Source organism: Paenibacillus humicola (assembly GCF_028826105.1).
Taxonomy (GTDB): domain Bacteria; phylum Bacillota; class Bacilli; order Paenibacillales; family Paenibacillaceae; genus Paenibacillus_Z; species Paenibacillus_Z humicola.
The window spans coordinates 2,384,521-2,615,206 of record NZ_JAQGPL010000001.1 but is presented as its reverse complement, the minus strand read 5'-3'; the positions used below and the strand labels follow the sequence as shown (position 1 = coordinate 2,615,206).

The following is a 230,686-nucleotide window of genomic DNA, read 5'->3' as shown; positions in this document are numbered from 1 at the left end:
CGGATGACGTCGGCGTCCGGACCGATGAACTCGATATCGAACGCATCGCAAATTTCCGCAAAATCGGGGTTCTCCGCCAAAAATCCGTACCCGGGATGAATGGCGTCGGCCTGGGCGAATACGGCCGCGTGCATAATGTTCGCGATGTTCAAATAACTGTCCTTCGTAGCACCTGGTCCGATGCAAAACGCTTGGTCCGCCATCTTCACGTGAAGCGCTTGACGGTCCGCCTCCGAGTATACCGCGACAGTCTCAATTCCCATTTCGCGGCAGGCGCGTATGATTCTGACGGCAATTTCGCCCCGATTGGCGATCAGTATTTTTTTGAACACGTCACGGCCACCCTTCCCACTGTTAAATCGGATTAATCCGTTTTGACCAAGAAGAGCGGGCGACCGTATTCGACGAATTCCCCGTCTTCTACCAGCACCTTCACAATTTCCCCTTCAACGCCGGCCCTAATCTCGTTAAACAGCTTCATCGCTTCCAATACGCAAACGACGGTATCGGCGGTTACTTGCTTGCCGGCCTGCACAAACGGCTCTTTCCCCGGCTCCGGCGCAGCGTAGAACGTGCCCAGCATCGGAGCGGTAATCGTTTTTTCGGCTGTCTCGGCAGCCGCGGTTTCAACGCCGTCCGCCGGCGACGGCGCAAAAGCCATATGGGATTCGCGCGGCTTGTCCGGCTCATACAGCGGCCCGGAAGCGGACACCGGAACGGAAATTTCGGTGCCGTCGTTTTTCGCAATGATCACCCTGGACGTCTCGTACTCGAATTTTTGAATACCCGATTCTTCGACCATTTTCACGATCTCTCTTAATTGTTGAAGGGAAAGCAATGCGATCACTCCCGCGTTCATGTTGTGATAGACGACATCTTCGATGGGAATCTATAAAAATTGTTCCGAATCTCGCAATACCGAATTTCGGAACTTAAGTACCGAAAATTAAAACCTAGTTTTATTATAAGGCTGGAATGATAAAAATCAAGGAATTTCTTTGTGATTTAAGGTAACATTATTTCGTCATATTTGTGTAGGTTTTATAACACAATTTCGTTAATTTGGATGGGGATTTAAAAAATGGTTGTGGATGATATAAGGGGATAAAAAAAGCCCATTCTCCGTCCGGAGATGAGCTCCTATAACCATTACCCCGCCGTCGAACCGGCCACCGGTTCGATCCAGCCGAGCATATGCGAAATTTCATTTGCCGCCCGCATGACATCCTCGGCCAGCTCCGGCAAACGGTCTTTGTGAAAGCGGACCTCGGGCCCTGCGACGCTGATGCCGGCCGTCAGCCGGCCGTTATGATCGAAGATCGGCGCAGCCAGCTCGGCCGTATAATTTTCAAGCTCGGACAGGCTGAAGCTGTAGCCTTTTTTCCTCGACGTCTCCAGCACCGCCCGCAGTTTCTCCTTGGCCGTAATCGTCCCGTTCCCGATCGGCAGCAGCTCGACCTCGCTCAGGTACTGCTCCCGTTCCGTCTCATCCATGAAGGCGAGCAGGATCCGCGAGCAGGCTCCCGCGTACAAAGGCGACCTGCGTCCGATTTTGGTGTACAGGCGTACGGGGTGGTCCGTATCCAGCTTTTCGATATAGATCGATTCCCTGCCGTCCTTGACGACAAGATGAACCGCTTCGCCCACCCGCTCGCGAAGCTCCCGCATGATCGGCAGAGCGATATTCCGGATGTCCAGCCGCTCCGCCACTAGATTGCCGAATTGGAGAAACACCAGTCCGAGCGCATACTTCCCTTCATGATCCCGCTGCAGAAAGCCCATGTCCTCCAGCGAACCGACCATGCGGTGCACGGAGGTTTTCGGAATGCCGGACAGCTGAATCATTTCGTTCAAATTCAATTTCGTATGCGACAAAAACAGATTCAGAAGATCCATGGACTTGACGACGGTCTTGTTTTTGTTCTGCACTTGCCCTTATTCCCCTTTGCTGATCGGATACGCAAATCAACTTAATAGGGAAAGTGTACAAAAGAACTCGTCAAACTGCAAATATTTGCATCAAAAGACAGGGGGATAAACTGGCGTGTCCTGTCGGTTAATGTCAGGTTTACGGACAAAAAGCTTTCTTTTTCATGAAAAGACCATCCTCAGTCCGATCGCCTGTCGAAAAGGCGAACAACCGTTTTTCAAATATCCGACCGGAATTGTCACCTTCTTGTACACTAAAAAATTTGTTAATCGTCTGCGCCTGACCCCTCATTCCGTCCGATGAACATCGTCAATAGCGTGACCAAGCACCGTCGACAATCCAAACGGTGTCCCCTGTACTTTTCTGACCTCTACTAGACTTTGCGGGAACGATACCTTCTTCCTTAATCAGCTGTATGATTTTCGCCGGATACGTGCAGCCGTTTCGGAATCCTGAATCAATTCGGGGTGCTCTATCGGCCCGATGACGAACGCTTCTTCTTAAGGGATTAAGCACGATTAACTTCAACAATTTTTTCCTTATTCTGTTTGACTGACTAGAGAACGGTTATTGACTGTCGAGGTAACCGTAAGAAGGATGAATACCAAAGCGAACGAGAACGTTCCCAGCCACATCGCGCCGTTTACATTGGTCGTATCAACTACCAAACCGCCTATTAAAGCTCCCAAGCTGACAGACAATTGATAAATACCTACATAGATCGGACTCACGGCTTCTATAGCATTCCCAGCAGTTGAATAAACCAATAACTGCAGGCCCAAGGGAGCCATTCCCCAGGCGACCGCCCAAATAATGAAAGCAATGATTGAAATTACAACGTTATCTCCAAACAGTGAAATGCCCAGTAATGAAATAAGGAAAATAACGACTGTCCCCACTAACAATCTCTTGAGACTGCGTCCGGCTATGAAACCCGCGGCAAAATTGCTTATGAAAGAAACAATCCCATAAACGAGCAATATCGCACTAAGTAGATTCGGGCCGATTCCAGTCACTTTTTGGAAAAAAGGTGTTATATACGTGTAGGCCGCAAATTGACCACCCACAGTGAGAATCGCAATAACAAAGACCGTTACTACTTTCTTTATTTTTAACAGCTTCAGGAAATCTTTTCCTTGAATCCCCTGTTCCATCGGAATTCTCGGAAGCAGTATGAACTGGATGATGAAAACAGCAATCGCAAGTATGCATCCTATCGTGAAAACGATCCTTAAATCAAAATGTGCGGCTATAAAAGAGGCTAATGGAACACTTATGACCGTGCCAATCCCAAATCCTCCAAGGACAATCGAGGTCGCTTTTGCTACCTTCTTTTGCGGAACTAACTTTGCTTGAGCTGTCATAGCCACAGCCCAGAATCCTCCAACACTGATTCCAAGAATGATTCGCGCAATGACTAGCACAAAGAAATGGGTTGTAATCATCGAGAGTACATTAGATACAATAAGCAGCAACGACAGTCCGAGAACCACCATCCGCCTATCCAGACGTCCGATAGCTATCGTAAGAATCGGACCCGCAATGGCCGCCAGTATTGATGTGGATGTCACTGTAATTCCGGCAGTTCCCTCCGATACATCAAAGCTTCGGCTAATTTCATAAAGAAGACCAACTGGCAAAAACTCTGCAAGAGAAATTGAGAAAGCACCTAATGCAATTGCAATAATTGCAATCAATGGGTTCCTATTCTTCTTACCCAATGTCAAGCATCTCCCTGTTACATATATTTGCATGATAAATCCGAGTCTTTAAAAGAGCAGCATTCAAATGCATCAGAAATCGTTAATCAATGGGTAAACGGTTCCTCTGGTGAAATTCGATAGCCAATGGCAAAGTTATCTTCCTTCTGTATTGAAGGTTGTGCGCCGGTTGTTTCATTCTGGCTTTGAATCGCGCAGTTCCGCCCAATCGGCCGTCATCACCTTCCGGTAGTCTTCGCCTTCCGGACGAATGCCTGGGTTCAAGCGAACCTCGGCATTCGTACCTTCAAGCAATTGTTTCAGAGCGGTACGCAGACTGGCCGTTCCATCCGGCACCGGGGACAAATCGCGTCAATCATTGCGTTTTCGTACAATCAAAGGCTTAACCGTCTTAATATGCCGTACGTAATCTTTGCTGCTTTGCGCCAAGCGCGTTAAGTCGAGCGTGTTATACGCAAAGTGAGGCAGGTACACGGCGCTGATATAGTTGGCAAGCGCTTGGACGGGAACCAAAATTTCCTCCAGCGTGAAGCGGTTGGAACCGGTCGGTTGATAAGCTTCCGTAGGCGCGCCATACGAGAACGCGACCCCGATTTCTTTGCCGGCTGTCTTATTTCCTTCAGGACCGTATGCCCAGTTGTACAGCAGCACGTCTTCAAACCATTTTTTCAGCAACGGCGGCGCGCTGTACCAATATAGCGGATACTGGAAAATAATCCGGTCATGGGCCAAGATTAACTGCTGCTCCCGATGGACATCAATGTTTTCGTCCGGATATTCTTTATATAATTCATGAATCGTGATCTCATCATGTTTTTTCAATTCGTCGGCCCATGTTTTATTCCAGACGGACGATTCGATATTCGGGTGGGTAACGATGACCATTATTTTCATGTGTTTCGCTCCATTCACTAGTAATTTTAGTTGTTTTTGAAAAAGGTCATTTCCTGATCGTTGCGGAAACATTAATCAAATTACCTGTTACCATATCGGCATACTCCACAACGATAACGGGCTTCATCCTAATCTTCGAAAATTTTCATGTCGACGCGGTTGATCTTGGTCATGATCTTCGCTGTTTATAAAAGGCATCACTTGCCGTGCATTTGTTTCCTTAACTTTATTTTGTACCTACTTGTCGGTACAGATTCGGCAAAAAAAATGATCGCCAAGCATCTGAGTCCCCCTTCCTTCGTGAGCGTAGTTTTTTTGTACCTACCATTCGGTACAGACGAATCATAACAAAATCGCTTTGCATACACAATAGAAAAAAACGGAAGCATGCAATCGGGCTCATGTGAGCCGATATTGCGCGCGAATGATTTCGATAGCGTTCGTGAGAAAGCCGGCTTCTTTTTGACTCTTCATTAATAAGATGGCGCCTTCGATCATAGATACGATGGCTCGTGCATGCTTCTTGGCATCGATGTCCGACGTTATATGCCCCTGTGTAATCAGCTCGTTGAGCACGCTTTCGATCGACAAAATCCACCGGTCGAATATATAGTGGACTTTTAACCGAAACGTTTCGTCGTGTTCGCTCATCTCGACGGCAAGGTTCCCTACGGGACAACCCGATTTCCCTTCTTCGCCCGTATGGATGGTCAATGTCCTATCAAGCATTTTATTTAATTTCGCGATAGGATCAAGATCAGTTGCAAATATGCCCTCGAACACTTCCCTGTCCCATTCCTTGACCAGATCATCGACGACTGCCAGGCCGAGTTCGCGTTTGGATGAAAAGTAGTGATAAAACTGTCCTTTTCCGATGTGAGCCTCATCCAAGATATCGCTGATCGATGTAGCTTGGTAGCCTTTATAATAAATGATTTTTCTGCATATCGTAATAATGTCTTGGAGTTTCGACACCTCGACACACCCTTTTATGATTTCTTTTGCTCGAGCTCAGTATTCGCCTAAACGGTTGGAGGTAACAAATGAATTTTATCACAGTTTGTATAGTTAGTCTTCCCTTCGATGACCCTTCTCATGTCGATTGGTCAGGATTGGCTACGCGCTGCCCCTGCCTGCAGCGAATGCAGGTATCCGGAAATTGCAATGGGCGTTACCGGTCAGGAGGAAAGGAAAAAGACTGGGAAGTTTTGGCGTGAATGTCTCCGCATATTCCTATCCAGCATTGAGAAATATGGAAATGGCAGGTTAATGCATGAAAAGGGGGAGTTGCCGATGACGGATTTTATTGCGGATATTAAAATACCCGATAGTAAACTAGCCGCAGAAGCGGCCGAATTAGTGCGCGAGCATGCCGACGACCTTCTGTGGAATCACTCGAACCGGGTTTTCCTGTTTGCGGCGATGAAAGGCAGCCTGAATCAGATGAAGTACGATTCCGAATTGCTTTATATCAGCTCGCTTTTCCACGACATCGGCCTCACTCCCGCATTCCGAAGCGCGGACAAACGGTTTGAGGTCGATGGGGCGAATGCCGCCCGGGATTTTCTGAAAAGCCGTGGGGTACCGGAAGATTCCGTTCGATTGGTGTGGGATGCTGTCGCCCTGCATACGACCGTCGGAATCGTGGAATACAAGGAAACCGAAGCGGCGCTGATGAATTTTGGCGTTGCTTACGATGTGGTCGGGAAGAACTTCGATCTCATCCCGGCAGAAATGAGGCAGCAGGTTGTCGGGGCTTTTCCTCGCAGCCGTTTTAAACAACAGATCCTGCAAACGTTTTTGGAAGGCTTCAAACACAAGCCGGAAACCACCTACGGAACGATTAACGCCGACATATGCGAGCTGCTTCTTCCGGGATATGTGCGTCCGAACTTTTGCCACCATGTTCTTCATTCCAAATGGGATGAGTAGCATGTTATGGGCCATTTCCGCTTCTGGAATCACACGGACAACTGGAATCACGTGGATAAAATGTAAAGAACTCTCCGTATTTGGAGAGTTCTTTTTGGAGTCGGCATGTATAGCCGAGAAAAACCGTACATCTCGCGACCTTCTGCTGAATGTCCTGCATCGCTCGTGCGTTCCGCCTTCGTGAGGTGCGGCTGGCGAGCCGGTGACGATCGATCGCGATAGACTTCAGCCGCCCTTCTTGCAAATTCCATAAAGCGCCCGTCAAAACCGGCGTTTGCTAGTTGTTGTTCTGTTCGGTATCCAGGTGCACGATTCTCAATGATACGGCCAGCTTCATTGTTGAAACCATACTGCAACCCGACCATTTACGAGCCTTGACGGTTATGATTTGCTTTGGGCCGGTACCGGAACGCCAAGACCCGGCGCTCCCAGCTTCGACGTCGTCAGATGCTTGCCGTAACGCTCGACCATCTGCATCCCCAGGTACGCCCGGCGGACGCGTTCGCGGCAGAGCGCGACGTTCGTCGCTTCGAGATGCGTTCCGCTCGGGTAGACGTCGGGATGGTTGCGCAGCCCGAACTTGATATAAACCGGGGCAAGCAGCCGGATCAATTCCGGAATTTCATAATGGCGGATAAAGCCGCCGAAGCCGTCCGGAACCTCCACGTACAGGTCGATCGGAATGTCGATCGCCTGGCGGATCGAAGCCAGCTTGGGCAGCGTGAGCGAAGTCGGCACGTTGTACGTATCCGCGCCAAGCTGCTCCATGAGGCGGATGGAGGCCGGGTTGGCGGCCATCATTTGTACCGATACTTTGACGACAAAGTCCGGCGCGATCAGCCCCTGCTTTTTCATTTCTTTGGTCAGGAGCAGAAGCCCTTCATCGGCGACCAGTGCGCCGCGGACCCCAAGCCGGTTGGCTCGCTGCAGGTCTTCCATCGCATAGACCAGCTGGTCGACGCCTTCGTGCCGGAGCCCGATCACCTTGCCGGCCGGCGTGAACGGCTGTGCGCCGATATCCCAAGTACCGCGCGGACCGACGAACAGACTGAGCTCCACGCCGCGGTCGGCGCACAGCTGAACCATTTCCCCGATTTCTTCGTCCGTTTGCAGCATGATGCCGCTGCCCTGCGACACCCGGTGGATCGTCACGCCGTACCGGTCGGCTTCTTCAAAAACGGCTCTCAGCGCCGCCGGTCCTTCGACGCTCGGAATTTCCACGCGGTACTGCGCGCCGTCCGGAAACCGTTTGGCTGAATCCGGCAGGTCGTAGGCCTCGCGGTCGGGCAGTCCCATCGAACGCAATAACGCTCTCGATTGTTCCATTTTTCGCTCTCCTTGCTTCCCATTATGGATAAATCGTGATTTAATATGGCATGCAAATCCAGTTTGACTCATTTTAAAAGATCCGTGTGAAGCAGCCTCTCGACCCCGTCGCGCCTGCTTCTTGCCCCGAGTACTTAGGCTCGTCGATATGCTGGGCGCGGCGGAAAAAACTCAAGCCGAAGCGTTGCCGGCAGCCGGAGCGTTCGTGCCGATCCCCTGCCACGGCAGGTCGGCATCCGCCGCCACCGCAAGCGGGACGACGCCGTGCGATGCATCCGTGCAGCCGGCCATCCGGTTCGATGCCGCCACGCGGCGCTGCCGGACCCGCATGCGTTCGAGCCGCTCCCTGCCGAGCTCCGCCCGTTCGGCGGCCAAATCGCCGCTGTACGGCTGAACGATGCCGGCTTCGAACAGTTCCGGATCGAGCAGCTCGATCCGCTTCGCCCGGAAGCGAAGGTGGAACAAGTCGCCCTGCTGCAAATACAGCATGCCGCCGCCTCCGAACGCTTCGGGCGTCGCATGCCCGATGGCCGCGCCGTAGGAGACGCCCGAGTAGCGGCCGTCGCTCATGAGCGTCGTCAGCTTTCGCAGCCCGCGGTGCGCATTGATGTGCTGCATCGGCGTAAACATCTCCGGCATGCCGAACGCCTCCGGCCCCTGCCCGGCAATAATGACGGCCAGCCGCAGCCATTCGTTTGCGACCATGCGATCAAACAGCTCAGCATCGGAAATCTGCGCAAGCTCCGTCTCCGGGACGCCGGCATTGTGCATCGCCATCCGGCGCATCGCGGCCGGACGGAAGACGCCTTGATCGCGCAGCCGGCTGAGCAGCGTGACGTCCAGCAGGTTCCGGTTCGCTTCGTCCTCGTTCTCGAAATAAAGCACGAACGCCACTTTTTCATCGAAATGGTCGAGCTGCCGCGTCGGCATGCCGCTGATTTTTACGACCGCTTCCTGAAAAAAATTGCCGCGCAGCACGTCGATGCCGCTGAACGCCCGCCTCGGCTTGCTTAAAATAATGGGCACATCCGCTCCGTCCGCGCTGAGCCCGCGCGGATCGGCCAGCCGCTCCCGCCAGGTCAGTCCCGCAGCCGTCGGGGCGTCCAGCTCCATATCGATGCCATTGCGCGTCAGCTCGTAAACGAGCGTCTCCATGCCGCGGATTTGCCCGGAGCAGCATTGGCGCGCAAGCACATAAATATCCCGTCCTTCCGTCAGGCTGTAATCGTACAGGTCGGGAATCGGCTGACGCGTCGCAATCGCTTCCAGATCGGCCAGCGAGAAATCGTACCCGGCGTAAATCATCGCCCCGACGATATGCATGGTCAGGTTGGTCGATCCGCCGCTTGCGCTGTGGATCCGAATCGCGTTGCCGATATTGGCGGCGACGAGCTCGCTCACGCCGCACTCCGGCCGCGGAATGATTTTGAACAGCGCTTCGACTGCGGCGTCCACCTGCGCCTGCGCCGGCGGTTCGGTCAGCAGCTCCAGCGCCGGATGCACGAGACCGAAGCCTGCCGTTATTTCGCGCGAGCTGTTGCCGGTGCCGTGAAACGCGCAGATGCCCCCGTTTGCGTCGCAGGTGCTGACCGCCAGCCTTTTCTCGAATGCCTTGTGTTTCTCGTGCGACAGCAGCCCGACTTCGACAGCCCGCTCCAGCACGCCCTGAAAAGCCGTATTCGACGAGCATTGCAAAATATAGCTCGCCGCTTCGAGAATATCCGCCGCAATATCGGCATGGCCCGCTGCCTCCGCATCCTTGGCAAGCGCATCCAACTCCGCTTTTACGTCATCCGGGATCGTGCCGCCCTTCAGCACGTGCGACGGGCAAAAAGTAGCGAACACGTGATGCTCGCCCCGGTAACGCCGCAGCCGGTCGAGATGCGCCAGCCCGCTCACCACGCCGAGCGGCTGCTTGTCGCAGCCCTGAATGACGAACGCGCCATGGTAGGAATGGGCTTCCATCTGATTGACGACGATTTCCGCAATCGCATTCCGGCTCTGCAGCGAATAAGACATGCCCATGTTGTTTTGCGCGGTGCCGTCGCACAGCACCGGGGTGCTGAAATAAAACGGCACGCCGCCTTCGTGCCAAATTTTCAGCGCGGCCTTGCTTACCGTTTCAAAATCGAGGATATGCGCCGGATGGTCGGAGGAGCCGCCGATAATCGCGATCCGCGGAGCGTTATATTCCAGCCGGTCGTAAATCGCTTCCAGCGTCCAGTCCGGCTGGCCGCCCGCATATTGGCCGCCCGTCTCGCGGTATGCGCGGTCCAGCAGGCCGGCCGCCGTAATCGGCTCGTTGGCCTTGCCCTGCACGTTGCCCTCGTAAGGATTGTGACCGCTGGGTATGCGGATCATATTAATGGACGACCTCCTGCCATTATAATATAAGTCCTATGATGAATACGTTTTCAGATTAAATATATCATAGGACTTCGAACGGGTTCAAGACGAAGAATCGCACTCCATTCGTTTGGCGCAGCTTTGTGGCGCCTCTGAGCATCGGAAACGGCAGCCGGCACAAAGTCCGTGCTGCCGTATTTATCTTTCCTGCTCCGCATGGGTCAGGCTGAGCTCGCCGATCATATCCTCGATATGCAGGCGCATCAGCTCGCGGGCCTGCTTTGCGTCTCCTTTGGAAATCGCGCCGGCGATCAGGGAATGATAGGCCGCCGCCTTTTCGTTCACCGACGGGATACGCATCGTATGCCGCCGGCTGTCCAGCAGCAGATCGCCGATAACGCCGATCATTTTGACCATCACGTCGTTATGGCTGGCCAGCGAGACGAGGCGGTGAAATTCCATATCCTCTTTCAAAAAATCCCGGCCGTTCTTCACTTTTCGCTGCATGAGCCGCGCATTCGAGACAATTTTCGCCGCTTCGTCCGCGGTTGCTTTCTCCGCCGCCATCGCCGCGAGCTCGGGTTCGATGATCAGCCTCGCTTCCGTCAGCTGCATCCAAGAAGCGTTTTCCAGGAAAGACAGGTGGTCATTGGCGCGGTCCGCGGGTATTTCGTCATGTACATACGTTCCGCGGCCCTGCTCGACCCGTAAAATTTGCTGCATGCTCAAAATGCGGACGGCTTCCCGGACAGCCGAAATGCCGACGCCCAGCTCGGCCGCCAGCTCCTCGATGGACGGCAGGCGCTCCCCCGGCTTCCATACGCCTTCGCGAATCCGGCGCATGCACTCGTCGTATACAACCTCGTAGGTCAGCTTTTTGCGCATCGGCGCCCCCTTCGAGACGTCGGGATCGTTTGCTCCCGTTTCAGCCTCCCGATTTGTACGGTTTCATCTGCCGCAGTAGTGCGGGTATCAGCCTTCGCTCACATAAAGCGCAAGCAGCGCGGCCGTTTGAACCACCGCATCCATATGCGTCCGTTCCATGCCGTGCGATGCGGATACGCCCGGTCCGAGACAGGCCGCCCGGATATCGTTGCCGCCTCTCAGGGCCGCCGAAGCGTCCGACCCGTAATGGGGATAAATATCGACCGCATACCCGATCCCGTCGCGTTCCGCCAGCTCGATCAGCCGGCTGGTCATGTCATAATCGTATGGACCGCTCGAATCCTTGGCGCAGATCGAAACGCCGTATTCCGTGCCGTTCAAATCGTCGCCGATCGCGCCCATATCGACGGCAATCATTTCGCTGATGTCGGAAGGGATGGAGGAAGTGCCGTGACCGACCTCCTCGTAGTTGGAAAAAATGAATTTCAGCGGATAAAGCGGCTTCACTTCGCCCCGCGATATGAGCTCAAGCGTGCCGAACATCGCGGCTACGCCGGCTTTGTCGTCCAAATGCCGCGATTTGACGAATCCGTTGCCGAAGCTTCTGAATCGCGGATCGAAGGAAATAAAATCGCCGGGCCGAATGCCGAGCGCTTTGACCTCCTGCTCGGAAGACACGCGTTCGTCGATGCGCACCTCCATAACCGCTTCCTCCCGCTTTTGGTCCCTCGCATCTGAAAATACATGCACGGAAGGCTTTGTCGTCAAAATTGTACCGCTGTAAATGTCACCGCCGCGCGTATGAATACTGCAGTACTCGCCTTCGATGCTGTTCATCATATACCCGCCGACCGGGCTGAGCCGCAGCGTGCCGGACGGCTTGATCGAGCGAACGATCGCCCCGAGCGTATCGACATGACCCGTGATTCCGATCGTTTTGTCCGCGGCTGTGCCGGGCACGTCGATGATGAGTCCGCCCTTCTGCAGGAAGCGGCCGGACATGCCGAGCTTTTCGGCTTCAACGCGCAGCAGCTCGATCACCTGACGGCAATACCCGGTCGGGCTTGGCGTCAGCAGGATGCGCTCCATCAGATCATGAACATACGAACGATTCACCTTTTCCTTCATTCGTCCTTCTCCTCCTCCGTTACCAATTGTTTCTTATATTTAAACTTGCCATCATTGTAAGAGGTATCGGAAAGGATTGCAAACGTTTCGATAACACGCGCCGGACTTGCGCCTTCGTGACGCCGTGCCCGGCTTTAATCCGGGCTTGTGCCTTCAATCCAGGCGATTCGCTTCGATTTCTTTCCCGCCAGCACCGATACGGCGGCATTGTGCTCGGCCTGCAGCTGCCCGACGACCGTGCGTACCCGGTGAATCGCCTCCAGCGCCCGCTCCTGGGCGTTATTAATCCGCCCTTGGACCATCCAGTCGGCGATTAAGCCGTCGAACCAATAGTCCGCCATTTTCAGCATCCCGCTTATATCAATCGAAATATCGATTCCACGCTTCACATCGGCAAGCTCATCCTGAAAATCGTGCAGCAGGCGGTTCGCGTCATGAATGTGCTGCTTCGCGTCATCCACGTATTCATGCTTCCGGTGCGTGCTGTACATGCGGCCCCCGCCCCATAAATCCCATTTCCCCCAATTTTCCGCCTTCTCCAGGCTCGCGGAGGCATCCTCCAGCGATGCAAGCACGCGTTTTCCCGCCGTTAACGCTTCTTCTATCTCTTGGGCCGCAATCGTCCGATCGGCGATTTGCGCTTCCATTTCCATCAATATGGCTGCGGTCGAAGAGGATTTACGCAGCATCGTTTCCCGTTCCGCCATCAATCGTTCATATTCGCTCGGCGCGTCAAGCAGACTTGCGAGCTCGTCTCCGATCCGGACGATTTCGGCCTCCGTGCCCGCGAAAGCGCCTGCTTCGCCTCCTGCAGCCGAAGAGCGGCAGCCAGCGCTTGCTGTCGCTCGGTCTCCAGCTGTTCGTTTTTGCTGCGGAGGATCGTATAAAAGAGATGGGTCAGCGACATCCGGGTCAGCTGCTCGACATCCGCCTGTTCCGCTTCAAGCCGGACCTCCAGCTCCACGATCTGCCGCTCCTGTTCCCGCTTACGTTTCAGCAGCGCCGCCCGCCTGCTTTCGGCCTTCTCCAGCCGATATTTCCGCCCCTTGGCTGCGAGCAGCCGTTCGTACAACTCGTCGGCCATGTCACGACACCTCCATTTTGGTAAACATGAAAGTTGCTGTAAAAGTTGTACGTTTCCGACGGGCGAATGTTTCGCCAAGGATTAGGGTCGACCTTCAAACGCTTCAATGCCCATTCATTTCTTGCAACTTTTGGAAGTCTTCCTGCGTTTAAAAAAGAGCATCGCGACAATCGTTTCGGGAAAAGGAGTTCGTTAACGTGAAGCTTGTCCCCAAGTTCACCTTTATTGCCATTGCGGTTTCCGGTTTGCTTTTATCCTCTCCGCATGCAAGTGCAGCCGATAACGTTCAGCTTGAAATCGACGGCAAAACGGAAACGGACGGAACCGCTTATCTGTCGAAAGGGACCACATTCGTGCCGCTGTCCATGTTTAAATCCCTGTTCGATACCCCGATTCTTCCGCACCCGTCCGGCAAAAGGGCAGAGGTTCAATTTGCAAGGCAATTATACACCTTCCATGACGGCAGCGCGATCGTCATGAATGACAGCCATTCCTACAAGCTGCAGGCTGCCGTCTCGTTCGAAAACGGGCAAATTATGGTTCCGCTCCGCATGATCGCCATGCTGACCGGTTCGTCGGTTTCGTGGGACTCCGGGAAAAAACGGGCAGTGATGAAATCAAGCCCGCAGGGAAAGCTCGCGCTGATCGCAGCCGACGCTTCAATCTCGGTGAAGCTGTATGAAACGAGAGGCCGGAAAGGGCTCGTACTGGACGTTGACGGATACCGAAAAATGTACGACTGGTCCTACACGGACGAGACAGGGACTCCGCCTGTTCTTCTGACCGCAGACCTCAACCACCATGACGGCGGCAAGGAAATCGTCGTGATTTTAACGACTGGCCGCGGTACGGGTCTCAATATTCAACAGGTTCATGTCGTCGACGTCGGCAGCTTCAAGGAAGTCAAAGTCGAAGATCCGCTGTCGTACGTGAGTCGAAACGTTCAATCGCAAATTTCCGAGACGAATCAAGGGGTTGAAATTTCAATGACCCTTCAAGGAAAACCGGTACAGCTGACCAAAAAGAACCCCGGCTTCAACTTGAATGGAAAAGTCGGTTTTGGCAGCATCATCTATTATCATGTTGACCAAGGTATTTTAAAAGCCACGCTTGCGGGAAGTATCTCGAATACCGAATTTATCGGCGATTTCGACCTTACATACGTTTATGAGCATGGTCAGCTTAAAGCCGGAAAGCTGCAATTTACCGCTGATCCATAAGGAGCTGCAGCTTACACCAATTCCTTCAATCGCTTCTTGAACCGGTTCCAAAGCTGCTCACCTCCAAGGGCTAAATGTCGAAAAAAATGCCGCGGCATTCGCGGCATTCATACGGCTTTTTGCATCAGAACATATGGCGGCCGGCTTACCCGGCCTGCCGCTGCAGCTCCCGCAGCTCCCGCCAGCCGATCAGGCGGATCTCCTCCTGCCGGATAACCTGCTGCACCTCCGGGTCGCGGAACACATCAAATTCATAGCGGCGCGCCTGCCACGTATCCGTAATCGCTTTCAATTCTTCCGTATCGAGGGAAGGATGAAATACGAGCTCCGTAACGCCGGGTTTCAGCCCTTTCAGCAGATCGACAGCCCTTTGCTTCGTGACGGCATAGTCGTCCCCATCCTCCAAATAAAACGGCAGGGCGACGATCTCGTTGGGATACAGAATACCCGACCGGTCCGCCTTCCTTGCGATTTCCTCTTCGTTCCCGATCCGGTTTTGCGGATTTTTCCGAAAACGGAACGGCAGCCGGTACATGCCGCAGAGGTCCACATAGAGCTCCATGAACGGCCGCAGCGAGCCCATGTGGTTATCGAGATGCGTCGGATCCACGCCCATGCGCAGCGCGGTTTCGATTTGCGCGACGAGCTCTCGCCTGATCTGCTCCGGATCGCTCTGCACAACCGGTTCGGATGCCGCCGGAAAATGGCCGAGCTCGTTCACGAGCGAGCCGACGTCGCTTGAATGGCAAACCGGTCCCCATTTGTACCGGTCCCATTCGCTCGTCAGCGTAAGATGTACGCCGACATCATACTTCGATTTCGCGGCGGCTGCCGCCGCTTCGAGCGACCACGGGCAGTTCACCATCAGCGTCGTCGATGTAACGGCGCCTTCGTCCAGCAGCTGCATGATAGCCCGGTTCGTCGTATGGCACATCCCGTAATCGTCCGCATGGACGATGAGAAACCGTTCCGATTTCATGTGATTCGCAAAATCCATTCGTATCGTCCTCTCCTTTCATTAATAGGAAAATTAAGGACCGGCCGCCGCTTGAACCGTCGGCAGGACGGCCGGATCCAGATATCCCGGCAAACGCGGATTGTCCGGCAGGCCGTCTGCGGCGGACAGCCTCAGGTCAGCCGATAAACACGACGGCGCCTTCCCGGCGGAAAGCGTGCGGAAGCTCGGCGGCGAGCCGTTCGAGCCGCTCCAGCATCTTGTCCCGGCGGTCGCCGCTTAGTTCCGTCTCCGCCCACAGCTTCAGCTTCTCAAGCTCCGCCAGCACGGCGGGCAAATCATCTTTGGTTACGTCAATCCCCGAAGCAAACCCCGGGACCCATTGCAGCCCAAGCGGTTCCACGGCCGGCTCCCAGCATGCCTGGAAAAAGGCCTCGGTCGCGACCGGCACGCTGAACAGCTGCTCGAATTCGTTCTCGGGCTCGGGGATAAATGCGCTGATCGCCATTACGGCTTCCCTCCAAACAAAACGTTAAACGTATAATCCGGAAATTCCGACCGCAGCCGGTTCAGGCTGTTTTCGACGGCCGACCTGAGCTCGGGCGTGTCGCCGTCTAATCGAAACACGAACTTGCGGATCGATTTGATGTCGTCGATCGAGGGGATTTCGCTCGATCCGTGAGGCGTCGCCCGGGTGGCGGCCGCCTTGGTCTGCAAATTCAAAATACGGTTGCGGGTTTTCGCCAAAATTTGTTTGTCCGCAAACTGCTGAGGCGTCTGCGCCGGCAGGCCCGTTCTCGGATTGATGATGTCCAGGCCTTTGGCCGTTTTGTCCTCGTAGAAAACGCCGTTCTTCAGATCGATTTCGTCGAATTCGCCTACCGGATTGCCCCGCTGATCGACAATTTCGACCTCATGCACCGGTTCTCCTGCCGCGGCCGGATTTGCGTCATTGTCCTTGTCGGGCGGACGGTCGGGATCGCCGTCGCCATGCTTAGGCGGTTTTTCGGGCTCCGGCGGCCCATGCGGTTTCTCGGGCCCCGGCAAATCGCGCTCCTTGCGAAGCAGCTTTTCCAGCCATTTCGCGAGCCTGCCCCGTCCCCGTTTCACCGCCCACTCCATCGCTTTGCCGAGCGGCAGGCGGCTGAGCAGCAGCGCCAGCGCCAGCGAGGCGGCGTTAGCCGGCGTCAGGAGCCGCTTCGGATCGCGGATATCGCTGGCGATTTCGTGGCCGCTGCCGGCGATGCCGGGGATGGTAAGCGCGATGCCGACCGCTGGCCAAAATTCGAAAAACAGCAGAGACAGCGCCAGCGCACCCAGAATGATCGTCCCCTTCTCCAGCCCGCTCAGCCCGTCCCACCAATTTTGCAGGGAATCGAACAGACAGGAGAAGCAGGCGGAGCCGGTGCCGCTTGTCGCGAACTGCGCCATTCCCGCCAGGGCGCCGGCAGCGAGCAGCAGAATTGCAGCCCCGGCCGCAGCGGCGAAAATGCGCCTGATCCGCTCCCGCGTCTCGCCTTCGGTGCCCGCAGCCTCTGCATTGCCGTACAGCAGCACGAACCCCAGCTCCCGCCTGCTGCGGAAAAGCTTGGCTAAATAACCGAACCTTCCATTTCGGCGCACGATTGCAAGTCCCATGCTCCACCATTCGGAGAACGGGTTGATCCACGTTTCCGTCGGGAGCCGGGGCACCTTGGCGCGCACCCGGTTCAGCGCCCAGTAATCGGCCAGCAGCGAACAGGCGAGCATGAAGAGAAACACCGGTTTCGTCTTATACCCGCTGCCGGTCCAGTCGTTCAGGCGAATGATCCACTTGGGCAGCTCATACTGCCCGTTATACGCGGCATGATCAAGGATCGCCCACAGCAGCAGCAGAGCGGGAAAACAATAGATCCACGCGGTCCATCTCTTCCGAAGCCGCCAGGAGATACCGCAGCCGAGCGTGATCATCGCCGTATGCACCGGATGGCTGACGCTCATGACCGTCGGCAAAAAGCTTTCCTCAAACCGGCCCGGAAACAGCGTAAAAAGATCCCAGTGAATCGTCTCGCCGCCCAGCATCGTGACGCTGTAGCCGTACCTGTCCGCCAGCACGCCGGAATTGATCCAGCGACGGCTCAGCTCCTCCATCAGCTGGAAGCCGGTGCCGGATGCAGCTCCGATCAGCGTAAAATCCGCCAGACTGAGGGCGGAGGCGCGGCGCGAGAACAGCAGGAAAGCCGCCAGCGGGATAAGCTTGAACGTTTCCTCCGCAACCGGCGTCAGACCGGCGGTTGACCAGATATCCGACGGATTGCCGCCGAAAACCGCATGAACCGCCGACACGGCAAGCACGGAAAACGGTACGGAGAACAGGATGCCCGCCAGGACGAAGGCGGCGGCCGTCCGCCATTTCAGCGTTTTGCTCCGGCACAGGACCCAGAATTGGAGCAGCACATAAAACGACCATAAATACTGCACCATCATCGTGCGGACATCCTTGTACCAGATCAGCCCGAACACCAGCACGGCCAGCGAGATCCAGGCATACGCCGCGTAAGCCAGCCGAATATACCGGTGCCGCTCCAGCCACGCTTTCCACCATCGATAAGTCGATTCCAGACTGTCACGGATTCCGCTTCGGATTTGCCAGAATGCTTCTGTCATGCTTCCTCCTTACTTTTCCGTCGAACCCCTTCTCCTCCAAAGGCCTCCGGAACAGGGGCTGAAACCGCTTTTCGAATAAAATCCGGCATGTTCGAGCGCATAAGTAACCGTTACGATTTCCAAACCGAAACGCCCGGCCTCCTCAAGCAAAGCGGTGACCAAAGCCCGGCCGATTCCTTTCCCCCGGTAATCCGGATGAACGATGATATCTTCCATATAACCATGCTGCAGACCCGTCCCTGCGACATAACCGAACGCAATCAGGGTGCCGGCTTCGTCTCTGCAGCCTGCCCAGAAATTGCAGCGTTCGAATAAAAGCGGATAATCGGCCTGCCGGCCCTCCCAGCCGACCCACTCTCGCAATACCGGCACCTCGTGCGGGGCGATGGGGAGATTGATCGTCATTTCAAAATCCAGTTGACGTCCTCCTTTCGTTCGGATGGAGTAAAGTTCATAATTAGTTCATGTTTCGGGTCTATAGTATTCATATCCAGCCATTACCATTACCCCGGGAAGGGAAAGATGAATATGAACGAACCGTTTGTTGACCATACCGTCATCTCGCCGGACGGCACCGAAATCGCTTATCGCACGATCGGCCGGGGACCGGCGCTCGTTATCGTCCACGGCACCTTTCGTGCCGCGGTCCACTATGAGCAGCTGGCCCGATTGCTGTCCGATACGTTTACCGTTTGCATCATGGACCGCAGAGGCCGCGGCGGCAGCGGTCCGATGGACGCCGATTACAGCTTTCGGAGGGAACGGGAGGATCTTGCAGCCGTATTGGCGCAAACGTCGGCGGAGCTTGTTTTCGGCCACAGCCTGGGCGGCCTGATCGCCCTTGAAGCGGCAGCCGCATTGCCGCTGCGCCAAATCGCCATTTACGAGCCTCCGATCACCGCCCATATGGTGCCGACCGGCTGGATTGCCGAATTCGAGAAAGCGCTCGCCGAACAGGATTATGTCCATTCGCTGATCCTGTTTTTCAAAGCGGTGGGCGGCAATCATATTCCCGATGAACAGCTCGAAAACATCCGGCAGCATATTCATCATCATCCGGAATGGCCGTCGATGGTTCAGCTGCTGCCGACGCTGCCGATCGAAGTCCGCGAAGCCGCCCGTGCCGTCGCCGATATGGAAAAATACCGGGACGTTTCGGCCGAAACGCTGCTGATGATCGGGACGGAGAACCCGGACTTCAAACAGCCGGAGGTTATTCGGGCTTTCGAACGCCTGGTGCCTCATTCGCGAACGGTCATGCTGCCCGGGCTCGGCCATAATGCGCCCGATATGGATGCGCCGGAGCCGGTCGCACAGCAGTTAAAAGCGTTTTTCAACCGGTAATGCGCAAAAAGCCGCGATGGAACGAACTCTTCTCTTTCGGCTAACGGGCCAAAGGAGAAGAAGCTCTCGCGGCTTTTCATGGACTGTGCCTGAGCGGCGGAACGGCCGCTGCTATTTCAGCGCGCGCCCCGAAACATAAATGTACCGTTCGAACCGTGCCATGACGTGGCTTTTCTGCGCCGGATGCTTATCGTACAGGTAATCGACGAAATAGCCCGGATGCTCGGAATTGCCCGCGAACATATCGTAATGGGTCGGAACGACGGTGTCGATTCCGGCGGCGACCGCCAGCTCCGCCGCTTCGCGGTAGTTCATGTTGCCGATGATGTTGCGGCTGTTCCGGAACGGGTCTCTGCCATTGATCGGCAGCAGGCCGAGGTCGAGCGACTCGGCCCGAAGCGTCTCGATCAGCCCCGGATAAACCGTCGTATCGCCGGCATGATACAGCTTGACGCCGTTCAGCTCAAGCACGTAGCCGACATAACGATGATCGAGCTTCTCGTCGTATTCCAGCTCCTCGTGCGCAGAGGGCAGCGGCTTGACGCGGAAATCGCCGAACGAAAGCCACTCGTTCGTGACGGCATGCACGCGCCGCTCCTGCGGCACGCCCATGGACGCCAGCGCCTCCAGACAGCAGCCCGGCGCAACAAATACGGTTTTGTTCCCCGCTTTCGCCATGGAGGGAATCGTGTCCGGGTCGAGATGATCGCTATGCTCGTGCGTGATCAGCACGTAGCCGGCGTTTACCGCCTCCTCCGGAAGGAGCGGCGGCGCAAACTGCCGGTGCGGCGAAGATGCGAGATAAGGATCGACATAAACGACCTTGTCCCCGCCTTTAATGACAACGCTCACCTGCCCGAGAAACCAGATGGCGACCATGCCGTACGGCACCTTCGTTTCGTCGATTTCCCGGATGAGCGCTGCTCCTGTTCGAACGTTCGGCTGCATCATGTTCCGTTGTTCCCCTTTCCGTTTCAGCCCTTAGTCTGAGTCTGCTGTTAAATATTGAGTCCGCCCGCGATGGCGAGCTCGGAGCCGGTCACCTGACTCGATTCGTCCGACAGCAGATAGACGGCGCCGTAAGCCATATCTTCCGGCGTCTGCATTCTGCCGCTCGGGATGCGGGAATTCGCGAAAGCGATCAATTCCTCCCGGCCCTTCCCCATCCTTTCGTGCAGCTCGATTTCGCCCTCCGATGCGACCCAGCCGACAGTGATCCAGTTCGAACGGACCTTGTCCCGGCTGTAATTGGATGCGATATGGCGGCTGAGCGTCAGCAGCGCTCCTTTGGAAATGGCGTAAGGCGATAAATCTTTACCGCCTTTATAGCCGTGCGTGGAGCCGATGTGCACAATCGAGCCGCCTCCCGTTTCGATCATCGAGGCGACCGCGTATTTGCAGAGAAAGAAAGCCCCTTTAATATTGACGGCGAATACCGCGTCGAACAGCTCCTCCGTCGTATTCAGCAGGCTGCTTCGCGGATAAATGCCGGCGTTGTTGACCAGTCCGTCCACCCTGCCGAAAGCCTGCACCGTGTCGTCGACGATCCGCCTGCACGTCTCCTCCTGCGAAATGTCGCCGCCGGCAAATACGGCCTTGGCGCCCAGCTTCTCTTTAAGCTCCCGCACGACCTGAAGGCCCTCGGATTCATCCAGCCCGCTGACCGTCACATTGGCGCCTTCAACGGCGCACATTTCGGCGATCCCTTTACCGATGCCCTTTGTACCGCCCGTTACGATAACCGTTTTACCCGCTAACCGATTGCCCATCCGTACTCCCCTTCTCTGCCTGGGTTAATTTCGGATCCTGCCGAATCCAGCCTTCTGAAGCAGCAAACAGCCTCGTTACTTCCAGCAGACGATCGTCTCGCCGGAGAGCGCGTCGGATTGCGGCCCGCACAGAAACATGACGATGTCGGACATATCCTTCGGCTGCGCGATTTGCTGCAAACGGGAGCGCTCCTCCTGCCCCTGTACGGTGCGCGTCGCAAGGAACCTCGCCGTATAGGTCGGAGCCGGCGAAATGCAATTGACGTTCACGTCGTAAGGGCGAAGCTGCTCGGCGAGACTGCGCGTATACTGCGAAACGCCCATTTTGGCGGCGGCGTAAATGAGCCCGTTTTTGACCGCCACGTGCCCGGCGATCGAGCCGACGTTCACGATTTTGCCGCTGCGGCGCTCGCGCATATGCAGCCCGGCGAACTTGCAGGCGTACATGGTAGACAGCAGATTGCGTTCAACGACGGCGCGAATGTCTTCCACGGAAATATCGAGCGCGTCGTTCGGATCCGGACGCGGCGTATTCGCGCCGATATCCCCGCCCGCGTTGTTGACCAGAATGTCGATGGAGCCAAGCAGCTCGATCGACCGGTCGATCAGCCGTTTCGTCTGCTCCGGGTCGCTTAAGTCGGCTGCGACAAAATACGATTTCACGCCGTACTGAGCGGCAATCTCCGAAGCGACGGCGCTGCCGGACGGCGCTTCGTTAAACTGCGCAGCCGCTTCCTCGTTCACGTCGTGGACGATGACGTTCGCGCCGGCTGCCGCCAGATCAAGCGCATACTGCTTGCCGAGCCCGCGGCTGGAACCGGTGACAACGGCGTTTTTCCCTTGCAAATCGATGGTTGGCATTCGTATTCACCTCATGGAATAGGATGGATGAACCTTCAACCTGCGAAGCGATGTTTGTGAACGCGGTGCTGCCGATATCCGCTTCGGCTTGGGGGCAAGCGGCGGTCACGCCGCCGCCGTTTATGCGTACTGCTTCATCAGAGCGGCCAAATACGCCGTGCCGCGATTCAACTCGTCGATTTCGTAGGCCGCGATCGCCTCCGGAGATTCCCCTTTCTCGTAAGGGGTGCGCCAATCTCCTCTCGAACGCGCATGATCCTCGACAAACCGCAGCAGACGGGTAAGCTGCAGCGCGGTGCGCGGCGGGTATTCCGTCCAATAGTCTTCCATCAGCACCCGGATATGCCGCGCTTCCAACGCCCCGTGCTCGACGGACAGCGTCACGCCGGGATTGGCTTCGGACAGAATGCCGAGCAGCGCCGGAAAATCGATCACGCCCTGCCCCAGCGGGCAGCGGGCCAGCCGGTAGCCTTCCTCCGACCAGAAGATGTTGTAATCCTTCAGATGAACGTTGCGCACGTGCGGGGCGACCCGGCGGAAGAAATCGACCGGCTCCTCGGCCGTGGCCAAGGGGTTGCCGGTATCGAGCGTGATGCCGAACTGCTTCGAGCCGATTTGCTCGCACAGCCAAAGCAGTTCCTCGGAGGCCAGGTCCTGATGATTCTCCACCGCCAGATTGGCGCCGCCCGGCTCGGCCGCTGCCATGACCTCGCCGAAATTGCGGAGCAGCGTTTGCAGGAACGGCTGCCACTGGCCCGCCATCAGCCGGCGGTCGCCGCCGATTTTGGCTCCGCCGACGACCGTCCGTACCGTGATGGCGCCGACACGGTTCGCCAGCCGCATCGCTTCCTTCAAGTTGGCGGTATCGTAGCCGCCGGCCGCGATATTGAGAAACATCCCTTTGCTGCGTACATATTCCGCCGTCTCGTCGGCATCGCCGCTGCGCAGCGTATCGTACGGCAGCTCGACGCCCTGCAGACCGTATGCCTCGGCCATGTCGATCTGATCCTTCGCCGTGAAGCGCGGACGTGTTGCTTTCGGGTGAATGCCCATATAGAAAACGGTTCCATAAGCGGTTAATCCGAATTTCATGTGCCTTCCTCCTCGTTCAACTGAATGGAAACAGCCGGAATCTTCTCTTTATTCGACGGTCCAGCCGCCGTCGATCGTGATGGCCGACCCCGTCATGAAGCTCGACATATCCGAAGCCAGATAAAGGATCAGCCCGGACAGCTCGCCCGGTTCGCCCCACCGTTTGACGGGCAGGTGGTCCATGAAAAACTTGTTCGCCTCCGGATTCTCGATGACGACCTTGTTGAGCTCGGTTGCGAACGGCCCCGGACAAACGGCGTTGGCCGTAATGTTATGGGACGCCCATTCCAGCGCCATCACCTTGGTGAGCTGGATCAAACCGCCTTTGCTGGAGCAGTACGCGGAACGTTCCGGCAGCGCAACCTGCCCGAGCATGGAAGCGATATTGATAATTCGGCCGTAGTTCTGCCGGATCATATGCGGGACAACGGCCTTCGTGCACAGGAAGGGCGCCTTCAAATTCGTGGTCTGCACCAGATCCCAGCTGTCTTCGTCATACTCCAGAATCGGCTTGCGAATGTTAATCCCGGCATTGTTGATCAAAATGTCGCACCGGCCGAAAGCGTCGACCACCGCGTCCGCCATCCGCCCGATGCTGCCGGAATCGGTCACGTCCACCGTCACGCCGATCGCCTCGCCTCCGGTCGAGCCGGCAACCTGATCGGCCGCCTCCTTCGCTTTGCGCTCGTCGCGGCTCGTTACCGCGACCTTGGCCCCCGCGCCGGCCAGCGTTTTCGCGAACTCCAGTCCAAGCCCCTGGCTTCCGCCTGTAACGAGTGCGACCCTGCCTGTCAAATCGAATGTCTTTGCTTCTGTCATCCGCTGATTCATCTCCTTTATGTATTCGTTTGCATATTCTCCTGCCGATAACGCGTCACACGATCGCCACGGGCCGGACGGGAGAGCCTGTTGCGCCGGTAATTTTGAGCGGTATACAAACAAACAGAAATTCGTATACTTGATCCGCCGCCAATTCCTCGAGGTTCAGGCATTCGATCAGGTGGATGCCGCAGCGCGCGATAAGCTCCTGGTGAACGGGCAGCCCCGGACCGTCCGGAACCATCTGCTCATACACGATCGTGTCGCTCCCGGTAAGGAAAATTCCCTTGCCCGCCAGCCATTTCGCCGCCGTAATATCCGGTCCGGGCAGCCCGCCGCCGCCGGCGAGATAGACGTTTTTGTCGCCGTAAAACCGCGACCAGCCCGTGCGGATCAGCACGCAGTCGCCTGCCTGGACGGACACGTCCTGCTTGCCGGCCGCCGCCTGCAAGTCGCCCTCCGTGACGGGTTCGGCGGCTTCCAGATGACTTTTCCCCTTCAGCAGCGGAATGTCCAGCATGATCCCTCGCCTGACGATCGGCTCGATCGTTTCGACGCCGTGGCTGACGAGGCCGCGCTGCTGTCCCCGCCCGCGCTGGACATCGGCCGCCGCAACGTCTCCATAAAGAGCGCCATGACTGGAAATATGGCCGAGCGCATCGATATGGGTCGAGTGATGACCGCTCGTGACGATGACTTCATTGGCGGACCCGTACCCGCAGTTCGAGGCGTCGGGGACGTCTCCATGCCTGTTGTTCAGCGTCATGAAAAACGGCGGATGAGACGGCCAGACCGGGGTGCCTCTGTCGAGCGGATGCCCCAAATCGTATTTTTTACCGCTCAAAACGTCCTGGAATCGCATTCGGCCCTGCCTCCTTCGGCGCTGCGGCCGATCCGCCCCGATCCGTGCAAACGATCGCGGGCTTCGGACCGGAAACCGCTCTGCATTGGGAATGTTTCAATCTGAGGAAGTATTCGCCAGCCGTCGGCATTATCCTTCATCAAATTTCTGCTGCCGTCCGTGACAGCGGATTCCGAATCCGGCCGACGCGCCGCAAACGCCGACCCGTCCGCCGGTTGCCGCGATCGTCTCTGTATGTCAGCAGACAAAAAACCTGCATCGCATGTGCAGGTTTTTCGGTAAATGCCGGCTTACAGCTTGATGATTTTGCCCGTTGCCTGGGATTCGAAGGCGGCCAAAATGACTTTGAGCGAACGCAGACCTTCCTCGCCGGAGATGCTTGGCGGCGTGTTTGTCCGAATGCATTCGACAAAAGCGTCGATGACCCCGCTCGGCACCTGCTTCTCGTTCGTCGCCATAGCGCCGACCTTGTACGTCTCGGAGATGCCGTCGACCAGCTCGACGATGACCTCGTCCCCGTGCACCGTACCGATCTTCATGACACCCTTCTCGCACCAGAGCGTCGTACTGTTGTCGCCGCCCTTATACTGCGTCCAGCTGGCCACGAGCGTGCCGATCGCGCCGCTTTTCATGCGCAGGATGCAGGTAGCGTTATCGTCGACGTCGGTTCCTTCCTTATGAATCGTGCCGACGAACCCGGCCACTTCGGCCACTTCGTCGCTGAGTAAATACCGGATAAAGTCTGATTTATGCACGCCAAGGTCGCCCATTGCGCCCATGATCGCTTCTTCCTTGCGGAAAAACCAGCTGTTCCGCCCGTCGAGGCTCCAGCCTTCCGGACCCGGGTGGCCAAACGAGGTGCGGAACGTGAGCACCCGGCCCAATTTGCCGGAATCGAGAATTTCCTTCGCTTTCACGTGAGGAGGCATCAGGCGCTGGTTGTGGCCGACCATCAGGAACACGCCGTTCTTGCGGGCCGCTTCGATCATGCGCTCGCCTTCCTCGGCCGTGACGGCCATCGGCTTCTCGACCAGCACATGCGCGCCGGCATTGGCGGCGGCGATGGCGACCTCGGCATGAAGATAGTTCGGCGTGCAGACGCTGACCGCGTCCGGCTTCTCGTTCTTCAGCAGCTCTTCATAGCTGCTGTAGCTTTTGCCGCCGTAGGTTTCGGCAAATTTCCGCGCGCGTTCGATTTTCGGATCGGCGAACGCGATGAATTCGACGTTCGGATTGGCGGCATATTCCGGTACATGTCTGCGCAGCGCGATGGCGCCGCAGCCGACGACCGCGACTTTAATTTTGCTCATGGGATCCGTCTCCTTTATCCATCAAAATTGGTTCAAATAATGCTGCTTCAGCCAGTTCAGGCTGCTGGCCACGCTCTCAAGCGGCGGATTTTGGCAGTGGTCCTGCTCGACGATCAGCCACTGCACGCCGGCATCCGAGGAAGCCTGAATAACCGCGGGAAGATTGACGACGCCCTGTCCGAGCTCGAGCGTTTTCATTTTGCCTTCCTCATCCTTGCTGAAGTCCTTCAAATGGAGCAGCGGCAGACGTCCGGCATATTTCGGGATATAGGCCAGCGGATCTTGTCCGGCAAACTGGACCCAGCAGACGTCCATTTCCACTTGAACGGATTCCGGCTTCGTCGACGCATACAGCGCATCGTAAACGAATTCGCCGCCGATACGGCTTTCAAATTCGAACGCGTGGTTGTGATAGCCGAAAACGAGTCCCTGTTCGCGCGCCTCGGCGCCGACTTCCTCAAACAGCGAAAATAAGCGCTTCCACGATTCTTCGTCGGCGCGTTCCTCCGCCGCCACATGCGGGCAAATCAAATACTGCGCGCCGATCGTTTTCAAATAATCGATTTCCTGCTGCAGGCTGCCGCGAAGCGCCGCCGGCCCGACATGGCTGCCGATTGCTTTAAGCCCCAGCTCCTGAAGCAGCGATTTCATCTCGTCTGCAGGTATTCCGCCATACCCGGCGAACTCCACGCCTTCATATCCGAGTTCCGCCACCTTGCGCAGCGTGCCCTTGAAATCCTGCGCCAGCTCATTGCGGAGCGTATACAGCTGCAGGCCGATGCCCATTCTTCTCATGGTCGCACCTCGACAATTAGATTATTTCACTGCAAAACCCGATACCATCATACACGAAAGTAGGTTAAACTGAACATAAACGATATTGCATGACCTGAACTATTTGGCTACTTTCCCGTATGGAGGTCGAACCGGATTGGAAGCGAACCTGCTGATTTGCAGTTATTCCTATCATTCGCAGCCGTTCAATAACAGCTACAAAAGCGGTCTGCCCAACTACCTTTTTCGGCTGCAGACGGAAGGGACAAGCAAGGTGTACTGCCGGGGGGACTGGCACGAGGTGCAGGCAGGCGACCTGCTTTTGCTTAAGCCCGGAGACGAGTATGACCTTCGGGTCGAAAAAGGCGGCGCAGAGGGAAGAGTGTCGAGCGGCGATTATTATTTATACTGCAGCGGCTCCTGGATCGATGCCTGGTGGAGCCGGATGAACCGTCCGGCGCTGAGCCGGATCGCGATCGACGATAAACTGCTTGGCCTGTGGCGGAATCTGCTGCTGGAGAAGCGCCGCGGCCCGCATGAAGAGAATGCGGAGCTGACGGATTATTTGCTGCGCGGCCTCTGCCTGTATTTGGACCGGGCGATTACCGAAACGACGCTGACGGACCGCACCGCCTTCGCCGCCTTGAGGCTCAAGCGGTTCATCGAGGAGCACGCCACGGTCACGTTCAAGCTGGAAGAGGCCGCGCGCTATGCGGGTTTAAGCCTGTCGCGGGCCGTTCACCTGTATAAAAGCTGCTATGGCCAAACCATGATCCAATACGCCATGGAAGTCCGTCTTAACGCCGCGTTGGAGAGGATGAAATACAGCTCCATGACGCTGGAGCAAATTGCCGAGACGAGCGGATTTTCCAGCTACTCCTATTTCCACCGCGTGTTTCGCGCCAAATACGGCGTATCGCCGGCCAAATATCGGGCCTCTTCGGAGACCTCCCCCGTCGCTGCCGGTTCCCGCGCACGCTGACGGGCCGCCCGAAACAATCCTTCTTCCGCCACGTATAAAGCAGCAGGAGTGGATGCCGATGAAATGGAAAATGATTGCGATCGCGCTGCTGGTTCTGGTTTTATTGAACCTTCCCGTCGTGGGAAATTTCCTGCGCGCGGCCAATACGCTCGTTCACGAAAGCGGGCATGCGCTGACGGCGCTGCTGTTCCAGGGTCATGTCTACTCGATCTCGCTGTTCGCCAATACCGAAGGCTTGACCTACAGCTCGTATACGTCCTGGGCCGGCGGGTTTGCGACCGGGCTTGCCGGCTACGTGTTTTCCTCAATTTTTATCCTGGCGCTGGCTTCGCTCTGGAGCCGTAGCCGTTACCGGATCGTGCCGGTCATTCTGCTCGTACTCGCAGCGGCGAATATCGTCTTCTGGGTTCGAAATGCGTACGGCATGATCTGGCTGATCCTTTTCATTCTTCTGCTCGTGTACACGCTTGTCACGAAAAAGAAGGAATTCGCCTTTACCGTCACGGCCGTTATTTTACTGGTCATTCTCGCCGCTTCGGTTCGCGCCGGTTTCGACGTCTTCATGCTCGGTCTGCAGACGCCGGGGCAGGCGGGCGACGCCACCGTGCTGCGGCAAATTACGCACGTTCCGGCCGTTTTCTGGGGCACCTTCTTTTTCGCGCAGTCGTTATGGGCGGCGTTTGCGGCGGGCAAAAAGCTGCTGAAGAAGCTGAATCAATAAATCGCCTCTTCTAGGCCGGCTCCGTCAGCACGATCCGCACGACCGTTCCCGCCATCATCCGGCTGTCGATCGTCATGGAGGCGCGGTCGCCGTAATGGATTTTCAGCCGGTTATACACGTTTTTCAGGCCGACGCCCCCGCCCCGGCCGGTCTTGATTTCCCCCGGTTCGCCGGAATCGGCCGCGAGCGACTGCCTGAGCTGCTCCAGCCGTTTCGGCTCGATGCCGATTCCGTTGTCGCCGACTTCCAGCAGCAGCCTGCCGCCTTCCACGGCCGCCTTGATTCGCACGGCGCCTCCCGACGAATATTCCATAATGCCGTGGTTAAGCGCATTTTCCACGACCGGCTGCAAAATAAACTTCAGCATATTGCGCGGCAGCGCCCCCGGCTCCAACTGCCATTCGACGGAAAAATTGCCTGCAAACCGGAGCTGCTGAATCGTCATATAGTTTCGGATATGCTCGATCTCCGCCTCGACCGTCACGATCTCGCTTCCGCTGCTGATGCTGAACCTGAATATTTTCGCTAGGCTGCCGACCATCGTGCAAATTTCCTCGGCCCCGTACCGCTTCGACCGCATGTTGATCGCTTCCAGCGTATTATACAGAAAATGCGGGTTGATCTGCTGCTGCAGCATGCTCAGCTCCGCCTTCGTCTTGAGCGCGATCAGCTGCTGCTCCCGCACCCGGTTTTTCACGTTTTCGTCCATCAGGAAACGGATTTGGGCGATCATCTTGTTGATGCTGATGACCAGGCTGCCGATTTCGTCCCTCGCCTCGTAGCCGAAGCGGCGCTCCAGATGCCCTTGGCCAATTTCCTCCATCATCGATTGAAGCCGTTTCACCGGCCGCTCCAGGAACAGCGAGCACATCCACGAAATCGCGTACGCAATCATGATCGCCAGCAGCACGATAAACATATCGCGGTAAAAGATTTGCCGGGAAGCGCTCAGGATCTCGTCAAACGGATAAAAGACGTACATCGTCCATCCCGTCCTGCCGATGGGCTGCGGCGCGACCGCCTGCTCCTGACCCGCCGTCTTACGCATCGCGACCGGCGCGGCGGCCGCTCCCTGCTGCCGTTCCCGGAGCTGAACCGCCGTATCGACGTATTCGGCGTTCGAATTGCTCCGGTAAATGACGCCTCCGCTCCGATCGAGAATGACAAAATCCAGCTTATGGTCGGGGTCGACCGGCTGGAATGCGTTATCCTTCAGCACCAGCTCCAGGTACCCAAGCTGCTGCATATCCGGACTGGCCGCGTAGACGGGATAAAGCGATTTTTTGATCAGCGAGACGGCCGGCCGGCCGTACACGTCCCTTTTCCCCGTTACCCAGATGATCGGCTGCGCGCCGTCGTCCTGAAGCGCCGGGATCGGATCGATTTTTTGTGAAAACAGATCGAGGTTGTTGAGAAAAATGGACGAATACCGGGCGATGCCGGACGAGTTGTACAGAGCGAAATACGACACGTCGCTCAGCTCGGGATAGAGCGAGACGAACATATCCGGGCTGGACACCGGGTAGCTGTCCATCAGCGGGACGGACAGAAATAAATAACGCTGCAGCCGGTCGTCCACCGACAGCTTGTTGATTAAATTTTCGTACGCCTCCTTGCGCAGCTTGACGACCTTGCCCATCTCCGCGGACGTGCGGGTCAGCGCCTTGTTGACCTGGTCGACCGAATAGGTGCCGAGCAGCCATGCGTACAAAAACCCGGCCGAAACGGCCGGCACGATCACGGACAGGAGCAGCAGCGTCGCGATTTTTTGGCGAAGGGAAATCGATGCCAGCCTCCGCTGGATCAAGGACAGCGGAATGTTCCGGATTTCGCTCGCGTAGGCCTGGGCCCGGATCAGATTGGACAACGTCCGGTACGGCTGGAAAATCATCCCGGAAAATACATACGCGACGACGAACGTGATGACGATCGCGGCGAAGGACAGCGACAGGTACCGGACAAGCAGCAGGTTTGCCGGGCCGCTCGCCCCCCCTGTGTCAGCCGCCGTGATCAGCTTAAAGCCGTACGGCTGCAGCATGCACGCCTTGATCCGCTTCCCGAGCTTGTTCGGCACGTCGGAGTCGCATGCCGATGCCGGTTCCCGGCTCTCGGCGGCAAGGCGAACGATGCTTGCCTTCAGCGGACCTTCCGGCATGTTCGTCCAGACGATCCGGTTCTCCCGGTCCAGAAACAGCGACAAGCCGGATTCCCCTCCCCCGGACAGCGTATCCTGGAGAAATTCCGGACTTAAGACGATGAAACTCATGACCTTGGTATCGTCAATGCCGTTGTTGATGACCAAATGGCCTTCCACCTGCTGCAAAAAATGCCGCAAGCGCAGCATCTGGTCCGGCGGCAGCCGGCCCTCCATGGCATCGAGCTTCGCCGTCAGCTGCCCCTTCGCGAAATAGACCGGCAGCCCGTATACCTTGAGAAACGTATCCAGCAGCCCGGAATCCCGCAAATCGTCGATCCACGGAATCGGCTCCTCGGACAATTCGGCGGAATCCGTGGATTTGACGAAGCTTCGCTGATTTACGTTATCGCCGAGCATGAAAATTTTGTCCACCAGCTTGGGAGAAATTTCAAGCGCATTCAGCCTGACGTTCAAATCGGCGATTTTGGCGGCGGCCTCGGCCGGCGGCTGCAGATTCAAATAGGCGCGCGAATAAACCGTGAAATCGGTCGAGCCGAGCCGCGTCATCAGCGAATTGGCGTCGTTTAAATAACCGGTCACGTTGGAGATCGAATATTGAAAAAGATGCTCCTCCGTCGAAACCTGCACATCCTGTCCGATTTCATTGGCGCCGGCATAACCGATCCAGATAAATACCGCTTGCGCCGCCAGCGTAAAAAGCACGGCGATGACGATCAGCTTCGCCTTGTAGCTGCGGATGCCCATCGGATCGCCCCGTCAATGAAGCGGAAGCGAAGCCGTCAGGAGCCGGTTCCGGTATTCCTGCGGGGTCTTCCCCGTATTTTTTTTGAAAATTTCGCAGAAATAGCGGGGATTCTCGTAGCCGACCATTTCCCCGACCTCGTACACCTTGTACTGCGGGTCCGCAAGCAGCCGCTTCGCATGGTTCAGCCGGCAGTCCGTCAAATAACACACGAAGCTTAAGCCTTCGGTTTTTTTAAACAGCCAGCTGAGGTAGGTGGGATTGACGTGGACGCTATCCGCGACGTCCCGCAGCGTAATCGACCGTTCGTAATGCAGGCGGATGTACTTTTTCGCCTCTTCGACGATCAGGCTTTTGGGCGATTCGGCTGCGGGCGGATCGTCCGGCCTGCCGATCTGCGATTCCGCTCCCGCGTCCGGCTCTGCGGCTGGCTTGACGCCCGGCATGCCGGACCGGTACTCCGCCTCGGTATCCGGTGTTTCGCCCAGCAGCGATTCGGCGCAGCTGCGCGAGAACGGAAGCTCGCCCAGCGTGCCGACTTCAGGCCCGACGGCGATCGACACCGTCGAACGCAGCAGTCCGCGGAAGCGCAGCATTTCCTTACGGATCGATTGCAAAATCGCGATCATCCGCCCGGGCTCGGACTGCACCTCGGGATTCGCGGCAAGCAGAAAACAGCTGCCGTTCTTCCGGTCGACCGTATGATAGCCGTAATGGTCATCCCAAATTTCCGTCAGGATGTTGTCCAGCGTGAAGACGATCAAATTCCAGTCCTTTCCAGTATACGGTCCGGCGGCTGCCATCGCCGCATCCAACCGCAGAACCGCAACGGTATAACGGCCGCCGTCCAGCAGCAGCTCGCCGGAGCTGCAGCCCTCCTCGATTTCGTCGGGCGTCAGGGGGCGGTTCATCAGCTCGGTCAGAAAGCAGTGCCGGAGATATTTGGCCAGCAGCTTCGCTTTTCGCTCCAGAATCGTGCTTCGCAGCCGCGTCTGCTGCCGCTCGTTCAGCACGCCGACCGCTTTCGCAAGCGAGGCCTTCAGCTCGTGGAAATCAATCGGCTTGAGCAAGTAATCGACGGCGCCGTTTTGCAGGCTTTTTCTCGCGTATTCAAAATCGTCGTACCCGGTCAGCATAATCGTCTGGATATAACCGAATTCTTTGCGGATCCGTTCGATCAGCTCGAGTCCGTTCATCAGCGGCATACGGATATCGGTGACCACGACGTCGACGGGTTCCTTCTGGATGCGCTGATAGGCAATGATACCGTTTTCATAACAGCCCGCAAGCTCGATGCCGAGCTCCGAATAATCGAAAGCCCCGAGCCCTTCGCGAATTTCCGGCTCGTCGTCGACGATCATCAGCTTATAACCGTGCATCGGAATCCCCCTTCAAGAAGAACGGCTGCGCCGTCTATCGGCGGCGGAACAAGCTTCTTCCCTTAGATCTATAGCGAAAGCAAGGCGAATCGTTACCTTTTCGACCGATCAAAAATAGAAGATTCCCGGGCCTGCCGAAGGGCAGACCGAGGGAATCTTATTTTATGCGCGGAACAACCATGCCATTACCCTTTCACGGCCGAGGAAAGCACACCCTCCAGCAGATAGCGCTGCCCGATGAAGAAGATGACGACGATCGGAATGATGAACAGAATCAGGGCGGCGTTGGCGACCTGGACGAGCTCCACGTTCGGATTTTCCGGGTACGTATAGCCGACGGAGGCGAGCGCCGTCACAAGCGGGTATTTATCCTCCGTCAGGAACATGAACGGCGTCAGGTAATCCGCTCCCCAATGAAAGTTGAACGCCATAATCGCAATCGTGGCGATAATCGGGACGGACAACGGGACGAAGATGTTCCAGAAAATCCGGAATGTGGAGCATCCGTCGATTCTCGCCGCTTCCTCCAGCTCCTTCGGGAACGAGGCGTAAAACTGGCGGTACAGGAAAATATTGAACGGCGACCCGCCAATTCCCCACAGCACCCAAGGGATGAACGTGCCGGTCAGCCCGATCTGCTTGAACAGGATGTACGTCGGAATTTGCGTGACGATCCCCGGCAGCATCATGGTCGACAGGACGAACAGGAACAAATATTTTTTTCCCGGCGCCTGCAGCCTGGCGAACGCATAGCCGACGAAGGCGCTGGAGAACAGCGTCAGCACGACGGAGATGCCGGTGATAATGACCGAATTTCGCGTATAGGTCCAGAAATCGATCAGCGTAACCGCCAGCCGGTAATTCTCGAAATGGAACTCGGTCGGCAGGAACGTCGGCAGCGAGTTGATCTTTTGCAGCGAATTCGTGAAGGTCCAGAACGCCGGCAGGAAAAACAGCAGAGACAGCAGGATCAGGACGACGTACAGCGCGGCTCTGACGGACGGCCGGTTGATGCCTGTGTTCACCATCGTCCGCTACCTCCCCTCTTGGTCCACTTCGTAGTGGACCCAGTACCGGCTCGTTTTAAACACGACCAAAGTGAAAACGAGGATGATCACGAACAGCAGCCACAGCAGCGCAAGTCCGTATCCGTACCGCTGAAAGGCGAAAATTTGCTGAAACGCGTGCACGAGATACAGGTAGTTCGGCTTGAGCGGCGTATTGAGCAGGCCGTTCGTGCCCTGCGTCAGCATAATCGGCTGAACGAAAATTTGCAGCGAACCGATAATGCCCATGATCAGGTTGAAGAACAGCACCGGCGTCATCAGAGGAATCGTTATGCCGCGAAACCGCTGAACCGCAGAAGCGCCGTCGATTTCCGCCGATTCGTACAGCTCCTTCGGCACGCTTTTCAGCCCGGCGAGATAGATGATCAGGCCGCCGCCGCTGCCCCACATGAGCAGAATGATGAGCGACAGCGTCGCATGGTCGTAGCCGAGCCAGTCGACCGCCGGAATGCCCAGATGGCCGAGCAGCTCGTTGATCAGCCCGTTCCCTTTCGCCAGCAGGTTCCGCCACAGCAGGCCGACGGCCACCGCCGGAATGATCGACGGCAGGTAGAAGATCGTCCGGAATATGCCGACGCCTTTCACCGAATTGTTGAGCAGCACCGCGATCAGGAAGCCGAGTATCATGCCGAGGGGCACGTTGACCGCCGTAATGAAGAACGTCCTGCCGAGGGCGTAGATGGAATCCGAATCGGTGAAGATGCGGTCGTAATTCCGGAAGCCTACGAACCGCAAATGTCCGCTGTTGAAGCCGGTGAAATTCGTGAAGCTTAAGTACAGCCCGTACAGCAGCGGAATGAGGCCGAGCAAAATAAAAATAATGAACCATGGCGATACAAAACAGTAAAATTCGATGGCTTCCCTGACGGATTTGCGCATCTTGCGCTTGCGGCTTGCGTGCCGTTCGAGAGAAACCGCAGCAGGCTGGTTCGACATATTTTCGTTCCTCCTTCGCACGGTTCCCGGCTACTGGAGGCCCAGAACGTCTTTGCCTTCCTGGATCAGCACATTCATATCGTTGGTGATTTTGGATGCCGCTTCATCCACCGTCGATTTGCCGAAATATACCGGCGAGAAATGCTTGTCGAACAGCGAGGCTGCCGCCTGCGCCGAAATGTACGGATTGTAGCCGATAAATTTGTCCGCGTACTTCAGCTCGTTATTGACGAATGCAAGCGTCGATTTATCGAACTCCGTCGTATTCGGCAGGAGCGCGAGTCTCGATTTCGTCGCCGGCAGTCCCCAGCCGCTCTTCGCGCGGTCGTCGGCCGGCTTGCCGCCAAGGAACCATTCGAACACCTTCCACGCTTCGTCCGGATGCTTTGTTTTGCTGTAAATGATGCCGCCCGCCGCCGCTCCCGTCGGCGACATCCGCGTTCCGCCCTCCATGACCGGAGCGGGCGCCATGCCGAAATCGTTCAGGTGCGTTTTCGCCTTCTCGTCGCCGCGCAGCAGGCCCGTAAACCAGTAGCCCGAGATCATCATGGCCGCGCTGCCGTTAACAAAAAGGTCGCCGGAAAACGTCGTATCCTGATTGAGCGGATTCGGGCCGACGTCGGATTTGACGGCATCGAGCCAGTAGTTCATCAGATTTTTCACTTCCGGCTTGTTCAAGTCGGCTTTGCCGAAATCGTCGGAGTAGATGCTGCTCCCTTCTTGGGCCAGCTGCAGCAGCAGCAAATCCTGGTTGAGCGCCGTGTTCCCGTTGTAATACACAAGACCGTACTGCGACACCTTGTCGCCCTGCTTCTTGGTCAGCTTTTTCGCAAGATCGAGCAGTTCGGTCCAGGTCATCGGCTCGGTGGAGCTCGGAAGCGGAATGCCTGCTTTCTGGAAAATTTGCTTGTTGTAAAAAAGCGTGAAATCCTGCGACCAGTCTTTGGGGAAACCGTAAATGTCCCCGATTCCCTGCTTGCCGCTGGCCGTATCGTACTTGTAAAGATTGACGACCGGCAGGTAATCGTCTTCCTTGAAGACGCTGCTCGCTGCGAACCTTGGCGTAAGGTCCATCGCAAGGCCTTTCATTACGTAGTTCGGAAGCTCGGTCGCCGCGTAAATCCGGATGATGTCCGGCGCGCTGCCCGCCGCCACCATCGTCATCAGCTTGTTATAGTCGGCATCAACCTGCTGGATTTTGATGCCCGGGTTCGCTTTCTCGAATTCGGCGATCTGTTCCTTGGAAATTTCGCCGGAGGTAAACGTCAGCTTGATCGTCACCGGGCCGCCTTTGCCTGCACTGCCCGACCCCTGCGGCTTCTCACCGGCATTGCCGGCCGTTCCGTCGCTTGAGCCGGAATTGCCGCCGCCGTTCGATCCGCAAGCGCTTACAAAGATCAGACAGACAATGACAACCGCGGAGATGACGGCGTTTCGTCCCATTCGTCGCATTTCATTTCCCCCTCCTCATGGTCGAACTTCGGCCGAAAGTTCATGTTCATCATACCGTTTCGGAGGAGGATTATGAACGAGCTAAACTTTTGATTTCTTCCGATATTTTCAGCTTTTGAAAGAATCGGCTGCCGCCCGCTTCATTGCGGCAAAACGACCGTATAACTTGTTAGAAATCGAGGTGAATCGTTTCGCCTCCGTCCACGGCTAGGCAGGCGCCTGTGATGAACGAGGCTTTGCCGCTCGCCAGAAAAACGACGGCATGCCCGATGTCCTGCGGCAGCGCCAGCCGGCCGAGCGGAATGTTGTACGCCTGCTTGCTCAGGAAGGCCTCATGCTCTTCGGCGGGCATTTCGTTCAGCCGCTGCTGCAGCCTGGACGAAATCGTGTAGCCCGGCAGCACGGTGTTGACGCGAATGCCGTGCGGCGCGCATTCGAGCGCCATCGCCCTCGCCATCGATACGATGCCGCCCTTCGCGGCGGCGTAAACGGAAAAGTTTGGCCGCGTCGCCCAGGCATGGACGGACGAAATATGTACGATGGCGCCTGAGCCGCTGCTGATCATAGCCGGCATCGCCTTGCGGCTGAGCAGCCAATGCCCGCGCAGATCGGTTGCGATGACCCTGTCGAAATCGTCGGCGGAAATATCCAGCATCGGCTTGTAAAGATGCGTGCCGACATTATTGACCAGAACATCGATCCGGCCCCAGCGGGCAAGCGCCGTCTCGACGATCCGGTCGAGATCGCGTTCTTCGCCGACGTTCGTCCGGATGAATACGGCATCCCTGCCGCCGTCCTGAAGCTCCTTGCAAAACCGGTTGCCGGCTTCTTCGTCCCAATCCGCAATAAGAAGGCGGGAACCTTCTTCGGCAAAGCACTGGGCGATGCCTTGGCCGATTCCCGCCGCGCCTCCGGTCACGATGACCGTTCGATCGGTTGACTGCAAGCTTCTCCCTCCTTACGATTAACGTTTACCAGTCCGCAACGGAGCCGTCGTCGTCATGAAACCATCTGGGCGTATCCCAATCTCCGGAGTAAATTTTCTCTTGAATGGCTTCCTCGTCGATTTCGATGCCGAGACCCGGGGCCGTCGGCAGCTCGATATACCCGCCCTTCGCCTCGAACGGCCGGCGCAAATAGCCTTCGCCGAGCGTGACATGCTCCTGGGCGAGGAAATTGGGGACGCAGGCGTCCAGCTGGATGCTGGCGGCCAGATTGACCGGGCCCAGCGGATTGTGCGGCGCGATCGCGGCAAAATACGTTTCCGCCATCGCGGCGATTTTCTTCCCTTCCAGGATGCCGCCGCAGTGCGCAAGATCCGGCTGGACGATCGCCGCCGCCTGCTTCTCCAGCACCTCGCGGAAGCCCCATTTCGTAAACAGCCGCTCGCCGGTGGCGATCGGGAGATGCGTCGACCGCGCGATTTGAAGGAGCGCGTCCACGTTTTCGGGCAGGCAGGGCTCCTCGATATAGGCCGGCTTCAAGTATTCCAGCTCCTTGATCAGCTGAATGGCAAGCGCAGGAGCGATTTTTCCGTGAAAATCGATGCCGAGCTCGCAATCGGGGCCGATTGCTTCCCGGATCGCCGCGATGCGCTCTACCTGCTGCCGGATAAAGCTTGGCGGCTCCGTCAACCGTGCTTTGCCGTTCAAGCCGGTCTTCACCATGGTGAAGCCCTTTTCCGCCGCCGCTTTGGCGCTCTGGCGCGCTTCCTCCGGCGTTCCGCCGCCGACGTGGCAGTAGATGCGCACCCGGTCCCGCACCGCGCCGCCGAGCAGCTGATAGACCGGCACGCCGAGCGATTTGCCGAGAATGTCCCACATCGCCTGCTCGACGCCGCTGATCGCGCTGGTCAACACCGGGCCGCCGCGATAAAAGGCGCCGCGGTACATGGACTGCCACAAATGCTCGATGCGACGCGGGTCCTGCCCGATCAGCACGGGCTCCAGCTCTTTGACGGCCATCTCCACCGTGCGCGATCTGCCTTCGACAATCGCCTCTCCCCAGCCGACGAGGCCTTCGTCGGTCGTCATTTTCAGAAACGACCAGCGGGGCCGCACATGAATCAGTTCGATTTTCGTTATTTTCACGTTGGTTCCGTCCTCTCAAAAAATATGGCATTGATGGCCTTGCATTCATTTCGTGCAGCAAAATCAGCGATGGAAGCATCGGCTCTTCTTTCGGAGCGAGATTTTTTTACGCCGCACCGCACGCAGGGCAGAATGTGCGCGGATGCGGCGTGGTGGTGCAGTCCGGCCGCTTAGGGCCGGACGGACGTACCGTCGGTAATGCGGGCGAGCGTCCACTTCGGCAGCTCTGTGCCGCACGGGAATTTGGCCGCCAATTCCTCGTTGAGATCGACGCCGAGTCCGGGCTTGTCATTCACGTAGACGTAACCGTTCCGGATTTCCGGACAGCCCGGGAAAACCTCCTTCATCCGGTCCGAGAAGCCGTTCCATTCCTGGATGCCGAAATTCGGCACGGCCAAATCGAGATGCACGTTGGCCGCATGTCCGACGGGCGAGACGTCGCCCGGGCCGTGCCATGCCGTACGCACGCCGAACGACTCGCAGAGCGCAGCCAGCTTCCGGGCCGGCGTTATGCCTCCGATCGCGCTGATATGGCAGCGGATAAAGTCGATCAGCTTTTCCGCAATCAGGCCGGTCCACTCGTTCGGGTGCACGAACAGCTCACCCATGGCGATCGGAACGGCGCACTGCGCGCGAATCGTACGGAACCATTCGATCTGCTCCGGAGGAAGCGCATCCTCCAGGAAGAAGAGCCGGTACGGCTCGAGCGCTTTCGCCATGCGCACCGCTTCGATCGGGGATACCCGCTCGTGAATGTCGTGCAGCACTTCAATCTCGAAGCCGATGGCGGTACGAATATGCTCGAACAGCGCCGGAACGCTTCGTGCATAGGTGTCCGGATCGTAATAGGCGCCCGGCTGCGCGTTTTCAGGAGCATGGATAATATGGTTTCGCCCGCCGTACCCGCCCATCTGGCACCGGATATAACGGTACCCCTGCTCCATATAACGCCTGACGTTGTCCTCCACCTCGCGGGCGTCCCGGCCGTCCGCATGGCGGTACACGGCAGCGGCTTCGCGGCATTTGCCGCCGAGCAGCTGATAAACCGGCATGCCGGCCATTTTTCCCTTGATATCCCACAGCGCCATATCGACGCCGGAAATCGCATTGTTCAGCACCGGCCCGTTCCGCCAATAAGAGCTCACCATCGCGGTCTGCCAAATATCCTCGATTCGCTGCGGATCCTTCCCGATCAGAAACGGCTTCATGTAATCCTCGACGGCGGACCTGACGGACAAATAACGCTGCGTAAACGTCGCGCAGCCGAGGCCGTACAGGCCCGGTTCGTTCGTCTCGATTTTGACGACGACCAAATTGATGCCGTCCGGCGCCGTCAGGATGGCTTTAACATCCGTAATTTTCAATTCGCTCATAAACGATCATCTCCTTATTTGTTTGGGCTTCCCCAGCCTTGAGCTGCTCCTGCCGCCGTTCCTGCCCCTGTGCTTGCTCCCGAGCCCGTGTCCGTCCGCTCCGGCATGCCCGGCAAAATAAGTCCGCCGTCCACCCGGATCGTCGTTCCCGTCACATACGAAGAAGCGTCCGATGCCAGCCATACGGCGGCTCCTCCAATATCCGCCGGCGTCCCCGCCCGGCCGAGCGGAATCCGCTCCCCGAGCCTGGCGTAATGCTCGCTTCGCGCCTCGCGTACCTGAATGGCGCCCGGGGCGATGCAGTTGACCCGGATGCCGTAAGGCGCAAGCTCCAGCGCAATCGACTGGACGGAACGGATCAGCGCCGCCTTCAGTCCGCCGTATACGGAATCGGCGGGATACGCCCGTTCTCCGCGGGTCGAGGCGGTGTTGATGATGCTGCCGCGAATGGTCCGCTCGATCATGTGCCGGCCGATCATCTGCATCAGCACGAGCGGCGCGCGGTAATTGAGCCGATACAGCGCGTCCATCCGGGCCGGGTCCATGTCCACGAGCGGGCTCATGATGGTGATGCCCGCATTATTCACCAGCACATGAACGTCGCCCAGCGCGTCGATTGCCTGCCGCGCCAGCCGCGCCGGCGTATCCTCCTGCGTCAGATCGCCCTGGAACACGAAGCAAGAGCGGCCGTATCGCTCCCGAATCGTGTCTGCAACCTTCGCGGCTTCCTCCGGCTCGTTCAGGTGGCTGATCGCCACATTGTAACCGGTTTCAGCCAGGGCTAGTGCAATCCCTCTGCCGATCCCCAAGCTTCCTCCGGTTACCAGCGCGTTTTTGGTTCTGCTTTCGCTGTCCGTCACGTTAGCTTCACCTCCGTTAGATGTCTTTTAAGTATAGGGATTTCACCGCCTGCCAACAATTTCATTATTTTTGGATCTGTGCAGATATATTTGGAACATGCAGGTTCAGATAGGCGGACCTTTGCGAGCCGGCAGCGTGAAAAGGCAATCTTACCGGTAGATCAAAAAAGCCGCGAAATTTCGCGACTCTCTTGATGGATGCCGGCGCCGCCGTTCATAAATGAACGACGACGCTGCCGGATTCGACGGAAACGGGATATGTCTCCACGGAAGGAGGCTCCTCGGACGAAAGGTCCTCGGTCTCGACCGGTACCTCGACCGTCACTTCATACGATTTCACCAGGCATTTGTTCGGATCGAAAATCGATTTGCCGCTCGTGATGTCGAATTCCCATCCGTGCCACGGACAGCGGACGATTTCCCCTTCCCGGCCGTACAAATATTCGCCGGGCTCGGAAGCCAGGGTCATGCCGGTCACGGTGCCGGCGCAGAGCGGCGCGCCTTGATGGGGACAGGTGTTTCTAAGTGCATAGAACGTGCCGTTCACATTGAATACGCCGACCGGGCGTCCTTCCAGAACGACTAGCTTCCGAGCGCCTGACGGAAATTCGGCAACGGTGCCGACCACGTGTTTGCCCATTCGAATCTCCCCCTATAGGTTGTAAAATTCGCGCGCATTCTCGTAAAAGATCCGCCGGTGCATCGATTCCGGCAGCTTTGGAAAAGCGCGGGTCGGAGAATCGAAATCCCAATGCGGGTAATCGCTGGAAAACATCAGGATCCGCTCCGCGTCCATCATGTCGAAGATTTGAAGCAGATGCTTGTCGTTGTCCGGCCGCTCGAGCGGCTGGGACGTAATCCGCACATGGTCAAGCAAATATTCGCTCGGCTTGCGCTTCAGCCACGGCACCTCGTACCGCAGCGCCTTGTATTCCGCATCAAGACGCCACATGAGCGGAGCCAGCCAGGAAACGCCGCCTTCGACCAGCACGACTTTAAAATTCGGGAACCGCTCGAACACGCCCTCCGTGATGAAGCTGACCAGGTGAGCCTGGAAGCTGAGCGACAGGCACGTATGCCATTCGATATAATGCGTCGGGTAACCCGGGGACGGCTGCACGTTGATGCCCATCCCGTCGGTGCCGGGGTGAATCGCGAACGGAAGTCCGTGCTTCTCGCAGGCTTCGTAAATCGGATAATACTGCCGCTGGCCGAACGGAGCGCGCGCGCCGGAATCGGTCATGACCTGCACGTAATGCGGATGACCCGCCCATCGCTCGATTTCGCGCGCCGCCGCCTGCGGGTCTTGAGGGTTCACCGTTATGGAGCCTTTGAATACGCTGTCAGGATTGTATTTGCTAAGCCAAGTGTCCGCCAGCCAGTCGTTGAACGCCGCGGCAATCGCGTTTCCGAAGTCGGGGTCCGGATGCAGATTGCAAAAAGCGCGCGGCATCAGGATCGCATGCGCATAGCCGTATTCGTCGATAAGCTGCCGGCGGAGCAGCTCCGGGTCCGAGCCCGAAGGTCCGCCCTGCGAAGGCCTGGCGTCCAGACGGTCGCCATGCACGGGATTGCCGTAAAAGCCGCGGCCGCCGCCGTTATACCGTTCCCGCCAGGGCATCGTCATGTAGGAGCGGATTTCCGCCGCATTTCGCGGGTAAGGGTGCACGTCACAGTCAATGATACCCGTTCGGGCCGCCGTTTTCCCCGCTTCCGCGCTTGCCTGTTGTTCGATCATTCACTTGCCCTCCCTGAATCCCATAATTTTCATGCCGAAGTTAAAATATTCTGGATAGCATGATCTATGACCGTATTCGCCAAAAAACGCTCATACCCTTTTTATTCCTCTCATGAAAATGCCGCGCACGGCAGACAGCCGGCGCGGCAGTTGGGATAAAATCAGGCATGAAAAATAAATGCAAGCCCTCGCGCCCTGCGAAGGCATCGATCGTAAAAGGATACGTTCCGGCGGTCTTCCGTCTAAAATCCCGGCTGGCGGCCTCCGTCGACGACGACCTCCGTACCCGTGATCGATGCAGCCAGGTCCGAGACGAGAAACAGAGCCATGTCGGCAATTTCCTCCGGCTGCACGGCACGTCCGAGCGGAATGCCGGCAGCGGCTTCCTCCTTCTGCCGTTCTACCGAAATGCCTTTGGCAGCCGCCTCTTGAACGGCGAGCGTTTCCGCCCGTTCCGTCAGCGTCAGGCCCGGAGAAATCGCGTTGATTCGAATTTGGTGCTGCGCCAGCTCCTTGGAGACGCCTTTCGTAAAATTAAGCAGCGCGGCGTTTGCCGTGCCGCCCGGCAAAAAGGTCGGGGCAGGCGTGCGGCCCGCCGTTCCGATGATGTTGACGATTCGGCCGTCGCCCCGTTCGATGAAATGCGGAAGCACGGCGCGCACCATCCGGATATAGCCGAGCAGCTTCAAGCTCCAGGCATCCGTAAAATCTTCGTCCGACAGCTGCAGGAAAGCGCCTGCTTTGGCTGCACCGGCATTGTTCACCAGGATATCGATCCGCCCGAAGCCGGCAATGGCCGCTTCGACCGTTTTCGCCGCCGCATCCGGCTGCCGCAGGTCGGCGCTGACCGCGACGACGCCCGAATGACGATCCGAGGCCGAGCGCAATCCGGTAATCGAAGCCTTCGCTTCGGCCAGCTTCTTTTCGTCCCGCGCGGTAATGACGACATTCACTCCTTCGGCATACAAACGTTTTGCGGTCGCAAGTCCGATCCCGGCGCTCCCGCCGGTGACAATCGCGGTTTTACCCGCCAGATTCCATTTCATAAGTCAGGTCTCCTTCCGATTTCGTTATTTTTCTTTATACCGTAAAGCTTGTACAGCAAAACGGGGCAGCAGCAGCTGTCTGCGCCATCGGGACGGCTGGTTGATTAACCGGAACAGCCATTCCGCGTTCAGCCTCTGCCACATGACCGGCGCTCGTTTGACTTTTCCGGCGATGATGTCCAGACTCCCCCCGACACCGATGGCGATTTTGGCGTTCAGTCTGTTCTTATGCTGATCAATCCACTTCTCGGCTCTTGGAGCTCCAAGGGCAACAATGAGCACATCGGGTTTTAGCGAATGAATTTCGGTTAAAATCCGTTCCTCCTCCGAAGGGGCAAAATATCCATGGTGCCTGCCAAGCAATGTTACCCCGGGGTATGTTTCTTGAATCGCTTTTGCAGCCTGTCGACTGGTAGACTCCTCCGCACCCAGCAAATAAAACGACCATGATGCGGCATTTGCTTTCTCGAGCAATTCCACCAGCAAATCGCAGCCGGTTACGCGCTCGGGAAGCGGATTTCCTTTCAGGCGAGATACCATGATAATTCCGATGCCGTCAGCCGTGAGCAGACCCGCTTCATTCACAATCCGCCGCAAATCCGGGTCGTGCTGACAGGCCATCGTCATTTCGGGGTTTAACGTAATAACATGAAACAGCTCCGCTTTATGCTGCGTAATTTCCCTGCTGATCGCATCGACGGTTTCCTGCATCGTCATTTTCGGCACGGGAATCCCCATGATGCTCGAGCATTCATCCACTAGAAGCGATACCCCCTTTGTTTTTCCTTATCGGTCCGAATATTTACGGCTTCACAACCGCTTGCGAGTTAAATGATTCCGTACGATCTTAAGGTTCGCAATCGTTCAACCGTCACCCAGCCGCGCCACTCCAATTCCCCGGCAGGGCTGACCGGCTGCCAGTGAATCGGCCATCACCGCCGTCCTTCTGCTGCTGATCGATCAGAGCCGTTAAATGGACGTGCAGGTCGTCTTTTTCCGCTAACTACGGCATGTGCCGCCAAATCCGGATCCTCCAAATCGCCGCACACATAGGCAGAATCCGACCGATAGCTTTCCCGGTGCGACGGCGAATAATGAAATTCGAAAGGCGTCGGGTAAACAAAGCTCTGCATATACGTTTCCAACACGATGCTGACTTCAATCCCGCCTTCGCCGTACCGCCCATCGTCTATGGCCAGGAGTCCGCGTGCTATCCTTATGTAAGCGTCGGCCGCCAGTTTATCTTTTGCAATCACAAGCAGGTCGATATCGCTCGTTTCGGGATTATAGCATCCCACCGACAGCGAGCCGTGCAAATAAATTCCGGCCAGACATTCTTGCATCTCTTCTTGAAATAAACCGATGATTTTGTTCAAATCACGTTCGCTTTTCCCGTGCATCTGCTACTCCACAAGCCGCGAACCGAAGCGGTGCTTTAAATAATTAAGGATTCCGGCCCGGTCCACATCGGAGAACTGCAAAGGATTTTCCTTCATCATACGTTCAATTTCTTGTACCGGCTTCCACATTAAATTTGTTGTTTCGTCGCCTTCCGCCAACAATTCGCCTTCCGCACTGCAGATGAAGTACATACCGATCGAATCGACCGGCCCTTTAATCGTTTGGTAGGCGCAAAACGGCGCTACACACTCCACCTCAAAGTCATCGTTAATGCCGGCGGTGTCGATCCGTTTTTGGCCGTCCTCGACTTCGATCACGGCAAGCCCGGTTTCCTCCAACACTTCCCGCTTTAATCCGTCCAATATCGGTTCGAATAACTCCAGCCTGCCGCCGGGCAGTTCTAACGCCTGTTCGCCCGGTTTGTTTCGGGTTTGCAGCACGATTTCCGTCTCGTTCTCCTTTTTACGTTCAATAAAGGCTCTGGCATTGACATAAAACATTTCCCCCGACCTCCTTTTCAAGCCGGTTCCCTATTTTCTCACCCACTTCTGTCCCGTTCCGGCTAGCAAAAACGGTCCTAGGCGCACGCGGCGGCACGGACCGTTTTTTCGTCAAGCGTCATTACACGTGCAGGTCCCCTTCTTTCGGCCGGGAACCGGCTGTTTTGATTTTCCGTTTGGAATGAAGCGCCAAAAACAGAACGCACAGCAGCACGCAAAAGCCGATGTACGTGTACAAGAGCATCCGGATATCGGTTTTGGGCATCAAAATTTTGGAGCTGATAATGCCAAACAGCCAAATGTTGGACAAATTCCCGAAAATCGATGAAACTAAGTATGGAATCGATTTGATCGGCGAGACGGAAGACATGAACGAAACGAGGCTGTTCGGCATGATCGGGAGCGTCCGGAGAAAAATGATCGCCCATACCCCGTATCGCTGAAAATACGCCTGCCACTTTTCGTAGCGCTCAACCTTTTTCCGCAGCCTTTGGTTCACCCAACCCGAAAAAATATAACGAAAAAAATAAAACGCGACCATGGATGCAATCGTTCCCGTCAGCCAGCTCATCATAAGACCGTTGCGTAGGCCCAGTACGGAGATGTGCAGCATGATGATCGTCGTAAAAGGAAAAAAGCCGAGAAATCCTTGCAAAATCGCGAGCGGAATCGTCAGCAGCAATATGTTGTAGCCGTCCAGCTGCGCAAAATCGAGCAGCCATTCGATCGTGCCATTTATGGCATTACCCATTTCTTCCACTCACTCCTCAAAACCGCCGGTTGGACCTCTCCGCTTCAGCATACACGACATACTTGAATCCTGTATGAAGCGGCACCGGGCAAATGCGAAATCTCACATGAACGCATCAGCCCTTCGCCAAAAGAGGCTTACCGGCCAGCCCGCCCGTTACGTCACGGCACGGCCGCGACGATAGGACATGATTCGCCGATATTGGTTTTTATCTTTTAAATGCAAAAACAGGCCGATCATCGGAGTAAAATTGGGCTCGATGATCCAGACATGCCCTTTCCGGTCCAATCCGATATCAAGCCCCACCGTATCAATGCTGCGATAATACGCGTGCAGCGTTTTGGCCGAGCGAAGCGCAATCCGGTCGATTTTTCCGCATATCGCTTTAACATCCTTTGTTTTCATGTCGGATTGCCGGATGGCGCGGCTGACAGAGGCCACTCTCCCTTTGCTTCGCCGGATATTGGTGACGATATACCCTTTCCCTGCTATTTTAGCCAGTTTTCCGGTAACCTTCCAGTCCGTTTTCTCCCGGTGACGCTGAACCATAACCCGCAGGTCGAAAGGCCTTCCTCCGACGGCAGCAAGCCGTATCCGTCGTTGAACGATACAGGCAGAGCGTACTTTTTGTTTCACGTAAGCATACAAGCTTTCCCCAGTGGAGAAAGTTTTCCGGGTTTTCTCCACGTGAACCTTGTACTCGCCGGGAGCGGACTCTTCCACCAGAACGACGCCCTCGCCGCCCCATTTTCCGGTTGGCTTGACAATGATGCTGCGATAGGTTTGCAGCATACTGAAAAAACGCGCTTTATTCATCCGATACGTTGCCGGCAGCGCATTGCGCAATCGAGCATCTCTTGACATGACCCGATGCTTCGTCAGCTTGCTTCTGCTTATTCTTTGGTTGCTCTTCACTTCTGGTCCCCTGCCTTTCATGCTCGTATCCTATACTGTATGCGGCATGTGCGCCCAGGGGCTGGTCATTTTCCCTAATTTATAAAGCCGATCCTTTTTTTCGTTTAAACACGGCAATAACATCCCGGGATTCGCCTTGCGCAGAGTTGGTATCGAAGCAGGAAACCAATTCCCAGCCTTCGCTTCCGCACAGGTTCAATCCCACTTCAAAGTCATCCGTATTCACCTTGCCCCCCAAAAATCCGCCTGTCCTATATTTCATCGTCCTGTATTCCCATTGCTCCATGTTGATAGATCCTCTCTTGTTCCAAATTCCCAATATAACCAATTCCCCGTGGAACTTCCATTTCCTCTTTATTCTTCAAAAAGCTCGGGGATGTTGTTTGTTAGCGGCATTCATCGCCTACCCGGCCGAAATGAATCGTAGAGCTGCTTGTACATCTATGATTCGAGTCGTAACCGAGCTTCACCACTCCCGCTTCAATAACCCGGGTTTGGAGCGGTCTAAAATCCGGATAACAGAAAGCCATCGCTTCGGCGGCTTGATCCGGCGTCAGCCGAATCGCCAGCGTACAATGCGGTACCCACTGATTCGGAACGTAAAACGAATGCGGATTCGGAAGCAGCTCGTCAAATTCAGCATGATATTGGCGATGCCATCGGATCAGGCTGTCCGTTACGGTCGGACCCAGAAATAACGTTCCCGAGGCCGGAAAAAAAGCGAGGACGTCAAACTTCAGATGAATGGCAGGGGAGCTCTCAGTCCATGCGGAGAAACGTTCGAAAAACGTATCCAGCCGCGGAATATCGTCGTAAACCGCCATCGTCAGATGAGGCCGGACGCCGCATATATCCTGCATTTCGGTGCTGATATTCCGGTCGCTCAGCGTTTTCCAAACCGATCTCACATACGCTTCAAACGGGGCATCAAAAAACAATTCCACGGCATACATAGCCGGTTCCGCCTTTCCGGGGACGAACGATTTCGTCGCTCTTATCTATTTCACCATGGCGCTGCCAACAGGATCCGATCCCGCTCCATAATGACGGCTTTAGCTGAATTTCGAATAGGCTTCATTAACGTATTCCCCCGCGGTTTGTAATAACACTGAATAGGTTCGTATAGCAAACATCCTGCTAGCCATTATAAATAAAAGTTGCCATGCCCGGAACGTCCGTCCGGATCCGAAAAATTCCGCCCGCATGCGTCTGATCCCGAAGCGCCTGCTCCGATATTCCCGTGCGCGCAGTCGTGATATAAAGCTCGTTCATTTCGTTTCCGCCGAAAATGCATGACGTAACTCGTGCGGCCGGTACGTTCACCCGGCGAAGCCGTTCCCCGGTTTCCGGATTCCATCGCGACACGCACCAGCCGTCCCACTGCGCTACCCACAGCATGCCTTCCAGGTCGGTCGTCATGCCGTCGGGGGTCCCTTCCCCTTCCGGAATGGTAATTACCTTTCTGCCGTTTCGGATTTCTCCCGTTTCGAGATCAAAATCGTACTGCACGACGCGTTTCGTGGGCGAGTCGATATAATACATTTTGGTATGATCCGGGCTCCAGGTCAGGCCGTTGGAGCAGGTAATGCCGGCTGCTTTTTGCATGAGCCGGCCGTCCGTGTCCAGACAATACAGCGCTCCGATCGGCTGCTCCTCCCGGAGATGCATGGTGCCGGCCCAGAATCGGCCGGCCGCGTCGCATTTTCCGTCGTTGAACCTCGTCTCCGCTCCGGCTTCCGGGTCGGCCAAATGCTCAAGCTCCAGCGTCTGCGGCCGGAACCGGTAAAAGCCGTGATGAGCGGCCAGAAGGAGATCTCCGCTCCCGGTCTGCACGACCGCACCGACATATTGACCGGCCGGGTAGCTGTGATCGGTTCCCGTCCTCGGGTCGAAAACATGTACCTCTCCCTTCAATATATCGGTCCAATACAATCGGCCTTCCGCCGCGTCCCAGCCCGGACCTTCGGCAAGCAGCGCCCGGGCATCCAGCACCAGCTCCAATTCGTCCACCTAGTTCGCCGCCCCTTCCCGCTCCAAATCGTCCTTCAAGCCCGGCCAATGCTTCCACATCTCGACCAGCGGCGTTTCCCAATCCTGCGTCACTTCGCGGTGATAGACCCGGTAATAGCAGGAATACCGGATCGACGAGGAAACGTTTGGGCCGCCGCCGTGAATGAGCTGATAATGACAGATGACCAGGTCTCCCGCGCGTCCCGTTACTTGGACCGGCTCCGGCAGCATGACGTTCGGCGACCGGTGCATCGTCCGGAACGCTTCTTCCGTCAGCAGCACGCAGGGGCCGTGCTCCTCAAAATAGTGCCGGTAAAGCCGGTGCGATCCGGGATAAACGATAAAGTTGCCCATGTTCGGCTCCGGCTGATCGCTAAGCAGAACGCCGACCAGCGCCGTGAAATTTTCCACGATGCCGTCCTTCAGCTTCAGCATGCCGTCCAGATGAGCGCCGGCATACGGGTTCGGCGGATCCTGATAATCGGGAAATCGCAGCGCGACCTGGGCGCTGACGATCGGATTGTAATTCCCTTCGCCCACGAGCGAATCGAGGAGCGCACTAGCCGATGTCTCGTTGAACAAATCCGTGATTTCCGCCCGGCGGCCGAGCTCCCGCACGTAATTCGTTTCATGCTGGGCGTCATGGGCACTTTTGCCGAGCGCATGGTTGATCGCCTTTACGGCACGACGGACGAGCAGGTCCGAAACGACGCCGGGAACCACCACGTAACCGTTTTCAATGAGCTGTTTTCGCTGATCAAATGTCAATTTCATCATCGTTTTCCCTCCCATCATTCTGTTAACGGTTTATTCCGGAATCTCTCGTTCCATTCGCTTAAATACGGCACCGTCCCGGGTTCTTGCGGTTCATCCGGCAGCCATGCGATCAGCTCAAGCTCATTCTCGTCGGGATCGTGAAAATAGACGGCCGCCGCGGTCTTCCACGTATGGAGTCCCAATTTTTTGTAAAATTCAACGGAAGCCGCAAGGTTCTTCACCTCAAGATGGGTTTCATATAAATTGTGAATGATATCGATTCCCCCCTTGTTCATAAACGGAGACGATACAACAGAATTTGGAATTTCATTCTTTTAGTAATGATTCGTCGACATCTGCAATTTCCCTTGTTAACAAAATCAAAAAGTCGGAAATCAGCCGGTATAAAGACGTTTAACCGCTTCGAACGCCAAAATATGGTCGATCCGGAACACCCGGTGCCCTTTGGAAGTCAGACAATACGCCCTGACCCGGCCGTCGGCAATCGATAAAACGTGAATCGTTCGTTTCGTAAAACGGTTGTTTCGGTCCATGTACACGATTCTCAAGATGCTGCCGACATGCTGTTCAAGTGACATTGAAACCCCTCCGCCTGCGAACGTTTGTTTTTATTTTACCGAACATATATTCGTATGACAAGCGGAATTTTGTTGAAAATAATGCCCCCGATAAACGCACTGCCTGTCTTTCAGGAGTCCCGCAGACGGTACTGCCATTCCGCCAAAAGCTAAAAACGACTCCTCGGGGAAGAGCCGTTTTTCCGCAAGCGACGGCAGCCGCCGGCAAATCGTATTCCGAGCCGATGTTCCTCTAAGCCATGCTACGCCGAGGCAGCAGCCACCGCCAAGAACGCTTTGCCGTATGCATCGCGATTGCAAACAACAGCAGGGCATCAACCGTATGGAACGCCGGCAGAATCCCTGCAGCCAACTGGATTGTGATATGCTGCAGCGACGTAAGCGCGAGCAATGCGAGCGGCCACCATCGCAAGCCGCCACGGATTTGACCGGGAAACGACAGCAGAAACATCAGTGCAGAGCCGAATTCGAAATCGTTTGCGAACGCCCGGTGCAGCTGCAGCTCGCCGGAATCGACGAAAATGCCGAGCCCCGCGAAAAATACTTGAAGGATGATGCACACCAGATAAGCGGCCGCCGCGAACGCATAAATCTGCCGAAAAATCCGGATCCGCACATTTCCTTGCTCGCCAGGCTCCCGTTCGGATGCTGCCGGACGCCGGCGTTTTACTCCAATGGGTTCTTTTGCGGTTTTCATGATACGCTTCATCCTCCCCTTTTCTTTCTACTTACACGGCTACAGCTGTTTTCGTTCGAACAGCAGCAGCCCCGCCGAGTAGGCCATGATCCCGTACGACAGCAGCAGCGCGAACGAATTCAGCAATTTGCCGGCAGCTGCGCCGCCCCCGAGCCACAGCACGTACCAGTTCGTGTACGAGAAAACGGACCATACCGAAAATGCCGGGAAAACGAACGGCAGCAGCTTGGCCGCGGCATACAGGATAATCGCGACCGTAACGGCACCGGAGCTGTTGTTCAACCATTGCGCGATGAAGGCCGCCATAACGCCGGTGACCATCATCGGGACGAAAGAAACCGCGTAAGCCTTCAGGCCGTCCGTCAAACTGCCCGTCATTCCGCTTCCGGCTAAAAGCCAGCCGGATATGGAGGACGACAGCCAAAGTACCGCCAGGTAGAGGGCAATATAAGCCCCCATCGCCAAAACCTTCGATGCGAATACTTTCGCCCGGGATACCGGCCGTACAAGCGCAAGCTTTAACGTACGCGCGGCGACTTCGCCGGGAAACGCATCCGCTGCGGCCATGAACAGAAAGAGCGGGATCAGGCCGGCCGTGAACAAGCGCAGCATGATGAGCGGCAGATTGCTTCCGAGCCCCCAGATCATGCCCGTATTGTTTTTCAGCATGGCGAGCAGCAGCGCCGCAACGGCCGGAATGATCAGCGTCAGCAGCAGAAAGCCTTTCGCGCTTTTGCGCCTCCCTATTTTCTCGATCTCATTTCGCAGGCTTGCGTATCCGCTATGCATAAACATCCGCTCCCTTTGCGGTTTGAACATACGGCAGCACAAACTGCTCAGGCGTTTTGCCTTCGGACAGCCACTCCTCCGGACGGGCAAGCTTGACCAGACTGCCGTTGTTCAGGATGCCGATCCGGCCGGCGATCATGCCCAGGTCATGAATCTGATGACTGGAAACGAGAAACGCGATGCCGCGGTCGCGGGCCAGCCGGGCGATCGTATTCCGGACGTCCGCCATACCTTCGACGTCCAGACCGTTGGTCGGTTCATCCAAAATGACGAGCCGCGGATGGGACAGCAGCGCCGAAGCCAGCGCCAGCCGCTGCTTCATGCCGAGCGAAAAGCCGCTTACCCGCTCTTTCTTGTACCGGGAAAGTCCGGCTTCTTCCAGCGCCTGATCGATCCGTGTTTTCGGCAGATCGGGATAATAACGCGCCGCAAGCTTCAAATTATCGTAAGCGCTCATGTATTCGTAAGCTTCCGCCGATTCGATGATGCAGCCGGTAAGCGCCATCGCCCGCTCGAAATGCTCCGCCAGATCGTACCCGCCGATGCGTACAATTCCCTGATCCGGTCGGAGCAATCCGGTAGCGATCTTTAACAGGGTCGTTTTGCCGGCGCCGTTGGGCCCGACAAATCCGAAAACCTCCCCTTCTGCGATCTCGAAGCTGACGTCCCGGACCCCCCTGCCCTTTTTATATAATTTGGTCATCCGGTTTATTTCCAGTATGACGCTCAACTGGACCGCTCCCTTCCGTTCGTATTGGAAAAAACGGGCCGCCGGGCCGCATAATACCGCCGCCCGGCGGACGTACCTTAATGATGCCAGCCGCCGCGTCCGGGACCTTTATTTTGAATCGTTTCCGTAGGCTTGCCGGTCAAATCGATCCGCTCCGGGTTTGTCTGGTTATAGCCGGAGAAATCCACATGCAGCCGGACGACCAGATCGTGAAGGGTACCGGAATCGTCCTTCCCGCTGATGCCGATTTCGGCGGTTTGTTCATCCAGCAGGTTATCCGGGGTGATTTTGGCGTCCAGATTGATCGAGTCCACCCGGATTTCGTCCGTCAGCTTCGGCAGATTCATGTCGAACTCCGCTGGACCGAAAGGACCGCCGCCGCCGCTTTTGCCTTCGGCATGATGCCATTTGCCCCCGGATGCTCCGGATGCCGCCAGCGATCCGATTGCATTGACCACAGCGGGAATTTGGCTTTCCGTCAGATGCAGGGAAGCGATTTTGCTCCCATCCGCCTCCGTTTCGACCGTGGCCAGCTGGCGGACATTGCCGGTCAAGGTGTCGAACAGCTGCTCCACAGCCTTAGGCGGCTGAGCGGGATGATCTCCGCCCCCGTGCTGCCAATCCGGCTCGTTAGACTGCATGATCCGGTACACGTCGCTGTCTCCGCTTTTAAAGACTGTTTTTCCGTCCTGGCGATAAACCTGGAACGCATGCGTCTGCGTGCCGCTCCCGATTTCCGCGGCTAAGCTGGCCGACTGCGATTCGCGGTTCAGCTTGATATTCGCCGTGCCCGACAGCAGCTTCGTTCCGTTATCCGTAATGGTCAGGTCCGCATCCGCGGTCAGACTCGTTTCCGCTTTCGTTTGAAGCAGCGCCGATTTGTACGCATCCGATCCGGACGTATCCGCCATTGCGGAGAACCCGCTTGCAAACAGCATCACGGCGCCGACGCCGATGCCGGCTCCCGCCGCCAGCCATTTTTTTCTCATGTTTTACCTCCCAAGTAAATCGAATTCGGCTTCCGGCCGCCTTATTGCCGTTCCCCGCCTCGCCTCCTCGGCCGATTTGCCGGAGCCTTATGGATTTCATCTTACCCGCCAGGTGTAACGCCGCTCTAAATCAAATCTAAACAAAGTCTAAAGAATTGGCCGGGGAAAAAACGGAATGGAAAAAAGCCGCGATCATCGCGGCTTCATCAACATGTTTGCTACAAAAAATACCGGCGTCCTTCCCGAGGCGATAAGGCCAAGACACGCGGCGCCGGGCCTGACCGCTGCGGAACGCGCAGCTGCGGTCAAGGCGCTAGACTATCGGCGGACAATCAGGCTTCGAGCGGCCTTCCGATTTCCCAGTGGTGGCCGAACGGGTCGGCGATGCGGCCGATACGCCAGCCGTGTCCTTCACTGATGGGAACGATTTCGACTGCTCCGGCAGCCAGGGCGCGTTCGAATACGGCATCCGGATCCCGGACGGTCAGAATCATCCGGACCGCAGCTTGTCCGGGGGACCCGGAGCCGGCTCCGGGTTCGTCCTGGATCCAGAAATCCGCTTCGCCGACGGCTAAATGAACGATTATCGGCCTGCCGTCTTCGCCCGCAAGACGGTATTTCTCGCGCGTCCCGAATGCGGCCGCGTAGAAGCCGGCCGCTTTCTCCGCATCGTCCACGACAAGCCATGGCGCGATTCGGGCATCGGAAATCGCCTCTATTTCACGGTTTGACATGGAAAGCTCCCTCCACTGCGACTGTCTTATCGATGATTCTCATAACGATTCGCCTTGCTGATCGTACGAATCCAATCGATTTCGTCCGCGCTCAGCGGCTCGAGATTGGCGGCGGCGGCATTGTGCTCCAGCTGCTGCAGCGAGCTCGCGCCCGGAATGACGACCGCTGCGGCGGGATCGGATAACGAATAGCGGATCGCCAGCTGTGCCATGCTCCGGCTGCCGCCCGTGAGCTCGCCGAGCTTTTCCCGGAGCCGATTGATTTCGTCCAGGCTGTAATTCAAATAGCCTTTCTCCGCGCGTTTGGTATCCGATAGCAGCCCGCTCGCCACGGGACCCCGGGCAATGACGCTGATGCCGTTTTCCTTCAGCGCCGGCAGCACCTCTTCTTCCGCGCGGCGGTCGACGATGTTGAATTGGTTCATGACGCTGACGATCGACGAACGGCGGATATATTCGCGGATCACGTTGGGCCGTATGGAGGATATGCCGTAATACCGAATCAGCCCTTCATTTTTCAGCTGCTCGAACGCTTCGATCGTGTCGTCGATCGGGTCGTCAATCGTTCCGCCGTGAAGCTGGTACAGGTCGATGTAATCTGTTCTGAGCCTTCGCAAGCTATCCTTGACGGCTGATAAAATATACGCTTTCGACGGATCCCACACCCAGCCTTCCCGACCCGGAATGCGGCGGTTGCCGACCTTGGTCGCAACGATGACGCGGTCCCGGCGTCCTTCAATCGCTTTGCCGACCAGCTCCTCATTGCGTCCGCCGTCGTACAAATCCGCCGTATCCAGAAAATTGACTCCCAGCTCGAGGGCGCGGTGAATCATGGAGACGGCTTTGCGTTCGTCCGTGCCAAGCGACATGCAGCCCAGCCCGATCTCTCCGGCAATCAAGTCGGAACGGCCAATCCGGTTCATCTTCATCTTCCGTTTCATTCCTTCCCGTTCGGTGATTGGACTGCTTTGCTTCTACCTTGAATATTATCGTATCACAACTAGGTCACAAAGCTGCCTTCTATGTCTTCAGAAATATAGAAATAGGGTATAAACTCCTACCAAAGTATTGCCGATATATAAAACAGCGACTAAATAATCAGACCATACTCCATAGCAAAAGTTCTATTTTCGATGAAGACAACAGGAAAGAAGGGATGCTTTCATGAAAATCATCCAGCGAAAATCCGGCCTCGAAACCGGTTTGCCGGCAAGCGCCAGGCTGCATCCCGCTTTCGAAGCCGAAAAGCCCGAAACGGAAACCGACGCGCTGAAGCAGGAGGAACGAAATTTTCGATTCGGATTGTTTAACGGCGCGCTGATCGTGACCCCGTTCTGGATAGTCGTCATTTGGTTCCTGTTCTTCCGATAATGCCGCAGCTGGCGAAGGTTCGCCCGGGCGGCTGAAAAACCCCGTAACGGCGTTTCCGTTACGGGGTTTATTGTGTGTACGCCGGTTCAGGACATGACCGTTATTTCTTCCTTCCGCTCCCGCTTCGTTCTTTTTCTCACCAATCCGAAATACGCCAGCAGCGCAAGCGAGCTCGTCATAAAGATGATGACGCCCATCGGCACGGCCGTATCTTCCCCCGCAATCCCGACGAGCGGCGATACGATGGCGCCCAGTATAAAAGGAATGACGCCGAGGAGGGCGGACGCGCTTCCCGCAATATGGCTCTGGGACTCCATCGCCAGCGAGAACGACGACGTTGCCGTGATGCCGATGGAAGAAACGAACAGAAACAGCAGCGCAACCAGCCCCGCGAGCGGTCCCTTGAACGAAACCCAGATCAGAACGCCGCCGCTCGACAGACCGGCCAGTGTGAGACCGATGATGACAAAACGGCGTTCGGTAACGATATGAACCAGACGCCCGACGAGCTGCGAGCCGATGATGAGGCTGATGCCGTTCGTCCCGAACAGGATGGAGAACAGCTGAGGCGAAACGCCGTATATGTTCTGATAAATGAACGGCGTGCCCGATACGTAGGCGAAAACGCCTCCGATCATGAGCCCCTGCGCCAGCGCATACCCGGTAAATTGACGATCGCGCAGCAGCGAGCCGAAATTGCGCAGCAGCTGACCGAGGTTGCTCGGCGTCCGCTTCTCCGCCGGCAGCGATTCGGTCAGTCCCCACGTTGCCAGCATGGCCAGCAGCACGCCGACGACACCCAGCACGATAAACACGCCGACCCACGTCGTAAACGAGATGATTCCCCCGCCGGCAACGGGAGCAAGCAGCGGCACCGCGTTGTTGACCAGCATCAGCAGCGAGAAAAATCGGGTCAGTTCGTGGCCGCTGAACACATCCCGGACAATGGCGCGGGAGATGACGATGCCGGCTGCGGCGGCAAATCCCTGTATAAACCGCGCGGCAATAAACAACCCGATATTCGGCGCGACCGCACAGCAGAACGACGCGGTCAAATAGAAGACAAGCGCAATAATGAGCGGCCTCCGTCTTCCGTGCACGTCGCTCAACGCGCCCATTATAATTTGTCCGCAGGCGAGACCCAGCAGGCAGGCGGTCAGGCTGAGCTGCACGAGCGAAGCTTTCGTGCCGAACGCTTCCGTAATTTGCGGAAACGAAGGCAGGTACATATCGATCGTCAGCGGACCGAGCGCGGAAAATGCGCCGAGAAGAAGCGCAAAGCGTAAATGAGAAGTTCGTTTTTGCATCGTCAATCAGTTCTCCTATCCGGTTATTCTCTCTCTATCGTCGAGCGTCGAAGGTACCGCAGAAATAAGTTCCGCACCGCCGCTGCAAGCATTAATTATACTCGCACGAGGGGATGTGCCGCTAGAACAAAATTACTTTTTCTGGAGTTTTCTTGCGATTTCACAATCGGTTGGAAGACTCGCGTTCGGCAGGCCGCCGCTAACATTGCGTTTTGCCGCCATGCATAAAGCAGGCCGCCCGATGGCAGCCTGCTTCGTTGTTGCGGCCGAACGTTGAAGAGCGGCACCTATTTCTCGCGCTCGACATTCAGGTGTTGGTGCGTGCGCCCTTCGATTTGGGCATATGCACGGGCCAGCTTCTCCTCATCCTGTAAATCGAACCGGTTACCGGAGCAGGTTGATGGGAGCGCCGTCCAAATAAGCTTCAATGTCCCGGACGATATCGCGGTAGAATCCGCGGTACGCCGCTTCCGTCACGTACCCGATATGGGGCGTTGCCAGCACATTCGGCAGCGAACGGAGCGGGTCTTCCGCCGGCAGAGGCTCCGTCTCGTACACGTCGAGCCCCGCTCCGGCGATCTTACCGTTCCGAAGCACATCCAGCAGCGCGTCCCGGTCGACGATCGGCCCGCGTGACGTATTGATGAGAAAAGAGGTCGGCCGCATGAAGCCGAGCTCCTTTGCGCCGAGCAGTCCGCGCGTCCGTTCGCTCAGCACGATATGAATCGAGACGAAATCGCTGCTCTCCAGCAGCTCTTCCTTCGAGCCCGCCAGCGTCACGCCAACGGCTGCAGCCCGCTCAGCGGTCAGATTGGGGCTCCACGCCGCAACCTCCATGCCGAACGCCTGCCCGACCCGGGCAACGCTGCTTCCGATGTTGCCGAGCCCGATCAGCCCGAGCCGTTTGCCGATCAAATCGACGCCAACCGTGCTCTGCCACTTCCCGCCGGTACGCAGCGCTTCATTCTCCGGAACGAGCTTTCTCGCCAAGCCGAGAATAAGCGCCCAGGTCAGCTCGGCCGTGCCGTTTCCTCCCCCGCCCGTGCCGCATACGGCGACGCCCCGCTCCGCCGCTGCAGCCACGTCGACTGACGCGTTTCGCATGCCCGTCGTAATGAGCAGCTTCAAATTGGGCAGCCGCTTCAGCAGCGGACTGCGGAATGGAGTTCTTTCCCGCATAATAACGACGATCTCGCAATCTTCGATTGCGGCGACAAGCGCATCCTCGTCATCGAAATGTTCGTGAAACACGTTCACTTCAACGCGGTCCGCTACGGCGGACCAATCCGCCATCGTCAAAGCGACCTGCTGATAATCGTCAAGCACGGCACACCGTATTTTCACCCGTCATTCCCCTTCCCAATTGGATATAAATTTATAATCGCACAGGAGCGGGCGTTTGCCAAGCTTCCAGAAGCCGGGAAAATCGGGGATATCATCCGCTTTCAGCATTCCGCGCGGGACATGGCGTTGGTGAACATGCGCTTGTATTCGCCGGGCTTAAGCTTTTCCGCCGACTGCGGCGCGTAATGGATTTGAACCGATCTCCGCCGTTTATCGGTAAAGTTCGGCGGCGTCCCGTGATGCAGCAGCCCCGAAAACAACAGCACGCCGCCCGGCTTTAGCGGAACGGCCACGTCGCGTTCGAGGCGAACCGCCGTATCGCACAGCTGCCAGTCCCGGACAGCATAATGCGGAACGGCTCCGTCACGGTGAGAATAAGGAATGACATGCATGCACCCGTTGTCCAGCCCGGCTTCGTCGAGTGCGAACCAGGCGCCGATGACCGGACGGTCGTAAGCCAGGTTGCCGTAGGCCATGTCCTGGTGCCACGGCTTCTCCGCTCCGCCGGACGGCGGCTTCAGAATGGCCTGATCCTGCACGATTTTGACCGGTTCGCCGAAGAGCCTGCCCATCGCCGACAGAATCGATTCCTTGGCGGCGACTGCCGCCAGCCGCGGCTCGTGATCGATAAATTCGCTCAGTTTGCGGACGGCCAGCTCGCGTTCCCAATCGCTGCCAAGCTCGTGCTCCGGCCGGACAAACTGGATGCGGGAGCCTGCCGAGCGGCCGTGAATAATGTCCATGACCGCTTCGATCGCGCTTTCGACCTCATCATCCGACAGCGCCTGCTCGATAACGAGATAGCCGCGCTCCCAAAAGCGTTTCACATGCGCTTCCGTCAGCTCCCGCAGAGAAGCAATGCGTTCGTCCTCCACACGGTCGTACCGGTAAAGCGTGCGGGCGACCGTTTCCGCCAGTTCCGCCTCTTCGGCCGTCCGGTACGCATACAGCGTCCGGTCCGGCTGCTCGGTATTCATCCGGCAATCCCTCCTTTTGCCGATATCGTACCATTTCGGAGGGGCGGCGGAACATGACCGAAGGAACACAATTTTTATCCTTTTCCCGATACGGGCTCATCCCGCCGGGCGCGGCCGTGAGGACGGGCGGCGACGCTCCGGAATTGGCAGTGCGAAGGCGGTTCGCCGAAATAACGCTTGAACTGGCGGCTGAATCCAAAGACGTTTGCATACCCCAGCGCATCGGCGATTTGCGAGACGTTCATGGACGTTTCCGTCAACAGGAGCATCGCCCGTTCCATTCTTGTTTTGGTCAGATAAGCTTGAAGCGAACCCCCGGTCACGTTCTTGAACAGCCGGCTCAAATATTCGGCCGACAGGCCGGACAGCTCGGCGGCATCGGCAACGGTCATATTTCCGGCCGCGCTGCCGCGGATCGCCGCGCACACCTTCGCTACCGTCCGGCGCTGTTTGGCCGAAAGGTCGCCGGTCTCCCCGTACTGGGCCTGCTGCCGCATAAGCGCGAAGAGGGCGAGCCGAAGCAGGCCGTCGAACTCCCCCGCCGCCAAATCGTCGGCCAGCTCGCTGCAGACCAGCATCCGGTTCAGCAGGCTTTCGAACCAGACCGGCTCGTCCACCTCGGTATAACGCGCGATCGGAAGACGCTCCTTATAAAGCCGGCCGTCCTGCAGCGCTTCAAAATGAATATACATGACGGTCAGGCGATCGGCCGGATCCTGTTCCGCGATCGGCTTGTCTCCGGGCCTGAGAAGAAAGCAGCTGCCTTTGGCCAGGCCGAAGCGCCGGCCGCCGGCCAGCATCGTGCCTCTGCCCGACACCACGTACCACAAATCGTAGTCGGCGAGCGCAGGCGCGCGCCAATCCCAGCCCGGCTCGCACCGCGCTTTGCCGCAGCTGCCGCTCAGCCGAAACCGAAGCTGTCCAAGAGGGTCCGTCCCAAGATGCATGCCGGCCCTTCTCCTCTCTTTGGAAAAAATCGTTGCGGATTAGGTTCAGTCTAGCGGAAAACCGGATTGAAGGATACAGCGGGAATCGTTATAGTAGAGAAAATCGGTCGAGCAACCGAACGCGAAAGGATGGATCACATGCAAACGGTAAGATGGGGCATAATCGGCTGCGGCGATGTAACGGAGGTGAAGAGCGGCCCGGGATTCCGGAAAGCAAACGGCTCCCGTTTGGCAGCCGTCATGCGCCGAAACGCGGCACTCGCCGAAGACTATGCCAGGAGGCACGGCGTCCCGAATTGGTACAGCGACGCGCAGCACCTGATCGACGATCCCGGTGTGGATGCCGTTTATATCGCCACTCCCCCGGCTTTTCATAAGGAATATACGCTGATGGCGGCACGGGCGGGCAAACCCGTTTACGTGGAAAAGCCGATGGCGATGAACGCCGCCGAATGCGAGGACATGATCGAAGCGTGCCGGCAAGCCGGCGTACCGCTGTTTGTCGCGTACTACCGGCGGGCGCTGCCGCGTTTCCGCAAAGTGAAAGAGCTGCTTGAAGGCGGAGTGATCGGCGACGTCCGTTTCGTCACGACCGTCCAGCTGGGAAGGCCGGCAGCGGCGGACTCCTGGCGGGTACAGCCGGACATTTCAGGCGGCGGCCTCTTTCTGGACGTCGCGAGCCACACGCTGGACCTGCTCGACGAGCTGCTGGGGCCGATCGCCGAAGCACGGGGCTTCGCGGCCAATCAAGGCGGATGCTATAAAGCGGAGGATATCGTGACGGGAGCCTTTCAGTTCGAGTCGGGCATATACGGGACGGGAACGTGGTGCTTCTCGTCGTACACCCATGCGGACCGGAACGAAATCGTCGGCACGGAAGGAAAAATAACGTTCAGCACGTTCGATAACCGGCCGGTCGTAGTCGAAACGCAGCAGGGTGTCCGGGAATTTCGGATCGATCATCCGGAGCATATTCAGCAGCCGCTTATTCAAACGATCGTCGATCAGCTGCTCGGCCGCGGAGAATGTCCCAGCACCGGCGTTTCAGGCGCCAGGACAAGCCGCGTCATGGACCGGCTGATTGCGGATTATTACCATCGCACCGTTTAAGCCCGGTTCATCGCTTCCATCATGCGCGTTTTGCGCCAGCCGCCGTACAAATAATAAAGCACGTTCAGCGCGGCGGCGATGGCAAAGCTGATCGGGAAGCTCCACCAGATCATATCGAACCCGAAACGGCTGCCGAAATACGAGGCAAGCGGGATGCGGATGACGAGCAGCGCGATGAACGATACGATGAGCGGCACGATGACCGCCCCGGACGAACGGACGACGCCCGCCACCACGTTGAAGATGCCGAAAATAATAAACGACCAAAGCGTGATATTGTTAATGTGGATGCCAAGCTCGATCGCCATGCCGTGAATCGGCAGAAACAGGCCGAGCGCCTCGCGGTTGAACAGGTGCAGGAGGAGGACAAGCAGCCCCGTCAGCAAAATATTGAAGCCGACTCCCGTCCAGGTGACGCGGCTGACCCGGTCCCATTTTCCCGCCCCGATGTTTTGCGCCGCGATCGATGTCACCGCCCCGCCGACGGCCATGGCCGGCATCTGCACGTAGCTGGAAATTTGGTTCGCCACTCCGAAGGCCGCGGTCGATTCGGAGCCGAAAGCGTTCACAATATGGATCAGCACCAGGTTGCTGACCGAGACGACGACCATGTTGAGCCCCATAGGCAGTCCTTTGCGGATCAGAATGCCGACGAGCGGCCAATTGAGCCGAAGCAGGTGAAGATCCTGTTTTGTGATGCGAAGAAAATATTTTTTCATATACAAGTAGACGAGCAGTGCGAAGAAGCTGACGAACTGCGCGAAAAACGTCGCCGTGGCCGACCCGCCGATGCCGAGCTTCGGAAACGGCCCGAAGCCCGTAATGAGCAGCGGATTCAGCAGCACGTCCAGCCCCGCCGAAAACAGCAGGAAATAAAACGGCGTCTTGGCGTCGCCCGAGCCGCGCAGGACGGCCATAACCAGGTTGTAGCCGAACATGAACGGAATACCGGCAAAAATAATTTGCGTATACGTGACGGCAAACGGCTTCGCGTCGGGCGGCGTATTCAGCAAATCCAGAATATGCGGGGAGAAAATAACGCCGGCCGCGCCGACGATCACGGACGTGATGGCGAAGAACACGACGCTCGTGCCGACGACGCGTTTGGCTTCTTCGACCTTCTGCGCGCCTAAATTTTGCCCGACGAGAATGACGGCCGCCATCGAGATGCCGAAGATCAGGCTGAGCAGGAAGAACATGATGATATTCGCGTTCGATGTCGCGGCAAGCGCGGTTTCCCCCAAAAATTGGCCGACCCAGATCGAGTTGATCGATCCGTTAAGCGACTGCAGCACGTTTCCGAACAGGATGGGCAGGGAAAACAGGAAGAGCGTCTTGGCGATCGGCCCTTCCGTCAGAACAGGCCGGCTCTTGGCTTTTGGTTCCATGATTTAATTCCTCCTATGATAGCGCTATGCTGCTCCGATGAAGGCCGCAACCATTTCCAATAATGAATCGCCTAATTCATCATTATACAAGGCTGCCCATCGATTTCCAACCTGTGGCAAACGGCCTGACGCTTCGCCGGCAGGCCCAAGACAGACAAAAAGACCTGATCGCCCGATCAGGTCTGAATGTATCGCCTTTTATCGCGTTATAATTCCGCAAACAGCCGGTCGAACCCGGCCTTCGTTCGCTTCAGCAGCTCGTCCGTAGAATCCGAAGGCGGCTGCGGCGTCAGCACCTCCTGCGCGACGGGACCGTCGTAGCCGGTTTTTTTCAACGCCTGCAGGAACCCCTTCAGGTCGATCACGCCCTCGCCGATATAAAGCCGGTCGTTGTCCCTCAGTTCTTCGACGGGTAAATCCCTGGCGTCGTTAATGTGGACGTGCACGATTTGTTCCCCGCTCAGACGTTCGAGCCGTTCCGGACCGAAGCCGGTCGTATGGCAGTGATAGCTGTCGATCAGCATGCCGACGTTCGGCAGCCCGATCGCGGCGATCAGCTCGAGCGTTTCCTCGGCGGTCCAAATAAACGGATTTTTCCTCGCCGTGCGGGCATGATGCGGGCCGACGAATTCGAGCCCCAGCCGCAGCCCGTACGCGCCGAGTATTTCCGCGCATACGCGGAACCGGTATACCGCCTGCGCCATCAGCGGGGCGGCCGGCAAATCCGTGGAAGGCATGATCCACGTGATGCAGCGCGTACAGCCAAGCGAGGCGGCCGCAGCCGCCGATTCGGCGAGGGCAGGCAGCCCCTGCCGGAAATCGGCGTCCGTCCTGCGCCATTCCACCGGCAGGTTGATCGCGCCGATCGCAACGCCGGTCTCCGCCAGCAGACCGGAAGCCCCTTCGGCGCCCAAAGCGCCGATCAGCGCTTTCGCGTCGGTATCGACCGCGCCGAAGCCGTATTCCGCCGCCTTGCGGATCAGCTCTTCATCGCTCCCTGTCCAGCCGAGTCCGGCCCGGGTCAATCCTTTGATCATGTCCGTCCCTCCGATCTCGTTCACGGTCTAAGGCTTTGCGCAAGCCTATTCGTGCGTCAGCGGAATGACGCGGCTGCCTTCGGCCGCGCTTTTCCATGCCGCCTCCGTCAAGCGGGCGATTCGCAGGCCGCAGCTCGAAGGTGCGGCCGCTTCGCCGATCCGGCCGAGCACAAGATCGACAAAGTTGCGGTCCGGATCGCTCGATGCCGGCAGCTCTTCCTCCGGCACCTCCGTCAGCCCCCGCTCGCCTTCCCTCGCCACGAGAATTTTATTGTTGCGGTACAGAATCGATCCTTTATCGCCGTGAATCGAGACGTCTTCATGCCAGCCGATGCTGGCGCTGCCGACCACATTGAACGTAGCGATGGCGCCGCCCTGGAAGCGGACGGTCACGGCGGAGTCGATATCGACCTCCGTGCCGCGATTGTCAATAAAAGCGGAAACGCTTTCAGGCTCCAGCCCGCTCAACCACAGCACGACGTCTAGTAAATGGCTGCCGGAATCGTTCAGCTGGCCGCCGCACGACAGCGCCAGATTTTGCCGCCAGGTGCCTTTGGCGCCGATCAGCCAGCGCTGCGCCTGATACGCGCAAATATAATTGATATTGCCAAGCTCGCCTTTCGCGATCAAGTCATGGATATACATGTACGGCCCCATCAGGTGCCTCTGGTACGCGACGGCCAGATGCCGCTTCTTCTCCTCCGCACGGGCGATGATGCGCGCCGCATTCTCTGAACCGGCGACGAACGGCTTCTCCATCAGGACATGGAGATCGCCGTCCAGGCACGCCATCCCCTGCTCGAAATGCATGCTGTGCGGTGAAACGATGACGGCGGCGTCCGCGCCGGCTTCGGCGATCGCTTCCTTGTAATCCTTATAGACGGCGACGTCCGCAAGCTGCGGGAAGTCCGTCTTGACCCGCTCCACGGCGGCGTCCGAGGGATCCGCCAGGGCGGCGATTTCCGCTTCGGGCACCTCCAGAAGCTTGCGAATGTGCTGCCTTCCCATGCCGCCGACGCCAATCATCAGAAAACGAACCTTTTCCATTCGTCCTACCTCCAAAACGTTAAAATGATATGCTGTTGCCGAACGCAGCCGTACCGCCCGATGACGGGCGGCTTCCTCATCCTTTGACCGACCCGATCATGGCGCCTTTCGCAAAATATTTCTGGATGAACGGGTACACGATCAGGATGGGAAGGGTTGCGACGACGATTGAAGCCATTTTCACCGTATTTTCGGACACGGTCTGCTGGTAGCCGATGGACACGCCCTGGCTCTGCATCGCCGAGGAGGCATTGTTGACGATGTCCCGCAGCACGGCCTGGAGCGCCCATTTGTTCTTGTCGGTTATATATAAAATCGTGGAGAAGAAATCATTCCAATAAAAGACCGCGACGAACAGCCCGATGGTGGCGAGCACCGCTTTCGACAGCGGCAAAATGATGCTGAAAAAGATGCGCAGCGTCGATGCGCCGTCGATCTTGGCCGCCTCCTCCAGCTCCTCCGGGATGCCCGCGAAAAACGTCCGCATGACGAGAATGTTCCACGCGCCGAGCATGTTCGGCAGGATGAGCGCCCACAGCGAATCGAGCAGGTGCAGATCCTTCACGAGCAGGTAGCTCGGTACGATTCCGCCGTTGAACAGCATCGTGAACAGGAAGATGAAGGTGAAAAACGTTCCTCCCCGCAGCCTTTTTTTCGAAATCGCATAGGCGGTCGTCGCCGTGAAAAAGACGGCCATCAGCGTCCCGGCAATCGTCACGATGAACGAAACGCGAAACCCCGACAGGAACGAGACGTTGTTGAACACCAGCGAATAGGAGGCCAGGGAGAAGCCGCTCGGCTTCAGAAACAGGCCGCCCGTTGCCGACAGCTTCGGATCGCTGATGGAATACATGAACAAATACCAGAACGGGTACAACATCATCATCATAACAAAAATCATGAACACATAATTGACCGCAATAAAAATTTTTTCGCCCGGCGTATTTTTGATCATCCCGGTCCCTCCTTACCACAGGCCGTCGTTGCCGGTTTTTTTCACGATCTTGTTCGTCAGCACGATGAGCGCGAGCGCGATGACGGATTTAAAAATGCCCGCCGCCGCGCCGAGGCTGTAATTCGACTCCAGAATGCCCTTGCGGTACACGTACGTGTCGATGACGTCGGCGACGTCGTACACGAGCGGGTTGTACAGCAGAAAAATTTGCATAAAACCGGCTTCGAGAATATTGCCCAGGCTCAGAATGAACAAAATAATGATGACCGGACGGATCGACGGCAGCGTAATGTGCCACATTTGCTTGAACCGGTTCGCGCCGTCCATGATCGCCGCCTCGTACAGGTGCGGATCCACGCCGGACATCGCCGCCAAATAAATGATCGTCCCCCACCCGATTTCCTTATAAATGTCCGTGACGACCAGCATCGGCCGGAAGTACGAAGGCTCAGTCAGGAAGTTGATCGGCTGCCCGCCGAAAGCCTTCAGCACGAAGTTCACGACGCCGTCCACCGGGTTCAGAAAAATCGTAATGATCCCCGCGAAAATGACCCACGAGATAAAATGCGGCAGGTAGACGATCGTCTGCGTGAACCGCTTGAAGGCCATATTCCGCAGCTCGTTCAGCAGCAGGGAAAGGACGATCGCAGCAGGAAAACCGAACGCCAGCTTCAAGAAGCTGATGATGAACGTATTGGCGAATATTTTCGTAAAGTCCGGCGTCCGGAACAGACGCTCGAACTGCAGCAGACCGACCCAGGGGCTCGCCCCGACGCCGGAAAAAATGTTGTACTCCTTAAACGCGATAACCAGACCGTACATCGGAATATATTTAAAGACGAGAATGAGCAGCAGACCGGGAAGCAGCAGCAGGTACAAGGCTTTATCGCGCTTCAGATCGCGGACGAGCCACCGCAGCCTGCCGGAAGCGGCCTTACCGACCGGCCGGGATGCAGCCTTCAACTCCAGATCCTTGACCTTCATCATCCACACTCCAATCCTTCGGGAAGATGGCCCGGGTGACGGCCGAACGGAAGCCGGCTCCCGCCCGCCGGAGGGGCGGGAGCCGGCGGCGGATCACTGGGCTTTGTAAGGAACGATATTTTTGTCGTACCAGTCGCTGTAAGCCGCGTATTCTTCCTTCTGCGCCGCATACAGCTTGTTCGCTTCTTCCTCCACCTGTTTGCCGCCGATTTTATAATACTGATCGACGAATTTGTCGAAATCGTCGATGCTGCGCTGGCCCGAAATGATGCCGTAAAACGTCTCGTCCCGGAGCTTGATGATATCGGGCGAATATTCCGTCCATGCCGGCCGGTCGAGCGATTTGAATTCGACGCGAAGCTTGCGCATCGGGTCGGACGTCTTCTCCCTGCGCGCCCACAAATCCTTCACCTCCGGCGGATACGTGAACGTCAGCGCATCCTTGCGGCCCACGTACCAATCGAAGTTTCCAAGACCGAGCTTCGCCGATTCCTCGGGATCGATCAGCGATTTGAACTTGCCGTTCTCGACCTTATACTGCTCGCCTTCTTTGCCGAAGCGGATGAGCCGGTAAGATTCCGGCGACGCGATTTCGTTCAGCACCTGCATGACGTCCGCCGGCTTCTCCGCTTTTTTCGTAATGGACAGGTAAGCCCAGCCCCCGACCTGTTCCGGATAATCCGAGCTGAAGCCGTCGGGGCCCTTGATCGCCTCGATCGACATGATTTCGGCTTTCGGATCGGTCGCCTTCAGGCCGGCGATGACGTTGTTATCCGGCGAAAAGTACGCGTTCCAGCGGTAAGTGGCGCCGATTTTGCCCTGCTGCATAATATCGTCGAACTTCGAGCCGTCCGTCTGCCCGACAAGCAGCATGCGCGGGTCGATCAGCCCTTCCTTGTACATGCCCTGCAGCACTCGCAGCGCTTCCTTGGTCTGCGGGAGAATCGCGCCGTATTTGACGGTGCCGTCGTCCTGAACCATAAAATAGTCGGGATTCGATTTGTAGGCGTACAGGATCGGCGCGAAGCTGCGCCATTCCGCCGGCCCGGAGAAGCCGTACGTGTCCTTCTTGCCGTTGCCGTCCGGGTCGTCGTTCGTGAACGCCCGCAGCACGTCGATAAATTCCGGCACCGTGGTCGGCACCTTGAGCCCGAGCTTATCCATCCAATCCTTGCGCAAAATGGTCGTCATCGTCCCGGGCTCGCCGATGTCAGCCGGAACCCGGAACATTTTGCCGCTTTTGTCCCAGGAGTAGAACAGATTATCCTTGTTGTAATAGCTGATAATATTTTGTCCGTACTGCTGCAAATAGGGCGTAAGGTCATGAATGATTCCCGACTGCGACCATGTGCTGTACTCCTTGTTCATGTCGCCCAAGTACCAGATCACGTCCGGCATCGTTTTCGGATCGCTCATAATCAGGTTGATTTTCGTCTTGATCTGGTCAAACCCCGGAAGCATGATGCTGTCGATCTGCACCGGACGCTTCAATTTGTCCGACAGATGCTTCTCCAGCTCCTTCTCGAGCCAGGAGTCCGGCGTTTTCGGGCCCGCCGCCAACGTCATGGTGACGTCGATCGGAGATGAATCGGCTTGCGAACCGCCCGCATCGTTTCCGCCCGTTTCGGGAGCCGCGCCGGAACCGCCGGTTCCATTGCCGCCGCCCGAACCCGAGCAGGCAGCGATGCCGAGCATCATGATAAACGACAGGTAAAGCAGAACTCGTTTCTTCATGTTTCACCCTCCTCATCTTTGGAAAATAAAGCGCTTACCAAATCAAACAAAAAAACGATTGATATTACAAAATTCCGAGTATGTAATCTTACATTTTGGAAAAATGCACATCAATCTGTTTGCCTCGATTATAAGTCCGCTTCCGCCTGTTGTAAATATATAATTTTAACGGCTGTCATTTTAACCGGCTGTCGATCGGGATTTTCTGCTGTTTCCTGCATCAAATTTGTAACATTATGCATTGCATTTTTCGACATTTTGTCACATTACGAATATTACAAATTTGATGACGAATTTGACATTCAAAGGTCAGCATTTAAAATAGAACTATTAAATGACAAATAAGGGATTGGGAAACCGGTGAGCAAAAAAGTGACGACCCACGACATCTCCAGTCGGCTGGGCATCTCGAGAAATACGGTGTCAAAGGCGCTGAACAATCACCCGAGCGTTTCGGAGGAGACCCGGAGAAAGGTCGTCGAGCAAGCCGTCGCAATGGGCTACAAGAAATCGATTCCGGCCGCCGACAAGCCGGCTGCCGCCGTCCGCGGCACGAGAAGCATCGCCTTTCTGACCAAAATGTCCGTCAATGCGGGGTATTGGATGAATTTGATGCGCGGCGTCGAGGAGTCGCTTCGCGGGAACGGCTGCGAGATGAAGATTTCATTCATCAATAACGAGGATATCCGGTCGCTCGTCCTGCCTCCCATGATCGGCGGCCCGATCGACGGATTTATCGTGGCGGGAAATCTGGACAAGACGTACGCCGAAAAGCTGACGGCCCTGCCGATCCCGAAGGTGTTTATCGATATGCACGCCGCCTTTCCGCTGACCGAGCTGCAGACGGACCTGGTGCTGATGGAGAGCGAGGAAAGCGTGTACCGGATTGTCTGCCATCTGATCGATTCGGGACATCGAGACATCGCGTTTATGGGGGATATTACGTCCCGCAGCATGTTCGAGCGGTGGAAGGGGTTTTCCAGAGCGATGTACGAACGACAGGTTCCGCTCGTTCCCGCTTACTGCATCACGGGTCATCACGCGTCCAAATACCAGTCTTTCGAAGGGGTTGCCGAGGCGCTCGGCGCGCTTGAGCGGTTTCCCACCGCACTCGTCTGCGCCAACGATATTACCGCGATTCACGCCATCCGCTTTGCCAAGGAAAACCGTTTGAATGTGCCCGGGGATTTGGCCGTGTCCGGCTTCGACCGCATTAAAGAAACGGAGTTGCTCGACGTTTCGCTGACAACGGTATCCAACGACGAGTTCCAGCTGGGACTGCGGGCGGCGGAGCAGCTGATGTACCGGATCCGGCGTCCGGACAAGCCCTTCGAGGTCATTCGGCTGTCGACGAAGATCGTCCTGGGGGAAAGCACGCGTGTTCGCCGCGATTCATGAAAAAACCTCTTCCCGGGCGGATTTCCACCCGGGAAGAGGTTTTATGGGAGCCCTCATGCGCCTTCCGACTCCTACTCCCAGTGGCGCTTGCCGCCGAGGCGGGTTTTCGGAGGGAGCACGTCATCGATACGCTTCAGATCGTCCGAATTCAGCTCGACGTTCAGCGCGCCGAGATTATCCTCCAGCTGCTGCATCGTTCGCGGCCCAATGATCGGAGACGTGACGCCGGGCTGCTGAATCATCCAGGCCAGCGCCAGCTGGCTGAGCGTGGCGCCTTTCTCCTCCGCGATCGGCATGAGCGCCTCGATCGCATTCAGGCGTTCGACGATATAGCCGGCGTTCGGATCGAGATTTTTGCGGCCGATGCGCGTGTCCGCAGGGAACGGCTTGTTTTTGCGGTAAGCGCCTGTCAGCCAGCCTTCGGCAAGCGGACCCCACGGCATAATGCCAAGGCCGTACTTCTGGCAGACCGGAACGACTTCCTCCTCGATGCTGCGGTCGAACAGGTTGTACGGCGGCTGCTCCGCGACGAACCGTTCCAGGTTCATCCGCTCGCTGACCGCGATCGCCTCCATCGTCTGCCAGGCCGGGAACGTGGAGAGGCCGATATAGCGCACCTTCCCCTGATTGACCAAATAGTCGAGCGTGCGCAGCGTTTCGTCGATCGGGGTATTCGCATCGGGACGATGAATCCAGTATAAATCGATGTAATCGGTTTGCAGCCGCTTCAGGCTTTCATCCACCTGCTTCACGATATGGACGCGGCTGTTCCCCTGGTCGTTCGGCCCGTCGCCCATCCTGCCGTGCACCTTGGTTGCCAGAAACACCTTGTCGCGGCGGTCCTTGATCGCTTTGCCGACATGGCTCTCGGATACGCCTCGCGAATAAACGTTGGCCGTGTCGATAAAATTAAGGCCCGCATCCAGAAAACGATGAACGATTTCAATCGAGTCCTTCTCCTCCGTCCGGTTGCCGAAGTTCATTGCGCCCAAGCAGAGCGTGGATACCCGCGCGCCGGAACGCCCCAATTGACGAAATGCGACTTGATTCGATGCTGCCATATTTTCCGCCTCCTATGGATCTTTTTTTTGCCGAAAGGTTGTAAGCGTTTTCCTCCGTTGTCCTTCTCTATTATAATTCAGATTCCAATAGGCGGAAACGACTGAATCGCTTGGTACTTACTATCTCCAAGTATAGCTGCTGCGCGGCATTGCAGCCGTTTTCAATCGAACGGCTTAAGCATTGACAAGGTCTGCCCGATCATAAATAATTGGGATGAACTGATGCTCCTCATATTTTCTCTGCCAGATCAATTTGCAAGCAAGCGGGAGGTAATTGAATGGACTATACAAAACTTTTCTCCTTGCAAGGAAAAACGGCGGTCGTCACCGGAGGCGCGCGCGGACTCGGCCAAGCGATGGCCGGCGCATTCGCGAGCTTCGGCGCCAGCGTCGCGCTGATCGACATGGATGTCGAATTGGCCCGGGCCGCCGCCGGCGAAATCGAACGAGAGCACGGCGTCCGCTGCGCGGCCTTTCGGGGCAACGTAACCGATGAAGCCGATATCGGGAAGGTCATGAACGCCGTCGCCGAGCAGTTCGGCTCGATCGACATTCTGCTCAACAATGCGGGAATCCTGAAACGGGGGCCCGCCGAAGAAATGAGCGTGCAGGATTGGCAGGCCGTCATGGACGTCAATCTGAACGGCGTTTTTATTTGTTCCAAGGAAGCGGCCAAGCATATGATCCGGCAGGGCGGCGGCTCGATCGTCAACATCGCCTCCATGTCCGGCTTTATCGTCAACACGCCGCAGCTGCAGGCGGCCTACAACACGTCCAAAGCCGCCGTTGTGATGGCGACGAAGTCGTTCGCCTCCGAATGGGCGCCTCACGGCATACGCGTGAACGGCATCGCCCCGGGCTATATGAAGACGAGCATGACCGGTCCCGAATTCGAGCCGGGCGGCGAATATTATCCGATCCTCCAGATGATCCCGATGAAAAGGCTCGGCAATCCGGAGGAGCTGGGTGGCCTGGCCGTTTTCCTCGCTTCCGACGCGTCATCCTACATGACTGGTGAAACCGTTGTCATTGACGGCGGCTACACCATCTGGTAGATACCATTATCCTCTCACGATTGGAGCCAATACGATGAAAATTGCCATCGGCTGCGATGAAGCCGCCTACACATTGAAGGAAATCGTCAAAGAGCATCTGGTCGCGCTCGGGCACGAGCCCGCCGACTACGGGTGCTACAGCACCGATCCGGTCGATTATCCGGACGTTGCGTTCAAGGTCGCGAAGGAGATCCAGGGCGGAAAATTCGAGCGGGGCATCCTGCTGTGCGGAACGGGCATCGGCGTCTGCATCACCGCCAACAAAGTAAGAGGCGTCCGGGCGGCGCTGTGCCACGATTGTTATTCCGCGGAACGGTCGCGCAAGAGCAACGACGCGCAAATTATAACGATGGGCGCGCGCGTCATCGGGCCGGAGCTGGCCAAGAGCATCGTCTCCGTCTGGCTGGAAAGCGAGTTCCAGGGCGGCAAATCCGCCGGCAAAATAAGCCGGATTCAATACTACGAGCAGAAGGAATTCGAGGAGGAGAGCGAACTTGAAGAAGCTGATCAACAATCCGGAACAAGTTGTTGACGACATGCTCGCCGGCTTCCTGCGCGCAAACGCGGCGATCGTTCGCCGCAGCGAGCGCGACCCGCGCGCCGTCGTCCGCGTGATGAAGGAACCGGATACCGTCGGCGTCGTCATCGGCGGCGGCTCCGGCCATAAACCCGCCTTCATCGGCTATGTGGGCGAAGGCATGGCGGACGGCGTGGCGGTCGGCAACATTTTCGCCTCCCCTTCCCCTTACCCGATCCTGGCCGCAATGCAGGACATGCATCAAGGGAAAGGCATTCTGCTGATTTACGGCAACTACTCCGGCGACTGCATGAATTTTTCGATGGCGGCCGAGCTGGCCGAGATGGAGGGCATCGACGTAAAGCAAATCATCGTCGGCGACGACGTCGCTTCCGCTCCGCAGGAAGAAGCCGAGCGGCGCAGAGGCATTGCCGGCGAATTTTTCGTCTACAAAATCGCAGGGGCGAAAGCCCAGTCCGGCGCCTCGCTTGAGGAAGTCTACGCGACGACCATGAAAGCAAACGGCTGGGTGCGTTCGATGGGCGTGGCGCTGTCGCCCTGTTCACTGCCGCAAACGGGTAAGCCGAGCTTCACCCTCGGCGACGATGAAATGGAAATCGGTCTCGGCGTGCACGGCGAGCCGGGCGTGCGCAGAGGCCCGCTGCTTCCCGCCAGAGACGTGGCCAAAGAGCTCGTCCAAACGATTCTAAGCGATTTCGACTGCAGCGGCGGCGAAGTGGCCGTGCTTGTCAACGGCCTGGGCTCCACCTCGCTTATGGAGCTGTATATTATGTATGACAACATTGCCGACGAGCTGGAAACGCGCAACGTTAAGATTGCCCGTTCCTTTGTCGGGGAATACGTCACCTCGCTGGAAATGGGCGGCTGCTCCCTCTCGATCCTGAAGCTGGACGACGAGCTGAAGGAGCTGCTGAACAAGCCGGCGCGGACGGGCTGCCTTACGCTTTAGCGCGCGGTCTGACGCAGGCTCCGCGCAAAGACGATCTGCCGGCGCTCGAGGACAGCGTCGTATCGCCGCAGGCCGTCGGATCGATAGCGAAAGTAAAACGGCTTATCGTCGAGTAATCAAAAAGCAGCGGCGCCTGTTGTCAAGCGCCGCTGCTTTTTCACTTTATTCGCCTGCCGCGGAAATCATATAGTACGGCTGGTTGGAAAGCTGTTCGTTCAAGCCCGGGTACAGCCATGCATCGCCTTCGTCGTCCTTCGCTTCAAAATAGTAAAGGAGCGAGAACGGCGAGTCTGTATAATCGGCCGGAATGCGGGCGGAAAATGAATCGCCGGTCCGCGACATTTCCGCGAGCCTATAGCGCTCTCCTTGATTCGCATGCCGGTAATGCAGGTTAATTCTGAGACCGGCCGGCGCATCCGGCACTTCGACCGCCACATCCAGGGCGCTCCCTTTGCGAAAATGATCCGGAGCTTCGTGCCTGCAAGCCATCCGCTCCTTCTTCCTGCTGTCCTGCAAAAACGGAGCCGCAGCCGCCAGTTTGCCCTCATCCGCCGGTTCCGCCGCCGCTTTCGCTTCGCGCAGCTTAAGCTCCATCGCTTCGATATCGCGTTCGATCGCCTGGAGCCGGTCGGCCCAATGCCCTCTCACATGCGGAGTATACCCGAACGTGATGTCCGGTTTATAGACGTCCTTCGAGATGGAGACGAGGTGCCTCCACGAATCGGCGGCGGACTTATACAGCCGCAGCGCCTCCTCCAGCCGGGCGGAATCCCGGCTGCGCTCAAACAGCGCATAAGCCAGAGAAGCGCGGAATTTCGCGGCAAAGAAGCGGCCGATGTCGATCAGCATTGCCGTATCGGTCTCAAACCGGCGGAACGCGGGAGCATCGCGGTGCTGCGTTTCACGCGCCGCTTGGGACAAATGGATTTCCGCCGTATCGGCCAGCCGCTCCAGACGGCCGGCGGTTTCCAGAGGGGTATATTTCCCCCGGCGAAATCCCCGGACGATGTCGTCCGCAAACTCGTCGACCCGGTAAAACAGCGCCGTATCGATCGGGCTGGAAGCGCCGAACGTTCCGGGCTTCGGCGTGTCGAAATCGTAATACGTGGAAGCTCCGGTGTTCACGATCGGCTGATTGGTGTACATCTCGGGCCAATAAACGACATTGGCTGCGGACGGCAGATGAGCGGCCGTGACCAGCGGAAGAATCCGGCTTGCATGGGCAAGCGCCTGCTCGCAGGAAGCGGCCGCCCCGCCATACTCTTGGCGAAGGTAACGCCGCCAGGAAGCGGGATCCGCATCCGGATTGTACAGCAGGCGTCCCCATAACCGGTAATAATAGCGGTATTTCATCCAGTCCCGGTTCGGCAGCTGCAGCGCTTGGTCGAGGTACGGCTCCCGGCCGCCGGGCGAGCCCGATCCTTTGCGGCCTTTGAACGTTAACGGCTCGCACAATTCGATGCCCAGCGCGCCGCAGAAGCTTGCATAGCGGCCGTATCCCGAGGCGATCTCCGGGTCACCCCAAAGCAGCAGCTTCTGCGTGCCCGGCCACAGCCGGAACATCACTCCGAAGGCGCGGTCATCCTGCATATAGTCCGCGTATCCGTACCGGGTAAATCTGCGGGATAACGCCGTAATCGCCTGCATATCCATCGTCGAATGATCGGGCGGCGAAAATTCGTTTTCCCGGATGGCCGCCTGGTGATAGGCAGGTCCCATGTGCTCCGCCCAGTATTTCGGTGACAACTGAACGGGCTGTCCCGTCCCCAGCGCCACCTTCAGCAATTCCTCGTTGATCCCTTTGGCATGCATGTCGATCTCGACCCGCCGACCGGCATCCTTCGTTCCCTCCATGACAACGCGCCAAAAGTCGTAGGCCGGCTCGGGAATGCCCCCTTCGTAATGAACGCGGAAGGTCAGGCCGTCGATGGACGGAAACTCCTTCAGCAGCACCCGGATCGCGTCCCGGCAGTATTCGGCATGATTTTGCGGCGTAATCCCTTCGATCGAATAATTCATATTCGGGCTGTCCGTAAACTCGTACGAATGATTCCATAAGCCCAATTGAAAATGAAGCCCCCTGCGCCTGCATGCTTCCCCGATATATTGAAGCATGTCATAGTTGCGCCGCCTCTCTTCCTCGGAAAGCTCCGCAACCTGCACGCCGTAACCGGGCACGCGAAACAAGAACGGATAGCTGAAACAGAAATAATTGTCGCGCACATCGGGGTCGTGGCCGTAATCGTAGCCCATGCCGAGCGCGAGACAGAAACGGTTGAAGCGCTGCGCCGCAAGCTCGGTCAAATAGCCGTCCCAGAACGACCGGTCGTAAAACCACGGCTTATCTTCCGGTTCGCAGGCGAATAATCGGGTTACGCTTCGGATCCGGTTGGCGGGTTTTTCGGCGAACGAAACCGTGTCCCGAAGCGCTGCCGCCGCATTCTCGGCCAATCGGACGCGGTCCGTCAGCTCCAGCACGGCATAAACGAGGCCGCGGGCGTCGAAGCCGGAGGCGGCGATCAGCCCAGGGGACGCGGCCACGGCAAATGCTTCGGCCTCCTCGGGCAAATTCACCTTAGCCTGCTCGAAAGCCGAACGGACAAGCGGCGACTCCGGTCCGGCGATTACGATTTGCACGGCCGCACCGGATCCCGGTATGTACTCCTCGGCGTACCCGGCGGGAATTTGGCGCTCCTTCAGCGCTTCCGACAGCTGCTCCGCCGCCCATACGACCGAAGCTTGCGAGGCAAGCGGATCGTGGCGGTCAAGGACGAGTATCACTTCAGGAAACGCTGCTGAATCGGGGGTACCATTAAACATCGAAATCACGCTCCTTTAGCATCCGTTTAGGCCCGTTCATGCTGCGGCGGCAGCACCATCATTTTGACGCAAACCGGCATCGGCACCTCGATTTGATACCCTGTCGGATGCAGTCTGCCGCTCTTGCGGTCGATGCGAAATACGACGATATTGCCGCTGTCCTGATGAGCCGCGAGCAAAAAGTTTCCCGTGGGATCGATCGCGAAGCTTCTCGGCGCTTTTCCGAGCGACGGCTCATGCCCCCTGTATTCAAGCCTGCCGTCGGTCTGGTTGATTGCATAAACAACGATACTGTCATGCCCGCGATTCGAGCCGTACAAGAACGTCCCCTCGGCGTTTACCTGCACATCCGCGCAATGGCTGACGCCGCGATAATGTTCAGGCAGCGTCGATACGGTTTCTTTCGGCACGAGACGGCCTTCAGCCGGATCATAATCATAGCCGGTAATCGTATTGCCCAGTTCATTGATCACATAGGCCCAAGGATGACGAGGGTGAAAAGCGAAATGACGCGGGCCGGACCCGGCTTCCAGCGGCACCGACGAACGGAATTGTAAGCTTCCGTTTGCCGGGTCCAGACCGTAAAGGATCACTTGATCGGCACCGTACTCGGCGGCCGCCGCGAAGCGGCCGCCGCCGTCCAGCGTAATGGAATGGACGCGCGGTCCCTGCTGTCGGGTCGGATGAACGCTGGAGCCCTCGTGCTGTTTGAAATCCGTCATCGCCCCGAGGCTCCCGTCTTCCCGCACGGGATGGACGCATACGCTGCCGCTCCCGAAATTCGCCGCCAGCACGTATCGGCCGTCGCCGCCCACGACGAGATGGACCGGCTTGGAGCCGCCCGAAGGCTGCTCGTTCAAATAGCGCGGCAGCCCCGTGCGGGAATCAATCTCGTAAGCGCTTACCTTACCTTCGCCGTCGATCGTATTCGCGGCGTACAAATATCGCCTGCCGGGGTCGATCGCCAGATAGGTCGGGTTCTCGCCGGCGGCAGCGCTGCCGGTATAGGACAGCTCGCCGCTGGCGGGATTCATCCGGAGGACGTAAATCCCTTCGCTCTCCCCTTCGGTATAGGTTCCGATATACGCCAGTATTGCCGCATTCTCGTTCATAACCGTTCCCGTGCTCTCCTTCATTGGTTCCAAATGCCGAGGCCCTCTTCGACCGATTCGGCTACCCCGTCCGCAAGCTGGGCGGTTAATCCCCCGTCCACCACCAAAGCGTGGCCGGTAACGAAGGAGGATTCGTCCGACGCAAGGAAAAGAGCCGCCATGGCCGCCTCGCGCATCGTGCCCGGCCTTCCGAGCGGATAGGTCGCTTTTTGCCGCCGAACCTCCTCGGGGTATTTCTCAAGAAATTCAATCTTGCCTTCCGTGACGATTCTGCCGGGGCAAATCGCGTTCACCCGAATATTGTGCTTCCCATAATCCAGCGCCATCTGGCGGCTTAAATTAATGATGGCGGCTTTGGCGGCGGCATACGCCGAATGTCTTCTTCCGCCCAGCAGCCCGTGCACGGACGCGGTATTGATAATCGAGCCGCCTCCCGCCTTCATCATCCCCGGAAGCGCATACTTGCTTCCCAGAAAAGCCGCCTTGACCGACGAACCGAATACGACGTCCCAATCCGCTTCCTCCTGCTCGACGACCGATGCCACGCGGCCTGTATACGCATTATTCATCAAAATGTCGAGCCGTCCGCACGTTTCTTCGGCATAACGAATCAGTTTCTGCAGCTCATCCGGATTCAGCACATTGGCCCGGAAGTAGCTTGCTCTTCCCCCTGCGGCGACGATCCGGTCGGCGACCTGCTGCCCCAGACCTTCCCGCGCCCCGTCGTCGCTGACGATCACGTAAGCGCCTTCTTCGGCGAACAGCTCCGCGCAGCCTCTTCCGATTCCGGAAGACGAGCCCGTAATGACGGCCGCTTTGTCCTTTAATCTCATTTCCAACTCCTCCTTCGTTTTATTGATTCTTCAGCTTCTCCTGGTACAGCTCGTTCAGCTCTTTCAAGTGCTTCTGGAAGCTCGGATCGTCCTTGAAGCTTTGCACGAACTTGTCCCAATCGTCCAGCGTGTTTTTCCCGATGATGACGTTCGTTTCCATGTCGTTGATCTTTTTGTTCCAGTCCGCGCTTTTTTCGAGCGCAGTCGGGGTGACGAGACCGAGTCCGGGATTGGGCTTGGCTAAGGTGGCGATCTGATCGACAAGCTTGTGATTATACGCCTTCGTTTCCGGGGTCATCCCGGGCAGGTCCGCTTTAACGTATTTGTCGTAATAGCTGGAAACCCATTGAGCGGACGTATCGAAGGCATAGCCCTTCTTCTTGCCGACTTCCGTCTGCGTAATATCGCCCGCATCGTTCTCGGTGTAGTCCACGCCTTTGATGCCGTACGCTACTAAATTATAAACCTCGCGGCTTGCCGTGTAATTATAAACTTCTAAAATTTTCTTTAATTTCGCTTCGCTTACTTTTTTGTTGATCATGAAAATGCCGAACGAGCCCGGCGCGGCTTCCATGTAGACGTTGCCGTCGGGTGCCGCGGGAAACAAATACGGCTTGATGACGCCCTTCGGATTAACCTTCGAGAGATCGTCCGTATACAAATGGCCGTCGTAAACGTTGGAGAAGCCCATTCCCGCTTTGCCCTGGGTCATGAAATCCCGGGTTTGGCTCGTCTGCAGGAGCGGCAGGTCCGGCACCATGATGCCCGCTTTGTCCACCTTGTTCCAGAAGCTCAGCGCGTCCTTCATTTTCGGATTGAAGAAGCTCGGCATCAGCTGGCCTTTCTCGTCGACATAGGTTTGCAGACCGTTGCCGAACATCGAAAAATCGTAGGTGGACAGCGCCGGCGTACCTTGGCCGACAAACCCGTACGTATCGTCCTTGCCGTTGCCGTCCGGATCGTCCTTAGTGAACGCTTCCATTACGTGATAAAATTCGTCCATCGTCGTCGGCGCCTTCAGCCCCAATTTGTCCAGCCAGTCCTGGCGAATCAGCAGCGATTGATGGCCGACGATCGGCCGGACGCGGGGAATGCCCATCGTCTTTCCTTTTACGGCTACATTGCTGTAAATTTCAGGCGGATAAGCGGCCAAGTTCGGATAGTCTTTAATGTAAGGCGTCAAATCCCAAAAAGCGCCCTGCTTCGTTGCGTTCGCGAACGTCTGCGTCGTGGCGTCCCAGACGAGCGTGACGTCGGGAAGATCGCCGGCGGCCAGCATCACGTTCAATTTGTCCGTATAATTGTTGGCCGGGACGTAGGTGACGTTGATTTTGACGTTAAATTTGGCGTTGATTTGTTTCAGGCTGTCGAGATCGTTGCTCGGCACCGAGTTATACGTCGTCGTCAAAATGTTGATTTCCGTCGGTTTGGACGATTTCTCCGGCGCCGAAGCTGCGGACGGTTCGGATCCGGCCGGGGTTTTCCCGGAGCTGCAGCCTGCCGCCAGCAGTAACGAAGCGGATAGGATGCCGAATCCGAAGCTTTTGAACCCTTTTTTCATACATGAGCCTCCTCAAATGTTCTCTCTCGCTTTCAATAGACGGTCAATCCACACGCCGGCCATTTCTCACCTCCTTGCAAACGAAGCCGCCTCAGCCTTTCACGGAACCGACCATCATGCCTTTGACGAAATATTTTTGCAGGAACGGATAGACGAGGATGATCGGGAACGAAGCCAGGACGACGGCCGACATTTTAATCGTCTGCGGCGGCAGCATTTGATCGCTTTGCAGCATTTGCGCGACCGACGGATCGCCGACTTGGGTGGACGATTGAATCAGCAGCAGCTGCAGGACAACCTGCATCGGCCGGAACGCCGCATCGTTGATATACAGCACGGCATTAAAATACGTATTCCAGTACGCGACGGCAAAAAACAGGCTGAACGCCGCCATCGCCGACAGCGATACGGGCAGCATGATGCGAAAGAAGACGCCGATATCCGTGCAGCCGTCGATTTTCGCGGACTCTTCGAGCTCGTCGGGAATGTCCAGGTAGAAGCTTCGCATCAGGATGACATACCAGGCGCTCGTTAGCACGGGCAGAATGAGCGACCACAGCGTGTCGATGAGGCCGAGCTCCTTGACGAGCAGGTAATTCGGAATCATGCCCGGATTAAACAGCATCGTAAACAAAATGCCGAGCATGATGACGCGCTTCAGCCGGAACGTTTTGCGGGACAAGGCGTAGGCGAGCCCGCTGGTCAGGATAAGACTGCACGCCGTTCCGATCAAAGCCAGCGCGCCGCTGACGGCCAGGGAGTGCGGGAAGGTGGCGGTCGACAAAATAAACCGGTAAGAAGCAAGGCTCCAATGCTTCGGCACGATGACGAGCGGGGTTGTGGCATATTCGATCGGATCGGTGAACGAAACGATCACAACGTAAAGGAACGGCACCAGCGTCAGGAGCGAAAAGGCAACGAGAACGGCGTAATTGAAAGCGTCGAACAGGCGGGCTGCAGGGTGCGGCTTCATCAATATACTCCTTCCTCTCCGAATCTTTTGGCGATCCGGTTCGCGGTAATGACCAGGATGAGTCCCACAACCGATTTGAAAATGCCGACGGTGGTCGCAAAGCTGAACCGCCCGTTCTGAATGCCCATTCGGTAAGCATACGTGTCGAAAACGTCGGCCACTTGCGTGACCGCGGAGCTGGACATCAAATAAATCTGCTCAAATCCGGTATCGAGCACCTGCCCCAGCCGCAGAATCAATAAAATGATAATGGTGGCTTTAATCCCGGGAAGCGTTACATACAGCGCCTGCTTCCACCGGCCGGCGCCGTCCATGCGCGCCGCTTCGTACAATTCCGGGTTAATGCCCGCCAAGGCGGCGAGGAAAATAATCGTGCCCCATCCCGAATCCTTCCAGATCGATTGGGCCGTCAGCAGTGCCCAAAAGGTGCTGGAATTGGTTAAATAGTCGACCGATTTCCCGCCGGCATTCACGGTCAAATGATTGACGATGCCGTCTCCGCCCAGCGTCAGGAAGCAGATTCCCGCGATGACGACCCAGGAAAGAAAGTGGGGAAAATATACCGCGGTCTGTATCCATCGTTTAACGGCCATGTTTCGCAATTCGTTCAGCAGAAGCGCAAGCACGATCGGCGCGGGAAAAAAAAACAGGATGTTGAGAAAGCTGATCCCAAGCGTATTCCGGAACAGCAGCCAGAAGTCCGGGTTCAGGAAAAAGCTTTTAAAGTTTGCAAACCCGACCCACTCGCTTTTGAAAAACCCCAAATAAGGCGAATAGTCGTTAAACGCCAGCGTCAATCCCCACATCGGCACATATTTGAAGAGAATGAAAAACAACAGGCCCGGCAGCGCCAGGACATACAAATATTTCTCCTGCCGGAACGTTCGTCCCCAGCCCGTCAGCCAGCGGCGCAGGCGGTGCGGAGACGCGTTCTGATGGGGCAGTTGAACCTGCTTATCGGCCGATAATGCGGTGTCCTGCGATTTCGTCAATACGCTCACCCTTTCGTGATTTGAATTTCGGAATGCTAATCCGTATTGTAAGCACGCCGAAATGTACGCACAATGAGCGAATTGTGATGCTCCCGATGTGCCGGCTTTTGACGCGGGCTCACAAAATGAGCATCGGCAAAAGCGCGCGGCATGGCGCCGGGGACGATAATGACGTTATCATCATGCCCCGCCGAGCCGGCGTTTGACCGGCGGGACGTTCATCCGGATTACGGCGCCGAGCCGGCGTTTGACCGGCGGGACGTTCATCCGGATTACGATTGCTCGCGATACATGCCGGGCGTCACGCCTTCGATTTTTTTGAACACGCGAATGAAATTTTGCGTGTGCAGGTAGCCGACCCGCACCGAAATATCCGTTACCGGGAGATCCGTCTTCCGCAGCAGCTCCTTGGCTTTTTCGATCCGAACCTGCGTGACATAATCGGTAAACGAGACCTGCTTGAACCTTTTAAACAGCTTGCTGAGGTGAGTCCGGCCGACGCCGAAATCGCGGGCGCATTGATCCTGGGAGAGGTCGGTATCGTAGTGGTCCCGGATGAAGGCGGCGACATTGTCGATCATCTGCTCGTGCTCCAGCAGCGTTTTGTTCTGAACGAACGTGACGACCGGTACGATCAGCTTTTGGACAAACCAGGCGTTGAGCTCTTCCATGCTTTGCGTTTTGCGCAGCCGGTCGTAAGGCTCTTCATCCTTGAACACCGTGTCCAAATCGATGCCCAGCAGGTACATGGCGCGGATCGTGGTGCCCAGAAGCTGCGTGTACGACATATGAATGATTTTCGCTGCATTTGTGGCCCCTAACACATACCTGGAAAATTCATGCAGCATGCGCTGCGCTTCCTCCAAATCGCCCCGTTTTAACGACTCCTCGTAATGCTGCTCCAGTTCAATCGGGTACCGGTAACTGCCGCTTGTCTTCAGAAAAATGTTGTCCTGGTCGATCACCTGCCCGCTCCCGGCAACCAGCCGCGAATTTAAAGCGGCAACGGCCTGGCGGAACGACTGCGGCAGGTCCCGGATTTCATTCGTCGCCGTACCGAATCCGGCCGTGGTCGGCAGCCGCAGGTAATTCGTCAGCACCCTCCTCGCCTCCTCCGCGAACGCCTTCACCGATGCGTTCCAGCCTTCGTCGGTTTTTGCGTCGATGTCCGTCTCCGGCCTGCTCCACAGCAGCACGGCAACCTGATCGTTGAGCAGATTGACGGCAATTCCGCGGAACGAATGATCGGCATTGCCCGCCATATCGCCGACAATATTTTTCATGGCAAACACGATCAAATCCTGATCCCGTTCCGAAAATCTCCCCTCCGCCCCGGAGCTTCGGTCGCAAATCAGGACAAATACGGCGAATGCCGCCCGATGCGGTAAACCGTAACGCTGAAACAGGCTTTCGAGCTCGGTTTGCGTGTAATGGATCAGATGCCCCTGCAGCGTCTGCATGACAAACGATTCCTGAAGGATGGGCAGCTGGTGGGACAGCTGAAGCTGCAGCTCGCTCGTCTTGTTTTTCAAAGCCAGCCAATGCCGCACCACGAATCCGATTTCGTCCCCGTCCGTCTCGTTCCCGGCGGCATCGCGCCTGATATGGGACAACAAGACGGCAACCGGCCGGTATAACCATCGGGTGCCCAAAATCGTGAACGCGAAGGCCGGCAGCAGAACGGCGGCGAGAACGGCCGCGGTAATGACGCCGATCCCCGCCGACTTGGCGTTCAGCTGACCGGCTGGAATCAGATCGATATACTGCCAGCCGGTATACGGCGAGGTAAGCGTCGTAACCAGATAGTCGCGGTCGTTCCATCGAAAATGCAGCTTATGGTTCGTTCCGCCGCTTTCCCGAATCCGGTCGAGCAGCGCGGCGGGGATCGCGGATGCGGAGGAATTGAACACCGTGTGCTCCTCGTTGTCGACGACGGCCCTCACTTGCCCGGGGTATACGATCGAGCCTTGAAGCGCATTTCCGAACAGCTTTTTGTCGATGCGAACGAGCATCAGCCCAAGCGGGCTGCTGTCCTGCAGCGGCAGCTTGCTGATAAACGTAATGCCGTCGTCCGGATCGTTCGGGCGGATTCGAAACACTTCATTTACCCATTGAAACGGTTTCCGGTACCCGATCGCGTCGTTCAGCTTATTCCGGTCGTAGACGGGCACAACCCGGAACAAGCCGGACGAGGAGGAGAGGATGTAATTGTCTTTGACGTACATCGAAATATCGAGCACGAGTTTGTGGTTATTTTGAAAAGGAAGGAAAAACTGGGAGACCAGCATGTTGTAATCCAGCTCGGCATGCTTGACCTTCTGAAGCGCGGAGCTGCTGAACAGAGGCAGAAAAAGCATCTGCAGCGTACTGTCCTGAATGTTTTGCAATTCGCTGTCGATCGACGCGGACGTACTCTCGAGCAGCTGGAGATTCGCGCGGTTCACTTCGTTTTGCAGCGCCTCCGCGGAGAACAGGTAGCTGCTGACGCCTACGATAACGGTGGGAAGAACGGCTGCAGCGAGCATCAGCATGATCATTCTTCTCAGCAAGGTCGATTTCATGCTGAACAGCGGCTTTTCTTCCCGGTTCCCATTGATGCTCATGAACGACTTCCCCCTTCTTAAGTTGCCCGGCAGCAGTATTAAGCCGCTCGAATATAGAAGAAGGCCGTATCCCAGTAGATCCCGTCTACTTTGAGATACAGCCTTGTTCACCTGTTTATCGTGCCTATGACCCGGCGCTGCGCCGAATGCAGCCGCCCGCGGATCTTCCCGTTTACGGCCTCGCCGCCGCGGCCACATGCTTCACTTCCACGCAGCGCGCGGGATTCGGGAACATTTTGTCCGGGTTGCACAGATTGTCGGGATTAAACGCTTCGCGAAGCGACAACTGCACCCGGATTTCCTCATCCGTGAAAATATAGCGCATATCCTCCATTTTTTCGATGCCGACGCCATGCTCGCCCGTTATGGAGCCGCCGACCTCGGCGCATGCCTTCAGCACCTCCGAGCCCGCCTTCACCGCATTCTCTTTCTCCCCGGGAATGCGGGAATCGAACAGGATCAGCGGATGGAGATTGCCGTCCCCGGCATGGAAGACATTGGCGATCCGCAGCCCGTATTTGGCGCTGATCGAAGCCACTTCTGCGAGCACCTCCGGCAATCGGCTGCGCGGAATAACCCCGTCCTGCACCAGATAGTCGGGCGAGATGGTGCCCATCGCGCCGAAAGCCGTCTTGCGGTTGGCCCACCACCGGGCGCGCTCGTCGGCATCCGCCGCCTGCTTCACTTCGCGGACGTTGTGCTTGCGGCAAACCTCCAGCACCTGGTCGATTTGATGCTGCAGGCCCGCCTCGATGCCGTCGACCTCGACGATCAGCACGGCGCCGAGATCGCGCGGATAGCCGACCGGGTAGTTGCCGGATTCGACGCCTTCGATCGCGGTATTGTCCATCATTTCCAGCGCGGCCGGAACGATTCCGGCGGCGATGATGTCGGACACCGCATGGCTGGCGTCGTTCACGTCGTCGTACAGCGCAACCGCCGTTTTGACGCCCTGCGGCTTTTTGAGAATGCGCACCGTAATTTCGGTGACGATCCCCATCGTCCCTTCCGAGCCGGTCAGCACCCCGAGCAAATCGTAGCCCGGCGCGTCGGGAACGCCGCCCAGCCGGACGATGTCGCCGTTTGGCAGGACGAGCTCGAGCCCGAGCACATGGTTGGTCGTGACGCCGTATTTCAGGCAGTGCGCCCCGCCCGCGTTCTCTCCGACGTTGCCGCCGATCGTGCAGGAAGCCTGGCTCGACGGGTCCGGGGCATAATAATAGCCCTTGGTCGAAATCGAATTGGAAAGCTTCAGGTTGATGTACCCCGGCTGCACGACGGCCCGCCGGTTCAAATAATCGACCTCAAGCAGCTTGTTCATACGCGCAAGACTGATGAGCACTTCCCCGTTCAGCGCCGTCGCCCCGCCGCTTAAGCCCGTGCCCGCGCCGCGCGGGATGAACGGAATTTGCTGCCGGTGCATATATTGGACGGCCGCCGCGACCTCCTGCGTGTTCGCCGGGAATAGAACGGCGCCGGGCAGGCCTTTATGAATCGTATAGCCGTCGCATTCATAGGCAAGGAGATCCTCGTACCGGTGCAGCACCGACCGGCTGCCGAGCAGGCGGGTCATCTCGGCGATGAAAACGTCGCGTTTCTTCGGATCCATCTGGTTTTAGACCCCCTCGCGCGCAAGCGGATTGACGCCTTGATAAGACCAATCCAGCAGCTGAATCGTATGCAAAATCTCTTCCGGGCGGTTATCCCGGACGACGCCGACCCGGAACTGCATCATGCACCCCGGATTGCCCATGACGACGGCGTCGCAGCCGGCCGGAATGTCGTCCATTTTCCGGTCCAGCAGCTGACCGGCCATATCCGGATGAGTCAAATTGTAGACGCCCGCGCTTCCGCAGCAGCGGTCGGCATCCGGCATCGCCACCATTCGGAGACCCGGAATCGCTTCCAGCAGCCGCCGCGGCTCGCTGCGGATTTTTTGCGCATGGGCCAGATGGCAGGCGTCGTGATACGTAACGGTCAGGTCCAGCCTGCCTTCCGGCGGAATGAGGCCGAGTCGGTCGAGAAACCGGGACACGTCCGTCACCTTGTCGGTAAACTGCTGCGCTTTGGCGCTGTACGCCTCATCGTGCTTCAACAGCTCCCAATACTCTCTCAGCGTGGAGCCGCAGCCGGCGGCGTTAATGACGACGGCGTCGATCTCCTGCGACAGAAACACGTCGATATTCCGCCGGGCCAGCATTTTCGCCGTATCCCGGTCGCCCGCATGCACGTGCAGCGCGCCGCAGCAATTTTGATTTTGCGGAATCCACACCTCGCAGCCGTTCCGGCGCAGCACGTTCACCGTCGCTTCATTGACGTCGCCGAACATGACGTCCATGACGCAGCCGGTCAGCATCGCCACCCGCGCCCGCTTCGTCCCGAACGCCGGCAGTACCTCCGGCATCCGGTGCAGCACGGGAGGCGCGGTCACCTCCGGCACGGCCCGTTCCATTTCCCGCAAATGCGCCGGCAAAATGTTCAGCAGCTTCGTTGACCGCACCGCGGAGCGCAGCCCCGTTTTTTGATACAGCTTCAGCAGCTTGTACATCCGGTTCATCCGTTTCGGGTACGGAAACAGCTTGTGCAGAAAGAAGGAATGCACGAAACCGGACGCCCCGCTCGGCGGCTCCGATTTATACAGCTGGCCGCGCGCTTCCTCGACCAGGGAGCCGACCTGCACGTTCGCCGGGCAGGCCGTTTCGCAGGCGCGGCAGTCCAGGCACGTCCCGACCGGATCGGCGAAATATTCGTTCAGGTCTATTTTTCCTTCAGCCACCGATTTGATCAGGTAGACGCGTCCGCGGGGAGAATGCGCTTCGAGCCCCGTTTGCTGATAGGTCGGACAAGCCTCCAGACAGATGCCGCAGTGCACACACTGCGAGAACTTGTCCTCTTCCGGCGCATCCTCGAACGGATAATTGGACTTCAAGACGGGCGGCAGCTTCACTTCGGCTGTCACGATCAGATCCCTCCCACAAAACGGCCGCGGTTTAAAATATGGGCCGAATCGAATTGTTGCTTGACGCTGCGCATCAATTCATTGCCGCTGCGGTCCGTTCCCCACGCGGGCACGGCGGAACGAACCTCCGGCGGCGCGAAGGAAAGCGTTGCGCCGCCATTCAATTCCTCCATATAGACGAAAACGCTGCGTATCCACCGGATCGTCTCCTGCAAGCGCTGCCAATCGGCGGCGACCGTCGCGTGACTGATTCCGGTGTACAGCCCGCCGCCGAATCGGACTTGAAGCCCCGCTTCTTCGCCGCTCTTTACCGCAAATTCGCAAATGTCCGGCACATCCGTCAGCCGGGACAGCAGCTTCATCGAAACAATCAGTCGGTCAGGCGGCGCATCGAGCGCATTCGGCGCCAATGCGCGCAGCCCCTCGATGACCGGCTCGGTTTCCCCGCAGCCGCAAATTTCGGCAAACGGCTTCAGCCCTGCGTCCTCCGCAGCGGACTTCAGCCGGTCCAGTTGATAGCGGACGGACGCTTCGACGTCCTCGAACAGGACCAGCACCATCGGCTCGGGCGAACCGAACAGCTCCTGCGCCTCCGCCGCGCTGATCAGCTCCGCCGCGCACGGCTCCAGCTGGGAATCGAGCAGCGATTCCTGCAGCCTTTTCCATTCGCCGAGGCCGCCGGAACGGAACGCGGCCAGACCGGCCGAGGCCGGCAGCGGGCGGATTTTAAACGTCAGCTCGGTCAGCACGCCAAGCGTGCCCATGGAGCCGACAAACAATTTGTTCATATCGTAGCCGGCGACATTTTTCACCACTTTGGCGCCCGTGCGAATGATCGTGCCGTCCGCAAGCACCGCCCGGGACGCGATCAGATGGTCCCTGACCGACCCGTAAAGCGCCCGCTTCGGACCCGAAGCATTCGCGGCCGTCATGCCGCCGATCGTCGATTGCCTGCTCCAGGCCGGATCCAGCGGCAGAAACTGCCCTTCCTCGCGCAGCTTGTCCTGCAGCTCGCCGACCGTCGTTCCGGGCAGGGCGGTCACCATCAGATCGCCCACGGAATGCTGCAAAATGCCCGACATCTTGCGCATGGAAAGCAAAATGTCGGCTTTCCCCGCGGCTCCCCCAAGCGCGTCCTTCGTGCCGCCGCCTTGAGGAACGACAGTATACCGGTTGGCGGACGCCAGCCGCAGCACGCCTGCCGTCTGCTCCTCGTTCTCCGGGGACACGATCAGGGAAGCCGCGATCCGGTAAGGAGAGACGGGCTGCGCCGCTTCTTCCGGAGCAGCTCCCGGGCCCGCCGTTTCCCGGATTTGATCGATCGCTCGGCGAACCGGAAATACCGTATCAGTACCATCCATTTCGATGCTGCCTCCTCGCATTGTTCATGGCCGGTCGCCATTATTGTAGCAAAATCGGCATCGGCCTCCTACAGACATTTCTTGCTGCCGCGCGGCGAACGGGCATCCGGCCGCCGCAGCCGGATGCATCAAGCGAAAGCGGCAGCCTTGCGGCTGAGCCGGGCTGCCGCTTCGCATACGTTCATGCGCTTTGCCCTTCGAGCGCTCCGTCGCAGAAGGCGGAGAAGATCAGGTACGCGGAAGTCGCGCCCGGATCCTGATGCCCAAGTGACCGGTCGCCCAGCCTGCTGGACCTCCCGAGCCGGGAGAGCATATCCTTCGTCGCCTCCATTCCCCGTTTGCCGGCGGCGGATGCTTCCTTCAAGGTTGTCGCGATATCCTTTCCCTCGCTTTTCCCCGCCTGAAGCGCTTCCACGATAGGCATCCATGTATCGAGCATCGTTTTGTCGCCCGCCTGCGCCTTGCCCCGCTCCTGAATGCCTTTGACCGCCGCCGTCCAAAACGCGATGATATCGTCTTCGTCCAGCTCCCGCTTTCCCTGCAGCGCGGCCGCGCCGCGCATAAACGCCGTGGCGTACAGCGGCCCGACCGACGATCCGACCGCGCTCAGGAACGTCATGCCCGCCGCCTTGAACAGCTCCGCGCATTCGCTTCCCTCGCCGAAATCGTCCAGCTTCTTCCGGATCGCCTGCCAGCCGGTCGACATCGTAACGCCGTGGTCGCCGTCGCCGAGCGCGCGGTCCAGTTCGGACAGCCAGTCCTTCTCCGCCTCGATACGGTCCGCGACGCGGTTAAAAATCTCTTTCATCTGCATCGTTGTCAGCTTCACCGTTTGTCCTCCTTCTCCTGCTGCGTTACGGCACCAGTACGACTTTAAGCGAATTTTTCCCGCTCTGCACCAGCTTGAAGCCTTCCTCGAACCGCTCCAGCGGCAGCTTGTGGGTGACGACCCCCTCCGTCGGCAGCCTGCCCCCGGCAATCCCGTCGATCACAAGCGGGTAGCAGTACGGTCCGAGGTGCGAGCCGAGTACGTCCAGCTCTTTGCGGTCGCCGATAATGCTCCAATCGACCGTCACCGGCTCTTTGAACACGCTGAATTCGACGAACCGGCCGAGCTTGCGGATCATGGAAAGCCCCTGCTCGACCGATTTCGGATGACCGGTCGCTTCAATATAAATGTCGCAGCCGTAGCCCTCCGTCATCCCCTTGATTTCCGCGACGACATCGACCTCGGCCGGGTTCAGGGCGAGATCCGCGCCGAATTTTCGGGCCAGCCGGAGCCGGTCCTCGTTCAGGTCCAGCGCGATCAATTTTCCCGGGCCGGCCAGCCTCGCGGCGCCGATCATACCGAGGCCGAGCGTTCCCGCTCCCGAAATGACCACGATGTCGCCCAATTGAATTTGCGCGCGCTGCACCGCATGGAACGAGCAGGCGTACGGCTCGATGAGGATCGCGTCGTCGATCGGCAGTTCCTCGGGCACTTTATAGTTAATCGCTTCCTTCGTAAAAATCATATACTCCGCCATGCCGCCGTTTACGTTATGCTGAAACCCGTACAGGTCGTGCTTTTCGCACATCCAGTATTGGCCCCTCTTGCAAAAACGGCACTGCCAGCAGGGCACGATCTGCTCGGAAATGACCCGGTCTCCCACGCCAAAGCCCGAAACGCCTTCGCCCAGCGCGGCCACCCGGCCGATGAACTCGTGCCCCGGTATAACGGGTGCCTTTATATAAGCGGGCTGTTTCTCGTCGCCCCAGAAGCTCGGCGCGCCGCCGTAAGCTTTTATATCGCCCGCGCAAATGCCACACGCTTCCACCTTCACAAGCATTTCGCCGGGACCCGGCGACGGGACCGGCACCTCCTCCAGCCGGTAATCGCCGGGAGCGTAGGCTACAACCGCTTTCATTTTTGTCGGAATCGTCATCTTGCTTCCCCTCCTTACGGGTAAATGGCTTCCGGCCCGGTTTGTCTCGCCGGTTCTATTCAGACAATTCGACGCGATCCTTCGCATCTCCTTCCCGCCGCAAACAATTGGCCGTTTTCCGGATGGTTTCAACCCGATTCGACAAAATCGCCTTGACGGACGCGGCTCCACTCCCGCTGAAAGGGAAAGAAAAAGCCCGCTTCGCGAAGAAGCAGGCTGCAGTTCGTAAGATAAGTGCTTTTCGAATCCATGAACAGGGATCGGAAAATTAATAAGGATCGGAAATTGCGACCGCCTGATAAGCGTCCGCCCCGTAGTTCCACACGATATAAGCAATCACGTAACCGTTATTGGCATCGATGCCCGTTTGATAAGGGCTTCCATTCTCGGCCCACTGCCAGCCGCGGAACATGTAAGTACCCGCCGGGTCGGATTGGGCGTCCTGTGCGCTCTGGAATACGCCGACCCAGTCCCATCTGCCGTACACCTGCGGGGTAACGCTCCAATTCAGCGTAAATTCGCCGTCTTTTACACCCAGGCTGACATTATACGTTACGTTCTGGTCCTGCGCATCCTTGGGTGCGGGCTGGCCCTTCAACAGCTTGGCTTGTTCGGCCGGGTTTGCCGCTCTTGCGATTTGTTCACTCATAATGACACCTCCATAGGGATAAAATACTTTCATATTTTAACATGTAAAATATTATAAATAAATAGCTAAATCGAGGTTTTTCGATATTTTTTGATATATTTCGATTAAATTTCCAATGTTATGACGACAATTAACGGGACTATTTATCGATGACTCGCTCCGTACCGGGTGAATAGACGGATAAATATCGTTGTAGCAGAGCCGGGAGCCGATTAACATGACGGTGCCGAAGGACCTAAATTCGCACGATCCTCAGCGCCTGTATTCATCAAGCTTTTAATAGCCTTGGCCGCTTCCTCCGGTCACGATCGCCACGCTGGCGCTGGCCCCGATTCTTGTGGCGCCGGCTGCGATCAAAGCGCGCACGGCCGCCAAATCCCGAATGCCCCCGGATGCTTTCACGCCCATTTCCGGTCCGACCGTCCGGCGCATCAAGGCGATGTCCTCCGGCGTCGCCTTGCCCGCCGAGAATCCGGTACACGTTTTCACATAATCCGCCCCCGCCGATTTGCTGAGTTCGCAGGCGATCACTTTTTCTTTATCGGTCAGCAGCCCGGTTTCTATGATTACTTTTAGAAGAGCCCGGCCCGAGACCGCTTCCGCTACCGCGGCGATATCCTTCTCCGCCTCAATAATCAGGCCCGATTTCAGCGTGCCGATATTCAGCACCATATCGATTTCCGCGGCTCCGGCGGCAACCGCGTCCCTCGCTTCGTTCATTTTCGTGAGCGTGCTGCTCGCGCCGAGCGGAAAACCGACGACGGTGGCGACGCCAACGCCCGAGCCTTGAAGGCGTTCCGCGGCCAGCGGCACCCAGCAGGGATTGACGCACACCGCAGCGAAGCGGTACTGCATCGCTTCCTCGCACAGGCGGTTTATGTCCGCAGCTGTACTGTCGGGCTTGAGCAGCGTATGATCGAAATAAGAAGCCAGATTCGTGTCCGGAGTTAAAGATGCCATTTATATCGTCTCCTTTTAATTTCTAATTGATGTTATTAATAGTTTATATTTACATCTCATGAATATCATTTCAGCGCACAATGCCGAGACTTAGGTTTCAAAATGGGACGGCGGCCGAATCCGTCAGCTAAAGCTGATCGTACAACTCTCGTGCCCCAGCCGGGCCGGAAACGGGCAGCAGCGATTTTGTGAAAAGTGCACTGAACTTGTTTGGATGGGGACCCATGAAGCTCGAATAAAGGATGATGAACCATGCAAATCCCGGACGATCGAAGGGCCGGCGCGATCATCGATTCAAGCGGGCGATACCGGTACGCCTTATGGAGATGCTGGCAGGAGGATGCGCCAAAAGCCGCCTTCGTGATGCTGAATCCCAGCACGGCGGACGATCGCCGGAACGATCCGACAATCGCAAGGTGTATCGCCTTTGCGAAAGCATGGGGGTACGGTTCCTTGGAGGTTGTCAATCTATTCGCTTACCGGACCGCGCATCCGGATGAGCTGATGCATGCCGCCGATCCGGTCGGAAAACAAAACGATGCTTACATGCTTGCGGCCGTCAACAGGTCGGACTTGGTTTTATTGGCTTGGGGTACCCGAGGATCGTTCTGGGACCGGCATCAACGAGTGTTAAACCTGCTGTCCCGGTATGATCTGTACGCGCTGGGCTTGACAAAAGACGGGTTCCCCAGGCACCCGTTATACATACGGGCGGATTCCAAGCCGATTCGCTACCGTCCGTAACCGGAGCCGGCATGGAACCGCATTCAGGCTCCCCTTCCAGAAAACAGCCGTGAAAGCCGAGACGCAGCAGTTCCGGCACCTCCGAACCGGTCAATTCGCGGTGATGGTGCCGGCTGCCGCACGCTCATGTGTGACGCTAATAAAGATGACAGGCGGTCCAGTGCCCTTTGGCGATTTCCCGGAACGCCGGCGCTTCCGTCCGGCACCGGTCCATGCAGGACCGGCAGCGCGTATGGAACGCACAGCCCGAAGGCGGATTCGCCGGACTCGGCACATCTCCGGACAGCACGATCCGCTCGCGGGCGGCTTGACCTCCGGGCTGCGGCACGGCCGACAGCAGCGCCTGCGTATACGGGTGCAGGGGCTGCTCGAACAAGCCGCCGGAGGGCGCAAGCTCGACCATCCGTCCCAAATACATGACTCCGATCCGGTCGCTGATATACCGCACGACGGACAGATCGTGGGAAATGAACATGTACGTCAGCTTGAACTGCTCCTGCAAATCCTTCATCAAATTCAAAATTTGCGATTGAATCGAGACGTCGAGGGCGGAGACGGGCTCGTCGGCGACGATCAGCTTCGGTTTCGTGATCAGCGCCCGGGCGATTCCGATACGCTGGCGCTGGCCGCCGGAAAATTCGTGCGGATAACGGCGGTAATGCCGCTCGGTCAGACCGACGATCTCGAGCAGCTCCATGACGCTCCGCTTCCGCTCGCTTCCACCGGACAAGCCGTGAATCTTGAGCGGTTCTTCCAAAATGGCCCCGACGGTCATGCGCGGATTGAGCGAGGCGTACGGGTCCTGAAAGACGATCTGCATGTGGCGCCTCATTTTCCGCAGCTCGCCGGACTTCAGCGCCATCATATTCCGCCCTTGAAAGACAACCTCTCCGCCGGTCGGCTCGGTTAACCTAAGAACCGAGCGCCCTGTCGTCGATTTGCCGCAGCCCGATTCGCCGACGATGCCGAGCGTTTCGCCTTCCATCACATCGAACGTCACATTGTCGACCGCTTTCACGATTTGCTTCGGCTTGCCGATACCTTCGGACTGGACCGGAAAATATTTGCGGAGTCCCTTCACTTCCAGCAGCGGATTCATATCCCGTCAGTCTCCTTTACGGCGGATTGTTCGTGCAGCCAGCAGCGGCTTTTCCGTTTGTCGTCCAAGCGGAATAGAGGCGGCGCCTCCGCCAGACATTTCGGCTGCACCTCCGGACAGCGCGAGGCAAAACGGCAGCCCTGCCGTACCGAACCCGGCATCGGCACCTGGCCCGGAATCGAGTCCAGCCGCTTCTGTAACCTGTCGTACCGCGGAATCGACCGCATCAGCCCCCGCGTATACGGGTGGGAAGGGTTTTCGAAAAGCGCCGCCACTTCCGCTTCCTCGACGATTTGGCCGGCATACATGACGACGACGCGTTGGCACATTTCGTATACGACGCCTAAATCGTGCGTAATGAACAGGATCGAGGTGCCCTGCTCCCGCTGCAGCTCGCGCATCAGACCGAGAATTTGCGCCTGAATCGTCACGTCGAGCGCGGTTGTCGGCTCATCGGCAATGAGCAGACCCGGATTGCACGACATCGCCATCGCGATCATGACCCGCTGCCGCATGCCACCCGACAGCCGGTGCGGATATTCGCGCACAAGACGCTCCGCTCCGGGAATATGAACGCTGCGCATCATGTCGACCACGTGGCGCAGCGCTTCCTTTTTCGACAGCTTGCGGTGCAGCATGACCGCTTCGCTCAGCTGCGCGCCGATCGTATGCACGGGGTTCAGCGACGTCATCGGGTCCTGAAAAATCATGGCGATTTCGTTGCCCCGAATCGACCTCATTTCATCCTCCGAAAGCTTCAGCAAATCGGCGCCGTTATACCGGATCGAGCCCGCTGCGATGCGCGCGCCGGTTCGCGGGAGCAGCCGCATGACGGATAACGACGTGACGCTTTTGCCGCAGCCGGATTCGCCGACGACGCCGACGATCTCGCCTTTGCCGACCGACAAGTCGACGCCGTCGACCGCCGGAATCGTCCTTCGGCCGCTTCCGAACTCGGTCTTGAGACCGCTGATTTCCAGTAGCGTATCCATAGTTCATGCCTCTTTCCGCTATAAAATAACCGGGCATTATTTCTTCAGCTTCGGATCGAGCAGCTCCCGGATGCCGTCGCCGAGCAGGTTGAAGCTGAGCACGACGAGAAAGATCGCTAGCCCCGGCCAAACCGCCAGCAGCGGATCGTTGTTCAGGTAACCCTGCGCAATGTACAGCATCGAGCCCCAGCTTGGCTGCTCCGGGCTTGCGCCGAGACCGAGATACGACAGCCCCGCCTCCTGGATGATGGCCGAAGCCATGGCAAGCGTCATTTGAATCAGGATGGGCGACAGCGAGTTCCGCAGCACATGCAGGAACATGACGCGCGTGTGGCCGCCTCCGATCGCGCGCGCCGCCTGCACATACTCGAGCGACGAGACGGAAATGACCTGCGCGCGGGTAATCCGGATGAAAGCCGGGATAAAGCCGATTCCGATGGCTATCATCGCATTGTAAAACCCGCCGCCCAGCGCAGCCGCCATCGCCAGCGCCAGAATCAGGGACGGGAACGCCTGAATCGCGTCAACGGCGCGCATGACGATCCATTCGTCCCAGAATCCCCGGAAATAGCCGGTAATCAGCCCGATCGGGACGCCGATCACGACGGCGATGCCGACCGAAATGACCGCAGCGAGAATCGTCAGCCGGGCTCCGTACACCAGACGGGAAAACGTGTCCCGGCCGATATCGTCCGTCCCGAGAATATGGCTGTGGCTCGGATTTTGCAGCACGGCCGAATAGTCCTGATCGTTAATCGGGTCGTGCGTCGCAATAACAGGCGCGAAGATGGCGGTCAGCGCCAGCAGCACGATAATAACCGCGCCGACGACGGAAAGCTTGTTTCGGGCGAATGCCCGGAGGCGGATGAACCTTTCTTCGGACGGCTGCTCGGCAGACGTTTCAGCAAGCGTGTTCAAGCTACTTCGCCCCCCTTCCGGACTTCGTCCGCGGATCGATGACCGTATACAGCAGGTCAACCAGCAGATTGATGAAAATGACGAGCAGCGCCGATACGAGCACGGCTCCCTGCACCGTTACGTAGTCGCGTTTGAAGATGGAATCGACGATGAGCCGGCCGAAGCCCGGAATCGAAAAGATCGATTCCGTAATGACCAGGCCTCCGAGCAAACCGGCCACGATGAGCCCGCTCGTCGTCACGACCGGAACGAGCGCGTTTTTCAACGCGTGGCGCAGCACGACGGTCCGCTCCCGGAGTCCTTTCGAATAAGCGGTGCGAACATAGTCCGCGTTCATCACGTCGAGCAGACTGCTGCGCACCATCCGCATCAGAACCGCCGATTCCCGCAGCCCCGTCGACAGGATCGGCAGAATCATCGCCGACAAGTTCGTCACCGGATTTTGCGTGAACGGAACGTATCCGGAGGCCGGCAGCCACCCCAGCTTCATCGCAAAGAGCACGATGAACATCATGCCGAGCCAGAAATGCGGAATCGACATGCCGCAGAGCGCGAACAGCGAGCTGGAATAATCCGCTAACCGGCCGGGCCGGGCCGCCGCAATAATGCCGGCGGGCAGCGCGATTAGCACGACGACGATGAAGGTGCCGATCGTCAGCTCCAGCGTAGCGGGAAAGCTTTGCCGGATCAGCTCGATGACCGGAATATTGTTAACCAGGGAATGGCCCAGGTCTCCGTGGAGGACGCCGGTTAACCAATCCCAATATTGGAGGGCGATCGGTTTATTCAAGCCGAGCTGCTCGCGAAGCGCAGCCAGCATTTCCGGCGTGGCGTCCGGACCGAGAATGACCGATGCCGGATCGCCGGGGAGCAGGTGCAGCAGCGAGAATACCATGATCGTCACCATAAACACGACCGGAACGGTCAACAACAGACGTCTGAGAATATAGGCCATGAACAATTCCCCTCGTTAAAAGGTTATCATTTGCTGATATTGGCCGTGCGGATCATACCGTCGGGAATATAAGTGAAGCCTTGAACGGCTTTGGAAACGCCGATGGTGTTGTTGACGTGATACAGGTAAACGTTCGGAACGTCCTGCTGGACGATGGCCATCACCTGATCGTAAGTTGCCTTGCGCTTCGCATTGTCCGTTTCGGCGCGCGCTTCGTCGAGCAGCTTGTCGACCTCCGGGTTGCTGTAGCCGGAATAGTTCATAGTGCCCGTGCTGTACAACCAGTCGTAAATGCTTTGGTCCGGATCCTGGCGTCCGCTCCAATACGCAAGCACCGCATCGAAGTTTTTGCTTTTGGTTTGCTCGTCCAAGGCGGCGACCTCGACCTTCTCCAGCTTGACGTCGATGCCTGCCGGCTTCAGCATCGTCTGAATCATTTGCCCGGTTTGCTGGTCCGAGGGAAGAGTGCCGACCTTCAGCGTGAACGTATACGTTTTGCCGTTCAGCAGCTGCTTCGCTTTGGCCAGGTCCGGCTTCGCCGCGATGTCGCTGTCGCCGTGCGCGAAGACGTTCGGCGCGAACGGCGAATGCCCCGGCACGCCTGCGCCGTTCAGGGCGACCTTCACGATCGCGTCGCGGTCGATCAGCAAATCCACGGCCTGGCGCAGCGCCTTGTCGTTGAACGGAGGCTTCGCGGTGTTCAAGTAAATGGCTTCGAACGCGAGCGACGGCTCGTTAATTAACGTCACCTTCGGGTCGTTCTTGACGCTGTCGATTTCTTTGTAGGGGAATTTGTCGGTGATATCGACGTCGCCGCTTTTCAGGTTGACGAAAGCGACGTTCGTGTCCTGAATCGTCTTAAAGACAACCTGATCCATTTTTGGCAGACCGGCCTGCCAATAATTCGGATTTTTCTCCAGCGTGACCGACGAGCCGGCGACCGCTTCTTTAAACATGAACGGACCGGTGCCGACCGGATGATTATTGAAATCCGCTCCGTATTTCTTTACTGCCGCCGGAGACACCATCATGCCCGCTTTTTCGATCATCAGCGAAAGGAACGGCGCGAACGGCTGCTTCAGCTGCACTTTGACCGTGTACGGGTCGACGACGGTAACCGTATCGACCGATTTCAGCGCGTTTTTCTGCGCGGAGTCGTCCTCCATGTAGCGATCGAAATTAAATTTGACCGCATCGGCGTTGAAATCCGTTCCGTCATGAAATTTAACGCCTTTGCGCAGGTGGAACGTATACGTTTTCTTATCGTCCGAAATTTCCCACTTTTCCGCCAGCATCGGGATCAGGTTGCCGTCCTTATCAATGTCCAGCAGCTTGTCATACAGGCTTTGATACAAGTTCTTCTCAGCAATGGAAACGGAATATTTCGGATCCAGCTTGGTCGGATACAGGTACAGCGAAATATTGAGCGTACCTCCGGCAGCCGCCGGCGGAGTCGTTTCCGATCCGGATGACGAGGACGGCGGAGTCGACGAATCGCCGGCAGGCGTATTCGTTTTGGCTCCTCCGCTGCAGCCCGCCAGTAACAGCATGACCGCCAGCATGGCAATGAAACCGGAATTCAGCAACCTTTTCATTTTTCTTCCCTCCATTTGATATATTCCTCGTAGGTCGGGAGCGAGGTTTGCGCCCCCGTTTTGGTGACGGACAGCGCCGCGACCTCCGCCGCCATCCGAACCGCTTCTGCCAACTTCTCGCCCTTGCTCAGAAAATGAGCCGCCGCCGCAACAAAGCAATCACCTGCGGCCGTCGTATCGACCGCCTTGACCTTCCGCGAGGGAGCGTAGACGAACAACGCATTGTCCTTCACGACGGCCCCCGCCTCGCCAAGCGTGATCACGACCTGCCGCACTCCTCGCTCGACCAGCATTTGCGCCGCCGTATGCGCCGTCTCCACCGAGTGGACCGTCATCCCGGTAAGCTGGGAGGACTCGGTTTCGTTCACGATCAGAATATCGACCATCGACAGCGACTCCGGATCAAGCGCAACGACAGGCGCCAAATTGAGAATCAGCTTCACGCCGGCCTGCCGGACCGTTCGAATCAGGTGACGGGCAACCTCCAAATCCATTTCGATTTGCAGGATGACATATTTCGCCTGCCGGATCTTCGCTTCCGCCCGATCGATATCTTCCTTCGTCCACCTGGCGCTGGCTCCCGGATACGTCACGACGGTGTTGCGGCCGTCCCGGTCCACTTGGATCATCGAAATGCCCGTTTTCCAGCCCGGCGTATAATGCACGAAATCGTGATTTACGCCTTCCGCTTCCATTTGCGCTTTCAGCTGCCGGCCGGTTTCGTCTTCGCCGACGCGGCCGACCAGGGAAACCCTGGAGCCGAGCCGGGCGGCGGCAACCGCCTGATTGGCCGCTTTGCCGCCGGGAAACTGGCCGAAGTCGCTCGTCGTCACCGTCTCGCCAATATCGGGAAAACGATCCACGAAACAGACATAATCCATGTCGATCGTTCCGAAGACGACGATGTCGGACGGATCAGCCTTCAACCGGGACACCTTCCTTCGCGCGCAGCTCGGTTACGACTCGCATAAACGCCTTGACGCGGTCCGGATCGACCGGATTCCACCATTTCCCGTCGAATTTGAGGGAGCTGCCGACAATGCAGCCGTTGCACAGCGACAAAATTTTCTCCGCGTTGTCCACGCTCATGCCGCTGCCGACAATGACCGGCAAAACCGTATTCGACTTGATACCGAGCACTTCATCGGTCGGCGTTTCGTCGCCCGTGCGATTCCCCGTCGCAATCAGCACATCCGCGTCAAAAAAGATGACATCTCGTGTCTGCTCGGCCAGGGTGCGGTCGGCGACAATCGAATGGCTTCCGTGCTTGACGTGCACGTCGGCGAAGATTTTAATATCGTCGCCTTTGATTTGGGAACGGAAGCGCATCGCTTTCGCCGAAGGCCCTTCGATGAACCCTTCGTTGGCCACGTAGGCGTTCACCCATTGATTGACGCGGACAAAAGGCAGATCGGCCGCCTTCGCGACGGCAAGCGCGGGAATGGCGCCGTTGGCAAGGCAGTTGATGCCGATCGGCAGCTTCGTTTCCTGCTTGATGCGGACGGCCAGCGCCGCAAATGCAGCTGCCGTATCCACCCCGATGTCCTCCGGCTTGGAGAACGGAATGTCCCACGAATTTTCCAGCACAAGCCCGTCGACCTTGCAATCCTCGTACACCTTGACGTCGTTCATGGCGAAATCAAAGATCGCGTCCAGGTTCCCTCCGGGGAAGTGAGGCGCTCCCGGCAGCGCTTTCAAGTGAATCATACCGATGACGGCCTTATCCGTTTTAAAGATATCGACGATTGCGTTGCTTTTCTCCGGAAATACTCCCGACAAATGAATCTCCTCCAGTTTGAATCGTGGTTTTAGTTGTTCCGGCTGACCCGGCTTTTCTCCAAATCGCGTTACGGCTTCAAATTCAGCTTGGCGGTATACTTGTACTTATCTCCTCGAAAGATCATCTCTGCATATTCGTATGTCCTCCCATCCTTTAGTTTGGTCAGCCTGGTGAGGTGCATCACAGGCGCGCCGGCCGGAATCCGGAGCAGCGAGGCCTGCAGATCGTCCGCCAATTTCGCTTCGACGGTTTCCTCCGCTTCCAGCAGCTCGACGCCTTCCGCTTCAAGCGAGGCATACAGCGACTGCCTCGAGAAGTCGTATTTGTTCAAGTCGATGCCGGGCGTAATCGAAATATTGAGGAACGCCTTCTGCAGGCCGACCGGCTGCCCGTCGACAAGCCGGATCCGCTCCAGCTTCATCACCTCGACATTCGGGGAAAGGTCGAATTTCCGGCGGATCCTCTCGCTCGCGATCATTTTGGAGCAGTCGAGCACCAGCGATTCGACGGCGTGATGGCCGCCCATTTCGTAGGTGAAGCCGGTCAGCTCGGGCCGGATATTGGCCAGCTTCGGCTCGGCGACGAAGGTGCCTTTCCCTTGAATGCGCGTCAGCAGCCCGCTGACAACAAGGTCGCTGATCGCTTGCCGCACCGTAATGCGGCTGATGTCGAACTGCTTCTGCAGACTGTCTTCCGTCGGAATCTTTTCCCCGGGAAGCCACTCGCCGTTCTCGATTTTTTCGGTAATGACCTCTTTCAGCTGTAAATATAATGGAATGCGGTTTAGCCGGTTTAGCTCTGCCATTCGAATCGCCTTCTTTCCGGTTGGGAAATTTTATGTCATTTACATGTCACATGTGTGCTCTTTGTCAGGAAATGATGATTTATGGGTATATAAATGGAATGGACACGTCATAATTCGTAACATTATGTCGTTATAATGAATTTTAAGTCAGCGGTCTTTTTTTTGTCAATGTCTTTTTTTTCAAAAAATTAAAAAACCTCCAACCGAAGTTGGAGGCTGCAGATCAATGTGCATCAAATCGTACCGTTTTGTTTATTCTTCCACATAAGGAATGGTCAGCGGTCCCTGCGGCAGCACGGCTACCGTCATCGACTCGCCGTATTTCGCTTTTAGCTTGCCGAGCGTATCTTCGATGTCCGTCGTCGGGCGAAACATCGCCTTTTCGACGACGTCGTCGCTTAAGGAGGAGTATACATACACGTCGGCCCATACCTGGATCACGGCCTGCTTCTGCACCTGCCATTGATCGAGCATCCGGAAGCTGCCGCTGCCGATCAGATCCAGAATCTCCTGCGGCGTTTTTCGCATTTGCAAAATTTCCGCATAATTCCCGTGATTGGGCAGTCCGTCCGAGCATTCGGCGGCGCTGATAATCGTTCCGCCCTTTTTGACGATTTTATGGGCGGCGCTCATCCCTTTCACGGCCTGGTATAAATTTTGGTCGAGCGGATAGCCGGAATTGGACGTGATGACGACGTCGAACCGATCGTCGCATCGAATCATCGCATGCGCTTTCGCGAAAGCGCAGCCCTGCTCGTGCGCTTCGAACAGCTCGCCCGCAAACACCTGCGTAATCTCCTTACGACCGTTCAAGGTGACGTTGAGCATAAAATCGGGCTTGCACATCCGGTTGATCTCGCGGGTCATATGCTGGAGCGGATTATCATCCATATTCCCCCATGTGGCGAGCGGATCCCCGATCATCCGGGCGTTGTGGAAGGTCATGATCGTTTCGATACCGGCGATCCCGGGCATGATTCCTTTCGGCCCCCCGGAAAAGCCGGCGAAAAAATGAGGTTCGATAAACCCGGTCACGATGCGGAAATCGGCCTCCACATATTCCTTGTTCAGGTAAACGTCGCAGCCGAAGCTGCACGGCCCCAAATTGACGAGCGAGTCCTTATCGTTACAATGATTGTTCACGATCCGGATACGGTCGACGACTTGTTCCCCGAGCATTTGGACGAATTCTTCCCTCGTCTGGTCGCGGTGCGTGCCGGTCCCGTTCACGATGACGAAATTTTCCGGCGGAATATGATTCAGTTCGTCCAATATCCAGGGAACCAGCTTGTGATTGGGCGTCGGTCTCGTAATATCGCTGATCACGATCGCGACCTTGTCCGCCGGTTTCACCATGTCGCGCAGCGCGGGCGAGCCGATCGGGCTCTGAAGCGCTTTCTTAACCGCCTGCTCTTCATCCGGCAAGCCCGGAAGATCCTTGGGCTCGACGATCACGGCGTTGTCCGGCACTTCTACGGTCAGTCCCTGCTTGCCGTACAATAGGGTTGTTTTCATCACATTACCTCACGATTATAAAGAATTGCATTTGTTTTTCTGCACGATATTGAAGGATTACATTTGATTTTCTGCCCGATTATGAAGCATTATGAATGTTCTTTGTTAGAACAATGAAGCGCTGCGAATATTGTTTGCATCATTAAGAAGGATTATGCTTATTTCCCGCCGGCTTCCGCCTTCGTGTCGATTCCTCTCCCTTTCAAGTACCGTGCGGCCAAAATGACGGCAACCGGGCACAAAACGGCCGTCGTCAGCGTCGAAATCGAGATCTGCGCAGTTGCGATATTGACGACATCCTGATAAGCCTGAGCATCGGCGGCCGACATCATCCCCGAGCCGGCCGCAACGGAAGCGGCCGCGGCAATCGCTGCGGGAGTCCCGGCGGCATTCCCGGCCGTAGACGCTTCCGCTACAGGAGCGATAAAGCTTTTCTCGCGAAACACCTTGAATACCAGAATCCCGATTCCGCCGGTCAATATGGTTGTCAGCAGGCCGAGCGTTACGCCCGCACCGACGACCTGCGGGTTGAAGAAATTGGCCAGGTTCATCCCCGCCCCCAGCGCAAACGCAAAGAACGGGACGGGAAGAATTTCGCCGGGCCGCAAAAATTCGCGGATGTCCGGATCCAGATTTCCGAGCAGCATCCCGATCCCGATCGGCAGCAAAACGGCAATAAACGCGATGATCGGGAAGTTTTGTCCCAGCATGCCGAGCGCCATCAGCGTGAAGAACGGCCCGTCATTGAGAGAAAGGACGGATACGGCGCCGACGTCCGAGCGGTTCCCGTATTGTCCGGTCAAGGCCGCGTACATGCCGCCGTTGCCGTTGGTCATCGCCGCGATGATCGCCATGGATGAAAGCCCGAGCAGCCCGTGCATCGGATCGGAAAATTTGGCGAACAGCACCCCGACGCCAAGTCCGACCAGATACTTGCTTGCGGTCAGCAAAACGCCCTTTTTCAAGGCGATGCCGCCGACCCGCAAATTCATCTGGCTGCCGGCGCAGAATAAGAACAGCGCGATAAGCGTCAAGCTCCCGGTCTTGAACAGCGATTCCGCGAAGCCGCCGATTTTCATAAATTCGTAGACGCCATCGCTGGCGGGCGCAACGCCAAGCGACTTCAGGAAACGCATGACGACCGGGATATGCATCTGGTCGATCGTATTCATCAAAGCGCCCAGCATAAGCGGGACGACCATCAGACCGCCCGGAACCTTTTCAATGGTTTGTTTAATTTTCATGTTGTCATTTCCTCCCCTGATGTTAGAACTCCGATTGTTGGTTGGTGTACAAGAAGGTCCGAACGATTTGCTCCGCCCGCTGCGACAGCAGCTCCGGCGTTTTCTCCATCGCTTCCTGAAGCGTCATGGGGGCGTTGACGATGCTGTGCACGCTCAGGATGCCGAATTCATAAAGCGATTCGATGCCCGGACCGATCGAACCGGCAATGACGATCGCCGGAATGCCGAGCTTCTTCGCTTCCTGCGCAACGCCCATGGGCGTTTTGCCCGAAGCCGTCTGGAAATCGACCCGGCCCTCCCCGGTGAAGACGAGATCCGCCTCTTGCAAATGCTCCCGCAGCTTCGTATGCTCGATCACAATATCGATGCCCCGTCTCATCTGCGCCGGGAAAAACGCCTGGAACGCGCCGCCAAGGCCTCCCGCCGCACCCGCGCCGGGCCGGTCATGAAGCCGAAGCCCGGTCTTCGCCTGGACGACGTCCGCGAAACGGGACATGGCATGGTCGAGAATCCCGATCATGTCCGGCGTTGCGCCCTTCTGAGGGCCGAATACATAGGAGGCTCCGCTCGGCCCGACCAGCGGATTTTGCACGTCCGAGGCAATCACGAACGCCGACTCCGCAATCCGGCGGTCCCACTGCGAATCGTCGATGGCCGCGATGCGGCCAAGTTCCTGCCCGCCGAATCCGACCGGCATCCCCGAGGCGTCGAGCAGGCGCATCCCGAGCGCCTGCAGCATCCCGATACCGCCGTCGTTTGTGGCGCTGCCTCCGATAGCCAGAATAAAGCTCCGGCAGCCGTCGTCCAGCGCCTTTCGAATGAGCTCTCCCGTACCGTAGGTCGTGGCGGCCATCGGATTTTTCCGGTCGTCTTCAATCAGACAAAGCCCGGAAGCACTCGCCATTTCAATGACGGCCGTGTTCCCGTCGCCGAGCACGCCGTATTCGGCTTTGACCGGATCGCCCAACGGCCCGGTGACGGTGACTTCCGCTTTTCTGCCGCCGGTAGCGGCAATCAGGGCGTCCAGCGTGCCTTCGCCGCCGTCGGCAACCGGAACCCGCACCGTGCGGGCATCGGGAAGAGCCCTTTTCACCCCTCTCTCCATGTACAAGGCCGCCTCCATGGCGGAAACGCTTCCTTTAAACGAATCGGGTGCAATTACAATCTTAATCTCAATCAACGCCTTTCATCACGCAAACGCTTACAAATTAAACACAGATCTATTATAAAGAGTAACCGTGCATTCGTCATCGTGCATAGAAAACAAATTTGCTAAATAATAAAACGATTTCTTTGTGTATAATACATATATCAGGACGAACATTAAACCAGTTCAGGGGGGATGACCCATATTAAGCCGTGAAATTGCCGACATGATCGTAAAGGAAACGATGCACCGTCTGAACCGGAATATAAATATTATGGACGAATCCGGAATCATTATTGCATCCGGCGATGCCGCGCGGCTCGATCAGGTGCATGAAGGCGCGCTGGAGGTGCTTCGGCTGGGCAAGCCGCTCATGATTGACGAAGCCAATCAAAGACGGTGGAAAGGAGCGCAAACGGGGATAAATCTGCCGATCGAGCTTCAGGGCCAAATTGTCGGCGTCATCGGGATTACGGGGGAGCCCCAGGAAGTTCGGGAATTCGGCGGCCTTGTGAAAATGACGACGGAGCTGATGCTAAGACAGACCCTGTTCATGCAGCAGTCGGAATGGAAGCGGCAGACGATGGAAACCATCATTGAGGAGCTGATTCGAGGGGAACCGAACAATCAGCTGATTGACGAAAGGCTGGATATGCTGAACGTCCGATTGCGGCCGCCTTTCGACGTTTGTCTCGTTGACATTCAGGATCGGACCTTTCAAAGTCAAACGCTGATGCGGCAAATCGAGGACACCATCGGTCAAACGATTGCCGGATTTATCAGCGTCAACCGCTTGTTTATCCTGTTTTCCGGCTTGGACGGCGCGAAGCGGGAGCTGAAGCTGCGATTGCTCCGGGAAACGTTTCAGCGGTGGGGTTTCCCGTTCCGAATCGGCCTGACCGAGCCGGTGTACGATCGGAATAAAGTTACCGGTGCATACCGGGAAGCGGAGCTTGCCCTGCTGATCGGCGAACCCGACCGGGTAATCAACACGTACTCCGACATCGAATCGAAAGCACTGATTTACCAGATGAGCGCCCATGCAAGGGAACGATTCGCAGGCCGGGTTTTTCCGGAAAGCGTCCATAAATTCGCCGAATCGCTGCAGGCGTTCTTCGACAGCAACCAGAACATTACGGAAGCCGCTAAAGCGCTGTATATTCACCGCAACACGCTCATTTACCGGTTACGAAAAATCAAACGCGAAACCGGGTACGATCCCCAATTGTTCCAGGAAGCCGTCCCCCTGCAAATGGCGCTTTGGATGCTTCAGGCGGAAGTACGCCGCGTTCGTCCGGCATCCGGACCGCATACGAAATAAGCCCGCTCGGGTTGCGATGCGGGCCTGGACAAAACGGCGGCAGACAAGCCTAATCCATCAGCTGGCCGCCGTTCACTTCGATGATTTCGCCCGTCAAATAGCTGGCGTAATCGGAGGCGAGGAACAGCGCGGCGCCAACCGACTCCTCCGGCGTGCCTTCGCGTCCCATCGGAATCGTCGTGAGCGCCTTGCTGCGGATTTCCGGCGGGGAGTACCGGTCGTGGAAAGGCGTCGCGATCACGCCGGGCGCGATCCCGTTGACCGTGATGCCGTATTCGACCAAATCTTTCGCCATCCCCCGGGTCAGCGTGCTGACGCCGCCTTTGGATGCGGCGTAGGCCAGCGAACCGAAGCCGCCGCCGTTGCGCGCGGCGACGGACGTGACGTTGATGATGCGGCCTTTCCCGGCTTGCCGAAGCAGCGGCAGCGCCTCTTTCGTCACCAGGTAAACCGACTTCAGGTTCACGTTCATAACCTCATCCCACAGCTCTTCCTCCAGATCGGCCAGCCGCGCCCGTTTGATCAGGGCTCCGGCATTGTTCATCAGCACATCGATCCGGTCGAAGCGGGTGCCGATTTCCCGGACCATCCGCTTCACTTCGGCAGCGCTGCCGACGTCTCCCATGACGAGCATTGCGTTCCGGCCGAGCTTCCGGATTTCCGCCGCGACTTCCTCGGCCTGCTGCACGCTCCGGTTGCCGTGCACGATCACGTCGGCGCCATGCCGGGCGAATTCGATCGCCGCCGCCCTCCCGATGCCCGTGCTGCTGCCGGTCACCCAGACGATTTTATTGGCAAAGGTATACATGAAGGCTCACTCCTCTCTTAATTGAAAACGCTGTCTAAAAACCCGAATTGGAGAAAATTATACTCCCGGAGCGGGCGGAGGTCAATGAAATCCGGTAAAACCGGAAAGGTTGTCCATTCAAGCACGAAAAAATCGTCAACTTTTGTTCATCCGAACCGTCACGCTTTGACCGCAATGCAATACTTTGTATAGAGGCATTTGACTATTTTTCAAACGGAGGTTGTGTAATGGAGCGCGGATTTTTTCCAGGCGGCGGTTTTGGCGGCGGATTTGGACGCCCGTTCTTTCGCCCGTTTCCCCATCCCTTTTTTCCCCGTCGTTTCTTGTTCCCGTTTTTCTTCTTTTCGCCGTTTTTCTTCCCTTTCTTCCGGGACGGAAAATCGGACGATATGCTGTTTGCCCAGCACCAGGCTCAGCCCGGCGAAACCTTAGCCTCGGTCGGCCACAAATACAATATCCCCCATCCCATTCTGGAGGAAGCCAATCCGCATATCGCCGATCCGAACCGGCTGAGAGCGGGGGAAATGGTGTCCATTCCCCGTATTTCCCACATGCTCTGCCAAAAGACGTATTCGGAGATGCCAATGCCGCAAGGACAGGGGCAAATGATGCCTCAAGGACAGCAAATGATGCCGCATGGGCAGCAGATGATGCAGCAGGGACCATGGCAATAAGCGAACACGCGAGTTCATAGCGGAAACGGAAAGCCTTCAAAATTGCGAGCCGGCTCGCGATTTTGAAGGCTTTTTCAATAAGCGGTTCGCTGCTTGTTACCGCATGTTCCGCGGCGCACGAAGCGCTAACCTTTGACCGATCCCAGCATGACGCCTTTGGCGAAATGCTTCTGCAGAAAAGGGTACACGACGAGAATCGGCGCCATGGACAGCACGATGGCCGCCATGCGGATCGTTTCCTGCGGCAGCACGCGGTCGTCGCCGCCCGCTCCGGCCTGGCCGACGCCGTTGGAGTCGGAGTCGATGACGAGCGACTTGATCAGCACCTGGAGCGTCCATTTGCGCGAATCGGACAAATAAATGAGCGCGTTGAAGTACGTGTTCCAATGGCTGACGGCGAAAAAAAGCGTAAACGCGGCGATTGCCGGCATCGACAGCGGGATGACCATCCGGAAGAAGACGCCGAAGTCCGAGCAGCCGTCGATTCGGGCGGAATCCTCCAGCTCGGCGGGGAGCGATTCCAGGAAGCCTTTGATGACGATCAGGCTCCATGCGCTCGTCAGCGTCGGCCATATCAGCGCCCAATACGAATTGAGCAGGTGCATCTCCTTCACCAGCAGATAGCTCGGCAAAATGCCGGCGTTAAACACGAGGGTGAAGATGACCGCCCCCATCAAAATCGACCGGCCGGGCACCTCTTTCTTGGTCAGCACGTACGCGAAGGTGAACGAGACGGCCAGATTGAGCGCGGTCCCGATGACGGTAATGAACACCGTGCTCTTCAGCGCGTTCAGAAAGCTGTTCGTCGATAAAATATACCGGTACGCGCTCAGCGACCACTGATCCGGAAACAAATAAAACTTCAGCGGGACATACACTTTCGGGTCGGTGAACGAAACGCTGAACACGTAAATGAACGGGAAAATGCAAACGAGCGAGATGACCGTCAAAATCGTGTAATTGACGTAATCGAATGCCGTTAATTTTTTGGTGGCGACAAAGCTCACAGCGGCCTCCCTCCCTCTACTAGTAAATGCCCTCGTGGCCCATTTTCTTCACCGCATAGTTGGAAGCCAGCACCAGCACGAGGCCGACGACGCCTTTAAACATGCCGACCGTTACGCCTGTGCTGATCTCGCCCTGCAGGATGCCGATCGTATACGCATACGTATCGAACACTTGGCCGACCGACGTGACGAGCGGATTGAGCATGAGCAGAACCTGCTCGAAGCCGACGTCCGCCATCTGGCCGAGCCGCAGAATGAGCAGAATAAGAATCGTCGGGCGGATCGCCGGCAGCGTAATATGCCAAATTTGCCGCCAGCGGCTGGCACCGTCCACAACCGCCGCCTCGTAGCGCGTCGGGTCGATGCCCGCCATCGCCGCGAGGAAAATGATCGTGCCCCAGCCTGCCTCCTTCCACATCGTTTGCAGCGTGATGAGCCCCCAGAAGTAATTCGGATTGGAAAGGAACGCGATCGGCTCATGCCCCGTTCCGGCGATGATCTTATTCACGATGCCGACGTCTGTCGACAGAATGAAGAACGTCAGGCTGGCCACGACGACCCAGGACAGAAAATGCGGCAGGTACACGACCGACTGGTTAAACCGTTTAAACACCTCGTGCCGGATTTCGTTCAGCATGAGCGACAGCACGATCGGAACCGGGAACATAAAGACCAGGCCGATGATGTTAATTGCAAAGGTGTTGCGCAGCATCAGATAAAAATTGTGGTCGGTGAACAGCTCGCGAAAGTGCTTAAGCCCGACCCAATCGCTTCCGAAAATGCCCGCATACGGGTTGTATTCCTGAAACGCGAGCGCAAGCCCCCACATCGGCAGAAACTTGAAAACGATAAAATAAACGATGCCCGGCGCGGCAAGCGCGTATAGCGCTTTGTACCGGACGATCCGCCTCCAGAGGCCTCCCCGCGTTCCCGTTTGAACGTTCTCCGCCGTTCCGGCCGTCGCCTGCATAGACGGTCACCTCCTATAAAGTAATCGGCAACAGATTCGATTGTCCGGTTAAACCTGACGAAGCACATAATACGGCTGACCCGACAGCGTATCGTCAAACCCGGGAGCCAGCCAGGCGCGCCCCGAAGCGTCCTTGAGCTCGAAGAAATATACGAGCGGATAGGGTGCGCCGGTGTATTCGGCCGGGATTTCGGCGGCGAACGCCGCCCCTTGCCGCTCCATTTCCGCCTGTCTCCAAGCCTCCGACTGCTCCGCATGCCGGTAATGAAGGAGCACCCGCAGACCGCCGGCGTCCCCATCGGGCGCAGCGCTCAGGCGTACCGGCTCTCCGCGGCGGAACGACACCGGCGGCGTGTGGACGATCTCCGGCCTGGCGGCGTCCGGGCTGCCGGCTTTCATAACCGCCGCCGCCGTTACGGGCACCCCGGCAGCGGTACTTCCTGTTCCCGCCTGCACTGAAGCCGCCTCCTGTACCTGCGGCGTTAAGACACGGTCCGCGGCCTCGAGCACCCGCTCCATCGCGGCGATATCTTCTTCGATTGCAGCCGTGCGGTCGCTCCAATGCCCCCGCATATAAGGCACGTAGCCGAACGTAATATTTTCCCGGTAGACGTCCACGGTCATGGCGACGATTCGTTTCCAGTGCCCGAGCGCGGAGCGGTATTCGCTTCGCGCCTCTTCCAGCAGCTCCCTGCCGCCCGTCCGTTCGAACAGCGCGTACAGGATGCCGGCTCGCAGCTTATGCGCGAAGAAACGGCCCAGTCCCGACTGCACGGCCGCATCGACGGACCAGCGGCGGTAGACGGCGGATTCGCGGTCCCGCACCAGCGCTTCCGCGTCGGCCAGGCCGCGTTCGGCCTCGGCCGCCAGCTCATCAAGCCGATCCGCGACCCAGGCCGGCGAATATTTGCCGCTGAGATCGCCTTTCAACAGGTCGTCCGCAAAGTCGTCGATCCGGTAAAACAGTGCGGGATCGAGCGGACTGACGGCGCCGAACGTCTTCGGCTCCAGGGTATCGAAATCGTAGCCCGTCTTTTTTCCGGTTTTGACGATCGGCATATTCGCGTACATCTCCGGCCAGAACGCATTGTTGGCCGCAGACGGAAGATGCGCCGCCGTCAGCAGCGGCAAAATCCGGCTGGCATGGGCCAGCGCCCGCTCGCACGCCTCCGCGCCGCCGCCGAATTCGGCCCGCAAATACCGACGCCACGATTCGGGGTCGGCGTCCGGGTTATACAGCAGCCGTCCCCATAACCGGTAGCTGTACCCGTATTTCCTCCACTCCTGCCCGCCGAGCCGCAGCGCGGGATCCTTGTATGGGTCGCGGCCGCCTTCCGTGCCGGAGCCTTTGCGTCCCTTGAACGTAAGCGGCTCGCACAGCTCCACGCCGAGCGCGCCGCCGAAGGTGCCGGCCCGCCCGTAGCCCGCCGCCATCGCCGGGTCTCCCCACAGCAGCACCCGCTGCGTGCCGGGCCAGATCCGGTACAGGACGCCGTATTTCCGGTCTTCGCGCAGGAAATCGGCGTAGCCGTACCGGGTGAAGCGGCGGTACGTTGCGGTGATGGACATCATATCCGGCCGGTCCGTCCGCTCGGTAGGGAGCTCAAGCGGCCGGATGGCGGCCTGATGATAAGGCGGTCCCATATGCTCCGCCCAAAATTTGGGCGAAACGATGACGGGCAGTCCGGCCTCGATCGCCATATTCAGCCGGTCCCAGTCGACGCCTTTGGCGTGCAGATCCACTTCCACCCGGCGTCCGCATTCGGCGATGCCCGCAAACACCTCCTGCCAGAACGGTTCTGCCGGTTCGGGGATGCCGCCCTCGTAATGCGTCCGGATCGTGACGCCGTCGATGTCCGGGCAGGCCTGCAGCAGCGTCCGGACCGCGTCCCGGCAGTACCGCGCATGCGTCTCCTCCTTGATGCCCTCGATCGGGTAACGGACATGCGGGCTTTCGCTCGGATCGTAGCCGTGATTCCACAGCCCGAGCTGGAAGTGAATGCCTCTGCGTTTCGCTTCCCGGGCAATATGCCGCAGCATCGCGAGATTTCGTTCCGTCTCGCCCGGCTCAAGCCCCTTCGCCCGCACCTCATAGTCCGGAAGCGTGAGCAGGAACGGATAGGCAAAACAGAAATAGTTGTCCTGCACGCCCGGGTCATGCCCGTAATCGTAGCCCATCCCGAGGGCAAGGTGCAGCCGGTTGAAGCGATGCGCCGCCAGCTCGGTCAAATAATCGTCCCAGAACTGCTCGTCGTAAAACCACGGCTTGTCTTCGACGTCGCTGACGAACAGGCGGTTTATGCTGCGCACGGGCGATGACGGCTTTTCCTCCAGCCATCCGATCCGGGACAGCTCCTCCAGCGGATCGTCCGCGAGGCGAATCCGGTCCGCCAGCTCCAGCACCGCATAAACAAGCCCGCGCGCATCCCGCGCCGCCGCCTGCACGATTTGGCGCTCGCCCGCCGCATACCGGTGCAGGCAAAACGATTCCGCCTCCCGCGGAATCCGTTCCTCCGTCATCCCGCCGGCGATATGCGCCGATTCTGGTCCGGCGATGACGAGCGTCAGCCGCTCGGCCTCGCTGCCGTCCGGCGACTCCGACTCGCGGACGGCGATGCCACGCTCCGCGCAGACCGCCGCGAGCCGGCTTGCCGCCCAGCCTGCCGGTTCGCTGCCGGCGACGGCGTCCGAGCTCCGTCTTACGATGATTGCGTCTAGCCGTTTATTCATGAAACCATCCCTTTCCAAATAGCCGTTATCGCTGCCTCAGCCTGAACAGGCTCGGCGACATATGAAAATACCGCTGAAAAATCCGGTTTAGGTTTCGCTCCGAATAGCCGATCGCGTTCGCGATTTCGCTGACGCTGCGGTCGGTTTCCGTCAGCAGCCTTCGCGCCTCGCTCACCTTGCATTCCACGACGAACTCGAGGTAATTGACGCCCATTTCTTTTTTGAACAGCCGGCTCAAGTGTGAAGGGCTCATGCCCACCAGCTCCGCGCACTGCACCAGCGACAGGTCGCTGCCGCAATTTTCCCTGATATGCCGGCATACCTTCTGCACCGCCGACTGCTCCGATTCGCTGCGGTGTCTGTCCGTCATCCACAGATAAAGCGGAAAAAGGGTTTCCGCGAACCAGTCGTAAATTTCTTCGAACGTCTGCTTCGTTTGAAGCTGGCCGTACAGGTTATGCCCCAATATATCGAGCACGCTGACCTCCTGCATTTCCAGGCTTCTCATAATGGCCGACAGCAGCATATAGTAGCTTTGATGCAGGAAGCTGCACGATGAGCTGCTCAGGTGCTGGGCGAACGCATTCAGACTGGCTGCCGCCTCCTGCGGTTCTCCCCGTTCCAATGCGGCGATCATAGCCGCCTCCTGCCCTCTGGGGTAGCGGAACATCGCGTGTTTCTTTTCCATTTCCAGGTCCTCAATATACAATACCGGATTCATATCCTTGAAGATTCGGTATTGCAGGGCCGTCTCCGCCTCCTTGTACGATACCGGAACATCGTCGATATGCAGGTACAGCCGGCCGATTCCGGCCGACACGTCCATCCGTAGGTAGCTGCCGAGCGATTCGCATACGGAGCGGGCGTATTTCAGTGTGCGCCGCAGCATAACCGCTTGATCCTTGACGTTCAAAAATTGCAGCAGCGCCACGCCCCTGCGCTTGAACGGGAACACGTATCCGCGGATATCCTCTTCCTCCCGCAGCAGCTCCTCCATGACATTGGAAATGGCGAACGCAATGACGCCCTGCTCCTCCGGATGGAACCGTTTATCCTTCCCGATATTGTCGGTATCCACGATGACGACGACGCTCGCCGCCTGTACCGAGATGCCGTACTGCTCGCAGTCCCTCAGCAGCGGCTCCTTGCGCACGTAATCGCCGGTTACAAGCTGCCGCAGGCAGAGCTCCCGCAGCGTCGGCTGAATGTGGGCCATGTAGCCGTACAGCTTCTCGGTCTCCGTGTTCAGAAAGTCGAGACATTCCTTCAAATAATCGAATTCGTTTTCCTTCGACTGCAGCTGGCGGGCGCTGAGCGACTTGCTGTGGCGGATCAGCTGCTCGATCGGGTTGTACGCCCTCCGCGAATTGAAATAGGTGATCGCCGCGCCGAACGCAAGAAATATAAACAGCACCAGCAGCGTGACGCCCCGGATCCAGTTCAGCTGGCCGGCCATGGCGCTGTTGGGCACCACATTGACGTAAGTGCGGCCGTATACGGTTTTCAAATACATGTACGTCGCCGGCTTTCCGTCGATCCCCTCGGCCGTAAAACGGTCCTCGTTCTTATCGGTCTTCAGGATCGTCTCGATCCCCGGCAGCCGGTTTAACGCCGAATGGACATCGAGGATTTTATCCGCCTGCTTGTCAAGACCGACGTAATTGATAAAAAACAAGCTTTGGCGGCCGGGCAAAATGTACGTGTCGGACTCCAGAAATTTGCTGATCGCGGACGTTTCGACCTGGAACACAAGCGCCCCTTGCGGCCGGCCGCCGGCCGGCGCCGGAAGCAGGCGGGCGAACGTCAAATCGCCGTCGCGCTGCGCTTCCGGCAAGTAGGCCCACTCTGAGGGCTCGCTTCCGGCAATCGTCCGGTCGATGTCGTCCCGGTACCGGTAGGCGTCTTTGGCGATGACGCCGTACCGGTTGGACAGCACCGCATGGTCGACGGTGTTGTAGTAATAAATTTCATCGATGAAGCCGTCGGTGTTTTTCACCACTTCGATCTGGTCCAATATTTTCTGATGCCAGAACAGATTGCCGGCAAGCTCCGGCTTCGTAAAAATGCCCGTCAGGAGCGGGTCAACGGCCAAATGGTGGGATTCCTGTTCGATGTCCTGCAGCATGCGCTCCGCCCGGTCGCGCATGATGATAAGGGACGACTGGCTGCCGGTCAGCATCTGCTCTTTGACCCGGTGCATGGAGAACTGATAGTAGACCGCACTGGCCAATATGACCGGAATGCAAAAGGAGATGCAGCCGAGTCCGATCAGTCTGGAAAAATACGATCCATGTCCCCGTTTGCGACCCGGACCTCCGTTACCTGGAATGTTCCAATTTGCCATAAACCTCCCCCGGTTCGCCGCGGCATTTATTGTTGTCCGAAATACACCTTGTAGCTCTGGGCGAATTCCTGATACGCCTTTTTGAAATCGGGATTGTTGTTCAGCTTATCCACATAGCTCTTATAATCGTCCATCGAAATCTGCCCCACGATCGCCTTGGTGACCATAGCCTCCCAGTCGTTCTCGTATTTCGGCCAGGTCGTGCTCCACGTATTCGAGCTGATGATGGCGAACGGATTGAGCGTGCCGACCTTGCCGTAAACCGCCACATCCTTCAGCTTGGCGTCGTTGTACGCCTTCGGCGCCGCGGGATTGACGACCTTCATCTCGTTGTTGAAAGCGAGCGAGAACACCTGCTGCGCATTCGTCGTCACCTGCTTCACGCCGAGGTCGGTCAGCTGCGGCTGGCCGTCCACCACCGTATGATGCACGCCCTCGATGCCGTAATAGTTAAAATCCGTATACTCTTTCGTCGTCGTTTTCTCGAAATAATCGAGAATTTGCTTTACCTTCTCCTCGGGAACCTTCTTCGAAATATAGAAGGCGCCGAAGGTCGGGCTGGCCAGGCTGACCGATACGCCGCCCGGTCCCTGCATCGGCGGAAGCGTAATAATCTGCGCGCCCGGCTGCGTTTTCTTGTTTTCCTGCTCCCACGTGTAGTCGCGCCAAATGTTGCGCACGTACGACGCCGCGTGCCCGGTCGAGAACAGCTCCTCGGCCTGCGTCTTCTTGATCGCCGAGAATTCCTTGGCGAGAATGCCGTCCGCATACTGCTTCCGGAACCATTCCACCATGCTCGTATAATTCGGCGTCAGCCTGCTGTTGATCATGCCGCCGTCTTTGTCGTAAACCGGCTTCAGCCCGCCGAATGCGCTAAGGAACGTGTCGTCGCCGTCGGCCAATAGGAAGCCGCCGCCGATAATGCCGATCGTGTCCTTCTTGCCGTTGCCGTCCGGGTCGCCGTTCACGATCGTTTTCAGATCGGCGGCATATTCGTCGAGCGTCTTCGGAATCGGCAGCTTGAATTTGTCCAGCCAGTCCTTGCGGATTTTGATCCCCAGGTCGATTTGCGGCCGGTTGCGCGGCAGCCCGTAAATTTTTCCGTCCAGCTTCATATAATTCCACACGTTCGGACCGCTGTTGTTTTTCATGTTGGGATACTTGCTGAAGTCCCCGAGGAACGGGGTAAGGTCCCAAAATGCGCCCTGGTTGATCGCATTGATCAGCGTCGGCCGGGTCAGGCTGGTCGAGACGATAATTTCCGGCAAATTGCCGGATGCAAGCACCAGGTCGAATTTCGTGTCGTAGTCGCCGGACGGGACCCATTCGACATCCAGCTTCGTGTTCGTCCGTTTCTGCCATTCCGTCCAATACTCGTCGTTCATGTTGGGCGCATCGGCGTAGGATGGAACGAGAAACTGCAGATTCAGCGGTTTGCCCGAATCGGCGCTCGCATTCCCCTGTGTTCCGGCGTTCGTTCCGGAATTGCCCGGCGCGGGCGCTCCGCCGTTTGCCGGCTGGCCGCCGCCTCCGCTGCAAGCGGCGGTCATGCCGAGCAGGACCACCATTGCCGTGAGCATACTGAAACGCTTTCGGATGGACATCTGAGTAACCACTCCCCGTTTGAATAAGGTAACGCCCCCAGTTACAATTGAAACGCGATCATTTTGGCAGCGCTTTCATACTTATCTTAACGTCTTATTCAAAAGCGTGTAAGTGACAATTCTTGCTTTATGGCGCCGTTTCGGCTCCCAGATCAATTTTTGTCCGGCCGCGCATCGTTTGTCTCCAAGCCGGAAAATAAGAAAAGCTCCCGTTCCCGGCGGGGAACGAGAGTTTGTCGGAAATCGGTCAGGCCTCCGCCGTCAGGAGCCGGTTCATGCTGCCGCTGCGGTAACCGAGCAAATCGAGCGTGACGTATTTATAGCCGTACGACTGCAGTGCCTCTCCGATTTTGCCGTAGTTGTCGAGAATCAGCTGCATCTGCTCCGGCACCACTTCGATCCGGGCCATCTCGCCGTGCGTCCGGACCCGAACCTGCCGCACGCCGAGCGACTTGATGAACGCCTCCGATTTGTCGATCTTGGTCAGCTTGGCCTGCGTAATGATTTCGCCGTAAGCAATGCGGGAGGATAAGCAGGCGAACGAAGGCTTATCCCAAGTCGGCAGCTCCAGCTTGCGCGACAGGGTGCGGATCTCTTCCTTGGTCAAGCCCGCTTCGGCGAGCGGGCCGCGAACGCCCATCTCCTTCGCCGCCTGCATGCCGGGCCGGTGCTCGTTCATATCGTCGGCGATCAGCCCGTAGACGACGTTTTTATAGCCTTTCTCGTTCATGATCGGAATCAAATGCTCAAACAGGCTCTGTTTGCAAAAATAGCAGCGGTTGGAGGTGTTCTCGCTGTAGCCGGGGATCGAAAGCTCCGACGTTTCGATGACCTGGTGCGGAGACCCGATCAGCTCCGCCAGCCGGATCGCCTCCCGCAGCTCCTCCGACGGATACGTTTCCGAATCGGCCGTAACCGCGAGTACGTGCTCGGGACCAAGCTCGTCCATGGCGGCCTTAAGCAAAAACGTGCTGTCCACCCCTCCGGAAAAAGCGACGACGACACGCTCCATCTCCCGCAGTATTTTGTTCAGCGCTTCCCTTTTCTCCTGAAGCATGTTTACTCCTTTCGGGGCATTCGCCCGCCATGTCCGTCCGGACTCACGCGATCGAAGTCGGCGAGCCGAAGATCGATGTATAGCCGGCAATGGAATTCAGAACCCGCGAAGCCTCTTCGTCCGTCATCGAGCCGAAACGCTCGACGGCGTCGACGATTTTCGGGAACAGGTGAATGTCGCCGGCGCTGGCGAAGCCAGCAAGCCCGGGGAACGACAGGACGAAATGGACGCAGGCATCGATGATTTCCTGCTGGTCGAACGGCTCGTACCAGGTGGCGTACCGCCTGTCCTCGCCTTCGCGCCATGGTGCCTTCGCAATCGCTTTGATGACCCGCACGGCGACATTTTGCCTGCCCGCTTCTTCCATCAGCGCGTCGAATGCGGCGCGGTATTCCGGCAAACCGTACATATAATAGTTGAGCGGAAGCAGGACCGTTGCAAACGGATAGCGGCGAAGCGCTTCCAAATGCGTGGCCGGCGCGTCGTGCCCGTGACCGGTAATGCCGATCGCTTTGACGATCCCTTCTTCCTTCGCCTCGATGGCCGCCTCCAGCGCGCCGCCTGCGGCCGTACACTTGTCCAGCTCCTCGATCGTGCCGACGGCGTGCAGCTGGAGCAAGTCGACATTGTCGACCTTCATCCGCTCGAGCGAGCGGTAAATCTCTTCCTTCGCTTCCTTCTTCGTACGCTGCCCGGTCTTGGTGGCCAGGAAAATATCCCCTCGAACCTTGCTGATGATCGGTCCCATCCGGACTTCAGCGTTGCCGTAGCTCGCGGCTGTATCGAAATGGTTGATTCCATGCTGAAGAGCGTATTGGATCGATTCGTCCGCTTCCTCCTGCGTAACGCCGCCGAGACTGGCCGCGCCGAACATGACGACGGAGCCCTCGTAACCCAAACGGCCGATTTGACGCTTTAACATATCAACAGCACCTCCGTTGCAATAATGACCTAACCGTATACCATCTTTTATCATAAACCATTTCTTCGGATTATGTAAGTTATTCGCCGGAGTTTTCGGTCTGGACATCGGCTTGGGGTCGGGCGTATAATTGCTCATTAAGGAGAATGCCTGCAGGCGTGTTCCCCCGAAAAAACAATATCGAGTTCTATTTCGATATTTCTATAAATACAGAATTTCAAAAAGAGACAACTATTTGAAGGAAGTGGAGAAGCTTTGAATCAGGACAGTAGTCGAAAATGGTGGATTTTGTCCGTCACCAGCCTGGGGGCGCTGCTCTCGTCATTGAATTTCAGCACGTTGATTATTGCCCTCCCCGAGCTGATCCGCGGGCTGAAGGCTTCGGTATTTCAGGCGATGTGGATCATGCTCGCGTATATGGTCGCCCAAACTGTCGTCGTGCTGCTGGCCGGCAGTATCGCGGACCGGATCGGGCGCAAACGGCTCTACTTGATCGGTATTATTATGTTCACGATCGTATCGTTCATCAGCGGCTTCGCCGGAGACGCCACGATGCTCATTTTCTGGCGCATCCTCCAAGGCGGCAGCGGCGCAGTGCTGATTGCGATCAGTACCGCGATCGTCGCCGACGCTTTCCCGAAGCAGGAGCTCGGCAAGGCGCTCGGCATCAACATTACGGTCGTGGCGATCGGCCAAATTGTCGGTCCGGTGCTCGGCGGCTGGCTGACGACGGCGTACGGCTGGGAATGGACCTTTTGGTTCAACGTGCCCTTCGGCGTCATCGCCGTGCTGTGGGGCTTATGGACAATGGGCTTTAAACGCGAGAAATCCGCGGATGCCGCCAAGAAATTCGACCTCGGCGGCCTGATTACGTATACGCTGTCCGTAACCGGACTGCTGCTGACGCTGACCTGGGGCCCGCTGCAGTCGTGGAGCTCGCCCGTCGTCTGGGTGTCGGCGCTGTTATTTGTCGTCTGCTTCCCGATCTTCATCCGGATCGAGATGCGCCACCCGGCGGCACTGCTGCATCTCCCGCTGCTGCTGAATAGGACGTTCTCGATGGGCGTTTATTCCGGCGCGCTGAACTCGCTCGCCCGGATGGCGATCATGTTCATGCTTATCTTCTATTATCAAGGCGTCATGTCGTTCGATGCGCTCAAAGCCGGCATCCTGCTTATTCCGCTTGCCATCGGCATGCTCGTCTTCGCTCCGATCTCGGGCTGGATCGGCGATCGCTTCGGCGAGGTGCTGCCGGCGACGCTCGGGCTGCTCGTCAGCATGGCCGGCATCGTCGGGCTGACGATGAACGCGGAAGCGGACAGCTCGTATGTGCTGCAGGCCGTATGGATGGTCGTCATCAGCATCGGCTCCGGCCTGTTCAACTCGCCGAACACGGGCAGCGTCATGAATTCGGCCGGCCCGCTTCGCCGGGGCGAAGCTTCCGGCATCATGTCGCTGCTGCAGAATATCGGCATGATCTTCAGCATCGCGCTCGTCATGCCGATCATTACGAGCAACATTCCGAAGGATGCGATGATGGCGATTTTCTCGGGCACGATGGTCGGGCTGGACGGCGCCAACGCTTCGATGAACGGCTTCATTCACGGGCTGCATATCGTCTTTTATTCGATGGGCGTCCTGCTGCTGTTCGCGGCGGTCCTGTCGTACCTTCGAAAAAGCAAAAAAGCCGCCGCGGCGGCCGGTCATTTATCGGATATCGGCCGGGCGACGGTCGAAAAATAATCCGTTCCAAAAAGCATCGCCCTGTCGAGATTCCGTATCTCGACAGGGCGATGCTTTTTTCATTTTGATGAACCTTTTCCGTTCATACATGCGGATTCGAAGCATTGCGCCCGGTTACGCCGGCTCGTTCGTCGGCTTGCCGCGGAGCAGCGCCCGGAATATCGCTTTCAGAATCGGCGGGACCGCCAGGAAAATAAAAAAGGTCCGGAACAGCTGATAGCAGGTGACGATCGACAGATCGGCGCCGACCTCCTGGGCGATAATGCCCATCTGGTCCATGCCCCCCGGCGATAGGCTCAGGAACGAGGTGCCGTGCGTCACGCCCTGCAGCACGGTGAGCAGCAGGCTGAGGCCCGTCGAACAGGCGATGAGCAGAATCCCGCTGACGACCGCAAGCAGCACGATCCGCACCTTGTTCTTCAGCTGCTCGGGCTTCAGCAGCATGCCGACATAAACGCCGACCATCAGCTGGGAGGCGTCCAGAAACGGAGCCGGCAGCGCCGAGCCGGGAAATCCCGACAGATGCAGCACGATCGTAGCGAGCATCGGACCGAGCAGGAAAGCGGTCGGAAACTTGATTTTATTCAGAACAAGCGCGAAGACGATACATACGGCCGCAAAGACGAGCACGTTCGGAAACAAGCCGTCCCAGCCCGCCGCCGTTCCGGCTGCCGCCTCTCCCGCCGGACCGCCGGCCGCCGTTTCGAACAAAGGACTGAAAATGAGCAGCGGAACGGTGATGATGATCATCATCAGCCTGGAAACCTGCAGGAAGGTCACGACGGTGATGTCGATGCCCCTCATTTCCTCGGCCAGCATCACCATCTGCGACAGGCCGCCGGGTATGCTCCCCATCAGCACCGTCGGGAACGGGATGCCGGAAAAAAAGGAAACGATCGCCGCAATTCCGACGGTGCAAACCATAAGCAGCAGCGTCAGCAGCACCATGAGCGGAAGCTGACGCCCGATTTGCAGCAGCGTCTCCGTCGTGAACGACAGCCCGATCGTGTAGCCGATAATGATCATGCCCGCATTTCGAATTTGGGCCGGCCAGTGCGGCCTGATTTGTTTGAACAGTCTCGAGCAGATCAGCACCGAAATCATCGAGCCGAGCAGCCATGGAATCGGCAGATGGATCAGCTGGAAGACAAGCGCGCCGGCAATTCCGGCCGCAAGGGATGCCAGAAACCTTACCGTCCGGGTATCCGCGGCACGCTTAAGTCTTAGGCCGTTCATACGCTGGAAGCCAGCTCTTCGATCCGCTTTGCGAAGTCGCCTTTAAAGATGCCGCCGTGGTAACAGACGATCGTGTCGATCGGGTAGTCGTTCAATTTGCGGAGCGACCTCAAAGCCTGCGGCAGATCGGGCGTCACGCCCGGATTCGGCCCCTGAAGCTCGCCGTTCTGCACGATCATGGCGTCTCCGGCGATCAAGGTGCGCGACGGTTCGTGATAGAGGCAGACGTGCCCCGGCGTATGACCCGGCGTATGGATGACGACAAGCCCGCCGCCGAACGGCAGCTTCTCCCCGTCCGCGATCGTATGCGTCACATTCGGGCCGGATTCGGGCGAAAAAACGCGCTCGAACGCCTGGCTCAGCTTTTCGGGCAGCGACTGCAGAAGCGCCTCGCGCCGTTCCGGCGGCATTTTAATGAGCGGAAGCTCGCCGTCGATATAAGGCTTGTCGTCGGCATGCGCGTATAAGTCCGGCTTACGGCCGCCGTTTGTCAAGAAATAAGGCAATCCGCCGATATGATCGAGATCTTGATGAGTGAGAATAATCGCGCCTGGCCCATCTCCTGCGCCCGCCTGCTTCATAAGCTCGATCAGCTGCGCTTCGTGTCCCGGCATGCCGGTGTCCACCAGCACGCTCGTATCGCCGTCCTGCACGACGATCGGATGGATGACAAACTTGCTGCCCCCCATATCCATCGATACCTCAAGCATTTCAATACCTTCACCGATTTTCATTTTTCCCCAAAGCGCCTCTCGCTTTGGTCACCTCCTTGCTGTATAATGGAACGAGAACTCACGAGTTCATTATATGACTCATTAGTTTCACGTGTCAATTCAAAAAGTCCGCCTCCGGATGACAGCGGATCGGAAGAAGTCGGGGGATCGAAATGGAAGCGTCGAAAAAAAGTCAAATCATCGCCATTGCCGCGGATGTGTTCAAGCAAAAGGGCTACATGGCCGCCTCCATGCAGGATATCGCGGAAGCCTGCGGCATCGCGAAAGGCAGCCTGTACAAAGTATTCGCGTCCAAGGAGGAATTGTTCACCTCGGTTTTCGAAGCGTGCCACCGGACGATGTTCGATCAGGCGCGGGAGCTCGACCGCGAGCATTCGGGCCTGACCCCCAAGGAGCGTTTTTGCCGGAAGGTCGCATTCATGCTTCAGTACATGCTCGAGAATCATTTTTTTACGAGCGAGTTTAAAGAGCTCCCGATCAAGGACAACGAAGCGTTTATCGCCGCCTGGAAAAAGAAGCGGTCCAACCTGCTAACGCTTCAGCGGGACTGCATTTACGAAGCATACGGCGAGTCGATAAAGGAAAATATATGGGATGCCGTCGTCATTTTTCGCGGCATGATGAAGGAATATTTGTCTTACGCGGTACAGCGGATCGTAGCGCTGCCAATGGCCGAGCTGGCGCTGTTCCTGGTCGAACGGCTCGACGCCGTCGCGTCCGATATGGTCCGGAATCGCGTGAAGCCCGTGCTCAGCGCGGACAGCGCATATTTCAACCAGCTCAATCCGCCGGACCCGGCGGCGCGCCTGGAAACGGCGAAGCGGCTGCTGCAGTCGCTCGAAGCGCAGGCCGCCGCGCATCCGGGTCCGGAGCCGGTTCGGCAGGAGCTGCTCGAGGTGGTCGGGATGCTGCGCCGAGAGACGGAAGCGGAGCCGCCTAACCGGACGCTGCTGCGCGTATTGACCGCGTTTGTGGAGAACGATGCCGAGCTGCGGCCTTACGCCCGGCAGTTCAGGCTCATTATGCTGCAGTAAGAGCCGTCCCCTTAGAACGGATTTCGGCTGGTTTTGAATGGGAAACTATGCCGCTTGTGCCGCTTCACACGAAACTATCTTCCGAGTGCTCGTGCAACACATTGCCGTTCCGGCCGGGTCGAAGGCAGCTCCGTCACGGAGCTGGCCGCCTTCTTCGGCTCATATCGATCGAAATAGAACGCAGAAAAAATAATTCTTTACCGATCGTTCTCATAATGCTATACTACGTTTCAGGAGGTGGAAAGAAAGGTTTAGCAGAAACAAAGCGGTTTAAACCGCAGTGCTTGTTTCATTTTTTTTCACCAAAAGAGAATGATCATTCTCAAATAGCCATTATTATACCCAATCATTTAAAAGGAGATCCTGCTTATGACGACAACGAACTTAAATGGCAAAATCGCTCTGGTGACCGGGGGAACTCGCGGCATCGGATTGGAGACGGTACGCGGTTTGGCCAAACTGGGAGCCACGGTCATTATCGGCGCCCGCGACGCCCAAAAAGGAACGGAGATTGCCCGGCAGTTCCGCGAGGACGGGTATGACGTATCCGGCATCAAGCTGGATATTAACGTACACGAAGACAATGAGGCGGCTTTCCGCTATTTGGACGAAAAGTACGGGAAGCTGGACATTCTGGTCAATAATGCGGGCATTTTGCTGGACCAGGACAATGTCTCCGTCGGGGTGGTCAACCGAACCAGCACGATCCCGCTTCAGCTGGTCCGCGACACCTTCGACGCCAACTTTTTCGCCCAGATCGACCTGACGCAGCAGCTGCTGCCGCTGATCCGCAAATCGGAGGCGGGGCGAATCGTGAATCTGTCCAGCGTCCTGGGGTCGCTTACCCTGCAGGCCGAACCGTCCTCGCCGGTCTACAGCGTAAAAACGTTCGCTTATAACGCGTCCAAAGCGGCGGTCAACGCTTTTACGATTCACCTGGCTGCCGAGCTTCGCGATACGCCGATCAAGGTGAACTCGGTTCACCCCGGCTGGGTCCGCACCCGTCTCGGCGGCGGAGCGGCGGATATTGACGAAGCCGATGGCGCGCGCACAAGCATTCTGGCCGCTACCCTGCCGGACGACGGCCCGACAGGCTCCTTCCTGTTCGAGAGCAATACGCTGCCCTGGTAAAGAATACGAGCGGTCAATCAGACTGTTGAGAAATCAGGCCTTTCTGGGTTAAAATCTCAACAGTCTTCTTTTTCATCCCATGAAAACTTACCGTCCTCCAAAAAAGCCTGTCCAGAAAACATGCACGATCGTTCGGGCCGCTTCCTCCGCTCCCGAAAAAAATGAAGTGCCGTCCGGCCGTTTTACATTTCCGACTTTGACCAGGGCAATATAAGAATGAGCCGCGAATGCTGCGTTAATTTCCGGAATTTCGCCTTTTTCCATCGCTTCCGCGAACGCTTGCTCGATACAGGCATACATCGTTTCCTCCGCGGTTACCATTTCCCGAACCTGCTCCGCTGTTAAAGACGCTCGGGATTCCCGCATGAATCCTTCCAAATCAAACGAGGTGGTTGCCTCCAAATGGGCGATCGCCACATCGAAAAGCCTGACCTGAAGCGGCTTGTCGGACGACAGCAGCGCCATGATCCGTTCCCGGACCCGTGCCATTAACGCGACCATCGATTCTTTAAAGAGCTCGGACTTCGATTCAAAATAATAATAAACGGTCGCCTTGGTCATCGAAGCTTCCTTCGCAACGTCATCCATCGAAACCTTTTGAAATCCATACTTTAAAAACAGGCCGATGGCTGACTGCATGAGCAGTTCCTTCGTCGGTTTTGCTCCATCCGTCATTTTGGGCCGGCCGATCGACCGTTTCCCCTCCAGCTGCGACAACAAGCATCTTCTCCTCTAAAAAATAAAAATTGAAAATTAACCAACCGGTATATATAATTTTAATGGTAATCAAAAGGAAATTAAAAATCAATCTTTCCCCATGGAGGATACGATGTCAAAGCCGCTCAATTCTCTTCTGGAAGCCGTATTCAGCCGCAAAGGAAGATGGGCAACCTTCGCGGTCTGGGTTCTGCTGGCGGCGGGATTATCCGCCGTTTTTCCCAATGTCAATCAGGTAACCGACAACGGAGCGGCCAACCTGCCGATGGATGCGATGTCCGTTCAAGCCGACAAGGTGAACGCCGAACAGTTTCCGGATAACACGGGCATCCCCGCTCTCCTCGTCTGGTACCGCGGCGGCGGTCTGACCGAACAGGACTACCGATCGATTACGGATCTATATCAGCATTTAGAGAAAAATCCGCTGTCTGCGCAGCGTTTTATTCCGCCGCTCGCAAAGCTTCCGCCCGAAGCATTAAAAGCCTCCGCTTCGCAGGACGGCACGTCGATCGTAACGCCGGTATTCATGAAGCCGGACGCCAGTACGGATGCGCTGTCCGCCAGCCTCAAAGAGCTGGAAGACGATATTTCAACCCGGCAGTCGAAAGCGCTTTTTGACAGCAAGGTAACGGATCCCGGTTTGCATGTCCGTATTACCGGACCGGCAGGCATTGCGACGGATGCGGCCGCGCTTTTCGGCAAAGCGGATGTGACCTTATTAATTTCGACGGTTCTGCTCGTCCTGCTGTTGTTAATTCTGCTTTACCGTTCGCCGATATTAGTCGTTGTCCCGCTGATCGGGGTAGGATTTGCGTACGGTGTAACCGGACCGATCCTCGGATTGTTGGCGAAGGAGGGCGTTATTACCGTCGACTCGCAGGCCATCTCCATTATGACGGTGCTGCTGTTCGGCGCAGGAACCGATTACTGCTTGTTTCTCGTATCCAAATTTAGGGAAACGCTGCTTGTGGAATCGGATAAATTCAAGGCGCTGCAGCTTGCAATCCGGCAGTCGGGCGGGGCGATCGGCGTGAGTGCGATAACCGTCGTTCTCAGCTTAAGCGCTCTGCTCCTCGCGCAATACGGCTCCTTTCGGCGCTTTGCCGTTCCTTTCAGCCTGGTCATTCTAATTATGGGTATTGCCGCGGTCACCCTGCTTCCGGCGCTGCTTGCGATTTTGGGCCGAATATCGTTTTTCCCGTTTATTCCGCGGACCGAAGAGATGCTGCTGTCTTTGGAGCAAAAGAAACAGAGGAAGCTCCGCCGGTACAAAGCCCATGGCCGCTTCAGCAAGCGTCTCGGCGAGCTCGTCGCCTCGAAGCCATGGACGGTCATTCTACTGAGTGTGGTCGTCCTGGGCGGCTTGGCGGGATTTTCACCAAGCGTTCAATACACGCAAAATTTAATCGAGTCCTTTCCGAAAGACATGCCGTCAAGGGAAGGGTTTGACTTAATGGCGGAGCATTTCTCATCAGGAGAATTGGCCCCCGTCCAAGTCATCGTCAATACGGAAGGCAAAAGCGTGCCGTTAAAAGAAGCGTTATCGAAGCTTCCGTTCGTCGAGCAAACCGCAGGCCCGGAAAGCGGTCAAAGCGAAAATTACGAATCGTACAGCGTCACGCTGAACCAAAACCCCTACGATTCGAAGTCGGTTGAAACCATTCCCGCGATTCAAAACCAAGTGTCTCGAACACTTGCGGACGCGGGAATTCAGCCGGACGGCCATTTCTGGATCGGCGGCGAAACCTCCAAGCTGTATGATACCGAAAAAGCGACGGGCCATGATATGAAAGTCATCATTCCGGTCGTCATTCTCATCATTGCCGTTTTGCTGCTGCTCTATCTGCGTTCGGTTATCGCGATGATTTATCTGATTTTGAGCGTGGTCCTCTCGTTTTTATCCGCTTTAGGCGCGGGCTGGCTGCTCATCCGTTACGGGTTGCATATGCCGGCCATCTCGGGACTGATCCCGTTATATGCGTTTGTGTTTCTGGTCGCGCTCGGGGAAGATTATAACATTTTTATGGTTTCGAGCATTTGGAAAAATCGGAGAACCCAGCCGCACCGCGAAGCCATCGCGAACGGCGTAAGCGAAACGAGCAGCGTCATCACCTCTGCCGGACTTATCCTTGCGGGAACCTTCGCCGTTTTGGCTACCCTTCCCATTCAAGTGCTGCTGCAGTTTGGAATCGTGACGGCGATCGGGGTCCTCCTTGACACTTTTGTTGTCCGTCCATTATTGGTTCCCGCCATTACGACGGTACTTGGGCGGTACGCTTTTTGGCCCGGGGCGTTATGGAAGGAAAATAAAAAAGCGAAACCGATGAATGAGTAGGTTTCGCTGCAAAACAGTAAGGGAAGGACAGCTTGTCCTCCCCTTACTTGTTGAACGAAGGCCCGATTACCCTTCGAATGCGCGGGCAAGCTCCACATCCCGCTTTACATCGTCCAAGTAATACGGGTAACCGAAGGTTTGCTTGACGCGCGCCATGTAATACGGCTTGTTGTGCAGGCTCCAATAGTGGCCGAGCCGTTCCCAGTTGTGCACCGCCTGCTCCAGCTGCTGCGCCGCCTGCTCTTTAAAACGGGCGTCGCCGCTCGCCGCGTAGCGGTTCAGGTACAGCGCCGCGGTAAACTTGCGCTCGTAATACCGGCCCATTTCCACGTAGGCCAGCAAATCGTACAGGGTGCATTCCGCATGGCCCCCTCTTAATTCCCCGAGCTCCTCTTCGAGCCTGGATGCGGCCGCTTTCGTCCCGGCTGCGGCTTCGGACAAGATGCGGATAATGTCCGGCGGCGTTTCGGCGAAAGCGGCCGCAGCGCTTTCCAGCTCTCCGTTATGCTCCGCCTGGGCGTATTCGGCGATGCTCATGACGCCGACGCCCGGCATCGGCGCGGCATCGACGAAGTCAAGGATCGTTTTGAAGCCGCTCACCTGCGACAAACAGCTTTCCGGATGCCACTGAAAATCGTAATCGATCCAGAACAGGCGGTTGACCGCCGGGATGATTTTCGACGCCTGGCGAAGTCCTTCGAGGAACAAGGTCGCATGCTGCGGACCGTAATGCGGCTTCAGCAGATGGCTCCATATCTCCTCGCTCGCGTCGGGATCGTAGGATAACCGGCCCCATAGCTGAAACTGGAACAGGTGCCGTTCAAAATCGTACCGCCACGTATGATGGCCGTAGTCGACGTGCTGAAAGTCTTTGCCCCACACATAGCCGTCCGCGCCCCAATAAAAGCCTTTCACGTACGGCTTCAGCATGCCTTTCACGTACGCCCGCACATAATCCGGGTCCCCCCAGCGGTGAGCGAATACGTCGTCGTTGCGAACCGTATAGTAGATTCGCGTCGACTCCAGGTCGATGCCTTCCCAGGCTCCCCACAGCTTCTCGAACTGCGGCTCCGGGTGCGAATAGCAGTGCGCGTTCGAATATTTCCAGCTGATATAGAAGCGGTCCGGGTCGAACCGGCTCTGCACCATCTCCTTGATCTCCTTGCCGGCGTTCTGCATGTTCGTCCGGTGAATGAACGGAATGTCGCGGCCCGATTGCTTGATCGCCTCCACGTAGGTTTCCACGATCCACTGCTCCCGTTCGTGCCCGCTTCCGTCCATCCACTCGCTGGCCGAAGTTCCGAGCCCTTTCAGCTCGGGGTACGTAATGAGCAGCTGCAGCACCATCTCCCGAAAATAGTCCCGCACGACCTCCGACTGCGCGCGGAACCGGTTGAGCGGCTGGCCGACGCGGTGGATCAGCTCGCCGTACATATCGCCGACATCCCCGGCCGCTTCGGGAAGACCGAGCCCGACGGCGGCTTCGGGAATGAGCCGAATATTCCAGGTGAACAGATAAATGTCGATTCCGCGGCTTTCCGCATGCCGGAACACCTCGCGGAAAAACCGGATATTGCGGTCGATCTCAATATCGCTGAACGGGTTGGCCGCCCGGAACTTCGGCGACACGACCATGAGGTGAAACGGATGCTCCGACCACAAGCTGAGGCAGTTGTACCGGTTCAGCGCCAGCATGTCGATATAAGCCTTCCAATAATCCAAATCCATGCAGGTCGCCTCGTTCTGCACGAACGGGTCTCCCGCTTCAAACGGCGCAAACGGCAAATTGTATTTGATGCCGCGGATGCCGAGCGCAGGCTGCTGGCGGATTTCTTCCCCGTCTCCCGGCACCGCCCCGCGGGCGATCCGTTCGGCGAGCTCGAGGCATCCGTACATGACGCCGCGCGAATCCGAGCCTTCGACCCGGATCAAATCCTTCGCGCGGACAATCCGGAACGACTGCGGTTCATATTTGGGCGGCTGCCCCCTCCGCGCGGACTGCTTGTCGATGACGATGCCTTTGGCCGGATCCGCCGGCTTTCCCCGCCCGCTGAACTGCTCGACGACAAATTGTCCGCCGCTTGTCAGGCTTTTCTTGATTTGCTCTGCGCCGAATCGGATGACGGCGTCCTTCTGGTCGTACACGAGCTTCATGTCGATTCCTCCCATACGCGATCGTTCGCTGCGCCCCTGGTCCGTTACGACGGAGACGCTTCACGTAACGTATTCGCGAAACCGCATTCATTTCCTTTTAAAAAATGAAATACGCAAGAAATGTCCGCTGAAGCCGGAGGGCCGCATCAAAACCGATACCAGCGGGAGGAAGATCGAGCGGCCCGACAGCCCGAAATTGCAGCATCGTAATCGCTGACGTATAAAGGCGCGCAAATCAATCAGCAGGTTGCCCATTGAGGCAGCGGGAACCATGCACTCGCTGTGCCGGCGTCCGTTACTTTGCACCGGTTTGTGCCGCGGCGCATGACAGCGCGGCGCACTCGCGAAACGCGTTATGCTTGCAGCCGGCGCATTGGTGAAGCTCGAGCCTTCCCAGCGCTTCCCCGATCGCCTCTCCGGTATGCTCGTAAAATCGGTCCTCGCCGATTTGTTCCGCCAGACCGGTTTTGTGTAAATAAGCTTTCGGCTGGGGCCGAATGCCGGAAACAAGCACGGTGCCGCCGGATCGGCGGAAACGGCCGACAACGCTGGCCAAATGGGCCTCGCCGGTCGCATCGATGAAAGGGACCTTCGCCATTCGGAGCAGCAGCACCTTCGGACGCAGGCGAAGCGTGTCCGCCATCGACCGTTCGAACTGATTAGCCGCGCCGAAGAACAACGGACCTTCGATCGAATAAATGCTGATTTGCGGGCAATCGCGGCGGTCATGGACCGCGGAAGGCCTCACCTTCCCGCTTTGCGAAGACGGATCCGGCAGCACCTTGGAGACGATCAGGCTGTCCCGCATCCGTATGACGAACATCAGGACGGCCATGACCAGCCCGATTTCGACGGCCGTCGTCAAAGTCGTCAGCACCGTCAGCAGGAACGTCAGCAGCATGACGAGCGAATCGCCCGATTTCATTTTCAGCATATGAACGAACTCTTTGCGCTCGCTCATATTCCAGGCGACGACCATCAGGATGGGCGCCATGCCGGCGAGCGGGATGGCGGAGGCGAGCGGCGCGAACGCCATCAGGATGATCAGCACGGCGATCGAATGAACCATACCTGAGACCGGCGATGCGGCCCCGCTCTTAATGTTCGTCGCCGTGCGGGCGATCGCGCCGGTTGCGGGAATGCCGCCGAACAACGGAGCCGCGAGATTGGCGATGCCCTGGCCGATCAGCTCGCGGTTGCTGTTATGGCGGCTGCCCGACATGCCATCCGCCACGACGGCCGAGAGCAGCGATTCAATGCCGCCGAGCATGGCGATGACGAAAGCCGGCTGAAGCAGCTGAATGATTTTATCGAACGTCAAGTGCGGAATGACGAGCGTCGGAAGCGTGCTCGGGATTACGCCGTAAGCGGATCCGATTGTAGCGAGCTTCCCGTGGAAAAAGACCGACGCGACGAGCGCCGATGCGACAAGCCCGATGAGGGAGGCCGGAATCCGGGGGAGCAGCCGCGGCATCAGGACGATAACGGCCAGACATACGGCTGCCGTCGTTATGCTGTACGGGTTGACCGTAGAAATATGAAGGCCGATTTCTTTCATGCTGGACAGGAAATCGTCGTGCCGCTTGATGTCCCGCAGGCCGAGGAAATTGGCGATTTGGCCGGAGAAAATGATGACGGCGATGCCTGACGTGAAGCCGACCGTCACCGGACGGGGAATGAACTGGATCAGTGCGCCAAGCCGGAAGACGCCCATCAGAATAAGCAGAACGCCCGCAAGCATTCCGGCGATAAGCAAATCCCCGTACCCGAATTGCAGGACAATGCCGAGTAGAACCGGAATGAAGGCGCCGGTCGGCCCGCCGATCTGAAACCTCGACCCTCCGAGCAGAGAAATGAGGAAACCTGCGATAATCGTCGTGTAAATACCGAACTGCGGCTTCACGCCGGATGCGATCGCAAACGACATCGCCAGCGGGATGGCGACAATCCCGACAATCAGTCCTGATACAAGATCCCGCCGCAGCATGTGCAGGCCATAACCTTCGAATCTCCCCGACCATTTCATGATCAAACCTTCTTTTTTATTAATATTTGATTATTTGAATATATCGATAATCATAATCCTCGGCCCAAAAAAAATCAACGCCCGAAATGACGGCGTTTGCCGTCAGGCGTTGTCTTTCGTTCGAGCCGTTACTGTTCGTTCGTCCGCATGTGCTCCAGCAGCGTAATCGTGCCGACCAAATGATTGTCGAATATCTGCTTGGCGACGACGAGCAGATCCTTCACGAGCGGATCCCGCAGGCTGTATGTCACGGAGGTCCCGTCCTTGCTGCCGGATACCACGTTCTTGTTCCGCAGCACCGCGAGCTGCTGGGATACCGCCGAACCTTCGCTGCCGATGATCGATTGAATTTCGTTCACCGTCCGGTCCCCCTCCGACAGCACCTCCAGGATGCGGATGCGGAGCGGATGGGCAAGCGCTTTGAAAAATTCGGCTTTAAACTGCTGCAGTTCCAGATTCACTTCCTCTTCCCCTTCATCCATCCGATAATTAAACCTATCATAACACAAAATAGGCCCCTCTTCACAAAGGGGCCGTTCCCGCGCATCGGACGCTGCAGACCGTTATTGAAACAACAGCTGCTTCGAGTAGCCGCGGCCTTCAAGCAAATCGTATTCGATCATGCGGTAGTCGTCCAGCACCGCCTTCTGCTCGTTCGACAGCCCGGTGATGACGGTATTGTTCCCGCCGATCAGCACGTTTTTGTTCAGCCCCGGAATTTCCGCTTTCACCTTTTCCAGCAGCTTGTAATACGGCGGCAGCTTCTGCCCTGACAGCTCGAAAATCGTCGGGCCGATGAAAGCCGGGCTGAGCGTGCCGACCGGCGTTTTGCCGATATCGAAGTTGGCGATGTACAGCAGCGGCGTCTCGTGCTTCAGCCGCGGGCTGCCGTCCCAGCCGGCTTTCGTATAAATATCGGCGGACAGCGCGGGCAAATGATCGCCCCAGAAGGCGACGATCGTCGGGCGTTTGATGCTTTTGATCGCATTCGCCAAATAGGCGAGCGCCTGGTCCGTCAGCTTCGTGTCCTGCACGTACGTTTCCAGCTCGTCCTTGCGCCCTTCCGGCTCGCCCGTCACCGTTACCGTATTGGGACCGTTGTTGCCTTTCACGAACGGGAAATGGTTTTGCATCGTCACCAGATGCAGAAACGTTGGTTTGTCCGACGCCTGCAGCTCGCGCACCGCTTCCTTCACGGCCGACAAATCGGAAATATAGCCGTTTGGCGTAATCCGCTGCGGATCCGGCATTTCCGTCTGCGACGTGAATTTGTCGAAGCCGAGTATCGGATACACCCGGTTGCGGTTGTAAAACGTTTTGTCGAACGGATGCAGCGCCAGCGCCTGGTAGCCGCGGTCCTTCAAGATGCTGACGATCGACGGCAGCGAAGCGTCCTTGACGATTTTTTGCTGATACGGAATCGAGCCGTCCTTCAGAAAATACATCGACATGCCCGTCAGCGCCTCAAACTCGATATTCGCCGTATTGCCGCCGAATTCCGGCGACAGCATGTAACCGGCAGGCGTCGATTTCTCCCCGCCATGGATAAATTTGAGCGGATCCTCGCTGAATTTCAGCGTCGGCAGGCGGGTCGAATCGAAGAAAGCCTCGTCCATCATGAACATGATGTTCGGCTGCTCCTCTTCCTGGACCGGCTGCGGATCCGGCATCGCGGCATATTTTTTTGCAATTGCCGTCACGGCCGCCTCGCTGTAGCCTTCCGGCTTCTCGATCAGGTTCTGCTTCAAATTGGCGGCAAATGCAAACAGGAAGCCGTTTTGCGAATAATTGACCTTTTGGTTCCAAAAAATATTTTGATAGTCGATCGCCCCGAACAGCTTCGTATGGCTGCCTCCGAGCACCTGGACAAACGCGGTGACCGCGGCGATCGAGACGGCGGCATAGAGAATGCGCAGTCCGAGCGGAAGCCTCACCTTCGGCAGCTTGACGATCAGGAAGATCAGCGCGGCAAGGACGACGACGGCCGCGGCAATCGCCAGCGGCGAGACCATCCCGCTTGTAATTTTGCTCATTTCCCCGGCATTTTTAAGCAGCAGCAGATCCCATGGATACAGCGGCTCGCCCGTCGTGCCGAGCTTTTTATAATCCGAAATGCCGATCAGCGCGCCGATGATGAGCACGATCAGCGTTCCCGCGTAAACATTAAACACGGAAGCGAACGCCAGCAGCAGAAAAAACAGGACGAGTCCGCCGGTGATAAACATCCAATAATAATTCGAAATCCACGCCAGCACCTGCCAGACGTTCATCCCCAGCGTTGCGGCCTGCAGGAAGAAATTCAGCGCCATGCCGATCAGCAGCAGGACCGCCAGCGGCCAGCCGGTCCTTTTACCCGAAAAAAAATAGTTTCGCAAGTCTTGTCCTCTCCATTCCGAATCGTTCAAATCGAAAGTATAGCACAGCCTGCTTAACGGAATCTTAAAATTTCAAAGTAATTGTAATTTTTATTATTACAATGACCGCTGCCATGCAACTATTCTGGCGGCTCGCCCGTCTATCCGGTTGAATGATTTTAGCGGGAAAGGCGGAATAGCCGTGAGAGGAAAATGGATCTTAACGGCGTCGCTGGCAGCGGCGCTGACGGTGCCTTCTATTGCAAGCGCTGCCGTGCCTGCATACAGCCGGCTGATCATGGAGGGCGGAGGCCAGGCGACGGGGAGCGCGCTGATCAAAGACGGCGCCGCCTATTTGTCAAGCTCGCTGCTGGAGTCGGCAGGCATGACGTCAAAGTGGGACAAATCGCATCGGCGCGCGGAGTTTGACGGCTACGGAAGGATGGCCGCCGTCCGGGTCGGAAGCCGAACCGGCGTAATCGACAGCCGTCTCGTCGATGTCTACGGGGCCCCGTTTCTATATAACGGCGAGCTGTATCTGCCTGCACGGTTTATCGCGGCGGCGCTCGAAGGAGGTCCGGTCGAGTGGGATGCCAAGCACCGGATCGTCAGTGCCGGGGGGCTGCATACATTTGCAGGCGCAAGCCAAACGTACGGCGGCATGACGTACAGCATTCATTTCAACACGGGCGAGCTGTTCGTAAAAGACGGGAGCGGCCGCACAAGAAAGCTTGCCAATCTGGGTTCCAAGCTGTATGAAGGGGCGCAGATGGATTTCGCCAAGACACCAGGCGGACTTATGCTGCTGACCATCACGAATAATTACGGCGAGCCGCATTTGAACAACCATATTTATACGCTGGTGCTCAAAAACGGCGCCGTCATCCGCCAGTCCGACGTCCTCTATTGGAACCGGTTCGAGCAAAATGTGACGCGGTACGGGAACCGTTTGCTGCTTACAAACGGCAGGACGCTGCGGGTAATCGAGGACGGCACGGGGAACGTGACGGATACGCTCAATCTCGTCAAGCTCGGCGGCGAAGACGATAACTATTTCGTCGAAGGCGCCGGCGACGACTTTTTGCTTATCCGCCCCAATAAGTCCGGTCTTCTCACGCTGGTCGACCGAAAAACCGGCGCGAGCGTAAAGCTGTACGACAAGCTGCTGGACGCGGAGGACGCAAAGTACGCCGTCACGAACGACGTGCCCTTTTATGGGGATTACTTGAAGTATGCGGGGCGGAAAGGCGCCGTTCTTTATTTTAAAAACAATAGTCCGCTCCGGAAGGACAATCGTCTTTACTCCTACACGCTCCCGGTCAAAACCGCTGAGCCTCCGGCTAATTCGCAGTCATAAGCCGGCGTAACGTAAGCATCCGGCAAGCCGGAGGGCGTTCCGCTCTCTCGGCAAGAACGGAAAAATCGCGAAGCGCGGCGGCTTCGCGATTTTCGTGTGCGATTACATAAGCTTCAAAAATGCAACGAGAGTTCGAAGCCCTTTATCGAAGTTCTCGAGATGGAAATGCTCGTTCGGCGCGTGCAGATTTTCGTTCGGCAGGCCGAAGCCCATCATGACGACCGGGGCGCTGAGCACGCGGCTGAACGCCGCGACGATCGGAATCGAGCCGCCGTCTTTCGTAAACAGAGCGCGCGTGCCGTAAACCTGCTCGTAGGCGTCCGCGGCGAGCTGAAAGATGCGGTCGGACGGATCGGCGTTGAAGGCGCGGGCTTTCTCGCCTTCTTGAATGTGCAGCTGTGCGCCGGGCTGAATGTGACGCTGCAGGTGCCGCTTGATTTTATCGAGTATATCCTGCGGATCCTGATCGCCGACCAGACGGCAGGTGATTTTCGCATGCGCTTCCTTCGGGATTACGGTCTTCGTTCCTTCGCCCTGGAAGCCGCCGTACACCCCGTTCAGTTCCAGCGTCGGGCGCGCGCCCACGCGCTCCACGAAGGAGAAGCCCTCTTCCCCGTACAGCGATTCAAGCCCCAGGCTCTCGCGCAGCCGGTTCTCGTCCAGCTTCTGCTTGGCGAATTCCTCCCGCATGAGCGGCGAAAGCTCCGGCACGCCCTCGTAAAAGCCTTCGACGCTGACGCGCCCCCGCTCGTCGTGCAGCGTAGCCAGCAGCGCAACCAGCGCGTGAAGCGCATTGGGCACGCCGCCGCCGTATGTACCGGAGTGGAGGTCGGTATTGGCGCCGGTCACGCTCACCTCCAGCGAACACAGACCCCGCAGCCCGGTGCTGATCGCCGGTTTTCCCGGCTCCATCAGCGACGTATCGGAGATCAGTACGGCGTCGGCCGCCAGCAGTTCCCGGTTCTCGTTCAGAAACGGCGGCAGGCTCGGGCTTGAAATTTCTTCTTCGCCTTCGATGCAAAATTTGACGTTGACGGGCAGCCCGCCCTCCTGCTTCAAGATCGCTTCAACCGCTTTAATATGCAGGAACAGCTGGCCTTTGTCATCCGTCGCCCCCCGCGCGTACAGCTTCGCGTCCCTTATGTCCGGCTCGAAGGGCGGCGTCGTCCACAGGTTCAGCGGATCGACCGGCTGCACGTCGTAATGCCCGTAAATCAGCACGGTCGGCTTGCCCGGCGCATGCAAATAATCGGCGTAGACGATCGGATGCTTTCCGGTCGTGTGGACCTTCACATGCTCAAGTCCGGCCTCGGCAAGCCGGTCCGCGGCCCACTGCGCCGCCCGGTTTACGTCTTCCTTGTGCGCGGACAGCGCGGAAATGCTCGGAATGGACAGCCATTCCTTCAGCTCGTCCAAATGCCGCTCGCGGTTCGTCTGAAAATAAGCTTCGTAGCTCATCGTTATTCTCCCTCCTTGCTGGCGATATCTGTATTATAAACCAAAAAGGCCGGCCGTCCCTAATACGGAAAGCCGGCTTGCCGAAGAAATAAAGCCGAATCAGAATCGTTTCGCGATCGTACGCGCTTGTTCCATCGCTAGTTCGATGATCTTTTGCGCCAGGTCGGGGCGCTCGTGCATGCCTTCCGCATAAATCGCCTCCACATGTTCAATCCCCATGAAGTTCATGACTGCCTTCACATAGCGATGGCTAAGTTCGACGTCTTGATATTTCCCATGCGACAGCACCGTGCCGGAGGCTTGAATATGAACGACTTTTTTCCCCTTCTGAGTCCCTTCAAGACCTCCTAAGCCCCGCATGCCGTTATTGCTGCGTTTGAAGGTTTTGCCCGGGATATTGATCGCATCGATATACGTCTTCAAAAGCGGCGGGATCGAGAAATTCCATACCGGATTTGCAATCACGACTTTATCGGCCGCAACGAACTGGTCGGCCAGCGCATGCACCCGAAGAGCCTTGGCCTGCGATTCCTTGCTCAGCTCCTCGAAGGAAGGTCCGGCGGGCGGTTGGCCCCAGCGCTGCAGCAGATCCGCGTCAAATTGCGGAATATTTTCGCGATACAGATCCAAATGAATGATTTCGTCGTTGGGGTTGACTTCCCGGTACGTCTCCATGAATTTCCTACAAACAGATAAGCTGTGCGTATCGTGATTGAACGGATGGGCGGTTACATACAAAACGATTGCCATAAGATGGATTCCTCCTTGAAATAGCTGGTTCATTGCGGTTTTAACATCCTAAATGATTCTAAAAGCATTATATTCCAGTTTTATTAACGTGTAAAGAACATTTTTAACCATTAATAAAAAGGAGCATAAAAAAACAAGCCCTTATCTTCAGGCTTGTTGATTAATCTTTGTCCGCTGCCTCTTGTTTATCCCGGTGCCTCTGCAGATAAGCGTTCACCCTCATTCGATTGCCGCACGTTTTCTGACTGCACCACCTGCGCAAACCGTTTTTGCTCGTATCGTAAAAATAATGCATGCATTTCGGATTTTCGCATCTTTTGACGAGATGAAGCTTGTTCGCGCTCAACAAATCGGCCGCCGCTTCCGCTATGGGAACGAGCAGATCGACGGGTTTGCGGATCACCAGACGCCTTTCAACGATAAACCGGTTGTCCATGAGCGCCAGTTTGTCGGCAACCGCCCGATCCTGAAGCAAATGATTGACCGGATTCAGGTCCGTATCCGCGATTGGCCGGTTGTTCCTGCATTTCTCGATTAACTGCATCAGATTGCTTCGCAGTTCGATCGCGGTGGAGGCCGCTTCATCGGTCTGAGCTTGAGGCCATCGTTGTTCATAGGCGAGCGCCTCTTCCCTGCTCAGCAAATGCGCCTCGTGCAGCCAATTCAGCAAGGACGGGTAATCCTTCAATAAATCGTACGAGCTCAGCTTCGTGTTGATAAAATCAAGGACGGGATGATCGCCGACAAAGCAAAAGCCCGGGGGATTCTTTTTCGGCATCCTACAGTCTCCTTTCGGCGCATGCCACTTGCCCGGCTGCAGCAGCTGGCCTGCTGTCATTTGTTTCTTCAACCAGATGCTTGATTACCAAAGATGATACCACTCCCGTGTTTCCCTGTAAAAGCCCATGCCGGCGCGAGCTTCACCCGTTATGCCTGAGACGAAGATAAAAAAGACCGGCTTCTAATGAAACCGGCGGCCTAATTCTTCCGATGGGGCACGCGGAAATGAAAATACCGGATCCCCCGTAGGAATAGGAGAATCCGGCGAAGACGGATTTAGAACTGTTTTGCGGCAGCCCCTGCTATCTCGATGGCCGCTTGCTTGATCGAGTCGGCTTTATCCGGCGTATAGGACATGCCTTCGACGAAGATGCCCTCGAAGGAAGGCACGCCGATGAAGCTCATAATTTTGGCCAAATAGCTGTGCCCGCTTTCGAAGCTCGTCATCGGACCTTCGGAGTAGATGCCGCCGCTCGCTTGGATGTGCAGCGCCTTTTTGCCGGTCAACAGGCCGACGGGGCCGCTTTCGGTATAGCGGAACGTTTTGCCGGCGATGCAGAACGAATCGACATACGCCTTCAGCACCGGAGGGAACGAGAAGTTCCACATCGGCGATACGAACACGTATTTGTCGGCGGCGGCGAACTGATCGACAAGCTCGTTCAGGCGGCCGACCTTGGCTTTCTCGGCATCGGACAGCGCCTCGAACTCCGATCCGGAGCGCAGCTTGCCCCAGCCGCTGAACACGTCCGCGTCAATCGCCGGAATGTGCGCGTTATACAGGTCGAGATGAACGACCTCGTCCTGCGGATGCGCTTCGCGGTAGCTGTCGATGAACGCCTTGCCGACAGCCATGCTGTAAGAAGCCGTGTGATCGTGCGGATGTGCGGTTATGTACAATACGGTTGCCATTGGTTGAACCCACCCTTAATATAGAATATTTGCTTTACTTTCAAAATTTTCGGAAAAATTTCCGGTACACATGGGAATCCAAGGTGAAGACGCCCAACAGGTAGTATCCCGAATTGTCCTCCGATCATTCAAAAAATTGGCACACTTGGCAGTCCGTATTTCTTGCGCTGACGACTTTCGTGGGCTTATATTAACATATAGTAATCATTACTATTTTTCGATGCGATCCGCTCGTCCGCCGCCGGAACGTGCCGTTCTAAAGGAGGTCCGCGTGAAAACCTTTCTGCAGCTGAACACCATTTTTCTCAGCATGGTGATGGAAGCGATCCCGTTCGTGCTGCTCGGCGTTATTGTTTCCGGACTGATTCAGACCTTCCTGACGGAAAGCTTCATCGCCCGCATCATGCCGCGGAACCGGCTGCTCTCCACGCTGCTCGGCTGCGGCATCGGCGTTTTTTTTCCGGCCTGCGAATGCGGAATCGTGCCGATTACGAGGCGGCTGCTGGGCAAAGGCGTGCCGCTCGGCGCCGGCATCGCCTTTATGCTGACCGGCCCGATCATCAATCCGATCGTCCTGTTCGCGACCTATATCGCCTTCGGCAACGACTGGCAGATGGCCGGGATCCGCGCCGGAGCGGCGATTGCCGTCGCGTTCCTCGTCTCGATCGCGATCTCGGTTCTGTTCCCGGCACTGCCGTTTCGCGGCGCCGGTACCGCTGCAGCGGAAATCGCCGCCGCGGCCGAGCCTTCGTACGCGGCGCCGAAGCCGCCGCTGGGCACGCAGTTGTACGAGGTGATGGTGCATGCGGTCGAGGAGTTTTTCTCGGTCGGCAAATTTCTCGTGCTGGGCGCGTTAATCGCAGCCTCGATGCAGACCTTCATTCCGACCTCGTCGCTCATTCATATGGGCAGCAATCCGATCACGTCGTCGCTTGTCATGATCGTCATGGCGTTCATTATGTCGCTTTGCTCGGAGGCGGACGCTTTTATCGCATCCTCGTTCCGGAGCACGTTCTCGCTCGGCTCGATCACGGCCTTTCTTGTATTCGGGCCGATGATCGATATCAAAAACACGCTGATGCTGCTGGGCATTTTCAAGGGAAGATTCGTTGCCGTACTGATTGCGCTCACGGCGTCCGCCACACTGGTCGTATCTCTGCTTGTCGGGAGGTGGCTCGGTTGATCCGGCTCTATATTTTGGCAGGCTTGGCCTTTATGATTCTGCAGCTGCATTTAAGCGGAAATCTGGACAAATACATTAATATGAAATTCGCCTATTTGTCGGAAAGCGCTATCGTGCTGCTCATTTTGTTTTTCATTTTCGAATTTGTGCGGCAGTATCGAAAGGAACGGGCGCAAAAACGGTCCGGCGCGCATACGCACGATGGAGAGCAAGGCCATTCAGAAGGTCATGCGCACGGTTTCGATGGCGAGCACAGCCATTCGCACCATGACGGTCATGCGCATGCGCACGGCCATTCGCATCATGAATCCAGGCTCAAACGGGCGCTGACATACTCGATCCTGATTTTTCCGATTGCGACCGGCATCTTCCTCCCGGTGCAGACGCTGGACTCGAGCTTCGTCAAAGCCAAAGGGTTCTCATTCCCGAGTCTGGACGTGTCGTCGGACAATCCGGGATTTCATCAGTTTTTGAAGCCGGATACGAGCGTGTTTTACGGCAAAGCGAACTACCGCAAGGTGTCGCAGCAGGAGCTGTCGGGCTTCACCGGGAAGCAGCAGGTCAGCTTAAACGATACGGATTATTTGACCGGCCTGGAGGCGATTTATAATTATCCGGACGATTTTATGGGAAGAACGCTCGGGTTCGACGGGTTCATTTATAAAGGCGAGCAGGTGGACAATGACCATTATTTCGTGTTCCGTTTCGGGTTCATCCACTGCGTCGCGGATTCCGGCGTGTTTGGCATGCTCGTTGAATTTCCGAAGGGGACCGTGCTGAAGGACGATACGTGGGTTCACGTTTCCGGCACGCTGACCTCGGAGCTGTACCAGCCGTTCAAACAAACGATTCCCGTGCTGAAGACGACCGCTTGGAAGGAAATCGCAGCGCCGTCCGATCCGTATGTCTACCGAACTTTTTAACGAGCCCCGCCGGATTCGCGAAAAGCGGCGAGACCGGCTCGCAGTAAGCGACGAGGAAAAGGAGAGGACTTATGTTGACAAACCTTCGATGGAGCCGGCTTCTGCGGAAGCCGTTCGTTTTTTTCTCGATCCTGATGGCTTTGAAGCTGCTGCTCGTATGGAGCGTCGTCTTTCATTCCACATCGGGCGGCTTCGGCATGATGTTCCTGACCGGCATCCCGTCCGTCTGGTTTCTGTTCTGCTTGATCGAAAGCTTCGCCTACCGCAAGAAGCTGATCGTCTATCTGGCCGTCGATCTGCTCGTGACGATTATTTATTTTGCGGTCATCATGTATTACAAATATTTCGGCGTCATCGTCACTTTCCACGAGCTTCGCCAGGTGAACCAGGTATCGGAGGTCAATAGCAGCGTCGTTTCGCTGCTCGACCCGTATTATCTGTTCATCTTTACCGACATCGTCCTGCTGCTCGCCCTGATCATCTTCAGCCGGCGCTTTCGCGCCTGGGGGCGCAGCTTGTCCGTACGCGAAGGCCGCAGCTGGTTTGCGGCCGGTCAGGTGCTTGCGCTCGTCGCCTGCGGGCTCGTCATCCTCCCTTTCCGGGACGATATGAACGAATTCCAGCAGGCGCAGGATATGGGCGTCCTCAACTACGAGGCATACGCCGCTTTCGCTCCATCCAAAGACATGAAAATCGCCGCCGAATCGGTCACGCCGGCCATGGTCAAACAGGAGAAAGGCATTACGGATCCGGCGCAGCCGGCCTTCTGGCAGGCGGCGAAAGGCAAGAACGTCATCATCATTCAGCTGGAGGCGTTCCAAAATTTTCTGATCAACCTGAAGCTCGACGGCAAAGAAATTACGCCCAACATGAATAAGCTCGTGAACGACTCATTTTATTTCCCCCATTTCTTCCAGCAGGTCGGACAGGGAAATACGGCCGACGCCGAATACGTCGTCAACACGTCGATGTACGTTCCGCCGAACGGCGCGGCTTCCGAGGTATACGCCGACAAGGCGCTTCCCAGCATGCCGAAGACGTTTGCCGCGCACGGCTACCAAACGGCGACGTTCCATACAAACGACGTCATTTTCTGGAACCGGGACCAGCTGTACAAAGCGCTCGGCTGGGGCAAATATTACGACGACCATTTTTTCGGCCACAGCGATCAGGTCATGCTCGGCTCCTCCGACGAGGTGCTGTACGCCAAGACGTCCGACGAGCTGGCGAAAATGCAGCAAACCGGCAAGCCGTTCTACGTCCAGCTCATCTCGATGTCCGGCCATCATCCGTTCCGCATTCCGGAGCGCAAATTCAAAATGGAGCTGCCGGCGCGCTTCAAGGGTACGCTGGTCGGGGATTATATTCAGGCGCAAAATTACGCCGATTTCGCGCTTGGCCAGTTCATCGACGAATTAAAGAAAAACGGCGTCTGGGACAACAGCGTCGTCGTCTTGTACGGCGACCATCAAGGCCTGCCCGTCTATTCGCTGAACAGCACGGAGAAAAAGCTGATGGACGGCATTTACAAACGCAGCTACGGCGTTCCCGACATGATGAACATTCCGCTCGTCATCCACGTACCGAACGAGAAGCCGCAAACGTTCACGCAAATCGGCGGCCAGTCGGACATCTATCCGACGATCGCGAATCTGGTCGGGATTCCGCTCAAGGACCAGGTTATTTTCGGGGAGGATTTGCTGAACCATACCGGCAACGTGCTGCCGGAGCGTTATTATTTGCCCTCCGGCTCGTTCATTTCCGCCAAAGGCGCCTTCGAGCCGGGCGCCGGCTATACGGACGGCAAAACGTTCCCGCTGAACGGCGGAACCGTCGCGAAGCCGCTTGAATCCAAGGATGTGTACGACCGGGCGCTCAAGCTGGTCAGCATGTCCGACGGCTACGTCGCCTCGCTGCCGGAATGGGACACGCCGGGCGGCAAGAGCGCTGCAGCGCAAGGCCATTGAGTGTTATACGCAAGATGCGGCCTCATAAAAACGGCTGAACGGGCGCGGCGCCCGTTCAGCCGTTTTTTCAATCCTCTTCCGCGATGACCGGCACGCGGACGATGTTCGGATCGGTGAAAATATCGAACTCGTCGCGGCTCGTGCTGGAAAACTCCGACACGATTGCGCCTTCCGGTCCGCCTTGAAACCAATGCTTCGTCCCCGGCGGAATGGTGAACTGCTGGCCGGGATACAGCTCGATCTCGCGGAACACGGTATAATGCGCCTCGCTTCCCGCGGGAAGCTTCGCCTTGGGCGAAGCCGCCGGCTCTCCTTCTACATACAGCAGCACATAGCCGGCCCTGCACCGAAACGTCTCCATTTTGCCGGGCTGCCCGTCCACCGGCGGGTGCAAATGCTCCGGACATGTCTGCCCGGGGAACAGCGCAAGCTCCTTCGCGCAGTACCGGTTCGTGTTGATGTACGTGATGAGCTCCAGCCCTTGCGCATTGAGCTGTCCCAGTCCGAAATCGGCGACCTCGATCGCAGCCTTCTCTTCTTCGGTCAGCACGATGCCCGCTTTGTCGAACAGCTCCTCTGTTCTCGCCTGTGCGCGCCGCACCTCGCTCCTGTTCATCGCTTTCATTTTTCGCCCGTTCCCTCCCGTTCGAATCCATGCCGCTTTCCTCGTACGGCTCGCGCCGCAGCACGAAATCAACATACCACAGGGCCGCCGTGCGTTCAATACGCGGTGGCATTTTCCGTACCCGCCGCTCATATGGATATATATCGGAAACCGTTCAGGGAGGATGATGGTACGGGTGAACTCACGCGATCCGGCAAATGTGGTGGACATTACAAACCCGTTTTTCAAATCGCTGCAGGGCAAGTATTTTTTGGGAGAAGCGGACTCGCTTCCCGCAACGAACGACAATTACACGTGGGCGGGACTGGCGAATCCCGCGCAATCGGGCGTTACCGTTTATTTGAACCAGTTCGTGATCAGTAACATGTCGGAGGCGCCGATGCTGTCGAAAACGTGGTTTTGCACCGCGATTCCGTCCGGCGGCTCGGTCTCCATGCAGGTTACGAACGCCAATCTCACCCTGCGGCCGATGCCCGAGCCCCGGGGTCAAATTCAGTTCGGTCCGAGCATCAATCCCGCCCAGGTTGCGGGCAAGCCGGTCGCCACGCGAACGGTTCCCCCGTTCGTATCGGTGTCGGGCGAGAAGCAGGGCTACTGGATCATCGGTCCCGGAACCGCCATTGTGTTCACCTTCCTGTCGCAGTCGGAAACGCCCGCTCAGGTTGTGCTGTCCGTCGGGTGGTGGGAGGAGCCGTCCGGCTATTATTAAGGATGAATGACGCACGATGCCGCAGAAAAAGCCGCCCGTCGACCGCGCCGGATTAGGCGGGCGAGGGGCGGCTATTCGCGTTTTGTACGGCTAACCGATCAGACTTTTCAAATAAGCGATCGAACGGCGCACATCCTCCTCCATCGACCGGAGCGGCTTGGTTTCCTGCGGGTGCCACAGCTCCAGCGCCATCCAGCCCGAGTAATCCGCCGCGCCGAGGGCGCCGGCGAAAGCCCGGAGGTCGATTTCCCCCTCCGTCAAATCTTCTGCCGGCACCGTTCCCCGCTGATTGCGCAAATGGACCGCCCGGATCCGCTCCGGATACGTTCGCACCCAATCGACCGGATCGCAGCCCGCTACGTGCGCCCAGCCGGTATCGACGCACAGGCCGACCGCAGGCTCGGCGTACCGGACGACCGAGCGAAGGTCGGCCTCGGCGTTGTGACGGTCCGCCGCGTGGTTGTGCAGGCAGAGCCGAAGTCCCATACGGGCTGTCTGTTCAGCCAGCCTGGACAGGCTCTCCCCCTGCCGCTTGACGAGGTCCTCGGGCTTCGGGAGCGGCTGCTTCCAGCCGCCGTACGGATCGGCATTGACGAGCAGGTCGGTTCCGCCCGCGGCGGCAAGCCTTTCCGCGACAGGAAGCACCGCCGCCTCCAGCGGGTCATACGCCTCATGAAGCTGAAGGCCGATGTAAGCGGCGGAGACGCTCAGGCCGAACTCCCTCAGCAGCCCAAGCCGGCCGGGATCGGCGTCGATTTCGACGGCATCCAGCCCCGCTTCGGCGCAAGCCCGGAAAATCTCCTTATCGTCTTCCGCCCTGCCGTCCGCTTTCCAGCGTTCCGTCCAGCCGTACAGATTGGATGAGTAGCCCCGCACGTTCACTTCGATTCCTCCTTGGCAGGCGCAATCGCGACGGTGACCTCCCGGCCGCTTTCCGCGCAGGCGTAAAACGCGGACAAGCAGCGAAAATGATCGACCGCGCGCGCATCGACGTTCGCATAAGCCGAACCGCCGTGCAGCTCCCGGTAAAAGTGATGGAGCGGGTTATCCATGACGGTCAGCGGTCCGGGCGGGCCCGTTTCCACCCGCTCCTCCACAATTTGACCGTCCTTGTCGTACCGGATATACACGGGCTGCCTGGAGTCGAACGGGCTCCAGCGCACCGCCCCGCTCGTCCCTTCGATCTCTGCGCGGGCGTATTCTTCGCCGTGCGCGCACGACGCGCGCTCGTAGTTGACGTGAACGGGACCGCCCGCTCCCCGGAACGTCAGGAAGGCGCCTGCATGGGTTTCCACATCGAAGACGACGTCGCGGGGATCGGCCTCCGTCTCCGGCTGGCGCAGCCATGCGGCGTTGAACTTGATTTCCGCCGGCTGCAGCACGTCGATAAGCGTCGCGAAATCGTACGGTCCCCAATCGATCAGAATGCCGCCGCCGCTTTTGGACGAGTCGAGGAACCATCGGCTTGCCGGCTGGTATTCGATCCCGGCCCGGCTGCGGGCGCTTTTATGCACGAAGCCGACATGGTAAATCTCCCCCAATACGCCGGAATCCACCGCTTTTTTCACCGCTTCCATATGGGCCATGCCCTTAAAGCGGACGCTGCAGCAGCCGAGCTTCCTGCCGGCTTGCTCTGCGGCTCGTAGCATTTCCGCCGCCTCGTTGTCGTTCATCGCGAGCGGCTTCTCGCACAGCACATGACGGCCGGACCGGAACGCCAGCTTCACCGGCTCCAAATGGGCAAAAGGCGGCGTCGCCACGATGACGATATCGTCCTCGCGGGCTTCCTCCGCACCCAGCATGGCAGCCGCATCCGGGAACCGAACGGCGTCCGGGAACTTCTCGGAGAATGCCGCCAGCGCGGCCGGACTCGGGTCGGCGACGCGGATCTCGGCCGGCTCCGGCAGCTTGGCCGCCGCTTCCGCATGCGTACGGGCAATGACGCCCGCTCCAATCAAATAAAGTCGCATCAGATTCACCCCGTTATTGTAATCGCTGCAAACTCAATGTACCATGAAAAAGCAGGGTTTTCTCATTCGTTCCGGCCGAAAACGCGTCATTTTGTCCGCGGACGCGCAGAGCCGGACGATTCGGCAATTAGAGGTGAAAGCATGTACGTGGAACGGCTGAAGTTGACCAAATCGTTTGCCTTTATCCCGATTGTGGGCTCGCCCGAGGAGCACGATCTGCACGTGCACGACTGCCTGGAAATCGGGGTGCTGCTAAAGCACGAGCTGACCTACCGCTTCGGCGGCAGCCTCTACCATGGACGGCCGGGGGACGTGTTTCTGTGCCGCCCGTTCGAGCCGCATTGGAGCTACGCGCAGCCGGACCGCCCGTTCGAGGCCGTCCTGATCCTGTTCACGCCTTCGGCGGTTCGGGCCGTGCCCGGCGGAAGCCGGCTGCTCGTGCCGTTCTATGCCGGCCGCGGCGTCGCTCCGCGCATCCCCGCTTCCTCCGTTCACGCACAGCGCATCCGGGAGCTGACCGAGGCCGCAATATCCGCGCAGCAGCGGGGAGACGCGGCGGCGGAAACCCGGCAGTTTGCCGCGCTGATCGCCATTTTGCTGCATGTTAGCGATTATGCGGCGGACACGCTCGCATCCGGGGACGCGCAGCCGCCGCCGCAGACGGAAGTCGCGGATTCCATCGGCTATATATTGGACCACTACCGGGAGCCGCTGGACGGTGACTCGCTGGTCCGCCGGTCGGGCATGGGCAAAACCCGGTTTTTCGAGCAGTTTCGAACGCTTACGGGGCTGTCGCCGCACGATTTTATCGTGCAGCTGCGCGTGCAGCACGCGATGGATCTTCTCCGGACAAGCGAGCGGACCGTGATCGAGATTTCGGACGATAGCGGCTTTCAGTCGCTAAGCGCCTTCAATAAGCAGTTCAAAGCATACTGCGGGATGTCGCCGCGGGAGTACCGGAACGGCAAATAAACGCGCCGGGAAGGTACGGCCGCGGCGGCGGGTAACCAATGAGAGATAGGAGTGGCAATAATGACTGCATGTGTAATTCGCAACGTACGCCTCTGTTCCGATTCGGATCCGATACCGGGAAGCGTACGGATCCAAGACGGGAAAATTGCTGCCGCCGTCACCGGACCAGGCGGCTTGCCCGAAACGGCGGACATGGTGCTCGACGGCGGCGGATGCCTGCTCATTCCGGGCATGATCGACGTTCATATTCACGGTGCCGACGGCTTCGACATGATGGACGGCACGGCGGAGAGCGTCGAAGCCGTTTCCCGGGCGTGCGCCCGTTCCGGGTGCACCTCCTTCCTCGCCACCTCCGTCACGTCTTCGGTCGAGGACCTGCTGGCCATGATCGGCAGCGTATCGCGAACGATCGGCCGCGAACCCGGCGCGCGCATCGCCGGGCTCCATCTGGAGGGCCCGTACTTGAACGCGAAGCGCAAGGGGATGCAGAACGAGCGGTTTTTGCGGCATCCCGATGCGGAGGAGATGGAAACGATTTTGCGCGCGGCCGGATCGCTTGTGCGCATGGTTACGCTGGCGCCGGAGCTTCCCGGCGGGCTTGACATGGTCCGCTTCCTGCACGACCGCGGCATTATCGCAGCCGTCGCGCATTCCGACGCGACCTATGAGGAAGCGAAGGAAGCGTTCCGCATCGGGGCAAGCCATGTCACCCACTGCTTCAACGGCATGCGCCCGATTCACCACCGGGACCCCGGCATGGTCGTCGCCGCGATGGAGGAGCCGCACGTCAGCGTGCAGGCGATCGTGGACGACGTCCACCTGCATCCCGCGGTCGTGCGCCTGCTGTTTAGAGAGAAGGGTCCGGACAAAATGGTGCTGATTACCGACGCGCTGCAGGCAATGGGCATGGGCGACGGCACTTACCTGTTCGGCGGACACCGGGTGACGGTCTCGCAGGGCGTCGCCACGCTGGCCGACGGAACGCTGGCATCCAGCACCGTCACGATGAACGAAGCGCTGGCCAAAACGGTGCGTGCCGGCATACCGCTGCGGGACGCCGTCGCGATGGCGTCCCGCACGCCGGCCGATCTGCTCGGCCTTGCGGCCAAAGGCCGTATCGCCCCAGGCGCGGATGCGGATCTGGCGCTGCTGGACGATGAGTATGGGGTCGTCTGGACGATGGTTGGCGGGGAAATCGTTTACCGGAGATAAACAATCGCGGGCCCGTACAGCGAAGACGGGCCCGCGATTTACATTCTTGGCGCAGATAATGGTTCTTGGACGCCGCCCGCGGCGGCGGGCAGGGCCGGAAAAGCCTTTTTTCTCAGTCGGACAAGCGCCGCGCCGACATCAGCAGAAACATCGGCCGGTCAAGCTCCTCTTCCCACTCGGGATGCTCGGCAAGCTGGCCGGCGGAAGGAGCCCAATCGACCACGCGTTCGATCGTAAATCCGGTTCCGACAAGCAGATTGATATACGTGCCGAACGTCCGGTGCTGCTTGGTGAAGCCTTCGGCGAGCCAATTCGTCGTGCGCGCCTCCTCCCGCTGATAGCCGTCGACCGGCCACGTCCGGAAACCGGCGGGATGCCGGATCCACTGCGGCGCGGCGGACGCCGTGTAGATCGGATGCTCGACCGAGCAGACCAGACGGCCTTCCGGCTTCAGCGAGGCATATATTTTCGCCAACAGCCCGCGCAAGTCGGCAATATAATGAAACACGAGCGAACTGTATGCAGCGTCGTAGCGGTTCGGCCTCAGTTCAACCGACTCCAGGTCCGTTTTGAAGTAAGCGATACCCGCATCCTTCGTATCGGCCTTTGCCCGCGAAAGCATTTTCTCCGAGACGTCGATGCCGTGTACGCTGGCCGCCCCGCTCTGCCTGGCAAAACGGCAAAACCAGCCGAAGCCGCAGCCCAGATCGAGCAAGTCCGCTCCGTTCAAATCCGGCAGCATCGAACGCATCGTTTCCCATTCGGGAGCGCCGTCCAGCCCTTTAACGGAACGGTCCAGCTGACTGTATCCTTTGAAAAAGTTCTCATCGTCGTATATATTCGAGGTCATGGCTCCATCACTCCAATCGTTCCCTAAGCGGAATGCGGCGGATCGGTTTTATCGCTCCGGCCCATCCTTCGAATCCGGTTTTTCTTTCAAAGTCTGCCTGACCGGACAAACGATCACCTGAACGCCGAACGACCTGATTGCTCTCAGCACGCCTTCGTCGGCCAGATCGCTCGTGATGACGATGTCGACTTCCTTGAAGCCCGCGAACGAAACAAGCGCCTGCCGCTCGAATTTGCTGTGGTCGGCGACCACGACGATTTTGCTGCCGGCTTTGACCATCGCCCGTTTCACTTCCGCTTCGTACAGGTCCGAGCTTGTGAAGCCTTTGCCGAGCGTAATGCCGGACGTGCCGAGAAACGTATAATGCGCGCTGTATTTGTTCAGCTCGTCGACCGCCTGCGGCCCTACAAGCGACATCGATTTCTTGACCAGCTTGCCGCCGAGCAGGAAAATGGACGCTTCTTCGTTCTGGCTGCATTCTTCGGCGACGTTCATGCCGTTGGTCACAACGACCAGGTTCGAAACTTCCTTCAAATGGCGGGCGACGCACCAGGTGGTCGAGCCCGAGTCCAGCACGACGATTTGGCCTTCGCCGACAAGCGAAGCCGCTTCCCGGCCGATCGCGTCCTTCTCTTCGTAATACTGGAACTTGCGCTGCTGTACGGGGAGAATGGCGGAGATGACGTGCTGAAGGTCCTCGGTCAAAATGGCGCCGCCGTAATTTTTTTGAATGATGCCTTCCTTTTCCAATTGGTTCAAATCCCGCCGGATCGTTTCTTCGGATACCTGGAACTCTTTGACAAGATCGGCGACTTTGACACTGCGCTCCTGAAGAAGCAATTCTTTGATTTTATTCCGGCGCTGGATCACGATCATAGGGAAACCCTCACTTCGGACTTTAATCGGTTTGCTTCATTATAACGCAATGCGGCGAATCGAGTCGAACCTTTGTCCGTTCTAGCATGAAACCGTTTGGAGCGCGATGTTCCAGCCGGACAATTCGACCTGCCGCAGCCCTTCGGGAACGTCCCGCCACTCGGCGGCGATGACGCGCTTCTCCCCCGGCAGCAGCGTGAAATCGTTGTCCAAAAAATATACGCAGCCGGCGGCGTCCGGTTCGCCGGCCCGTTCGAGATGAAGCAGCAGCGCGGCGCAATCGCCCGTGTTGACGATTTCGATTTGTGCACAGGCGGAATCCCGGGCGGCAGCCGCCGCCTCCGCAGCTTCCCCGCTGCCGTTAACCAGGCTTTCGGTGCCGGCGGTTTCATCAGAGCGGCATTCGGCGATATCGCTGCGCTTGCCGGCAATTTCGCTGCGCTTGCAGGCAATTTCGCCGTTTCCTTCCGGCTTCGCCTCAGTCATGCTGACCTCGACCGCCGCCTCCGGCATATGCAGCATCGGCGCCAGATTCCCCGCGGCCGTAAAGAGGTAGCGGTTGTCTGCCATTCGCTCCCCGTCCGTGCCGAACAGCTCGAGATCGAGGAAAAACAGCTCTTCACCGATATGGGAAAGCGGGCGTTCGATATGCGCCAGACGGACGGACGAGTCCGCGGGAACGTTCGCCGCCGGCGTGGAGCCCGATGCATAAACGCGCCCGCTCGCCCCGGCAATGGTCCATTGGGCGCGTACGCCTTCCAAAATGCGGCCGAGCGAGCTGGCCGCCCATAGCTCGGCTGCGAAGACTTCGCGTCCGGCCCAAGCCTGCGCCGCGAAGGACGCCGTCGCGGTTACGGGGCGGTAAGCCCGCGCCACCGCGTAATACGCCGGCTTCGGCATCGCGAAATAATCGAGTGCGGACGTGCAGTAGGCATTCGGAAACGGCTCGTTAAACTGCCACGGCAGCGTGCCGCTGTTCCGCCAGCGGCGCCGGAGATGGGATTCGACCGCATAACGCAGCCCTTCGGCCTGAAGAAATTGGCTGGCGCGGATCAATTGCGCGAGGCCGCGGATTTCCCCGCCGAACGACGCCGTTACCAGCGGTTCGTTATTCCACCATGCGCCGCGATGGAAGTAGACGGGGTTGTCCTTGCTGGCGGGCCACTCGTTTGCTGCCGATATCGTGCGGCGCAGCGTCTTTAAATTCGTCATTCCTTCAACGCCGAACTCGCTTTGCAGCAGCGATGTTCCCCTGTTGTACAGCTCGTACTGCCCCTGAAGCCCTTGGTGCTCCCAAGGACCATGTACGTCGTGCAGCCCGTCCGGATCCCGCTCGATGTTGTCCAGACTGTTCAGAAACAGCCGTCCCGACGGCGAAGTCGGCAGCCACAGCGCGTCCGGATGCAGCTCCTCCGCCACGCGCCGCAAAATGCCGAGCACCGGCTCGCGGTCGTCCAGCGGCGCTTCGTCCTTATCCTGCAGCTCGTTGCCGCCGCACCAGATGACGAGCGAGGGATGATTCCGCCTGCGCGGCACGATCTGCCGGGCTTCGCCTTCCATCATCGCCAGAAATTCCGGCTTCTCGCTCGGCTTGTTGGCGATGCCCGAGCTGGATTGAATGAACTCCTGCCAGAGCATAATGCCGTACCGGTCGCACAGCTCGTAGAAGGCGTCTTTTTCGATTAGACCGCCTCCCCAGACGCGCAGCATGTTGACGCCGGCTCGCTTTGCCAGCTGCAGCAGCCGCTCCAGCTTCGCGGGACGCTCGACGCCGTACATGACGTCGATCGGTACCCAGTTCCAGCCTTTGATATACGTTTTGCGGCCGTTCACGACGAGTGTATATGGGCGCGCTTCAAGGTCGGGCGTATCGTTGCGCATGAACTCGACTTTGCGGATGCCGAACGCCGTCGTTCGCGATGCCGACAGCGACAGTCCGCGGCTGGGCTCCGTTTCATCCGGAACCGAAACGTTCACAATCGCTTCATAGAGATGAGGAGCTCCCGAACCTGAGCCGTTCGGCTGCCACAGCTTCGGGCGGTCCAGCGTCACGGCAGCGTTCAGCCGGTTCATGCCCGGCTCCAGCGTATACGCCGCTTCGTGCGACGCGATATCGCAGCCTCCGAAGCGGATGACCGTTTTTACCTGCGCCCAAACGCGCTCCGGCGAGGAGACGGCTGCCGATACCGACAGCCGCGCGGCGGAAAAATCGTCCCGAAGCTCCGGCCGCACATACACGTCCTCGATAGCGGCCGGACCCGTGACGTCGAGGCAGACATCGTCCCAAATCCCTTGATGAATCATGCGCGGGCAAAAATCCCAGCCGTACGTCATCCGGCTTTTATGCGTGCGGACGTACTCGGTTTTGCTCACCTGCGGCTGCTCGTCGGGCGCTTTCCCGATCACCACGGCCAGCAAATTGTCGCCGCCGTATAGGAGCAGATCCGCGACCTCGAATTCCGCCGGCGTGTACATGCCTTCATGCTCGCCAAGCTTCACCCCGTTTAAAAAAAACTGCGCGGCGTAATCGACACCCTTGAATTGCAGCTTCACCCGACGGCCGCGCAGGGACTCGGGAACCGAGAACGTTTTGCGGTACAGCCACGTCCTCTGCGGCACCCACTCGACGAGCAGGCTGTTACGCTCGAAATAGGGGTCAGGCACCTCTCCGTTGACCCATAAATCGTGAAGCACCGTACCCGGAACGGTCCCCGGCCGCCACCAGCGCACGTCGCGGGTATCCGGCTTTTCCGAATTGCGCCAGATCCAGTCCTCGCCGACAAAATCCTTCAGCAGCCAATCGCTGCCGTTTAAGCTGATGCGCTGCACCGTCATGCCGCTCACTCCCACTCGATCAGGTTTGTTTCGGTGACGGGCTGCGACGGATCGGCGGGTACGCGGAACGTCTTGATTTCGCACGGTGCGAAATCCGCTTCGATCGTGCGTCCCGCAAGTGGTAGCGAAATCGAAGCGCGCACCGCCCGTTTGTCCGTTTCATAACAGCGGACAATCAGATCGTCGTTATCTTCGGCCCTTTTCACGGCGCTCACGATAATGCCGCTTTGTTCGACGCCGGCATAAGACGCTTTCTGCGGGAGCCTGCCTTCATGATACGTCTCGATCACGGTCACCGGCCGCTGATTCAGCTCGAGCGCACTTCGTACCGTTCCGGCCTCCTCCCAGCTTCCTTCGTGCGGAAGCAGCCGGTAGCGAAAACGCTGAATGCCCTGGTCGATAAACGAGTAATGACCGCCGGGATCCGGCACGAGCGGATCGTGGTGGGCGTAAATCGGGCTGCGCAGCACCGTCATCGCCAGCTCCTTATTCATGATGCTGTAGCTGTATTTGGCGTCGTTTATCAGCGACAGCCCGTATACGGGGCCGCCGTCCCGCTGCGTGCCGCCGTAGTCGACCCAGCTTTGGCCCGGCTCCTCTTCGCCGTTATGCTCCCGCTCCTTGAAGCCGTATGGAATTTCGTACGTCTGCTTCGTAAACACCAGATTGACCGGGAACACGAGCTTCAGCATTTTGAAATGCTCGCGCCAATCGACCGTTACGGCGACGTCGATGCAGCCGAGCTCGCGGTACAGCGTAAAATCCTGCACCAGTGCCGACCTGCCGTATTCGCTCGTCACGCGGACGACCGATTTCACCGGGCCGTGCTCGACGAGGCGGACGCCGGTCGCCTTAAATTCGCCGATCGCGTTGTTGAAATGGAACACGTTGTGGCTCCACGTATCGGAGCGGTCTTCGATGACGACCGGGCGCGCGCCGGGGCCGCGAAACACCTCGTAGTTCGCCTTCTTGTCGAACAGGCTCGTGATGAAGCCCGTTTCCGGGTCGAACTCGACGCGTAAAGAGTCGTTCTCGAGCGATACGTCGGTCGCCGCGATCGGTTCCCCGGCACGGGCTTCCTTCGATTCCGGCAGCACCTTGTACACGCGGTAGCCCATCGGCGGCAGATCGGCGATAAAGCTGAGCCGGAACCGGCCGCCCGAGGTCGCCTCCGGCTGCACCGTCTGGTACGGCACCTGCTTGCCCGTCTCGTCGACGAGAATCGTCGTTTCCTTGATGCCGCCGATTTCGAGCTCGACGTTAACGCGGCTGTTCCACGCGTGCGGATTAAACACGACGATCGGCTTCATGCCCTCGGCCTGTTCGATATTGATGTTCCAGGACAGCGATTGGACCGCGTAGTTCAGGTTCCGGTCGGCAATGCTCATCGCTTCCCCGTGCATATTCCGGGCGTCTTCATAAGCCGATTCCAGGCTCGTCCCTGCCAAAATGTCGTGGAACTGGTTAAACAGCACGTTTTTCCACGCGCGGTGAAAATCGTCCGGGTACGGCTGGCCGGTCACCCGCTGCGCGATGGCGGACCACTTCTCCGCCGCGATCAGCTTGTTCTCGGCCTGGCGGTTCCACAGCTTAATGCCGGAATGCGCCGCGTAGCAGCCGCTCGCATGATGCTGCAGGTCGTCGTGGACGACCGGAATCGGCAGTCCTTTGCGCTCGACGTCCGCGAAAAAGTCGTTCGGCCCGGCCGGCACGATTTCCGGAAAATCCGGCCGCGCGTTCATCCGCTTCAGACTTTCGATATTTTCTTTCGTCGGACCGCCGCCATGGTTGCCGACGCCGAAGAAGACCATCAGGTCGTTAAACGGTTCTTTCATCTCGCTTACACACCTGCGGACGTGTTTCTCCAGATCCTTGCCCCATGTGCAGTATTCGAACGGAAGGCGGAACGCCAGCACCCGGCTGCCGTCGTCGGACTCCCAATGAAACAAACGAGAAGGCAGCCCCTTCTCGTTCGGCATCGGACGCATCATGATGTAATAGTCCATGCCGCTTTTCTTCAGGATTTGCGGCAGCATGCCGTGATGGCCGAAGCTGTCCACGTTGTAGCCGACCTTCGCCGTCACGCCGAATTTCTCGTGAAAATACCGCTGCCCGTACAGCCCCTGCCGCACGAACGATTCGCCGCCCGGGATGTTGCAGTCCGGCTGCACCCACCAGCCGCCGACGATTTGCCAGCGTCCTTCCTTGATCCGCTCGCGGATCTCCTCGAACATGGCCGGATCGTTCTTCTCGACCCATTCGTAATTGGCCGCCGAGCTGTTCGTGAAAATAAAATCGTCGTACTCCTTCATCCGGTCGAGCGCGGAACGGAAGGTCGCTTTCGTCTCCTGGAACCCTTCCTGCCACTGCCACAGCCAGACGGGATCGAGATGGGCGTTGCCGATCATGTACAGTTTGCGGTGCTTCATATACGCGAATCCCCTCTTTTCGCTCAATTGGTTTTTCGTCCGCCGGGGCGGGCTTCTCGCTACATCGTTCAAAAAGGCGGCCAATCGAATGGATCGAACGGCTCATGTACGGTGCAGCCGTGTAAACAGTCAAGCAACCACGCACACCGTTCATTCGAATCGCTAGCCATTCAATAGCGGAATGTTTCATGGAACGGCTTGAACCACGGGTTCAAGTAGGTGCCGAGCTGGCGCCGCGCTTCCTCCACCTTCGCTTTCGCGTCGTACACAAGCGTCGGATGCAGATGGCCGAACGTCATCAGGTCGAAATCGCGCGCCAGCAGCTTGTCGAGCGACGCGCCCCAATCGTCCAGGTCGGACCCGACCTTCGGGTGAAACCCGCCCCACATCGTATCCCCTGCGATAAGGATCGTTCCGACGGGCGAGCGGAACCGAAAAGAAACGCTCCCGGGCGTATGACCCGGCGTATGGATGACCTCGAGCTCATAACAGCCGGCCCGGACCGAGTCCCCCTCTTCCAGCGTACCGTCCGCCTTCGCCGGCGGAAACGGCATGCCGTACAGGAAGGCGGCGGTCCGTTCCGGATCGCCGTTCTCCGTCTGCAGCCGGTCGTTCGCGTGGATAAAGAGCTTTGCGCCGCTTTCTTCCCGAAGCGCCGCGAACCCGGACAGATGGTCCCAGTGGCCATGCGTCGCATAAACCGCGCGGATGTCGCCCGGCTTTACCCCGAGCGACGCCAAATTTTCTCTCAGCGTCGGATAGCCTTCCGAGCTTCCGCAGTCGACGAGCGCAGGCTCGCCGCCTGTGAACAGATAGGCGCTGGCGTCCCAAGGATGAGTCAGCTTGTCGCCCGCAACAACATAGAAATTTTCCGCCAGCTTTACCGCGTGCGCCATTTCTCCGCCCCCGCCTTTCGAATTGGTTTGATCCAAGCGCCGCGCCTTAAAAATAAGCGGCTGCGCCGCTGCTGCCGAGAAAGCCGGTTATTTTGCCGGCGACGGTGCCTTCCACAGCGGAGCGGCCGATTTCGAGCCGGTCTGCCGGCAGGCTCCGGCACTCTTCGTCGGTCATCCGCTCCTCGCGGCCGAGCGCCCCGAGCAGGGACAGCTCCAGATCGGTGGCGATATTCACCTTGCTGACGCCGCCTCCGGGCAGCTTGACCGCCTGCATCATCATGCTTGCCGGCACGCCGGAGCCGCCGTGAAGCACAAGGTGGACCGGCGTCAGCGCGCGGATCGCCTGCAGGCGGGCGTAGTCGATTTTCGGCTCCCTTACCATATACACGCCGTGTGCCGTGCCGCACGAAACGGCCAGCGCATCCACGCCCGTCTCGTCCGCGAACCGCTTCGCCTCCTGTGGATCGGTATACAGCTCCTCATCCTTGTCGGTTTCGACGAAATCGGTCGTGCCGATCATGCCGAGCTCGGCTTCCACGGAGACGCCGTGCGCATGTGCGTATTCGGCAATCTCGCGTGAAATGGCGATATTTTCCTCCAGCGGCTTCTCGGAGGCGTCGATCATGACCGACGTGAAACCGGCTTCAATCGCCTGCACGATCGTGTCCGGCTCCTTCGTATGATCCAGGTGCAGGACGACCGGCACGGTAATGCCTTCGGACACGATCCCCTCGTAAAACTCCTCGCCGAACTGCCGGGTCGTAATTTCGTAGCGGACCAGCTCTTTATGCGATATTTGCACGATGACGGGCGAGTTCGTCCGCTGCGCCGCGCGCAGCACGGGCCGGATCATCGGCGTATACCGGGGCGAGAACGATCCCGTCGCATAGCCGTGCTTTTCCGCTGTAACGAGCGCCTGCTTCAGCGTAATGACGTTGGTCGGTCTGAGCTTTGCATCCATCAAATCATCTCTTTCGTCGTTCAAATTTTGTATGGCTTACCCTTTCGTGCCGGCGGAAATATTCATGCCTTCGATAAAATAGCGCTGGAACAGGAAAAACAACAGGACGACAGGCGCCAGCACGATCAGCGAGCCGGCCATCAAATAATGCCACTGCATGCCGGCTGAAGAAACGGTGCCCTTGAACGATTCCAGCCCAATCTGCAGCGTATATTTCGAGACGTCGTTCACGTACAAGAGCGGCCCGAGAAAATCGTTCCACGCCCCGTTAAACGTTAAAATCGCGATCGTCGCGACCGCGGGCTTCGCCAGCGGTACCATGATCCGCGACCAAATATACAAATGATTGGCCCCGTCGATCTTGGCGGCTTCAATCAGGTCGTTTGGAATCGTCATGAAAAACTGGCGGAGCATAAAGACCGAAAACGGCCCTCCGAAAAATCCGGGCACGATGAGCGGCAGGTACGTGCCGACCCAGTGAAGCTTCGCAAACAAAATGTACTGCGGGATCAGCGTGACGAAGCCGGGAATCATCATCGTGCTGAGCAGCACGGTGAACAGGAACTGCCGGCCGGGAAAGCGAATTTTGGCAAAGCCGTACGCGATGAACGTATTGGACAGCACGTGCCCGATAACGGCGAATACGGCAATTGTCAGCGTGTTGATCGTATAGGTGGTGAAATCGGCCAATTGCCACGCTTCCTCGTAGTTTTTCCAGTGCCACTGCGCCGGAAAGAAAGTCGGCGGATATTGGGCGATTTCCTGCGGCGACTTCAGCGACGTCGAGACCATCCACCAGAACGGCAAAACGAACAACACGCTGCCGGCGGTCAGCAGGATGAGCACGATTATCCGGGTCAGCATTTTTCGGTTTTTCCGGTTGTGGAAAAAGCCGCTGCGGGCGGCGGCAGCCGCGGCCATGTTCATCGCTGATCTCCCCCTTCATAATGGACCCAGTATTTGGATACGAGCATGTTGACAATCGTAATGACGATGACGATGAGGAACAAGAACCAGGCCATCGCCATCGCGTAGCCCATGTCGAACACCTTAAACGCTTTCAGGTACATGTACAGGTTGTAGAACATGAGCGAGTTCATCGGTGCGCCGGGTCCGGTATTGTCCGACATGACGTAGCCTTCCTGAAAGATCTGGAAGCCGCCGATCAGTCCCGTCACGATCTCGAAGAAAATCACCGGACTGATCATCGGCAGCGTAATCGTAATAAAGCGGCGGAACGCGCCAGCCCCGTCGATTTCGGCTGCCTCGTACAGCTGTTCCGGCACGCCCTGCAGGCTCGCCAAGTACATCAGCATACCGCCCCCGACGCTCCACATTTTCATGAAAATGACTGCCGGCTTCGTCCAGTTCGGGTCGGTCAGCCAGGAGGGGCCGTCGATGCCGACCAAGGACAGAATCTGGTTTACGAGGCCCGACTCGGGATTGAGCAGCTGCATCCAGAGCAGGTAGACCCCAACGCCGGACAGTACGGACGGCAGGTAAAACATCGTGCGGAACAGCCGCATGCCCGGAATGCGCACATTGAGCAGCATCGCGATCAGGATGGACGATAGCGTCGTCAGCGGCACCATCAGCACGACATAGAACAGCGTATTTTTGAGCGAAATCCAGAACAGCGGGTCTTCCTTGAACATCCGGTGAAAATTTTTGACGCCGACCCAGTCCATCTGCGACGTAATGTCGTAATTCGTGAAGCTGGCGTAAAGCGAGAACAGCAGCGGCCCGGCCGTAAAAGCCAGAAAACCGAGCACCCACGGAGAAACGAACAAGTAGCCCCAAGCCTTCTCGCGCCGCTCCAGCGACAGCTTCCTGCTGCGCCGCTTCATAGCGCCGGCGCCGGCGGACGCCGGTAAGCTTCGACTCATGACGAACCCTCCTTGTATTGAACGATTGCACATGATTAATGAAGGAAAAGGGGCGAAGCGGCGATCCAACCACCGCTCCACCCCTTTTCAAATCGGTTTTTCGTTAGGTTTTGTTTTGATCCATCAGGTTCTGAACGGCAGCCTGCGCTTTGTCCAGCCCTTCCTTCGGCGTCTCCTTGCCGAGCAGGACGGCGTCGACCTCCGGGTTGATCAGGTTGCGGAAGTCCGGTGCATTAATCGGCACGACCGAAACCTTCGTATTTTTCAGGTTATCCACCGCGGCTTTATACACCGGATCGGCCTGCAGCTCCGGATCGTTCGAAGCCTGGATGTTGGCGACATTGTCGAAGTTTTTCTGCGCCCAATATTTTTGTGCGGCAGCGTCGGTCAAATATTTCATGAACTCGTAGCTCTCCTTCGGATGCTTCGCTCCCTTCGGAATTTCGAGCACGAAGCCGCCGCCGATGCTGTTATGTCCGGTGCCCGGTTTAAATTCGGGAAGCGGCGCGATGCCGATGTCTTCCTTGTTCGGGTAGAAGTCCCGGATCTGCGTCCAGAACGTCGCCACGTCGATCTTGATGCCGAGCTTGCCGGCAATGAACGGGTCATTCTGCTGGCTGCCGAAGCCGGCCTTGAAAGCGTCGAGATTTTTTTTGCCGAGGCGGTCGGACCAGCTCTTCACCCAGCCGAGCGCTTCGATTTTCGACGGCGTATTGATATGCGGTCCCTGGTCGTCGACAAGCGGCAGGCCGTCGGAGTCGGCGAGGAACAGATCCCAGCCGCCGGCGATCGTCGGCTCGTAGCCGAGACGCTCGATTTTGCCGTCGCTGCCGATTTTGTCCAGCTTCTTCGCGTCCGCCTCCAGCTCATCCCACGTTGCCGGCGGCTTGTTCGGATCGAGGCCCGCTTCCTTGAACAGCTTCTTGTTGTAAAACATGACCCGGGTATCGGTCACGAACGGAAGCGCATACGGTTCGTTGTTATAAAGCGTCGTTTTCCACAGCTCCGGGAAAAACCGGCTTTGAATGTCGTCGCTGCCGATCAAATCCTTCAAATTCGTGTTCTGGTTCTTGACCGCACGCTGAGCGACGGTCGTGATATCGTTGACGATAACGTCCGGCGGATTGCCGGCCGCGACCTGGGCGAGCTCCTTCGTCCAAATGTCGCCGAACGGAAGATAAGTATGTTTAACGAAAATTTTGTCCTGCGAGGCATTAAAATCGTTGATGATTTTCTCGATAATCGGACGGCGCGTCGTGGAGCCCCAGAACGTCCAAAAATCGAGCTGCACTTTCTCCTGCTTCGCATTCGAGCCGCCCGCGGCGGACTCGGCATTACCGGACGTGCCGCCGTCCTTGCTGCTGCAGCCGGCCAACACGCCGCCCATGGTCAGGCCCAGCGACAGGAGAACAAGCGTTGATTTGTGTAGCGCTTTCATGAAATCCTCCCCTAAATATCGACATATCGCTATCGAACAACCCACAACGATTATGACGGATTAGTTGTCTTTTATGCGTTTTATTTGTGGTTTGTTGAAGCTTATGGGGTAATATTAACCGCTTTCATTTAATCGGTCAACACTTTTTGTGATTAAATTTGGTATTATGGGGGGGGTTTAAACCGATTTCCCGTTGGTTTTTAGAGGGATTGGAACTAGGGCAGCAGTGAACGCTGACGTCCGAATAAACGAATATCAGCCCTCATCCAGCCTTTCGGCCGAATGCGAGCTGATTTGGATTCGAATTGCGATCGTTGCGGTATGCGGCATTCAGTCCCAATAAACCGTCAGCCCGGTCATTTCGCCCTTGCATGCATGATCAGGACTGCAGCAGCTTGCCGAACGGCTTGAAGACGAAGTTGATTAAATCCGTCGGTCCCGGCATTTCCGGATTGAACACGAGGGCGATGGCAAGTCCCCACACCGCCGCCAGCAGCAGGAGAAAAGCCGCCTTGTCCCTTGCCGGATTATATTTCACCTGCGGCCAGTTGAGCACGAAGATGCCGAGAGGTACCAGCGAAATCATAAGCACAGCGGCGAAGCTGTTCACTTCATCTTCACCTGCTCTTTCGGCAGTCCCTGCGGAACGGTTGAAATGCCCGGCCGCTTGATTTTTAAATCGGCGTCGATTTCCACCTTGACCTCTGGAAAAATTTCGTTCCAACGCGCCTTGCTCCGCTTCCATTCGCGCGGATACTTACGGTGGAACGCATCGGCGAAGCCCATAATATCGGCTTTGTAATGATGCTGCAGCACATCAAGCGTCGCTTCGATGCGCCGTTTCAATTCCTCGTTCAGCTGCTTCTCCATCATCTTGACGAATTTGGGATTCGACATGTTGAGCGGCGTCGTGTTCTGGATCAGGTCGTCGTCGCCTTTAATGTTCAGCTTGATGCTCCAGATGCCGTCGCGGATTTCCGGCACCAGCTCCGATTTGGCCCGCAGCACCTCGAACGACATGAGACCATCTTCCCCTTTGGGCTTGACGGTAATGACCATCGTGCGAATTTCGTTTTTCAGCCATAGCAGACCGCGGGTCAGCTTATCGTTGAGCGTACCGATCATCCTGCCGTCTTTAAAGACCGCCGTGCCCGTGATGTAGGGCATCGTATTCATGCGATCGGCGCGGTGCAGCCGCGGCAGCTGCTCGATAATCGGAACGGCGGCGGTCCCCGCATCGCCGACGAGCATCTGCAGCAGCTCCTTTGTCGTCACGTTCAGCAGCGTCCCGAGATTGGCCAGCTCCCGCAGCGCCTCTCCTGACGTTCGCTCCAGCGGCGGAAGCATCTCCAGCGCATGCCTGGCGGACCCTTTGCTGACAAATACATAAGACCGCATTCGCATTTGCGGATGCCGGCCGAAAAAATCGATCTGCTCGCGCAAGCCTTCCTTCGCGAAGCTTTGGCTGAAAATAAACGCGTCGGAGTGACTCCAGAACAGCCTGCGCGGAAATTGCTCCTGGAGCCTCGCCATGGCGTCCGGGACGGTCACACCGGTCGCCGAACGCACAAGCGAGCGCATCCCTCCGGTGCTGCCGTCCGAGCCGAGCTCCTGCTGGCCGCTGTCCCCGCCTTTTGTTATCATGACCTGAATGGACAGCTCGATCTGATTCGCTTTTTTATCGATGCCCGCAGCCGTAATGATTGCAATATCGTTAATTTCCTTGCGGTTCCAGCAGCCGGTCAATGCGAGGAGCGCAGCGGCCGGAATCAGCAAACGGAGAAGCCGCAGAATGCGGGCTTCGACAGTTGTGCTCATCGGGCGGTATCCCTCCGGTTTGCGGCAAGCTTCCTGCGCAGCAGCCCGAGCAGCAGAAGCAGAAGCGGAATCACAAAATGAATCGTATTGGCAAAAAAGGGTGCTGTCGACGTCCACCAGGCCGCCAGCTCCGATACGCCCGGCGCCCACATCCCGAACACGACAAGCAGAAATCCGAGCGGCCATACGACCGGGCGGTAATCGGACAGATGGAGCCACTGCGCGGAGCCGATTGTCAGCACATAATAGAACAGCGAAATTTTAACGAACGTGCCCGCAACCCAGATGGTCATGACGAACGCTTCCAAATGCTCGAGAAAGTCGGCGATTGAGATATACCGGGTCGCTTCCATCATTGGAAACGACAGCGTGGCGGTAATGGCGCCGAAGATGAACAGAGCGGTCAGATCGAGCACCGTCAGCGTCACCATAATGGCGGCGAGCCAGCGCGTACCCGCTTTCAATCCGTTTTCGCGGTCGGCAACATAGGGCAGCAGCATCGCCAGAAGACCGAAATGCGTAAACCACGGCTGCACCAGGATGGCCCCGCGAAGCGGCGGCACAATCCCTCTTTCAAGCATAGGAAACATATTGTTTACCTTAAAGTCGGGCACAAGCAGCACGATGATCGTGATCCACAGAATGACCACGCAGGGAACGAAGATTTGCGCCGTCCTCCCTATAACCTCAACACCTCCTCGGACGGCGAAGCCGCACAGCAGAACCATCGTGCCTATGATGACCACCTCGGGCGTCCGGTTCAGGAAGATGCTGACCAGGAATTCCCCGTATTGTTTCAGGATATTCCCGCCGTTGTACGCAAAATAAAACAGAAAAAGCAGGCCGATGATTTTGCCCGGTATTTTGCCTGTGATCAGAACCGCGTATTCGACGATCGTCTGCTTCGGGTACAGCTTGCTCAACTGAAAGATGATATAGACGAGGATAAATCCGCTGAGGGAAGCGATGATCGGCGCCATCCACAAATCCCTGGCCGCTTCTTTCGCCGTCATGGCCGGAACCATCAGATCCGCATTGGACACGACGACCGGGTACATCATAATGCCCATCTGAGCCGCGGATATTTTGCCTTTCTCGAGCATTCGCATCCTCCTTGCCCAGCGATTTTCGTCCATGCGCCATCGCTCTTGAGTCTAATCGCCGCCGGCAGAGCCGGGTTTCCGCCGGGCCGGCTGCCGGTACAGATTCGCCTTTCCCGATTGCATCGGCCGCTTGTTCATCGACCACCAAGGCGTTCGGACGAGCGTATCCTTCAAGTCCTGCCGGACAAGCGGCGCCAGCGGGCCTAAATAAGGCGCTCCGAACGAACGAAGCGAGCACAGATGGATGACGATGGCGATAATCGAAAGAATGATCCCCAGCAGCCCGAGCGTGCCGGCGAGCATGATGATCGGAAACCGCAGCAGCCGGATGGCGTTGGCGACGGAGTAGCGGGGCATCATGAACGAAGCGATGCCCGTAATCGCCACGACCATAACCATCGGAGCGGATACAAGCCCCGCGGAAACCGCCGCCTGACCGATTACGAGCGCGCCGACGATACTGACGGCGGCGCCGATCTGTTTCGGAAGCCGGATGCCCGCTTCGCGAAGCGCTTCGAACGTCACTTCCAGCAGGAGCGCCTCGACCAGCGCCGGGAACGGAACCTCCTCCCGTGACCTGGCAATGCGGATCAGGAGCGTCGTTGGAATCATCTCTTGATGAAAGGTCAGTATGCCGACGTAAAACGAAGGAAGCAGCAGCGCCAGCATGCCGAACAGGTAACGAAGCCAGCGGGTAAACGTGCTGATATAAAAGCGCTGATAATAATCTTCAGCCGATTGTAACAGCGAAAACAGCGTAATCGGCACAATCAGCGCAAACGGCGTGCCGTCCGTCAAAATCACGACGCGCCCTTCCAGAAGGCCCGACGCAGCGGTATCCGGCCGTTCCGTATTCAGCACCTGCGGGAAAATCGACCATGTATTGTCGTCGATCATTTCCTCGATATAGCTGCTCTCCAGGACGCCGTCGATATCGATCCGCCGGAGCCGGTTCATCACTTCCTCGACCAGTTTTTCATCCGCGATTCCCTGCATATAAGCGACGGCCACCTGGGTCCGAGTGAGACGTCCGATCGTCAGCATCGCCATTTTCAGCTCGGGGCTTTTAATTTTTCGGCGAAGCAGCGATATGTTGAGTCCGATCTGTTCGACAAATCCTTCCCGAGGCCCGCGCACGATACCTTCGGCCGTCGGTTCGTCGATTGCCCTGCTCTCCGCTCTGGCTAAAGGCACAACGAAGCAAACGGGAATGGATTCAAGAAAAAGCAGCGGATTGCCTCTCGAAAGCTCCTCCACGCATTCGCCGACGGTCGCGACTGTCTTTATGCTGGCAACCGGCAATTTCTTGACCAGCTCGTTCGGGGCGATCGGTCCGGATTCATTCATCAAGGGGATAAGCACAAATTCATCGATCAGCTCGACGCCCGCTAAGTTCTGGATATAAATCAGCATCGCGTTTTGGCCGCTGCCGACAAGGAAGTCGCGAAACACGACGTCAGGGCAATTCGTGTAAACGGAGCGCAGCATCCGTATATTTTCATCAAAAGAAGAGAGCGGAACCGGTTCCTGCTTTACCGGAGGCTTGTTATCCGGCTGCCGGCTGTCCGACGAAAGAAATCGAACCACGCTGTCGAAAACGTTCATGGATGTACCTCCTGGCCCGGATTTGTTATCCATCGTTCCCAACTTTCGGAGGTGCTAATCATTGCGAAAACGGCTTTCGTAACGGTTCCCCGTTCTATAAAAGGCTGCGCCAAAAACATCCGTATCCCGGCTGCCTCGCTTTGAAGCAGGATCCTTAAGACGATAAAAATAAAGCGGCTTGGCAGGGAAATCGCTTCCCGCCAAGCCGCTCTTGTATGAAAGTCGGAAAACCTTCAAATGGCCGTTTCCGGCTTATTCTTTATACGGCAGGTTCGGATACCAGTCGTCGTTCTCCGTTCTGCCCTCCCATTGAAAAAAGTTGTCGAACAGCTTCTTGGCCGCCGGCGCCAGCTTCTCGCCCAGCCGCTGCTCCTCGTACCAGCCCTTGTACTGGTTCAGCAGCTTCGTCCCGACGGGGAGACTCGTCTGCGCCAGGATATAGTGGAAGGTCCGGCGCATATCGGTGCGCGGCGCTTTGCCGCGGTGCAGCACCATCGAATGCATGAACAGCGCGTCGCCCGGCTCCAGCACGCAAATTTTCTGCCCCGGCAAATCGGCGACGCCCTTGCGTACCTGCGCCAGCTCGGTCTCCGTCAGCGGCCTGCGGTGCGAGCCCGGCACAAGCCGGAAGCTGTCGTCGCGGTACAGGGCCGTGTTGAACTGGACATGCCGCTGGGATCCATCCTCGGAATAAATTTCCTTCAGCCCGTCGCGGTGCCAGAACAGATCGTAGTCGACGCCTTCGGGAGACCAGAGCGCCTTGAGCCCCGATACGCGCAGGTCGTCGCCGAGAATGCTCGACAGCGCCGACAGCAGCTTTTCGTTGTTCAGGTAGTCCGTAAACGCCGGCTCGTACAGGTCGGGGTGCAGCAGGAAATCGCAGCCCCAGCTTTCGAGCTCGCTGATCGCGTCCGGGTTTTGCTTGTCGATCGCTTTGACGAGGCGCGTATTGTAGCGCTCCCGGCTCGGATTGGCGCGGACCTTCGTCACCATCCGCTCGAACGCCTCGCGGTATTTCGGCAGCTCCTCCTGCGGGATCACCTCCCGGACGATGCAGTACCCTTCCTCGTACCACTGCTCCACCTGTTCCTTCGACAGCATCAGTTCCTTCGAAATCACGGCTTGCACACGCTCCTTTTTATTGTTGTTTTGTTTTGATATAGGCTTCCAGCTGCGTCTTCAGTTCCTTGTCGATTTTCTCAAAGCCCGCTTTCATCGCCTGATCCTTGAATTCGGCCAGCGTTTTATCGACGTCGCCGGCAAGGCCGAGGTCGAGCAGCGGACCGTATTTCGCTTCCAGCGACGTGAAGGTGGCGAGCTCGGACTTGACCTTTGTCGGATCGAACTTGAAGCCCTCCGTAATCGGATGTACCGTTTTCGGCTCCCATTCCTTCTGCAGCTGGGCAACGGCCTTGTTCTCGCCGACGAGCGTCAGCGAGTCTTCCTGGTTGTTGACGCCCCAGGTGCCGTTCTGTCCGCCTTTATATTTGTCGTAATCGGGGCCCGGCTTGTATTTGTCGTCCCCTTCCGGAATCCAGTGCTTGCCCTTGACGCCGTAGATGAAGAGCTGGTTGTAATCCTTGTCGAACTTCAATTTGTCCAGCAGCATGAAGCTGCGCTCGACGTTCTGGGACGTATACGCGACCGCCATGCCGTCGTTCGTGTACAGGCCCAGCTGCTTGATCGAATTCGGCGTTACGTCGTAAATTTCCGGCTTCCATTCGGGATGCTCCTTCAGCACCTTGTCCGCGGATGCGCCGACGGTTCCGATGTTCCACACCATGGACGCCGACGTGCCGTTCTCGAACGCGTCGCGCGTCTCCGTCTTGTTGACGAGCGCGTTTTTGGACCAGTAACCGGCATCCGCCCATTGTTTCATCTTCTTCGCCCAGGCCGGGTAGTCCGGCTGGAAGAAATTGTAGCTGACCTGATCGACCGAGAACGGTTTATTCTTATCGTACAAATACGAGAATTCGCCGACGCCGATCATCGTTGTATAGACCGTGACGTTGTTGCGGGGCTGGCTGAACGTAATGCTTTTCGCGCTGTTGTCGAGCGAATTGGCGAGCGGGAAAATGCTTTTCTCGTTCGCGGCGACAGACTTGTAATAATTTTCCAGGTCATCCGTCGACTTCAACGGAGGCAGGCCGTATTTCTCCCGCAGATCGCCCCGGATCAGCACGGCCGATTCGCCGGTGTACGTCGCGTCGCTGCGCGGCACGAAGTAGAGCTTGCCGTTCAGCCGGCCCTGGTCGAGCGAAATTTTATTCTGCTTCTCGGCCGTGAGCGGCATATACTTCTTCAAAATATCGTCCGTTACTTCGACGAACGCGCCTTTGGCGGCTTCCTGCTGGTAGAGCGCCCAGTCCGACGTGTAGATCAGATCCACGTTCTCGCCGGAGGCCAGGATGAGCGGGTACTTCTGCTGCCAATCGCTCCAAGGCAAATATTCGATCGACAGCGTCGCGTTCAAATCCCGTCCGATCAGCTTGTTCAGCTCCGCCAGCACGGCATCGCCGTCCGCCGGCTTGTCGCCGAGCAGGTACATCTTCAAGTTGACGTGCTTAGACAGGTCGACGCCGTTTACCGTTTTGCCGGCTGCCGTATTGCCGCCGCCATTTTCGCCGCCGCTGCCTGCAGGAGGCGAATTCGCCGCATCCTGGCCGCCGCCCGAGCAGGCGGCAAGCACCGCAACCAACAGCGTCATGACGACGAAAACGAGACCGGCCTTGCGCGTTTTTGTAAACCCTTTCATGTTGACACCCTCCTCATTGTTCATGTGCGGTATACGAACCGGGGGAAGCCGGGGTTACCCTTTGACGGCGCCGATGGTGAGCCCTTTTACAAAATATTTCTGGACGAACGGATAGAGCAGAATGATCGGCCCGGTCACGATGACCGTCAGCGCCATCTTGATCGACTCCGTCGGGAACGTGTCGACCACGATGCCGGAGGCCGCCGTCACCATCCGCAGCGATTCGATGCTGGCCAGCAGATTGTAGAGCAGATATTGGAGCGTATACAGCTTCGGATCGGAGATGAAAATCAGGCTCGCAAACCAGTCGTTCCAGTAGAACAGCGACGTGAACAGCCCGATCGTGGCGACCACCGGCGTGGACAGCGGGAGGATAAGCCGGACGAAGATGCGGAAATCGCCGGCGCCGTCCATTTTGGCCGACTCCGTAATTTCGTGCGGCACGCTCATCATGAAGCCCTTCACGAGCAGGATGTTCCAGACGGAGATGAGCGTCGGCACGAACAGCGCGAACAGCTGATTTTTCATATCCAGGTATTTGATGCACAAAATGTACCAGGGCACGAGTCCGCCGTTGAACAGCATCGTGAAGAAAAAGTAGAAGGAGAAGTAGTTCCGCCATTTGAAATCCCTGCGGTGCAGGACGTAGCCGGTCATCGTATTCAGAAATACCGCCAGCGCCGTGCCGACGGCCGTAACCAGCAGCGTGACGCCGTACGCCCGGAAAATCGTCAGCGGGTTGCGGAACACGAAACGGTAAGCCTCGGTCGAGAAATCGGCGGGAAAAAGCGTAAAGCCGCTCGTCTGAATGTAATGCTCGCTCGTAAACGAGGAAGAAATAACCATGACGAACGGAATGATGCAGATCACCGAAAAAATCGCGACCAGAACGTAGCCTACCGCATGAAAGAGCAGCTGGTCTTTCGTCATCGTTTTCAACGTGTTCACCTCCTAAAACAGCGCGTAATCTTTGTTCGCTCTTTTCACGACGAGATTCGTGATGAGTATGGTCGCGAAGCACATGACCGACTGGAAAAAGCCCGCCGCCGAAGCCATGCCGATGTCCCCGTTGGTCACGAGCGCCCGGAACACGAACGTATCGATGATATCCGTGGCGTCGAACAGCGCTCCGTTGTTGCCGACCAGGTTGTAGAACAGCCCGAAGTCGCCGCGGAAAATTTGGCCGATAGCCAGCAGCAGCAGGATCATGACGGTCGGGAAAATCGACGGAAGCGTAATGTGGAACGTTTTCTGAAAGACGTTCGCGCCGTCGATCTCCGCGCTTTCGTAAATTTGCTGGTCGATGCCGACGATCGCCGCCAGGTAGATGACCGTGCCGTAGCCGACGATTTTCCAGGCGTTGAAGAAGACGAGCAGGTATTTCCACAAGCCGGGCGTGTTGTAGACATTGATGGGCTCCATGCCGAAGCTTTTCAGGACGCCGTTCAGAAAGCCGTGTTCGAAATTGAGCAGATTGTACACGATCGAAGCGACCACGACCCACGAAATGAAGTAGGGCAAAAACATCGCCGACTGCGTGATCTTTTTGAACGTTTTGCCGCCGATTTCGCTGAGCGCGATGGCGAAGCCGACCTGAAGCACCGTCGTCGTCGCCATAAACGCCAGATTGTACAGCACGGTGTTGCGTGTTACAAGCCACGCCTGCCCCGAGGAGAAGAAAAACGAGAAATTGTCGAGGCCCGCCCAGGGGCTGTGAAAAATGCCCATGCGGTAATCGAACTGCTTGAACGCCAGCACGAGGCCGGCCATCGGAATATAGGCAAAGACGAAGATGAGAAGAGACGCCGGCAGCAGCATGAGCAGCAGCGTCCGGTACGCGATCATTGATTTGACGAAGCTCCAGCGTCTGGCATTCGAGAATGCGAGCGCTTTCAATTTGCCCGTTTGGGCTTGCTTGAGCGAGCCTTCTTGCTCCACCTCTATCCCTCCCATACGTTCGAATGTTTTGCGGTTAACTTAATCGTAGCAACGTTGCCGGCGCCGGTAAATCGCACGATTGTTCGAATAGGGGTAAAATCTTTCGGCATCTCAGCTCTCCGTCATTTCTCCGGGCAGGACCGCCGGAATATGGATTTCCGCTCTCGTACCCGTGCCCGGTTCGCTGCGGTAAACGAGGCCGTACGGCGGGCCGAAAAATTGTTCGATGCGAAGCCGCACGTTCCGGATCCCGTACCCGCTGCCCGATGCCCGGCTGACGCACGCTTCCCCCCCGTTCAATTTCGACAGCCGTTCCTCGTCCATGCCGGCACCGTCGTCCTCGACGGCGAGAATGAGCTCGCGGCCCCGTCTGGTCCCGCTTACGCGGATCGAGCCGGTTCGCTGCGGCCGTTCCAGGATGCCGTGATAAATGGCGTTCTCGACGATCGGCTGCAGCGTAATTTTCGGGATGATGCAGGCCATCGCCTCCTCATCGACATCGATATGGAACGAAATTTTATGCTCGAACCGCATGTTTTGAATGTCCATATAAAACGAAATGTGGCGCAGCTCGTCGCGAATGGTTATCAGGTCGCGGCCGCTATTGAGGCTGAGCTTGTAAAAGCGGCTGAGCGACTTTACGACGCGCTGAATATCGTGCTGCATCCCCCGGTCCGCCATCCAGTTGATCAGGTCGAGCGTGTTGTACAGAAAATGCGGGTTGATTTGGGCCTGCAGCGCCTTCAGCTCCGCGTTTTTCACCTCCTGCCCGAGCTTGAACTGCTCGCGGTTCATCCGGTCGATGCGCTCGAGCATCAGATTGTACGTTTGGACGAGCTCGCCGATTTCGTCCTTGCCGCCCATCCGGCTGAGCGAGATCAGCCCGCCCTTCTCGATGTTCCGCAGCCGCCTGACGAGCTGGGAAATACGCCTCGTCATCGAATGCGCCAGCCAGACGGCCAGCAGATACGCGACCGTGGCGATGACGACCACCCACATATAGAGGTCGTATTTGAGCTTGGCGCTTTCGGAGACGATCTGCTGCAGCGGGATGGCCGTGACCATCGTCCACTGCGAAGACGGAACGGCATGGTAGAGAACAAAATAATCACCGACGTTTGCGGACGCGGAACCGGCATCCGGATCGGGCGCACGCAGGGCGGGCAGCCGAATGCCGCTGGCGGCGCCCGGATTCGACGAGACGACCGCCTTGCCGTCCGAGGACACGAGATAACTGACGCTGTCCTTGACGACGTTCGCTCCGCTCAGAATCGCCAGCACCGTCGCGTTATCGATTTCCAGATTGACGCGGGCGGCCGGCAGCAAATAATTATAGGAATGGCGAATATAGCGGGTCAGATAGAGGTGTCCGTCGCTCGTGCCCGTTTCGTATCCGAGCTCGGACGGGGTGCACCACAAATAGGTCATTTTCTCCGCATTCATTTTCCGCAGGCATTCGGAGTCCGCGTTCGGGTCGAGCGGATAAAAGTTTTCGTGATCCGATGAATAAATCAAGCCTTCCGGCACATACAGGGCGACGCGCGCCACGTCCTTGTTCTGAAGCGCCCGCAAAAACTGCTTCAGCGACGTGTAATCGTCGAGCTGCCTGTCGACGCCGGGCTGCTTCGGGTCGGCCTCCATCGCCTGGATGACCGAATCGTTCACGACGATGACATCCGTCGTTTCCGCCATTTTGGCCAGCTTATAGCTGAGGAAGGCATATGTCTGCTCGAAGCCGTGCCGGGCGGCGTAATGGACATGCTGCTCCAGCAGGCCGGACATTTTGTCCGAAGCGAGCCATTGAAACAGCCCGAGCGGAATGACGATCAGCACGAGATAGGACAGCAGCAGCTTATGGCGCAGCTTCATGTCGTAAAGCAGCTTCCGGTACAAGCCCCCCATCGGCGCTACGACAGCCTTTCCCTATACTCCGAAGGCGTCATCCCGGCCTGCTTGCGGAACACCTTGGCGAAATAATTGCTGTTGCTGTAGCCGACAAGGACGGCGATCTGCTGAATGGTGAGCTTCGGATCGGACAGAAGCGATTTGGCTTTATGCATCCGGTATTCGGTGATATAGCCGTTAATCGTCTGATTCGTATGCGCCTTGAACAGGCTGCACAGGTAGGCGGGCGTCAGAAAGGTAAATTCGCATATTTTCTGAATGGACAGCTCCTCGTCGGCATAGGAACGGTGAATATAACGGATCGCTTCCCGGACGATCCGCCTCGTCCCCTTCTCTTTCCGCCGCTCCTCGAAGCTTCTGCAGAGCGCGGCATCCGCAAAATCCGCGATATCCCGCAGCGATACGAAACGGTTTATCGTTTCCCAAAGCGGGGAAGGCTCCGGCCCGTCGCCGTCTTTCCCGGCGGGGTCGGCAAGCGGAGCAAGCAGCCTGCAGTAATAACGCTTGGTGCTTTCGACCGGCGTCCGGTCGCGGCGCTCGAGCGCAGCTGCCAGGTCATCCAGCAGACGCTGCGCTTCCTCCTGCGACTCCGACGTAACGCAGTCCATGAACCGTTCGGGAAGCCCCGGATCAAAGACGAACGGCTCGGGGTTACCCGCCTTGGACAGTACGGTGCCGCTTGCGTGATAAAAGGCGGCGGGGAGCAAAGCCTCCGCCTGCTCGTACGAACGGAAAACGCGCTTGATCTCGCCGACCGGCTGGCCGCTCGCGACGGACACATGAATCCGGTCCGCATAAGACGCGGACAGCCGTCCGGCAAGCTCTTCGAGCGCGAGCGCGGAAATCGGCGCGCGCGGGTTCAGCAGGTGGCAGACGAGCGTCGAGCCGTCTTTCAGCACGGACAGGCAGCCCATCCCCCGACGGATCAAGAACGTTTCCGCCTCATGATGGACAGCCGTTCGGACCGGCATCCACTCCGCCTCGTTTCCCCCTGCATGCCGGGGCTCGAATTTCACGATGACGGTCTGAAAGACGCCGAACTCCGGCAGAGCAAGCCCCGCCGTGCGCGCACGGTCGAGCAGATAGCCGACTTCGGCGCCTGCGCTTGTCAGCTGCGAGGCGATCTCCGCCTTCATGAGCGGAATGCTTTCGAGCAGCGTCCGGTTCAGCTCGGTGATGCGCCGTCTGCTCTGCTGCTCCTCCAGCCCGAGGCTGACGGCCGTCTGCAGCGCTTCCTTCAGCTCGTCGAAATCGATCGGCTTTTCGATATAGTTAATCGCTTTCAATTGAATGGCCGATTTTAAATATTCCTTGTCCGTGTACCCGCTCATGAAAATGATTTTGCATTCCGGCAGGCGGCTGCGGACCTTGGAGGCTAATTCGATGCCGTCCATCAGCGGCATACGGACGTCGGTCAGCACAATATCGGGCTGAAAAGCATCCAGCTTGCAGATCGCGGACATGCCGCAGTCGGCGAGCTCGATCTGCCGGATACCGAGTCCGCCGCCGATGCTTCTTGCGATTCCTTCACGCGTCATTTTCTCGTCGTCGACAACCAAAAGCTTCAAGATTCTCCCCCCTTGCAAGGTTAAGGCAAACCTGTCGAAACTTCTGCGAATAAACACGGTGGGCAGCATAGGAACCTACATGAAAATCAAAAACGATTGGAAACGATCAGATTGACGTTGACTGGTCAATTCATTATGAACGCTTGCGGACAGGACCGGCAGAGGGCCGGAACGTGAGGGGATAGTGCCGCAAGGCAGGCAGGCGGAAGCCGGCTCCAATTTGGGCGTTTGCCTGAGCGAAGCAGCCAGGCCGTTGCCACGGAAGCGGGGCAGGCGGAGCTCAGGCTCCGGCAGTCGGCGCATCTTCGTCCAGTTCCGCCCGCCTTTTTAATTAAAGCGCTTTCTCGCCGTCCGAATGCGTACTCGTAAGTTTGCCGATTATTGCACCCGTACGGTCGCTTCGGCGGCTTCCAGCCCTTCGGCCTCCGCCCGAATGACGACCGTGCCCGGATGAAGCCCGGCTTGAACGATGGCGAGGCATAGACCGCCGTACGTCTTTCTAGTATTCGATTTAAATGATTCGCGGCTTGCCGGATCGCCGTTGTCGACCCCGATGAGCGTACCCGCTCCTTGCACCGAAAACGAAACGGAACAGTCGGCTGCCGGAACCAGCCTGCCCCGGGCGTCCGTCAGCCGCACGGTCACATGCGCGGCATCCGTGCCGTCCGCCGCAAGCGTGCCGCGGTCCGTCTCCAGCTCCAGCCGGACCGGTGTCCCCGTCGTTTCCCGCTCGGCGACGCAGACCTCTTTCCCGTCTCTGGTGCCGACAAACCGCAGCACGCCGGGCTCATACGGAACGTCCCAGGCGAGATGCAGGTCCGACGTCGTGGCGTGCACGAAAGGCTTGTCGTAATGACCGTACCGTTTCGTCATCCCCTGCAGCGGAAATTCGCAGCTTTTCACGCCGAACGATTTGCCGTTCACGAACAGCTCGACGGTATCGCAGTTCGTGTAGCAGAGCACCGGAATGATCTGCCCTTCGCGGCCTTCCCAGTTCCAATGGGGAAACGGGTGAATCATCGGCTCCGCCGTCCATTGGCTTTTATAAAAATAATAGCCGTCCTTCGGAAAGCCGCACAGGTCGATGACGCCGGCGCTGCTGCTTTTGTTCGGCCAGCGCGCTTCGCCCAAATAATCGATGCCCGTCCACATGAAATCGCCGGCCACGTAATCGTGCATGCGCGTAAATTTCCAGAGCCGCTCGGCGCGGATCATGCCCGTGTAATAGGTCGGATTGCGCCAGGCCGCGGCTTCGTCGCTGCGCGTATCCGCCGTAAGCGGCCCGCTCAGCCGGTAATCCGCACGGGTGCTGCGCACGGAAGAATGCTCGCTGCCGATCATTTTCATCTGCGGGTAACGGACCCGGTCCTCCGCATAGAAGGTTTCGGTCCGTCCGCGCCACCGGTTCACATAGTTGTAGCCGACGACGTCCAGCAGCTCCAGAAACTCGTCCGTTGCGGCGTTGATGTCCGAGCCGATATTATCGCACGCCAGCGTTACCGGACGCGTCGGGTCCTCTCTCCGGCAGACGTCCATAAGCCGCTTCAGCAGGCCGGGACCGGCGGGCTGCGACTGCTCGGGAATTTCGTTGCCGACGCTCCACATAATGATGGACGGATGGTTGCGATCCCGGCGAAGCATGTCCGTCAGATCGCGCTCCCACCATTCGTCGAAATATTTGTAATACCCGTAAGCCGCCGAGCCGCTCTTCGCTTTTGAATGCGTCCATTCGTCGAACGCCTCGTCCATAACGAAGAAGCCCATCCGGTCGCACAGGTCCAGCAGCTCGGGCGACGGCGGGTTATGGCTCATCCGGATGGCATTGCAGCCCATTTCCTTCAGCAATTGAAGTCTTCGTTCCCATACCCGTTCGGGAACGGCTGCGCCCACGCAGCCGCCGTCATGATGCAGGCAGACCCCGTTCAGCTTCACGCGTGCGCCGTTCACCATAAATCCGCGGTCGGCATCGAACGCGATGGCACGAAATCCAAACGGCGTCTCCATCTCGTCCGCCAGCCGGTCGTCGATATAAAGTGACGTTCGCAGCGTGTACAAATACGGCGAGACCTCCGACCACAGCTTCGGATCGTTTACCTGGAGATCGACGCTCATCGCGTACGTGCCCAGATCCGGCAAAAATGCGCCAGCCGTCTTCGAGGCTGCGACAGTTCCATCCGCATCGACGATATCGGTTCTTAGGCTCGCATACCGGCCAGTTCCCAGCTCGTTCACGACGTTCACGGTCACCTTGGCCGTCCCGAGCGAAGCCGAAACGTCCGGCGTCGTCACATGGACGCCCCAGTTGTCCAGTCGCGCAGCGCCGGTGCGAATCAGCCAGACGTGCCGGTAAATCCCGGAGCCGGTATACCAGCGAGAGCCCGGCTGTTCCGAATTGTCGGCCCGGACCGCGAGTGTATTGCTGCGGCCGTCCGAATGCAAATACGGCGTCAAATCGTAATGAAAGCCGATATAGCCGTTCGGCCTTTTGCCCAAATAATGGCCGTTAATCCAGACCTCGCTGTTCATGTACACGCCGTCGAACCGCACTTCCACATGCCGCCCGTTCGAATGCTCCGGCAAAATAAAGCGCTTACGATACCAGCCGATGCCGGCCGGCAAATACGCGCCGTCGCCGCCGGCCGGATGATCGGCGCTGAACTCGCCTTCCACGCTCCAGTCGTGCGGCAGATCCAGCGTCCGCCAAGCGCTGTCGTCGAAATGCTCTTGACCCGCGCCTTCCGCGTCGCCGAGCAAAAACCGCCATCCGAAATCGAACCGCTCCGTGACCCGGACCGGATCAGCCTGCCTTTCCGCTTTCATTGTCGCTGCTTCCTCCTTTGTCACCCCGTGTATCAACATCATATCATTCGCTCCGGACGGCGGGTAATAGCTTAATCTTCGCATTATGGGTAAAATTTTTTCCTCAGTCCATGTCGAGGCGCTCCTTCAGCAGCTGCAGCAAATAATCGCCGAACGCCGTGCCGGACCCGTTGACGTCTTCCATATAACGGTCAAACAACCGCCGGTACAGCGCCGACGGCACCGAAATTCCGCCCGGATGGAAAAAGGGTACCTCCCGGTCGAACTCGAACTGCGCCGAAACCCATTCCGGCGTCTTCACCTGCTGGACGGGCGGGGGCGGAGTATCGAACAGCACCCGCTGCGCATTGCCCCCGAGGAAGCCCTGCAGCTGATCGTCCGTTATTTCGGGGACCAAAGCCCGAATCCACGAAATCGCGGAAGCGATCGTTTCGTTGCGCCAATACAGCACCGGATATTCGCTGCCCCAAAAGATGCGCTCCCAGCCCATATGGTCGATGAGATGCTCGATCCAAGGGCGGAAATCGTCGTGCGGATACGGTTTTCGGCTCTCCATCTCCCCGTGCCGGGACAGAATCGCGTAGAAATGCGGATGCCGGAGCAGCTCCGCTCTGTTCCCGCCGATTGCGTCTGCGATAAAGCCGGCCTTCAGAAAATGCGGGGCGGCGAGCCTGGCGCCGGGATAACGCTCCAGCCACTCGAGCAGCAGCCCTGCTACCCGCTCGTCGGAGTACGGATCGAAGACGTAGAGCCATCTTCCCCGTTCGCCGATGGCCCTTAGTATCTCGGGATTCCCGGCGGCTTCGCCGGCTCCCATCCGAATGCCGAGCGCTCCCGCTTCCAGCTGAATGCAGGCCAGCTCGGCGCGCTGACCGGCCGTTGCCCCGAAGACGATGCCGAAGCCGCGAAGGCGGTCCGGGTAGCGGCTCACCGATTCGTACAGCGCGCCCAGATCCGGCACAAGCGGTCCGAGCACGCTCGCCGATTTGCGGATGCCGTGCCTGTCCATATTGCCGATCAGCTGACCGACGGATCCGAAGCGCGGGATTCCGACATGGGCATAAGCATCGACGCACATGTATCCGGCATTAAACGTAATAGGTGAAAATGTCATCGAGACTCACCCTTCCCGGCGCATCGCCGCCGCAAAGGGCGGCGTTTTTTCGGACCTGCTCGGCGCTTCGCATGCCGACCAGCGCGACGTCGACGTACGGATTGGCGAGCACGTACTGAATGAGCGCCGGCGTGTAATCGAACGTATTTTCCTTGTGCACCGCCTGCATCCAGCGCTGAAACAGCCCCGAGGTCGTCGTCCGCATAGCGGCGATGCCCATGCCCGCCTTCTCGGCCTCCAGCATGCTGCCAAACGGGCGGTTCGGGTCGAACGGATGCTGCATGAACAGGTTGTAGCAAATTTGCATCATGTCAAATTGCCCGCACCGTATAAATTCATAGACCGCGTCGTTATTGTCCTCGCTCGTAAACCCGATAAAACGGACGAGGCCTTCGTCCTTCAGCCGGATCATCGCTTCCAGTATTCCGCCCCGCTCCAGGACGGCTCGCCGGTCGCGCTCCGAATAGCTCATACCGTGAATTTGCAGCACATCAAGCCTGTCCGTCTGCAGGCGGGTCAGGCTGGCTTCGACTGTCCGCCGCAGCGAATCGCCCGTGCAGATGCCTGTTTTGCTGGCCACGACAGCCGAATCGCAACAGCCTCGCCCTGGAAAGAAATCACCTGGCACGGCGAAAACATATTGGCCGGCGCCAAACGGATCGAAGGCACGGACTGGAATTTGATCTCGATCGTACCGTACCGGGAAATTCTCGCCTCGAGCAAAAATATCCGGAATCAGACGCTGCTCGCCATGCTGATCATGGGGACGTTCGCGTATTTGATCGCCTTTGTTCTATCCCGGATGATGTCGCGTAGAATCGGGCTGCTTATCCGAAAGATGAAGCGGGTGAAGGAGGGGAGCCTCGAGACGATCAAGGCCAACCTCGGGCGAGACGAAATCGGCCAGCTGGTGGAAAACTACAATTACATGATCGAAAATACGAAGCAGCTGCTGAACGACCAGTTCGCGCTCGGCACCGAAATCAAATCCGCCGAATTGAAAGCGCTGCAATCGCAAATCAATCCGCATTTTTTGTACAACACGCTGGACCTGATCAACTGGATCGCCATCGAGCGGAACGTGCCGGAAATATCGAAGCTTATTGTTATATTGTAAAAATTTTACAAATTAACGTTGGGCAACGGTAAAGAAATCGTGACGATCGGCGACGAGCTTTCCCACATCTCCTTGTATACCGAGATTCAGAATCACCGGTTCGACTTCGGCATCCGGCTCGAAATCGCGGTGGAGGACGAAAGCCTGCTGAACGCGGCGATTCCGAAAATATCGCTGCAGCCGATCGTGGAGAACGCTTTCCTGCACGGGATCATGGAAAAGCCGGACAAGACCGGCCATATCCGGATCCGGATCGAAACGGACTGCGGCAATATCCGGATTTTGATCGCCGACGACGGCGTCGGCATGACCGAAGAGCAGATCCGGCGGGCCACCCGCCCGCTTGCTCCGGATCAGCGGCACGGCTATGGCTTGTCCAATATTCATAACCGGTTCCAGCTTTTTTACGGCGCTTCGTACGGCCTGTCCTTCCATAGCGGGCACGGGGGCGGAACGACCGTAACCGTCCGGCTGCCCCGTCAGCCGATTCGCGAGCAAGGAGGGAACGAATAACAAATCTCGTCTTGTCAGGGCAAATTCCATTTGCTAGAATGCGGATAAACGTGTTCGTAATACGTTCCCCGCCTGCCGGCGCTCGGCTCCGGGCACAATTAGCGGTAAGCGCTTACGGCCTAGTGAAAGCCGGTCCGGCTATACTTGCGGGGAAGACGCTCCGATTTGAGGGCAGCGTGTTTTTCGTTGTCCCCACTCCGAGGCGAGGAGCGCGGAACCATACGGAACGGAAAAGAGGTAGTGCAATGAAACCGCACGTCTATGTAACCCGGAAAATCGACAGTGACATCGTGGCGAAACTGAACGAAGCGGCCGAAGTTTCGATGTGGCCGGAAGAGGACGTTCCGGTGCCGCGCGAGGTGCTGGAACGGGAGATCCGCCATGCCGACGGCCTTTTCTGCCTGCTGACCGAAAAGATCGACGATACGCTGCTGGCTGGCGCCGAACGCTTGTCGGTCATCGCCAACATGGCGGTCGGCTACAACAATATCGACGTCGCCGCCGCTTCCGCCCGCGGGATTAAAGTGACGAACACGCCGGGCGTCCTGACGGAGACGACGGCCGATCTGACCTTTGCCCTGCTCATGGCGGCGGCGCGGCGGCTCGTGGAAGCATCCGATTATCTCCGCCGGGGCGATTGGGTGACGTGGTCGCCCATGCAGCTGACCGGCCAGGACGTGTATGGCGCGCGCCTCGGCATCATCGGCCTCGGGCGGATCGGGGAGGCGCTCGCCCGCCGGGCGGACGCATTCGGCATGCAGGTTTCCTATTACAGCCGGACGCGTAAGCCGCACGCCGAAGAGCGGCTGAGCCTCACCTACGCCGAGATGGACGACCTGCTGCGGGAATCCGATTTTGTCTGCATTCTCGTTCCCTATTCCCCGGACACCCATGGCTTGATCGGGCGGCGGGAGCTGTCGCTGATGAAGTCGACGGCCGTGCTGGTCAATACGTCGCGCGGCGGTATCGTCGACGAAGCGGCGCTGTACGACGCCCTGAAATCGAAAACGATCTGGGCCGCCGGGCTGGACGTATTCGAACGGGAGCCGGTCGCAACGGATCACCCGCTGCTGACGCTCCCGAACGTCGTCGCCCTTCCCCATATCGGCAGCGCCAGCGTCAAAACCCGGCTGCGAATGGGGCATATGGCGGCCGATAATTTAATTCAGGCGCTACAGGGAGGCACGCCGCCCAACTGGGTAAACCGGCCGGAGTGAAGCCTGTTCGCTAACATCGGCACGTGACTAGCTGGCGCCGTTTACCAACAAAAGGGATTGCAGGACGGCTTGAACAAGCTGAGCTGCAGTCCTTTTTGTTTTCAGCTTTTCCATCCATTTGAGGCATACATTGGCATTCGATTGCCCAAACTATCCGAATCAAGCATGCCGAAACGGAGGAAAAGTATGGATAACGTTTCGTTAGCGCGGTCGTTGTTCGGATCGTCCATGGCGTTCCATATCATTTTCGCGACGATGGGAGTCGGACTGCCTTTTATGATCGTCATCGCGGAAATTTGGTATCAAATCCGGAAAGACCGCGATTACGCCACGATGGCCAAGCGGTGGACCAAAGGCTTCGCGATTATTCTCGGCGTCGCGATTCCGTCGGGAACGATCGTCGGCATTATGCTGTCGCTGCTGTGGCCGGGCTTTATGGAAATCGTCGGGCAGGTGATCGCCCTGCCCTTCCAGATCGAAATTTGGGCGTTTTTCCTGGAAGCGCTGTTCATGAGCATTTACGTCTACGCAGCCGACCGGCTCTCGCCGTCCGTCCGGATTATAAGCGTCCTTTTCGTGGCGATCGGCTCCAGCCTGTCCGCCGTACTCATTACCGATGCCCATGCGTGGATGAACACGCCCAAGGGCTTCCGGCTCGTAAACGGCCAAGTCATGGACGTCGACCCGCTCGCAGCGGTATTCAACCCGAGTCTGCCTACGACTGCGATGCACGTCCTGCTGTCGGCCTATATGACCGGCGCCTTCGCCGTCGCCTCGGTCTCGGCGTATAAGCTGCTCCGCCGTGAAAGATCCGAGCGTGAACGCGAGTATCACCGCAAAAGCTTGATTCTTGCCCTGCTGGTCGGCTGTTTCATGTCGGTGATGACTGCGGTCAACGGGCATGAAACCGCTCAAATGCTGCACCGGTTCCAGCCCGAGAAGCTGGCTGCGGCGGAAGGCCTGTTCGAAACGCAGGACTATGCACCGCTGGCGATCGGCGGTTTTACCGACCGGGATACCCGCACGATCAAAGGGGCGATTGAAATTCCATGGGCGCTGAGCTTTCTCGCCGGCAACCGGTTCGATACCGTCGTAAAAGGGCTGAACGACTTCCCCGAAGCCGAATGGCCGCCGCTGTTCATCCATACCCTCTTTAACCTGATGGTCGGCATCGGCACACTGCTCATTTTGGCATCGGGCCTGACGATTGTTCTGCGGCTTGCGTTCAAGAAGCCATATCCGCGCTGGCTGCTAAGGTCGCTTATATTCACCGGGCCGTTATCCATGATCGGCATCGAGACCGGATGGGTGTTCAGCTGCACGGGACGGCAGCCGTGGACCATTTACCATATCCAGAAAACCGCTTCCGCCGCGACGAAAACCCAGCAGCTCGGCACGCTGTTCGTCTTGTTTCTGGGACTGTACGTCTTTCTGCTGATCGTGACCTCCGCGGTGATGCTCCATTACTTCAAGCGGCATCCGGTAACGCCGGATATGCTGGAGCTGCGCAAGCCGGAAGGGAGAAACGCATGAACGACGTAACGCTGGCAATTACGATTCTATGGGTGTTTTTGTTCATTTACTCCATCGCAGGGTCGATCGATTTCGGGGCAGGCTTCTGGTCCCTGTATTACAGCCGAAAAAATCCGCGGGCGGCCGATATCGCCAACCGCTTCCTGTCCCCGTCCTGGGAAGTGACCAACGTGTTTCTTGTGCTGCTGGTCGTGGCGCTCGTCGTCTTTTTCCCCCGCGCCGCCAATGTACTGGGCACTCTGCTTCTTTTGCCGGTCAGCCTCGTCCTCATTCTGCTGCTGTTTCGCAGCGCGTTTATCGTATACGCGTATTCCGTGCAGCAGCACGTTCAAGCTCTCCGCTTCGTTTCCGGAGCGACCGGCCTGCTCATCCCGGGCCTGCTCGTCAGCATTCTGCCTATGACGCTTGGAGGCTTCATCCATACGAAACAAGGCTACCCTCAGCTGGAATTCGGCGACTTGCTGCGCAGCCCGACCTTATACGTCCATGTCGGCTTCGGCATTATGACGGAGCTTTTTCTGTCAGCGCTGTTTCTGTGCGATTACGGGCGGGAAGCCGGAGACGAAGTCTCTTCACTTCGTTACCGGTCGCTTGCCATCATCTTTGGTCCCTTGGCTCTGATGATGGCCGTGCTGGTCATTGTGACGATGGAACCGGAAGCGTCATGGATCGTCGTCCGAATGAGCGGACAGCAAATCTGGTTTCTGCTGTCGCTCGTCGCCTTCCTGGCCGGGTACGGAGCGCTGTGGATCCGGCGGCGCGATGGCCGAACCGGCTGGCCCCGGCTGGCCGTCGCCGCCGTCGTCGTGCAGTTCGCGCTGGCCAGCTTCGCCTACGGCAGAGCGCACCTGCCTTATATCATTTACCCGGATCTGACGGTGGAAGCCGGGTTTACGAATCATACGATGTTTGTATCCCTGCTGTGGGGCTACGGAATTGGAACCGCCATCTTATTTCCGGCCTTCGTGCTGTTCTGGCGGTTATTTTTAAAGGATAAGCGGTACCTGCGTACCGAGTGAACGGCAAAACCCGCCGGCTATGCCGCCTGCTCATTCGCCTGCCGCATGGCCTGCTCGCCGAAAAACGCTTGTTCCTTACCGGTTGCGGCTTTCCCTTACCTGCCGCAAAAACCTGTCCATCAGCAGCGGAATCGAGACAAGTATCGGAGGGTCGTCCAAACGCGGCGCTCGCAGCGTAAGGTGCTGGTGCGGAACGAGGGGTTCCGTCCGTACAACGATTGGCGTCAACGAGCGGGCGCGCAGGGTATTGTGCGGCAGCAGAACGTCTAGTGCCTGCATGCCCCATGGAATCGACGTGGACATCAAATAATACGTTCCGGGCCGGACGCCAGGCAGCCGAAATTTCCCCGGGGAAGACAGCAGCGTTCCGTACTGCGGAACACCTTCGGGGATCGGTTTGGCGAACAGTCCGACCAGCACGATGCCTTCGAACGGCACCTCCGCCCGAATTGTGCCCTCGACATCGGCGTATCCGATTCCCGGCGGCTGAAACGTCCTCCAATTGTCCAGCATTCGCAGGGATCGCAGATGGCTGTCCGCCTGCAGCCGCGAATTGCGAAATTCGGCCGGCGTCATGCCCACCCGTTCGGTAAAGCGGGTCGTAAATGTCCCGAGGCTCTGCTGCCCGATTTCCAGCCCGACGTCGCGAATGCTGAGGCCGGTGCGGAGCAGCAGGTCCTTGGCCATCTGCAGCCGGAGCGACGAAACGTAATAAAGGGGCGAGAGCCCCATTCTCTCCTTGAAGATGCGCGTAAAATGAAACGGGCTGTAAGAGGCGTAGCCGGCCAAGCGCGATAGCGGGAGAGGCTCGTAGAGATGCTGCTGGATAAAGGCGACCACCTCGTCGATTCCGGCATACCGGGCGGTGCCGATTCCCGTATCTTCCTCACTTTTGATCCGGATCATTACCTCACCCCTTCGAACGTTTGTTCGCATTTTAATTATAGCATACATTTCGGGGCTTGGGAACGGCAAAACGAGTTTTCTCGCTTAAATTCACACGCATTCGTTTGTTCTTACCTAAATTCACGTGCATTCGTTCGTCTACGGCGTACGAAACTGCCGGAGCCGGACCGGCAAATGAAAAAGCCCGTCCCGGAACATTTTGCCGGAACAGGCCCGCCATTTTGCTTTGGCTATGTTAAATTTTGCTGTTCATATTTGATTTATACGAACTAATGTTCTATAATCAGGGTAATATCGCTATTCAAAAGCAGGAAATATATCGGAACTCCGAATGGATAAAGGAGTCGAAATATTAGGAGTTTAGAATATCGGTATCCGTGTCATTTTATTGCGTAAAACGGTCTTATTACAGGCATCACGAATTGAATTTCGTAAAATATAAATTTGCACACAGAAGGAGATCAAACGATGGTAAATAACAAATTACTACGTATGGACAATGTCGGCATCGTAGTCGAATCCCTCGATGAAGCCATCTCTTTCTTCGAGGAGATTGGCTTGAAGCTCGAAGGGCGGGCTATAATCGAAGGCGAATGGGCCGGCCGCGTGACCGGGCTGGGCTCGCAGCGCGTAGAGATTGCGATGATGGTTACCCCGGATGGCCACAGCCGGCTTGAGCTTTCGCGCTTTATCGCCCCGCCTGCTGTATCGGATCACCGAACCGCTCCTGTCAATGCTCTCGGATATTTGCGCGTCATGTTCGCCGTTGAGGACCTTGACGAAATGGTATCCCGACTCGCCAAACATGGTGCTGTGCTCGTAGGCGAAGTGGTCCAGTACGAGAATTCGTACCGTCTCTGCTACATACGTGGAAATGAAGGACTTCTGATCGGTTTGGCGGAACAACTCGGTCATAAATAAGGTCTATTTTCCCTTCGGTCGCCCGTTTCTTGCGGACCGGCCTACCGAGAGACGCCATGCTTTCCGCCCGGGGGCCGGACGTATTCGTGTATTTCGTAACCAATGGTATTACTCCGCCTCGGCGCCCGGCTTGCCGTTTTCGGACCTCGTTTATCGGCTGTCCAACGTTTCCGCCGCGGCCGGAAACCGCGTCGATTTCGCCGGCTCGAAGCCAAATTCCTCCTTTAGCCGCCCGATATCGTACAGCGGCTTGAACTCTCCTTCGCGGCTCCGGTATATCTCCAGATTAAAGGCAGCGGCTTTTTTCCCCAAATAAGACTTGATGACCTGCGCTGCGGGAACGTTCGAGCTGATATCCGGACCGACAAAATTGCAGGTGACCACCCGGTCTTTAACCGGCGCCTCGACAATCCGCGCAATCCCCTCGACCACGTCGCTGGCATAGACGCGCGCCAGCAGAACGAACGGAAGCGTCAGTCTTTCCACCGCTTCGATGCGCGGCGGCGTCCAGCGTTCGTCCTCCACGACGGAACCGAGTCTCAAATTCACGAATTCGGTACCGGGATGATTCCGGTGAAAATACCGCGTCAGCTCTTCGACCATCGTCTTGCTGAAGCCGTATGCGTCTTTGGCCAGGCACGGGTGGTCATCCGGGATCGGAAGCGCCAGCGGTACGAATTCGTCATCCAGGCAGCCGGCCGCGGCAATCGAGCTGGCCGTCACGAATCTGCGGCAGCCGTTGTCCAGCAAATACCGGAACAGCCTGCCCGTCCCCTGTACATTGACGGCAAGCCCGTCCTCTTCGCTGCATCCGCCGGTGACCGCCGCCAAATGCACGACGGCGTTGATTTGGAACCCGTTCAGTCGGCGCAGGTCATCCGTTTGACCGAAGGAGCCCTTAACGAATCGAAACCCGGCTTCCCCTTTCAACGGACTCCGCGCCATTCCGATTACCTCGTGCGTTTCGGCCAGCTTCCTTGCCACCTTTTCCCCGATAAAACCGTTCACGCCCGTTACGAGAATGTTCATCCTTTCACTCCCATCCGTATCGCTTCGCCACGATCGTTTCTCTATCATTGTAGCTGAGGGAATTTCAGAAGTATTTATCGATTCCTGCGTTTTTTTGCGCAAAAACAAACAAATGCAGGCTGTCAAGACCGCGGACGTTTGACAACGGAGCGGGTAAAAGTCCAAGCGGCACGTACTTCGTCCTCGGTGAGGAAGCTCGAAATGCATATTTTCGTTATCGCCTGCAGCGTCGTTCGTTCAGAAGCTGCCGGGCATACACGTGTCTCAAAATACGACCGGATCGTTCAGCGCCGACCATTGAACGGCCGGCCTGCCGTCTTGGTCCAAGGACATCGTCCCGACCATCACTTCCCATTTGTCCGGATGCTTCTCTTCATAATCCATCATACATGCGATAATCCTGGAGACAGGAACACTCCTCCAGTCCTTCCTGTCGATCCAGAACAGCTCCCCTTCATCGGATGCCCGCAGATCGGTCTTCTCCGTTTGACCGAAATATACGAACTGCTGCCGGATTTCATCCTCCTTCAGCCGGAGCAAAATATAGCGGAGCCTGAGTCCCGTCATTTCGCCCGCCCGGATGCCCGATTCCTCTTCAATTTCCCTGAGACAAGCCTCCATGGGACAGCCCAGCTCGCATGGCTCCAGATGACCTCCAAGACCGCTCCAAAATTCCGCATCGTAAAGACGGCTTCCCCTTTTTCGCATCATCAAGACCCGTTCGCCGTTGAACAAAAAAGCGGTCGCCATCAGCCGGTGTTCCATGCCCATCTCTCCATTTTCTTCCGATTAGTCATGCTTCATCAGCGGAAGAGGCTTTGTTTGTGCCCGGTCTATTGTCCGGGAATTCCGTTCTTGCCCAAGTATGATATTGAAACATAAGGTTACACTAGCGGCAGATATGAAAAAATTTTGATGCGGAGATCGATGATGATTAGACATTCCTTTCGACTTGCGCTGATTCCCCTGCTGCTGGCAGGCATTTTGATCACGGCCGGGAAGGCGGACGGCTACGCGGATTCTTCGCTGCCGATCGTTGCGGACCAAGGACTGTATTCAATTGAAGTTTATCCGCTTTATCACCAGCTGATCGTACGGGCGCAGGGCCAAAAATTCAAGACGTACCGGGTGGCCGTCGGCAATCCGTCAACCCCTACCCCCGCGGGAGAATATCGCATTACGTATAAAGGAGAAAATTGGGGACCGTCATACGGCCCGCGCTGGCTCGGCTTGAACGTCCCTTGGGGGAGCTACGGCATTCACGGCACAAACAAGCCGTTCTCCATCGGGCAGCATTTGAGCCACGGCTGCATCCGGATGAACAACAGGGACGTCCTCGAGCTGTACGATCTGATTCCGATCGGCACCAAAGTGACGATTTTCGGCCATGTTCTGGGCGATTTGAGGGACGAGCCGCGACAGCTGGCGGAAGGCGATGTCGGCGGAGACGTGCAGCTGATCCAGTCCCGGCTGAAGAGCGCCGGCTATTTTAACGGAAGCTGCAACGGCAAATTCCGGGCGGACACGTCGGCGGCGCTGAAACGGTTCCAGCGGGACCGCAGCCTGGCGCCGAACGGGGTCGTTTCCCCGAAGGTTTACGAGGAGCTGGGGCTTTGGGAATAACCGCGAAAGAGCCGGGCCCGGCACGAGCCTTACAGGTTCGATGCCGGTTTTTTGTTTTTCACTGAGAAACGGTCAAAGGGCGGCGATCCGCCCTTTCCGGCCGATGCGCCAAGCGCAGGAGGCCGTTCATGAATATACTGAAGGAATTCTAGCGCTTCCGAAGCCGTTATTCATGCTTCAAATGCTGCAGCGTTTGCAGGAACAGCTGCTCAATGTGATCGTCGTCGAGCGAATAATAAACCGTCTTGCCGACCTTCCGCCGTTTGACGATCCGCATATTGCGCAGAAAACGGAGCTGATGCGACACGGCCGACTGACCCATTTCCAGCACCCGGGTCAGGTCGTGCACGCACAACTCGCTCTGAAGGAGCGCGTGAATCAGCTTAATGCGCGTCGGGTCGCCGAGCGTCTTGAACAGATCTGCCATCGCGGAGGCCGACGTTTCGTCAACCAGCTGCGCTTTGACGCCGTGAATATCCGCTTCCGTTCCGGCGCAGCTGTCGTCGCATCCCTCTTGAATCGTTTTATCTATCATCGTAATGTCACCAGCCGTGTCTAATTATTGTGCTCCCCATTATAGCATACGAAATTTAAATTGACTTCTTTTGGCATTGGTTTTATTATATGAGCAAGTATTCATATATAAAATTCGACCGAAGGTGGGCGGCTCATGAACGAATACCGCGTCAGAGGTCTTTCCTGCGGCAGCTGCGCCATGGAGCTCGAAAGGCGGATCCGGGCGCTGGAATACGGCGAATCCGCAACGCTCAGCTTCGCTTCCGGGAAGCTGAAGCTCGACCCGCGCGTATCCCTGGCAGACGTGCGCCGAATATTGAAATCGGACCGCGCCGAGCTCGATTCCGTTCACGTCGATGCCGCAGCAGAGGGGCATCCGCTTCATGACGGAAGCGGCGGCGGACACGGAGCGGAGGCCGAGCATTCCTCCGGGCCTAGGCACGGGCATGGAAAACATCGCGCTCATTCGCATGCTGCAGCCGATCACGAAACGGCTGCCGCGCACGAGCATCCCCACTCCGACGTCGATCGCGAGCACCCCCATATGACAGACGGGCACGACCATCATGCACACGGCCATTCGCATGCTCACGGCAGCGGCAGACGAACGGCATATGCGCTGCTTATCCTGTCCGCGGTGCTGTTTGGCGCCGCCGCGCTCCTCGCAAGCGTACTGCCCGATTGGCTTCGCATCGCCATGTACGCAGCCGCCATCGTCGTCAGCGGGTATTCGACCTTCCTGCGAGGGCTGCGAAATCTGCTCGCCTTTCGATTTACGATCGATACGCTTATGACCATCGCCCTGATCGGCGCGGTCGGGCTGGGCGACTGGAAGGAAGCGGCGCTGGTCGCCATCCTGTTCGGGCTGAACGAGCTGCTCGAAGGGCTCGGCATGGAGAAAGCGCGGCGGCAGGTGGAAACGCTGCTGCAGGAGGCGCCCAAGCAAGCGGTCAAGCTGATGGACGGAACGGAGACGGTCGTGCCGATCGCTTCGCTGCAGCGGTTCGATCTCGTCATCGTCAGGCCGGGCGAGAAAATCCCTTCGGACGGACGCGTCGAACGGGGCCGCAGCTCCGTGAACGAAGCGGCGCTCACCGGCGAATCGCTCCCGGTCGACAAAGCGGCCGGCGACGCCGTATTCGGCGGCAGCCTGAACAACGAAGGCGTGCTGCACGTCCGCATCGACAAACCGTACAGCGACTCTTCGTTCGCGAAAATTCTTCATCTCGTGGAAGAAGCACAGGAAACGAAAACGCCCACCGAGCTGTTCATCAACCGGTTTGCGGGTTATTATACCCCGCTGATCATCGTCATCGCGATTGCCGTTGCGATCCTTCCACCCCTTGCGTTCGGCGGCGAATGGAGCAAATGGCTGTACCAAGGATTGGCCGTCTTGATCGTCGGCTGCCCATGCGCGCTTATCCTGTCGTCTCCCGTAGCGATCCTGTCCGGCATCGCCCGCTGCGCGCGAAACGGCGTCCTGATCAAAGGCGGCGTGTTTCTGGAGCAGCTCGGGCGCATCGACACCGTCGCCTTCGACAAAACCGGGACGCTGACGGAAGGGCGCCCGGCCGTCGTCCGCTCCGTCGTCTATGACGAAGCGAGGTTTTGGTCCATTGCCGGCGCGCTCGAGAAGTCGTCTTCGCATCCGCTGGCCAAAGCGGTGCTGGCGGAAGCTTCGCGGCACGCCGAAGCGTTTCCGGACCCCGAGGAGACCGAGGCGCTGCCGGGCAGCGGCGTCCGGGCCCGCATCGGCGGCGACCGCTATATCGCAGGCAACGAGCGCAGTCTGGCGGGGCTTGACATTTCCGCGGACGTGCGCGAGCAGATCCAGGCGCTGAAGGCGGACGGCCTTACGCTGACGATCGTAACGGACGAACGCGGCGTGCTTGGCCTACTCGGCATTGCCGACCCTTTGCGGGAGGAAAGCCGAACGATTGTGGAACGACTGCGCCGCGCCGGCATTCGCAGGACGGTGATGCTGACCGGCGACCACCCGGAAGCGGCGCAGCGGGCGGCGGCCGCCTGCGGCGTGTCCGCCTGGTTCGGCGGCCTGCTGCCGGAGGAGAAGCTGGCGAAAATCAGGGCGCTGTCGAGCGAAGGTCGCGCGGCAATGATCGGCGACGGCTTGAACGACGCGCCTGCGCTCGCCGCGGCGGACCTCGGCATCGCGATGGGCAAAGGAACGGACAGCGCCATCGAAACGGCGGACGTCGTGCTCATGCAGGATCACCTCGGCAAGCTGCCGGAGGCGATCGCGATCGCCCGGCGCGTAGGCCGGATCGTCAAGTTCAATTTGGCGGCTGCGCTCGGATTGAAGCTCGCCGCCCTGCTCCTGACGATACCGGGCTGGCTCACGCTCTGGTTTGCGATTTTATCCGATATGGGGGCGACGGTTTTCGTTACGCTCGTCAGCCTGACCGTCCTGATGGAGCGCCGCGGGAAACCGATTGAACTCCGGTCGCCGGAGAGGCCTGCCGCAGACAGCAAAAAACTCGCTTAGCCGGTCATTGCGGCGAAAGCGAGTTTTTTTGCAAACCGTATTTAATCGGCAAGCTCATCATCCGTTCCGTCCGCCTCGTTCCTTCTGCCGGCGATCAGAAAAATCGTGATCAGAATAAAGGCGACGAGCGCCATCAGCGGTATGGTAATGACGCCGAACCAGTTCAAATAATCCTCGTTGCACGGGACGCCCTGCGTACAGGGAAGTATTTTAGCCAGTCCGGGCACCTTCTGCTCCAAGTAATGATACAGCGAGATGCAGCCGCCGAAGATGCTGAGCGGGAGCGCATACCCTACAATTCCCCGGTCGTTCTTGTAAGCCGCCCTGCCGAGCAGATAGACCAGCGGGTACATGAATATCCGCTGAAACCAGCACAGCTTGCAGGGGGTAAAGTTCATCACCTCGCTCAGGAACAGGCTGCCCCCCGTCGCGACGAGCGATACGACCCAGGCGCAGAACAGCGCGTATTGCCGCATCATTTGGCCATCGCCGCCTCGATCGCCGATTTCAGGTGCCCGTAGTTAAAGACGTCGGTAAAAATTTCGCCGTTAATGAACAAGGTCGGGGTCGCGTTGACATTGCCCTTTTTCCCGAGATTGATCTGCGCCGTGACCTCTTTCTGGTACGTGCCGTTCACGATATCTTGATGGACTTTATCCGCATCGACCTTGATCCCCTGCTGCTTTACGAAATCGGTCAGAAAATCCGGCGTCGCCCATTGTACATTCTCATTGCCTTGATTCGCATAAATTTTGTGATAAAAATTCCAAAATTCATCCTTGTTCTGATGGAAAATCGACTGACCTGCCAATGCCGCCGTATTCGAGTCGGGACCGATGATTGTAAAATTGGCGAAATAGAAGCCGACATCGCCCTTGTCGATAAAGTCCTTTTGAAGCTGCGGCAAAATGCTTTCGCTGAAAAGCTTGCACGAAGGGCATTTGAAATCCCCGAACTCGACGATTTTGACCGGCGCGTCCGCCTTTCCGTTCAGCGGCAGCGTGTCGTATTGGAGATCGAGCTTCGAGCTTGGTTTGAAGATGGCGGCCAAAACAATCAACGCCACGAATGCGGCTCCCGTCGACCACATCAACATTCTCGTCCGTCTCTGCTTCCGCTTTTGCTCCAGCTGGCGCTGCATTTTTTTGGTTACTTTGACTGCAGATTTCTGCAACGTTTTCCCCCCTAATAAAGATCACCGGACATTACCCTACATCTTATCGGACAAACCTTAAAATAAACTGAAAACGGCGGTCCGGTCATTGGATCGACACGTTTGCCGTCCTAGCGCAATGGGTGCTTCAGTCGCCCGGATGCCTGCTGCTATTTACAACTGTAGTGGGCTCGTTCGCCGTTGTCAATCTTAGGTTCGCACGCGCGAATCGTCCGGCGCAATGCCCCCGTTCATGTAGTACTCAAAAAAGAAACAGCCAACAATAGTGCTGGCTGCTTCAAATGGTTCCCTGACCGTTTCGAAAGCGGTTTTCAAGCCGGCCGCAAGCCTTCGCCTACCGGTCCGTTTGTCCTTCCGTTCACGGCTTTTATCCGCTACAGCGAATAGGCGCTCCTGATTTTGCCGAGCCCCTCGGACGCGACCTCCAGAGCGCTCTTGGCACCAAAATGCTCGATGAACAGCTCAAGCGACAGGAAGCCGCGATAGCCGGATTCGTGCAGCAGCTTGGCAAAACGAGCCGTCGGGGCGACGCCTTCGCCGGGGAAAACGCGGTCCCGGTCTGCAATAACGGCCCGCTCCGGCTGCGCCGGATAGTCGTTGACATGCACGATGCCGATCCGTTCCCCGTTCAAAAAACCGACGCCGCTTATTTCGCTGCCGCCCGTATACATATGAAACGGGTCAAGCAGCAGCTTCGCGCCGCTCTCGCCGCTTTGCACCGCGACGTAGATCGCTTCGGCAAGCGTGGAGAGCCGTTTCGCCCGGCCCCAGAACTCCAAATACGGCTCAACGCCGGTTTTGCGGCCAAGCTCGGACAGCGCGGCGTAATTCGCAGCCATGTCGTCAAGCGGCACCCCTTCCACATCGCCGAACGGCGGAGCCGCTACGGCGGCGCAGGCCAGCTCCGCGAGCATGTTCATCTCGCGCTCCGCCTGCGCGAAGCCGGCGCTTCTGACTTCGGCATCCTTGTCGGACCACTTGAAGAAGGCGATTGCGTTCGCAATCGCAATGCCGGAATCGGCGGCATACCGCTTCAGCTCGCCGAGCGAGCCGCCTTCCGCCGTATAAGCTTCCATATCGCGCACCCAGATTTCGATGCCTTCATAGCCTGCCTCGGCCGCGATGCGGATTTGCTCCTTCAGTCCGAGCTTGAACGGGAATAGGGTTGAGGCGTTTAACGCACATTTAAACGGAAACAACTTAAAGTCACCCGCTTTCTGTCTAGTTTTGAGCGGCGGTTTCGACCGTCCGCCCTTCCGCGACGCTCTTTAGCGCGAGCTCGATGACCCGGATCGCGTCGCGCGCCTGCTCCGGCCGCACGGCAAGCTCGCTCCCGTTCACGATATGATCGTATACGTTCCGGTAATAGTCCGCATACGATCCGCGGATCGTCTCGATCCGGCCCGTCACGTGCAGATTGCCGCCAAGCGTCGTATTCAGCACGCCCCATTCGCTTTCCGGCTCCACGCCCCAATTCGGCTCGGCCGGCGTTTGTCCGTTCCGGAGCGCAGCTTCCTGAGGGTCGTAGCCGTATTTGACGAAGCTGCCCTTCGTGCCGTGCAGCGCGTATCGCGGGCCAGGCTCGCGGACGAGCATCGACGAACGGAGTCTGGCTCTCAGGCCGCTTGCGAAGCCGAGCGTCACGTCAAACGAGTCGTCGGATACGGCTCCCTCCCGCTGTTTGCCCACGTGCGCCGTCACCGTCTGCGGCATGCCGAACAAAGTGAGCGCCTGATCGATAAAATGAACCCCAAGATCGTACAGCGTGCCCGAGCCCTTCTCGCCGTTGTCCCGCCAGCGTCCCGGATTCGTCACCGGAAAATAGCGCTCCCAGCGCAGCTCGGCCTCGGTAATATCGCCGATCAGCCCCTGCCGGACCACGTTCTGCACGGTCAGGAAATCGCCGTCCCAGCGCCGGTTATGAAAAACGCTGAGGGTAAGACCTTTCTCGCGCGCGAGTGCGATCAGCTCGCCGGCTTCCTCCGACGTCGTCGTGAACGGCTTCTCGACGACGACGTGCTTGCCCGCCGCAAGCGCGTCCTTCACAAACGTATAATGATCCGTGCTCGGCGTCGTGACAACGACGAGATCGATCAGAGGATCCTCGTACAGCTCCTTCACGTCGCGCGCGATCTGCACCCACGGATAACGTTCTTTGGATGCTTCGGTCCGCCGTTCGACCACCTTGACGAGCGCGATGCCCGGAACGGCCGTCATTACTGGGGCGTGGAACGTCCGGCCCGCATAGCCGTAGCCGATCAGCCCGGCGCGCAGCTTTGCCTGCTCCATTACCTCACTCCTTACGATTAATTCGCGCCTGCGATGTACAGAATCCGGTTCGGCGGGTACAGGGAATCGCTCTCGCTGACCGGATAGAGATCCTTATAGTACGGATTAAAATATTTTTTGCGGTATTTCGACGCCGTAATGCCTTTCACTGTCTTGAATACGCGGCAAAAATAATTTTCGTCGGCAAAGCCGACGGCGTAGGCGACGTTCTTGATGCTGTTCTCGCCATACAGGAGGAGTTGGCACGCCCGTTCGATCCTGCGCTGCACGACCATCTCGCGCGGTGTCCGGCCGAGATAGCGGACGAAGGAGCGCGAGAAATGCTCGTGCGACCAGCCGACCTTCTGCGCGATCGAATCGATCGTAATCGGCTGCTCCAGATGCTTGTCGATAAAGTCGAGCGCTTTGACGATCTGCGGCGGCATCCGGTCCGGCTGCCCGTTCTTCGGCTCGCCCGCGCACAGCCCGTCGATCTCCTCGAGCAGCGCGAGCAGAAGCGCGCTTCCCCGCTGCTGCAGACGGTCCGAATTCGCATACGCGACGTAAAGGATCTGCTTCATCATGCCGACCGGAAGCTCCCCCTTCACCGGAATGACGGACGGCCCGCCCGGCTCCAAAATGCGCAGCGGCGAATCGGACCTGCTCGCAGGGTTGTATTCGAAATGGATAAACAAATGTCTCGACGGCTGCAGCGGATCGTATTCGTACACATGATGCTCGCCCGGCCGGGTCACGATAAAGCTCGGTTCGTCTAAGGTATACGCCTTGTCGCCGACCTTGTAAACGCTTTTTCCGCCGTCTGGAAAATAAAGCAGCTCGTAATCGTGAATCTGTCTCGGACCGAGCCCCGTCCCCGCTTTTTTGACCACGTCTCCGGCAACCGTAATGAATGGCAGCAAGCGGACTCCCTCTTTTCTTTAAGGTCGTTCGATGACGTTCATGCGGCTTAAATTCCCGTAGCTGATCGACAGGCTTTCGAACGCGGGCCGGCGGCTGGCGTCCTGCTCGACGATCAGCCATTTCGTGCCCGCCTCCTCGGCCGCCCGGAAAATCGCTTCAAAGTCGAGGATGCCCTCGCCGATTTCCGCGAAAAATTGCTCCTCGCCGGCCTCCACATCCTTGATGTGCAGCAGCGGGCAGCGGCCGGACAGACGGCTGCGGATGAAATCGGCGGGATCCTCTCCGCCGCGTTTCACCCAATACGTATCCATCTCCATATGCACGAGCGCCGGATCCGTTTCGCGCAGCAGCAGATCAAGCGCATATTCGCCGCCAAACCGTTCGAATTCCCAGTTGTGATTATGGTACAGCAGCTGAATGCCCCGGCTTCTTGCCGCTTCGCCGTGCCTGTTCAGCGTCTCCGCCTTGCGAAGCAGATCGTCCAGCGACTCGAAGCGCAGCGAGACGGAGATATATTGGCCGCCGACCTCTTCTAAATAATCGGCCAGCTCGCCGACGCTGAAATCCAGATTGTTGAATGGGCCGTGCGAGCCGATCACCCGGAGGCCGACCCGGTCCAGAAGCGCCTTCTGCTCCGCCACCGTCATTCCTTCCGGCGGGCGGCCGAGCTCGATGCCCGTAAACCCGATTTGAGCGGCTCTTTCAATCGAACCGGTGTAATCTCTGCCCAGCTCCTCGCGAATCGTATAGGGCTGCAGGCCGATCGGAAATCGTTTCATAGCGTCTCGATCATCCTTTCGTCCGTGAAATCATTGCGGCGCTTACGCGTCGAGCATGTTGTATTTGAGCCCCAGCGGCAGCGGAGCCGGACGATCCGCGCGGGATTCGATCTGGATATGGCGCTCCTGCGCCGACGATTCGAAAATACCGAGCGAAATATCGAGCACATGGCGGGCCAGCTTGCCGCTTGCGCGGTGCTGTCTGCCGGATTGAATCGCGTAAGCCATGTCCGCCACGCCGGCTCCGCGGGTGTCGGTCTGGAAGCCCGGCAGCATCGGAATTTCCTTCGATCCGCCGTTTGCGAATTGGATTGCGATCGGCCCGAAAAAGAAGTTCGGATCGGGAACCGACAAATTGCCCTCCGTTCCAAAAATTTCCATCCGGGGCATATAGCCGAAGCTCTCCTTCGCCGCCTGCAGGCTGGCAACGGCGCCGTTTTCAAAATCGAGCGTCGCCGACACGTTCGTCGGCGCTTCGACCGGGACCGTGTCGCCGAAGCGGGCCGATTTCGGGTTCAGCACCGTCACTTCCTTGCGAAGCTGCTGCGCGGAGCCGGAAACGCGGCGCACGGGACCGAGCATCGCAATCAGCGCCGTCAAATAATAGGGGCACATATCCATGACGGGATCGCCGCCGAGCTTCAGGAAATTTTGAAAATTCGGGTGCATGCCGCCCGAAGCGTTGCCCATGATGATCGTGCCCGAAGACGCATACGGCTGGCCGATCCAGCCGTCGTCGATCAGCTTGATGCACGTCTGCAGGCCGGAGCCGAAAAAGGTATCCGGCGCGCAGCCGACCCGCAGCCCCTTCGCTTCGGCAAGGGCGAGCACCTCGTCGGCATCCTCGCGCGTCAGCGCGAAAGGCTTCTCGGTATAAACGTGCTTGCCGGCTTGAAGCGCTTTCAGATTCAGCGAAGCATGAGCGGCCGGCGCCGTTAAATTCAGGACGATTTCAATCTCCGGATCGGCGAGCAGCTCGTCCACCGTATACACGTTCGGAATGCCGAACTCTTCGGCCCGCTGCGACGCAAGCTCCGGAACGAGATCGGCGCAGGCGCGCACCTCGAGGATATGCTGGAACGTTTCGGTGCAGTTCTTCAAATAAATGTGACTGATGCGGCCGCAGCCGATCAAGCCGATTTTCACTTTCCGCAAACGACTTCATCCTCTCTCCTGTTAATAAACCATGCCTACATTATTGCGCATGACAGGCCCAAGCTCAATGGACGATACCGTTGAATAACTGGACGTATTTGATATCGGCTAGTTGTTCCTCCGCTGTCCTTCGCCTTGCCGGCGAACGGCTGAAAACGCCCGCTATCGCCCTATCTTCATACACCGGAAGCGGAAAAAACGAAAAACCTTCGACGCGCGGCCGAAGCCGGCACGCGGCGAAGGTTTCAACGGTCCGCAGGACAAGCCTTGCATTCCTTGCGGAGGGCGTAAGGAACGGCAGCGGCAAGCTCCGGACCGCGCAGCCCGGTTCAGATCAAACGCTCGGCCAATTCATGGCTTCCGGTTCTTCCGGGTAGGGCACCCGGTCGAAATCCCGGCCGGAGGCCGCGCCTTCGCTGCGCCCGAACTGCTTGTCTGCAAAATCGGCCATGGCGGTGAAATCTTCCGTTGTCATGCCGTGTCCGCCTTCCCGGTAGGCAATACCGATCCGGTCCGCGGCGCCCAGAAAGTCGTAGACGCGCTTCGCCGCCCGGTAGGAGAGGCCGGTTCCCTGCGGGTTGGTCCAATAATCCTCGGTCCCTTCGGTGATCAGCAGCGCCCGGGGAGCGACAAGCGCCATCACCTCGTGCTGATCGAACGGCAGCCGGTCCGCATGGCCGACGAATTCGCCGTGCAGCGGCGTGAACCAATGCGGCGCGTAATTGTATATGTTCTCGATTTTCTCGTTTGCCCCGCCCTCCTCGTAGAAGCAGCGGTAATTGGCGGCGCCCGACAAGCCGGAGGAAGCCGGAATCGTAACGGCGACGCGCGAATCGAAAACGCCGGAGACCAGCGCCGCTTTGCCGAAGCGCGAATGCCCGGTAACGGCAATCCGGTTCCGGTCGATTTGCGGCACCGCTTCGAGCGCGTCGATTACCCGGTGAAAGCCCCACGCCCAGGCGATCAGCGCTCCGGCGTCCGCCTCCGGATACAGCTCGTAGAACGCGCCGGCGCGGACGTCTTTTTTGTCGGCGGCTACGTCGCCCGGCTTGAATTCGACAAGCGCATACCCGCGGGATAGGAAAATGCCGGCGTCCAGCCGCCCCGTATGGATGAAGGCCGGGCAGGGCTCACCGCATCCGGCGGGAAGCGTCACTTCGGCCTGGAACGACGCCTCTTTCACGCCGGCGGCGATCGTCACGGTGAGCAGCTTGCCGTTCACGCTCGCGGTTACTTTGTCCGGCGCCGGCGGAAGCCACCCGTATTCGTACCGCTGAATCAGCACTTTGAGCTCTTCGCGGCGGCGGTTCCAGCCGGCTTCGCCGGAAACCTGCGTCCCGTCCATAAACCGGAACGGGTCCGGCAAACCGGAAATTCGCGGCAGGGCGGACGGGGCGGCTAACGGAACGTTTACACGCGATGCATTGGGAACGATATCTCTCATCGCAAGCGCACCTCTTTCAATGCTGGTTTCGAAAGCGCATACATTTTTCAACATGATCGTACCATATATTTCTGCCCGAAGCGCATCCCGCCGCAAATAAATATAATTTGCCTGATTAATAATTAAGGTCATTAATTTTGAGCCGGAAAGTCCCCGCCTTCCTCGTACTCGCTTCTCAACAGCGAAAAAACGACCGCATCGAAGAACCGGTTTTTCTCGAAAAAGATTTCGCGCAGCAGCCCTTCCTTCACAAGGCCCGACTTCAGCAGCAGCTTGATCGAAGCGACGTTCTCAGGCTCCGTATACGCCTCGATCCGGTTAAGGCGCATCGCGCCGAAGCCGAAGCGGATGACGGCCTGCAGCGCTTCGGCCATATAGCCGCGCGCCCAATGATCGGGAGACAGCTCGTAACCGAGTTCCGCCCTGCAGTGCTCCCGCTGCCAATTATGGAAGCCGCAGGTGCCGATCATGCCTCCGCTTTCCTTCAGCTCGAGAGCCCATCGAATCCCTTCGCCATCCTCGAACCGCCTGTTCCAATGGCCGATGATCCGTTCCGCTTCGTATAAGTTTCGGAAAACCGGCAGGTCGTAATAGCGCATGACGATCTCCTGCGACATATACCGGAACACCGCGGGGGCGTCGGAAGCCGACAGCCGGCGCAGCCTCAGCCTCGGCGTTTCGAGCGCCGGAAACCCGAACGATTTCGGAAAGCTATCCTGACCGCCCGATTCGCTTGACATGCATTGCGCCTCCTTCTTTACTCGCTTACAGGCTGCCGTGCTCCGCCACTGCGGCTGCCGAAGCCGCTAATGATGCTGCAGCCGAAACACGATCGCATCCGGCGATGTCGGCATGCGGCTGCCGCCGCTCGGCTCGACCGTCAAAGCGATATTGTCCACCTTCGCCAGCTCGTCGCCTTTGAAATAAAAGTGCGCTTTGCTCACTTCGTCGTGACGCAGCAACCCCAAATTCGCATGGCCGGAGCCGTTCACCGCCCACGCCTGCAGCACATGGCTGTCGCTCGGCAGCACGCCCTCCAGCAGCACGAACACCTCGCGCGAGCTGTCGTTGAACCAGACGTACCCGTCGCCGACCTCGTCGTTCAGCGACTGCACCCTGAAGCTCGCCGTCCGGGGGTCGTTCAGAAACGAAACGGCGTCCGGCTCATGCTCGGCGACGTAAAGGTCCCGCTGCTCCTTCGGCACATATACCGTCCGGAACAGTCCGGTCAGGCAGAGCAGCAGGACGGCGGCGGCGATTAGCCCTGCAGCCCAGCCTTTATGCCGGAACAGGCCGCTGTGCAGCCGCCTCAGCAGCCCCCGCGTTGCGACATGCGCGCGCAAGCTGCGGCGGACCGACTCGGACGGCATGATGGCCGAAGGCTCCGCGTACGCTTCCGGCATTTCCGCGTTCTGCAGCAGCGGTCTCCATTCCGCGGCGGTATTGCGGCATTGCGGGCAGACGGACAAATGCTCGTGCATCGACGCGAATTCGACCGGCGATTTATGACCGAGCAGCCAATCGATCCAATCTTCCTCACGGTACAACCGTCTGCACGCTTGAAGCGTCTTTTCCGATCCGATCATCTTCGGGCCTCCTTCGCGCCGTTCTCCGCTTCCGCCGCCCAACCGCGCTTCTCCAGCTGTTTGCGCATGTTGTTCAGGCCGTACCTGACCCACGATTTGACCGTTCCGAGCGGGACGTTCCAGGCCGAGGACAGCTCTCGCTGCGTCCGCGGAGTAAAATAACTGCCGACGACCGCCTGCCGCTGATGCTCCGGCAGCGCATGCAGCGCGTCGCGCACCGCCTGCTGCTGCAAATGCGACAACGCGAGCTCCTCCGCCGCATCGGCGGATGGCGCGGACCGTCTTTCGCCGATTTCGCCGGGCATCACCCGTTTGCTTCGCCGCATCCGGTCGAGACAGCGGCTGCGGGTCATTACCGCCAGCCAGGACTCCAGCGAACCGCGCAGAGGATCGTAGCTTTCCCCGCGCCGCAGGACCTCGATAAAGACATCGTGACAGACGTCCTCGGCTTCCATTTTATCCGAGATCATGCGAAGCGCAACCTGCATGACGAGCGGCGCGTAACGGGCGTAGAACAAGTCGAACGCCGCCGCCGATCCGCCGCACATGTCGCGCAGCACGCCGCACATGCCGTCATTTTGCTGCTTCACGCTGCCCCCTCCTTTCGTCCGTTTCCTCTTCGCGAACCTTCTCTCTATTACCGTTGTACCAAAAAAACGGAGGACCGAAAACAAAAAATTTTTGGCCGAGCGTAAATCCAAACGCATCCGGCATCCGTACCGTTTATGTATGCTGCGGCAGCGCAGCCGCCATTTTATTCAAACAGGAGGGGATTCGCATGCTTCGTGCATGCCGCAAGCCAAGTCTCGCTTGGCTGCTCGCAATCTGTTTCGCGCTTGTGACCGGCGTCGCCGGAATCGGCGCATCGCCGGTCAACGCCGCAAGCTCGGTCGAGCTGTACACGCCGTACCTGGAGCTTTCGGCTCCTCCGGGGGATTCCATTTCGTACTCCATCGACATCATCAATCATGGAAGCGCTACGCAAAATGTCGGACTCAGCTTTAATCCCGAAGGGAACAATTGGACCTACGACCTGAGCGCCGGCGGAAGGACCGTCAGCAAGCTCGCCGTGAAGCCGGGCGATACGCAGACGGTCAATCTGGATCTGAACGTGCCGCTTGAAATCAACAAAGGCTCCTACAAGTTCCTGGTCAGTGCCGGGGACAGCACGCTGCCGCTCGTCGTCGACGTCTCCGAGCAGGGAACGTTCCGGACGGAGCTGACGACGGACCAGCCGAATATGCAAGGCCATTCCGACTCGACGTTCACGTATACCGCAACGCTGCGCAACCGGACCGCGGAAAAGCAGACCTACGCGCTTGCAGCGCAGGCGCAGCCGGGCTGGGACGTCACCTTTACGAGCGGCAGCAACAGCGTCACCTCGGTCGATGTCGACGCGAACGGCGAGACGTCGATCAGCGTCAGCGTCAAACCGCCGGATTCGGTAAAGGCGGGAACGTACAAAATTCCGCTTTCAGCGTCAAACAACTCCACCTCCGCCAAAACGACCGTCGAAGCGGTCGTCACCGGTACTTACGATCTGAAGCTGAGCACGTCGAACGATTTGCTGAGCACCGACGTCACCGCAGGCTCGACGCGCAAGCTCGACCTCGTCCTGACGAATACGGGCTCGGCCTCGCTGGATAACGTCAGCATGTCGGCGGACAGCCCGACCGGCTGGGAAGTGTCGTTCGAGCCGTCGACCGTCAACACGATCGCAGCCGGCGCCACGGCTCACGTGCAGGCGACCATCAAAGCGGACAAGAAGGCGCTGGCAGGCGACTACGTCGTCGGCATGACGGCCACGGCTCCGGAGAAAACGGCGGATGCGCAAATCCGCGTCGCCGTCAAATCGTCGGTCCTCTGGGGCTGGGTCGGCATCCTGATCATTCTCGCCGTCATTGCCGGCATCTACTACCTGTTCCGCAAATACGGGAGGCGGTAAAGGTGGAGCAGCCGATCATCGAGCTGAAAAGGCTGACAAAAAAATACGGCGAGCAGACCGCCGTCAAAGGATTGAATTTATCGATCGCGAAAGGCGAAATTTTCGGGCTGCTCGGACCGAACGGCGCCGGAAAAACGACGACGATTCTGATGATGCTCGGCCTGACGGAGCCGACCTCGGGCACCGCCCGCGTCTGCGGGCTCGACCCGGCGAGAGCGCCGCTGCAGGTGAAGCGGCGGGTCGGGTATATGCCCGACGACGTCGGCTTCTACGAGGACCGGACCGCGCTCGACAACCTCGTCTTCACCGCCCGATTGAACCGGATTCCGCCGGACGATGCTCATGACCAGGCGCTTCAGCTGCTGGACAGGGTCGGGCTGTCCGACGCGCTGGACAAGAGGGTCGGCCAGTTCTCGCGCGGCATGCGGCAGCGGCTCGGCATCGCCGATGTGCTGATCAAGCGCCCGGAGGTTATCATACTCGACGAACCGACGCTCGGCATCGACCCCGAAGGGGTGCGCGAGCTGCTGCAGCTTATCAACGACCTAAGCCGGCACGAAGGCCTGACCGTGCTGCTCTCATCGCACCATCTCCACCAGGTGCAGCAAATTTGCGACCGCGTCGGCTTGTTCGTCCAGGGCGAGCTGATTGCCTCCGGGGATATCAAGTCGCTGGCAGAGCAGCTGGACGACGAAGGCACGATTACAGTCGAGCTGGAGGCTTCCGGCTGGACCCCTGCTTTATCCCGTGAGCTGGCCGAACTGGACGGCGTGCTCGAATTCCGCGGGCCGGACGCGGCCGGGAATCCAGGCGATGCGTCCGCCGCCGTGCTCGTCTGCAGCCGCGATCTGACGTCGGAGGCGGCCAAAGCCGCCATCGACAGCGGCGCGCAGCTGTATTCGGTCCGGCGCAGGCAGTACGGCCTGGACGATATTTACCACCGGTATTTCGAAGGAGGCGGCAAGCTTGAGCGAAACAACGGCAGGACTTAACGGCTGGCTGAAGCGGCTGTCGGAATCCCGCTTCGGGCGCCGCGGGGACGGCATCCCCGCGGGCGAAGAGGAGCTGCGGCGGGACCGCCGGATCGTGTCCCCGTTCTGGATCATGGTGCAGAAGGAATTCGGGGACCATATGCGCAGCTGGCGGTTCGGCATCCTGATCGGCATTATTACCCTCGCCTGCATCGGCTCGATCTATGCCGCCGTTACGGCGCTCCGGGCGGGTGTCAAAACGGACCAGACGGATACGAGCTTCCTGTTTCTGCAGATGTTCACCGCTTCCGACGGTACACTGCCGACCTTTACGACGTTCGTCTCGTTTCTCGGTCCGCTTATGGGCATCGCGCTCGGCTTCGACGCGGTCAATTCCGAACGGAACAAAGGGACGCTGAGCCGGCTGCTGTCGCAGCCCGTTTACCGGGACGATTTTATTCTCGCCAAATTTATCGCGTCGCTGCTGCTGATCGCCGTCGTGCTGTTTGCGCTGGGCTTTCTCGTGATGGGGCTCGGGTTATATACGATCGGGTACCCGCCGACCCCCGAGGAAGTGGTGCGCGTCATCTTGTTCATTCTGGTTGCGGTTTTCTACGTCGGCTTCTGGCTTAACCTATCGCTTCTGTTCTCGATTCGCTTCCGCCAGGCCGCGACATCCGCGCTTTCGGGCATTGCGCTGTGGATTTTCTTCTCCGTCTTCTACACCATGATTACGGGACTGATCGACAACGCGACCGCCCCGGACGACAACGCCCCGCTGCCCGTCCTGCTGCGGCATGCCAATATGATGCTGTTCCTGAACCGGCTGTCGCCGGCGTATTTGTTCACCGAGGCGACGGGCACGCTGCTGACGCCGTCGGTCCGTTCGCTCGGCCCGCTGACGCAGGAGCAGGTCGTGGGGGCGATCGCAAGCCCGCTTCCCCTCGGCCAGAGCCTGCTCCTCTGCTGGCCGCAGATCGTCGGGCTCGTCGCCGCGACGATCATTTGCTTCGGCATTTCCTACGTGCTGTTCATGCGCCAGGAAATCCGTTCCCGCTCCTGACTGGCGAAGCTGAGCTTAATCGCTTGGCGGCGCAATAAAGCTCCGGCCGCACGCAGCGGCCGGAGCCTTTTGTATCGCCGGCGTTCGTTATGACCCGGCTTGGCCGACGACCGCAAAGTATAAAAAGAAAGGCAAAACGACCATGCTAAGAGCAGAACGGAGGTGAAGAGCCATGGCGAAGGACGTACTGTGCGAAGTCAATTCCTGCAAATATTGGGCTCCCGGCAACGAATGCAACGCGAAGTCGATTTATGTCGTCAGTCATCACGGCAAGCAGGCGAGTCATTCCGAAGAAACGGATTGCAAAACGTTCGAACCGAAAGCTTAGCTTCACCGGCCGGGCAGTCTTCCGCAAAAAGACTGCCCGTCGTTCTTCTCTGTTCCGCAGTATACCCATGAATGATAATAATTATCAGTGAGAAAGGATGAATGATCGTGGCAAACGAGCCGATGGATACGGGGGAATTCGTGGAACACGTGAAGAAAACCCAGCGTAAGGACGAGAAAAACCGGGAGCATTACGGCAAAGGCACGCCTTCGGCCAAGCTTCCGAACAAGCAGCACGGCAACAATCCGTAACGTCCGCTATTCAAAAACACAAACGGCGCTGTTTGTACAACGCCGCTTGTGGAACCGCCGATTTTCGGTTTGTTTTAAGCTATCGCGAGATCGATACCCGGCAGAGCCTTGCGCCTGCAGAGTATTTCGGCACGCTCGACGAAGAAAGCGCCAAGCTAACGCTGCGGCGGACGCTGAGGTATCGGGTGCGGCATCAGAATCTGACGGCGCTGCGGTGTCGTACGCTCCAGCAGCTCGTCGCTTGGCCAAAGGGGGCCGCGGAAAAACCCCCAAGAAGGGCCGTACCGATAAACCGCGATCCGCCGGTTTCCTTCATTCACGCGGCGAGCCGACCCGTGGGCAATCGCATCCACAAACATTAAAGCATCGCCTGCTTTAAGATGGCATTCGATCGCCCCTTCGACGTCATCGACGCTTGAATACTGCTTATTTTCATCCCCAATGTTAACGGCCTGCGGATGCCGGATATTGGACTTGTGGCTGCCCGGCACGACCATCGTCGCTCCGTCGCCGGGACCGATGTCCGTAAGCGCCATCAAAATATTGATCTGCCCGCAGTGAAATTTACCGGCATGGTAGCGGAACTGCGTTCGAATGGTGCCGACATCGCCTCCGGAATGGAGGCGGATCGCGCCGTCTTTCCCCCTGATGGTGCCGAAGTTTTCGTCGATGAACATGGGACCGTGATGGCCGTCAAAGTTCTGAGGATCGTCAGTTCCGATAAAATGCTTGACCTTCTCGAACCACGACGGATGATCGATCAGCTCTTCCCATACAGGCCCGGCCTCATAGAGCTGCGACAGAAACAGCTCCTGCTGGCCGGTGTTTTTGCGTACCCTCACATTCCCCATCCAGCCGATCGGTTCTTCAAGACGGGATCCGAATTGTTCGAGTTCATCGTAGGTCGCGTTGCATGCTGCCAGCTGCTCGGGCGTCAGGGCGTTCTCGAGAATGAGATACCCCCTGAGGTCGAAAAGATATTCTTCCATGTCCGTACAAGCCTTTTCGAGCTTAACCGCTTCGTTCATCGTAACCTCCCACGAAAAAAATGTTATCCTGCATGCATACGTGCCAGGATTTCGACTTGATCATCCGAATCTATCGGTTACAAGCTCATTATAGGATGGGAACGCTTCCGATGAAATCAATAAAAGTTAGGAATCCTTTAAAAAATTTCACATTCGCCGAAATGCGGATCGGCTTCTCCGGTCATCCGAACCTATTTTTTGCGGAAAAAGCCGATAAGAATCAGCAGCACCAGCACGCCGCCGGCCAAGCCGAACCAGAGCCGGTAATCGTTCAGTCCGCTCGGCCTTTTCATGGCCGCGCCGATCATCGGGCCTGTTTGCGGGGAGGATGCCCGGGAGCCGCCGTAAGGCCCTGTAAACACGGCCTTCACGAACCGGTCTTCCCCGGTCTTTACGGCCAGCGCCGCCTTTGCCGCCGTGCCGGCGATTTGGTAATATTCCGTACCGGCCGGAAAAGCATTGGAGAAATTGCCTCTGTAGACGCCTTCTTGATCCGAGTAGGACGTCACCTTCCCGATAACCGGTCCGATCATCGCCGAATCGACGAATTCGCCGGTCGTTTGATACATCGAGCCGTTGAAAACGACAAAATCGAACGCCCAGTCGGCGCTCGCCGTTCCTCCTCCCGCCGCCAACAGCAGCAGCAGGAATGCAAGCACGACAGCTTTTTTCATAGCGCTGCTCCCCTTTCGTCCCGTTACTTCCATTGTAGCGGGCGGGGCAAAGAACGGCAACGTACCAAAGCCTTAAGTCAGGTTGAAGCAAAGCCGTATTCGAGCAGCCTTTCCGCATCGTTCCAGACGCCGTTCTCCGACGAGTGCAGCACGACGGCGATCAGGCTCCGGCCGCCGCGTGTCGCCGAGGCGACAAGACAATAGCCGGCTTCGTTCGTAAAGCCCGTTTTCATGCCGCTTGCGGATTTGTCGTAAAATTCGCTGCTGCGGTTAAGCAGCTGATTCCGGTTCACGTACGTTTGCGTCACCTGCGGCGTGCGGACGGTATGGGCCGTTTCGGCGACGATCTGCCGCAGCATCGGATTGCTCCTGCCGGCACGGGCGATCAGGGCGAGATCGCGCGCCGTCGTATAATGGTCCGGGTCCTGCAGTCCATGCGGATTGACAAAATGCGACTCGGTCGCGCCGAGACTGCGCGCCTTCTCGTTCATCAGCCCGGCGAAATAGCGGATCCCTTCCTCGGCCGATACGTTTTTCCCGGTTTCGATTGTTGCGATATACCGGGCGACCGTACGCGCCGCATCGTTGCCGGACGGCAGCAGCAGCGCGGCCAGCAGGTCGCGAAGCTTGATCTGCTCGCCCTCCACGAGTCCGGCCGAGCTTTCGTCCGGCTCGCGCAGACGAACCTCGTCGCCTACCGTGACGACATCGTCCGGATTGCCTTTCTCGATGGCGACGAGCGCCGTCAAAATTTTCGTTGTGCTGGCCGGGTAAAGCCGCTCATGGATGTTTTTTCCGTACAGCATCGCTCCGGTCCGCTCGTCCAGCAGATAGGCGGCCTCGCCCTGCAGGCGCGGGGCGGGCACCGAACCCGTTTTCAAATCGATTGATGCGATCCGGCGCTTGAGGGCGTCGGCCTTCTCCGCAAGCATGGTCCAATGGGAAAGAAACAGGAACAGAGCGGCAAACGCCAGCGTAAGCCGTAACGTTTTTTTCATCCAGGCGGCGGCTGTCAAAGGGGACAACTCCTCTCGGGTCGATCTCGTTAAGACCATTATCTTCCCGGATGCTTAAACCGCCTGTACGAAAATATTGCGAAAAGCTTACGATTTCCACAACAAAAATAAAGAACGGCCCGATGCCCGGTAACCGCCGGACAGGCGTGTCAAGCCGCCGCTTTCAGGCGGACGCTGAACACCGTTCCTTCCGGCCCGCTGGACGCGCCGATCGAGCCTCCGTGCAGCTCGACGATTTGCTTGGCGATGGCGAGGCCGAGCCCGGAGCCGCCCGTATAAGTCGAGCGGGATTTCTCCACCCGGTAAAATCGCTCGAAAATATTCGGCAAATCGGACTGCGGAATGATTTCGCCGTAATTGATCAGATCAATGACAACCTCGCCGTTATCGATGCACCCGTCAATATCGAGGTAACGCCCGTCCTTGCCGTATTTAATCGCATTCATCATCAAATTCTCGAACACCCGGCGCAGCTTGTTGCCGTCCGCAGCGGCCATCAGCGGATACGCGCCGATGCGGATGCGCGGCTCCAGGCCGGCCTGATCCAGCTGCAGACGGAACTGCTCCGTCAGCTGGCGAAGCATTTCCCCGAGATTGATCAGTTCCGTCTGCAGCCTCATCTCGTTGTTCCGCAGCCGCGTATATTCGAACAAATCCTGGATGAGCTGGCTCATCCGTTCCGACTCCTCGTATACGAGCGAAATATAATAGCGCAGCTCCACCTCGTCACGGTACAGATCCTGCTCGATCAGACCGAGATAGCCGGTTATCGTCGTAAGCGGCGTGCGGAGATCGTGCGAGACGTTGGTAATCAGCTCGTTCTTCGTCTGCTGCGCCCGGCGCTCTTCCTCCAGCGACAGCTTCAGCTGCTCGACGAACCGGTTGATATTGTCGGCGAGCTGCCCCAGCTCGCCGATTTGCCGGACCGGCACCTTGTGCTGGAAATCGCCGCCGGCGATCCGCTGGACGTTCTCGGCGATCGTGGCGATATACGCCTCTTTCTGGATCCGCTTGTCCCGGGCGAAGAAATAAGCGGCGAACGCAAGAAAGAGCGGCACCGCGGCGATGCCGTACGTATCGGGGTAGCCGATCCAGCGGTTCAGCCAGCGGAAGACGGTCAGCACGTCGATGCGCGCGAAAGTCGAGTAGAGCAGCACTTTGCCGATCAAGGTAAGGGCGAACAAAGCGAGCGTCGTCGAAATCAGGCTCCATACGAGCGGGACGATCCTTCTAAGCTTCAATTTTATAGCCGACCCCCCACACCGTATGGATCAGCTTTTCCCCGTCCATTTCCTTGACCAGCTTGTCCCTTAAACGGCTCATATGGACCGTGACCGAATTGTTCGATTCGTAATATTTCTCTTTCCAGATCGTTTCGAAAATGTCCTCCGAGCTGAACACGCGCCCCGGCTGGCTGGCGAGCAGATGGAGAATGCCGAATTCGATCGGCGTCAGCTTGATCGGCCTGCCGTCGATCTGGACCGAATGCGTCAGCTTGTCAATGACCAGCGACTGGATGCGAATCAGATGCTCCTGCTGGGGCGGCTGCGGCTGCGTCTGGTAGTAAGTCCGCCTGAGCAGCGATTTTACCCGTGCGACAAGCTCCAGCGGGTTAAACGGCTTGACCATATAATCGTCGGCGCCGGTCATCAGGCCGGTAATTTTGTCCATGTCGCCGTCTTTGGCGCTGATCATCAGAATCGGCGTCGTCCGGCGTTCGCGGATGCGCAGGCAAACACCGAGCCCGTCCAGTCCGGGCATCATGATGTCCAGGATGACAAGATCGACGGGCTCGCGTTCGATTAGCTCGAGCGCCTGAAGCCCGTCGCCGGCCTTTCGCACCGAGTACCCTTCGTTTAGCAAATAAATTTCGACGAGCTGCGCGATTTTCGGATCGTCGTCCACGATGAGAATCTGTTTGCTCATGCGCCTAAGCCCCTTCATAATTCGTCCTCTTCAAGGCGTTCCCTCCTGCTGCGAGCAGGCCTATTAAAGAGTTTAACAAAAATGAACGAGGCCGGGGAAGAGACTTCCAGGAAAAAAGCGGATTAGCCAAATCGGTATGATGCGTGCGTGGGAGCTTCATCAAGCAAAAAAGGAAAGCCGCGGAAACTGTCCAGGCTCGACGGAGCGTCGAGCCTGGACATGTGCCGCAACTTTCCATTTCCCGTTAATGACCGAGCAATCGCTGCGCGCGGGCGGCGCTTGGGGCACTGTCCAGGCCGGCGGCACGTTCGAAGGAGCCTTCCGGCCGGCCGTTTTGCCGGCGCTCGCCGTTACCTCCGTCCAGGCGGAGCTGCCGCGTCGCGAATTCCCGGTACAGATCGTGCGAAGCAAGCAGCTGCTCGTGCGTACCGATACCGGTTAGCCTGCCCTTCTCGATAAAGACGATTTGGTCGGCGTCGACGACCGTCGACAGCCGGTGCGCGATGACGAGCGTCGTCCTGCCGGCCATCAGGTTTTTCAGCGCATCCTGAACGACCTGCTCCGATTTGCTGTCCAAGCTCGACGTCGCTTCGTCGAGCATCAAAATTTTCGGATTGCGCAGCAGCGCCCGGGCGATCGCGATCCGCTGCCGCTGCCCGCCGGACAGCTTGATACCGCGCTCGCCGACCTCCGTGTCGTACCCGTCCGGAAGCTCTTCGATAAACCCGTCCGCGTACGCCATTGCCGCAGCCCGGCGCAGCTCCTCGTCCGAAACCGGGGCATCGATGCCGTAGCAGATGTTGTCGCGGATCGTGCCGGCGAGCAGCGGACTTTCCTGCGAGACGTAGCCGAACTGCCCGCGCCACGACTTCAGCGAAAACTCGTCGATCGGCCGTCCGCCCAGCCGGATTGTTCCTGACGTCGGCCGGTAAAACCGTTCCAACAGGCTGAGCAGCGTCGTTTTCCCGCTGCCGCTTGGGCCCACGATCGCCGTGACCGTGCCCGGGCGGACGCCGAAGCTGATGCCGGAAAGCACCGGCTCCCCGGCTTTGTATTCGAAGGAAAGCTGATCGACTTGAAGCGCCAGCTGCCCGCGGCCGACGTCGGCGCCGCCTTGATGCGGCTCTTCTTCCGTCTCCAGAATCGCGATGATGCGCCCGGTCGCCCCGACCGCCTTTTGAAACTGGGTGAAGAAGTTCGTGATCTGCGTCATCGGCATGACGATTTGAATCAGGTACAAAATAAAGGCGACCAGCTCGCCGGCCGAAAGCGCGCCGGAGGATACGCGCATGCCGCCATAGCCGACGATGACGACGAGCAGCATCATCATAATCAGAAACATGAGCGGCGCAATCATCGCCTGCACCTTGGCTTCCCGCAGGCCGAACCGGAACAGGCGGGTAATGCCCAGGTTTCCGCTCTCGTACTCCCGCGCTTCGGCGTTCGACGCTTTCACGAGCCGGATCTCGGACAGCACCTGGGTCAGCACGGCCGTAAACGACGCCGTTTCGTCCTGCAGCCCTTTGGAGATCCGGTACATCTGCCGGGCGAGCGGGACGAGGAACAGCGCCGCAATCGGGATGACGCCGAGCATGACGGCCGTCATTCGCCAGTCCATATACAGGAGAAGCGCGACGGAGCCGCAAACCGAAATGATACCGGTCAGAAAGCCGGTTAAATGCTCCGCGATCAGCGCTTTGACGACCCCGGTGTCGTTTGTCATCCGGCTGATCGTCTCGCCCGTCCGGTGGTTATCGTAGTAGCCGACCGGCAGGACGAGCAGCTTGCGCCACAGCCGGTCGCGCAGGCCTGCGACGATCTGCTGGCCGATCCTGTTCAGCATATAAATCGAAGCCATGCTGGCGGCGGCCTGCGCAATTAAGATGCCGGCGATGCCGGCGATCTGCCCGAAGCTCAGTCTGCTGATCGAGAAGCCGTCGACCAGATTTTTCGTCGCCATCGGAATGACGAGCGCCGCTGCCGTCGAGACGACGCTCATGACGAGCGCGATCGCCATCAGCGCCCGCGGCGGTTTCGTTTGCGACAGCATGCGCAAAAACAAGCGCCAGCTTCCTTTCTCAAGACCGCTGCCGGCCGATTGGGCGGTGTCCTTCATTTTCTATCCCATCCTTTGGTCCCTGCCGTATAAAACGGCGGCTGTTTCGCTCTTGGAACCAGCTTACCTTCGTTTTTTGAACGGAATATGAACGGGATCGGCTAATTCGGAATTTGTCCCCGTTTCCGCAGAAACGGCACGATTCGCTCGAACAGCATCCGCTTCGACAGCATGGCCTCGTTCCTGCCCGTCGGCTCCTTGCGGACCGCGGCAACCAGGTCAAGCGCCGGCAGGACGAAAATATATTGGCCGCCGTACCCTTTAGCGAAATAACAATCGGCGCAGCCGTTCACCTCCTGCGGCGAAATCCACCAGTGATAGCCGTACCCTCCGAAAATCGGCGGATCGTAATGCTGCAGTCCCTTGCTCCGGACGGCAACGGACTCCCGCACCCAGCCGGCCGGCACGATCTGCTCGCCGTTCCATCGTCCGCCGCGCAAATAAAGCAGCCCGAACCTCGCCATGTCCAGCGAGGTCATATGCATGCCGGTCCCGCCTTCGCTGACCCCGCCCTGGCCGTTCCAGCGCACGGCGCGAAACCCCAGCTTGCCGAACAGCTCCCGTTCCGCATATTCCGCCGCCGTCATGCCGGTTGCCCGGGTAATGATCGCAGACAGCAGATGAGAGCCGCCGGAATTGTACGTAAACGCCGTGCCCGGCTGATGGGCCATCGGCCGTTCGAGCACGAAACGCAGCCAGTCCGGCGTGCGCTTCATTTTCCAGTACGGCTTGTCGAAATCCGGCCAATCGAAGCCCGGCGTCATCGTCAGCAGATGTTCAATCGTAATTTCCCGCTTGCGAACGTCGCCGTCCTCCTTCAGCTCGCCGAAAAAATCGCCGGCCGGCTGCCGGATACCTCCGATCCGGCCCTGTTCGATCGCGATGCCGATCAGCGCGGACAGCACGCTTTTCGTGCAGGAATAAACGGCCGCCACCTTGTCCAAGCCGGATTCGTGCCATTCGATCGCCAATTCGTCCCCGCGGAGGACGACGATGTCTTTTATTTTCCATGCCTTCAAGGCTTCCGCGTTCGCCTTGATGAACGGCTTATCCCATTGTCCGGCCCCCCGCTCGGCTGCCGGCGGCTTCGTTTGCCGCGAATCGGTCTGCATCCTTTTCCTCCTTCTCGTACGCCGCCGCACCGCTCGCGCGCTGCCCGGCGGCTGGACGATCTGCCTTTAGCATACCGCATTTTGACGTTATTTTGCGCGTATCCGCACATTCTCCCGCACCGGCTTCAAGAGGCCGACGCCAAAGGTGTCGATGCCGAGAAATATTCGTGCGAAAAAGGCGCCAATTGGGATTGTCTCAAAGAGGAGCCCGAGTTTATAATGGGGGGGCCGATAATAACGTTGACACGAATACCCATCTCATAAGGAGGTCAATCTTAATGGCCCTAATTCAATGCGATTTTTTCTCGGAAGCGCTAGGCTTGTCCACGTCGATGACGGTTATATTGCCGCAGACGACGTACACGCAGATCGGCATGGAGACGCGCGTTTCGGGCGGCAAGCATCCGACGCTTTTCCTGCTGCACGGCATGTCGGACGATCATACGATTTGGCTTCGCCGCACGTCGATCGAGCGGTACGTCGCTCCGCTCGGGCTGGCCGTCGTCATGCCGGCCGTTCAGCGCAGCTACTATACGGACATGAAACGCGGCGGCCGGTATTGGGAATTTATCAGCGAGGAGGTGCCGGCCTTGGCCCGCTCGTTCTTCCCGCTCTCGGACCGCAGGGAGGATACGTTCGCGGCCGGCCTGTCGATGGGCGGCTACGGCGCATTCAAGCTCGGGCTGAGTCATCCGGACCGGTATGCGGCGGTTGCCAGCCTGTCGGGCGCGGTTTGTCTCGACAGCCTGATGGAACGGCGTTCGGAGGAGATGGGGAACATATTCGGCAGCCGCGAGGAAGCGGTCGGCAGCCGAAACGATCCGATGCGGCTCGCAGCCGACCTGGCTGCATCGGGCGCCCCTTCCCCCGCGATGTTCCAATGCTGCGGAACGGAAGATTTCCTGTACAAGGACAACGTCCGCTTCCGCGACCACGCCCTGAAGCTCGGTCTGCCGCTTACATATGAAGAAGGCCCGGGCGAGCACGAATGGGGCTACTGGGACGCCAATATTCAGCGCGTGCTGAACTGGCTGCCGCTGGAAGGAAAGCAATAAAACCGACGACACGATCGGAACGAGCGATGTGAGCGCAGGCTTTCCGTACGGAAAGCCTGCGTTGACCGAATGAAGAATCAAGGGGTTATCCTTTTGTCTGGCACAGCCAAGGATAGCCCCTTATCATTTAAAGGCTTCCGCCTCTCTCAAAATATGGTCCCCGGCCGCCCGCCGGAATTAGAAGCGGCCCGCCTTCCGGCAAATACCGCTTGGATCTTATAGAAACAGGCAGGGCGAGACGGCGACCGAGGACGGAAAACCGCCCGTCGGAATAATCGCGACCGGCTGCTGGCTCTGCACGTCGATGGCCGCGACATAACCGAACGCCAGCATCGCGGCCAGCACCTTAAGCCCGTCAGGAGTCATCGCAAGCGCCGATGGACTGCTCCCGCCGGGCAGCTCGATCGTGGTGAGCACCTTCCTCAGCAGCGGGTTGAGCACGGCAATTTCGTCGCTCCTGCTGCATGCCGCATAAATAAGCGCTTCGTCGGGGGTTACGGCGAGATGCTGCGGGGAACTGCCGCGGTCAAGCTCTATGGTGCCGCAGACAGCATTCGACCGTGTTCTTATGATGTGCACCTGATCCAGTCCGGCGTCGGCAATATAGGCATATTCGCCGCCGGGAGCGAAAGCCGCTGCGGACGGCTGGCTGCCCGGCGGCAGTTTGACCGTCGTTATGAGCCGGTCCTGCTCCGCATCGATGACGGCAACCGCCCCGGCGCCGGCGAGACAGCAGTAAGCTTTCGTCCCGTCCGGCGACATGGCGACCGCGGACGGGTCGCTTCCTTTCGGAAGGCGGATCAGCCTGATGAATGCGCCTTCGGCGGCGTCGACCACCGCGGCGTATTCTTCAACCAGCGTCGTGGCGTATATTTTCCGGCCGACCGGCGAAGCCGCGACGGCAAACGGCACCGCCCTTTCGGGAAACGTCAATTCGCCGCAGACGGACTGCAGCACCGTATCGACGATTTTGACCGTTTTATCGCCTTGGCAGGTAACGAAAGCACGTGAGCCGTCCGCCGTTACGGCGATTTGGCGCGGCAGACTGCCATCTCCCATATCGATTGTCGCCGCATGCCAGCCGCCGGCCGTTTGCACCGCCGTCACCGTATGCTGCGTATGGTTAACCACGAACGCAAGCCCGGGCTCCTCCGGTCCCCATTGAGCGGCTTCCAGCGTCCGGCTCGCCAGCAGCTGCCCGTCCGCGCCGAATTGCAAGGCGGAGACGACGAGCCCTTGGGCTCCGGGGCCGGCCGCTCCGATGCGAACGCCGAAAGCCGGCAGCTCCGAGACGTTCGCGGACCAGCTCCACGCGCTCCCGCTTCTGCCGGCCGATTCAAGGGGCAGGGTGCATCGCTCGTTTTCGTGCACGCAGCCCGGTCCGGTCCGGTCCGGTTCCAGCGTATAGATTTGGAGGGTAACCGTCTGCCTTCGCCATCCCCGATTGACCAGCGATACCGTTACTTGTTCCGTTCGCGCGATGCCGCGATTAACGATGAGCCCCGAATCCCATACCGGCATATCGTCGCCTCCATATTCTTTCCTTCCACATTCTATGAATGGAAGAATAGATTGGCGCGGGGCCGTTACCCCGCTCCGCCTCGCCTTAAGAACCGGCATGCGCCCGTTTTTTTGCCCGGCACGAATCCGGGTGCAGTTACCCCCGGCGGCCGCTGCTCACAGCAAAAAACCCCGCCGAAGCGGGGTTTCGCATGTACACCGCAGCCGGGCTTCCCTTCCTGCGGAACAGGGCTGGCCGTTAGCTGACAACGTGCTTCTCGAACAGTCCCAATACGTATTCGAGCGCCTCTTCCTCGTCCTTCCCCTGCGCGGAAAGCCGAACCTCCGTACCGGAAGAAATCGGGACGAGCAGCATGCCGATCAGGCTTTTAACGTCGACCGTATGGAGGGTGTCGTTATTTGTAAACTCCAGCTTCAAGTCGGATATAAAACGAGCCGACTGGTTTGAAATGGCCAGCAAATCTTCCCGCTGCAACTCGGTTTGAATGGTGAACGTATGAACCCGCATCGTACCAACCTCACTGTCGTGGATCTAGTCGCCTAAGCCCCAGGTTTCCGAAACGCTCTAGCCTTGCGGACCGCTGGCAAGCAGCTCGCGCAGCTCGTCCAGACGGGCGATCATGGTCTTCAGCTCGATGGCGATAAAATCCTCCCCGGCTTCTTCAAAAGCCGCCTGCAGCCGGGACAAGCCCTCCGCCGCCGGCGGAATTTGCGCAAACGCGGCTTCGGCATGTTTGAAATACGGATGGGCTTGCCTGTTGTCGTCCTTCGTCATCGTCGTTCGCTCCTTGGCGCCAGCTTCTTCTGTCACTTTACCACCCTGACGATGAGTCGTCCAGAGGCATCGGCGGCCACAGCCGAATTAAATTTTTCATGCAAAAATGCGCGCGCCCGAGCATTCCGGACGCGCGCAAACGGGATTGTCTTCTTATCCCTTACATATTAGGCGTATTGTATGTCATAATCCAGATCGATCCGGCTACGATGGTGATCAGGACGACGAGGCCGAGCACCAGCGCCAAAACGTTCCACCTGGCGTTCTCTCCTTCGCGCAGGTGCATGAAGAATAACAGCTGGACGGCGAACTGCAAGACGGCCATCGCCACGATCAGGATCATCGTCCCCGTCCGGCCGAGCATATGATTCATTACGACGACAAGCGGGATGATCGTCAGCACGATCGACAGCACGAAGCCGATGACGTACGATTTCAGCGACCCGTGGGACGCGTTCCCGCCCCCATGCCCGTGCCCGTTATGATGAGCGGCGGCCGATTCGGTTTGCGCCATGTTACATCACCCCCATCAGGTAAACGACCGTGAAGACGAAAATCCAAACGACGTCTAGAAAGTGCCAGTACAGGCTGATTACGCCGACCTTGCGCGTTGTGACCGACGTAATGCCGCGTCTGCCGATCTGGATCATCAGCGCGGTCATCCAGATCAGGCCGACCGAGACGTGCAGTCCGTGTGTGCCGACGAGCACGAAGAAGCCGGACAGAAAGCCGCTGGTGGCGATCGTCGCATGCTCCACGGTCACCATTTTCACAAACTCGGTCACTTCCAGCCCGACGAACGAGGCGCCGAGCACCGCCGTCACCGCCAGCCATCCGATCAGGCCGCGCTTGCTGCCCTGATGCATCGACAGCACGGCCAGACCGCTCGTGAAGCTGCTGGTCAGCAGAATGAACGTCTCGGCGATAACGCCCGGCATTTCAAACAGCTCGTGCGCTTCCGGACCGCCGGCGGTGCTGTTGCGCAGGACGACGTAGGTGGCGAACAGCGTGCCGAACAGAATGCAGTCCGTAATAAGAAAGATCCAGAAGCCGAACAATTTCAGCGACTCTTGATCGTGATGCCCGTCATGCTCATGATGCCCGTGATGGTCATCGTGGACATGCTCCGATGCTGCTGCGTGTGCGTGTGCCATCAGACCGTCGCCCTCCTCATCTTCGCTTCCGTCTGCCGGATTTCGTCAACCGGAATGTAATAGTCGGTATCGTACGAGAACGAACGAGCCAGCATGCAGATGCCGATGCCGATCATCGCCGGTATCGCGAGCCACAGCCAATCCCAAACGAAGCCGAAGCCCGCGAAAAACCAGAGCGTCGATTTCACGAACGGGATCGCCGAGTTTTTCGGCATATGAATCGGTTCGATCGGCCCTTGCGGTTTGGGCTTCTCGCCGGCGGCCAGCTTCTCCTTCGTCTCCCACCAGTCGTCGGTCGCTTCGACCTGCGGCAGGACGGCAAAGTTGTACAGAGGTGCCGGCGAAGGAATCGACCATTCAAGCGTGCGGCCGTTCCACGGATCGCCCGTCGTATCGCGCTGCATGAACTTGATGCTGTGAGCGATCTGCCAGACCTGGAACAGGAACGCCAGACCCATCAGGAAGCCGCCGATCGTCGAAATCAGGTTGAGCGGTCCCCAGCCCATGTCGAAATCGTACGTGTACGTGCGCCGCGTCATCCCCATCAGCCCAAGGAAATACTGCGGCATGAAGCAGACATAGAACCCGATATTCCAGAACCAGAACGCCCATTTGCCCAAGTGCTCGTTCAGCTTGAAGCCGAAAATTTTCGGCCACCAGTAATAAAGGCCGGCGAAATAGCCGAACACGACGCCGCCGATCAGCACTTGATGGAAATGCGCGATCAGGAAGTAGCTGTTATGGAACTGAAAATCAGCCGGGGCGACCGACAGCAGCACGCCGGTCATGCCGCCGACGACGAAGCACGGAATGAACGCGACGGTCCACATCATCGGCGTCGAGAACGTGATCCGCCCGCGGAACATCGTGAACAGCCAGTTGAAAATTTTGACGCCGGTCGGTATGGCGATAATCATTGTGGTGATCGCGAAAAAGACGTTGACGTCCGCGCCCGTGCCCATCGTGAAGAAATGGTGCAGCCAGGTGAAGAACGACATGATGCTGATGCTCATCATCGCGAACACCATCGATTTGTAGCCGAACAGCTTCTTCTTCGCGAACGTCGCGACCACGTCCGAGAAGACGCCGAAGGCCGGCAGGACGACGATATATACCTCCGGATGGCCCCACATCCAGATCAAATTAATGTACATCATCGGGTTGCCGCCGCTCGCAAGCGTGAAGAAGTGGGCCCCGAGAAAACGGTCGAGGAACAGGAGCGCCAGCGTCACCGTCAAAATCGGGAAAGCAAAAATGATCGCGACGCAGCTCGCCAGCACCGACCAGGAAAACATCGGCATTTTCATCAGCTTCATGCCGGGCGCGCGCATTTTCAGAATCGTGACGATAAAGTTGATGCCCGTCGCCAGACTCCCGATACCGGAAATTTGAATGCCCCAAATATAGAAGTTCTGGCCGATGCCCGGGCTGTGCGACAGCTCCGACAGCGGCGGATACGACAGCCAGCCGGCGTCCGGCGATCCCCCGATAATGAAGGAGACGTTGAACAGCATCGCGCCCCAGAAAAACATCCAGAAGCTGAGCGAGTTCAGGAACGGGTACGCGACGTCGCGCGCACCGATCTGCAGCGGAACAACGACGTTGAAGAGGCCGAACATGAGCGGCATCGCCATAAACAGGATCATGATGACGCCGTGCGTCGTGAAGATTTGGTTATAATGCTCCGGCTCCAAAAAATGCGCGTTCGGAACCGCCAGCTGCAAGCGCATGAGCAGCGCGTCGACCCCGCCGCGGAACAGCATAAGCAGCGAGCAGATGATATACATGATCCCGATTCGTTTATGGTCGACGCTGGTCAGCCACTCGCGCCAGAGCCAGCCCCATTTGTGAAAATAGGTCAGAACGAAAACGACCGCGACGGTCGCAAGCGCGATGCTGACCTGCGCCCCGAGGATGAGCGGATCGCCCGTGACGAAAAACTCGGATGCAAATTGTTTGATGTGATCCAGCATATTCGGGCTCCTTTCTATCGCTTAATGGGAGGCATGGCCGCTCGTCCCGGCTTCCGCCTGGCGGCCGTTCATTTGATGGCTGCTCATATCCATGCCGCCCATGTCCATATCTTTCATATCCATATCCTTCATGTCCGTGCCGCTTCCGCCGTCCATGCCGTTCATGCCCTTCATTCCCGGCTCCGACTGCCCGTGGCTGTGGCCCGCGGCGTATTTCGAAACGATCTTCGAGAATAATCCGTCGGGGAAGGACGAGTACACGAGCGGCTGCGTCGTGCCAGGCTTGGAAAGCTGCTCGAAGCCCGCTTCGGTCAGTGCCGGCGAGGTCCGCTTCACTTCGTTCACCCACCGGTTGAAATCGGTCTGGGATGTCGCGTCCACATTAAATTTCATGTCCGCGAAATGCTCGCCGCTGAAGTTGGCGCCGGATCCGAAGTAGACGCCCGCTTCGTCCGCCTGCAAATACAGCGTCATCGCCATGCCGGACATCGTATACATCTGGCCGCCGAGCTGCGGAATCCAGAAGGAGTTCATTGGACCGTCGCTCGTCAGCTCGAACCGGACCGGAACGCCGACCGGGATATGGAGCACGTTCACGGACGCGATGCCCTGATCCGGATAAGTGAACAGCCATTTCCAGTCCAGGGAGGATGCCTGTATCGTGATCGCCTTCTGCTGCGATGCGATCGGCTTCGACGGCTCGAGCGCATACGTGTATTTCGCCGTTACGACGGCAAGTACGGCGATAATGACGATCGGAATGCCCCACCAGACCGTCTCCATGACGGTGCTGTGCGACCAGTTCGGCCGGTAGGAAGCCTTCGTTCCTTTCCGGTCGCGGTACCGCCAAACGATAAAAGCGGTCAGCCCGAGCACCGGAATCAGCACGACGGCGCACAGCGCCGAGGCGATCAAAATCAAATCCTTCTGGCTTTCGCCGATCGGCCCTTTCGGGTTCATGACAATCAATTGTTCACCGCAGCCCGAAAGCAAAGCCGCCGTCAGCACCAGCACGGCCGTAACCGCCGCCCGGTGCCATTTTTTCGTTCGTCGCATGTCATCCTCTCCCTTGCCTGCATGCCCTGATGTCCTCGTCGATATCCAACATGAGCCTTGCGCGGATTTCCTTACCTTTACCTTAGCAGAACGATGCCGAATCTACAGGGGCTTTAACAAATACGTCAAGGGATCGTCTTTTTTCCGCCAAACTTTAGTCACCGATCCGACAAGAAGTCGGATTGGAGGCGGATTCTTCCCAGGCATGTCCGATTTACATTCGGAACCGGCAAGCGGTAATTACCATCGGCACGTTGTTGGGGCTGCTCTTAGAACCAGAAATGGAACCATCGTTCCTGCGGTTCATCTAGAGGCGAATGTCGGAAGAATTTCGGTTTGTGCTGAAGCTATCGCGATTGGCAAAGCAGTTACCGGAAGGAGAGCATGATTTTGAAACGATCGTTGCCGTGTGCCATCCCGACCCTGAAGACGAGGATCGAGAAATAAAAGTCGTTTCACCTTGCGGAATGTGCAGAGAATTGATCGCTGATTATGGTGCGGATATTGACGTGATTTTTCCTTTAAATAACGAAATTGTAAAATGTAATAAACACCGTAAAAGTATGTTTAATCGCCTTCGATAAGGCGATTTTCATAAATCAATAGTAAGGTTTAACAAAGCTCCTAAACTATAAATCGGCAGCAAGCCGGAAAAGCTAACCTTTTCGACGGAATCAAGAAAAAAGCCCTCCAAGATCGCTCTTGAAGGGCTGCTTTCGAACCGGTTATTCGTCTCCGCCCGAGGACTGCGCACGGGTATGGACGAGATGAATGGCGGTGCGAATGAAGTAAACATGTACGCTGGCGACCATAAATCCGATTCCGACCATCAGCGTCCGGTTATGATCATTAAATTGATTCAAATGGAGCAGACTCAGGATCAGACCGATGCCAAGCAGGGTCCATGCCGTAGCCGTCATCAAGTGAACGAGCCGGGTCACGTTCGGCTCCTTCTGGGAGGCTTGGCTGATGGTCGCCGTTTTGGTTGTCATATGCATCACTCCCGTATCGTATGCAAATGCTTTCATTGTCATTAGTATACCACACAATACGGGATTTGTTCATCAGTTGTTCAATTTTTGGCCAAAAAATATTCAAATTTAGCGAAAGTGCGGATTTCACTCGTTTACCGGACGATCCGGTGAACCAGCCAAACCAAAAATGCCAAAATCGTCAGGCTTCCCCCGACCGCGCATACGCCCGGCCAGCCCCACAGGCTCCAAGCGAAGGTGCCGAAGCTCGAACCGAGCGAGCCCCCGACGAACGACGTGACCATGTATACCGTGTTGAGCCGGCTTCTGGCGTCCGGCAGCAGGGCATAAATCCGGGTCTGGTTCGACACCTGTCCGCCTTGAACGCCGAGGTCGAGCAAAATAACGCCGATAATTAGTCCCCACAGCGCGCTCCCGAACAGCCTGAACGAGCAGAAGGACAACAATCCGGTTAGGATCGCAAAGCCGACCATCCATTTCGGATCGACCCGGTCGCTGGCCCGGCCGATCAAGGAAGCGGCGCCGGCTCCGACGACGCCGACCAGCCCGAACAAACCGGCGACCTCGCTGCCGTAGCCGTAATTCGGCCCTTCCAGGTAGAACGTCAGCGCCGTCCAAAATACGCTGAACGAGCCGAACATCAGCGCGCCGATCAGCGACGCTTCGCGAAGCGTCCGCTGCCCGGCGATCAGGGAGCCGAGCGATTTCATGAGCTTGCCGTATGTCATCGTCTTGTCCGGATAGCTTGCGGGCAGCATTTTCCGCAGAACGGCCGCCAGCACGGCCATCATCACCGCCGCCAGCAGGTACATGGCGCGCCAGTCCAGCCAGTCGCCGACAAACCCGGCCAGCGTGCGGGCCAGCAAAATACCGATCAGGAGCCCGCTCATGATATTGCCGATTACCTTCCCCCGTTCCTCCGGGGCGGCCATCTGCGCGGCAAGCGGAATGATCATCTGCGGGGCGACCGTCGTGACGCCGACGGCGAAGCTGGCCGCATAAAGCCAAGGCAAGCTGGCCGCCGTCGCGACGGCGAGCAGCGACAGGCCGACGGCGATGAGCAGCGTGACGATAAGGCCGCGCCTTTCCTTCGTATCGCCGAGCGGAATAAACAGCAGCATGCCGACCGCATAACCGATCTGCGTCAGCATCGATACAAAGCCGATGTCGCGCGCTGAAGTGTGGAACGTCCGGGCGATATCGGCCAGAAGCGGCTGGCTGTAATACAAATTGGCCACCGAAATGCCGCAGGATACAGCCATCAATAAAACCAGTCCTCTTGAAAGCGCCGTCCGGCGGGTCGTTTCAAGCGGATACGCGAGTGGATTGCCTGCCATGATAACCTCCGTTTAAGACTAGGATTCCGGTAAAAATGGACTGAAAAGTATATTACCACAATTTGCGGCGGCTGCGTTCTATTTTTCCCCGGCATTTTCGATATTTCCTTGGCGATCCGGCAAAGCTAAACGTGCAACTTCAGTCAACTTGAGGGAGGCGGAGCTCGATGCGCAATTTCGAGATCAGACCGAATTTGAAAACGGCCGGCGGCGAAGCGGCCGACCTTTTGCTGGGCGGCCGGTTCGTCGGCTCCTTAACGATGGTGTACCGCGAGAACGACCGGCTGACGGGAGCCCTGCAGCTCGACAAGGAATCGCTGAAGAGCAAGGAGAAGGAACGCGCCGCCGCCTTCGCGGAAAATTATATCCGCCTGCTTGCCGATGCGGTCGGCGCGGAAGCATTCGATTTGTTCGTGACGGCCAGCCGCTACGACCGGGTCATTTCGTCCTTTGACGAGGATGCCGCATACGAGGATGAATTCGCGGACGAAGGTGCCGAAGAAGACGTATTCGAGCCGGACGAGACGGGTATTGACGCCGGCTTTGAGCTCGACATCGTGAGCGAGAAACAGAGCCGCATGCGGGCGGAGCTGAAGGACGAGGAAGGCAGCGTTATCGCGCATTGCGATCTCCGCACCGAGCTGCCCGACGTTACAGGCCAGGTGAACTGGCGCCTCGAGCCGGACGATTTCGAGCTGGAAGCGGCAACGGAGCTGATCGTATCCGAATTCGACGAACAGCTTGTCGATACGTTCGCCATCCAGCACCGGTATAACGGCGAGCTGATCGAAACGGTGGAGCTGACGCACGACGATCTGCTCGAAACGCCGATGATCATGATCGGCGATGAACCGGACGAGTATGACGTCGTTCTCGTCCGCGACGACGGGAGCATTCTCACCTACGAAATCTATGACGCATCAGGCGGGCTGCCGGTCGGTACGGCCACGGTCGACATTCAGAGCCGCAAGCTGACGGGCTATATCGATTTTCGCAGCCGGGAGCAGGTGAAGGATGCGGGTACCATCGCCGCCCGGCTGATGAAAGAGCTGGATAAAGAGAAGGATTACGACGGGCTCCATTTGTCGCTCATGCACAAAAACGAGCTGATCGACGATCTCGTGTTTGACAACGAAACCGTTCATTAACGGCGGTTCGCCGCCAAGCCGCAGGCATAAGGAAGCGGTTTTCAGAGGAAAAGCGGCCTGGAACGGCACGGGCGCATGAGAAAGGGAAGCCCGGCGTGCATCTTTTTCACGGTGGGCTTCCCTTTTTGGCGTGCCGGCGAATGCTGCGGTCGCTGCCGATTTCAAATCCGAATTTCGTATAAAAATGACGGAGCCGCTCGTCGTGCTCCTTGTTATCCGAATCGCGCATCCGGCCGTCGATGGTGGCAATCCCGGCATTCTCGGCCATTTGAAGGAGATTGCGCATCATGGCGCTGCCGTAGCCTTGATTGATTTTATCGCCGAGAATGCGGATATATTGCAGGGTTAACGCGGGCTCGGCCGGCTTTTTCCTTACGAAAAACACCAGATCGTTCCGGTGCCGCGAAGTCGCGACGCCCGTCGGGTAGACGACCCGCCCGTACAGATCATAGCGTCCGGGCGGCGAGTAGACGATCAGCCAGCAGCCGTTATCCGACCGTACGATCTCCAGCACTTCATATCCCTCGTCCTGAATGAGCTTCTGCTGCGTATTGACGGCCGCTTGATTTGCATCCATCTTCAACACCGCCCCGGTTCAAGCTGTCGTTATAGGATATTCGCGATTCGGAGGCGGCATGCCCTATAAACGGCCCAGCAGCCATAACAGAAAAGCAGCGGCAGCGCTGCCGGCGGCGAGCGCGCTGTCGCGCGGCCGCCACAGCCGGCTGCGGCTGACGAGCGGGTAAGGGCGCCTGCCGACGCCGCGGCTTTCGAGCGCAAGCGCCGCCTGTTCGCCCAGCCGGAACAGCGCCAACAGGAACGGCGTCGCGATGTCGCGCAGCCGCCCGGCCGCGCCGCGCCAGGAGCGGCGCGGGTCTTTGCCCCGCGCGGCGGCGATGCGCGCGAAGCGCTCCCATTCCGACAGCAGCACCGGAATGAAGCGGAGCAGCAGCGTCACGGCCAGGATCAGCCGCTGTGCCCAAAGCGGAACGCGTCCGCGGGGTGCGAACAGCCTCTCCAGCGAGCGGCGCAGCCGCAGCGGCGTCACGGCAAGCGGCAGTCCAAGGCCGAGCAGCATGGCCAGCCACGGACGAATCAGCGAGTTTAGCGATGCCAGAAACGGTTCCACCGCAAACATGAGCCCGCCCCGGCCGATTTCGATCCCCGCAAACAACGACAGCATGAGCGTAAATATAGCCAGCGCGGTAATCGCACCCCGCCATCGGCGGAGCGGGATGCGGAAAGCGGCGGCGATCGCAGTCACAGCCAGCGCGGAAACGGCGATTCCGAGCCACGTCCGCTGACTCAGGACGGCGGCGGAAACCAGGAGATACGCGAGCCACACCGACCGCGGGTCGTAAGCCGCCAGCGGTGACGGCGATGCGGCAGCCCGATGGCCGGCCGCCGAAGGCGCGGCCGAACCGGCAGATGCCGCCTCGTCCGGCAGATACGCGTCAGCCGCCGTGCGGGGTCGCGCTTCCTCGGCTGCGGCGGGCGTGCCGGTGCGTTCGGGGCCGGTTCCGGCACGGCGAGCCGGCTCTGCGTCCGGCACGGACACGGCGCCGGCGCGTTCGGAGCCGGTTCCGGTACGACGAGCCGGCTCTGCGTCCGGCACGGGCACGGCGCCGGCCAATACGGGCCGCTCCTCCGTCCGGCCAAAGCCCTCCCCTGCCGATGCGCTCGCTTGGCCCAAGGTAGGCGCAGCCGAAGCCAGATCGTCCGGCTGCCAGACGCAGTCCGCCGGCACGCCGGCCAGCCAAAAGGAACGGGCCGCCTGCAGCCAGACCGGGACCGACATGCCGCATTGACCGAACCGTTCCGGGTGCGCCAGCAAATCGTTGCGCCCGCACCGTCGGATGCCGCCCTCCGGGCTCATCAGAAGTACGACGTCCGCCAGAGCGAGCGCCCAGTCGCTCTCGTGCGATACGAGCAGCACGCCCTGACCGGCCGCGGCGCATGCCTCCAGCTGACGGCCGACGATCGCGCAGCCGGCGGCGTCAAGTCCCGAGGTCGGTTCGTCGAGCAGGAGCCATGCCGCCGGAACCGCAAACAGGCAGGCGAGCGCCGCTCGCCGCCGCTCGCCGCCGCTCATCAAATACGGGTCGCGCTGCAGCCAGCCGCTGTCCCATCCGACTGCGGCCAGCGCCGCTTCAATGCGCCGTTCCCGTTCGGGTTCGTTCAGCCGAAACGGCTTCAGTACATAGCGAAGCTCCTCTTCGACAGAACGGCAGAACAGCTGCTCCTCCGGCGATTGGCACGCATAGCCGTACGACAAAAGCGCGGCGGCGTTTAGCCTGCTGCCGCGAAAGCCAGGCCTCGGCGTTATCCGGATCGGCTCCTGTCCATACGAAACCCGGATGCCGCCGCTTTCGACCAGTCCGGCGGCCGTTTCGAGCAGCCTCGTTTTGCCCGCGCCGTTCGGACCGAGCAGCACGGTAATCGTCCCCGGCTTCAAACGCAGCTCGCCTGCGCCTTTCACGCCGCGCAGATGCAGTTCGCCCGCCGCCTGCCCGATCGTTACCATGCGGAACCGGCCTTCATCCGCCATTCATCCGCCGTCGCCGGCAGCGGCGGTTTGATTTTTCCCGCACGGTAGAGCGCAAGCGCAAGCGAAGCCAGATACGGGGGCCTTAAGCCGCACCGCTCGCACGGCGCCGGCCCGCCATAAGGCTCGCCTCCGAGCAGAAATTCCCGTCCCGTCCCGTCGTATACGATCTTTCCATCGAGGAGCGCGATGACTCTCTCCTCCGGGTCCAGCTCGTCCAGCTGCTGCGTCACCCAGACGACGGCGCACCCGGAAGCGTGCAGCTCCTGCGCCAGCAGCCCGACCCGTCTCCGCGATTCATCGTCCAGCATCGACGTCGCTTCGTCGAAGACGATCAGCTGGCGCCGCCCCGCCGCGGCCGCCGCAACGGCGGCCAGCTGGCGCTGACCGCCGGACAGCCGGTCCCAGCCGAAGCCGGCAAGCGGCAGCAGCCCGAGACGCTCCAGCACCTGCCCGGTTCGTGCGTCGATCTCCTTTTCCGCAAAGCCCAGCCATTCCAGCGCAAACCCGACTTCTTCCTTCGGCGATTCGCCGAACAGCTGCGCGTCAGGCTGCTGCATGACGTACGGCGCCGGTTCACTGCCGGCGAACCCGCGAGCGATTGTTCCCGTCGTCCCTTCCGCCGCGAGGCCGGCAATGAGTCTGGCAAGCGTGGACTTTCCGCTGCCGTTCGTCCCCGCAATATTCAGCCATTCGCCGGGCCGAAGCGTCAATCGGACATCCTTCAGTCGAAAGCCCGTTCCGTTTTCCCCTGTATAACCTTCCACGCTGACATCCGTAAAAACAAGCTCGCTGTTTTCGTTCACGATTTCCCTCTTCTCAACCGGAGCATCCCGTGCTAAAATGCTTATTGTTAACCAAAACTATACATACAGGTTAACATTTGAAAGGAGATTAGACAATGCCTTCCTTGCAAGATGCCGTTCCCCCGGCGGGCGCGCAGCCTCATCCCCTTCATTGGATCAGGGGAGTCGTCTTCACGGCTTTATTCGCCGCCTTGTTCATCGCATTCACGTTCGTCACGGTGCCGCTCTGGTTTACCCCGGTCCCGATCACGCTGTCGACGCTCGCCATCATGCTGGCCGGCGGTTTGCTCGGCGCGGTTTACGGCTTCGCCAGCATCGCGCTCGTCGTTGTACTGGCCGCAGCCGGGCTGCCGCTCTTTCACGGCAGCGGCGGACTGTCGCTTATTCTCGGCACGAGCGGCGGCTATGTCTGGATGTACCCGATTGCCGCGCTGCTGATCGGCTTTGTCAGCGACAGCTTGTTCCGCAGCCGCAAACCGCTGTCGACGTTCAAGTTCGTCGTGCTGCTGATCGCCATCTTCTTGTTCGGCAGCCTTCTCCTTTACGTCACCGGCGTTCCCTGGCTGGCGTACAAAGCGGAATATTCGATGCAAAAGGCGATGGCGCTCGGCTGCTATCCGTTTTTGCTCGGCGACGCGATAAAAGCAGCCGTCGCCGCGCTGCTGATTCGCAAGCTCCGCCCGATGCTGCCCCGTTTTCGTCCGTAACGAAGAAACGGGCCTGCCCTGCAGCTGGCCCGGCTCTTTCCAAGCCGCAGGTTCCGATGCCAGGCGAACCGGCATCGAACCACGATCCCGGCACCCGGGCAGCCGGGCAGCCGGGCCCGCTTAAAGCAGCCCGTTCTGAACGGCAAAAAGAACCGCCTGCGTGCGGTCCCTGACATCCATCTTCGCAAAAATGCCGGACAAGTGATTTTTGACCGTCGTTTCGCTGACGAACAGTCTGCCGGCCATCTCTTTGTTGCTCAGCCCGTCCATCAGTAATCGAAGCACCTCCAGCTCCCTGTCCGTCAATTGGATACGCACCTTGCTCCCGTTTGAGGCGACCGATTCGCCGCCGGTCCCCGATTTCACCACCGGCTTATTGCCGGACGTCATTCGGGCCGCCCATTTTCGTACAAAAGAGCCCGGCAAAATCGACTCGCCGCTGCGGATCAGCTCGATCGCCCGGAGCAGATCTTCGGTCGTCAAATCCTTCAGCAAATACCCGACAGCGCCGGCGGACAAACAGCTTTCGATCAGCTCGTCTTCCTCGAACGTCGTCAGCGCGACGACTTTTATGCCCGGGTTTTGGCCGAGAATGAGCCGGGTTGCTTCAATGCCGTCCATAACGGGCATCCGGATGTCCATCAGGATCAAATCGGGCTGCTTCTCCTCCGCGAGACGCACGGCTTGCTGCCCGTCGGACGCTTCGCCGACGATCTCGATCTCCGGGTGCCGCCCCAGAACAATGATGAGGCTTTTGCGTATCAAGGTCTGATCGTCGGCAATCGCCACTCGAAATGCAGGTGTCACCCCGTTTCCTCCTCTCCTTCCGCCGTTTTAGGCCAGCCTAGTACGATCCGGAACGCACCTTCGGCTTTTCCGTAGTCCATAAAACCGCCCGCGCTCCTCATCCGGCTGCCCATATGCTTCAGCCCGACGCCCGCTTCGACCGGCCGCTGCGGCAAAAAACCGTTGTTCGCGATCTCGACGTAGATGCGCCCGTCCACCTCGTATTGCCGGATCGTAATCGCCGTTGCCTGCCCATGCCGGATCGCGTTTGTTATGGCTTCTTTAATACCCTGATACACGGCAAACCGTTTCGCTTCCGGAACCGAGATGGGCGCATCGACCGAAACCTTCACCCCGGCGGTCTGCATGACCCGGTGAGCCAGCCTTTCCAGCATGGAATCCCAATCCCCCTTCAGGAACCGCTGCTCGTTGTCCTGCATGGACCGGAGCGCGTGACGAATATCGTCGAGCCCTTCTTTGGCCGAGCTTCTCATCGCCAGCAAATAGTGCTCCGCCTCGTCCGGATTTCTGCGAAGCAGCTCCCGGCATGCGTCCAATCCGCGAATGATCGAGGTGAGCGAGTGGCCGACCGTATCGTGGATTTCACCCGCCATCCGACCGCGCTCGCGCAGGGCGGCGTGCTCCTCCGCCTCCAGCGCATATTGAATGAGCTCGGTATGTGCTTCCTCCAAATCGGCTTGCTGTCTGCGAATGTGTTCCAGCAGCTTCTGCGTCCGGGCGAACTTCTCTTCTTCGCTGCGGAGCATCCAGCCCGGAACATAGGCAAGCACCCAGCTCGGATTCAGCAGCATAATCGACTCGTCCAGTGGTATCCTGGCCACAGCCCCCGCAAGGCAGGCGAGACCGAACACGGCAAGCAGAGCCAGCATGCCCCGGATAAAAGGCATGCTCCGCCCGCAGCGGTAAACGACCGGCAAATACAACAGGACCGCCTGCGGCTCGGAAGCGATCAGCAGCGCAAACAGCAGCGTGGCCGCCGCCGCTTCGGCTGCCATTTGCGCATCGATAACGTGGCGGCTGCCGCTGAAGCGAAAGTAAAGCTGCACGGTAATCAGCAGAGCAAAGCACGCATAAATGCACGCCATCTTCCAAGCCGAGTCTTCTTGCGGGCCAAAAACATAGCCGGCCAGCACGAACATGACAATCAAAAGGACGGCAAGCCGGCCAGCAATTATGGGGCTGACCCTGCCGCTCAGCAGCGCCTTCACGTTATCCCTCCCGTTGCCGCAACCTGCGAATCGTCCGCCATCCGGCCGGCCGAAACAGGTTCAGCGCCGCGAGCCGGCCCATTTCGCCGCTTCTTTGCGATAGGCGGCATAAATCCAAATTCTGCGCAGCATAACGGAACCCAGGCTAGCCATAAGAAGAAAACCGGCAAGCAGCTGGACTCCGCTGCCAAATTGGCGCACCAGGACTTCAATGAAATAAATGGCGACCCATATCAAAAATCCGGCCATGGAACCCTTCATCGTGACGCGGCCCGTCGCATCACCTTTCACCTGCGTCAATTTCCCCCGTACGATTCCGAGCAGCGAGCCGGCTGCAAATCCTGCAATCAGCACAGGCGGCGCAAAAACCGAAAGGTTCCAGTCGGACACAATTGCCTGGGCCGTCCCCAACAGCATCAGGACAGGCAAAATCCAAATCCTGAAGCCGCTCACCCTCTTTTCCCTCAGCTGCCTCAAACCGAGTACCAGGATGATAATGAACACAATGACCTCTTCTTTCATCGCTTTGCCTCCATACCGATTCGTTTATCCCGAGTATAAAAAATAACCGGCGGCAGAACATCACCGATTCGGCCGGATTCCAGGTTGCCGAACGGACAGAAAAGGCGGCTGAAAGTCAGCCCAGGCAAACGATCGACTGCGGGCAAAGCGGCGATTATTGCGGCGGATCATTTTCACGAAGGGTTACAATTCCATCATTATGCTTAAAGGATGCAGAAAAAGGCTGCCCGCCGTGTTCATGCGAGCAGCCGCTTCGGAAGAAATTAAGATACATAAACCGGCCGGACGCAAACCGGCTTCGACAGGCTCGCGCCCCGTCCGGTATACGTCGGCATACCCGACTCTTTATCGACCTTAAAGACGGCGATATTGTCCGTATCCCGGTTGGCGCACAGCAAATAGTCTCCTCCCGGCGTCAGCGCAAAATTTCGGGGATGTCCGCCTTCGGCGGAGACGTGCCCGACCGGCGTCAGCCGTCCGGTTGCGGCGTCCGCGGCAAACACGGCGATGCTGTCGTGTCCCCGGTTGGAGCCGTAGACATAACGGCCGTCCGGAGAGACGGCGATTTCGGCCGTAATATTTTCGCCGCGATAACCGTCCGGCAGCGTCGATACCGTTGCGATGGGAGTCAGCTTGCCGCCGTCCGCTTCGAACGCATACGAGGTTACGGTCGAATCGACCTCGTTGATCACGTAGACGAATCGGCCCGCCGGATCAAACGCCAGATGGCGCGGCCCGGCGCCGGGATTCGTCTCCGCTGCGCCGCGCAGCTCGAGGCGGCCGTTTTCCTTGTCGACGGCGTAGGTGAAGACCCGGTCCAGCCCCAGATCCGGCACGAGCGCGAAACGGCCGT

At 57.9% G+C, this 230,686-nt stretch carries 213 protein-coding genes (2 of these 213 running past the window's edge); 42 read left to right on the top strand and 171 right to left on the bottom strand.

Features of this window, described 5'->3' with window-relative positions; genetic code table 11:
• The 6 genes from accC to PD282_RS12095 form a co-directional block, all read right to left on the bottom strand.
• Positions 1-332, bottom strand: the 5' portion of a protein-coding gene (gene accC / locus PD282_RS12120; protein WP_274650931.1) for an acetyl-CoA carboxylase biotin carboxylase subunit. The gene continues 1,090 nt to the left of window position 1, outside the view; only the first 332 of its 1,422 coding nucleotides appear in the window; its start codon is at positions 330-332; its stop codon lies beyond the left edge, outside the window.
• Between the two features lie 32 nt (positions 333-364).
• Complete coding sequence (accB, locus tag PD282_RS12115; protein ID WP_274655191.1) at positions 365-847, bottom strand: acetyl-CoA carboxylase biotin carboxyl carrier protein; 483 nt, start codon at positions 845-847, stop codon at positions 365-367.
• 302 nt (positions 848-1,149) lie between these two features.
• Complete coding sequence (locus tag PD282_RS12110; RefSeq protein WP_274650930.1) at positions 1,150-1,929, bottom strand: IclR family transcriptional regulator; 780 nt, start codon at positions 1,927-1,929, stop codon at positions 1,150-1,152.
• A 540-nt stretch (positions 1,930-2,469) separates the two neighbouring features.
• A complete protein-coding gene (locus tag PD282_RS12105) occupies positions 2,470-3,651 on the bottom strand; it encodes an MFS transporter (RefSeq protein WP_274650929.1) in 1,182 nt (393 codons plus the stop codon).
• A 351-nt stretch (positions 3,652-4,002) separates the two neighbouring features.
• Positions 4,003-4,545 (bottom strand): NAD(P)H-dependent oxidoreductase, encoded by a 543-nt coding sequence (locus tag PD282_RS12100; protein WP_274655189.1) that lies wholly within the window; start codon positions 4,543-4,545, stop codon positions 4,003-4,005.
• Positions 4,546-4,944: 399 nt separating this feature from the next.
• Positions 4,945-5,520: a TetR/AcrR family transcriptional regulator gene (locus PD282_RS12095; RefSeq protein WP_274650928.1), complete on the bottom strand. Its 576-nt coding sequence runs from the start codon at positions 5,518-5,520 to the stop codon at positions 4,945-4,947.
• Between the two features lie 318 nt (positions 5,521-5,838).
• Here PD282_RS12095 and PD282_RS12090 point away from each other — a divergent pair, with 318 nt between their 5' ends.
• On the top strand, positions 5,839-6,477 hold the full coding sequence (locus tag PD282_RS12090) for an HD domain-containing protein (RefSeq protein ID WP_274655187.1): 639 nt from the start codon (positions 5,839-5,841) through the stop codon (positions 6,475-6,477).
• Between the two features lie 381 nt (positions 6,478-6,858).
• Here the strand turns inward: PD282_RS12090 and PD282_RS12085 are convergent, their stop codons facing one another.
• The 6 genes from PD282_RS12085 to PD282_RS12060 form a co-directional block, all read right to left on the bottom strand.
• Entirely contained in the window at positions 6,859-7,803 is a 945-nt protein-coding gene (locus PD282_RS12085) for a U32 family peptidase (RefSeq protein WP_274650927.1), read from the bottom strand.
• A gap of 171 nt (positions 7,804-7,974) precedes the next feature.
• The gene (locus PD282_RS12080; protein WP_274650926.1) at positions 7,975-10,164 is read right to left on the bottom strand and encodes a dihydroxy-acid dehydratase domain-containing protein; all 2,190 of its coding nucleotides are present in this window, start codon (positions 10,162-10,164) and stop codon (positions 7,975-7,977) included.
• 183 nt (positions 10,165-10,347) lie between these two features.
• A complete protein-coding gene (locus PD282_RS12075; RefSeq protein ID WP_274650925.1) occupies positions 10,348-11,034 on the bottom strand; it encodes a FadR/GntR family transcriptional regulator in 687 nt (228 codons plus the stop codon).
• A gap of 87 nt (positions 11,035-11,121) precedes the next feature.
• On the bottom strand, positions 11,122-12,162 hold the full coding sequence (locus PD282_RS12070; RefSeq protein ID WP_274650924.1) for a M42 family metallopeptidase: 1,041 nt from the start codon (positions 12,160-12,162) through the stop codon (positions 11,122-11,124).
• A 134-nt stretch (positions 12,163-12,296) separates the two neighbouring features.
• Positions 12,297-12,851 carry a hypothetical protein gene (locus tag PD282_RS12065; protein WP_274650923.1) on the bottom strand — a complete coding sequence of 185 codons (555 nt, stop codon included), beginning with the start codon at positions 12,849-12,851 and terminating at the stop codon, positions 12,297-12,299.
• A 17-nt stretch (positions 12,852-12,868) separates the two neighbouring features.
• Positions 12,869-13,246 (bottom strand): hypothetical protein, encoded by a 378-nt coding sequence (locus PD282_RS12060; RefSeq protein WP_274650922.1) that lies wholly within the window; start codon positions 13,244-13,246, stop codon positions 12,869-12,871.
• Between the two features lie 197 nt (positions 13,247-13,443).
• Between PD282_RS12060 and PD282_RS12055 the strand changes: the two genes are divergently transcribed.
• Positions 13,444-14,466, top strand: coding sequence for a stalk domain-containing protein (locus PD282_RS12055; protein ID WP_274650921.1), 1,023 nt, complete (start codon positions 13,444-13,446; stop codon positions 14,464-14,466).
• A gap of 145 nt (positions 14,467-14,611) precedes the next feature.
• Here the strand turns inward: PD282_RS12055 and PD282_RS12050 are convergent, their stop codons facing one another.
• The 4 genes from PD282_RS12050 to PD282_RS12035 all read right to left on the bottom strand — a co-directional run bounded on the left by PD282_RS12050 (position 14,612) and on the right by PD282_RS12035 (position 18,472).
• Complete coding sequence (locus PD282_RS12050; RefSeq protein ID WP_274650920.1) at positions 14,612-15,463, bottom strand: polysaccharide deacetylase family protein; 852 nt, start codon at positions 15,461-15,463, stop codon at positions 14,612-14,614.
• Positions 15,464-15,599: 136 nt separating this feature from the next.
• The gene (locus tag PD282_RS12045) at positions 15,600-15,929 is read right to left on the bottom strand and encodes a hypothetical protein (RefSeq protein ID WP_274650919.1); all 330 of its coding nucleotides are present in this window, start codon (positions 15,927-15,929) and stop codon (positions 15,600-15,602) included.
• A complete protein-coding gene (locus PD282_RS12040) occupies positions 15,929-18,067 on the bottom strand; it encodes a PrsW family glutamic-type intramembrane protease (protein WP_274650918.1) in 2,139 nt (712 codons plus the stop codon). The genes PD282_RS12045 and PD282_RS12040 overlap by 1 nt, the downstream gene beginning before the upstream one ends.
• A 9-nt stretch (positions 18,068-18,076) precedes the next feature.
• On the bottom strand, positions 18,077-18,472 hold the full coding sequence (locus PD282_RS12035; protein WP_338045180.1) for a GNAT family N-acetyltransferase: 396 nt from the start codon (positions 18,470-18,472) through the stop codon (positions 18,077-18,079).
• Between the two features lie 123 nt (positions 18,473-18,595).
• Here PD282_RS12035 and PD282_RS12030 point away from each other — a divergent pair, with 123 nt between their 5' ends.
• The gene (locus PD282_RS12030) at positions 18,596-19,411 is read left to right on the top strand and encodes an alpha/beta fold hydrolase (RefSeq protein ID WP_274650917.1); all 816 of its coding nucleotides are present in this window, start codon (positions 18,596-18,598) and stop codon (positions 19,409-19,411) included.
• 111 nt (positions 19,412-19,522) lie between these two features.
• Here the strand turns inward: PD282_RS12030 and PD282_RS12025 are convergent, their stop codons facing one another.
• From PD282_RS12025 to PD282_RS11990, 8 genes are all read right to left on the bottom strand, one after another.
• On the bottom strand, positions 19,523-20,362 hold the full coding sequence (locus tag PD282_RS12025) for an MBL fold metallo-hydrolase (protein WP_338045179.1): 840 nt from the start codon (positions 20,360-20,362) through the stop codon (positions 19,523-19,525).
• A 47-nt stretch (positions 20,363-20,409) separates the two neighbouring features.
• On the bottom strand, positions 20,410-21,180 hold the full coding sequence (locus PD282_RS12020) for an SDR family NAD(P)-dependent oxidoreductase (RefSeq protein ID WP_274650916.1): 771 nt from the start codon (positions 21,178-21,180) through the stop codon (positions 20,410-20,412).
• A gap of 75 nt (positions 21,181-21,255) precedes the next feature.
• Positions 21,256-22,041 carry an SDR family NAD(P)-dependent oxidoreductase gene (locus PD282_RS12015; RefSeq protein ID WP_274650915.1) on the bottom strand — a complete coding sequence of 262 codons (786 nt, stop codon included), beginning with the start codon at positions 22,039-22,041 and terminating at the stop codon, positions 21,256-21,258.
• Positions 22,042-22,161: 120 nt separating this feature from the next.
• Positions 22,162-23,133 (bottom strand): sugar phosphate isomerase/epimerase family protein, encoded by a 972-nt coding sequence (locus PD282_RS12010; protein WP_274650914.1) that lies wholly within the window; start codon positions 23,131-23,133, stop codon positions 22,162-22,164.
• A 48-nt stretch (positions 23,134-23,181) separates the two neighbouring features.
• Complete coding sequence (locus PD282_RS12005) at positions 23,182-23,952, bottom strand: SDR family NAD(P)-dependent oxidoreductase (protein ID WP_274650913.1); 771 nt, start codon at positions 23,950-23,952, stop codon at positions 23,182-23,184.
• A gap of 55 nt (positions 23,953-24,007) precedes the next feature.
• Positions 24,008-24,814: a cyclase family protein gene (locus tag PD282_RS12000; RefSeq protein WP_274650912.1), complete on the bottom strand. Its 807-nt coding sequence runs from the start codon at positions 24,812-24,814 to the stop codon at positions 24,008-24,010.
• Positions 24,815-25,104: 290 nt separating this feature from the next.
• A complete protein-coding gene (locus tag PD282_RS11995) occupies positions 25,105-26,124 on the bottom strand; it encodes a Gfo/Idh/MocA family protein (RefSeq protein WP_274650911.1) in 1,020 nt (339 codons plus the stop codon).
• 21 nt (positions 26,125-26,145) lie between these two features.
• A complete protein-coding gene (locus PD282_RS11990; protein WP_274650910.1) occupies positions 26,146-26,919 on the bottom strand; it encodes a sugar phosphate isomerase/epimerase family protein in 774 nt (257 codons plus the stop codon).
• Positions 26,920-27,055: 136 nt separating this feature from the next.
• Between PD282_RS11990 and PD282_RS11985 the strand changes: the two genes are divergently transcribed.
• Together PD282_RS11985 and PD282_RS11980 are read left to right on the top strand one after the other, a co-directional pair.
• Entirely contained in the window at positions 27,056-27,880 is an 825-nt protein-coding gene (locus PD282_RS11985) for a helix-turn-helix domain-containing protein (RefSeq protein WP_274650909.1), read from the top strand.
• 58 nt (positions 27,881-27,938) lie between these two features.
• The gene (locus tag PD282_RS11980; protein WP_274650908.1) at positions 27,939-28,601 is read left to right on the top strand and encodes a M50 family metallopeptidase; all 663 of its coding nucleotides are present in this window, start codon (positions 27,939-27,941) and stop codon (positions 28,599-28,601) included.
• Positions 28,602-28,611: 10 nt separating this feature from the next.
• On the opposite strand, the gene PD282_RS11975 is transcribed toward PD282_RS11980, so the two are convergent.
• The 29 genes from PD282_RS11975 to PD282_RS11835 form a co-directional block, all read right to left on the bottom strand.
• Positions 28,612-31,503 (bottom strand): sensor histidine kinase, encoded by a 2,892-nt coding sequence (locus PD282_RS11975; RefSeq protein ID WP_274650907.1) that lies wholly within the window; start codon positions 31,501-31,503, stop codon positions 28,612-28,614.
• A 12-nt stretch (positions 31,504-31,515) separates the two neighbouring features.
• The gene (locus PD282_RS11970) at positions 31,516-32,880 is read right to left on the bottom strand and encodes a response regulator transcription factor (protein WP_274650906.1); all 1,365 of its coding nucleotides are present in this window, start codon (positions 32,878-32,880) and stop codon (positions 31,516-31,518) included.
• Positions 32,881-33,065: 185 nt separating this feature from the next.
• Positions 33,066-33,908 carry a carbohydrate ABC transporter permease gene (locus PD282_RS11965; protein ID WP_274650905.1) on the bottom strand — a complete coding sequence of 281 codons (843 nt, stop codon included), beginning with the start codon at positions 33,906-33,908 and terminating at the stop codon, positions 33,066-33,068.
• Positions 33,909-33,914: 6 nt separating this feature from the next.
• Positions 33,915-34,883, bottom strand: coding sequence for a carbohydrate ABC transporter permease (locus tag PD282_RS11960; protein WP_274650904.1), 969 nt, complete (start codon positions 34,881-34,883; stop codon positions 33,915-33,917).
• Between the two features lie 30 nt (positions 34,884-34,913).
• The gene (locus PD282_RS11955) at positions 34,914-36,335 is read right to left on the bottom strand and encodes an ABC transporter substrate-binding protein (RefSeq protein WP_274650903.1); all 1,422 of its coding nucleotides are present in this window, start codon (positions 36,333-36,335) and stop codon (positions 34,914-34,916) included.
• 169 nt (positions 36,336-36,504) lie between these two features.
• Entirely contained in the window at positions 36,505-37,281 is a 777-nt protein-coding gene (locus PD282_RS11950) for an SDR family NAD(P)-dependent oxidoreductase (RefSeq protein ID WP_274650902.1), read from the bottom strand.
• 25 nt (positions 37,282-37,306) lie between these two features.
• On the bottom strand, positions 37,307-38,425 hold the full coding sequence (gene dgoD / locus PD282_RS11945) for a galactonate dehydratase (protein ID WP_274650901.1): 1,119 nt from the start codon (positions 38,423-38,425) through the stop codon (positions 37,307-37,309).
• 170 nt (positions 38,426-38,595) lie between these two features.
• Positions 38,596-39,798 carry an enolase C-terminal domain-like protein gene (locus tag PD282_RS11940; protein ID WP_274650900.1) on the bottom strand — a complete coding sequence of 401 codons (1,203 nt, stop codon included), beginning with the start codon at positions 39,796-39,798 and terminating at the stop codon, positions 38,596-38,598.
• Positions 39,799-39,812: 14 nt separating this feature from the next.
• Positions 39,813-40,658: an SDR family NAD(P)-dependent oxidoreductase gene (locus tag PD282_RS11935; protein WP_274650899.1), complete on the bottom strand. Its 846-nt coding sequence runs from the start codon at positions 40,656-40,658 to the stop codon at positions 39,813-39,815.
• Positions 40,659-40,872: 214 nt separating this feature from the next.
• A complete protein-coding gene (locus PD282_RS11930; protein ID WP_274650898.1) occupies positions 40,873-41,298 on the bottom strand; it encodes a Rieske (2Fe-2S) protein in 426 nt (141 codons plus the stop codon).
• 12 nt (positions 41,299-41,310) lie between these two features.
• The gene (locus PD282_RS11925; RefSeq protein WP_274650897.1) at positions 41,311-42,396 is read right to left on the bottom strand and encodes an amidohydrolase family protein; all 1,086 of its coding nucleotides are present in this window, start codon (positions 42,394-42,396) and stop codon (positions 41,311-41,313) included.
• 242 nt (positions 42,397-42,638) lie between these two features.
• Positions 42,639-43,442 carry an SDR family oxidoreductase gene (locus PD282_RS11920; protein ID WP_274650896.1) on the bottom strand — a complete coding sequence of 268 codons (804 nt, stop codon included), beginning with the start codon at positions 43,440-43,442 and terminating at the stop codon, positions 42,639-42,641.
• Positions 43,443-43,466: 24 nt separating this feature from the next.
• Positions 43,467-44,201: a WecB/TagA/CpsF family glycosyltransferase gene (locus PD282_RS11915; protein ID WP_274650895.1), complete on the bottom strand. Its 735-nt coding sequence runs from the start codon at positions 44,199-44,201 to the stop codon at positions 43,467-43,469.
• 173 nt (positions 44,202-44,374) lie between these two features.
• Positions 44,375-44,842 carry a nucleotidyltransferase domain-containing protein gene (locus PD282_RS11910; protein ID WP_274650894.1) on the bottom strand — a complete coding sequence of 156 codons (468 nt, stop codon included), beginning with the start codon at positions 44,840-44,842 and terminating at the stop codon, positions 44,375-44,377.
• A 3-nt stretch (positions 44,843-44,845) separates the two neighbouring features.
• Complete coding sequence (locus tag PD282_RS11905; protein WP_274650893.1) at positions 44,846-45,343, bottom strand: NUDIX domain-containing protein; 498 nt, start codon at positions 45,341-45,343, stop codon at positions 44,846-44,848.
• A gap of 121 nt (positions 45,344-45,464) precedes the next feature.
• Positions 45,465-46,094 (bottom strand): TVP38/TMEM64 family protein, encoded by a 630-nt coding sequence (locus PD282_RS11900; RefSeq protein WP_274650892.1) that lies wholly within the window; start codon positions 46,092-46,094, stop codon positions 45,465-45,467.
• A 156-nt stretch (positions 46,095-46,250) separates the two neighbouring features.
• The gene (locus tag PD282_RS11895; RefSeq protein ID WP_274650891.1) at positions 46,251-47,009 is read right to left on the bottom strand and encodes a YheC/YheD family protein; all 759 of its coding nucleotides are present in this window, start codon (positions 47,007-47,009) and stop codon (positions 46,251-46,253) included.
• Between the two features lie 79 nt (positions 47,010-47,088).
• On the bottom strand, positions 47,089-47,295 hold the full coding sequence (locus PD282_RS11890; protein WP_274650890.1) for a DUF4177 domain-containing protein: 207 nt from the start codon (positions 47,293-47,295) through the stop codon (positions 47,089-47,091).
• Positions 47,296-47,395: 100 nt separating this feature from the next.
• Positions 47,396-47,962, bottom strand: coding sequence for a 2'-5' RNA ligase family protein (locus PD282_RS11885; protein ID WP_274650889.1), 567 nt, complete (start codon positions 47,960-47,962; stop codon positions 47,396-47,398).
• Positions 47,963-48,146: 184 nt separating this feature from the next.
• The gene (locus PD282_RS11880) at positions 48,147-49,019 is read right to left on the bottom strand and encodes an SMP-30/gluconolactonase/LRE family protein (protein ID WP_274650888.1); all 873 of its coding nucleotides are present in this window, start codon (positions 49,017-49,019) and stop codon (positions 48,147-48,149) included.
• A complete protein-coding gene (locus tag PD282_RS11875) occupies positions 49,020-49,796 on the bottom strand; it encodes a phytanoyl-CoA dioxygenase family protein (protein WP_274650887.1) in 777 nt (258 codons plus the stop codon). It lies immediately after the preceding gene.
• A gap of 14 nt (positions 49,797-49,810) precedes the next feature.
• Entirely contained in the window at positions 49,811-50,071 is a 261-nt protein-coding gene (locus tag PD282_RS11870) for a hypothetical protein (RefSeq protein WP_420832290.1), read from the bottom strand.
• A gap of 99 nt (positions 50,072-50,170) precedes the next feature.
• Entirely contained in the window at positions 50,171-50,374 is a 204-nt protein-coding gene (locus PD282_RS11865; protein ID WP_274650886.1) for a hypothetical protein, read from the bottom strand.
• Positions 50,375-50,606: 232 nt separating this feature from the next.
• Positions 50,607-51,071, bottom strand: coding sequence for a DUF6220 domain-containing protein (locus PD282_RS11860; RefSeq protein WP_274650885.1), 465 nt, complete (start codon positions 51,069-51,071; stop codon positions 50,607-50,609).
• 39 nt (positions 51,072-51,110) lie between these two features.
• Positions 51,111-51,860 (bottom strand): ABC transporter permease, encoded by a 750-nt coding sequence (locus PD282_RS11855; protein WP_274650884.1) that lies wholly within the window; start codon positions 51,858-51,860, stop codon positions 51,111-51,113.
• Complete coding sequence (locus tag PD282_RS11850) at positions 51,853-52,590, bottom strand: ABC transporter ATP-binding protein (RefSeq protein ID WP_274650883.1); 738 nt, start codon at positions 52,588-52,590, stop codon at positions 51,853-51,855. Before PD282_RS11850 ends, PD282_RS11855 begins: the two co-directional genes overlap by 8 nt.
• 77 nt (positions 52,591-52,667) lie before the next feature.
• A complete protein-coding gene (locus PD282_RS11845) occupies positions 52,668-53,579 on the bottom strand; it encodes a hypothetical protein (protein WP_274650882.1) in 912 nt (303 codons plus the stop codon).
• Between the two features lie 332 nt (positions 53,580-53,911).
• Complete coding sequence (locus PD282_RS11840) at positions 53,912-54,313, bottom strand: VOC family protein (protein WP_274650881.1); 402 nt, start codon at positions 54,311-54,313, stop codon at positions 53,912-53,914.
• Positions 54,314-54,339: 26 nt separating this feature from the next.
• The gene (locus PD282_RS11835; RefSeq protein WP_274650880.1) at positions 54,340-55,242 is read right to left on the bottom strand and encodes an aldo/keto reductase; all 903 of its coding nucleotides are present in this window, start codon (positions 55,240-55,242) and stop codon (positions 54,340-54,342) included.
• Between the two features lie 235 nt (positions 55,243-55,477).
• Here PD282_RS11835 and PD282_RS11830 point away from each other — a divergent pair, with 235 nt between their 5' ends.
• Positions 55,478-55,684 (top strand): hypothetical protein, encoded by a 207-nt coding sequence (locus PD282_RS11830; RefSeq protein ID WP_274650879.1) that lies wholly within the window; start codon positions 55,478-55,480, stop codon positions 55,682-55,684.
• Positions 55,685-55,770: 86 nt separating this feature from the next.
• Here PD282_RS11830 and PD282_RS11825 read toward each other — a convergent pair whose 3' ends face one another.
• From PD282_RS11825 to PD282_RS11810, 4 genes are all read right to left on the bottom strand, one after another.
• A complete protein-coding gene (locus PD282_RS11825; RefSeq protein ID WP_274650878.1) occupies positions 55,771-56,991 on the bottom strand; it encodes a multidrug effflux MFS transporter in 1,221 nt (406 codons plus the stop codon).
• A 384-nt stretch (positions 56,992-57,375) separates the two neighbouring features.
• The gene (locus PD282_RS11820) at positions 57,376-58,335 is read right to left on the bottom strand and encodes a D-2-hydroxyacid dehydrogenase family protein (RefSeq protein ID WP_274650877.1); all 960 of its coding nucleotides are present in this window, start codon (positions 58,333-58,335) and stop codon (positions 57,376-57,378) included.
• Between the two features lie 101 nt (positions 58,336-58,436).
• Entirely contained in the window at positions 58,437-59,312 is an 876-nt protein-coding gene (locus PD282_RS11815) for a phytanoyl-CoA dioxygenase family protein (RefSeq protein WP_274650876.1), read from the bottom strand.
• Positions 59,313-59,386: 74 nt separating this feature from the next.
• A complete protein-coding gene (locus PD282_RS11810; protein WP_274650875.1) occupies positions 59,387-60,259 on the bottom strand; it encodes a helix-turn-helix transcriptional regulator in 873 nt (290 codons plus the stop codon).
• Between the two features lie 138 nt (positions 60,260-60,397).
• Here PD282_RS11810 and PD282_RS11805 point away from each other — a divergent pair, with 138 nt between their 5' ends.
• Positions 60,398-61,369: a Gfo/Idh/MocA family protein gene (locus PD282_RS11805; RefSeq protein ID WP_274650874.1), complete on the top strand. Its 972-nt coding sequence runs from the start codon at positions 60,398-60,400 to the stop codon at positions 61,367-61,369.
• Here the strand turns inward: PD282_RS11805 and PD282_RS11800 are convergent.
• From PD282_RS11800 to PD282_RS11775, 6 genes are all read right to left on the bottom strand, one after another.
• A complete protein-coding gene (locus PD282_RS11800; RefSeq protein ID WP_420832355.1) occupies positions 61,366-62,760 on the bottom strand; it encodes an MATE family efflux transporter in 1,395 nt (464 codons plus the stop codon). The two genes, PD282_RS11805 and PD282_RS11800, sit on opposite strands and share 4 nt — an antisense overlap.
• Positions 62,761-62,963: 203 nt before the next feature.
• The gene (locus PD282_RS11795) at positions 62,964-63,794 is read right to left on the bottom strand and encodes a sugar phosphate isomerase/epimerase family protein (protein WP_274650872.1); all 831 of its coding nucleotides are present in this window, start codon (positions 63,792-63,794) and stop codon (positions 62,964-62,966) included.
• Positions 63,795-63,839: 45 nt separating this feature from the next.
• Complete coding sequence (locus tag PD282_RS11790; RefSeq protein ID WP_274650871.1) at positions 63,840-64,841, bottom strand: Gfo/Idh/MocA family protein; 1,002 nt, start codon at positions 64,839-64,841, stop codon at positions 63,840-63,842.
• Between the two features lie 76 nt (positions 64,842-64,917).
• Positions 64,918-65,796 (bottom strand): carbohydrate ABC transporter permease, encoded by an 879-nt coding sequence (locus PD282_RS11785; RefSeq protein ID WP_274650870.1) that lies wholly within the window; start codon positions 65,794-65,796, stop codon positions 64,918-64,920.
• A 12-nt stretch (positions 65,797-65,808) separates the two neighbouring features.
• Entirely contained in the window at positions 65,809-66,783 is a 975-nt protein-coding gene (locus PD282_RS11780) for an ABC transporter permease (protein ID WP_274650869.1), read from the bottom strand.
• A gap of 90 nt (positions 66,784-66,873) precedes the next feature.
• Entirely contained in the window at positions 66,874-68,514 is a 1,641-nt protein-coding gene (locus tag PD282_RS11775) for a type 2 periplasmic-binding domain-containing protein (RefSeq protein ID WP_274650868.1), read from the bottom strand.
• 360 nt (positions 68,515-68,874) lie between these two features.
• Here PD282_RS11775 and PD282_RS11770 point away from each other — a divergent pair, with 360 nt between their 5' ends.
• Complete coding sequence (locus PD282_RS11770) at positions 68,875-69,912, top strand: LacI family DNA-binding transcriptional regulator (protein WP_274650867.1); 1,038 nt, start codon at positions 68,875-68,877, stop codon at positions 69,910-69,912.
• 71 nt (positions 69,913-69,983) lie between these two features.
• On the opposite strand, the gene PD282_RS11765 is transcribed toward PD282_RS11770, so the two are convergent.
• Complete coding sequence (locus tag PD282_RS11765; protein ID WP_274650866.1) at positions 69,984-70,973, bottom strand: aldo/keto reductase; 990 nt, start codon at positions 70,971-70,973, stop codon at positions 69,984-69,986.
• 278 nt (positions 70,974-71,251) lie between these two features.
• Between PD282_RS11765 and PD282_RS11760 the strand changes: the two genes are divergently transcribed.
• The 3 genes from PD282_RS11760 to PD282_RS11750 are packed head-to-tail and all read left to right on the top strand — an operon-like array spanning position 71,252 to position 73,515.
• The gene (locus PD282_RS11760) at positions 71,252-72,028 is read left to right on the top strand and encodes an SDR family NAD(P)-dependent oxidoreductase (protein ID WP_274650865.1); all 777 of its coding nucleotides are present in this window, start codon (positions 71,252-71,254) and stop codon (positions 72,026-72,028) included.
• A 34-nt stretch (positions 72,029-72,062) separates the two neighbouring features.
• On the top strand, positions 72,063-72,560 hold the full coding sequence (gene rpiB, locus PD282_RS11755; RefSeq protein ID WP_274650864.1) for a ribose 5-phosphate isomerase B: 498 nt from the start codon (positions 72,063-72,065) through the stop codon (positions 72,558-72,560).
• Positions 72,523-73,515 (top strand): dihydroxyacetone kinase subunit DhaK, encoded by a 993-nt coding sequence (locus PD282_RS11750; RefSeq protein ID WP_274650863.1) that lies wholly within the window; start codon positions 72,523-72,525, stop codon positions 73,513-73,515. The genes rpiB and PD282_RS11750 overlap by 38 nt, the downstream gene beginning before the upstream one ends.
• A 162-nt stretch (positions 73,516-73,677) precedes the next feature.
• Here PD282_RS11750 and PD282_RS11745 read toward each other — a convergent pair whose 3' ends face one another.
• The 14 genes from PD282_RS11745 to deoC form a co-directional block, all read right to left on the bottom strand.
• Positions 73,678-76,335: a hypothetical protein gene (locus PD282_RS11745; protein ID WP_274650862.1), complete on the bottom strand. Its 2,658-nt coding sequence runs from the start codon at positions 76,333-76,335 to the stop codon at positions 73,678-73,680.
• Positions 76,336-76,361: 26 nt separating this feature from the next.
• Entirely contained in the window at positions 76,362-77,471 is a 1,110-nt protein-coding gene (locus tag PD282_RS11740) for a lactonase family protein (protein ID WP_274655180.1), read from the bottom strand.
• Entirely contained in the window at positions 77,468-78,280 is an 813-nt protein-coding gene (locus PD282_RS11735; RefSeq protein WP_274650861.1) for an SDR family NAD(P)-dependent oxidoreductase, read from the bottom strand. The genes PD282_RS11740 and PD282_RS11735 overlap by 4 nt, the downstream gene beginning before the upstream one ends.
• 19 nt (positions 78,281-78,299) lie before the next feature.
• Positions 78,300-79,841: an extracellular solute-binding protein gene (locus PD282_RS11730; RefSeq protein ID WP_274650860.1), complete on the bottom strand. Its 1,542-nt coding sequence runs from the start codon at positions 79,839-79,841 to the stop codon at positions 78,300-78,302.
• Between the two features lie 91 nt (positions 79,842-79,932).
• Positions 79,933-80,814: a carbohydrate ABC transporter permease gene (locus tag PD282_RS11725; RefSeq protein WP_274650859.1), complete on the bottom strand. Its 882-nt coding sequence runs from the start codon at positions 80,812-80,814 to the stop codon at positions 79,933-79,935.
• Complete coding sequence (locus PD282_RS11720; RefSeq protein ID WP_420832289.1) at positions 80,814-81,806, bottom strand: ABC transporter permease; 993 nt, start codon at positions 81,804-81,806, stop codon at positions 80,814-80,816. Before PD282_RS11720 ends, PD282_RS11725 begins: the two co-directional genes overlap by 1 nt.
• A gap of 272 nt (positions 81,807-82,078) precedes the next feature.
• Positions 82,079-84,409 (bottom strand): helix-turn-helix domain-containing protein, encoded by a 2,331-nt coding sequence (locus tag PD282_RS11715; RefSeq protein WP_274650858.1) that lies wholly within the window; start codon positions 84,407-84,409, stop codon positions 82,079-82,081.
• Positions 84,410-84,581: 172 nt separating this feature from the next.
• Complete coding sequence (locus tag PD282_RS11710; RefSeq protein WP_274650857.1) at positions 84,582-86,018, bottom strand: FAD-linked oxidase C-terminal domain-containing protein; 1,437 nt, start codon at positions 86,016-86,018, stop codon at positions 84,582-84,584.
• Between the two features lie 6 nt (positions 86,019-86,024).
• Positions 86,025-87,371: a (Fe-S)-binding protein gene (locus tag PD282_RS11705; RefSeq protein WP_420832354.1), complete on the bottom strand. Its 1,347-nt coding sequence runs from the start codon at positions 87,369-87,371 to the stop codon at positions 86,025-86,027.
• Complete coding sequence (locus tag PD282_RS11700; protein ID WP_274650855.1) at positions 87,371-88,729, bottom strand: FAD-binding oxidoreductase; 1,359 nt, start codon at positions 88,727-88,729, stop codon at positions 87,371-87,373. The genes PD282_RS11705 and PD282_RS11700 overlap by 1 nt, the downstream gene beginning before the upstream one ends.
• Positions 88,730-88,910: 181 nt before the next feature.
• Positions 88,911-89,558 (bottom strand): dihydroxyacetone kinase subunit DhaL, encoded by a 648-nt coding sequence (gene dhaL, locus PD282_RS11695; RefSeq protein WP_338045177.1) that lies wholly within the window; start codon positions 89,556-89,558, stop codon positions 88,911-88,913.
• A gap of 25 nt (positions 89,559-89,583) precedes the next feature.
• Entirely contained in the window at positions 89,584-90,654 is a 1,071-nt protein-coding gene (locus PD282_RS11690) for an MDR/zinc-dependent alcohol dehydrogenase-like family protein (protein ID WP_274650854.1), read from the bottom strand.
• A 268-nt stretch (positions 90,655-90,922) separates the two neighbouring features.
• Positions 90,923-91,303 (bottom strand): hypothetical protein, encoded by a 381-nt coding sequence (locus tag PD282_RS11685; RefSeq protein ID WP_274650853.1) that lies wholly within the window; start codon positions 91,301-91,303, stop codon positions 90,923-90,925.
• Positions 91,304-91,579: 276 nt separating this feature from the next.
• Positions 91,580-92,263, bottom strand: coding sequence for a deoxyribose-phosphate aldolase (gene deoC, locus PD282_RS11680; RefSeq protein ID WP_274650852.1), 684 nt, complete (start codon positions 92,261-92,263; stop codon positions 91,580-91,582).
• A 252-nt stretch (positions 92,264-92,515) separates the two neighbouring features.
• On the opposite strand from deoC, the gene PD282_RS11675 reads away from it, so the two are divergent.
• Positions 92,516-93,007 (top strand): DUF1643 domain-containing protein, encoded by a 492-nt coding sequence (locus PD282_RS11675; RefSeq protein WP_274650851.1) that lies wholly within the window; start codon positions 92,516-92,518, stop codon positions 93,005-93,007.
• Between the two features lie 136 nt (positions 93,008-93,143).
• On the opposite strand, the gene PD282_RS11670 is transcribed toward PD282_RS11675, so the two are convergent.
• The 11 genes from PD282_RS11670 to PD282_RS11620 form a co-directional block, all read right to left on the bottom strand.
• Positions 93,144-94,106 carry an ABC transporter ATP-binding protein gene (locus PD282_RS11670; protein ID WP_274650850.1) on the bottom strand — a complete coding sequence of 321 codons (963 nt, stop codon included), beginning with the start codon at positions 94,104-94,106 and terminating at the stop codon, positions 93,144-93,146.
• On the bottom strand, positions 94,103-95,098 hold the full coding sequence (locus tag PD282_RS11665; RefSeq protein ID WP_274650849.1) for an ABC transporter ATP-binding protein: 996 nt from the start codon (positions 95,096-95,098) through the stop codon (positions 94,103-94,105). Before PD282_RS11665 ends, PD282_RS11670 begins: the two co-directional genes overlap by 4 nt.
• 36 nt (positions 95,099-95,134) lie before the next feature.
• A complete protein-coding gene (locus tag PD282_RS11660) occupies positions 95,135-96,016 on the bottom strand; it encodes an ABC transporter permease (protein WP_274650848.1) in 882 nt (293 codons plus the stop codon).
• Between the two features lies 1 nt (position 96,017).
• On the bottom strand, positions 96,018-96,971 hold the full coding sequence (locus tag PD282_RS11655; protein ID WP_274650847.1) for an ABC transporter permease: 954 nt from the start codon (positions 96,969-96,971) through the stop codon (positions 96,018-96,020).
• A gap of 26 nt (positions 96,972-96,997) precedes the next feature.
• Complete coding sequence (locus PD282_RS11650; RefSeq protein ID WP_274650846.1) at positions 96,998-98,566, bottom strand: ABC transporter substrate-binding protein; 1,569 nt, start codon at positions 98,564-98,566, stop codon at positions 96,998-97,000.
• Positions 98,563-99,492 carry a ribokinase gene (gene rbsK, locus PD282_RS11645; RefSeq protein ID WP_274650845.1) on the bottom strand — a complete coding sequence of 310 codons (930 nt, stop codon included), beginning with the start codon at positions 99,490-99,492 and terminating at the stop codon, positions 98,563-98,565. Before rbsK ends, PD282_RS11650 begins: the two co-directional genes overlap by 4 nt.
• On the bottom strand, positions 99,482-100,345 hold the full coding sequence (locus tag PD282_RS11640) for a BtpA family protein (protein ID WP_274650844.1): 864 nt from the start codon (positions 100,343-100,345) through the stop codon (positions 99,482-99,484). The genes rbsK and PD282_RS11640 overlap by 11 nt, the downstream gene beginning before the upstream one ends.
• Positions 100,346-100,413: 68 nt before the next feature.
• Positions 100,414-101,151, bottom strand: coding sequence for a GntR family transcriptional regulator (locus PD282_RS11635; RefSeq protein ID WP_274650843.1), 738 nt, complete (start codon positions 101,149-101,151; stop codon positions 100,414-100,416).
• Between the two features lie 252 nt (positions 101,152-101,403).
• A complete protein-coding gene (gene larA, locus PD282_RS11630; protein ID WP_274650842.1) occupies positions 101,404-102,666 on the bottom strand; it encodes a nickel-dependent lactate racemase in 1,263 nt (420 codons plus the stop codon).
• A 158-nt stretch (positions 102,667-102,824) separates the two neighbouring features.
• Positions 102,825-103,910: a 2-keto-3-deoxygluconate permease gene (locus PD282_RS11625; RefSeq protein ID WP_274650841.1), complete on the bottom strand. Its 1,086-nt coding sequence runs from the start codon at positions 103,908-103,910 to the stop codon at positions 102,825-102,827.
• Positions 103,911-103,932: 22 nt separating this feature from the next.
• Entirely contained in the window at positions 103,933-105,081 is a 1,149-nt protein-coding gene (locus tag PD282_RS11620) for a glycerate kinase (RefSeq protein WP_274655175.1), read from the bottom strand.
• A 178-nt stretch (positions 105,082-105,259) separates the two neighbouring features.
• On the opposite strand from PD282_RS11620, the gene PD282_RS11615 reads away from it, so the two are divergent.
• Positions 105,260-106,378, top strand: coding sequence for a CdaR family transcriptional regulator (locus tag PD282_RS11615; protein ID WP_338045249.1), 1,119 nt, complete (start codon positions 105,260-105,262; stop codon positions 106,376-106,378).
• A gap of 49 nt (positions 106,379-106,427) precedes the next feature.
• On the opposite strand, the gene PD282_RS11610 is transcribed toward PD282_RS11615, so the two are convergent.
• A complete protein-coding gene (locus tag PD282_RS11610) occupies positions 106,428-107,186 on the bottom strand; it encodes an SDR family NAD(P)-dependent oxidoreductase (RefSeq protein ID WP_274650840.1) in 759 nt (252 codons plus the stop codon).
• A gap of 227 nt (positions 107,187-107,413) precedes the next feature.
• Here PD282_RS11610 and PD282_RS11605 point away from each other — a divergent pair, with 227 nt between their 5' ends.
• Positions 107,414-107,860, top strand: a complete 447-nt coding sequence (locus PD282_RS11605) for a LysM peptidoglycan-binding domain-containing protein (RefSeq protein WP_274650839.1) — start codon at positions 107,414-107,416, stop codon at positions 107,858-107,860.
• 125 nt (positions 107,861-107,985) lie between these two features.
• On the opposite strand, the gene PD282_RS11600 is transcribed toward PD282_RS11605, so the two are convergent.
• The 7 genes from PD282_RS11600 to PD282_RS11570 form a co-directional block, all read right to left on the bottom strand.
• The gene (locus tag PD282_RS11600) at positions 107,986-108,867 is read right to left on the bottom strand and encodes a carbohydrate ABC transporter permease (RefSeq protein WP_274650838.1); all 882 of its coding nucleotides are present in this window, start codon (positions 108,865-108,867) and stop codon (positions 107,986-107,988) included.
• A gap of 19 nt (positions 108,868-108,886) precedes the next feature.
• Complete coding sequence (locus PD282_RS11595) at positions 108,887-109,837, bottom strand: ABC transporter permease (RefSeq protein WP_274650837.1); 951 nt, start codon at positions 109,835-109,837, stop codon at positions 108,887-108,889.
• 48 nt (positions 109,838-109,885) lie between these two features.
• Positions 109,886-112,567: a hypothetical protein gene (locus PD282_RS11590; protein WP_274650836.1), complete on the bottom strand. Its 2,682-nt coding sequence runs from the start codon at positions 112,565-112,567 to the stop codon at positions 109,886-109,888.
• Positions 112,568-112,592: 25 nt separating this feature from the next.
• Positions 112,593-114,911, bottom strand: coding sequence for a helix-turn-helix domain-containing protein (locus tag PD282_RS11585; RefSeq protein ID WP_274650835.1), 2,319 nt, complete (start codon positions 114,909-114,911; stop codon positions 112,593-112,595).
• 26 nt (positions 114,912-114,937) lie between these two features.
• Positions 114,938-116,515, bottom strand: coding sequence for a type 2 periplasmic-binding domain-containing protein (locus PD282_RS11580; RefSeq protein ID WP_274650834.1), 1,578 nt, complete (start codon positions 116,513-116,515; stop codon positions 114,938-114,940).
• Positions 116,516-116,762: 247 nt separating this feature from the next.
• The gene (gene larE / locus PD282_RS11575) at positions 116,763-117,572 is read right to left on the bottom strand and encodes an ATP-dependent sacrificial sulfur transferase LarE (protein ID WP_274650833.1); all 810 of its coding nucleotides are present in this window, start codon (positions 117,570-117,572) and stop codon (positions 116,763-116,765) included.
• Positions 117,573-117,615: 43 nt separating this feature from the next.
• The gene (locus PD282_RS11570) at positions 117,616-118,494 is read right to left on the bottom strand and encodes an aldo/keto reductase (RefSeq protein WP_274650832.1); all 879 of its coding nucleotides are present in this window, start codon (positions 118,492-118,494) and stop codon (positions 117,616-117,618) included.
• 255 nt (positions 118,495-118,749) lie between these two features.
• On the opposite strand from PD282_RS11570, the gene PD282_RS11565 reads away from it, so the two are divergent.
• A complete protein-coding gene (locus tag PD282_RS11565; RefSeq protein ID WP_274650831.1) occupies positions 118,750-120,237 on the top strand; it encodes an MFS transporter in 1,488 nt (495 codons plus the stop codon).
• A gap of 114 nt (positions 120,238-120,351) precedes the next feature.
• Here the strand turns inward: PD282_RS11565 and PD282_RS11560 are convergent, their stop codons facing one another.
• The gene (locus PD282_RS11560; protein ID WP_274650830.1) at positions 120,352-121,473 is read right to left on the bottom strand and encodes an AbrB family transcriptional regulator; all 1,122 of its coding nucleotides are present in this window, start codon (positions 121,471-121,473) and stop codon (positions 120,352-120,354) included.
• Positions 121,470-122,207: an MBL fold metallo-hydrolase gene (locus tag PD282_RS11555; RefSeq protein WP_274650829.1), complete on the bottom strand. Its 738-nt coding sequence runs from the start codon at positions 122,205-122,207 to the stop codon at positions 121,470-121,472. The genes PD282_RS11560 and PD282_RS11555 overlap by 4 nt, the downstream gene beginning before the upstream one ends.
• Positions 122,208-122,359: 152 nt before the next feature.
• Between PD282_RS11555 and PD282_RS11550 the strand changes: the two genes are divergently transcribed.
• A complete protein-coding gene (locus PD282_RS11550) occupies positions 122,360-123,241 on the top strand; it encodes a TetR/AcrR family transcriptional regulator (protein WP_274650828.1) in 882 nt (293 codons plus the stop codon).
• Positions 123,242-123,610: 369 nt separating this feature from the next.
• Positions 123,611-124,372, top strand: a complete 762-nt coding sequence (locus PD282_RS11545; protein WP_274650827.1) for an SDR family oxidoreductase — start codon at positions 123,611-123,613, stop codon at positions 124,370-124,372.
• Positions 124,373-124,459: 87 nt separating this feature from the next.
• On the opposite strand, the gene PD282_RS11540 is transcribed toward PD282_RS11545, so the two are convergent.
• The gene (locus tag PD282_RS11540; RefSeq protein WP_274650826.1) at positions 124,460-125,089 is read right to left on the bottom strand and encodes a TetR/AcrR family transcriptional regulator; all 630 of its coding nucleotides are present in this window, start codon (positions 125,087-125,089) and stop codon (positions 124,460-124,462) included.
• A 112-nt stretch (positions 125,090-125,201) separates the two neighbouring features.
• Here PD282_RS11540 and PD282_RS11535 point away from each other — a divergent pair, with 112 nt between their 5' ends.
• Positions 125,202-127,424, top strand: a complete 2,223-nt coding sequence (locus PD282_RS11535; RefSeq protein WP_274650825.1) for an MMPL family transporter — start codon at positions 125,202-125,204, stop codon at positions 127,422-127,424.
• Between the two features lie 66 nt (positions 127,425-127,490).
• Here PD282_RS11535 and PD282_RS11530 read toward each other — a convergent pair whose 3' ends face one another.
• The 4 genes from PD282_RS11530 to PD282_RS11515 all read right to left on the bottom strand — a co-directional run bounded on the left by PD282_RS11530 (position 127,491) and on the right by PD282_RS11515 (position 133,979).
• On the bottom strand, positions 127,491-129,578 hold the full coding sequence (locus PD282_RS11530; protein ID WP_274650824.1) for a hypothetical protein: 2,088 nt from the start codon (positions 129,576-129,578) through the stop codon (positions 127,491-127,493).
• Between the two features lie 295 nt (positions 129,579-129,873).
• Positions 129,874-131,604: a SulP family inorganic anion transporter gene (locus tag PD282_RS11525; RefSeq protein ID WP_274650823.1), complete on the bottom strand. Its 1,731-nt coding sequence runs from the start codon at positions 131,602-131,604 to the stop codon at positions 129,874-129,876.
• A gap of 128 nt (positions 131,605-131,732) precedes the next feature.
• Positions 131,733-132,065 carry an ArsR/SmtB family transcription factor gene (locus PD282_RS11520; protein WP_274650822.1) on the bottom strand — a complete coding sequence of 111 codons (333 nt, stop codon included), beginning with the start codon at positions 132,063-132,065 and terminating at the stop codon, positions 131,733-131,735.
• 102 nt (positions 132,066-132,167) lie between these two features.
• Positions 132,168-133,979: an LTA synthase family protein gene (locus PD282_RS11515; RefSeq protein WP_274650821.1), complete on the bottom strand. Its 1,812-nt coding sequence runs from the start codon at positions 133,977-133,979 to the stop codon at positions 132,168-132,170.
• Positions 133,980-134,160: 181 nt separating this feature from the next.
• Here PD282_RS11515 and PD282_RS11510 point away from each other — a divergent pair, with 181 nt between their 5' ends.
• Positions 134,161-135,315, top strand: a complete 1,155-nt coding sequence (locus PD282_RS11510; RefSeq protein WP_274650820.1) for a copper amine oxidase N-terminal domain-containing protein — start codon at positions 134,161-134,163, stop codon at positions 135,313-135,315.
• A gap of 102 nt (positions 135,316-135,417) precedes the next feature.
• Here PD282_RS11510 and PD282_RS11505 read toward each other — a convergent pair whose 3' ends face one another.
• The 4 genes from PD282_RS11505 to PD282_RS11490 all read right to left on the bottom strand — a co-directional run bounded on the left by PD282_RS11505 (position 135,418) and on the right by PD282_RS11490 (position 139,215).
• Complete coding sequence (locus PD282_RS11505; protein ID WP_274650819.1) at positions 135,418-136,773, bottom strand: dipeptidase; 1,356 nt, start codon at positions 136,771-136,773, stop codon at positions 135,418-135,420.
• Between the two features lie 99 nt (positions 136,774-136,872).
• Entirely contained in the window at positions 136,873-137,523 is a 651-nt protein-coding gene (locus PD282_RS11500; RefSeq protein WP_274650818.1) for an FMN-dependent NADH-azoreductase, read from the bottom strand.
• Between the two features lie 160 nt (positions 137,524-137,683).
• The gene (locus PD282_RS11495) at positions 137,684-138,301 is read right to left on the bottom strand and encodes a CGNR zinc finger domain-containing protein (protein ID WP_274650817.1); all 618 of its coding nucleotides are present in this window, start codon (positions 138,299-138,301) and stop codon (positions 137,684-137,686) included.
• Between the two features lie 278 nt (positions 138,302-138,579).
• On the bottom strand, positions 138,580-139,215 hold the full coding sequence (locus tag PD282_RS11490) for an FMN-dependent NADH-azoreductase (protein ID WP_274650816.1): 636 nt from the start codon (positions 139,213-139,215) through the stop codon (positions 138,580-138,582).
• A 220-nt stretch (positions 139,216-139,435) separates the two neighbouring features.
• On the opposite strand from PD282_RS11490, the gene PD282_RS11485 reads away from it, so the two are divergent.
• The 3 genes from PD282_RS11485 to PD282_RS11475 all read left to right on the top strand — a co-directional run bounded on the left by PD282_RS11485 (position 139,436) and on the right by PD282_RS11475 (position 143,288).
• Positions 139,436-140,398 carry a permease gene (locus PD282_RS11485; protein ID WP_274650815.1) on the top strand — a complete coding sequence of 321 codons (963 nt, stop codon included), beginning with the start codon at positions 139,436-139,438 and terminating at the stop codon, positions 140,396-140,398.
• Positions 140,395-141,321 carry a TIGR03943 family putative permease subunit gene (locus PD282_RS11480; protein ID WP_274650814.1) on the top strand — a complete coding sequence of 309 codons (927 nt, stop codon included), beginning with the start codon at positions 140,395-140,397 and terminating at the stop codon, positions 141,319-141,321. Before PD282_RS11485 ends, PD282_RS11480 begins: the two co-directional genes overlap by 4 nt.
• A 71-nt stretch (positions 141,322-141,392) precedes the next feature.
• Entirely contained in the window at positions 141,393-143,288 is a 1,896-nt protein-coding gene (locus tag PD282_RS11475) for an LTA synthase family protein (RefSeq protein WP_274650813.1), read from the top strand.
• 67 nt (positions 143,289-143,355) lie between these two features.
• Here PD282_RS11475 and PD282_RS11470 read toward each other — a convergent pair whose 3' ends face one another.
• Positions 143,356-143,904: a D-lyxose/D-mannose family sugar isomerase gene (locus PD282_RS11470; protein ID WP_274655172.1), complete on the bottom strand. Its 549-nt coding sequence runs from the start codon at positions 143,902-143,904 to the stop codon at positions 143,356-143,358.
• A 184-nt stretch (positions 143,905-144,088) separates the two neighbouring features.
• Between PD282_RS11470 and PD282_RS11465 the strand changes: the two genes are divergently transcribed.
• Positions 144,089-144,622, top strand: coding sequence for a DUF6143 family protein (locus PD282_RS11465; protein WP_274650812.1), 534 nt, complete (start codon positions 144,089-144,091; stop codon positions 144,620-144,622).
• Between the two features lie 90 nt (positions 144,623-144,712).
• Here the strand turns inward: PD282_RS11465 and PD282_RS11460 are convergent, their stop codons facing one another.
• Entirely contained in the window at positions 144,713-145,504 is a 792-nt protein-coding gene (locus PD282_RS11460; protein ID WP_274650811.1) for a sugar phosphate isomerase/epimerase family protein, read from the bottom strand.
• On the bottom strand, positions 145,501-146,592 hold the full coding sequence (locus PD282_RS11455) for a Gfo/Idh/MocA family protein (protein ID WP_274650810.1): 1,092 nt from the start codon (positions 146,590-146,592) through the stop codon (positions 145,501-145,503). Before PD282_RS11455 ends, PD282_RS11460 begins: the two co-directional genes overlap by 4 nt.
• A gap of 147 nt (positions 146,593-146,739) precedes the next feature.
• Between PD282_RS11455 and PD282_RS11450 the strand changes: the two genes are divergently transcribed.
• Positions 146,740-147,564, top strand: a complete 825-nt coding sequence (locus PD282_RS11450) for an AraC family transcriptional regulator (RefSeq protein WP_274650809.1) — start codon at positions 146,740-146,742, stop codon at positions 147,562-147,564.
• A gap of 60 nt (positions 147,565-147,624) precedes the next feature.
• Positions 147,625-148,776, top strand: coding sequence for an N-acetylglucosamine-6-phosphate deacetylase (gene nagA / locus PD282_RS11445; RefSeq protein ID WP_274650808.1), 1,152 nt, complete (start codon positions 147,625-147,627; stop codon positions 148,774-148,776).
• 112 nt (positions 148,777-148,888) lie between these two features.
• Here the strand turns inward: nagA and PD282_RS11440 are convergent, their stop codons facing one another.
• The 22 genes from PD282_RS11440 to PD282_RS11335 form a co-directional block, all read right to left on the bottom strand.
• On the bottom strand, positions 148,889-149,626 hold the full coding sequence (locus PD282_RS11440; RefSeq protein WP_274650807.1) for a class I SAM-dependent methyltransferase: 738 nt from the start codon (positions 149,624-149,626) through the stop codon (positions 148,889-148,891).
• A gap of 48 nt (positions 149,627-149,674) precedes the next feature.
• Positions 149,675-150,502, bottom strand: coding sequence for a DeoR/GlpR family DNA-binding transcription regulator (locus PD282_RS11435; protein ID WP_274650806.1), 828 nt, complete (start codon positions 150,500-150,502; stop codon positions 149,675-149,677).
• An 81-nt stretch (positions 150,503-150,583) separates the two neighbouring features.
• Positions 150,584-153,337 (bottom strand): glycoside hydrolase family 2 protein, encoded by a 2,754-nt coding sequence (locus tag PD282_RS11430; protein ID WP_274650805.1) that lies wholly within the window; start codon positions 153,335-153,337, stop codon positions 150,584-150,586.
• 5 nt (positions 153,338-153,342) lie between these two features.
• Positions 153,343-155,766 carry an alpha-mannosidase gene (locus PD282_RS11425; RefSeq protein WP_274650804.1) on the bottom strand — a complete coding sequence of 808 codons (2,424 nt, stop codon included), beginning with the start codon at positions 155,764-155,766 and terminating at the stop codon, positions 153,343-153,345.
• 170 nt (positions 155,767-155,936) lie between these two features.
• The gene (locus PD282_RS11420; RefSeq protein ID WP_274650803.1) at positions 155,937-156,662 is read right to left on the bottom strand and encodes an MBL fold metallo-hydrolase; all 726 of its coding nucleotides are present in this window, start codon (positions 156,660-156,662) and stop codon (positions 155,937-155,939) included.
• Positions 156,663-156,708: 46 nt separating this feature from the next.
• Positions 156,709-157,623, bottom strand: coding sequence for a class II fructose-bisphosphate aldolase (locus tag PD282_RS11415; RefSeq protein WP_274650802.1), 915 nt, complete (start codon positions 157,621-157,623; stop codon positions 156,709-156,711).
• 36 nt (positions 157,624-157,659) lie between these two features.
• Positions 157,660-158,550: a carbohydrate ABC transporter permease gene (locus tag PD282_RS11410; protein ID WP_274650801.1), complete on the bottom strand. Its 891-nt coding sequence runs from the start codon at positions 158,548-158,550 to the stop codon at positions 157,660-157,662.
• Entirely contained in the window at positions 158,547-159,509 is a 963-nt protein-coding gene (locus tag PD282_RS11405; RefSeq protein ID WP_274650800.1) for a carbohydrate ABC transporter permease, read from the bottom strand. Before PD282_RS11405 ends, PD282_RS11410 begins: the two co-directional genes overlap by 4 nt.
• A gap of 103 nt (positions 159,510-159,612) precedes the next feature.
• On the bottom strand, positions 159,613-160,947 hold the full coding sequence (locus PD282_RS11400) for an ABC transporter substrate-binding protein (protein WP_274650799.1): 1,335 nt from the start codon (positions 160,945-160,947) through the stop codon (positions 159,613-159,615).
• Between the two features lie 379 nt (positions 160,948-161,326).
• Complete coding sequence (locus PD282_RS11395; protein ID WP_274650798.1) at positions 161,327-161,557, bottom strand: hypothetical protein; 231 nt, start codon at positions 161,555-161,557, stop codon at positions 161,327-161,329.
• A complete protein-coding gene (locus PD282_RS11390; RefSeq protein ID WP_274650797.1) occupies positions 161,554-162,765 on the bottom strand; it encodes a Ger(x)C family spore germination protein in 1,212 nt (403 codons plus the stop codon). The genes PD282_RS11395 and PD282_RS11390 overlap by 4 nt, the downstream gene beginning before the upstream one ends.
• Positions 162,762-163,868 carry a GerAB/ArcD/ProY family transporter gene (locus tag PD282_RS11385; protein WP_274650796.1) on the bottom strand — a complete coding sequence of 369 codons (1,107 nt, stop codon included), beginning with the start codon at positions 163,866-163,868 and terminating at the stop codon, positions 162,762-162,764. Before PD282_RS11385 ends, PD282_RS11390 begins: the two co-directional genes overlap by 4 nt.
• A 51-nt stretch (positions 163,869-163,919) precedes the next feature.
• Positions 163,920-165,473: a spore germination protein gene (locus PD282_RS11380; protein ID WP_274650795.1), complete on the bottom strand. Its 1,554-nt coding sequence runs from the start codon at positions 165,471-165,473 to the stop codon at positions 163,920-163,922.
• Between the two features lie 252 nt (positions 165,474-165,725).
• Positions 165,726-166,592 carry a phytanoyl-CoA dioxygenase family protein gene (locus PD282_RS11375; protein ID WP_274650794.1) on the bottom strand — a complete coding sequence of 289 codons (867 nt, stop codon included), beginning with the start codon at positions 166,590-166,592 and terminating at the stop codon, positions 165,726-165,728.
• A 19-nt stretch (positions 166,593-166,611) separates the two neighbouring features.
• The gene (locus PD282_RS11370; protein ID WP_274650793.1) at positions 166,612-168,228 is read right to left on the bottom strand and encodes an ABC transporter substrate-binding protein; all 1,617 of its coding nucleotides are present in this window, start codon (positions 168,226-168,228) and stop codon (positions 166,612-166,614) included.
• Positions 168,229-168,282: 54 nt separating this feature from the next.
• Positions 168,283-169,158, bottom strand: a complete 876-nt coding sequence (locus PD282_RS11365; RefSeq protein ID WP_274655170.1) for a carbohydrate ABC transporter permease — start codon at positions 169,156-169,158, stop codon at positions 168,283-168,285.
• 21 nt (positions 169,159-169,179) lie between these two features.
• Entirely contained in the window at positions 169,180-170,073 is an 894-nt protein-coding gene (locus tag PD282_RS11360; protein WP_274655168.1) for an ABC transporter permease, read from the bottom strand.
• Positions 170,074-170,277: 204 nt separating this feature from the next.
• Positions 170,278-172,068 carry a cache domain-containing sensor histidine kinase gene (locus PD282_RS11355; protein WP_274650792.1) on the bottom strand — a complete coding sequence of 597 codons (1,791 nt, stop codon included), beginning with the start codon at positions 172,066-172,068 and terminating at the stop codon, positions 170,278-170,280.
• Between the two features lie 5 nt (positions 172,069-172,073).
• On the bottom strand, positions 172,074-173,639 hold the full coding sequence (locus PD282_RS11350; protein ID WP_274650791.1) for a response regulator: 1,566 nt from the start codon (positions 173,637-173,639) through the stop codon (positions 172,074-172,076).
• Between the two features lie 378 nt (positions 173,640-174,017).
• The gene (locus tag PD282_RS11345) at positions 174,018-176,459 is read right to left on the bottom strand and encodes a glycoside hydrolase family 2 TIM barrel-domain containing protein (RefSeq protein ID WP_274650790.1); all 2,442 of its coding nucleotides are present in this window, start codon (positions 176,457-176,459) and stop codon (positions 174,018-174,020) included.
• A 103-nt stretch (positions 176,460-176,562) separates the two neighbouring features.
• Positions 176,563-177,573 carry an amidohydrolase family protein gene (locus tag PD282_RS11340; protein WP_274650789.1) on the bottom strand — a complete coding sequence of 337 codons (1,011 nt, stop codon included), beginning with the start codon at positions 177,571-177,573 and terminating at the stop codon, positions 176,563-176,565.
• On the bottom strand, positions 177,548-178,153 hold the full coding sequence (locus tag PD282_RS11335) for an aldo/keto reductase (RefSeq protein WP_274650788.1): 606 nt from the start codon (positions 178,151-178,153) through the stop codon (positions 177,548-177,550). Before PD282_RS11335 ends, PD282_RS11340 begins: the two co-directional genes overlap by 26 nt.
• Before the next feature lie 60 nt (positions 178,154-178,213).
• On the opposite strand from PD282_RS11335, the gene PD282_RS11330 reads away from it, so the two are divergent.
• From PD282_RS11330 to PD282_RS11310, 5 genes are all read left to right on the top strand, one after another.
• Positions 178,214-178,690 (top strand): sensor histidine kinase, encoded by a 477-nt coding sequence (locus PD282_RS11330; RefSeq protein ID WP_274650787.1) that lies wholly within the window; start codon positions 178,214-178,216, stop codon positions 178,688-178,690.
• An 18-nt stretch (positions 178,691-178,708) separates the two neighbouring features.
• A complete protein-coding gene (locus tag PD282_RS11325; protein WP_274650786.1) occupies positions 178,709-179,203 on the top strand; it encodes a sensor histidine kinase in 495 nt (164 codons plus the stop codon).
• A 245-nt stretch (positions 179,204-179,448) separates the two neighbouring features.
• The gene (locus tag PD282_RS11320) at positions 179,449-180,420 is read left to right on the top strand and encodes a 2-hydroxyacid dehydrogenase (protein WP_274650785.1); all 972 of its coding nucleotides are present in this window, start codon (positions 179,449-179,451) and stop codon (positions 180,418-180,420) included.
• 186 nt (positions 180,421-180,606) lie between these two features.
• The gene (locus PD282_RS11315) at positions 180,607-181,953 is read left to right on the top strand and encodes a cytochrome ubiquinol oxidase subunit I (RefSeq protein WP_274650784.1); all 1,347 of its coding nucleotides are present in this window, start codon (positions 180,607-180,609) and stop codon (positions 181,951-181,953) included.
• Positions 181,950-182,972 carry a cytochrome d ubiquinol oxidase subunit II gene (locus tag PD282_RS11310; protein ID WP_274650783.1) on the top strand — a complete coding sequence of 341 codons (1,023 nt, stop codon included), beginning with the start codon at positions 181,950-181,952 and terminating at the stop codon, positions 182,970-182,972. The genes PD282_RS11315 and PD282_RS11310 overlap by 4 nt, the downstream gene beginning before the upstream one ends.
• A gap of 75 nt (positions 182,973-183,047) precedes the next feature.
• Here PD282_RS11310 and PD282_RS11305 read toward each other — a convergent pair whose 3' ends face one another.
• The gene (locus PD282_RS11305; protein WP_274650782.1) at positions 183,048-183,878 is read right to left on the bottom strand and encodes a helix-turn-helix domain-containing protein; all 831 of its coding nucleotides are present in this window, start codon (positions 183,876-183,878) and stop codon (positions 183,048-183,050) included.
• Positions 183,879-184,346: 468 nt separating this feature from the next.
• Between PD282_RS11305 and PD282_RS11300 the strand changes: the two genes are divergently transcribed.
• A complete protein-coding gene (locus tag PD282_RS11300; RefSeq protein WP_274650781.1) occupies positions 184,347-184,799 on the top strand; it encodes a VOC family protein in 453 nt (150 codons plus the stop codon).
• Positions 184,800-184,949: 150 nt separating this feature from the next.
• On the opposite strand, the gene PD282_RS11295 is transcribed toward PD282_RS11300, so the two are convergent.
• Positions 184,950-185,828 (bottom strand): NAD-dependent epimerase/dehydratase family protein, encoded by an 879-nt coding sequence (locus PD282_RS11295; protein WP_274650780.1) that lies wholly within the window; start codon positions 185,826-185,828, stop codon positions 184,950-184,952.
• Positions 185,829-186,092: 264 nt separating this feature from the next.
• Entirely contained in the window at positions 186,093-186,593 is a 501-nt protein-coding gene (locus PD282_RS11290; RefSeq protein ID WP_274650779.1) for an NUDIX domain-containing protein, read from the bottom strand.
• Positions 186,594-186,758: 165 nt separating this feature from the next.
• On the opposite strand from PD282_RS11290, the gene PD282_RS11285 reads away from it, so the two are divergent.
• Positions 186,759-187,451 carry a L,D-transpeptidase family protein gene (locus PD282_RS11285; protein ID WP_420832288.1) on the top strand — a complete coding sequence of 231 codons (693 nt, stop codon included), beginning with the start codon at positions 186,759-186,761 and terminating at the stop codon, positions 187,449-187,451.
• Positions 187,452-187,617: 166 nt separating this feature from the next.
• On the opposite strand, the gene PD282_RS11280 is transcribed toward PD282_RS11285, so the two are convergent.
• On the bottom strand, positions 187,618-187,986 hold the full coding sequence (locus PD282_RS11280; protein ID WP_420832287.1) for an ArsR/SmtB family transcription factor: 369 nt from the start codon (positions 187,984-187,986) through the stop codon (positions 187,618-187,620).
• Between the two features lie 135 nt (positions 187,987-188,121).
• Here PD282_RS11280 and PD282_RS11275 point away from each other — a divergent pair, with 135 nt between their 5' ends.
• Positions 188,122-190,470, top strand: a complete 2,349-nt coding sequence (locus tag PD282_RS11275) for a heavy metal translocating P-type ATPase (protein WP_274650777.1) — start codon at positions 188,122-188,124, stop codon at positions 190,468-190,470.
• A 41-nt stretch (positions 190,471-190,511) separates the two neighbouring features.
• Here PD282_RS11275 and PD282_RS11270 read toward each other — a convergent pair whose 3' ends face one another.
• From PD282_RS11270 to PD282_RS11220, 11 genes are all read right to left on the bottom strand, one after another.
• Positions 190,512-190,949: a disulfide oxidoreductase gene (locus PD282_RS11270; RefSeq protein WP_274650776.1), complete on the bottom strand. Its 438-nt coding sequence runs from the start codon at positions 190,947-190,949 to the stop codon at positions 190,512-190,514.
• Entirely contained in the window at positions 190,946-191,644 is a 699-nt protein-coding gene (locus PD282_RS11265; protein ID WP_274650775.1) for a DsbA family protein, read from the bottom strand. The genes PD282_RS11270 and PD282_RS11265 overlap by 4 nt, the downstream gene beginning before the upstream one ends.
• Positions 191,645-192,018: 374 nt before the next feature.
• The gene (locus PD282_RS11260; RefSeq protein WP_274650774.1) at positions 192,019-192,843 is read right to left on the bottom strand and encodes a sugar phosphate isomerase/epimerase family protein; all 825 of its coding nucleotides are present in this window, start codon (positions 192,841-192,843) and stop codon (positions 192,019-192,021) included.
• A gap of 22 nt (positions 192,844-192,865) precedes the next feature.
• Complete coding sequence (locus tag PD282_RS11255) at positions 192,866-193,933, bottom strand: Gfo/Idh/MocA family oxidoreductase (protein WP_274650773.1); 1,068 nt, start codon at positions 193,931-193,933, stop codon at positions 192,866-192,868.
• Positions 193,934-193,950: 17 nt separating this feature from the next.
• Positions 193,951-194,832 (bottom strand): AraC family transcriptional regulator, encoded by an 882-nt coding sequence (locus tag PD282_RS11250; RefSeq protein WP_274650772.1) that lies wholly within the window; start codon positions 194,830-194,832, stop codon positions 193,951-193,953.
• An 18-nt stretch (positions 194,833-194,850) separates the two neighbouring features.
• Positions 194,851-195,612 carry a sugar phosphate isomerase/epimerase family protein gene (locus tag PD282_RS11245; RefSeq protein WP_274650771.1) on the bottom strand — a complete coding sequence of 254 codons (762 nt, stop codon included), beginning with the start codon at positions 195,610-195,612 and terminating at the stop codon, positions 194,851-194,853.
• A 42-nt stretch (positions 195,613-195,654) separates the two neighbouring features.
• Complete coding sequence (locus tag PD282_RS11240; protein ID WP_274655166.1) at positions 195,655-196,758, bottom strand: Gfo/Idh/MocA family protein; 1,104 nt, start codon at positions 196,756-196,758, stop codon at positions 195,655-195,657.
• 343 nt (positions 196,759-197,101) lie between these two features.
• The gene (locus tag PD282_RS11235) at positions 197,102-198,211 is read right to left on the bottom strand and encodes an alpha/beta hydrolase family protein (protein ID WP_274650770.1); all 1,110 of its coding nucleotides are present in this window, start codon (positions 198,209-198,211) and stop codon (positions 197,102-197,104) included.
• Between the two features lie 131 nt (positions 198,212-198,342).
• On the bottom strand, positions 198,343-198,951 hold the full coding sequence (locus tag PD282_RS11230) for a GNAT family N-acetyltransferase (protein WP_274650769.1): 609 nt from the start codon (positions 198,949-198,951) through the stop codon (positions 198,343-198,345).
• 66 nt (positions 198,952-199,017) lie between these two features.
• Positions 199,018-199,797 carry an anti-sigma factor gene (locus PD282_RS11225; protein WP_274650768.1) on the bottom strand — a complete coding sequence of 260 codons (780 nt, stop codon included), beginning with the start codon at positions 199,795-199,797 and terminating at the stop codon, positions 199,018-199,020.
• Positions 199,794-200,387 carry a sigma-70 family RNA polymerase sigma factor gene (locus PD282_RS11220; RefSeq protein ID WP_274650767.1) on the bottom strand — a complete coding sequence of 198 codons (594 nt, stop codon included), beginning with the start codon at positions 200,385-200,387 and terminating at the stop codon, positions 199,794-199,796. Before PD282_RS11220 ends, PD282_RS11225 begins: the two co-directional genes overlap by 4 nt.
• A 188-nt stretch (positions 200,388-200,575) precedes the next feature.
• On the opposite strand from PD282_RS11220, the gene PD282_RS11215 reads away from it, so the two are divergent.
• From PD282_RS11215 to PD282_RS11195, 5 genes are all read left to right on the top strand, one after another.
• Complete coding sequence (locus PD282_RS11215; RefSeq protein WP_274650766.1) at positions 200,576-201,742, top strand: COG1470 family protein; 1,167 nt, start codon at positions 200,576-200,578, stop codon at positions 201,740-201,742.
• A 2-nt stretch (positions 201,743-201,744) separates the two neighbouring features.
• Entirely contained in the window at positions 201,745-202,734 is a 990-nt protein-coding gene (locus PD282_RS11210; protein WP_274650765.1) for an ABC transporter ATP-binding protein, read from the top strand.
• A complete protein-coding gene (locus tag PD282_RS11205; protein WP_420832286.1) occupies positions 202,709-203,776 on the top strand; it encodes an ABC transporter permease in 1,068 nt (355 codons plus the stop codon). The genes PD282_RS11210 and PD282_RS11205 overlap by 26 nt, the downstream gene beginning before the upstream one ends.
• A 172-nt stretch (positions 203,777-203,948) precedes the next feature.
• On the top strand, positions 203,949-204,104 hold the full coding sequence (locus PD282_RS11200) for a DUF1540 domain-containing protein (protein WP_274650764.1): 156 nt from the start codon (positions 203,949-203,951) through the stop codon (positions 204,102-204,104).
• Positions 204,105-204,211: 107 nt separating this feature from the next.
• A complete protein-coding gene (locus PD282_RS11195; protein WP_420832285.1) occupies positions 204,212-204,355 on the top strand; it encodes a DUF4023 domain-containing protein in 144 nt (47 codons plus the stop codon).
• 155 nt (positions 204,356-204,510) lie between these two features.
• Here PD282_RS11195 and PD282_RS11190 read toward each other — a convergent pair whose 3' ends face one another.
• The 7 genes from PD282_RS11190 to PD282_RS11160 all read right to left on the bottom strand — a co-directional run bounded on the left by PD282_RS11190 (position 204,511) and on the right by PD282_RS11160 (position 212,227).
• Positions 204,511-205,383 (bottom strand): phytanoyl-CoA dioxygenase family protein, encoded by an 873-nt coding sequence (locus PD282_RS11190; protein WP_274650763.1) that lies wholly within the window; start codon positions 205,381-205,383, stop codon positions 204,511-204,513.
• 191 nt (positions 205,384-205,574) lie between these two features.
• Positions 205,575-206,057 (bottom strand): hypothetical protein, encoded by a 483-nt coding sequence (locus PD282_RS11185; protein WP_274650762.1) that lies wholly within the window; start codon positions 206,055-206,057, stop codon positions 205,575-205,577.
• 77 nt (positions 206,058-206,134) lie between these two features.
• Positions 206,135-207,073, bottom strand: a complete 939-nt coding sequence (locus PD282_RS11180; protein ID WP_274650761.1) for a D-alanyl-D-alanine carboxypeptidase family protein — start codon at positions 207,071-207,073, stop codon at positions 206,135-206,137.
• 149 nt (positions 207,074-207,222) lie between these two features.
• The gene (locus tag PD282_RS11175) at positions 207,223-208,314 is read right to left on the bottom strand and encodes a sensor histidine kinase (RefSeq protein WP_338045176.1); all 1,092 of its coding nucleotides are present in this window, start codon (positions 208,312-208,314) and stop codon (positions 207,223-207,225) included.
• Positions 208,304-208,999 carry a response regulator transcription factor gene (locus PD282_RS11170; RefSeq protein ID WP_274650760.1) on the bottom strand — a complete coding sequence of 232 codons (696 nt, stop codon included), beginning with the start codon at positions 208,997-208,999 and terminating at the stop codon, positions 208,304-208,306. Before PD282_RS11170 ends, PD282_RS11175 begins: the two co-directional genes overlap by 11 nt.
• Positions 209,000-209,243: 244 nt before the next feature.
• A complete protein-coding gene (locus PD282_RS11165; RefSeq protein WP_274650759.1) occupies positions 209,244-211,115 on the bottom strand; it encodes an ABC transporter ATP-binding protein in 1,872 nt (623 codons plus the stop codon).
• Positions 211,116-211,216: 101 nt separating this feature from the next.
• Positions 211,217-212,227, bottom strand: a complete 1,011-nt coding sequence (locus PD282_RS11160; RefSeq protein ID WP_274650758.1) for a serine hydrolase domain-containing protein — start codon at positions 212,225-212,227, stop codon at positions 211,217-211,219.
• Between the two features lie 278 nt (positions 212,228-212,505).
• Here PD282_RS11160 and PD282_RS11155 point away from each other — a divergent pair, with 278 nt between their 5' ends.
• Positions 212,506-213,282 carry an alpha/beta hydrolase gene (locus PD282_RS11155; protein WP_274650757.1) on the top strand — a complete coding sequence of 259 codons (777 nt, stop codon included), beginning with the start codon at positions 212,506-212,508 and terminating at the stop codon, positions 213,280-213,282.
• Between the two features lie 216 nt (positions 213,283-213,498).
• Here PD282_RS11155 and PD282_RS11150 read toward each other — a convergent pair whose 3' ends face one another.
• The 7 genes from PD282_RS11150 to cyoA form a co-directional block, all read right to left on the bottom strand.
• On the bottom strand, positions 213,499-214,803 hold the full coding sequence (locus PD282_RS11150; protein WP_274650756.1) for a YncE family protein: 1,305 nt from the start codon (positions 214,801-214,803) through the stop codon (positions 213,499-213,501).
• Between the two features lie 238 nt (positions 214,804-215,041).
• A complete protein-coding gene (locus PD282_RS11145; RefSeq protein ID WP_274650755.1) occupies positions 215,042-215,311 on the bottom strand; it encodes an HPr family phosphocarrier protein in 270 nt (89 codons plus the stop codon).
• Between the two features lie 57 nt (positions 215,312-215,368).
• On the bottom strand, positions 215,369-215,614 hold the full coding sequence (locus tag PD282_RS11140) for a hypothetical protein (RefSeq protein ID WP_274650754.1): 246 nt from the start codon (positions 215,612-215,614) through the stop codon (positions 215,369-215,371).
• A gap of 124 nt (positions 215,615-215,738) precedes the next feature.
• Positions 215,739-216,092: a cytochrome o ubiquinol oxidase subunit IV gene (gene cyoD, locus PD282_RS11135; RefSeq protein WP_274650753.1), complete on the bottom strand. Its 354-nt coding sequence runs from the start codon at positions 216,090-216,092 to the stop codon at positions 215,739-215,741.
• Between the two features lies 1 nt (position 216,093).
• On the bottom strand, positions 216,094-216,732 hold the full coding sequence (cyoC, locus tag PD282_RS11130) for a cytochrome o ubiquinol oxidase subunit III (protein WP_274650752.1): 639 nt from the start codon (positions 216,730-216,732) through the stop codon (positions 216,094-216,096).
• Positions 216,732-218,705 (bottom strand): cbb3-type cytochrome c oxidase subunit I, encoded by a 1,974-nt coding sequence (locus PD282_RS11125; RefSeq protein ID WP_274650751.1) that lies wholly within the window; start codon positions 218,703-218,705, stop codon positions 216,732-216,734. The genes cyoC and PD282_RS11125 overlap by 1 nt, the downstream gene beginning before the upstream one ends.
• Before the next feature lie 21 nt (positions 218,706-218,726).
• Entirely contained in the window at positions 218,727-219,761 is a 1,035-nt protein-coding gene (gene cyoA, locus PD282_RS11120; protein ID WP_274650750.1) for a ubiquinol oxidase subunit II, read from the bottom strand.
• 356 nt (positions 219,762-220,117) lie between these two features.
• Here cyoA and PD282_RS11115 point away from each other — a divergent pair, with 356 nt between their 5' ends.
• The gene (locus tag PD282_RS11115; RefSeq protein ID WP_274650749.1) at positions 220,118-220,345 is read left to right on the top strand and encodes a cytidine/deoxycytidylate deaminase family protein; all 228 of its coding nucleotides are present in this window, start codon (positions 220,118-220,120) and stop codon (positions 220,343-220,345) included.
• 141 nt (positions 220,346-220,486) lie between these two features.
• Here PD282_RS11115 and PD282_RS11110 read toward each other — a convergent pair whose 3' ends face one another.
• On the bottom strand, positions 220,487-220,753 hold the full coding sequence (locus tag PD282_RS11110; RefSeq protein WP_274650748.1) for a hypothetical protein: 267 nt from the start codon (positions 220,751-220,753) through the stop codon (positions 220,487-220,489).
• 134 nt (positions 220,754-220,887) lie between these two features.
• Entirely contained in the window at positions 220,888-222,090 is a 1,203-nt protein-coding gene (locus tag PD282_RS11105) for an MFS transporter (RefSeq protein ID WP_274650747.1), read from the bottom strand.
• A gap of 167 nt (positions 222,091-222,257) precedes the next feature.
• On the opposite strand from PD282_RS11105, the gene PD282_RS11100 reads away from it, so the two are divergent.
• Positions 222,258-223,238 (top strand): hypothetical protein, encoded by a 981-nt coding sequence (locus PD282_RS11100; protein ID WP_274650746.1) that lies wholly within the window; start codon positions 222,258-222,260, stop codon positions 223,236-223,238.
• Between the two features lie 106 nt (positions 223,239-223,344).
• On the opposite strand, the gene PD282_RS11095 is transcribed toward PD282_RS11100, so the two are convergent.
• The 3 genes from PD282_RS11095 to PD282_RS11085 form a co-directional block, all read right to left on the bottom strand.
• Positions 223,345-223,815 (bottom strand): GNAT family N-acetyltransferase, encoded by a 471-nt coding sequence (locus PD282_RS11095; RefSeq protein WP_274650745.1) that lies wholly within the window; start codon positions 223,813-223,815, stop codon positions 223,345-223,347.
• 63 nt (positions 223,816-223,878) lie between these two features.
• A complete protein-coding gene (locus tag PD282_RS11090; protein WP_274650744.1) occupies positions 223,879-225,786 on the bottom strand; it encodes an ATP-binding cassette domain-containing protein in 1,908 nt (635 codons plus the stop codon).
• Complete coding sequence (locus PD282_RS11085) at positions 225,756-226,589, bottom strand: energy-coupling factor ABC transporter ATP-binding protein (RefSeq protein ID WP_274650743.1); 834 nt, start codon at positions 226,587-226,589, stop codon at positions 225,756-225,758. The genes PD282_RS11090 and PD282_RS11085 overlap by 31 nt, the downstream gene beginning before the upstream one ends.
• A 95-nt stretch (positions 226,590-226,684) precedes the next feature.
• Here PD282_RS11085 and PD282_RS11080 point away from each other — a divergent pair, with 95 nt between their 5' ends.
• The gene (locus PD282_RS11080; protein WP_274650742.1) at positions 226,685-227,296 is read left to right on the top strand and encodes a biotin transporter BioY; all 612 of its coding nucleotides are present in this window, start codon (positions 226,685-226,687) and stop codon (positions 227,294-227,296) included.
• Positions 227,297-227,416: 120 nt separating this feature from the next.
• Here PD282_RS11080 and PD282_RS11075 read toward each other — a convergent pair whose 3' ends face one another.
• The 4 genes from PD282_RS11075 to PD282_RS11060 form a co-directional block, all read right to left on the bottom strand.
• The gene (locus PD282_RS11075; protein ID WP_274650741.1) at positions 227,417-228,103 is read right to left on the bottom strand and encodes a response regulator transcription factor; all 687 of its coding nucleotides are present in this window, start codon (positions 228,101-228,103) and stop codon (positions 227,417-227,419) included.
• Positions 228,100-229,311, bottom strand: a complete 1,212-nt coding sequence (locus tag PD282_RS11070; RefSeq protein WP_274650740.1) for a sensor histidine kinase — start codon at positions 229,309-229,311, stop codon at positions 228,100-228,102. Before PD282_RS11070 ends, PD282_RS11075 begins: the two co-directional genes overlap by 4 nt.
• Positions 229,312-229,371: 60 nt before the next feature.
• On the bottom strand, positions 229,372-229,833 hold the full coding sequence (locus PD282_RS11065; protein WP_274650739.1) for a CcdC protein domain-containing protein: 462 nt from the start codon (positions 229,831-229,833) through the stop codon (positions 229,372-229,374).
• A gap of 263 nt (positions 229,834-230,096) precedes the next feature.
• Positions 230,097-230,686 carry the 3' portion of a lactonase family protein gene (locus PD282_RS11060; RefSeq protein WP_274650738.1) on the bottom strand. Its footprint extends 493 nt past the window's final position, so the window shows 590 of its 1,083 coding nt (coding positions 494-1,083); its start codon lies off the right edge, out of view; the stop codon is at positions 230,097-230,099.

Excerpts from the sequence above, each read along its gene's own strand:
- PD282_RS12040 (WP_274650918.1), bottom strand. The coding sequence starts at position 18,067 with ATGACAGAAGCATTCTGGCAAATCCGAAGCGGAATCCGTGACAGTCTG.
- PD282_RS11730 (WP_274650860.1), bottom strand. The coding sequence starts at position 79,841 with ATGAAAAAAGGGTTCAAAAGCTTCGGATTCGGCATCCTATCCGCTTCG.
- PD282_RS11870 (WP_420832290.1), bottom strand. The coding sequence starts at position 50,071 with ATGAACAAGGGGGGAATCGATATCATTCACAATTTATATGAAACCCAT.
- PD282_RS12030 (WP_274650917.1), top strand. The coding sequence starts at position 18,596 with ATGAACGAACCGTTTGTTGACCATACCGTCATCTCGCCGGACGGCACC.
- PD282_RS11290 (WP_274650779.1), bottom strand. The coding sequence starts at position 186,593 with ATGGAACACCGGCTGATGGCGACCGCTTTTTTGTTCAACGGCGAACGG.
- PD282_RS11555 (WP_274650829.1), bottom strand. The coding sequence starts at position 122,207 with ATGAAAATCGGTGAAGGTATTGAAATGCTTGAGGTATCGATGGATATG.
- PD282_RS11980 (WP_274650908.1), top strand. The coding sequence starts at position 27,939 with ATGAAATGGAAAATGATTGCGATCGCGCTGCTGGTTCTGGTTTTATTG.
- PD282_RS11625 (WP_274650841.1), bottom strand. The coding sequence starts at position 103,910 with ATGAAAATTAAACAAACCATTGAAAAGGTTCCGGGCGGTCTGATGGTC.
- PD282_RS11590 (WP_274650836.1), bottom strand. The coding sequence starts at position 112,567 with ATGAATAAACGGCTAGACGCAATCATCGTAAGACGGAGCTCGGACGCC.
- PD282_RS11275 (WP_274650777.1), top strand. The coding sequence starts at position 188,122 with ATGAACGAATACCGCGTCAGAGGTCTTTCCTGCGGCAGCTGCGCCATG.
- PD282_RS12050 (WP_274650920.1), bottom strand. The coding sequence starts at position 15,463 with ATGGATTTTGCGAATCACATGAAATCGGAACGGTTTCTCATCGTCCAT.
- PD282_RS11970 (WP_274650906.1), bottom strand. The coding sequence starts at position 32,880 with ATGCACGGTTATAAGCTGATGATCGTCGACGACGAGCCGGAAATTCGC.
- PD282_RS11525 (WP_274650823.1), bottom strand. The coding sequence starts at position 131,604 with ATGAAATGGTCGGGGAGATTCGAAGGTTATGGCCTGCACATGCTGCGG.
- PD282_RS11905 (WP_274650893.1), bottom strand. The coding sequence starts at position 45,343 with ATGTTTTATGTCAATGCCAGAGCCTTTATTGAACGTAAAAAGGAGAAC.
- PD282_RS11390 (WP_274650797.1), bottom strand. The coding sequence starts at position 162,765 with ATGAGCACAACTGTCGAAGCCCGCATTCTGCGGCTTCTCCGTTTGCTG.
- PD282_RS12035 (WP_338045180.1), bottom strand. The coding sequence starts at position 18,472 with ATGACGATCAATCTCCCCATCGCCCCGCACGAGGTGCCGGTATTGCGA.
- PD282_RS11605 (WP_274650839.1), top strand. The coding sequence starts at position 107,414 with ATGGAGCGCGGATTTTTTCCAGGCGGCGGTTTTGGCGGCGGATTTGGA.
- PD282_RS11860 (WP_274650885.1), bottom strand. The coding sequence starts at position 51,071 with ATGAAAACCGCAAAAGAACCCATTGGAGTAAAACGCCGGCGTCCGGCA.
- PD282_RS11380 (WP_274650795.1), bottom strand. The coding sequence starts at position 165,473 with ATGAACGTTTTCGACAGCGTGGTTCGATTTCTTTCGTCGGACAGCCGG.
- PD282_RS11230 (WP_274650769.1), bottom strand. The coding sequence starts at position 198,951 with ATGTCAAGCGAATCGGGCGGTCAGGATAGCTTTCCGAAATCGTTCGGG.
- PD282_RS12045 (WP_274650919.1), bottom strand. The coding sequence starts at position 15,929 with ATGGCGATCAGCGCATTTATCCCCGAGCCCGAGAACGAATTCGAGCAG.
- PD282_RS11320 (WP_274650785.1), top strand. The coding sequence starts at position 179,449 with ATGAAACCGCACGTCTATGTAACCCGGAAAATCGACAGTGACATCGTG.
- PD282_RS11685 (WP_274650853.1), bottom strand. The coding sequence starts at position 91,303 with ATGAGTGAACAAATCGCAAGAGCGGCAAACCCGGCCGAACAAGCCAAG.
- PD282_RS11280 (WP_420832287.1), bottom strand. The coding sequence starts at position 187,986 with ATGATAGATAAAACGATTCAAGAGGGATGCGACGACAGCTGCGCCGGA.
- PD282_RS11890 (WP_274650890.1), bottom strand. The coding sequence starts at position 47,295 with ATGGAGCAATGGGAATACAGGACGATGAAATATAGGACAGGCGGATTT.
- PD282_RS12065 (WP_274650923.1), bottom strand. The coding sequence starts at position 12,851 with ATGCTGCGTAAATCCTCTTCGACCGCAGCCATATTGATGGAAATGGAA.
- PD282_RS11690 (WP_274650854.1), bottom strand. The coding sequence starts at position 90,654 with ATGACGATTCCGACAAAAATGAAAGCGGTTGTAGCCTACGCTCCCGGC.
- PD282_RS12085 (WP_274650927.1), bottom strand. The coding sequence starts at position 7,803 with ATGGAACAATCGAGAGCGTTATTGCGTTCGATGGGACTGCCCGACCGC.
- PD282_RS11920 (WP_274650896.1), bottom strand. The coding sequence starts at position 43,442 with ATGAAATGGAATCTGGCGGGTAAAACCGCGATTGTCACCGGCGGGAGC.
- PD282_RS11545 (WP_274650827.1), top strand. The coding sequence starts at position 123,611 with ATGACGACAACGAACTTAAATGGCAAAATCGCTCTGGTGACCGGGGGA.
- PD282_RS11310 (WP_274650783.1), top strand. The coding sequence starts at position 181,950 with ATGAACGACGTAACGCTGGCAATTACGATTCTATGGGTGTTTTTGTTC.
- PD282_RS11470 (WP_274655172.1), bottom strand. The coding sequence starts at position 143,904 with ATGAACAGGAGCGAGGTGCGGCGCGCACAGGCGAGAACAGAGGAGCTG.
- PD282_RS11965 (WP_274650905.1), bottom strand. The coding sequence starts at position 33,908 with ATGGTGAACACAGGCATCAACCGGCCGTCCGTCAGAGCCGCGCTGTAC.
- PD282_RS11145 (WP_274650755.1), bottom strand. The coding sequence starts at position 215,311 with ATGCGGGTTCATACGTTCACCATTCAAACCGAGTTGCAGCGGGAAGAT.
- PD282_RS11420 (WP_274650803.1), bottom strand. The coding sequence starts at position 156,662 with ATGGCGCACGCGGTAAAGCTGGCGGAAAATTTCTATGTTGTTGCGGGC.
- PD282_RS11910 (WP_274650894.1), bottom strand. The coding sequence starts at position 44,842 with ATGCACGGGAAAAGCGAACGTGATTTGAACAAAATCATCGGTTTATTT.
- PD282_RS11410 (WP_274650801.1), bottom strand. The coding sequence starts at position 158,550 with ATGAACATGGCCGCGGCTGCCGCCGCCCGCAGCGGCTTTTTCCACAAC.
- PD282_RS11150 (WP_274650756.1), bottom strand. The coding sequence starts at position 214,803 with ATGCCGGTATGGGATTCGGGGCTCATCGTTAATCGCGGCATCGCGCGA.
- PD282_RS11875 (WP_274650887.1), bottom strand. The coding sequence starts at position 49,796 with ATGATGAAATTGACATTTGATCAGCGAAAACAGCTCATTGAAAACGGT.
- PD282_RS11725 (WP_274650859.1), bottom strand. The coding sequence starts at position 80,814 with ATGAAGCCGCACCCTGCAGCCCGCCTGTTCGACGCTTTCAATTACGCC.
- PD282_RS11100 (WP_274650746.1), top strand. The coding sequence starts at position 222,258 with ATGCGCAATTTCGAGATCAGACCGAATTTGAAAACGGCCGGCGGCGAA.
- PD282_RS11715 (WP_274650858.1), bottom strand. The coding sequence starts at position 84,409 with ATGAGCATCAATGGGAACCGGGAAGAAAAGCCGCTGTTCAGCATGAAA.
- PD282_RS11200 (WP_274650764.1), top strand. The coding sequence starts at position 203,949 with ATGGCGAAGGACGTACTGTGCGAAGTCAATTCCTGCAAATATTGGGCT.
- PD282_RS11125 (WP_274650751.1), bottom strand. The coding sequence starts at position 218,705 with ATGCTGGATCACATCAAACAATTTGCATCCGAGTTTTTCGTCACGGGC.
- PD282_RS11975 (WP_274650907.1), bottom strand. The coding sequence starts at position 31,503 with ATGGGCATCCGCAGCTACAAGGCGAAGCTGATCGTCATCGCCGTGCTT.
- PD282_RS11485 (WP_274650815.1), top strand. The coding sequence starts at position 139,436 with ATGCGATCCGCTCGTCCGCCGCCGGAACGTGCCGTTCTAAAGGAGGTC.
- PD282_RS11080 (WP_274650742.1), top strand. The coding sequence starts at position 226,685 with ATGCCTTCCTTGCAAGATGCCGTTCCCCCGGCGGGCGCGCAGCCTCAT.
- PD282_RS11825 (WP_274650878.1), bottom strand. The coding sequence starts at position 56,991 with ATGCAAAAACGAACTTCTCATTTACGCTTTGCGCTTCTTCTCGGCGCA.
- PD282_RS11215 (WP_274650766.1), top strand. The coding sequence starts at position 200,576 with ATGCTTCGTGCATGCCGCAAGCCAAGTCTCGCTTGGCTGCTCGCAATC.
- PD282_RS12005 (WP_274650913.1), bottom strand. The coding sequence starts at position 23,952 with ATGACAGAAGCAAAGACATTCGATTTGACAGGCAGGGTCGCACTCGTT.
- PD282_RS11835 (WP_274650880.1), bottom strand. The coding sequence starts at position 55,242 with ATGAAGATGAACCGGATTGGCCGTTCCGACTTGATTGCCGGAGAGATC.
- PD282_RS11490 (WP_274650816.1), bottom strand. The coding sequence starts at position 139,215 with ATGGCAACCGTATTGTACATAACCGCACATCCGCACGATCACACGGCT.
- PD282_RS11255 (WP_274650773.1), bottom strand. The coding sequence starts at position 193,933 with ATGGAGCAGGCAAAGCTGCGCGCCGGGCTGATCGGCTACGGCTATGCG.
- PD282_RS11570 (WP_274650832.1), bottom strand. The coding sequence starts at position 118,494 with ATGTTAAAGCGTCAAATCGGCCGTTTGGGTTACGAGGGCTCCGTCGTC.
- PD282_RS11930 (WP_274650898.1), bottom strand. The coding sequence starts at position 41,298 with ATGGGCAAACACGTGGTCGGCACCGTTGCCGAATTTCCGTCAGGCGCT.
- PD282_RS11340 (WP_274650789.1), bottom strand. The coding sequence starts at position 177,573 with ATGACATTTTCACCTATTACGTTTAATGCCGGATACATGTGCGTCGAT.
- PD282_RS11235 (WP_274650770.1), bottom strand. The coding sequence starts at position 198,211 with ATGAGAGATATCGTTCCCAATGCATCGCGTGTAAACGTTCCGTTAGCC.
- PD282_RS12080 (WP_274650926.1), bottom strand. The coding sequence starts at position 10,164 with ATGATCCGCATACCCAGCGGTCACAATCCTTACGAGGGCAACGTGCAG.
- PD282_RS11790 (WP_274650871.1), bottom strand. The coding sequence starts at position 64,841 with ATGGAAAAGGTTCGTTTTCTGATGATTGGCGTCGGCGGCATGGGAAGG.
- PD282_RS11580 (WP_274650834.1), bottom strand. The coding sequence starts at position 116,515 with ATGTCCATCCGAAAGCGTTTCAGTATGCTCACGGCAATGGTGGTCCTG.
- PD282_RS12100 (WP_274655189.1), bottom strand. The coding sequence starts at position 4,545 with ATGAAAATAATGGTCATCGTTACCCACCCGAATATCGAATCGTCCGTC.
- PD282_RS11455 (WP_274650810.1), bottom strand. The coding sequence starts at position 146,592 with ATGCGACTTTATTTGATTGGAGCGGGCGTCATTGCCCGTACGCATGCG.
- PD282_RS11745 (WP_274650862.1), bottom strand. The coding sequence starts at position 76,335 with ATGTTTAATGGTACCCCCGATTCAGCAGCGTTTCCTGAAGTGATACTC.
- PD282_RS11775 (WP_274650868.1), bottom strand. The coding sequence starts at position 68,514 with ATGAAGAAACGAGTTCTGCTTTACCTGTCGTTTATCATGATGCTCGGC.
- rpiB (WP_274650864.1), top strand. The coding sequence starts at position 72,063 with ATGAAAATTGCCATCGGCTGCGATGAAGCCGCCTACACATTGAAGGAA.
- PD282_RS11840 (WP_274650881.1), bottom strand. The coding sequence starts at position 54,313 with ATGTCAAACCGTGAAATAGAGGCGATTTCCGATGCCCGAATCGCGCCA.
- PD282_RS11505 (WP_274650819.1), bottom strand. The coding sequence starts at position 136,773 with ATGAGCTACGAAGCTTATTTTCAGACGAACCGCGAGCGGCATTTGGAC.
- PD282_RS11305 (WP_274650782.1), bottom strand. The coding sequence starts at position 183,878 with ATGATCCGGATCAAAAGTGAGGAAGATACGGGAATCGGCACCGCCCGG.
- PD282_RS12070 (WP_274650924.1), bottom strand. The coding sequence starts at position 12,162 with ATGAAGGAAAAGGTGAATCGTTCGTATGTTCATGATCTGATGGAGCGC.
- PD282_RS11955 (WP_274650903.1), bottom strand. The coding sequence starts at position 36,335 with ATGCGACGAATGGGACGAAACGCCGTCATCTCCGCGGTTGTCATTGTC.
- PD282_RS11190 (WP_274650763.1), bottom strand. The coding sequence starts at position 205,383 with ATGAACGAAGCGGTTAAGCTCGAAAAGGCTTGTACGGACATGGAAGAA.
- PD282_RS11795 (WP_274650872.1), bottom strand. The coding sequence starts at position 63,794 with ATGATCAAAGGATTGACCCGGGCCGGACTCGGCTGGACAGGGAGCGAT.
- PD282_RS11815 (WP_274650876.1), bottom strand. The coding sequence starts at position 59,312 with ATGAATACCGAGCAGCCGGACCGGACGCTGTATGCGTACCGGACGGCC.
- nagA (WP_274650808.1), top strand. The coding sequence starts at position 147,625 with ATGACTGCATGTGTAATTCGCAACGTACGCCTCTGTTCCGATTCGGAT.
- PD282_RS11155 (WP_274650757.1), top strand. The coding sequence starts at position 212,506 with ATGGCCCTAATTCAATGCGATTTTTTCTCGGAAGCGCTAGGCTTGTCC.
- PD282_RS11700 (WP_274650855.1), bottom strand. The coding sequence starts at position 88,729 with ATGGATGGTACTGATACGGTATTTCCGGTTCGCCGAGCGATCGATCAA.
- PD282_RS11495 (WP_274650817.1), bottom strand. The coding sequence starts at position 138,301 with ATGCCGAAAAAGAATCCCCCGGGCTTTTGCTTTGTCGGCGATCATCCC.
- PD282_RS11315 (WP_274650784.1), top strand. The coding sequence starts at position 180,607 with ATGGATAACGTTTCGTTAGCGCGGTCGTTGTTCGGATCGTCCATGGCG.
- PD282_RS11355 (WP_274650792.1), bottom strand. The coding sequence starts at position 172,068 with ATGGGGGGCTTGTACCGGAAGCTGCTTTACGACATGAAGCTGCGCCAT.
- cyoD (WP_274650753.1), bottom strand. The coding sequence starts at position 216,092 with ATGGCGCAAACCGAATCGGCCGCCGCTCATCATAACGGGCACGGGCAT.
- PD282_RS11845 (WP_274650882.1), bottom strand. The coding sequence starts at position 53,579 with ATGAGAAAAAAATGGCTGGCGGCGGGAGCCGGCATCGGCGTCGGCGCC.
- PD282_RS11245 (WP_274650771.1), bottom strand. The coding sequence starts at position 195,612 with ATGAAACGATTTCCGATCGGCCTGCAGCCCTATACGATTCGCGAGGAG.
- PD282_RS11360 (WP_274655168.1), bottom strand. The coding sequence starts at position 170,073 with ATGATCGCGTACCGGACGCTGCTGCTCATGCTGCTGCCGGCGTCTCTT.
- PD282_RS11885 (WP_274650889.1), bottom strand. The coding sequence starts at position 47,962 with ATGTATGCCGTGGAATTGTTTTTTGATGCCCCGTTTGAAGCGTATGTG.
- PD282_RS11855 (WP_274650884.1), bottom strand. The coding sequence starts at position 51,860 with ATGCATAGCGGATACGCAAGCCTGCGAAATGAGATCGAGAAAATAGGG.
- PD282_RS11430 (WP_274650805.1), bottom strand. The coding sequence starts at position 153,337 with ATGACGGTGCAGCGCATCAGCTTAAACGGCAGCGATTGGCTGCTGAAG.
- PD282_RS11710 (WP_274650857.1), bottom strand. The coding sequence starts at position 86,018 with ATGGATCCGAAGAAACGCGACGTTTTCATCGCCGAGATGACCCGCCTG.
- PD282_RS12020 (WP_274650916.1), bottom strand. The coding sequence starts at position 21,180 with ATGGGCAATCGGTTAGCGGGTAAAACGGTTATCGTAACGGGCGGTACA.
- PD282_RS11415 (WP_274650802.1), bottom strand. The coding sequence starts at position 157,623 with ATGGATGCAAAGCTCAGACCGACCAACGTCATTACGCTGAAGCAGGCG.
- PD282_RS12015 (WP_274650915.1), bottom strand. The coding sequence starts at position 22,041 with ATGCCAACCATCGATTTGCAAGGGAAAAACGCCGTTGTCACCGGTTCC.
- PD282_RS11550 (WP_274650828.1), top strand. The coding sequence starts at position 122,360 with ATGGAAGCGTCGAAAAAAAGTCAAATCATCGCCATTGCCGCGGATGTG.
- PD282_RS11585 (WP_274650835.1), bottom strand. The coding sequence starts at position 114,911 with ATGGCAAATTGGAACATTCCAGGTAACGGAGGTCCGGGTCGCAAACGG.
- PD282_RS11830 (WP_274650879.1), top strand. The coding sequence starts at position 55,478 with ATGAAAATCATCCAGCGAAAATCCGGCCTCGAAACCGGTTTGCCGGCA.
- PD282_RS11810 (WP_274650875.1), bottom strand. The coding sequence starts at position 60,259 with ATGCATCTTGGGACGGACCCTCTTGGACAGCTTCGGTTTCGGCTGAGC.
- PD282_RS11090 (WP_274650744.1), bottom strand. The coding sequence starts at position 225,786 with ATGGCGGATGAAGGCCGGTTCCGCATGGTAACGATCGGGCAGGCGGCG.
- PD282_RS11300 (WP_274650781.1), top strand. The coding sequence starts at position 184,347 with ATGGTAAATAACAAATTACTACGTATGGACAATGTCGGCATCGTAGTC.
- PD282_RS11225 (WP_274650768.1), bottom strand. The coding sequence starts at position 199,797 with ATGATCGGATCGGAAAAGACGCTTCAAGCGTGCAGACGGTTGTACCGT.
- PD282_RS11285 (WP_420832288.1), top strand. The coding sequence starts at position 186,759 with ATGATTAGACATTCCTTTCGACTTGCGCTGATTCCCCTGCTGCTGGCA.
- deoC (WP_274650852.1), bottom strand. The coding sequence starts at position 92,263 with ATGGCATCTTTAACTCCGGACACGAATCTGGCTTCTTATTTCGATCAT.
- PD282_RS11665 (WP_274650849.1), bottom strand. The coding sequence starts at position 95,098 with ATGGATACGCTACTGGAAATCAGCGGTCTCAAGACCGAGTTCGGAAGC.
- PD282_RS11095 (WP_274650745.1), bottom strand. The coding sequence starts at position 223,815 with ATGGATGCAAATCAAGCGGCCGTCAATACGCAGCAGAAGCTCATTCAG.
- PD282_RS11440 (WP_274650807.1), bottom strand. The coding sequence starts at position 149,626 with ATGACCTCGAATATATACGACGATGAGAACTTTTTCAAAGGATACAGT.
- PD282_RS12025 (WP_338045179.1), bottom strand. The coding sequence starts at position 20,362 with ATGATGCAGCCGAACGTTCGAACAGGAGCAGCGCTCATCCGGGAAATC.
- PD282_RS11650 (WP_274650846.1), bottom strand. The coding sequence starts at position 98,566 with ATGAAAAGGTTGCTGAATTCCGGTTTCATTGCCATGCTGGCGGTCATG.
- PD282_RS11675 (WP_274650851.1), top strand. The coding sequence starts at position 92,516 with ATGCAAATCCCGGACGATCGAAGGGCCGGCGCGATCATCGATTCAAGC.
- PD282_RS11940 (WP_274650900.1), bottom strand. The coding sequence starts at position 39,798 with ATGAGCGAATTGAAAATTACGGATGTTAAAGCCATCCTGACGGCGCCG.
- PD282_RS11425 (WP_274650804.1), bottom strand. The coding sequence starts at position 155,766 with ATGAAGCACCGCAAACTGTACATGATCGGCAACGCCCATCTCGATCCC.
- PD282_RS11805 (WP_274650874.1), top strand. The coding sequence starts at position 60,398 with ATGCAAACGGTAAGATGGGGCATAATCGGCTGCGGCGATGTAACGGAG.
- PD282_RS11780 (WP_274650869.1), bottom strand. The coding sequence starts at position 66,783 with ATGATGAAGGTCAAGGATCTGGAGTTGAAGGCTGCATCCCGGCCGGTC.
- PD282_RS11170 (WP_274650760.1), bottom strand. The coding sequence starts at position 208,999 with ATGAGCAAACAGATTCTCATCGTGGACGACGATCCGAAAATCGCGCAG.
- PD282_RS11065 (WP_274650739.1), bottom strand. The coding sequence starts at position 229,833 with ATGAAAGAAGAGGTCATTGTGTTCATTATCATCCTGGTACTCGGTTTG.
- PD282_RS11405 (WP_274650800.1), bottom strand. The coding sequence starts at position 159,509 with ATGAGTCGAAGCTTACCGGCGTCCGCCGGCGCCGGCGCTATGAAGCGG.
- PD282_RS11105 (WP_274650747.1), bottom strand. The coding sequence starts at position 222,090 with ATGGCAGGCAATCCACTCGCGTATCCGCTTGAAACGACCCGCCGGACG.
- PD282_RS11295 (WP_274650780.1), bottom strand. The coding sequence starts at position 185,828 with ATGAACATTCTCGTAACGGGCGTGAACGGTTTTATCGGGGAAAAGGTG.
- PD282_RS11900 (WP_274650892.1), bottom strand. The coding sequence starts at position 46,094 with ATGGGTAATGCCATAAATGGCACGATCGAATGGCTGCTCGATTTTGCG.
- PD282_RS11500 (WP_274650818.1), bottom strand. The coding sequence starts at position 137,523 with ATGGCAATCGTTTTGTATGTAACCGCCCATCCGTTCAATCACGATACG.
- cyoC (WP_274650752.1), bottom strand. The coding sequence starts at position 216,732 with ATGGCACACGCACACGCAGCAGCATCGGAGCATGTCCACGATGACCAT.
- larA (WP_274650842.1), bottom strand. The coding sequence starts at position 102,666 with ATGAAAACAACCCTATTGTACGGCAAGCAGGGACTGACCGTAGAAGTG.
- PD282_RS11165 (WP_274650759.1), bottom strand. The coding sequence starts at position 211,115 with ATGAAGGACACCGCCCAATCGGCCGGCAGCGGTCTTGAGAAAGGAAGC.
- PD282_RS11595 (WP_274650837.1), bottom strand. The coding sequence starts at position 109,837 with ATGCAGGCGACGGCCGGAACGGCGGAGAACGTTCAAACGGGAACGCGG.
- PD282_RS12090 (WP_274655187.1), top strand. The coding sequence starts at position 5,839 with ATGACGGATTTTATTGCGGATATTAAAATACCCGATAGTAAACTAGCC.
- larE (WP_274650833.1), bottom strand. The coding sequence starts at position 117,572 with ATGCTTCAGGAGAAAAGGGAAGCGCTGAACAAAATACTGCGGGAGATG.
- PD282_RS11110 (WP_274650748.1), bottom strand. The coding sequence starts at position 220,753 with ATGACAACCAAAACGGCGACCATCAGCCAAGCCTCCCAGAAGGAGCCG.
- PD282_RS11765 (WP_274650866.1), bottom strand. The coding sequence starts at position 70,973 with ATGGCAGCATCGAATCAAGTCGCATTTCGTCAATTGGGGCGTTCCGGC.
- PD282_RS11475 (WP_274650813.1), top strand. The coding sequence starts at position 141,393 with ATGTTGACAAACCTTCGATGGAGCCGGCTTCTGCGGAAGCCGTTCGTT.
- PD282_RS11370 (WP_274650793.1), bottom strand. The coding sequence starts at position 168,228 with ATGAAAGGGTTTACAAAAACGCGCAAGGCCGGTCTCGTTTTCGTCGTC.
- PD282_RS11990 (WP_274650910.1), bottom strand. The coding sequence starts at position 26,919 with ATGAGAAGAATGGGCATCGGCCTGCAGCTGTATACGCTCCGCAATGAG.
- PD282_RS11785 (WP_274650870.1), bottom strand. The coding sequence starts at position 65,796 with ATGATCAAAAATACGCCGGGCGAAAAAATTTTTATTGCGGTCAATTAT.
- cyoA (WP_274650750.1), bottom strand. The coding sequence starts at position 219,761 with ATGCGACGAACGAAAAAATGGCACCGGGCGGCGGTTACGGCCGTGCTG.
- PD282_RS11960 (WP_274650904.1), bottom strand. The coding sequence starts at position 34,883 with ATGTCGAACCAGCCTGCTGCGGTTTCTCTCGAACGGCACGCAAGCCGC.
- PD282_RS11535 (WP_274650825.1), top strand. The coding sequence starts at position 125,202 with ATGTCAAAGCCGCTCAATTCTCTTCTGGAAGCCGTATTCAGCCGCAAA.
- PD282_RS11865 (WP_274650886.1), bottom strand. The coding sequence starts at position 50,374 with ATGTCACTTGAACAGCATGTCGGCAGCATCTTGAGAATCGTGTACATG.
- PD282_RS11365 (WP_274655170.1), bottom strand. The coding sequence starts at position 169,158 with ATGACGAAAGACCAGCTGCTCTTTCATGCGGTAGGCTACGTTCTGGTC.
- PD282_RS11925 (WP_274650897.1), bottom strand. The coding sequence starts at position 42,396 with ATGATCGAACAACAGGCAAGCGCGGAAGCGGGGAAAACGGCGGCCCGA.
- PD282_RS11635 (WP_274650843.1), bottom strand. The coding sequence starts at position 101,151 with ATGGCAGAGCTAAACCGGCTAAACCGCATTCCATTATATTTACAGCTG.
- PD282_RS11160 (WP_274650758.1), bottom strand. The coding sequence starts at position 212,227 with ATGCAGACCGATTCGCGGCAAACGAAGCCGCCGGCAGCCGAGCGGGGG.
- PD282_RS11760 (WP_274650865.1), top strand. The coding sequence starts at position 71,252 with ATGGACTATACAAAACTTTTCTCCTTGCAAGGAAAAACGGCGGTCGTC.
- PD282_RS11530 (WP_274650824.1), bottom strand. The coding sequence starts at position 129,578 with ATGAAGCTCGTGTACGACCAGAAGGACGCCGTCATCCGATTCGGCGCA.
- PD282_RS11270 (WP_274650776.1), bottom strand. The coding sequence starts at position 190,949 with ATGATGCGGCAATACGCGCTGTTCTGCGCCTGGGTCGTATCGCTCGTC.
- PD282_RS12000 (WP_274650912.1), bottom strand. The coding sequence starts at position 24,814 with ATGCGATTCCAGGACGTTTTGAGCGGTAAAAAATACGATTTGGGGCAT.
- PD282_RS11435 (WP_274650806.1), bottom strand. The coding sequence starts at position 150,502 with ATGATCGTGATCCAGCGCCGGAATAAAATCAAAGAATTGCTTCTTCAG.
- PD282_RS11385 (WP_274650796.1), bottom strand. The coding sequence starts at position 163,868 with ATGCTCGAGAAAGGCAAAATATCCGCGGCTCAGATGGGCATTATGATG.
- PD282_RS11610 (WP_274650840.1), bottom strand. The coding sequence starts at position 107,186 with ATGTATACCTTTGCCAATAAAATCGTCTGGGTGACCGGCAGCAGCACG.
- PD282_RS11400 (WP_274650799.1), bottom strand. The coding sequence starts at position 160,947 with ATGAAAGCGCTACACAAATCAACGCTTGTTCTCCTGTCGCTGGGCCTG.
- PD282_RS11995 (WP_274650911.1), bottom strand. The coding sequence starts at position 26,124 with ATGAGCAAAATTAAAGTCGCGGTCGTCGGCTGCGGCGCCATCGCGCTG.
- PD282_RS12060 (WP_274650922.1), bottom strand. The coding sequence starts at position 13,246 with ATGGCCGACGAGTTGTACGAACGGCTGCTCGCAGCCAAGGGGCGGAAA.
- PD282_RS11735 (WP_274650861.1), bottom strand. The coding sequence starts at position 78,280 with ATGAGATTAAAGGACAAAGCGGCCGTCATTACGGGCTCGTCTTCCGGA.
- PD282_RS11670 (WP_274650850.1), bottom strand. The coding sequence starts at position 94,106 with ATGAATCCGCTGCTGGAAGTGAAGGGACTCCGCAAATATTTTCCGGTC.
- PD282_RS11655 (WP_274650847.1), bottom strand. The coding sequence starts at position 96,971 with ATGGCCTATATTCTCAGACGTCTGTTGTTGACCGTTCCGGTCGTGTTT.
- PD282_RS11345 (WP_274650790.1), bottom strand. The coding sequence starts at position 176,459 with ATGAAAGCGGAAAGGCAGGCTGATCCGGTCCGGGTCACGGAGCGGTTC.
- PD282_RS11740 (WP_274655180.1), bottom strand. The coding sequence starts at position 77,471 with ATGAAGGAGAGCACGGGAACGGTTATGAACGAGAATGCGGCAATACTG.
- PD282_RS11560 (WP_274650830.1), bottom strand. The coding sequence starts at position 121,473 with ATGAACGGCCTAAGACTTAAGCGTGCCGCGGATACCCGGACGGTAAGG.
- PD282_RS12010 (WP_274650914.1), bottom strand. The coding sequence starts at position 23,133 with ATGAAATTCGGATTAACCGCTTATGGAACCGTTTTCTATATGGGCATT.
- PD282_RS12075 (WP_274650925.1), bottom strand. The coding sequence starts at position 11,034 with ATGCGCAAAAAGCTGACCTACGAGGTTGTATACGACGAGTGCATGCGC.
- PD282_RS11185 (WP_274650762.1), bottom strand. The coding sequence starts at position 206,057 with ATGAAAAAAGCTGTCGTGCTTGCATTCCTGCTGCTGCTGTTGGCGGCG.